Origin of the sequence: Variovorax sp. dw_308 (assembly GCF_019207085.1) — a bacterium.
Taxonomy (GTDB): Bacteria; Pseudomonadota; Gammaproteobacteria; order Burkholderiales; family Burkholderiaceae_C; genus Variovorax.
In genome coordinates this window covers 393,216-588,497 of the sequence record NZ_JAATOM010000004.1, presented here as the reverse complement: position 1 = coordinate 588,497, position 195,282 = coordinate 393,216, and the positions used below count along the sequence as shown (strand labels likewise).

Annotated in this window: 175 protein-coding genes, 1 tRNA gene and 2 pseudogenes (1 of these 178 cut by a window edge); 82 read left to right on the top strand and 96 right to left on the bottom strand. The window is 66.2% G+C overall.

Annotated features, from left to right (window positions below):
* Positions 1-123: 123 nt before the first annotated feature.
* Genes HCU76_RS12045 through HCU76_RS12035 form a run of 3 tightly spaced genes read left to right on the top strand, consistent with a single transcriptional unit; the run spans position 124 to position 2,154 of the window.
* Entirely contained in the window at positions 124-1,491 is a 1,368-nt protein-coding gene (locus HCU76_RS12045) for a T6SS immunity protein Tli4 family protein (protein WP_218509381.1), read from the top strand.
* Complete coding sequence (locus HCU76_RS12040; RefSeq protein WP_218509380.1) at positions 1,488-1,631, top strand: hypothetical protein; 144 nt, start codon at positions 1,488-1,490, stop codon at positions 1,629-1,631. Before HCU76_RS12045 ends, HCU76_RS12040 begins: the two co-directional genes overlap by 4 nt.
* Before the next feature lie 19 nt (positions 1,632-1,650).
* Positions 1,651-2,154 (top strand): pentapeptide repeat-containing protein, encoded by a 504-nt coding sequence (locus HCU76_RS12035; RefSeq protein WP_213953816.1) that lies wholly within the window; start codon positions 1,651-1,653, stop codon positions 2,152-2,154.
* 44 nt (positions 2,155-2,198) lie between these two features.
* Here the strand turns inward: HCU76_RS12035 and HCU76_RS12030 are convergent, their stop codons facing one another.
* Both HCU76_RS12030 and HCU76_RS12025 read right to left on the bottom strand, forming a co-directional pair.
* Entirely contained in the window at positions 2,199-4,397 is a 2,199-nt protein-coding gene (locus HCU76_RS12030; protein ID WP_218509379.1) for a response regulator, read from the bottom strand.
* A gap of 5 nt (positions 4,398-4,402) precedes the next feature.
* Positions 4,403-10,714 (bottom strand): HAMP domain-containing protein, encoded by a 6,312-nt coding sequence (locus HCU76_RS12025; RefSeq protein ID WP_218509378.1) that lies wholly within the window; start codon positions 10,712-10,714, stop codon positions 4,403-4,405.
* Positions 10,715-11,248: 534 nt separating this feature from the next.
* Between HCU76_RS12025 and HCU76_RS12020 the strand changes: the two genes are divergently transcribed.
* From HCU76_RS12020 to HCU76_RS11995, 6 genes are read left to right on the top strand one after another with little or no spacing between them, the layout of a single operon-like run.
* Complete coding sequence (locus HCU76_RS12020) at positions 11,249-12,103, top strand: STAS domain-containing protein (protein WP_213953813.1); 855 nt, start codon at positions 11,249-11,251, stop codon at positions 12,101-12,103.
* A 12-nt stretch (positions 12,104-12,115) separates the two neighbouring features.
* Positions 12,116-12,496: an STAS domain-containing protein gene (locus HCU76_RS12015; RefSeq protein ID WP_213953812.1), complete on the top strand. Its 381-nt coding sequence runs from the start codon at positions 12,116-12,118 to the stop codon at positions 12,494-12,496.
* Positions 12,480-12,884, top strand: a complete 405-nt coding sequence (locus HCU76_RS12010; protein WP_213953811.1) for an anti-sigma regulatory factor — start codon at positions 12,480-12,482, stop codon at positions 12,882-12,884. The genes HCU76_RS12015 and HCU76_RS12010 overlap by 17 nt, the downstream gene beginning before the upstream one ends.
* Positions 12,875-13,915: an ATP-binding SpoIIE family protein phosphatase gene (locus tag HCU76_RS12005; protein ID WP_218509377.1), complete on the top strand. Its 1,041-nt coding sequence runs from the start codon at positions 12,875-12,877 to the stop codon at positions 13,913-13,915. The genes HCU76_RS12010 and HCU76_RS12005 overlap by 10 nt, the downstream gene beginning before the upstream one ends.
* Positions 13,915-14,805: a sensor histidine kinase KdpD gene (locus HCU76_RS12000; protein ID WP_213953809.1), complete on the top strand. Its 891-nt coding sequence runs from the start codon at positions 13,915-13,917 to the stop codon at positions 14,803-14,805. Before HCU76_RS12005 ends, HCU76_RS12000 begins: the two co-directional genes overlap by 1 nt.
* Positions 14,802-16,796, top strand: coding sequence for a response regulator (locus HCU76_RS11995; RefSeq protein ID WP_213953808.1), 1,995 nt, complete (start codon positions 14,802-14,804; stop codon positions 16,794-16,796). The genes HCU76_RS12000 and HCU76_RS11995 overlap by 4 nt, the downstream gene beginning before the upstream one ends.
* A 6-nt stretch (positions 16,797-16,802) precedes the next feature.
* Here the strand turns inward: HCU76_RS11995 and HCU76_RS11990 are convergent, their stop codons facing one another.
* Together HCU76_RS11990 and HCU76_RS11985 are read right to left on the bottom strand one after the other, a co-directional pair.
* Complete coding sequence (locus tag HCU76_RS11990; protein WP_213953807.1) at positions 16,803-17,081, bottom strand: hypothetical protein; 279 nt, start codon at positions 17,079-17,081, stop codon at positions 16,803-16,805.
* Positions 17,082-17,226: 145 nt separating this feature from the next.
* Positions 17,227-17,424 (bottom strand): hypothetical protein, encoded by a 198-nt coding sequence (locus HCU76_RS11985; protein ID WP_213953806.1) that lies wholly within the window; start codon positions 17,422-17,424, stop codon positions 17,227-17,229.
* Positions 17,425-17,591: 167 nt separating this feature from the next.
* On the opposite strand from HCU76_RS11985, the gene HCU76_RS11980 reads away from it, so the two are divergent.
* On the top strand, positions 17,592-18,260 hold the full coding sequence (locus HCU76_RS11980; protein WP_213953805.1) for a nitroreductase: 669 nt from the start codon (positions 17,592-17,594) through the stop codon (positions 18,258-18,260).
* 44 nt (positions 18,261-18,304) lie between these two features.
* Here HCU76_RS11980 and HCU76_RS11975 read toward each other — a convergent pair whose 3' ends face one another.
* On the bottom strand, positions 18,305-19,132 hold the full coding sequence (locus HCU76_RS11975) for a crotonase/enoyl-CoA hydratase family protein (protein ID WP_213953804.1): 828 nt from the start codon (positions 19,130-19,132) through the stop codon (positions 18,305-18,307).
* 146 nt (positions 19,133-19,278) lie between these two features.
* Here HCU76_RS11975 and HCU76_RS11970 point away from each other — a divergent pair, with 146 nt between their 5' ends.
* Positions 19,279-19,671, top strand: coding sequence for a DUF488 domain-containing protein (locus HCU76_RS11970; RefSeq protein WP_213953803.1), 393 nt, complete (start codon positions 19,279-19,281; stop codon positions 19,669-19,671).
* A gap of 14 nt (positions 19,672-19,685) precedes the next feature.
* On the opposite strand, the gene HCU76_RS11965 is transcribed toward HCU76_RS11970, so the two are convergent.
* Positions 19,686-20,408, bottom strand: a complete 723-nt coding sequence (locus HCU76_RS11965) for a Crp/Fnr family transcriptional regulator (protein WP_213953802.1) — start codon at positions 20,406-20,408, stop codon at positions 19,686-19,688.
* Between the two features lie 120 nt (positions 20,409-20,528).
* Between HCU76_RS11965 and HCU76_RS11960 the strand changes: the two genes are divergently transcribed.
* From HCU76_RS11960 to HCU76_RS11945, 4 genes are all read left to right on the top strand, one after another.
* The gene (locus HCU76_RS11960) at positions 20,529-21,296 is read left to right on the top strand and encodes a class II aldolase/adducin family protein (protein WP_213953801.1); all 768 of its coding nucleotides are present in this window, start codon (positions 20,529-20,531) and stop codon (positions 21,294-21,296) included.
* 163 nt (positions 21,297-21,459) lie between these two features.
* Positions 21,460-22,275 (top strand): extracellular solute-binding protein, encoded by an 816-nt coding sequence (locus HCU76_RS11955; RefSeq protein ID WP_213953800.1) that lies wholly within the window; start codon positions 21,460-21,462, stop codon positions 22,273-22,275.
* 119 nt (positions 22,276-22,394) lie between these two features.
* Positions 22,395-23,129, top strand: coding sequence for a transporter substrate-binding domain-containing protein (locus tag HCU76_RS11950; protein ID WP_213953799.1), 735 nt, complete (start codon positions 22,395-22,397; stop codon positions 23,127-23,129).
* Positions 23,130-23,256: 127 nt separating this feature from the next.
* Positions 23,257-24,555, top strand: coding sequence for an MFS transporter (locus HCU76_RS11945; protein ID WP_213953798.1), 1,299 nt, complete (start codon positions 23,257-23,259; stop codon positions 24,553-24,555).
* Positions 24,556-24,579: 24 nt separating this feature from the next.
* Here HCU76_RS11945 and HCU76_RS11940 read toward each other — a convergent pair whose 3' ends face one another.
* A complete protein-coding gene (locus HCU76_RS11940; protein WP_218509403.1) occupies positions 24,580-25,566 on the bottom strand; it encodes a 2-dehydropantoate 2-reductase in 987 nt (328 codons plus the stop codon).
* An 80-nt stretch (positions 25,567-25,646) separates the two neighbouring features.
* Positions 25,647-28,274 (bottom strand): alanine--tRNA ligase, encoded by a 2,628-nt coding sequence (gene alaS / locus HCU76_RS11935; RefSeq protein WP_218509376.1) that lies wholly within the window; start codon positions 28,272-28,274, stop codon positions 25,647-25,649.
* 227 nt (positions 28,275-28,501) lie between these two features.
* Here alaS and HCU76_RS11930 point away from each other — a divergent pair, with 227 nt between their 5' ends.
* Entirely contained in the window at positions 28,502-29,431 is a 930-nt protein-coding gene (locus tag HCU76_RS11930) for a JmjC domain-containing protein (protein WP_213953795.1), read from the top strand.
* Positions 29,432-29,527: 96 nt separating this feature from the next.
* Here the strand turns inward: HCU76_RS11930 and HCU76_RS11925 are convergent, their stop codons facing one another.
* On the bottom strand, positions 29,528-30,472 hold the full coding sequence (locus tag HCU76_RS11925; RefSeq protein ID WP_371319796.1) for a hypothetical protein: 945 nt from the start codon (positions 30,470-30,472) through the stop codon (positions 29,528-29,530).
* 86 nt (positions 30,473-30,558) lie between these two features.
* The gene (locus HCU76_RS11920) at positions 30,559-31,032 is read right to left on the bottom strand and encodes a MarR family winged helix-turn-helix transcriptional regulator (protein ID WP_213953794.1); all 474 of its coding nucleotides are present in this window, start codon (positions 31,030-31,032) and stop codon (positions 30,559-30,561) included.
* Positions 31,033-31,086: 54 nt separating this feature from the next.
* On the opposite strand from HCU76_RS11920, the gene HCU76_RS11915 reads away from it, so the two are divergent.
* Positions 31,087-31,536: a cupin domain-containing protein gene (locus HCU76_RS11915; protein WP_213953793.1), complete on the top strand. Its 450-nt coding sequence runs from the start codon at positions 31,087-31,089 to the stop codon at positions 31,534-31,536.
* A gap of 122 nt (positions 31,537-31,658) precedes the next feature.
* On the opposite strand, the gene HCU76_RS11910 is transcribed toward HCU76_RS11915, so the two are convergent.
* Positions 31,659-31,732, bottom strand: a tRNA-Gly gene (locus HCU76_RS11910).
* Between the two features lie 107 nt (positions 31,733-31,839).
* Here HCU76_RS11910 and HCU76_RS11905 point away from each other — a divergent pair.
* Positions 31,840-32,040, top strand: a complete 201-nt coding sequence (locus HCU76_RS11905; RefSeq protein WP_218509375.1) for a hypothetical protein — start codon at positions 31,840-31,842, stop codon at positions 32,038-32,040.
* Between the two features lie 47 nt (positions 32,041-32,087).
* Here HCU76_RS11905 and HCU76_RS11900 read toward each other — a convergent pair whose 3' ends face one another.
* Positions 32,088-33,428: an MFS transporter gene (locus tag HCU76_RS11900; protein WP_371319802.1), complete on the bottom strand. Its 1,341-nt coding sequence runs from the start codon at positions 33,426-33,428 to the stop codon at positions 32,088-32,090.
* A gap of 742 nt (positions 33,429-34,170) precedes the next feature.
* On the opposite strand from HCU76_RS11900, the gene HCU76_RS11895 reads away from it, so the two are divergent.
* Positions 34,171-35,121 (top strand): cupin-like domain-containing protein, encoded by a 951-nt coding sequence (locus HCU76_RS11895; protein ID WP_218509374.1) that lies wholly within the window; start codon positions 34,171-34,173, stop codon positions 35,119-35,121.
* A gap of 9 nt (positions 35,122-35,130) precedes the next feature.
* On the opposite strand, the gene HCU76_RS11890 is transcribed toward HCU76_RS11895, so the two are convergent.
* Positions 35,131-37,371, bottom strand: a complete 2,241-nt coding sequence (locus HCU76_RS11890; protein WP_218509373.1) for an LTA synthase family protein — start codon at positions 37,369-37,371, stop codon at positions 35,131-35,133.
* A 438-nt stretch (positions 37,372-37,809) separates the two neighbouring features.
* On the opposite strand from HCU76_RS11890, the gene HCU76_RS11885 reads away from it, so the two are divergent.
* Genes HCU76_RS11885 through HCU76_RS11875 form a run of 3 tightly spaced genes read left to right on the top strand, consistent with a single transcriptional unit; the run spans position 37,810 to position 41,024 of the window.
* Positions 37,810-38,673, top strand: coding sequence for an alpha/beta fold hydrolase (locus HCU76_RS11885; protein WP_256354128.1), 864 nt, complete (start codon positions 37,810-37,812; stop codon positions 38,671-38,673).
* Positions 38,674-38,689: 16 nt separating this feature from the next.
* Entirely contained in the window at positions 38,690-40,165 is a 1,476-nt protein-coding gene (locus HCU76_RS11880; RefSeq protein WP_218509372.1) for a wax ester/triacylglycerol synthase family O-acyltransferase, read from the top strand.
* Positions 40,166-40,175: 10 nt separating this feature from the next.
* Positions 40,176-41,024, top strand: coding sequence for a triacylglycerol lipase (locus HCU76_RS11875; RefSeq protein WP_256354127.1), 849 nt, complete (start codon positions 40,176-40,178; stop codon positions 41,022-41,024).
* A gap of 35 nt (positions 41,025-41,059) precedes the next feature.
* Here HCU76_RS11875 and HCU76_RS11870 read toward each other — a convergent pair whose 3' ends face one another.
* From HCU76_RS11870 to imuA, 4 genes are read right to left on the bottom strand one after another with little or no spacing between them, the layout of a single operon-like run.
* On the bottom strand, positions 41,060-41,950 hold the full coding sequence (locus HCU76_RS11870) for a hypothetical protein (protein WP_213953786.1): 891 nt from the start codon (positions 41,948-41,950) through the stop codon (positions 41,060-41,062).
* A gap of 17 nt (positions 41,951-41,967) precedes the next feature.
* Positions 41,968-45,366, bottom strand: coding sequence for an error-prone DNA polymerase (locus HCU76_RS11865; RefSeq protein WP_218509371.1), 3,399 nt, complete (start codon positions 45,364-45,366; stop codon positions 41,968-41,970).
* Positions 45,359-46,663 (bottom strand): DNA polymerase Y family protein, encoded by a 1,305-nt coding sequence (locus HCU76_RS11860; RefSeq protein WP_218509370.1) that lies wholly within the window; start codon positions 46,661-46,663, stop codon positions 45,359-45,361. The genes HCU76_RS11865 and HCU76_RS11860 overlap by 8 nt, the downstream gene beginning before the upstream one ends.
* A complete protein-coding gene (imuA, locus tag HCU76_RS11855) occupies positions 46,632-47,417 on the bottom strand; it encodes a translesion DNA synthesis-associated protein ImuA (protein ID WP_213953783.1) in 786 nt (261 codons plus the stop codon). Before imuA ends, HCU76_RS11860 begins: the two co-directional genes overlap by 32 nt.
* Positions 47,418-47,677: 260 nt before the next feature.
* Here imuA and HCU76_RS11850 point away from each other — a divergent pair, with 260 nt between their 5' ends.
* Positions 47,678-48,505 (top strand): outer envelope protein, encoded by an 828-nt coding sequence (locus HCU76_RS11850; protein ID WP_218509369.1) that lies wholly within the window; start codon positions 47,678-47,680, stop codon positions 48,503-48,505.
* 145 nt (positions 48,506-48,650) lie between these two features.
* Complete coding sequence (locus HCU76_RS11845; protein WP_213953781.1) at positions 48,651-49,634, top strand: AraC family transcriptional regulator; 984 nt, start codon at positions 48,651-48,653, stop codon at positions 49,632-49,634.
* A 22-nt stretch (positions 49,635-49,656) separates the two neighbouring features.
* Here HCU76_RS11845 and HCU76_RS11840 read toward each other — a convergent pair whose 3' ends face one another.
* Positions 49,657-50,493 (bottom strand): N-formylglutamate amidohydrolase, encoded by an 837-nt coding sequence (locus HCU76_RS11840; protein ID WP_218509368.1) that lies wholly within the window; start codon positions 50,491-50,493, stop codon positions 49,657-49,659.
* A gap of 4 nt (positions 50,494-50,497) precedes the next feature.
* Positions 50,498-51,415, bottom strand: a complete 918-nt coding sequence (locus tag HCU76_RS11835; RefSeq protein ID WP_218509367.1) for a tripartite tricarboxylate transporter substrate binding protein — start codon at positions 51,413-51,415, stop codon at positions 50,498-50,500.
* 100 nt (positions 51,416-51,515) lie between these two features.
* On the opposite strand from HCU76_RS11835, the gene HCU76_RS11830 reads away from it, so the two are divergent.
* Positions 51,516-52,508: a LysR substrate-binding domain-containing protein gene (locus HCU76_RS11830; RefSeq protein WP_371319801.1), complete on the top strand. Its 993-nt coding sequence runs from the start codon at positions 51,516-51,518 to the stop codon at positions 52,506-52,508.
* Between the two features lie 8 nt (positions 52,509-52,516).
* Here the strand turns inward: HCU76_RS11830 and HCU76_RS11825 are convergent, their stop codons facing one another.
* Positions 52,517-53,872: an aspartate aminotransferase family protein gene (locus HCU76_RS11825; RefSeq protein WP_213953777.1), complete on the bottom strand. Its 1,356-nt coding sequence runs from the start codon at positions 53,870-53,872 to the stop codon at positions 52,517-52,519.
* A 150-nt stretch (positions 53,873-54,022) separates the two neighbouring features.
* On the bottom strand, positions 54,023-55,162 hold the full coding sequence (locus HCU76_RS11820; RefSeq protein ID WP_213953776.1) for a branched-chain amino acid ABC transporter substrate-binding protein: 1,140 nt from the start codon (positions 55,160-55,162) through the stop codon (positions 54,023-54,025).
* A 150-nt stretch (positions 55,163-55,312) separates the two neighbouring features.
* On the opposite strand from HCU76_RS11820, the gene HCU76_RS11815 reads away from it, so the two are divergent.
* A complete protein-coding gene (locus HCU76_RS11815; protein ID WP_345944627.1) occupies positions 55,313-56,041 on the top strand; it encodes an XRE family transcriptional regulator in 729 nt (242 codons plus the stop codon).
* On the opposite strand, the gene HCU76_RS11810 is transcribed toward HCU76_RS11815, so the two are convergent.
* From HCU76_RS11810 to HCU76_RS11765, 10 genes are all read right to left on the bottom strand, one after another.
* Positions 56,026-56,745 (bottom strand): ABC transporter ATP-binding protein, encoded by a 720-nt coding sequence (locus HCU76_RS11810; RefSeq protein WP_213953775.1) that lies wholly within the window; start codon positions 56,743-56,745, stop codon positions 56,026-56,028. The two genes, HCU76_RS11815 and HCU76_RS11810, sit on opposite strands and share 16 nt — an antisense overlap.
* Positions 56,742-57,497 carry an ABC transporter ATP-binding protein gene (locus tag HCU76_RS11805; protein WP_213953774.1) on the bottom strand — a complete coding sequence of 252 codons (756 nt, stop codon included), beginning with the start codon at positions 57,495-57,497 and terminating at the stop codon, positions 56,742-56,744. Before HCU76_RS11805 ends, HCU76_RS11810 begins: the two co-directional genes overlap by 4 nt.
* Positions 57,494-58,471: a branched-chain amino acid ABC transporter permease gene (locus HCU76_RS11800; protein ID WP_213953773.1), complete on the bottom strand. Its 978-nt coding sequence runs from the start codon at positions 58,469-58,471 to the stop codon at positions 57,494-57,496. The genes HCU76_RS11805 and HCU76_RS11800 overlap by 4 nt, the downstream gene beginning before the upstream one ends.
* 17 nt (positions 58,472-58,488) lie before the next feature.
* Entirely contained in the window at positions 58,489-59,409 is a 921-nt protein-coding gene (locus HCU76_RS11795) for a branched-chain amino acid ABC transporter permease (protein ID WP_213953772.1), read from the bottom strand.
* Positions 59,406-60,218, bottom strand: coding sequence for an SDR family oxidoreductase (locus HCU76_RS11790; protein ID WP_213953771.1), 813 nt, complete (start codon positions 60,216-60,218; stop codon positions 59,406-59,408). Before HCU76_RS11790 ends, HCU76_RS11795 begins: the two co-directional genes overlap by 4 nt.
* A 61-nt stretch (positions 60,219-60,279) precedes the next feature.
* Positions 60,280-60,876 carry a cysteine hydrolase family protein gene (locus HCU76_RS11785; RefSeq protein WP_218509365.1) on the bottom strand — a complete coding sequence of 199 codons (597 nt, stop codon included), beginning with the start codon at positions 60,874-60,876 and terminating at the stop codon, positions 60,280-60,282.
* Positions 60,876-61,409, bottom strand: coding sequence for an aromatic-ring-hydroxylating dioxygenase subunit beta (locus tag HCU76_RS11780; protein ID WP_218509364.1), 534 nt, complete (start codon positions 61,407-61,409; stop codon positions 60,876-60,878). The genes HCU76_RS11785 and HCU76_RS11780 overlap by 1 nt, the downstream gene beginning before the upstream one ends.
* On the bottom strand, positions 61,399-62,769 hold the full coding sequence (locus tag HCU76_RS11775) for an aromatic ring-hydroxylating dioxygenase subunit alpha (RefSeq protein ID WP_218509363.1): 1,371 nt from the start codon (positions 62,767-62,769) through the stop codon (positions 61,399-61,401). Before HCU76_RS11775 ends, HCU76_RS11780 begins: the two co-directional genes overlap by 11 nt.
* Positions 62,770-62,807: 38 nt before the next feature.
* Entirely contained in the window at positions 62,808-63,977 is a 1,170-nt protein-coding gene (locus HCU76_RS11770; protein WP_218509362.1) for an ABC transporter substrate-binding protein, read from the bottom strand.
* A 204-nt stretch (positions 63,978-64,181) separates the two neighbouring features.
* Positions 64,182-65,408 carry a dienelactone hydrolase family protein gene (locus HCU76_RS11765; protein ID WP_218509361.1) on the bottom strand — a complete coding sequence of 409 codons (1,227 nt, stop codon included), beginning with the start codon at positions 65,406-65,408 and terminating at the stop codon, positions 64,182-64,184.
* A 120-nt stretch (positions 65,409-65,528) separates the two neighbouring features.
* Between HCU76_RS11765 and HCU76_RS11760 the strand changes: the two genes are divergently transcribed.
* The 6 genes from HCU76_RS11760 to HCU76_RS11735 all read left to right on the top strand — a co-directional run bounded on the left by HCU76_RS11760 (position 65,529) and on the right by HCU76_RS11735 (position 72,155).
* Positions 65,529-66,131 carry a VOC family protein gene (locus HCU76_RS11760; protein WP_218509360.1) on the top strand — a complete coding sequence of 201 codons (603 nt, stop codon included), beginning with the start codon at positions 65,529-65,531 and terminating at the stop codon, positions 66,129-66,131.
* Between the two features lie 83 nt (positions 66,132-66,214).
* A complete protein-coding gene (locus tag HCU76_RS11755) occupies positions 66,215-67,771 on the top strand; it encodes an ABC transporter substrate-binding protein (protein WP_218509359.1) in 1,557 nt (518 codons plus the stop codon).
* 69 nt (positions 67,772-67,840) lie between these two features.
* Positions 67,841-68,827: an ABC transporter permease gene (locus tag HCU76_RS11750; protein ID WP_218509358.1), complete on the top strand. Its 987-nt coding sequence runs from the start codon at positions 67,841-67,843 to the stop codon at positions 68,825-68,827.
* Complete coding sequence (locus HCU76_RS11745; RefSeq protein ID WP_218509357.1) at positions 68,824-69,660, top strand: ABC transporter permease; 837 nt, start codon at positions 68,824-68,826, stop codon at positions 69,658-69,660. Before HCU76_RS11750 ends, HCU76_RS11745 begins: the two co-directional genes overlap by 4 nt.
* A gap of 1 nt (position 69,661) precedes the next feature.
* A complete protein-coding gene (locus HCU76_RS11740; RefSeq protein WP_218509356.1) occupies positions 69,662-70,567 on the top strand; it encodes an ABC transporter ATP-binding protein in 906 nt (301 codons plus the stop codon).
* A complete protein-coding gene (locus tag HCU76_RS11735; protein ID WP_218509355.1) occupies positions 70,560-72,155 on the top strand; it encodes an SDR family NAD(P)-dependent oxidoreductase in 1,596 nt (531 codons plus the stop codon). The genes HCU76_RS11740 and HCU76_RS11735 overlap by 8 nt, the downstream gene beginning before the upstream one ends.
* Positions 72,156-72,189: 34 nt before the next feature.
* Here the strand turns inward: HCU76_RS11735 and HCU76_RS11730 are convergent, their stop codons facing one another.
* Complete coding sequence (locus tag HCU76_RS11730; RefSeq protein WP_218509354.1) at positions 72,190-72,825, bottom strand: MliC family protein; 636 nt, start codon at positions 72,823-72,825, stop codon at positions 72,190-72,192.
* Between the two features lie 170 nt (positions 72,826-72,995).
* Here HCU76_RS11730 and HCU76_RS11725 point away from each other — a divergent pair, with 170 nt between their 5' ends.
* Both HCU76_RS11725 and HCU76_RS11720 read left to right on the top strand, forming a co-directional pair.
* On the top strand, positions 72,996-73,877 hold the full coding sequence (locus HCU76_RS11725; protein WP_213953758.1) for a class I SAM-dependent methyltransferase: 882 nt from the start codon (positions 72,996-72,998) through the stop codon (positions 73,875-73,877).
* Positions 73,874-74,146: a DUF2164 domain-containing protein gene (locus tag HCU76_RS11720; RefSeq protein ID WP_213953757.1), complete on the top strand. Its 273-nt coding sequence runs from the start codon at positions 73,874-73,876 to the stop codon at positions 74,144-74,146. Before HCU76_RS11725 ends, HCU76_RS11720 begins: the two co-directional genes overlap by 4 nt.
* Before the next feature lie 142 nt (positions 74,147-74,288).
* Here HCU76_RS11720 and HCU76_RS11715 read toward each other — a convergent pair whose 3' ends face one another.
* Both HCU76_RS11715 and HCU76_RS11710 read right to left on the bottom strand, forming a co-directional pair.
* A complete protein-coding gene (locus tag HCU76_RS11715; RefSeq protein ID WP_256354125.1) occupies positions 74,289-75,152 on the bottom strand; it encodes an alpha/beta fold hydrolase in 864 nt (287 codons plus the stop codon).
* The gene (locus HCU76_RS11710; RefSeq protein ID WP_218509353.1) at positions 75,149-75,712 is read right to left on the bottom strand and encodes a cytochrome b; all 564 of its coding nucleotides are present in this window, start codon (positions 75,710-75,712) and stop codon (positions 75,149-75,151) included. Before HCU76_RS11710 ends, HCU76_RS11715 begins: the two co-directional genes overlap by 4 nt.
* 83 nt (positions 75,713-75,795) lie before the next feature.
* Between HCU76_RS11710 and HCU76_RS11705 the strand changes: the two genes are divergently transcribed.
* Positions 75,796-77,244: a glycosyltransferase gene (locus HCU76_RS11705; protein WP_218509352.1), complete on the top strand. Its 1,449-nt coding sequence runs from the start codon at positions 75,796-75,798 to the stop codon at positions 77,242-77,244.
* Between the two features lie 22 nt (positions 77,245-77,266).
* Here HCU76_RS11705 and HCU76_RS11700 read toward each other — a convergent pair whose 3' ends face one another.
* Positions 77,267-78,100, bottom strand: a complete 834-nt coding sequence (locus tag HCU76_RS11700) for a class III extradiol ring-cleavage dioxygenase (protein WP_218509351.1) — start codon at positions 78,098-78,100, stop codon at positions 77,267-77,269.
* A gap of 94 nt (positions 78,101-78,194) precedes the next feature.
* Between HCU76_RS11700 and HCU76_RS11695 the strand changes: the two genes are divergently transcribed.
* The 14 genes from HCU76_RS11695 to HCU76_RS11630 all read left to right on the top strand — a co-directional run bounded on the left by HCU76_RS11695 (position 78,195) and on the right by HCU76_RS11630 (position 91,925).
* Positions 78,195-79,076 (top strand): LysR family transcriptional regulator, encoded by an 882-nt coding sequence (locus HCU76_RS11695; protein WP_218509350.1) that lies wholly within the window; start codon positions 78,195-78,197, stop codon positions 79,074-79,076.
* A gap of 180 nt (positions 79,077-79,256) precedes the next feature.
* A complete protein-coding gene (locus HCU76_RS11690; RefSeq protein ID WP_218509349.1) occupies positions 79,257-80,198 on the top strand; it encodes an SAM-dependent methyltransferase in 942 nt (313 codons plus the stop codon).
* A 176-nt stretch (positions 80,199-80,374) separates the two neighbouring features.
* Positions 80,375-82,240: an ABC transporter ATP-binding protein gene (locus HCU76_RS11685; RefSeq protein ID WP_218509348.1), complete on the top strand. Its 1,866-nt coding sequence runs from the start codon at positions 80,375-80,377 to the stop codon at positions 82,238-82,240.
* Positions 82,241-82,571: 331 nt separating this feature from the next.
* Positions 82,572-83,951, top strand: a complete 1,380-nt coding sequence (locus HCU76_RS11680) for a DUF2868 domain-containing protein (protein WP_218509347.1) — start codon at positions 82,572-82,574, stop codon at positions 83,949-83,951.
* Positions 83,948-85,357 (top strand): GTPase/DUF3482 domain-containing protein, encoded by a 1,410-nt coding sequence (locus HCU76_RS11675; protein ID WP_218509346.1) that lies wholly within the window; start codon positions 83,948-83,950, stop codon positions 85,355-85,357. Before HCU76_RS11680 ends, HCU76_RS11675 begins: the two co-directional genes overlap by 4 nt.
* A 17-nt stretch (positions 85,358-85,374) precedes the next feature.
* Positions 85,375-85,917 carry an SRPBCC domain-containing protein gene (locus HCU76_RS11670; protein ID WP_218509401.1) on the top strand — a complete coding sequence of 181 codons (543 nt, stop codon included), beginning with the start codon at positions 85,375-85,377 and terminating at the stop codon, positions 85,915-85,917.
* On the top strand, positions 85,914-86,675 hold the full coding sequence (locus HCU76_RS11665; RefSeq protein ID WP_218509345.1) for a glutamine amidotransferase: 762 nt from the start codon (positions 85,914-85,916) through the stop codon (positions 86,673-86,675). Before HCU76_RS11670 ends, HCU76_RS11665 begins: the two co-directional genes overlap by 4 nt.
* Before the next feature lie 28 nt (positions 86,676-86,703).
* Positions 86,704-87,345 (top strand): phosphatidylcholine/phosphatidylserine synthase, encoded by a 642-nt coding sequence (locus HCU76_RS11660; RefSeq protein WP_256354124.1) that lies wholly within the window; start codon positions 86,704-86,706, stop codon positions 87,343-87,345.
* A 26-nt stretch (positions 87,346-87,371) separates the two neighbouring features.
* Positions 87,372-87,965 (top strand): glutathione S-transferase family protein, encoded by a 594-nt coding sequence (locus HCU76_RS11655; protein WP_218509344.1) that lies wholly within the window; start codon positions 87,372-87,374, stop codon positions 87,963-87,965.
* Positions 87,962-88,621 carry a histidine phosphatase family protein gene (locus HCU76_RS11650; RefSeq protein WP_218509343.1) on the top strand — a complete coding sequence of 220 codons (660 nt, stop codon included), beginning with the start codon at positions 87,962-87,964 and terminating at the stop codon, positions 88,619-88,621. The genes HCU76_RS11655 and HCU76_RS11650 overlap by 4 nt, the downstream gene beginning before the upstream one ends.
* A 9-nt stretch (positions 88,622-88,630) precedes the next feature.
* On the top strand, positions 88,631-89,593 hold the full coding sequence (locus HCU76_RS11645; RefSeq protein WP_213953744.1) for a DnaJ C-terminal domain-containing protein: 963 nt from the start codon (positions 88,631-88,633) through the stop codon (positions 89,591-89,593).
* A 2-nt stretch (positions 89,594-89,595) separates the two neighbouring features.
* Positions 89,596-89,922 (top strand): chaperone modulator CbpM, encoded by a 327-nt coding sequence (locus HCU76_RS11640; protein WP_213953743.1) that lies wholly within the window; start codon positions 89,596-89,598, stop codon positions 89,920-89,922.
* A gap of 147 nt (positions 89,923-90,069) precedes the next feature.
* Positions 90,070-90,588 (top strand): hypothetical protein, encoded by a 519-nt coding sequence (locus tag HCU76_RS11635; RefSeq protein WP_218509342.1) that lies wholly within the window; start codon positions 90,070-90,072, stop codon positions 90,586-90,588.
* 47 nt (positions 90,589-90,635) lie between these two features.
* Positions 90,636-91,925 (top strand): hypothetical protein, encoded by a 1,290-nt coding sequence (locus tag HCU76_RS11630; protein ID WP_218509341.1) that lies wholly within the window; start codon positions 90,636-90,638, stop codon positions 91,923-91,925.
* A gap of 123 nt (positions 91,926-92,048) precedes the next feature.
* On the opposite strand, the gene HCU76_RS11625 is transcribed toward HCU76_RS11630, so the two are convergent.
* The 4 genes from HCU76_RS11625 to gtdA form a co-directional block, all read right to left on the bottom strand.
* The gene (locus HCU76_RS11625) at positions 92,049-93,026 is read right to left on the bottom strand and encodes a tripartite tricarboxylate transporter substrate binding protein (RefSeq protein ID WP_218509340.1); all 978 of its coding nucleotides are present in this window, start codon (positions 93,024-93,026) and stop codon (positions 92,049-92,051) included.
* Positions 93,023-94,300, bottom strand: coding sequence for a 3-hydroxybenzoate 6-monooxygenase (locus HCU76_RS11620; protein WP_213953739.1), 1,278 nt, complete (start codon positions 94,298-94,300; stop codon positions 93,023-93,025). The genes HCU76_RS11625 and HCU76_RS11620 overlap by 4 nt, the downstream gene beginning before the upstream one ends.
* 15 nt (positions 94,301-94,315) lie before the next feature.
* Positions 94,316-95,020: a fumarylacetoacetate hydrolase family protein gene (locus tag HCU76_RS11615; protein ID WP_213953738.1), complete on the bottom strand. Its 705-nt coding sequence runs from the start codon at positions 95,018-95,020 to the stop codon at positions 94,316-94,318.
* A 65-nt stretch (positions 95,021-95,085) separates the two neighbouring features.
* The gene (gene gtdA / locus HCU76_RS11610; protein WP_218509339.1) at positions 95,086-96,156 is read right to left on the bottom strand and encodes a gentisate 1,2-dioxygenase; all 1,071 of its coding nucleotides are present in this window, start codon (positions 96,154-96,156) and stop codon (positions 95,086-95,088) included.
* An 85-nt stretch (positions 96,157-96,241) separates the two neighbouring features.
* Here gtdA and HCU76_RS11605 point away from each other — a divergent pair, with 85 nt between their 5' ends.
* Positions 96,242-97,150 (top strand): LysR family transcriptional regulator, encoded by a 909-nt coding sequence (locus tag HCU76_RS11605; protein WP_213953736.1) that lies wholly within the window; start codon positions 96,242-96,244, stop codon positions 97,148-97,150.
* 10 nt (positions 97,151-97,160) lie between these two features.
* Here the strand turns inward: HCU76_RS11605 and HCU76_RS11600 are convergent, their stop codons facing one another.
* Positions 97,161-97,655 (bottom strand): GNAT family N-acetyltransferase, encoded by a 495-nt coding sequence (locus tag HCU76_RS11600; protein WP_213953735.1) that lies wholly within the window; start codon positions 97,653-97,655, stop codon positions 97,161-97,163.
* Positions 97,655-98,119: an EVE domain-containing protein gene (locus tag HCU76_RS11595; RefSeq protein WP_213953734.1), complete on the bottom strand. Its 465-nt coding sequence runs from the start codon at positions 98,117-98,119 to the stop codon at positions 97,655-97,657. Before HCU76_RS11595 ends, HCU76_RS11600 begins: the two co-directional genes overlap by 1 nt.
* 90 nt (positions 98,120-98,209) lie before the next feature.
* On the opposite strand from HCU76_RS11595, the gene HCU76_RS11590 reads away from it, so the two are divergent.
* Complete coding sequence (locus HCU76_RS11590) at positions 98,210-99,409, top strand: cation:proton antiporter (protein WP_213953733.1); 1,200 nt, start codon at positions 98,210-98,212, stop codon at positions 99,407-99,409.
* Between the two features lies 1 nt (position 99,410).
* On the opposite strand, the gene HCU76_RS11585 is transcribed toward HCU76_RS11590, so the two are convergent.
* Positions 99,411-100,709 (bottom strand): MFS transporter, encoded by a 1,299-nt coding sequence (locus HCU76_RS11585; RefSeq protein ID WP_213953732.1) that lies wholly within the window; start codon positions 100,707-100,709, stop codon positions 99,411-99,413.
* Positions 100,710-100,944: 235 nt separating this feature from the next.
* Here HCU76_RS11585 and HCU76_RS11580 point away from each other — a divergent pair.
* Positions 100,945-101,294 (top strand): annotated as a pseudogene (locus tag HCU76_RS11580) (GFA family protein).
* A 23-nt stretch (positions 101,295-101,317) separates the two neighbouring features.
* On the opposite strand, the gene HCU76_RS11575 reads toward HCU76_RS11580, so the two are convergent.
* Positions 101,318-101,791: an MAPEG family protein gene (locus HCU76_RS11575; protein WP_218509338.1), complete on the bottom strand. Its 474-nt coding sequence runs from the start codon at positions 101,789-101,791 to the stop codon at positions 101,318-101,320.
* Between the two features lie 22 nt (positions 101,792-101,813).
* Positions 101,814-102,533, bottom strand: coding sequence for an MBL fold metallo-hydrolase (locus HCU76_RS11570; protein WP_218509337.1), 720 nt, complete (start codon positions 102,531-102,533; stop codon positions 101,814-101,816).
* 130 nt (positions 102,534-102,663) lie between these two features.
* On the opposite strand from HCU76_RS11570, the gene HCU76_RS11565 reads away from it, so the two are divergent.
* Positions 102,664-103,350: a TetR/AcrR family transcriptional regulator gene (locus tag HCU76_RS11565; protein ID WP_218509336.1), complete on the top strand. Its 687-nt coding sequence runs from the start codon at positions 102,664-102,666 to the stop codon at positions 103,348-103,350.
* A gap of 36 nt (positions 103,351-103,386) precedes the next feature.
* Here HCU76_RS11565 and mmsB (HCU76_RS11560) read toward each other — a convergent pair whose 3' ends face one another.
* The 4 genes from mmsB (HCU76_RS11560) to HCU76_RS11545 all read right to left on the bottom strand — a co-directional run bounded on the left by mmsB (HCU76_RS11560) (position 103,387) and on the right by HCU76_RS11545 (position 108,586).
* Complete coding sequence (mmsB, locus tag HCU76_RS11560) at positions 103,387-104,283, bottom strand: 3-hydroxyisobutyrate dehydrogenase (RefSeq protein ID WP_213953727.1); 897 nt, start codon at positions 104,281-104,283, stop codon at positions 103,387-103,389.
* A gap of 169 nt (positions 104,284-104,452) precedes the next feature.
* Positions 104,453-105,568, bottom strand: a complete 1,116-nt coding sequence (locus HCU76_RS11555; RefSeq protein WP_218509335.1) for an enoyl-CoA hydratase/isomerase family protein — start codon at positions 105,566-105,568, stop codon at positions 104,453-104,455.
* Positions 105,569-105,765: 197 nt separating this feature from the next.
* Complete coding sequence (locus HCU76_RS11550; protein ID WP_218509334.1) at positions 105,766-106,920, bottom strand: acyl-CoA dehydrogenase family protein; 1,155 nt, start codon at positions 106,918-106,920, stop codon at positions 105,766-105,768.
* 142 nt (positions 106,921-107,062) lie between these two features.
* Positions 107,063-108,586, bottom strand: a complete 1,524-nt coding sequence (locus tag HCU76_RS11545) for a CoA-acylating methylmalonate-semialdehyde dehydrogenase (RefSeq protein WP_218509333.1) — start codon at positions 108,584-108,586, stop codon at positions 107,063-107,065.
* A 115-nt stretch (positions 108,587-108,701) separates the two neighbouring features.
* Here HCU76_RS11545 and HCU76_RS11540 point away from each other — a divergent pair, with 115 nt between their 5' ends.
* From HCU76_RS11540 to HCU76_RS11525, 4 genes are all read left to right on the top strand, one after another.
* Positions 108,702-109,598, top strand: coding sequence for a LysR family transcriptional regulator (locus HCU76_RS11540; protein ID WP_218509332.1), 897 nt, complete (start codon positions 108,702-108,704; stop codon positions 109,596-109,598).
* Positions 109,599-109,739: 141 nt separating this feature from the next.
* The gene (locus tag HCU76_RS11535) at positions 109,740-110,234 is read left to right on the top strand and encodes a hypothetical protein (RefSeq protein WP_218509331.1); all 495 of its coding nucleotides are present in this window, start codon (positions 109,740-109,742) and stop codon (positions 110,232-110,234) included.
* Positions 110,235-110,361: 127 nt separating this feature from the next.
* On the top strand, positions 110,362-110,943 hold the full coding sequence (locus HCU76_RS11530) for a molybdopterin-dependent oxidoreductase (protein ID WP_218509330.1): 582 nt from the start codon (positions 110,362-110,364) through the stop codon (positions 110,941-110,943).
* A gap of 42 nt (positions 110,944-110,985) precedes the next feature.
* Positions 110,986-111,801 (top strand): methyltransferase domain-containing protein, encoded by an 816-nt coding sequence (locus tag HCU76_RS11525; protein ID WP_218509329.1) that lies wholly within the window; start codon positions 110,986-110,988, stop codon positions 111,799-111,801.
* Between the two features lie 39 nt (positions 111,802-111,840).
* Here the strand turns inward: HCU76_RS11525 and HCU76_RS11520 are convergent, their stop codons facing one another.
* The gene (locus tag HCU76_RS11520) at positions 111,841-112,239 is read right to left on the bottom strand and encodes a hypothetical protein (RefSeq protein WP_218509328.1); all 399 of its coding nucleotides are present in this window, start codon (positions 112,237-112,239) and stop codon (positions 111,841-111,843) included.
* Complete coding sequence (locus HCU76_RS11515) at positions 112,236-113,870, bottom strand: lipopolysaccharide assembly protein LapB (protein ID WP_218509327.1); 1,635 nt, start codon at positions 113,868-113,870, stop codon at positions 112,236-112,238. The genes HCU76_RS11520 and HCU76_RS11515 overlap by 4 nt, the downstream gene beginning before the upstream one ends.
* Positions 113,871-114,181: 311 nt before the next feature.
* On the opposite strand from HCU76_RS11515, the gene fusA reads away from it, so the two are divergent.
* Positions 114,182-116,242 (top strand): elongation factor G, encoded by a 2,061-nt coding sequence (gene fusA, locus HCU76_RS11510; protein ID WP_218509326.1) that lies wholly within the window; start codon positions 114,182-114,184, stop codon positions 116,240-116,242.
* Between the two features lie 124 nt (positions 116,243-116,366).
* On the opposite strand, the gene HCU76_RS11505 is transcribed toward fusA, so the two are convergent.
* From HCU76_RS11505 to HCU76_RS11485, 5 genes are read right to left on the bottom strand one after another with little or no spacing between them, the layout of a single operon-like run.
* Entirely contained in the window at positions 116,367-117,755 is a 1,389-nt protein-coding gene (locus HCU76_RS11505) for an FAD-dependent oxidoreductase (protein WP_218509325.1), read from the bottom strand.
* Positions 117,756-117,764: 9 nt separating this feature from the next.
* On the bottom strand, positions 117,765-118,334 hold the full coding sequence (locus HCU76_RS11500) for a phosphonate degradation HD-domain oxygenase (RefSeq protein ID WP_218509324.1): 570 nt from the start codon (positions 118,332-118,334) through the stop codon (positions 117,765-117,767).
* A gap of 3 nt (positions 118,335-118,337) precedes the next feature.
* A complete protein-coding gene (gene phnY / locus HCU76_RS11495) occupies positions 118,338-119,786 on the bottom strand; it encodes a phosphonoacetaldehyde dehydrogenase (protein WP_218509323.1) in 1,449 nt (482 codons plus the stop codon).
* A gap of 21 nt (positions 119,787-119,807) precedes the next feature.
* Positions 119,808-121,034, bottom strand: a complete 1,227-nt coding sequence (phnA, locus tag HCU76_RS11490; RefSeq protein WP_218509322.1) for a phosphonoacetate hydrolase — start codon at positions 121,032-121,034, stop codon at positions 119,808-119,810.
* 1 nt (position 121,035) lies between these two features.
* A complete protein-coding gene (locus HCU76_RS11485; RefSeq protein ID WP_218509399.1) occupies positions 121,036-121,764 on the bottom strand; it encodes a phosphonate utilization associated transcriptional regulator in 729 nt (242 codons plus the stop codon).
* A gap of 151 nt (positions 121,765-121,915) precedes the next feature.
* Here HCU76_RS11485 and HCU76_RS11480 point away from each other — a divergent pair, with 151 nt between their 5' ends.
* The 7 genes from HCU76_RS11480 (at position 121,916) to HCU76_RS11450 (ending at position 130,509) form a co-directional block, all read left to right on the top strand.
* Positions 121,916-122,962, top strand: coding sequence for a putative 2-aminoethylphosphonate ABC transporter substrate-binding protein (locus HCU76_RS11480; protein ID WP_218509321.1), 1,047 nt, complete (start codon positions 121,916-121,918; stop codon positions 122,960-122,962).
* Positions 122,963-122,982: 20 nt separating this feature from the next.
* A complete protein-coding gene (locus HCU76_RS11475; RefSeq protein WP_218509320.1) occupies positions 122,983-124,113 on the top strand; it encodes a putative 2-aminoethylphosphonate ABC transporter ATP-binding protein in 1,131 nt (376 codons plus the stop codon).
* On the top strand, positions 124,110-125,843 hold the full coding sequence (locus tag HCU76_RS11470) for a putative 2-aminoethylphosphonate ABC transporter permease subunit (RefSeq protein ID WP_218509319.1): 1,734 nt from the start codon (positions 124,110-124,112) through the stop codon (positions 125,841-125,843). The genes HCU76_RS11475 and HCU76_RS11470 overlap by 4 nt, the downstream gene beginning before the upstream one ends.
* 39 nt (positions 125,844-125,882) lie before the next feature.
* Complete coding sequence (locus HCU76_RS11465; protein WP_218509318.1) at positions 125,883-127,013, top strand: 2-aminoethylphosphonate--pyruvate transaminase; 1,131 nt, start codon at positions 125,883-125,885, stop codon at positions 127,011-127,013.
* Positions 127,014-127,281: 268 nt separating this feature from the next.
* A complete protein-coding gene (locus tag HCU76_RS11460) occupies positions 127,282-127,632 on the top strand; it encodes a hypothetical protein (RefSeq protein ID WP_218509317.1) in 351 nt (116 codons plus the stop codon).
* Between the two features lie 118 nt (positions 127,633-127,750).
* The gene (locus tag HCU76_RS11455; protein ID WP_218509316.1) at positions 127,751-128,509 is read left to right on the top strand and encodes a response regulator; all 759 of its coding nucleotides are present in this window, start codon (positions 127,751-127,753) and stop codon (positions 128,507-128,509) included.
* A gap of 17 nt (positions 128,510-128,526) precedes the next feature.
* Positions 128,527-130,509, top strand: a complete 1,983-nt coding sequence (locus HCU76_RS11450) for a PAS domain S-box protein (protein WP_218509315.1) — start codon at positions 128,527-128,529, stop codon at positions 130,507-130,509.
* Positions 130,510-130,519: 10 nt separating this feature from the next.
* Here HCU76_RS11450 and HCU76_RS11445 read toward each other — a convergent pair whose 3' ends face one another.
* The 5 genes from HCU76_RS11445 to HCU76_RS11425 all read right to left on the bottom strand — a co-directional run bounded on the left by HCU76_RS11445 (position 130,520) and on the right by HCU76_RS11425 (position 136,185).
* Complete coding sequence (locus HCU76_RS11445) at positions 130,520-130,942, bottom strand: globin family protein (RefSeq protein ID WP_218509314.1); 423 nt, start codon at positions 130,940-130,942, stop codon at positions 130,520-130,522.
* A gap of 379 nt (positions 130,943-131,321) precedes the next feature.
* On the bottom strand, positions 131,322-132,641 hold the full coding sequence (locus tag HCU76_RS11440; RefSeq protein WP_218509313.1) for an MFS transporter: 1,320 nt from the start codon (positions 132,639-132,641) through the stop codon (positions 131,322-131,324).
* A gap of 140 nt (positions 132,642-132,781) precedes the next feature.
* Positions 132,782-133,783, bottom strand: a complete 1,002-nt coding sequence (locus HCU76_RS11435; protein WP_218509312.1) for an NAD(P)H-quinone oxidoreductase — start codon at positions 133,781-133,783, stop codon at positions 132,782-132,784.
* 32 nt (positions 133,784-133,815) lie between these two features.
* The gene (locus tag HCU76_RS11430; RefSeq protein ID WP_218509311.1) at positions 133,816-135,321 is read right to left on the bottom strand and encodes a bifunctional 3-(3-hydroxy-phenyl)propionate/3-hydroxycinnamic acid hydroxylase; all 1,506 of its coding nucleotides are present in this window, start codon (positions 135,319-135,321) and stop codon (positions 133,816-133,818) included.
* Between the two features lie 6 nt (positions 135,322-135,327).
* Positions 135,328-136,185: a fumarylacetoacetate hydrolase family protein gene (locus HCU76_RS11425; RefSeq protein WP_213953700.1), complete on the bottom strand. Its 858-nt coding sequence runs from the start codon at positions 136,183-136,185 to the stop codon at positions 135,328-135,330.
* A gap of 157 nt (positions 136,186-136,342) precedes the next feature.
* Here HCU76_RS11425 and HCU76_RS11420 point away from each other — a divergent pair, with 157 nt between their 5' ends.
* Both HCU76_RS11420 and HCU76_RS11415 read left to right on the top strand, forming a co-directional pair.
* The gene (locus HCU76_RS11420) at positions 136,343-136,894 is read left to right on the top strand and encodes a VOC family protein (RefSeq protein WP_218509310.1); all 552 of its coding nucleotides are present in this window, start codon (positions 136,343-136,345) and stop codon (positions 136,892-136,894) included.
* Between the two features lie 16 nt (positions 136,895-136,910).
* A complete protein-coding gene (locus tag HCU76_RS11415) occupies positions 136,911-137,681 on the top strand; it encodes an IclR family transcriptional regulator (RefSeq protein ID WP_213953698.1) in 771 nt (256 codons plus the stop codon).
* A 25-nt stretch (positions 137,682-137,706) separates the two neighbouring features.
* Here the strand turns inward: HCU76_RS11415 and HCU76_RS36580 are convergent.
* Positions 137,707-137,793, bottom strand: a pseudogene (locus tag HCU76_RS36580) (hydrolase); the annotation flags it as partial.
* Between the two features lie 74 nt (positions 137,794-137,867).
* The gene (locus HCU76_RS11410; protein WP_218509309.1) at positions 137,868-138,737 is read right to left on the bottom strand and encodes a pirin family protein; all 870 of its coding nucleotides are present in this window, start codon (positions 138,735-138,737) and stop codon (positions 137,868-137,870) included.
* A gap of 119 nt (positions 138,738-138,856) precedes the next feature.
* Here HCU76_RS11410 and HCU76_RS11405 point away from each other — a divergent pair, with 119 nt between their 5' ends.
* Entirely contained in the window at positions 138,857-139,762 is a 906-nt protein-coding gene (locus HCU76_RS11405; protein ID WP_218509308.1) for a LysR family transcriptional regulator, read from the top strand.
* 216 nt (positions 139,763-139,978) lie between these two features.
* Here the strand turns inward: HCU76_RS11405 and phnY (HCU76_RS11400) are convergent, their stop codons facing one another.
* The 6 genes from phnY (HCU76_RS11400) to HCU76_RS11375 are packed head-to-tail and all read right to left on the bottom strand — an operon-like array spanning position 139,979 to position 146,321.
* Entirely contained in the window at positions 139,979-141,436 is a 1,458-nt protein-coding gene (phnY, locus tag HCU76_RS11400; RefSeq protein ID WP_218509307.1) for a phosphonoacetaldehyde dehydrogenase, read from the bottom strand.
* Entirely contained in the window at positions 141,433-142,533 is a 1,101-nt protein-coding gene (gene psrA, locus HCU76_RS11395) for an iron-containing alcohol dehydrogenase PsrA (RefSeq protein WP_213953694.1), read from the bottom strand. Before psrA ends, phnY (HCU76_RS11400) begins: the two co-directional genes overlap by 4 nt.
* 8 nt (positions 142,534-142,541) lie before the next feature.
* Positions 142,542-143,786: a phosphonoacetate hydrolase gene (phnA, locus tag HCU76_RS11390; protein WP_213953693.1), complete on the bottom strand. Its 1,245-nt coding sequence runs from the start codon at positions 143,784-143,786 to the stop codon at positions 142,542-142,544.
* Positions 143,786-144,604, bottom strand: coding sequence for a phosphonate ABC transporter, permease protein PhnE (gene phnE, locus HCU76_RS11385; protein WP_218509306.1), 819 nt, complete (start codon positions 144,602-144,604; stop codon positions 143,786-143,788). Before phnE ends, phnA (HCU76_RS11390) begins: the two co-directional genes overlap by 1 nt.
* Positions 144,601-145,449, bottom strand: coding sequence for a phosphonate ABC transporter ATP-binding protein (phnC, locus tag HCU76_RS11380; RefSeq protein WP_218509305.1), 849 nt, complete (start codon positions 145,447-145,449; stop codon positions 144,601-144,603). The genes phnE and phnC overlap by 4 nt, the downstream gene beginning before the upstream one ends.
* Positions 145,446-146,321, bottom strand: coding sequence for a phosphate/phosphite/phosphonate ABC transporter substrate-binding protein (locus tag HCU76_RS11375; protein WP_213953690.1), 876 nt, complete (start codon positions 146,319-146,321; stop codon positions 145,446-145,448). The genes phnC and HCU76_RS11375 overlap by 4 nt, the downstream gene beginning before the upstream one ends.
* 259 nt (positions 146,322-146,580) lie before the next feature.
* Here HCU76_RS11375 and HCU76_RS11370 point away from each other — a divergent pair, with 259 nt between their 5' ends.
* Positions 146,581-147,459 (top strand): LysR substrate-binding domain-containing protein, encoded by an 879-nt coding sequence (locus HCU76_RS11370; protein WP_213953689.1) that lies wholly within the window; start codon positions 146,581-146,583, stop codon positions 147,457-147,459.
* Positions 147,460-147,656: 197 nt separating this feature from the next.
* Here HCU76_RS11370 and HCU76_RS11365 read toward each other — a convergent pair whose 3' ends face one another.
* From HCU76_RS11365 to HCU76_RS11335, 7 genes are all read right to left on the bottom strand, one after another.
* On the bottom strand, positions 147,657-148,730 hold the full coding sequence (locus HCU76_RS11365) for an ABC transporter ATP-binding protein (RefSeq protein WP_213953688.1): 1,074 nt from the start codon (positions 148,728-148,730) through the stop codon (positions 147,657-147,659).
* A gap of 16 nt (positions 148,731-148,746) precedes the next feature.
* Complete coding sequence (locus HCU76_RS11360) at positions 148,747-149,589, bottom strand: carbohydrate ABC transporter permease (RefSeq protein WP_218509304.1); 843 nt, start codon at positions 149,587-149,589, stop codon at positions 148,747-148,749.
* Positions 149,579-150,523, bottom strand: coding sequence for a carbohydrate ABC transporter permease (locus HCU76_RS11355; RefSeq protein ID WP_213953686.1), 945 nt, complete (start codon positions 150,521-150,523; stop codon positions 149,579-149,581). The genes HCU76_RS11360 and HCU76_RS11355 overlap by 11 nt, the downstream gene beginning before the upstream one ends.
* Positions 150,524-150,589: 66 nt before the next feature.
* Positions 150,590-151,864, bottom strand: coding sequence for a sugar ABC transporter substrate-binding protein (locus HCU76_RS11350; protein ID WP_213953685.1), 1,275 nt, complete (start codon positions 151,862-151,864; stop codon positions 150,590-150,592).
* A gap of 37 nt (positions 151,865-151,901) precedes the next feature.
* Entirely contained in the window at positions 151,902-153,518 is a 1,617-nt protein-coding gene (locus HCU76_RS11345) for an FAD-dependent oxidoreductase (protein WP_218509303.1), read from the bottom strand.
* The gene (locus HCU76_RS11340) at positions 153,515-154,627 is read right to left on the bottom strand and encodes a LacI family DNA-binding transcriptional regulator (RefSeq protein WP_218509302.1); all 1,113 of its coding nucleotides are present in this window, start codon (positions 154,625-154,627) and stop codon (positions 153,515-153,517) included. Before HCU76_RS11340 ends, HCU76_RS11345 begins: the two co-directional genes overlap by 4 nt.
* A gap of 141 nt (positions 154,628-154,768) precedes the next feature.
* Positions 154,769-156,736 carry an alkyl/aryl-sulfatase gene (locus tag HCU76_RS11335; RefSeq protein WP_218509398.1) on the bottom strand — a complete coding sequence of 656 codons (1,968 nt, stop codon included), beginning with the start codon at positions 156,734-156,736 and terminating at the stop codon, positions 154,769-154,771.
* Between the two features lie 169 nt (positions 156,737-156,905).
* Between HCU76_RS11335 and HCU76_RS11330 the strand changes: the two genes are divergently transcribed.
* Together HCU76_RS11330 and HCU76_RS11325 are read left to right on the top strand one after the other, a co-directional pair.
* Positions 156,906-157,841, top strand: a complete 936-nt coding sequence (locus HCU76_RS11330) for a LysR family transcriptional regulator (protein ID WP_213953682.1) — start codon at positions 156,906-156,908, stop codon at positions 157,839-157,841.
* 348 nt (positions 157,842-158,189) lie between these two features.
* A complete protein-coding gene (locus HCU76_RS11325; RefSeq protein ID WP_213953681.1) occupies positions 158,190-159,182 on the top strand; it encodes a tripartite tricarboxylate transporter substrate binding protein in 993 nt (330 codons plus the stop codon).
* A 288-nt stretch (positions 159,183-159,470) separates the two neighbouring features.
* Here HCU76_RS11325 and HCU76_RS11320 read toward each other — a convergent pair whose 3' ends face one another.
* A complete protein-coding gene (locus tag HCU76_RS11320) occupies positions 159,471-160,382 on the bottom strand; it encodes a LysR family transcriptional regulator (RefSeq protein ID WP_213953680.1) in 912 nt (303 codons plus the stop codon).
* A 161-nt stretch (positions 160,383-160,543) separates the two neighbouring features.
* Between HCU76_RS11320 and HCU76_RS11315 the strand changes: the two genes are divergently transcribed.
* From HCU76_RS11315 to HCU76_RS11280, 8 genes are all read left to right on the top strand, one after another.
* Positions 160,544-162,505 (top strand): TRAP transporter large permease subunit, encoded by a 1,962-nt coding sequence (locus tag HCU76_RS11315; protein ID WP_218509301.1) that lies wholly within the window; start codon positions 160,544-160,546, stop codon positions 162,503-162,505.
* Positions 162,506-162,523: 18 nt separating this feature from the next.
* On the top strand, positions 162,524-163,549 hold the full coding sequence (locus HCU76_RS11310) for a TRAP transporter substrate-binding protein (protein WP_218509300.1): 1,026 nt from the start codon (positions 162,524-162,526) through the stop codon (positions 163,547-163,549).
* On the top strand, positions 163,546-164,352 hold the full coding sequence (locus tag HCU76_RS11305) for an HpcH/HpaI aldolase/citrate lyase family protein (protein ID WP_218509299.1): 807 nt from the start codon (positions 163,546-163,548) through the stop codon (positions 164,350-164,352). Before HCU76_RS11310 ends, HCU76_RS11305 begins: the two co-directional genes overlap by 4 nt.
* Positions 164,349-165,086 (top strand): dienelactone hydrolase family protein, encoded by a 738-nt coding sequence (locus HCU76_RS11300; protein ID WP_218509298.1) that lies wholly within the window; start codon positions 164,349-164,351, stop codon positions 165,084-165,086. The genes HCU76_RS11305 and HCU76_RS11300 overlap by 4 nt, the downstream gene beginning before the upstream one ends.
* A 4-nt stretch (positions 165,087-165,090) precedes the next feature.
* Entirely contained in the window at positions 165,091-166,071 is a 981-nt protein-coding gene (locus HCU76_RS11295; protein WP_218509297.1) for a D-2-hydroxyacid dehydrogenase family protein, read from the top strand.
* A 100-nt stretch (positions 166,072-166,171) separates the two neighbouring features.
* Complete coding sequence (locus HCU76_RS11290) at positions 166,172-166,930, top strand: 2-keto-4-pentenoate hydratase (RefSeq protein ID WP_218509296.1); 759 nt, start codon at positions 166,172-166,174, stop codon at positions 166,928-166,930.
* A gap of 28 nt (positions 166,931-166,958) precedes the next feature.
* The gene (locus tag HCU76_RS11285) at positions 166,959-168,452 is read left to right on the top strand and encodes an aldehyde dehydrogenase (protein WP_218509295.1); all 1,494 of its coding nucleotides are present in this window, start codon (positions 166,959-166,961) and stop codon (positions 168,450-168,452) included.
* A gap of 116 nt (positions 168,453-168,568) precedes the next feature.
* Entirely contained in the window at positions 168,569-169,423 is an 855-nt protein-coding gene (locus HCU76_RS11280) for an NADPH-dependent oxidoreductase (protein ID WP_218509294.1), read from the top strand.
* Positions 169,424-170,080: 657 nt separating this feature from the next.
* Here HCU76_RS11280 and HCU76_RS11275 read toward each other — a convergent pair.
* The 5 genes from HCU76_RS11275 to HCU76_RS11255 all read right to left on the bottom strand — a co-directional run bounded on the left by HCU76_RS11275 (position 170,081) and on the right by HCU76_RS11255 (position 175,277).
* Positions 170,081-170,422, bottom strand: coding sequence for a hypothetical protein (locus HCU76_RS11275; RefSeq protein WP_218509293.1), 342 nt, complete (start codon positions 170,420-170,422; stop codon positions 170,081-170,083).
* Positions 170,423-170,766: 344 nt separating this feature from the next.
* The gene (locus HCU76_RS11270; protein ID WP_218509292.1) at positions 170,767-172,236 is read right to left on the bottom strand and encodes a CsgG/HfaB family protein; all 1,470 of its coding nucleotides are present in this window, start codon (positions 172,234-172,236) and stop codon (positions 170,767-170,769) included.
* A gap of 20 nt (positions 172,237-172,256) precedes the next feature.
* The gene (locus HCU76_RS11265; protein WP_218509291.1) at positions 172,257-172,910 is read right to left on the bottom strand and encodes a hypothetical protein; all 654 of its coding nucleotides are present in this window, start codon (positions 172,908-172,910) and stop codon (positions 172,257-172,259) included.
* 58 nt (positions 172,911-172,968) lie between these two features.
* Positions 172,969-174,177: a hypothetical protein gene (locus HCU76_RS11260; protein WP_345944625.1), complete on the bottom strand. Its 1,209-nt coding sequence runs from the start codon at positions 174,175-174,177 to the stop codon at positions 172,969-172,971.
* Positions 174,096-175,277: a hypothetical protein gene (locus HCU76_RS11255; RefSeq protein WP_218509290.1), complete on the bottom strand. Its 1,182-nt coding sequence runs from the start codon at positions 175,275-175,277 to the stop codon at positions 174,096-174,098. Before HCU76_RS11255 ends, HCU76_RS11260 begins: the two co-directional genes overlap by 82 nt.
* Positions 175,278-175,510: 233 nt before the next feature.
* On the opposite strand from HCU76_RS11255, the gene HCU76_RS11250 reads away from it, so the two are divergent.
* On the top strand, positions 175,511-176,431 hold the full coding sequence (locus tag HCU76_RS11250) for a LysR substrate-binding domain-containing protein (protein WP_213953667.1): 921 nt from the start codon (positions 175,511-175,513) through the stop codon (positions 176,429-176,431).
* A 215-nt stretch (positions 176,432-176,646) separates the two neighbouring features.
* Here HCU76_RS11250 and HCU76_RS11245 read toward each other — a convergent pair whose 3' ends face one another.
* The 11 genes from HCU76_RS11245 to HCU76_RS11195 all read right to left on the bottom strand — a co-directional run bounded on the left by HCU76_RS11245 (position 176,647) and on the right by HCU76_RS11195 (position 189,812).
* Positions 176,647-176,925, bottom strand: coding sequence for a hypothetical protein (locus tag HCU76_RS11245; RefSeq protein ID WP_218509289.1), 279 nt, complete (start codon positions 176,923-176,925; stop codon positions 176,647-176,649).
* A 148-nt stretch (positions 176,926-177,073) separates the two neighbouring features.
* A complete protein-coding gene (locus HCU76_RS11240; RefSeq protein ID WP_218509288.1) occupies positions 177,074-178,483 on the bottom strand; it encodes a CoA transferase in 1,410 nt (469 codons plus the stop codon).
* Positions 178,480-179,412 carry a dihydrodipicolinate synthase family protein gene (locus tag HCU76_RS11235; protein WP_218509287.1) on the bottom strand — a complete coding sequence of 311 codons (933 nt, stop codon included), beginning with the start codon at positions 179,410-179,412 and terminating at the stop codon, positions 178,480-178,482. Before HCU76_RS11235 ends, HCU76_RS11240 begins: the two co-directional genes overlap by 4 nt.
* Before the next feature lie 25 nt (positions 179,413-179,437).
* Positions 179,438-180,466, bottom strand: coding sequence for a galactofuranose ABC transporter, permease protein YjfF (yjfF, locus tag HCU76_RS11230; protein ID WP_218509286.1), 1,029 nt, complete (start codon positions 180,464-180,466; stop codon positions 179,438-179,440).
* Positions 180,463-181,509: an ABC transporter permease gene (locus tag HCU76_RS11225; RefSeq protein ID WP_218509285.1), complete on the bottom strand. Its 1,047-nt coding sequence runs from the start codon at positions 181,507-181,509 to the stop codon at positions 180,463-180,465. The genes yjfF and HCU76_RS11225 overlap by 4 nt, the downstream gene beginning before the upstream one ends.
* Positions 181,502-183,019, bottom strand: coding sequence for a sugar ABC transporter ATP-binding protein (locus tag HCU76_RS11220; protein WP_256354122.1), 1,518 nt, complete (start codon positions 183,017-183,019; stop codon positions 181,502-181,504). Before HCU76_RS11220 ends, HCU76_RS11225 begins: the two co-directional genes overlap by 8 nt.
* Before the next feature lie 344 nt (positions 183,020-183,363).
* On the bottom strand, positions 183,364-184,587 hold the full coding sequence (gene mmsB / locus HCU76_RS11215) for a multiple monosaccharide ABC transporter permease (protein WP_218509284.1): 1,224 nt from the start codon (positions 184,585-184,587) through the stop codon (positions 183,364-183,366).
* Positions 184,577-186,121, bottom strand: a complete 1,545-nt coding sequence (gene mmsA, locus HCU76_RS11210; RefSeq protein WP_218509283.1) for a multiple monosaccharide ABC transporter ATP-binding protein — start codon at positions 186,119-186,121, stop codon at positions 184,577-184,579. The genes mmsB (HCU76_RS11215) and mmsA overlap by 11 nt, the downstream gene beginning before the upstream one ends.
* Positions 186,122-186,165: 44 nt before the next feature.
* Entirely contained in the window at positions 186,166-187,239 is a 1,074-nt protein-coding gene (chvE, locus tag HCU76_RS11205; protein WP_213953658.1) for a multiple monosaccharide ABC transporter substrate-binding protein, read from the bottom strand.
* Positions 187,240-187,345: 106 nt separating this feature from the next.
* Positions 187,346-188,308, bottom strand: a complete 963-nt coding sequence (locus tag HCU76_RS11200) for an ABC transporter substrate-binding protein (RefSeq protein WP_218509282.1) — start codon at positions 188,306-188,308, stop codon at positions 187,346-187,348.
* A gap of 52 nt (positions 188,309-188,360) precedes the next feature.
* Positions 188,361-189,812, bottom strand: coding sequence for an aldehyde dehydrogenase family protein (locus HCU76_RS11195; protein ID WP_218509281.1), 1,452 nt, complete (start codon positions 189,810-189,812; stop codon positions 188,361-188,363).
* Positions 189,813-189,902: 90 nt separating this feature from the next.
* On the opposite strand from HCU76_RS11195, the gene HCU76_RS11190 reads away from it, so the two are divergent.
* Both HCU76_RS11190 and HCU76_RS11185 read left to right on the top strand, forming a co-directional pair.
* Positions 189,903-190,862 (top strand): LysR family transcriptional regulator, encoded by a 960-nt coding sequence (locus HCU76_RS11190; RefSeq protein WP_213953655.1) that lies wholly within the window; start codon positions 189,903-189,905, stop codon positions 190,860-190,862.
* A 155-nt stretch (positions 190,863-191,017) separates the two neighbouring features.
* Complete coding sequence (locus tag HCU76_RS11185; protein WP_218509280.1) at positions 191,018-191,941, top strand: SMP-30/gluconolactonase/LRE family protein; 924 nt, start codon at positions 191,018-191,020, stop codon at positions 191,939-191,941.
* Between the two features lies 1 nt (position 191,942).
* On the opposite strand, the gene HCU76_RS11180 is transcribed toward HCU76_RS11185, so the two are convergent.
* The 4 genes from HCU76_RS11180 to HCU76_RS11165 form a co-directional block, all read right to left on the bottom strand.
* Complete coding sequence (locus HCU76_RS11180; RefSeq protein WP_218509279.1) at positions 191,943-192,785, bottom strand: hypothetical protein; 843 nt, start codon at positions 192,783-192,785, stop codon at positions 191,943-191,945.
* Between the two features lie 72 nt (positions 192,786-192,857).
* Entirely contained in the window at positions 192,858-193,922 is a 1,065-nt protein-coding gene (locus HCU76_RS11175) for an aldose epimerase family protein (RefSeq protein ID WP_371319792.1), read from the bottom strand.
* Positions 193,919-194,557 (bottom strand): 3-oxoacid CoA-transferase subunit B, encoded by a 639-nt coding sequence (locus tag HCU76_RS11170; RefSeq protein WP_218509278.1) that lies wholly within the window; start codon positions 194,555-194,557, stop codon positions 193,919-193,921. Before HCU76_RS11170 ends, HCU76_RS11175 begins: the two co-directional genes overlap by 4 nt.
* A gap of 1 nt (position 194,558) precedes the next feature.
* Positions 194,559-195,282, bottom strand: partial view of a CoA transferase subunit A gene (locus HCU76_RS11165; RefSeq protein ID WP_218509277.1) — the 3' portion only. 86 nt of this gene lie beyond the right edge of the window; the window shows 724 of its 810 coding nt (coding positions 87-810); the start codon falls outside the window, past its right edge; its stop codon occupies positions 194,559-194,561.

The following is a 195,282-nucleotide window of genomic DNA, read 5'->3' as shown; positions in this document are numbered from 1 at the left end:
TTAAAGGAATATTTCGGCAGCCGGGTATGAGCATCAGGCTAGCTACAAGGACCCGCGCGCTTTAGCCTCGACACTCTATTCAATAGTTCGTATTGCCCAAAAGGCCACGTGGAAGCATGGCGCATGAAAACGCGGAGTGCCACGCACCGCAAGGCGGTCTTCTCGCTGTGTTTGCTTGTCTTATTGTCGGCGTGCCACCTCAAATCCCAAGAATCTAAAACGGAGAAAATGACTACCTTATCCCCCCGCCTTCAGTCGCTCTTCAGCAAGACAAAGACCGTTTGCTTTGGTCGCTTCATGATTGATATTCCAGAAGAATCAGAAGTTATATGGGGAAAGGCCTCGATACCTTTGGGAGTAGTCGTCTACAGCAGGGAATTTGCAATGCTGAATCAATTTGTTTCAGAGCAAGAGGCCAAGCTAAAAGGCGCACGACGATTTCCACGCAACGAAAATTTTAATCAATTTATCGAGACAATCGACGGAAAGGTGAAAAATCAAAAGACGATTGTTGGGTATCAAGATTTCTCCGGACCAAATCTCAGAATTTTTTCCTATTTTCCATTGGAAACGGATTTAGTTGAAGTCAGCGCCCTCCCCCTTGACACAGAGAAAGCAGATACGATTCTGGACATCAACGACTTGGCCGATCGCCTCCGACCGAGAAAGGAGAGCGATCTCCCGGGTGAACCCGGCACTTGCATTGGACATGCGTACTTACCCGATTCTCCTATAGCCGAAAACAAGCCGAAATCCATCGAACACATTCGTCTCGGATTCCGTTCCAAGCAATTCCCGGACGTCCACTTATCGATCTACACGGCCGGAGCAAATTCGCACGACCCGCAAAGTGACTCCTTGGAGCGGCAACTTGAACGAACAGAATCACAAGCATCTCTGTCAGGTCAATCTAATCCCTTTTCCGTATTGAAGGTCTTGAGACGTGGCCCTCGTCAGATTCACGACTGGACAACTGGCTATGAGTTCTTGACGCGCACACCTGATGAAAAAGTGTCCCGCGCGCATCAGGATTTCTGGTTGAAGTTCACAGGCGAGCCGAACGACGCGCTGAGACCGTACGCGGACATTCAACTCAAAACCGGCGTGTACCAAGATGCTGCCGGAAAAGTGAACTCCAGCCTCACGGACGAAGAAGCCATCGCACTCTGGGACAAGCTCACCAGTTCCATCCGTGTCAGGCCAGTGAGCAGCACCGCCAAGAAAACAAGCGACGCCAATCCGCGGCGCCCCTTGGGCGAACTCGCTGCGACTGGACGCACCTGCCCCCAAACCGGAATCTGGCAGTGCGACGACGACGGCAATATCCAGAACGGCAGGCGCCGGCACTTCAACGCGGGCGAGGTCATGCCCGGCATCGTGCGTGCGGGGGAGCAAAGTTTCCTGCAAAAATTGAAGGGCGAGCAAGCGACCTACCGCACCGGAACTGTGTGGAGGTTGGTGGACTACGAAGAAGGCGGAGGCAAGTCATGATGCGCAGGCCGGGGGTGGTGGGTGTCTTCGCATGCGTGCATGCAGACGGCGTACCCGAGATCGAGATGAAGTATCTCAATAGGCGCCGCGTCACCGGCGCCGACGCTGTGGCGACGCGCTACGGCCTCGACGCGCAATGATGCCCAAACGCAGCAAACCATGAGTTCCCAAACCATCATCCTCAATCACGACAAGTGGCGAAAAGGTATCGGGGGTGCGCCGGCAGGCCTCGCGGGTCAAGCCGACAGCAATGCCTATGCCGGCCTGGACCTGAATCTGGCGGTATTCGCCAGCAGCACATTCATGGGCAGCAGCTTTACTGCCACGACATTCCATCAAGGCCAATGGAATGCCTGCACATTCACCGGCGCAAGTTTCACCGCGTGTGACTTCGAGGGCATCACGATGGCGGGGTGCACGTTCAACCAGTGCACCTTCAGCCAGAGCCAACTGACGCGATCCACTCTGAACGACTGCACCTTCGAGTCCTGCGAGCTGAATACGGTCACGCTCGATGCCGGCCAGTGGTCAGGCGTAAGGCTGTTGAACTGTTTTGGCACGGAGCTTGCGGGCCACGACCTCCGCGGCGAACACGTGAAGTGGGAGGGCAGCCATTTCAGGAACATCCGGCTGGTCAACGCGCGAATCAATCTCTCCATGTAGGGAGAGCCCGGTGTGCACCCGGCCTTGCGCGCCCTCGCTTCGCCTCAACGCAACGCGCCCGCCCGAGCCCGCCATGCGTCGATGCAAGCCAGCATCAGCGTCGTATCCGCCGGCTTGACGAAGTGCTTGTCGAAACCCGCATCGACCGCGGCTTGCCGGTCGCTGAGCTGGCCGTAGCCGGTCAGCGCGATGAGCAGGATGCCTTGGCCCTCCGGCAGCAGCCGGATGCGCCGCGCCACCTCATAACCATCGAGCACCGGCAACCCGATGTCGAGGACGACGACCTGCGGCTTGAACGCGGCCAGTTCGGCCAGGGCCTCCTGCCCGTCGCGCGCCACGCGCACCGCGTGCCCGTCCAGCTCCAGCACGGCCGCGATGGCGACCGCCGCATCGTGGTTGTCGTCCACCACCAGGATGCGCTCCACTTCGCGGCGCGCAGGCGTGGCCGACACCGCGCCCAAGATGTCAGGCGCCTTGTCCCGCATCACATCGGGCAGGCGCACCTTGAACTCGGAACCCTTGTCGAAGCCGGCGCTGATGACCTCGATGTCTCCGCCATGCAACTGCGCCAGCCTGCGCGCAAGCGTGAGCCCGACGCCCAGGCCGCCTTGCGAGCGGTCCAGCCCGCGCTTGCCCTGCGCGAACAGGTCGAAGATCCGCGGCAGCAGTTCCGGGTCGATGCCCATGCCCTGGTCGACCACCGACACGACAACGTCCTCGCCCTCGACGTGCGAGCGCAGCACGATGGCGGTGCCCTCCGGGCTGTACTTGGACGCGTTGTGCAGCAGGTTAGCCACCACCTGCGTCAGCCGCGCCACGTCGCCCTGCAGCCAGACCGGGTGCGCCGGCAGTTCCACGACGAGTGACTGCCGGCGGCTCTCCACGAGCCCGTGCACCGTCTCTACGCCTTGCGAAATCACCGCATTGAGGTCCAGCCGCTCGCGCTTCAGGACGATCTTGCCCTGGCTGATGCGCGTGACGTCGAGCAGTTCCTCGATCAGCCGCGTGATCTGCCGAAGCTGCCGGTTGGCGATGTCGATGGCCCAGTCCACCTTGGGATGCGGGGCGGCCGTGCGGCGCACCACTTCCACCGCCATCTGGATCGGCGCCAGCGGGTTGCGCAGCTCGTGCGACATCATCGCGAGGAACTCGTCCTTGCGACGGTTCGAGTCCTGCAGTTCCTCCTGAGCCGCCATGCGCTCGTGCACCTCGCGCTGCAGCACGCCGTAGAGCCGCACGTTCTCGAAGGCGCTGGCCGCACGCGCGGCGATCTCCTCCAGCAGCATGGTCAGGTGCGCCTTCCAGGCGCTCTCGTCATCCGGCGCGATCAGGATGGCGCCCAGCACACGTTCGCCCACGCGCAGCGGCACGGCGATGAACGAATCCAGCGTTGCCAGCCGGCGCGCATGGATCAACTCCAACGCCGGCGAGCCGGCGGCAGACTCGCGCAAGGCGGTCCGGACCACGCGGCGTTCGCGCGAGACGATCGCGTCGGCCAGCGTGTCGCGCAGCAGCGGGTCGAGGTCGGCCTCGGGTTGCCGCGAGGTGTAGACACGACCTTCGGAGGCCGACGCGACCAGGGCCCCGGACTGGCCGAAGTCGGGGTCGGTCAGTTGCACCACGGCAAAGGAGGCCAGCTCGGGTATCAGCAACTCGGCGCACTGGTTCATCGCCACCTCGGCCTGCAGCGAGCCGCTGAGCATGCGGCTGGCCCGCGCCAGGAAGGCGGAACACCTGTCGTTCTCCTCGGCGATGCGCCGTGCGGCTTCGGCCGCCAGCACTGCGGCCTTGCTGTCGGCCTGGCGGCGGATCTGGCGCGTCATGAGGTAGAGCGAGACGAACACGCCGACCTTGCTGCGCAGGATCTCCGGCACCACCGGCGAGAGGATGTAGTCGACCGCGCCCAGCGAATAGCCCCGCGCTGTCTGCACCTCGTCGGCATACGAGGTGATGAAGATGATCGGCGTGTGGGCCGAGCGGCGGTGCTTGCGGATCAGCGCCGCCGTCTCGAAGCCGTCGATCTCCGGCATGTTGACGTCCAGCAGGATCACCGCGAACTCGCGCTTCAGGATCTCGCGAAGCGCCGCCGCGCCCGACTGCACCGGCACGAGGTTCTGGCCCAGTTCCTCCAGCACGGTCTGGAACACCAGCAGCTTCTCGGGCAGGTCGTCCACGATCAGGATGTCGGCCTTCTCCTGGCCGCTCGAGCCCACCAGTGCGTCTTCCATCGGGATGTCGCTCATGCGGGCTACTTGCATAGCCAGCCTCGCAGCACGACCAGCAGGTGCGCCGTTTCAACGGGCTTGGACAGGTAGTCCCAGGCGCCGGCCTCGATGCATTTCTCGCGGTCGCCCTTCATCGCCTTGGCCGTCACCGCGATCAGCGGCAGGTGCTTGCCGCTCGGCAGCTTGCGCAGCTCGCGCATGGTCTGCATGCCGTCCATCTCCGGCATCATGATGTCCATCAGCACCACGTCGATGTCGGGGTCGTCCTGCACCAGCTGGATCGCGTCACGCCCGTTCTCGGCGGAGACGACCGCCATGCCCTGCTCTTCCAGCACCGTCGCCAGCGCGAAGATGTTGCGCACGTCGTCGTCGACGATCAGGGCCTTCTTGCCGGTGAGGATGCGCGAGGCATCGTTCGCGGCCTCCACCGCGATGCGCTCCTGCTGCGTCATCGAGGCCACGCCGCGATGCAGGAGGAAGGCTGTCGCGTCGATCAGGCTCTCAAGCGAATCCGCGGTGCGCAAGGTCGAACCCTGCTGCCCGTATTCCCATTGCGAGGCCGAGCCTCCCTCGGAGGTGCGATGCAGCAACACCGGCAACTGCCGGGCCGCGGTGCGTGCATCGATGTATTCGGCCAGGTCGTTGCGGCTGAAGCCCTTCAGCTGGCCGTCGGTCACGAGGCAGTCGACGTCGCCCTTGGCCAGTTCGCCGCGCAGCGCATCGGCGGCCTCGACCACCACCGGCCGCAGGTCGCCGTTGCCCAGCGCCGCAAGGTATTTCTCGCGCACCGGCGAAGGCTGCATGACGACGAGCAGCTTCTTCGCGCTCGACTGCACGAAGGCATGCAGGTGGCGCAGCGCCACGTCGACCTCGTCGATCGATTGCAGCGGCTTGGCCAGGAAGCCGATGGCGCCGGAGTTGAGTGCGCGTTCGCGCGAGTCGTCGGTGGAGACGACACAGATCGGTATGTGCCGCGTTCCCAGGTCAGCCTTGAGCCGCTCGAGGATGCGCAAGCCCTGCATGTCCGGCAGGTGGATGTCGAGCGTGATGAGCGCCGGCCGGTAGTCGCGGATCAATGCCAGCGAGCCCGCGCCGGTCGGGCTCACCAGGCCCTTGAAGCCGCAGCGCCGGGCCGCCTGCAGCAGCATTTTCGAGAACGGCAGGTCGTTCTCCACGATGAGCAGCACCAACTCGCCGGGCAGGATGCTTTCGCGGTCGTCATCGGCCACGTTGATGGAGGTGAGGTCCTCGGCATGCAGTTGCGCCGGCACGGACGTCGAAAGCGAGGGCTGCAGCACGCGTTGCAGCGTCTCGTCGGCCAGGCTGCGTTTCACCAGCGCCGACTCGATCGCGGCGGTCCGGCCCGGCCGCAAGCTGCGCGACGGGCTGTAGCTTTGCGGCAGGTACAGCGTGAAGGTGCTGCCCTCGGTCGGCGCGCTGACCAGGCGGATCTCCCCGCCCAGCAGCCTCGCAAGCTCGCGGCTGATGGCCAGGCCCAGGCCCGTGCCGCCGTATTTGCGCGAAGTGGACCCGTCCGCCTGCTGGAAGGCCTCGAACACGATCTGCTGCTTGTCCGCAGAGATGCCGATGCCGGTGTCGGACACCGAGAAGGCGATCACGCTGCTGGCGCGGTTGAGCTCCTCGTTGTCGCGCGACCAGCCGCCATCGGCCGTATTGATCGACAGCGCCACCGAGCCCTGGTGCGTGAACTTGAAGGCGTTCGACAGCAGGTTCTTGACGATCTGCTGCAGCCGCTTGACGTCGGTGACGATGGTCTCGGGGAGCATGCCTGTCGCGCGGATCTCGAAGCCCACATGCTTGGCCTCGGCCACGTGCTGGAAGCTGCGTTGCACCGAGCGTTGCAGGTCGTCCAGCCGGAGCTCGCTCACCTCCACTGCCACGGTGCCCGACTCGATCTTCGACAGGTCCAGGATGTCGTTGATGAGCATCAGCAGGTCGTTGCCCGACAGGTGGATGGTCTTCGCGAACTCGACCTGCTTCGACGTCAGGTTGCCGCCGCTGTTCTTGCACAGCTGGTCCGACAGGATCAGCAGGCTGTTGAGCGGCGTGCGCAACTCGTGCGACATGTTGGCGAGGAATTCCGACTTGTACTTGGAGGTGAGCGCGAGTTGCTCCGCCTTCTCTTCCAGCGCCTGCCGGGCCTGCTCCACTTCCTGGTTCTTGCGCTCCACTTCCTGGTTCTGGTGCACCAGCAGGCGGGCCTTTTCCTGAAGTTCCTCATTGGTCTGCTGCAGTTCCTGCTGCCGGTTCTGCAACTCTTCGGCCAGCGACTGTGACTGCGTCAGCAAGTGCTCGGTGCGCATGTTGGCCGAGATGGTGTTGATCACGATGCCGATCGATTCGGTCAACTGGTCGAGGAAGGCCTGGTGCGACGGATTGAAGCGCTCCAGCGAGGCCAGCTCCATCACGCCGCGCACCTCGCCCTCGAAGATGATGGGCAGCACGATCACGTCCATCGCCGCGCTTTCGCTCAGGCCAGTGGCCACGCGGAAGGCGGTGCTCGGCACGTTGGTGAGCAGGATCTTGGCCTTGTCGACCGCGCACTGGCCGACGAGGCCCTGGCCCAGTTCGAGCTCCTTGCCGTGCGCGTTCTGGCCGCCGGAGGCGTAGCTGGCGACCAGCTTGAGCTTGGTGGTGTTGCCGGCGTTGCCGAGCACATAGAACTCGGCCTGCTGCGCACCGACCACGGGTGCGAGTTCGGACAGGATCAACTGGCCGACGGTGAGCAGGTCCTTCTGGCCTTGCAGCATGCGGCTGAACTTGGCGAGGTTGGTCTTGAGCCAGTCCTGCTCGGTGTTCTTCTGCGTGGTGTCCTTCAGGTTGCGGATCATCTCGTTGATGGTGTCCTTGAGGGCGGCCACTTCGCCTTGCGCCTTCACCGTGATGGAGCGCGTCAAGTCGCCTTGCGTCACGGCGGTCGCCACTTCTGCAATGGCGCGCACCTGTGTCGTGAGGTTGGCGGCCAGCTGGTTCACGTTTTCGGTGAGGCCCTTCCACGTGCCCGCGGCGCCGGGTACCTTGGCCTGGCCGCCGAGCTTGCCTTCCACGCCGACTTCGCGTGCCACGGTGGTCACCTGGTCGGCGAAGGTGGCGAGCGTGTCGGTCATGCTGTTGATGGTCTCGGCCAGGGCCGCGATCTCGCCCTTGGCTTCCACGGTGAGCTTCTGCTTCAGGTCGCCGGTGGCCACGGCGGTCACCACCTTGGCGATGCCGCGCACCTGGCCGGTGAGGTTCCCGGCCATGAAGTTCACGTTCTCGGTGAGGTCCTTCCAGGTGCCCGAGACGTCGCGCACCTGTGCCTGCCCGCCAAGCCGCCCTTCCGTGCCCACCTCGCGCGCCACCCGCGTGACTTCGGCGGCGAAGGACGAGAGCTGATCCACCATCGTGTTGATCGTGGCCTTCAGCTCCAGGATCTCGCCCTTCACGTCCACCGTGATCTGCTTGGACAAGTCGCCAGCCGCCACGGCCTTGGTCACGTCTGCGATGTTGCGCACCTGCGAGGTGAGGTTCGACGCCATCAGGTTCACCGAGTCGGTCAAGTCTTTCCACGTGCCGGCCACGCCCTGCACGTCGGCCTGCCCGCCCAGGATGCCCTCTGTTCCCACTTCCAGTGCCACGCGCGTCACTTCCGCGGCGAAGGAACGCAACTGGTCCACCATCGTGTTGACGGTGTTCTTCAACTCCGAGATCTCGCCCTTCACGTCCACGGTGATCTTCTTGGACAGGTCGCCCGCTGCCACCGCCGTCGTCACTTCCGCGATGTTGCGGACCTGGGACGTGAGGTTGCCGGCCATGAAGTTCACCGACTCGGTCAGGTCCTTCCACGTGCCGGCCACCCCCTGCACGTCGGCCTGCCCGCCCAGGATGCCTTCCGTGCCTACCTCGCGCGCCACGCGCGTCACTTCGGCGGCGAAGGAACGCAACTGGTCCACCATCGTGTTCACCGTGGCCTTGAGTTCCAGGATTTCGCCCTTCACGTCGACCGTCACCTTCTTCGACAAGTCGCCCGCCGCCACGGCCTTCGTCACGTCCGCGATGTTGCGCACCTGCGAGGTGAGGTTCGACGCCATCGAGTTCACCGACTCGGTCAAGTCCTTCCACGTGCCGGCCACGCCCTGCACGTCGGCCTGGCCGCCCAGCTTGCCTTCGCTGCCCACCTCACGGGCCACGCGCGTCACTTCAGCGGCGAAGGACGAGAGCTGGTCCACCATCGTGTTGATGGTGTTCTTCAGTTCGGAGATCTCGCCTTTCACTTCCACGGTGATCTTCTTGGTCAGGTCGCCCGCAGCCACGGCCGTCGTCACTTCCGCGATGTTGCGCACCTGCGAGGTCAAGTTGCCGGCCATGAAGTTCACCGACTCGGTCAAGTCCTTCCAGGTGCCGGCCACGCCCTGCACGTCAGCCTGCCCGCCGAGCCGTCCTTCGGTGCCGACCTCGCGCGCCACCCGCGTCACTTCCGCGGCGAAGGAACGCAGCTGGTCCACCATCGTGTTGATGGTGGCCTTGAGCTCCAGGATCTCGCCCTTCACCGCCACGGTGATCTTCTTGGAGAGGTCGCCTGCGGCCACGGCCTTCGTCACGTCCGCGATGTTTCGGACTTGCGACGTCAGGTTGCCGGCCATCGAATTGACCGAGTCGGTCAGGTCCTTCCAGGTGCCCGACACGCCTTCCACTTCCGCCTGGCCACCAAGCCGGCCCTCGGTGCCCACTTCACGCGCCACCCGCGTCACTTCGGCGGCGAAAGATGACAGCTGGTCCACCATCGTGTTGACCGTCGCCTTCAGCTCGAGGATTTCGCCCTTCACGTCCACGGTGATCTTCTTGGAAAGATCGCCCGCCGCCACCGCCTTCGTCACGTCCGCGATGTTGCGCACTTGCGAGGTGAGGTTCGACGCCATCGAGTTCACCGAATCGGTCAAGTCCTTCCACGTGCCGGCCACGCCCTGCACTTCGGCCTGCCCGCCGAGCTTGCCTTCGCTGCCCACTTCCCGCGCCACGCGCGTCACCTCGGCGGCGAAGGACCGCAACTGGTCCACCATCGTGTTGATGGTGTTCTTGAGTTCTGAGATCTCGCCCTTCACGTCAACGGTGATCTTCTTGGACAGGTCGCCGGCGGCCACGGCGGTCGTCACCTCGGCGATGTTGCGCACCTGCGACGTGAGGTTGCCGGCCATGAAGTTCACCGATTCGGTCAGGTCCTTCCACGTGCCCGCAACGCCCTGCACGTCGGCCTGCCCGCCGAGCTTGCCCTCCGTGCCCACTTCGCGCGCGACCCGCGTCACCTCCGCCGCGAAAGAACGCAGCTGGTCCACCATCGTGTTGACGGTGTTCTTCAGTTCCAGGATCTCGCCCTTCACGTCCACGGTGATCTTCTTCGAGAGGTCGCCCGCAGCCACCGCCTTCGTCACGTCCGCGATGTTGCGCACCTGCGAAGTCAAGTTGCCGGCCATCGAGTTCACCGAGTCGGTCAGGTCCTTCCACGTCCCCGACACGCCTTCCACCCGCGCCTGCCCGCCCAGCGAGCCTTCCGTCCCCACCTCGCGCGCCACCCGCGTCACTTCCGACGCGAAGGACCGGAGCTGGTCGACCATCGTGTTGATCGTGTTCTTCAGCGTGAGGAACTCGCCCTTCACATCCACGTCGATCTTCTTGGAGAGGTCGCCCTTGGCAACGGCAGTCGTCACGTCCGCGATGTTGCGCACCTGGTCGGTCAGGTTGCCGGCCATCGAGTTCACCGAGTCGGTCAGGTCCTTCCACGTCCCGGCCACGCCCTTCACCTTGGCCTGCCCGCCCAGCTTGCCCTCGGTGCCCACCTCGCGCGCGACGCGCGTCACCTCGGCGGAGAAGTCGCCGAGTTGTTCCACCATCTTGTTGATCGTCTTGGCCGTGCGCAGGAACTCGCCTTCGAGTTCGCGGCCGTCGACTTCGAGCGCCATGCTCTTGGACAGGTCGCCCTGCGCCACCGCGCCGATCACGCGCGCCACTTCGGTGGTCGGATGCACCAGGTCGTCGATCAGCGCATTCACGCATTCGATCGACTGCCCCCAGAAGCCGCGTGTCTCGGAAAGCATGGCGCGCTGCTTGAGCTTGCCTTCCCTGCCCACCACGCGGCGCAGACGGACCAGCTCTGCAGCCAGCGTGGCGTTCTGGTCGACCACGTCGTTGAACACTTCCGCCACCCGGCCGGCGATGCCGGTCCAGTGCATCGGCAGCCGTACCTTCGCGTCGCCGAGGCGCAACCTGGAAAGCGCATCCAGCAAGAACTCGTATTCCTCCTGCGGCGCGGCCAATTGGAGCGTGTCGGGTGCATTCATGTTCGATCTTTCAGTCGATGGAGCAATACAGGTTCGCGCCTGCGAACTCGCAGGCCAGAGGCTGGCATGACGCCGAACTGTGTTGCCCTCATCCCATGGAAACACCGGCTGGGCCTCGACGACGAGGCCCAAAAACCCGGTATTCCGCTCTCCCGGCGCCGATATTTCAGGTTGACTCCCACAACCTTCACAGCGCCGTTGGCCAGTTCAGATGCGCAATCCCCTCGCGGCACGCACGCCTCGCCCGGGGGGATGTTGCACGCGGTCACATTCACCCCTTGTAGGAGAAATTCGCTCCTTCTCGTCGCTCCCCGCCCATGCGCCGCTGCAGGAAGTGGCAGGCCGGCGAACGCAAGCGTGTTGCCAAGCCTTCCCGCCCTTGTGGGACAACACGCCGCCGACGACAAGGAAAAATGCGCGTCAAAGGCGCCTGCAGGCACTTTGCATGGGTTCGAGGTTGACTATCTGTCACACTTGAAAAGCAATGCCCAAGGAGGGTCGCCACTTGTCTCCAACACTTCACCGAAGAATCCGATGACCCCTGACAACGCCGCGATCGACGCGCTTCTCACCGACTTGCACAGCGACATCACCCGCCAATGGCTCGATGACGTGGCCGCCTCGTCGCCGATGGGCGCCAATGCAGCCAATGCCACGGGCGAGGCGCAAGGCCTGATGAACGGGCTGCGCTCGGGGCTGCGCTCCGGCGCCGACCCGGCGCGCCTGGACCAGGCCGCCTGGGCGTCCCTGCGCGCGGCATTGGAGACGCTGTCCCAGTCGCGCGCCGCGCAAGGCGCCACGGCGGGCGAGACCAGCCACTTCGTGCTCGCGCTGAAGAAGCCTTTGTTCAGCGCGCTGCAAGAGCGGCTCGGCAAGGAGCCCAAGCAGTTGTTCGACGCGATCTTGGCAGTCTCGACCCTCCTCGACCACATGGCGCAGTGGACGGTCACCACCTATCAGGCCACGCGCGAAGACATCATCCGGCGCCAGCAGGAAGAGCTGCTAGAACTGTCGACGCCGGTCGTCAAGCTGTGGGAAGGCGTGCTGGCCGTACCCATGATCGGCACGCTGGACAGCAACCGGACCCAGCTGGTCATGGAATCGCTGCTCCAGCGCATCGTCGAGACCGGCTCCGAGATCGCCATCATCGACATCACCGGCGTGCCGACCGTCGACACGCTGGTCGCGCAGCATCTGCTCAAGACGGTGACGGCAATCCGCCTCATGGGCGCCGACTGCATCATCAGCGGCATCCGGCCGCAGATCGCGCAGACCATCGTCCACCTGGGCATCGACCTGCAGGGCATCGTCACCAAGGCATCGCTGGCAGACGCCTTGCTGCTGGCCCTGAAGAAGCTCGGCTACGTCGCGACCCGCACCAAGGCCTGAGCGAGGCACCCCATGGAACGCATTCCCATTCTGAAGATGGGCAAGTGCCTGCTCGTCACCATCCAGGTCGACCTGCAAGACCAGGTGGCGATGAGACTGCAGGACGACCTGTCGACCACGATCGAGGCCACCGGCGCGACCGGCGTGCTCATCGACATCTCGGCGCTGGAAATCGTCGACTCCTTCATCGGCCGCATGCTGGCGAGCATCTCGGGCATTGCGCGCGTGCTGGACGCCACCACGGTGGTCGTCGGCATGCAACCCGCCGTGGCCATCACGCTGGTCGAACTCGGGCTGTCGCTCGAGGGCGTGCGCACCGCGCTGAACGTGGAGCGCGGAATGGCCATGCTTCGCCTGCGCGACGGGGAAGGCGGCCATGACCTTGCCGACTGACGGCGCGATGCCCCTGCGCACGGAGCACGACATCGTCATGAGCCGGCAGACCGTGCGCAAGCTCACCCAGGAGCTCAAGTTCTCGCTGGTCGACCAGACCAAGATGATCACCGCGGCGAGCGAACTCTCGCGCAACACGGTGGTGTACGGCGGCGGCGGCGAGATGCGCTGGAGCATCGTCGCCAACGGCGTTCGCGCCGGCCTGCGCCTCGCTTTCGAAGACAAGGGCCCCGGCATTCCCGACGTGGACTTGGCCCTGACCGACGGCTGGACCTCGGGCAAGGGCCTGGGCGTCGGCCTCTCGGGCAGCCGCCGGCTGGTCAATGAATTTGATTTGCGGAGCGTGCCCGGCGAGGGCACCTGCGTGACCATCACGCGATGGAAATGAAAGCCATGGGGCCACACCTGGCCATGCCGGTGATCGAGCCCACCCAGGTGGGCGAGGCACGCCGCGCCGCAGCCCGGCTGACGCACGAGATGGGCTTCGACGAACTGGCCAGCGGCCGCGCGGCACTGGTGGTGACCGAGTTGGGCACCAACCTCGCCAAGCATGCCAGGGACGGCATGCTGCTGCTCGGCTGCATCCCGGGCGCTGCGGGCGGGACGCTCGAGGTCCTGTCGCTGGACCAGGGCCCCGGCATTGCCGACCTGCGGCAATCGCTCGTCGACGGCCATTCGACCCAGGGCAGTCCCGGCACCGGCCTGGGCGCGGTGCGCAGGCTGGCGAGCGAAGCCCACCTCTTCTCGGTGCCCGGCAACGGCACTGTCATCGTGGCGCGCATCCATGCGAAGCCCGCGCCCGGCGTCCTCGCCCATGGCCAGGCCTTCAGCGTCGGCGGCATCCGCCTGTCGGCGCCGGGCGAGACGGTTTGCGGGGACAGTTGGGACGTGCGCATGAACGGCAGCAAGGCGCGGGTCATGGTGGCCGACGGGCTCGGCCACGGCCCGCTGGCGGCCGAGGCCTCGCAGGCCGCCATCCAGGTCTTTGCGACGGCGGTCGGGGCGCCGCATGCCGTGCTGGAACGCGCACATGCGCTGATGCGCTCGACCCGCGGCGCCGCGGTGGCTGTCGTCGAGCTCGATGCGGCGGCCCATTCGCTGGTGTTCGCGGGCGCCGGCAACATCGCCGGGCGCCTCCTCTCCGGCGTGGACGACCGCACGCTGATGTCGCAGCACGGCACGCTGGGCGTGCAGATCCGCAAGCTCGCCGACACCAGCTATCCGTGGCCCGAGCATGCGATGGTCGTCCTGCATTCCGACGGCATCAACTCGCGCTGGAACATCGATGGCGCCCTCGGCATCCTCCAGCAGGATCCCACGCTGATCGCAGGCTGGCTCCTGCGCAGCGGCCTGCGCGGCCGCGATGACGCGACCGTCGTGGTGATCAAGCGCGCACAGGCGCGGGGGCCTGCTCCGTGATGCACGAAACGCCGCTTCCCGATGCCGGGCTCGCAGCCCTCGCGGCCGACCAGGCGCAACAGATCGAGGCGCTGCAAGGCGAGCTCGACGAAACCAACCGCGGCGTGCTCGCGCTCTATGCCGAGCTCGACACGCAGGCCCAGCAACTGCGCCAGGCGACCGAACTCAAGAGCCGGTTCCTCGCGTACATGAGCCATGAATTCCGCACGCCGCTATCCACCTTCCGAAGCCTCGCGCGCCTCCTGCTGGACGAGGTCGACGGGCCGCTGACAGCGGAGCAGCGCAAGCAGGTGGAGTTCATACGGGCGACGGCCACCGAGTTCTCGGACATGGTCGACGACCTGCTCGACCTGGCCAAGGTCGAGGCTGGCCGCATCGACATCTCGCCCGAATGGTTCGACATGCTCGACCTGTTCTCCGCACTGCGCGGCATGTTCAAGCCCGTGCTCACCAACCCCGATGTCACATTGATCTTCGAGGAGCCGCAGCAGTCCGTCGCGCTGTTCACCGACGACAAGAAGCTGTCGCAGATCCTGCGCAACTTCATCTCCAACGCGCTGAAGTTCACCGCCGCCGGCGAAGTCCGGGTGTCCGCCGCGATGGAGGCGGACGAGCGCGTGACCTTCTCGGTGGCGGACACGGGCATCGGCATCTCGCCGCAGTACCAGTCGGAGATCTTCAACGACTACGCGCAGATCGACTCGCCGGTGCAGAAGCGACTGCGCGGCACCGGGCTCGGCCTCTCGCTGAGCAAGCGACTCGCGCAACTGCTGGGCGGCAGTGTCGGCGTGCGCAGCGAGGTCGGACAGGGCTCCACGTTTTTCGTCACACTGCCGCATCGACTTCCTCAGATCGATGGGGCTTCGCCGGGGAACGGAAACCCGCCATGAGCGAGCACACCCCCGAATTCCGGCCGATCGACCGGTCGCTGCACGAACTGCTGATCGTTGACGACGACCCGGCCAGCCGCTACGCGACGGCGCGCACCCTGCGCAACGCCGGCTTCCGCACACGCGAAGCAGCCAGCGGCGTCGAGGGTCTGCGGCTGGCCGACGACGGCGTCTCGGCCCTGGTGCTGGACGTGCACCTGCCCGACATCGACGGCTTCGAGCTGTGCCGCCGCCTGCGCTCGCGGCCGGAAACCAACCGCCTGCCGGTGCTGCACCTCACGGCCGCCTACGTGACCGACGAAGACAAGGTGCGCGGCCTGGACTCCGGGGCCGATGCCTACCTCACCCGCCCGGTGGAACCGGCGGTGCTGGTCGCGACCGTGCAGGCGCTGGTGCGCGCGCGCGTCGCGGAAGAAGCCATGCGCCGCAGCGAAACCAAGTTCCGCGCCATCTATTCCCACACGCTCACCGGCATCGGGCTGCTCGACGAGGAAGGTCGCCTGCTCGACGCCAACGCCGCCCTGCTGACACTGCTCGGGCGCAGCGCGGACGAGGTCAACGGCCGTGCGCTGGGGGAGTTCGTTCCGCCCGAGCTGGCGTCGAGCGTCGACGAATACATGCGCGGCACCAGTGAAATGCCGCAGCGCCGCGAGTTTCCGGCGTTGCGGCCCGACGGCAGCCTGGTGCATCTGGAGTGGAGCGTGTCCCCGCACATCGAGCGCAAGGTCAACATGGCGGTGGCCATCGACATCTCCGAGCGCGTGATGCTGGAAGAGCAACGCAGGCAGTTGCTCGACCGTGAACGTGCGGCGCGCGGCGAGGCCGAGCAGATCAGCCGCATGAAGGACGACCTCATCGCGGTGCTTTCGCATGAATTGCGCGCACCGCTCAACGTGATCATGGGCTGGGCGCACCTGCTGCAGAAGCGCGGTGCCAGCGAGGAAATCCTGCGCGGCCTGCGCGCCATCGAAAGCAACGGCCGCATCCAGGCCAAGCTCATCACCGACCTGCTCGACATGTCGCGCCTCAACCTGGGCAAGCTGCCGCTCATCTTCGAGTCGGTCGACCCGTCGGAGGTCGTCGCCAACGTGATCGAGGCCATGCGCCCCGCCATCGACGAGAGCGCGCACGTGCTGAACCTGCAGCTCGCGCCGCCGTACCGGCCGATCCTTGCGGACCAGGCAAGGCTGCAGCAGATCCTCTGGAACCTGATCAGCAATGCCATCAAGTTCTCACCCCGCGGCGGCGGCATCACGGTCGGCCTGACGGAGTCCGAGGAAGGCGTGACGCTCTACGTCTCGGACGAGGGACAAGGCATCGAGGCCCGCTTCTTGCCGATGGTGTTCGACCGGTTTGCGCAAGGGGACGCCTCCAGCAACCGGCAGCGCGGCGGCCTCGGCCTGGGTCTGGCCATCGTCAAGCAACTGGTCGAAGCGCACGGCGGCAGCGTGAGCGTCGAAAGCGCCGGCCCCGACCAGGGCACGACCTTCCGCGTCTGGCTGCCGGTCTCGGCGACGGCCCTGGTCGGCGTGGCCGGCGGCGAGGAAACGTCGACCGATGCGCAGCCCGCCGAGATGGCCTCGCTGCACGGTGTCAACCTGCTGATCGTCGATGACGACACAGAGTCCAACGCGATGCTAGAGATGATCCTGTCGGATCGCGGCGGCCAGGTGGCAACCGCCCACAGTTGCGATGCAGCGCTGGAATTGCTCGAGACCCTGAAGCCCGACGTGCTGATCAGCGACATCGGCATGCCCGGCAAGGACGGCTACACGCTGATCCGAGAGATCCGCAAGCGCGAGCAGGCCAGCGGCCACCACATGCAGGCCATCGCCCTGACCGCATTCGCGCGCGACCGGGACCAGCACCAGGCACTGGAGGCCGGCTTCGACGCCCACTGCGCCAAGCCGCTGCAGCCGCTCAAGTTGCTGTGGCAGATCCAGCGGGTACTTGGCCGGCTGCCGCAGAACACGGTGCCGGGCGCGCTATGACTATGACTACGACAGCCTGATCTGCTCGGCGAACTCGAAGTCCTCGCTGGACAGCAGCACCGGCTTGCGCGGCTCGGCGCGGTAGCGTTTGAGCGCCCTGCTCTGGATCTCCGGCGCGTGGCTCACGAAGGCATCGACCAGCGAGTCGCCGCCACCGGTCGCGCCGAAGTGATGGCGCAGCGGGTCTTCGCCGATCGCCGCGATGATGCGCGGCCCGTCGCCGCCCTCCGGATAGATCGCGAACTTCACCGCCGCCGTGTCGAAACAGTAGATCGCCTCGGTCATCACATCGTCTCCGTCTTGTAGGGTGCGAGGACGTTAGTGCGCGCAAACGTCGCATTCAAAGGCGGTTGTTCGATTCTTGGTGTGGGCGAATTCCTACGAAAACGCGCGTCTGCGTTCGCTTTCCCGACGAAACGACGGCGCCGTTCTAGCGCACCGGAAACTTGCTTGCCATGACGCGCCCGATCGGCGTGATCTCGTAGACCGCCGCGGGCGGCTGCGTGTGGCCCGACAGGGTCCGAACGGGCGCCTCGATCTCGCCCTTGACCAATCCCGCCAGCATCAGCACGCGCAACTTGTCGATGTCCTCCCCCGTGTTCAGGTAGATCGGGAGCTGGGCTTGCATGAGCCGCTGGAGCAATCGGAAGGACATCCCCCAAGTCTGCTGCACGATCGGGTCACTTCGAAATAACTGGATGCAGCGGTGGTGACAAGGTGCACACCCGTCGCGCTTTTCGAAGGCCCTGCGAGCGCGAGCCGGCCGATTCCACATCGGCCAGAATCAACCGCACCATGCATGTCCACGAAGCTGTCACCTCGCGCCGTTCCATCCGCTCCTTCCTGCCCGACCCCGTGCCGCCGGAAACCATCCGCAAGGTGCTCTCGCTGGCCGCGCGCGCGCCCTCCGGCGGCAACCTGCAGCCCTGGCACATCGACGTGATGGCCGGCGAACCGCTCGCCGCGCTCAAGGCCGAGATGCAACGGAACCTGCGCAATCAGGTGCAGGAATCACCTGCCTACGACGTGTACCCGCCGTCGCTGGTCTCGCCGTGGCGCGACCGCCGCTTCCAGGTCGGCGAGGCGATGTACGCGCGCCTTGGCATCCCGCGCGAAGACAAGGCCGCACGCCTGCGCTGGTTCGCCAACAACTTCGCCTTCTTCGGTGCGCCGATGGCGCTGTTCTGCTCGATCGACCGCCGCATGGGTCCGCCACAGTGGTCGGACTGCGGCATGTACCTGCAGACCGTGATGCTGCTGTTGCGCGAGGAAGGCCTCGACAGCTGCCCGCAGGAATGCTGGGCGATCTACCCCGAGACCATCGGCCGCACGCTGCAGTTGCCGCCCGAACGCATGCTGTTCACCGGCATGTCGATCGGCTGGGCCGACACCTCGCACCCCGTCAACGCGCTGGTCACCGACCGCGCGCCCATCGACGAAGTCGTGCGCTTTATCGGCGTCTAGGTTTGAATCGGCAATCGGCTTGACCGGCCGCCGCCCGCGTCCGCTCAGGTCGGCTCGACAAAGCGTGGCGCCCGCTTCTCGATGTTGGCCCTGACCGCCTCGGCCTGGTTCGCGCTGCCGATCAGCGCCTTCTGCTCGACCGACTCGGCCAGCAGCAATGACGCATCGTCCAGGTGCGTCGACGCATTCAGCAAGCGCTTGCCGGCGCGGATCGCATGCGGGCTCTTCGCCGCGATCTCGTGCGCCATCTGCAGGGCTACGGCCAGCGGGTCGGCCGCCAGGCGCGTGGCAAAGCCCATGCGCAAGGCCTCCTCGCCGGAGAAGATCCGGCCTGTGTAGGTGAGCTCGCGCACCACGTCCGCGCGCGCCAACTCGCGCATCAGCACCAGGCCGGCCATGTCAGGCACCAGGCCCCACTTGATCTCCATGACCGACATCTTGGTGTCCGGCGCAACGATGCGCACGTCCGCCCCGAGCGCCACCTGCAGGCCGCCGCCAAAGGCCACGCCATGCACCGCCGCGATCACCGGCACCGGCACCTGGCGCCACACCCAGGCGACCTGCTGCGCCGCGTTGGCGATGCCGTGCGTGCGCGCCACCAGATCCGCGCCGGCGGCGCCATCGCCGAGCACTTCGGCGCCATCGGCTTTCTGCATGCGCTGGAAGGACTGCATGTCGAGCCCCGCGCAAAAGGCCTTGCCCCGGCCGGAGATGACCACGGCGCGCAGGGCGAGGTCGTCGCGCAAGCTTTCGCCGGCCTCGATCAATGCGTCGAACATCGCAGCGTCGAGCGCATTCATCTTGTCGCTGCGAACCAGTTGCAGTTCGACCACGCCATCGGGGTGGCGGGTCCATTCGATACGATCATTCATGGGTGGCTCCTTTTTCGCGAGTATGCGTCCCGCTTGTGTAGTGAAGCTTGGGTCGCGTCGCAACGGCGACGCTTGTTCGTACTGCAACGGCGACGCTCGTTCGCGCCACGCCAGCCCCGCCAGCAATGAGAGACAAGAGACCAAACATGAGCATCCGAATCGTCCGCCTCGGCACTGACCGCGCGCCCGGCGAAGGCCTTCGCATCGGTACGGTCCGCCGCCCGCCGCGCGGCGTGCCGAAGGCCGAGTTCGCCAGCCAGAACTGGTACGACGTGTGGTACCCCAATCTCGCGCCGTCGGCCGAGACCATGAAGCTCGGCCAGGAAGCGCAGACCCCCGCGCAATGGACCGCCTTCACCCGCGCCTACAAGCGCGAGATGGCCGAAGCCGACGCAAGCCGCAGCCTCGACCTGCTCGCCGCCCTGTCGCACCAGACGGCGCTGGCGGTCGGCTGCTATTGCGAGGACGAGTCGCGCTGCCACCGTTCGCTGCTGCGCGGCCTGCTGCAGGAACGCGGCGCGGACATCGGGACGGACTGACGCCCGCGCGCGCTTTACCCGTTTTTCCCGCGCCGCTCCAGCGCATCGAAGGACAGGATGTCGATCCTGCCGTAGCCCAGCGCGATCAGCCCCTCCCGGGCCAGCGCGCCGAGCTCCCCCGAGAGCGTCTGCCTCGTCACGCCGAGCATCATCGCCAGTGCCTCCTGCGAGAGCGTCACGCGATCTCGCGCCTCCAGCGATTGCGTCGCGTCGCCGCGCGCCAGCGTGCAAAGCCGCCGCGCCACGCGCGCACGGAGGTCGCGCAGCGTGGCGTCTTCCATCAACGCGTAGAGAAAGCGCACCCGCGCCGCAAGCAGGGCCGCCATGGCATTGGCGAACACCACGTCGCGCATCAGTTCCGCGAAAGCGTCCGGCGGCACCACCAGCAGGTCGAGCGCCGTCAGCGCCGTGGCATCGTGCGTGCGCGGCGAACCATCGATCAACGAGATCTCGCCAAACCAGTTGCCGGGCTCGATCACCGAGAGAATGGCTTCGCGCCCGTCGTGCCGCAGCGTCGAAGCCTTCACCATCCCGCGCGCAAGCCCGTACAGGCCGGTGCCCGCGACCGTGACCGGATCACCCTGCCGGAACAGCATAGCGCCGCGCTGCCAATGCGTCAGTTCGGCCGCGCCGAGCAGGGCTTCCCGCTGGGCCGCGGGCATGCTGGCAAACCAGGGATTGGCAGCCATCGTGTCGCGGTGCGCGACAGGCAGGCGCGGTTTTGGAAGCGAGGACATCAGAGGCATCAATGGCATCGGCCAAGGGTTTACGTGCATCTCACACTGTCCATTTTCAGACAGTTTGTGCGCGGCCCGAGGCCTACAGTCTCCGCACCCCACGCAAAGGAGATCCATCCCATGAACGCCAACACCCAATCCGAAATCCAGAAGCTCGTGTCCGCCGAGGAATGGCAACTGCGCGTCGACCTCGCCGCCTGCTACCGCCTCGTCGCGATGTACGGCTGGAGCGACCTGGTCTTCACGCACATCAGCGCACGCGTGCCCGGCCCGGAGCATCACTTCCTCATCAACCCCTACGGCCTGATGTTCGACGAGATCACCGCGTCCAGCCTGGTCAAGGTCGACAAGGACTGCAACAAGGTCATCGACTCGCCCTACCCGGTGAACCCGGCCGGCTTCGTGATCCACAGCGCCATCCACGAAGTGCGCGAGGACATCCAGTGCGTGCTGCACACACACACCATGGCCGGCGTCGCCGTCAGCGCACAGAAGAACGGCGTGCTGCCGATCAGCCAGCAATCCACCTTCGTGCTGGCCTCGCTGGCCTACCACGGCTATGAAGGTGTGGCGATCCGCGACGACGAGAAGGCACGCCTCCAGAAGGACCTCGGCGACGCCAACTTCTACATGCTGCGCAACCACGGCCTGCTGACCTGCGGCAAGACCATCGCAGATGCCTTCCTCTCGATGTACACCTTCGAGAACACCTGCAAGATCCAGATCGCGGCGCAGGCCGGCGGTGGCGAGCTGACGCAGGTCGACCCACGCATCGTCGAAGGCGTGGGCCATGCGATGAAGGTGCAGACGGGCGGCATGGGCGGCAGCTTCGTCTGGCCGTCGCTGATCCGCAAGCTGGATCGCGTCGATCCGAGCTACAAGGACTGACGGGCACGCGGACGGTACCCTCATCGTCACGCACTGAGCCTGGCGAGCGGCTACAAGCGCATTGCCGCTGCCATCTCCTCGGTGGTGACCCTGAGCCCGTTGAAGGCGGATTGACAGCTTGGGGCCATAGGATCTGTCTTCACACATTCAAGGAGACAAGATCATGGCCCCGCGCAGTTTCAATCTCACCCGCCGTGCGGCGCTTCTTGGCGCGGCCCTCGCGCTCGCTGGCTGCGCCGGCCTCGGCGCCGGCCAGTCCGGCGCCGGCAGGACGATCAATGTCATGACCTCCGGCGGCTTCACCGCCGCCTACAACGAACTCACGCCGGCCTTCGAGAAATCCACCGGCTACAAGGTGCAGACAGCCTATGGCGCATCGATGGGTGCGGCGAGCGACTCCATTCCCAGCCGGCTCTCGCGCGGCGAGCCGGCCGACATCGTCATCCTCGCGCGGCCCGCGCTGGATGCGCTGGTCGCGCAGGGCAAGGTGATCGGCGGCAGCCAGGTCGACCTGGTGCGTTCGTCGATCGGCTTCGCAGTGCGCAAGGGTGCGCCCAGGCCGGACATCAGCACCGTCGACGCGCTCAAGCGCACCCTGATCGCAGCGCCGTCGATCGCCTACTCGGCCAGCGCCAGCGGCACCTACTACGAAACCGAGATGCTGAAGAACCTTGGCATCGAAGAACAGGTCAAGCCCAAGAGCAAGCGCATCCTGAGCGAGCGCGTCGGCACCATCGTGGCGCGCGGCGATGCGGCGCTGGGGCTGCAGCAAGTCAGCGAACTGCTGCCGATCGAGGGCATCGACTTCATCGGCGTCCTGCCGCCCGCGGCGCAGCGGGTGACCGTGTTCTCGGCTGGCGTCTCGACCAGCAGCAAGGATCCGGCGGCGGCGCGCCAGCTCATCGGCTTCTTCACCAGCCCGGGGGCGGCGCCGACGATCCGCGAGACGGGGCTGGAGCCCATCGCTGCGGCACCCTGAGCCCGCGCGGCCCGGCCCCACTCCGGCGCACGGGTTTGCGTCGAGATGGCCATGCAGCATCGACTCGAAGGGCTAAACTCGCCGGCCCTGCTCCGCATGGAGCCCGCACCAAGCGACGCATGACAGACCCAGAACTCGCCCTCGCCTTCGCACCCGGCGGCGCGCTGCGCGCCTCCATCAACCTCGGCAACCCGATCCTGGCGAACCGCGACAAGTCGACCGGCGAGCCGGTGGGCGTGTCGATCGACCTGGCGCATGCGCTCGGCGAGCGGCTTGGCGTGAAGGTCGAGCTGGTGGTGTTCGAAAAGGCCGCGCAGTCCGTCGACGCCGTGCGCAATGGCAAGGCCGACATCGGCTTCTTCGCCGTCGACCCGGCGCGCAGCGAAGGCCTGAGCTTCACCGCGCCCTATGTGCTGATCGAGGGCAGCTACCTCGTCCGGCAGGACTCCGCGCTGCAGGACAACGCACAGGTCGACCACGACGGCCTGCGCGTGGCGGTCGGCACCGGCAGCGCCTACGACCTGTTCCTCACGCGCGAACTGAAGCACGCGGCCATCGAACGTATCGTTCACGTCCCGGATTGCCTGGCGGCATTGCAGGAGGGTCGGGTCGATGTCGCGGCCGGCATCCGCACCATGCTGGAGGGATGGGCGACACAGCAAGCGGACCTGCGCCTGTTGCCGGGCCGCTTCATGGTCATCCAGCAGGCCATGGGCATGCCGGCCAACCGCGGTTCGGGCGCCGCATCGGCGCTTGCCGCCTTTGTCGAGCAGATGAAGGCGAGCGGCTTCGTGGCTGAATCCCTGAAGCGGCACGGCATCGTCGGCGGCACGGTCGCACCGCCTGCGCCCTGACCCCTTCGAAAGCCACGGCAACGCGCGCGTCCTGGTCCGCGCGTAATCCCTGATTTTCTTGACGGCTGAATGTCAGCTTGGGTTTCTACGATGGACCCAAACCACTCCAACAGCCCGAAAGAGAGCCATGTCCACCACCACCCTCGCCCGCGGCGCTCCACAGACCGTTTCGACGTCGAAGCTGGGCGCCGTGCTGCGCGTCACAAGCGGCAACTTCCTCGAACAGTTCGACTTCTTCCTGTTCGGCTTCTACGCCACCTACATCTCGAAGTCCTTCTTCCCGGCCAGCAGCGACTTCGCCTCCCTGATGCTGACCTTCGCGGTGTTCGGCGCCGGCTTCCTGATGCGGCCGCTGGGCGCGATCATCCTGGGCGCCTACATCGATGAAGTCGGCCGGCGCAAGGGCCTGATCGTGACGCTGGGCATCATGGCCTGCGGCACGGTGCTGATCGCCTTCGTACCCGGCTACGCGACGATCGGCCTGCTGGCGCCGGCGCTCGTGCTGCTCGGGCGGCTGCTGCAAGGCTTCTCCGCCGGGGCCGAACTCGGCGGCGTGTCGGTCTACCTGGCCGAGATGGCGACGCCGGGCCACAAGGGCTTCTACACCTCGTGGCAGTCGGCCAGCCAGCAGGTCGCGATCGTGCTGGCCGCGGCGCTCGGCTTCGCGCTGAACGAGTCGATGTCGCCCGAGACGCTGGCCGACTGGGGCTGGCGCGTTCCCTTCTTCGTCGGTTGCATGATCATCCCGTGCATCTTCGTGCTGCGCCGCTCGCTGCAGGAGACCGAGGCCTTCCAGGCGCAGAAGCACCATCCGGGCACGCGCGAAGTGTTCCAGTCGATGGCGCAGAACTGGCGCATCGTGCTCTGCGGCATGCTGCTGGTGGCCATGACCACGACCACCTTCTACCTGATCACCGTCTACACGCCGACCTTCGGCAAGACCGTGCTGCACATCAGCGCCCGCGACGCGCTGATCGTCACATTGCTGGTCGCCGTCTCCAACTTCATCTGGCTGCCGATCGGCGGCGCGATCTCCGACCGTATCGGCCGCAAGCCGCCGCTGTTGGGCGTGACGGTGCTGGCCATCCTGACCGCCTATCCGGCGATGCACTGGCTCGCCGCAGCGCCCAGCTTCGGCCGCATGCTGGACGTGCTGCTGTGGTTCTCGTTCCTGTTCGGCATGTACAACGGTGCGATGGTGGTGGCGCTTACGGAGGTGATGCCGGTGCAGGTGCGCGTGGTCGGCTTCTCGCTGGCCTACAGCCTGGCCACGGCCGTGTTCGGCGGCTTCACCCCGGCCATCTCGACCTACCTGATCGACGCCTTGCAGGACAAGGCCGCGCCGGCCATCTGGCTCAGCGTGGCTGCGGCCTGCGGGCTGGCGGCGACGCTGATGCTGTACCGCAAGGGTGGCCACACCGACTGAGGAGACCTGACGGATGGCCTTGGCTCAGATGCCCAGTGCATCGCACATCGCGTCGGGCGACAAGCGTGCGGGCGGCTTCGGCCAACCACTGTCCAGCAACTCGACCATCTTCGCGTTGCGGGGCGCCGTGCGGCCATGGGCCTGCGCGAGGCGCACCACTTCGCCGCACAGGGCATCGACCTCGGTGCGCCGGCCCAGTGCCAGGTCGTCCGCCATGCTGGAACGCGCCTTGGCATCGATCTTGAGCATCCGTGCCGCGACGATGCGGAACAGCCAGTTCGGCAACCGCAGCAGCGTGGGCAAGCGCCGCGCGGGCACCGCAGCCACCTGCGCCGGCTCGATGCCCGCCGCCTCCAGCGCGCTGATCGCTTCCTCCATCAGCGCCGCAAAGCAACGACGGTAGCCGTGCTGCAACAACTCGTCGCGCAGCGGCAGGCCCGACAGCGCGTTGACCGGGTTGTTGAGGTTGATCAGCAGCTTGCCCCACTGGACCGCGCGCAGGTCGGCCAGCAGGTCCAGCGGCACGCCGGCCTTCTCGAAGGTGGCCAGCCAGGGCCTCAGCGCGGCATCTTCGACCGACATGAGCCGGCCGGTCGTCCCGCGATGGAAAGCGCCGGGCGCGAGTTCCGCGATGTTGTAGGGCACCATGGAAGGCAGGACCGTCAGCCGCGGCGCTGCCTTCGACGCGATGGCCGCATTGGAGATACCGTTCTGCAGCGAAAGCACCATGATGCCAGCCGGCAGCGCAGCGCCGAGTTCTGCGGCCGCCTCCGCCGTCGCGCCGCTCTTCACGCACAGCAGCACGATCGAAGGTGTCGCGCCCACTGGCACGGCTTGCGCGAGTTGTATCGCGCCGGCCTCGACCTTGCGCGTGTTGCCTTCCAGATCGGTGAGCGTCAGCCCATGCTGCGCCACGGCGTCCAGCACACGCGCACGCCCGACCAGCGTCACCGGAACGCCCGCCGCCGCCAGGCAACCACCGACATAGCAACCGATGCTGCCGGCGCCCATCACGAGCACCGAGCCTGCGGGCGCGCCAGACGCTCGCAGCGTGGCTGCGAATTGCGGGCCCTCGGCCCGGTCCGAGGCGATCACGCGGCCCGCTCGGCCACCCAGCCCTGCACCGACTTCAGAGCCGCCGCGAGGCCGCTGGGATCGGTGCCGCCGGCCATCGCCATGTCGGGCTTGCCGCCGCCCTTGCCGCCGACTTGCTGGGCCACAAAGTTGACCAGTTCGCCCGCCTTGACGCGGCCCATCGTGTCGGCCGTGACGCCAGCCGCGAGCTGCACCTTGGCGCCATCGACGGCGGCCAGCACGATCGCGGCAGTCTTCAGCTTGTCCTTGAGCTTGTCCATGGTGTCGCGCAGCGTCTTGGCGTCGGCGCCGTCGAGCTTGGCGGCGAGCACCTTGATGCCATTGACGTCCACGGCCTGCAGGACAAGTTCGTCACCCTTCGACGAGGCCAGCTTGCCCTTCAGCGCGCCGACTTCGCGCTCCAGCGCGCGCACCTGCTCAAGCACCTGCGTGAGCCGGCCTTGCAGGTCCGCCGTCGGTGTCTTGAGGGTCTGCGCCACCGTGTGGACGGTCGACTCCAGGTCTTGCAGATAGGTCAGCGCATTGGCGCCGGTGATGGCTTCCACGCGGCGGATGCCGGCGGCGACGCCGCCTTCGCTGGTGATCTTGAACAGGCCGATATCGCCGGTGCGGCTCACATGCGTGCCACCGCACAGTTCGCGGCTCGTGCCGATGTCGAGCACGCGCACGGTCTCGCCGTACTTCTCGCCGAACAGCATCATCGCGCCGGTCTTCTGGGCCGACTCGATGTCCATCACCCGCGCCTGTGTGGCGCCGTTGGCCAGGATCTCGGCGTTCACGCGCTTCTCGATCTCGAGGATCTGGGCGTGCGTGACCGCTGCGCCGTGCGTGAAGTCGAAGCGCGTCTTGTCGGCATCGACCAGCGAACCCTTCTGCGTCACATGCTCGCCGAGCACTTCGCGCAGCGCCTTGTGCATCAGGTGGGTGACGCTGTGGTTGCGCATGGTCGCCGCGCGCCGCGCGCCGTCGACCGCGGCCTTGACCGTGTCGCCGACCTTCAGCGTGCCCTGCGTCTGCGTGCCGTGGTGGCCGAACACGTCGGCCTTGATCTTCTGCGTGTCGTCGACGCCGAACTGCACGCCCTCGGCGCTCAGCACGCCCTGGTCGCCGACCTGGCCGCCGCTCTCGGAATAGAACGGCGTGTTGTCGAGCACGACGATGCCGGGCTGGCCTTCCTTGAGTTCGTCGACCGACGCGCCCTCGAAGTACAGCGCGACGACCTTGGCCTGTTCTTCCAGATGCTCGTAGCCGGTGAAGACGTTGCCCGCGCCGGCGTACTCGACGTTGCGGTCCATCTTGAACTTGCCGGCTGCGCGGCCCGCAGCCTTCTGCTTTTCCATCGCGGCATTGAAGCCGGCTTCGTCCACGGCCACGTCGCGCTCGCGGCACACATCGGCCGACAGGTCGAGCGGAAAGCCGAAGGTGTCATGCAGCTTGAACGCCACTTCGCCCGGCAGCACCTTGGCGCCGCCAGCCAGCGCCGCGTCGAGGATCTCCATGCCATTGGCCAGCGTCTCGAAGAAGCGCTCTTCCTCTGCCTTGAGCGTCTCGGTGATGCGCTTCTCGTCAGCCACCAGCTTCGGATAGGCCTCGCCCATCAGCGCCACCAGGTCCGGCACCAGCTTGTGGAAGAACGGCTTCTTCTGCCCCAGCTTGTAGCCATGGCGGATGGCGCGGCGGATGATGCGGCGCTGCACATAGCCGCGGCCTTCATTCGACGGGATCACGCCGTCGGCCACGAGGAAAGCGGTCGCGCGGATGTGGTCGGCGATCACGCGCAGGCTCTTGTTGTCGAGGTCGCTCGTGTGGGTCTCGCGCGCCGCAGCCTTCACCAGCTTGTCGAAGATGTCGATCTCGTAGTTGCTGTGCACGTGCTGCAGGATGGCGGCCAGGCGCTCCAGGCCCATGCCGGTGTCGACGCAGGGCGCGGGGAGCTTCTTCACGCTGCCGTCGGGCTGCATGTCGAACTGCATGAACACATGGTTCCAGATCTCGATGAAGCGGTCGCCGTCTTCTTCCGGGCTGCCCGGGGGGCCGCCGGGGATGTGCGGGCCGTGGTCGTAGAAGATCTCGGAGCACGGTCCGCAGGGGCCGGTGTCGGCCATCATCCAGAAGTTATCGGAGGCGTACTTGGCGCCCTTGTTGTCGCCGATGCGGATGACGCGCTCGGGCGGCAGGCCGATCTCTTTCGTCCAGATGTCGTAGGCCTCGTCGTCCTCGTGGTAGACCGTGGCCAGCAGGCGCTCGGCCGGCAGCTTGTAGACCTGCGTCAGCAACTCCCAGCCCCACATGAGCGACTCGCGCTTGAAGTAATCGCCGAAGCTCCAGTTGCCCAGCATCTCGAAGAAGGTGTGATGGCGCGCGGTGTAGCCCACGTTCTCCAGGTCGTTGTGCTTGCCGCCGGCGCGCAGACACGCCTGCACCGAGGCCGCGCGCTTGTAGGGGCGCTTGTCTTCGCCGAGGAACACGTCCTTGAACTGGACCATGCCCGAGTTGGTGAACATCAGCGTCGGGTCGTTGCCGGGCACCAGCGGGCTGGATGCCACGACCGTGTGGCCCTTCGAGGCGAAGAAGTCGAGGAATGACTTGCGGATGTCGGCGACAGAAAATGTGGTCTGGGTCATCGGGACTTGCTTCCGACGTCAGGCGCAGGAATGCGCCTAACTGGTTGATTTTTTTGAACATTCGATTATAGGTTTCGCCCCCTTGGCAGGCCGCCCGCGACCCTGGGTAGGGGCATTGCCGCAAGAGCCGGGCCCGGGCTTCGACCTCTGTCGGGACTTCTTAACACTTTCAGCGTATTGCGAACGTTGAGAAACCAGTATTGGCGTTCATTCGCTACGATCCCCCTATGTCTCAAAACTCGCCCGATCCGGGCGCCCAATACAGCGTGCGGCCCGTCGACGAGGCGGGCTTCACAACCAGTCGGGTCGCCAGGCTGCAACACAACTTCCATGAACACCCGATGCTGCAATTGCCGGCATTGGCCCAGTTGGCGAAGTCCCTGGAGCCCTTGAAGCAGTGCCGCTTCGTGCGTCGGAACATCACGCAGGGCTCGAGCTTCAAGCACGACTACCAGCATCCGGACGGCCTGAGCATCGACGAGGTGTTCGAACGCATCCATGAGCCGCACTCCTGGATCGCGCTCTACAACATCGAGGCCAACCCCGACTACGCCCACCTGCTCGGGCAGATCGTTGACACGGTGCGTCCGCAGATCGAGCGCGAGCAGCCGGGGATCTTCCTGATCAACGGCTTCATGTTCATCTCCGCGCCGCCATCGGTCACGCCCTTCCACATTGACCGCGAGAACAACTTCTGGCTGCAGTTGCATGGCCGCAAGACCATGAACGTGTGGGACCACACCGATCGCGAAGTGGTGGATGCCGCGACGGTGGAAGACTTCATCGTCGACAAGACGCTGAGCCGGGTGCGCCTGAAGGAGGAGTTCCGCCCGCGCAGCCATGAGTTCGACACGGGGCCAGGCGACGGCGTCTACTTTCCCAGCCTGTCGCCGCACATGACCCGCTCGGAGCCCGACTGGGTGACGCCCGGCAACGGCGTTTCCGTGTCGCTGGGAGTCACGTTCTACACCTCGGTCACGCGCCAGCATGCCCGCGTCTACCAGGTCAATCGCCTGATGCGCAACGCCCTGAAGCTGCAACCGCGCGAACCCGGCGAGTCGGCCTTGCGCGACGGCCTCAAGGCCAGCCTGGGCGGCCTGGTCGGCGCGGCGCACTACCGCCGCACCGGCGCCGAGGCGCCACCCGGCGTCTACTGAGCCTTCCGGGCAGGACTTGGCGCGGCCTGGGCCCGCGCAATCAAGCTGGTCGGGATGGCAAGACCACTTCGACCGGGGACCGGCCCCACTGCGGCATCAAAAACTCGCTGCCAGCCCGAGCGATACGCCCGAGACGTTGTTCCCGAACACATAGCGCACCACCGCGCGCAGCCGCGTGACGAAGACATCGTGCGCGCTGGTGTCCAGTTCGAGCCCGAGACCCAGCGTGGTCAGGCGGTCGAAGCCCAGGATATCGGCCTGGCTGCCGAGGTAGCGCGAGTGCGAAAACTCCAGCACATAGCGCAACGGCCGGTCCAGCGCCATCAGCCCGGTGGGTGCGCGGTAGCGGGCCCAGACATTGGCGGTGCGCGCCGAGGCGCTGCCCTGCAAGGACGGGTTGTCGACACCGTAGGTTTTCAGGCGGATGTCGGTGTAGCGCAGCTCCACGTCGACCTCGTAGTCCTCCCGGTAATGCTCCCAGTCGAGCATGACGGCGCCGCCCAGGCCATAGACATCGAGACGTCCGCCGTTGATGAACTCGATCTGCCGGTCGGTGACATGGTTCACGTAGGCCTGCGCAACGCGCAGGTCGCTGGCCACGGTGCCGAGCGAAAAATTGAAGATCGGCCTGAAGGCGAGCTCCGACGTGATCGGGAAATCCCAGCCAATGCCGCCGGTTCCGCTCAGGGTGTTCCATCGGGTCGGCAAGCGGCGCGATTCGGTGCCGTCGCTGGCGACGAAGACCGGGTCATAGCGGCTGTAGGCCGCCGCGCCCTCCAGGTAAAGGGGAAACGACTTGCTGAAGGTGAAGCCCCCGCCCAGCTGCGTCATGAAGATGCCGTTGCTATCGCTGCTGGCGTTCTTGATCGACAGGTTGCTGGAGGTGAGGTCGGGCACCACTGAATACGACATCAGCGCCAGCACCCCATTGGCCTGGTCCTGCACCCTGGGCCCCAGGATGTTGAGGTTCTGAGCCCACACGCCTGCGGGCGACACCGCGCACGCAACCATTGCCAGGCCGCACCAGAAACGAGCAGACATTCTTCGATTGCCCTCGAGCGTTGTTGTTGGTTGTAAGACCGGCATGCTAATGGCAAGGCGCATGCCAAGCCAAGCCTCCCCAAAGACTAGTTGACCTTGCCGAGCTGCTTCGACAGCTCGTGCAGCGTCTGGCGCAATTCCTCGAAGCGCTCCTTGCCGAGCAGCGCGGCCCACTCTCCCTCGACGGTGGCCACGCACTCGCGGATTTGCTCGATCAGGCGCCAGCCTCTGGCGGTGAGGTGAACGACACGCGTGGCCACGTCGGCCCCGTCGCGCCGCTCGATCAGGTCCTGCCGCTCCAGGCTCGCAAGCACGTAGTTCATGGCTTGGCGCGTCATGTCGCACCGGCGCGAAAGCTCGGCCGGACGCAGGCCGTCCGGTCCTGGAAACAGGAACACGCGCAGCTCCGTCATCGTGACCTGGAAGCCATGTGCCTGCAGCGATTCGAGCATGCGGCCGACCATCACCTCGTGCGGCAGGCGCAGCAGCGAACCGATCATCGGGGTGATGACCAACGGCTTCACGTTGCGCACGCGGGTCGTCTTTCTGGTGGTTGACATTTGCGTAAAGTATTTGTACTGTTGCGTACAGATTTTTTACACGAGGAGTGTGCCATGAGTGAAGCCATTGCGTCCACGGAACAGGAAGTCATTCACGTCGGCCAGATCGAGATCCGCTACCTGCACGAGGCCGGCAGCGGCCGCCAGATCGGCTGCTTCGAAATGCTCGTTCCACCGGGTTCCAACGTGCCGCCGCCCCACAGCCATTCGGCCAACGAGGAGTTGGTCTATGCGCTGGAGGGGATCCTGCGCTACTCCGTGGGCGGCGAGACCCGCGACCTTCGGCCCGGCGACTCGATGACGACACCGCGCGGCGTGGTCCATGCCTTCAGCAATCCGCATGCCGCCCCGGCGCGTGCGCTGGTGATCAACACGCCGGACATCGGCGCGGCGTACTTTCGCGAAGTCGGCGCGATCATCGGCGCCGGCGGGCCGCCGGACAAGGCAAAGCTGATGGCGACGATGCAGCGCTTCGGGCTGGTGCCCGCCGCGCCGCCGGGCTGAGGAGCCGCAACTTGCAGGAAGAACGGCCTGCGCAGCAGGAATTCCACGACCTCGATTCGGGCCCGGCGCCTTCTGCATGGCCAACGAAAAAGCCCCTTGCGGGGCCTTGGCGCGGATTCGATTGGAGCGGGTGAAGGGAATCGAACCCTCGTATGAAGCTTGGGAAGCTGCCGTTCTACCATTGAACTACACCCGCGTTGGCCACAATTCTAGCGGCTGTCCCGAAGGTCACCTCGACGTCGTGGCGGTTGCGTTTGCACAGGGCTGTCGATTGACCGCACGCTGGTCCAGGGACTCGCCGGCATGCTGCTCATCGGTGCGGCGTCGTGCTGCCTGCTGCGCCGCGACAGGCCGCGCACGCCCGTCACCCGTGCGCCGGCAACGCGGGCATCGCGCTCTGCGCTCTGGTCCCTGCGGCCTCGCCTGCTGGGCGTCAAGCTCCGGCGCCGGGCCTGGACCGCGGCGCTGGCCTTGACCGGCGTCCAGCTGATGACGGTCCGGTAACGATGCGCCGGCATCGCCGGGCCGACGCCAGCACGCCCCGCCTCGTTTCAGTGCACTGCTACGCGGGGACCTGACAGCGCCGGCCGCTTGCTGCCGACCACCACGAACATCAGGATGGCGGCGAGGACGTAGCAGGCCGCCACCACATACATGCTCATGTTCCCGTTGCCGGTCGCCTTGGTCAGGGCGGCGTTCATCGACGGGGCGACCGACGGGCCGAAGGCGCCGAGGCTGCTGATGAGCGCGATGCCGCCGGCGGCCGACGCCTTTGGCAGGTATTCGGTCGCGGCGGCCCAGAACAGCGGGGTGGTCGCGGCATAGACCGCCGTCAGCGACAGGCCGGCCATCGACAGTTGCAGGTTCCCTTGCGTCATGGTCATCATCCAGAGGCCGCACGCAGCCAGCAGCGCCGCGACGCCGAAGTGCAGGCGACGGTCCCTGAGCTTGTCGGAACTGCGGCCGAACAGCACCATGCTGAACACGCCGACCATGTTCGGAATGGCCGACAGAAGGCCCACCGTGAAGAGGTCAGCGACGCCCCCGCTCTGGATGAGCGTGGGCTTCCAGAAGACGATCGTGTAGGCGCATCCCATCAGCAGGAAATAGACCAACGCGAAGGCGTAGACCTTCGGGTCCCGCAGCAGCTGCCCGAACGAATGCCCCTTGTTGTCACCGGTGCTGGCATCCTGTTCCAGGTTGTAGTTCAGGAGCGCCTTTTCGCTGTCGCTCAGCCATTTTGCGCCGGCAGGCCTGTCGTCCAGCCAGACATAGATGATCACGCCGAGAATCGTGGCGGGCAGCCCCTGGACAAGGAACAGCCACTGCCAGCCATGCCAGCCGTTCATGCCTTCCATGTACTTGAGGGTCGCGCCCGAGAGGGGCCCTGCGGCAATGCTGATCAGGCTGGTGGCCGTCATGAAAATGGCGATCACCTGTCCACGCCGCACTGACGGATACCAGAAGGTGAAGTACAGGATCACGCCCGGAAAGAAGCCCGCTTCGCAGGCACCCAGCAGGAAGCGCACGATGTAGAACTGCGTGGGCGTGGTCACGAACATCATGCCCGCCGCCATCAAGCCCCAGAGGACCATGATGCGCAGCAAGGTCTTGCGTGCTCCGATCTTGACCAGCAACAGGTTGCTGGGCACCTCGAAGATCAGGTAGCCGACGAAGAAAATTCCGGCGCCCAGCGCGTAGACCTCGTCGCCCCAGGGCAGGGACTTCTTCATGCCGAGCTGGGCATACCCGATGTTGACGCGATCGAGGTAGGCGATCATGTACCCGAACAGAAGAACGGGAATGAGCCGCCAGCCTATCTTTCTGTACAGGGCTTCCTGCCGGCTGGGATCGGCCGTCGAGGATGCCCTGCCGTCGGCACCGTGGTGGATATGGTGCTCAATTTTTCCTCCTCCTGATGAAAGCCGCCTCTCCGGGCGGCGAATGAAGGGCGCCTGCGACGACGCCCGGAACTACATGAGCGGGATGTGCCCGAGTGCGGCGGCAAGCGGCGCCGTCCGCGCGCTCGCGGTCAGTGGGATTGGGGCGGGAGGTGGGATCGAGCTTGCCGCAGGCACCCCGAAGGCGCGCGGGCCGACCCGGCGCAAAGACACCGGTCGCTGTTCCTGACGATGAATTTCATGCAATGCCTCCTCTTGCGCCGTGCCGATCAAGTCGACCAGTGCCGTGTTCTTGGTGTCGTGATTTCGACGAGACGAGCGTCTCGAAAACCGCAACCTCTGTCAAGGAGGCCGAGCCTAGGACCTCGCGTTCAGCCTTTTGTGACTTCCACCTGACTCACGACCGCCTTCGCGCACAGGGCGCTCCTTCGTTCGAAGGATGCAAGCGTCGGCGGGGCGGATCGCGCTGCGGTGCGCGACTCCCGCGATTGGAACTCACGTACAGCTGGGACCAGAACAAGTGCGCCGGCCTGTCCAGCGACAGGGCGTGACCAACCGAGCGCCGCTTCCACCGCCGCGGCACACATCAGCGGACACACCCCACGCCACCGACTCACTCGGCCATTCGGCCAGTTGACCCGCCGCGAGCGAAGTGACAGATTGTGACTTGCGGGCACAAACTGTTGAACAACGCGTGCAAACGTGGCCGGTGTGTTCGCCATAGGAGTCAAACATGCTGGGTGAATTCGTTCCAAGGAGCGTGGCTGCAAAACTGGCAGAGCGGGGACGCGGCCTGCCGGAACACTTGATCGATTTCTCGCCGGACACGGTCAGGGCGTCCTACAACCGGCAACCCTTCCTGGTCAGCCATCACCTCGACGAGCATCCCGCCTTCAGGCTGCCGTCCCTGTTCGCGCTGTGCCGGCGCCTGCCGCCGAGCGAAGTGAAGTACCGGGTCGGCGTGATCCCGGCTACCGCGGATTTCGACTCCTCCTACGCGCGCTTCAGCAAGGGCCTTTCACTGGACGATGTGCTCGACCGTTTCGAGCAATCCAGGGCCTACATCTGCATCTACAACCCGGAGCGCGACCCGGCGTACCGGCCGATCCTGGAGGGCATCCTGTCCGAGGTGGCGGCAGCCATCGACGAATGTGATCCGGTCATCACCTGGTATTCGACCTACATCTTCATCTCGACACAGGATTCGGTCACGCCCTATCACATGGACCGCGAGATGAACTTCCTGATGCAGGTGCGCGGCACGAAGACAGTGGCGCTGTGGGACCCCGCCGACGACGAAGTCATGAGTCCGGCGGACAAGGACCGGCTGCTCTCGATGTTCGGCAGCCAGCGGGCCACCTATTCGCCCTCCTTCGAATCGAAGGCGATGACCTACGAATTGCGGCCGGGGCTCGGCGTGCACCATCCCTTCATCGCGCCGCATCGGGTGACCACGGGCGCCGAGTTGTCGATATCGCTGGCCTTCACCTTCCGCACCCAGAAATCCGACAAGCTGACCAGCGCGCACGCGTTCAATTACATGTTGCGCCGTTGCGGCTGGCTACCAGCGGAAGTGGGGCACAGCGCGGTCGCCGACGAGATCAAGGTGGTGGCCTCGAATGCCGCGAAGGTGCCGATCAGCCTGCTGCAAAGGGCCTGGCGCGCGCGGCGCATGGCCACCTGAACGCAAGACCTACTTGTCGAGCCAGGGAGCGTCGGGCCCCGCGGAAGGATCGGGCCTCGCGAACAGCGACAGCTGGGCCCGCTTCTGCCACTCGAGCATGCGCGTACGGGCCTGCGCGAGTTCGTCTGCCGGCACGTTCTGCACCGGCGCCGCTTCGACCGGGTCCTTGTCGAGATCGAAGGTCAGCATCGGCGTGCCGTCCAGCGGGTAGAGGTATTTGCGTGTGCCACGGCGCGTGCCCAGCATGGAGCCGGTGATGCTGCTGGTGAAGTAAAGATCCCGATTCGCATCCACTGGCGCCAGCAGCGACTGCCCTGGAAGCCGCGCCCCTTCGATCTGGTAGCCGAGCAGTTGGGCGATCGTCGGAAGAATGTCGATCTGCTGCCGCGCGCCCTGCACTCTCGTCCCCTTCAACCCGGGCACGCCAGGCGCATAGACCACGAAAGGTATGCGCACGCCTTCCTCATAGAGGATGTTGAACGATTGCTTGGCGTCGTGCTCCTCGAGCATCACGCCGTGGTCCCCCAGGAACACGAAGATCGTGTCATCGAGGACGCCGAGTTTCGCGTAGCCGTCCATCAGTTGGGCCAGCACGCTGTCGATGTAGGCCAGGCAGTTGTAGTAAGCCTGCAGAGAGGGCTTGTCCACGCCCTCGAAGTGGATCTTCTTCCACGTCGACGGCGTCCTGAAATCATGGTGGCCGACGTTCGTCATGATGGTTGTCATGAACGGTCGCTTCGCCTGCACCTGCGTCGCCGTCCAAGCCATGATCGGATCGACCATCTTGTCGTCGGCGATCCCGAAATAGGTCGGCCATTCATCGCCCGGCTTGGCAAGGTCGCGCTCTGATTGCACGTGCTCGAAGCCAATGGACCGGATGACTTGCGGGTCGCTCAGGAACTGAATGTCGGTCGGCGTGAAGAAGCTCGTGGCATACCCCGCCTCGCGCAGTGCCGACGGCAGCGACCGGATGCGCGGATGATTCTCGTTGGCGGCCGCCCATCGCGCCGTGCCCTGGTTGGCCAGCGGGTACTGCCCATCGAGCACCGCCACCCAGGCCATCGTCGTGCGTGGCGATACGACGCTCATGTCCTCGACCATCAGGCCTTGATCGGCCAGCCGCTTCAGGAACGGCATGGTGGGAAGCTGCGGCGTAGTCACGGTGCTCGACTGCGCGCGGATCGATTCCATCATCACGACGACCACGTTCTTCCGCTGCGTCTTGTCGGTGGCCTTGAACGTCATGCCCGCGCTATACCAGGGCGGCCTGCCGGTACGCTGGAATTCGTTTTCCACGTTGACCTCGGCCTCCGACGCTGCCGACGGCATGGCCGTCCTGGCCAGGGTGACCAGCGTCCCCTCGGCATAGCGGTGCACCTCCATCACAGCGGGAGAAGGCGCCGGAAGCAGGAGCGCCAGCGTCCCGACCAGCGCGATGGCGCCGCCAACGTACGCCTGCGGCCCGGTGGCCATCGGCTGGCGCACGAGCGCACGTTGGCGCCAGGCCCAGGCCAGCGCGAGGACGACGCCGCCCACCAGACCCACCACGCGGAAGGGGGTCACCTCCGACTTGACCAGGGGCACCATGTCCTGCGCGTTCTGCAACGCAAAAAGCAGGACCATCGTGTTGGCCGGCTGGCCCGTGGCGAACTGATAGGCCAGGTCGATACCCACCAGCGCGCACAGCGCGATGACGATGACCTGCAGCAGGGTGATCGTGGCCGTGTGCGCGATGCGCGGGGCGAGCCGGATCACGGCGCCGAACACCAGCACCGTGGCGGCAATCGACAAGGCATCGCGCCAAAGACAGACCGCCAAGGCCCAGCATTGGACGACAGCGGTGCTCGCCCACCTTGCCAACACGGGCAGCACACTCGTTCCCGGTTGACGCAAGGTAAAGGCAAGCGCGAGCCCGAGCATCACGACAAGAGCGACAGGCAGGATGACCCAGCGCTGGCGCCGGAAGAACAAGCGCTGAATACACCAGCCCACGAACAAGGCGGCCAGGAAGCGCAGTGGCTGGAACCACGCCAGCCAACCCGCGATGGCCATCAAGCCAAGGTCTCCCTTCGGCACCCCGTAGAGCCCGTCCATGACAAGGAGGGTCTTGGCAAAGGCCAGCCATGCGGCCAACGGAATGACCAGAAGAAATGCGAGCCTCCACGGTCCCATGCGTTGCGCGGTGCTGTTTGCCAGTTCCCCGCCCGTCGAAGGCGGACGAACGTGCGCACCCGGCTGCGAAATACTCATTCCTGTTTACTCATTCCTGTTGCTCCCGAACACCGCGGCACACGCCGATCGGAGCGTTGACGAGACGGGCCGGCAATCCTACAGGCGAAGTGTCAACAGAAAGTTCACAGAGGTAACGACGCCGGTAACCATCGCGCAATAACGCACGAGCTGGCTCCGCCCTTGCCTCGCTGATGCATCCAGCCGGTTCGACAGCTCGAAGGGGCAGCCGTTGTCGTGATTTTGACCACAGACCGGGCAGCGTTTTCACCTAACTGTCGCCACCGTTCGCATCAGGTGCTTGCGCACTGCATAGAGTGCTTGCCAATGCGTGCGATCAGACACGCCGTGAACAGGGGGGAACCAATGTATTCAATCGACACCGCCTCGGCAGAGGCACGAGCCCATGTATCCGACGGAATCGAGCTGGCGTATCAGGAGTTCGGCAGGCGTTCTGCCATGCCTCTGCTTTTGGTCATGGGGCTTGGCGGATCGATGGTCGCGTGGGACGACGAGTTCTGCCAGGCGTTGGCTGGACGTGGCTTCCGGGTGATCCGCTTCGACAACCGTGACTGTGGCCACTCCACCCGGCTCGATGACTGCGGCGTTCCCGACATGGCCTGCATGTTTGGCCAATTGGCAGCCGGCTTGCCCGTGCAGGCTCCCTACCTGCTCCCGGACATGGCCGATGACGCCGTTGGCCTGCTCGATGCGCTGGGAATCGACAGCGCGCATGTGGCGGGTGTGTCGATGGGCGGGATGATCGCCCAGGAGATGGCCATCCGGCACCCGCGGCGCGTCAGCACGCTGACGTCCATCATGTCGTCCACCGGCAAGCCCGGCCTGCCCCCGGCGCGGCCGGAGGCGATGGCGGCATTGATGACGCCCACACCGTCGGACTGGCCCGGCTACCTCGCGCGCCACCGGCGGGTCTGGTCGGTGCTTTGCGGCTACAAGTACCCGCTCGACCCCGTGCGCAGCGAGGCCATGGCGCAGCGTCTCTTCGCGCGCGGTCCCCATCCCGCAGGCACCGCGCGCCAGTTGGCTGCCGTGCTGGCGTCCGGAAACCGCAAGCCGGCGCTGGCCGAGGTGCGCATTCCCACGCTGGTCATGCACGGCAGCGACGACGCGCTGGTGCCCATGGCCTGCGGCATCGACACTGCGGAGGCCATTCCCAAGGCGCGGCTGCGCATCCTCGAAGGCATGGGACACAACCTGCCCTTCGAATTGTGGCCAGCCATCATCGACGCCATCGCGGAACAGGCGGGCGCGCCCGGGACGCCGGCGCCGCACATGACGAATCAACAGGTACTCCAGGACTGAAGAGAAAATGATCCCGATGATCGGACAACCCAGGTTCCAGCAACTCAACGGCGAGGACGCGCGGCTGCTTGCATCGGAAGCGCCGCATGCGCGCGCCCATGCCACGCTGGTCCACATCTACGACCCTTCGACGGCGCCGGGCGGCATGGTCCGATTCAAGGCCGTCTTGGCGCAGATCGAGAGCCGGCTGCATCGCGCACCGGTGTTCCGGCAGAAGCTGCTGCACATGCCGATGGAAGTCGACCGGCCGTACTGGGTGGACGACGAGAGCTTCGACATCGAATCGCACGTCAGCCATTCGGCACTTCCCAAGCCGGGCGACTGGCGCCAGTTCTGCATCATGGCCTCGCGCATCCATGCACGCGTGCTCGACATGGACCGCTCGCCCTGGGAGATCCATGTCATCGAAGGGCTCGACACGCTGCCCGGACTGCCGCCCGGCTGCTTCGCGCTGCTCACCAAGCTGCACCACACCCTCATCGGCATGGACGGCACCGACGGCATCACCGCGCTGATCCACGATCACACGGCCCAGGTCGCGGTCGCCCCGCCGCCGGTGCCGTGGTTTCCGCGGCCCGCGCCACGCAGCGGATCGCTGTACCTGCGCCCCCGCCTCGGCACGCTCAAGGACCCGGCTGCCTTCGCGTGGCCCGTGATGCGCGCGTTCGAAGGACTGAGTTCGATGTCGCGCGTGATGGTGCACGGCATGCTGGAAGCGCCGGCAGCGAACGCCGTGTCACGGTTCAATGCCGTCGTGTCCGCGCGCCGCGTCTTCGAGACCCGGCTGTTCGAACTCGAGACTTTCCGCCAGATGCGCGGACTGGCACGCGACGCGGCCGTCAACGATTGCGTGCTCGCGGTGTGCGGCGGCGCATTGCGGCGCTACCTGGACCAGCACGGCGAACTGCCTGAACTGAGCATGTCGGCGGTCGTCCCCTATCTCAACATGAACGCGACCTACGCCCAGTCGCAGCGCTACAAGATCGGCCGGGTGCGGGTCGACCTGGGCACCACCATCGACGATCCGGCCGAGCGCCTGGCGCATATCTGTGCACAGACCTCCAGCTTGCGCGCTCGCGCGGTGGGCGCACGCGACCTGATCGATGGCGACAAGCATTCGTCGTCGGCCACGCTGGCCCTGTCGGGCAAGGTGCTGAGCATGGCGCAGTCGGACCAGCGCCAACTGGCGCCGCTGGCCAACTGCTCGATCATCAATGTGCCGGGGCCTTCCACGCCGCTGTACCTGGTCGGCGCCCGCCTCGCACGCTTCACCGGCCTGATGCCGATCTGCGACGGCATGGGCCTGGTGCTGGCAGCCACCAGCTACGACGGCGGGATGAACATCTCCGTCACCTCGTGCCGCGAGCAGTTGACCGATCCGGCGGCTTTCGCGCAATGCCTGCAGGAGAGCTTCGACGAGTACGCGGCGGCGGTCGAGACAAGGCGCGCGCAGGCCGGGAAGAAGCGCCCGGCCCGTGCCGTGTCAAAGTGAGGTGACGCCGATGTCCGCAAAGAACCAAACCCAGCACTTGCCCATCATGAACAACCCGGATCAAGTCACCCCCGGCCGCCACAAGGTCCGCCTCTGGCATACCGCCCTCGAAGGTGTTCGCGCCATGGCGGAAGCGACCGTGTCGGCATGCTCCTGGCCCGTGCTGTCCACTGCACCCAAGGGCGACGGCCATCCGGTGCTCCTGGTGCCTGGCTTCATGGCGCCCGAGTCGACGATGGTGCCGCTCAAGGCCTTTTTGTCGAATCGCGGATATGCGGTGGAGAGCTGGGGCTTCGGCCGCAATGTCGGCTTCCAGGCAAAGCACGCCGCAGCCCTCGAGCACAAGCTCGAGTACATGCGCCACCAGCATGGCCGCAAGGTCAGCATGGTCGGCTGGAGCCTGGGCGGGGTGTTCGGCCTCTATGCCTCGCATCGTGCGCCGGATTGCGTGCGCTCGCTGATCACGCTCGGCAGCCCGGTGACGCCCAACGCCGCTGGCACCGGTGCCGCGCCCAGCGTGGTTGCGATGTACCGCGCGGTCGCGCACCGCCTCGGGCCGGATGCGCACTTGATGCAGCCCCATGTGCGCAAGGCCCTGTCGCATTCGCCCGCCCACCCGATGAGTTGCCTGTGGTCGCGCTCGGACGGCGTGGTGCCGCCAATGGAAGCGCAAGTCGACGATGACTCGCCGGTGCATGAAAACATCCTCGTGCCTGGCAGCCACTGCGGCCTGGCCTTCAATGCGCTGGTGCTCTGGATCATCGCGGAGCGCCTGTCACAGCCCGAGGACAACTGGCAGCCTTTTGCGCCGACGGGCATGCCCGGCGCGACCTATCGCGCGCTCTCCGCCACTTTCTGAAGCCCACCCCGAATGCGCCCGCGGCGCCTCGGGGTTCAGAGCGCGTCTTGCGCCTCTTCGTCGAAGCCCTGAACGGGCTGCGCCTTGGCCAGCGCCATCCAGACGCTGAACGGAATGCGTTGCACCGGGCGATGCAGGGCTGCGCGCGCAACTGACAACCGCCCCGCTTCGAGCACGAGCACACCACATGCTTCGGGGATTTCGTCAGGCGAGGCGATGCAGCGGCCTCGGGCGTCATTGCCCAGCACGTACCAGCATTGGCCGCCCAGGTCGAGATAGGCCGCCCGCTTGTCGGGCTTGCGCAGGTCGCCGAGCAGGTCGGCCCGGCTGACCTTGACCTCGTGCACGACGGGGTGTGCATAGGCTTCGACGGTGGTGTTGCGGATCGAGAAGACATCGGGCCGGGCAATGCACCAGCGCGGCTTGCCGCCCTCCTCCAACGGCTCCAGCCGCGCCCGCAGGCTCAGGCCGCGCCAGGCGATGCGGCCGCCGCGCGTCATCTCTCGCGCGACCTGATCGACCAGGGCTTCGTGCATCGACAAGGCCGAGCGGTTGACCACGAGCGAGGTTGCGACGTGGGCAATGCCGCGGTCGGTGAGGCGCAGGGTTTCGTGGCCATGCGTCGAGCGCACGCGTTCGAGCAGACCCGCGGCCAGCAACTCGATCTCGATCACGTCGCAGCAGGGCCAGCCTGCCGAGCGATGGATGTCGCGCAGGCGCCGGGCGTGCGCGCGGCCGAGTACGATGGTGTTGAGGAGCGGGTCCTTGACGGGTGGCGCGGTGCCCGGGTCGGTAATGGGCGGAACGACAGGCGGCGGGTCGCCCTCGGGCGGCGGACCTGGCGGCATGTAGGGCGGAGGCATCGGCGGCACGCCGGTGGGCGGCGGGTCGACAGGCACCTCGTGGGCGGCGATTGCGGCTGACATTTCGCGAAGCGTAATGACTAATGAAAGTCCCGGCTACTGTGGTTGGCGGCCAGCCGACCCATCAGCGGGGTCAAATCCCGAAAGCCCGTCGCGACCACGTGGCAGACCTTGCCACCGGTGTCGACGTCGCGCTGCCAGGTGCCCTGCACGGCGAGCAGATGCGACTGCAAGAGCGGGCCGCGCCAAGCCTCGACGATGGAACTCCAGACGATCACGTTGACGTTGCCGGTCTCGTCCTCCAGCGTGACGAAGATGGTGCCGTTGGCGGTCTGCGGGCGCTGCCGGCCCATGACGATGCCGCAGGCACGCACGGTGCGGCCATTGGGCAGGTCATGCAACTGCCGGGCGCTGAGAAGCTTCATGCGGGCGAGGCGCGGGCGCAGCAGTTCGAGGGGGTGGCGGCGCAGCGTGAGGCGCAGCGAGGCGTAGTCGCCGACGATCTCCTCGCCTTCCGGGGCCGGGGGCAGTTCCAGCTTGGGTTCGTGGATCGGCACGCCCTTGAGCAGCGCGGGAGAGCGGCGCTGGGCGGTGGCGTCCCAGACCTGCTGGCGGCGGTGGCCCGAGAGCGCCATGAGCGCGTCGGCGCCGGCCAGGGCGGCCATGTCCTTGGCGTCGAGTTCGGCGCGCAGGGCGAGGTCTTCGGTACTGGTGAAGGGTTGTTGTGCGCGGGCTTCCAGCAAGCGCTTGGCGCCGGCTTCGCTGAGGCCGACGATGCGGCGCAGGCCGAGTCTCACGGCGGGTTGGTGGGGGTTGGCGCCCTCACCCCAGCGCTCTCCCGCTGGCGGGAGAGGGAGTGATTGGCCTTTCCCGCGCGCGGGAAGGGGCGAAGGCCCCCCGCCCTCACCCCGGCCCTCTCCCGGAAGCGGGAGCGGGAGTGGGGACTCCAGGGTGCAGTCGTTGTGGCTCACCATGACGTCTACCGGGCGCACTTCCACGCCGTGGCGGCGGGCGTCCTGCACGAGCTGCGAGGGCGAATAGAAACCCATCGGCTGCGAGTCGAGCATGGCCGCGAGGAAGCAGGCCGGCTCGTAGTGCTTGAGCCAGCAGCTCGCGACCACCAGCAGCGCGAAGCTCGCGGCATGGCTCTCCGGGAATCCGTATTCGCCGAAGCCCTGGATCTGCTTGAAGATGGCTTCGGCAAAGCCGCGGTCGTAACCGCGCTCGACCATGCCGTTCACCAGCCGGTCGTAGAAATGGCCGACACCGCCCTTGCGCTTCCACGCGGCCATGGAGCGGCGCAGCTTGTCGGCTTCATCGGGCGTGAACTCGGCGGCGATCATCGCGATCTGCATCACCTGCTCCTGGAAGATCGGCACGCCCAGCGTGCGACCGAGCGCCTGCTCAAGGCCCTTGGGATAGTCGACGAGCTTCGGGTTCTGGCGACGCTTGAGGTACGGATGCACCATGCCACCCTGGATCGGCCCGGGCCGCACGATCGCGACCTCGATCACCAGGTCGTAGTAGCAGCGCGGCTTGAGGCGCGGCAGCATCGACATCTGCGCGCGGCTCTCGATCTGAAACACGCCGATGGTGTCGGCCTCGCAGATCATGTCGTAGACCTTGTCGTCGTCGTTCGGGATCTGGTGCATCTCCAGCGAGGTGCCGCGCCACTGGTTGACGAAGTCGAGCGCGCGGCGGATGGCGCTCAGCATGCCGAGCGCCAGCACGTCGACCTTGAGCATGCCCATGGCTTCCAGGTCGTCCTTCTCCCACTGGATGACGGATCGGTCTTTCATCGACGCCTTCTCGACCGGCACCAGCCGCGTGAGCTTGCTCTGCGTGAGCACGAAACCGCCGACGTGCTGGCTCAGGTGACGCGGAAAGCCCTTGAGCTGCTGCGTGAGTTCAAGCCACTGGCGCAGCTTGAGCGTGCTCTCGCGCACGCCGGCCGTGAGCATCGCCTGCTCGATGCGCTCGTCCTGCACGTCGTGGTCGAACCAGTGGTGGTCCTTGGCGAAGGCCTCGATGAGACGCTCGTCGATGGCCAGCGCCTTGCCCACGTCGCGCAAGGCGCTGCGCGTGCGCCAGCAGATGACGACGGCGGCGATGGCGGCGCGGTCGCGGCCGTATTTCTCGTAGATGTACTGGATGACCTCCTCGCGCCGCTGGTGCTCGAAGTCGACGTCGATGTCGGGCGGCTCGCGGCGCTCGCGGCTCAGGAAGCGCTCGAACAGCAGGTTGCCGGTCTCGGGGTTGATGGCGGTGATCTGCAGGCAAAAGCAGACAGCCGAATTGGCGGACGATCCGCGGCCCTGGCACAGGATGTGCCGCTCGCGGGCGAAGCGCACGATGTCCTCGACGGTGAGGAAGAACATCTCGTACTTCAGCTCGACGATGAGGTCGAGCTCGCGCTGGATCTGGAAACGGATCTTGTCGTCCATGCCATCCGGGTAGCGCACGCGGGCGCCCTCCCAGGTCTTGCGCACCAGCGTCTGCGTGGGTGTCTCGCCGCCGCCGACGAGTTCGAGCGGGTACTTGTAATGCTCGCGGATCAGTTCGAGGTCGAAGCGGCAGCGTTCCATCACGACCAGGGTGTTGGCCAGCAAGTCCGGCGGATAGAGATCGGCCAGGCGCATGCGAGAGCGCAGGTGGCGCTCTGCATTGGCCTGTAGCGCAAAGCCGCACTCGGCCACCGACTTGCCTTCGCGGATGGCGGTGACCACGTCCTGCAGGGGCTTGCGCGAACGCTTGTGCATGTGCACGTCGCCGGCGGCCACGAGGGGCACGCCGGCCTGATTGGCGAGTTGCTGCAGCGAGGCGAGCCAGAGGTCGTCGTCGAGGTTGTTGAGCAGTTCGACGGCGATCCACAGGTTGGCACCGAACAACTCGAAAGCGCTCGCCACATCCGCGCCGGCCACCGCCAAGTCCATCGCCTCGCCGGGCACGCGCCGCGGCACGAACAGCACTTCGCAATGCTGCAGCGACGCCACCTCGCTGGTGGCCCAATCCACGCGGTATTCGCCCTTGGGCGCCGCGGTGTTGCGCGCGGCGGTGATGAACTCGCAGAGATTGCCCCAGCCTTCGAGGTCATGGGCGATCACCACGAGCCTGAAGCGCCCGAAGGCGAACTCGCTGCCGAACAGCACGCGAAAGCCGGGGTTGCGCGGCAGCGGCGCCTCGTCGGGATGGGTCCGCTCGTATTCGGTGAGCGCTTCCAGGTGATCGCGCAGGCCGACATGCGCGCGCACCACGCCGGCCACCGAGCATTCGTCGGTGATGGCCAGCGCGCGATAGCCGAGTTGATAGGCGCGCTCAACCAGTTCCTCCGGGTTCGATGCGCCGCGCTGGAAGCTGAAGTTGCTCAAGGCATGCAGCTCGGCATAGTCGGGCAGGCCCGGCACGATGGCGCGCCTTGGGGGCTCGCGCAGCGGATGCGGCTTGCGTGCCTGCAATTGCTTGTCGCTGAGTTCAGGCATAGAGGCCTTGCAGGTACCAGCGCGGCGCCTGGTCCAGGGCCAGCGGGGCGGAGAGCCGCTCGCGGTAGACCCACACCAGTCCGGCCTCCGGGCTTTCGGCGATGTAGTAGTCGCGCACCGCCGGATGGCCGCCCTCTTCCTCCTTGCCACCCCACCAGCCGGCCTCCAGGCGCTGCGGGCCGCTGAGGCGACGCAGCTTGCCGCGGTAGTACGGATGCCCGCCGCGCATTTCGAGCGGCAAGGGCTGGCGCAACAGCCAGGGGGGATACAGGCCGTCGGGCTGCAAGGCGGGCACGGCGGCGCTGGTTCTGGCCAGCGCCGGCTGCCAGCCCTGCATGGCCTCGGGCCGATGGTCGGCCTGCGTCACCGGCACGACCACCTGCTGCGCCCCGAGCCGCGCGCTGAGGCGCTCGACCAACTCATGCAGCTTGTCGCCCTTGCGGGAATCCTCGGGCAGGAAGCTGGTGCTGGCGCCGGCCCACGGCGAAGTCTCGACCGTGCGCAGGCGCAGCCAGCTGGCGGGCGCTGCCAGTTGGGTGAGCGCCAGTTTCTCGCTCATCAGGCGGCGCAGGTGCGCCATGTCCTGCGTGGGCTGGGCCGTGCGTACGGTGAAGCTTTGGTGCGGCGGCAGGTTGACGCCGTTGAAGCGCTTGAGGTCGAGCGTCCATTGCAGTTCCAGCGCCACCGCGCCGCGCTGGCGTGCGCGCAGCCAGACCTGCAGTGCGGACAACAGGCGGTTGGCCGACCACATGAGCTCGGGCGCGGTTTCGGCGAGCGCGGGCAACTCCAGTTTTTGCTCGAACACGTCGGGCAGCGTGAGCCACGTGTACTGGTCGGGGCGCAGGCCCCAGGCGACATCCAGCGTTTCCCTCAAGGCCGTATCGAAGCGCCGCGCCAGCCCGCCACGCGGCAGCGCCGCGACATCGCCCCAGGTCTGGCAGCCGAGGCGGGCCAGCACGTCGAGGTGCGGCAGGGCCGCCGTGAGGGTGTCCAGCGGCAAGGCCGCCGGCACATCTGCGGGTGGCTTCTGGCCGCGGGCGAACAGGCGCAGGCGGGCCAGCGCGATCAGGCTGGTCGCGCCTTGCGCCCGCTGCACGCGCCCCTCTGACGGGTTTGCAGCGGAAATCTGGCGCATCAACGAAAGCCGGCCACCCCACAAGCGTTCGCAAGCCGAGACATCGAGGAGCAAGCCCTCGTCGAGCCAGGCCACCCGCGGCGTGAACTGCAGCGCCCACCAGCCGAGTGCCTCGCGCGGGAGTTCGGGTTCAGGCTGCCACCGGAGCGCGACCCAATGCACCTTGTGCTCCTTTCCATGTGTCGATCCGGACCACGACAGGGCCCAGCTCGAGGGGCGCGCCTTGCGGGTGCAGGCGCGCCTTGCGACGCATCTGGCTGGCGGCCAGCAGCGCGCTCATGCGACCGTTGCGCGCGGGCAGCGTGAGCGGCATGGCCAGCGGCGGGCCGCGGCGCTTGAGCAGGTGGACCTGCATATGGGCCTCGTCACGCACCACCTGCAAGCGCAGCCGCGCCGGGGAAGCCGTTTGCGCGACCGATTCGGGCCGGAACACGAACAGCAGCGCCTCGTGCTGCGCCGCCGCGAGTTGCAATCGACGCAGTTCGCCCACGCGCGCCTGCGGCAGCCAGGCGAGAACGGCGGCCACGTCGGCGCAGCGCAGTGCCTGCTCGCAGGCCCAGAGGCAGGCGCCGGACGCCTGGCCCCGAATCCACATCAAGGCCTCCACCGGCAACCCTCCCGCCGCCAGCGCCGGACCAAAAGGCTCGTGCGGCGCACCGACCATCACCACCGGCCCGCCCCGGTCCTGCACCGCCTGCGCCAGGGCCGGCAACAGCAACTGCCAGACATGCGCCTCGGGCGTGGATTGCAGCACCTCCGTCATGGCGCCGACGGGCCAGCCGCCGCCGGGCAGTTCGGCATCCAGCGCGGCATGGCCGGTGGCGACGACCTGCGCGTCGGCACCGCCCAGCTCGTCGCCGCGCCACACGTTGTGGCGCCCGGAAGCGAGGAAAGAGTCGAGGGAAAGAAGGCCCATGATGGAATCGATTACTGTATTTTTATACAGTATTTTGACGCCATGGTTTTTTCTTTTTCAAGCGGGGCCTAGCGCTTGTCCCGCACAGTACGTCTCGATCCTGAAAGGCTGTCAATGGGCCGGAGAGCCAATGGAAGGTCGTCAGGCAACTGCATAAACTGACCTCCAGCAGCACCCTAATGACCGGCGAGTCAGTTCTGGCACACTTCCTGCACGTTTTGTTTCATCTCCTTTCCCAACCTTTCCCGACCGTGCTCCCCATGAAATCCAAAGCAGCGAATGCGTTCGCTGGCGTTGCAATCGCCGCCTTCGCCTTCGCCAGTTCCTTCGCCCACGCCGACTTCCTCGACTGGAGCGATACCTCACTCGGCTACCGCTACGGCACCCAGTTCCGCGAGCCCTTCAACAAGCAGGACATCGCGAAGAACGTCGTCAACTTCACCCACGCGGATGGCTTCAAGTACGGCACCAACTACCTGAACATCGACGTGCTCAAGTCCGACAGCAAGGACAGCGACGCGACGGAAACGTACATCGTCTATCGCAACACGCTCGATCTCGGCAAGATCACCGGCAACAGCCTTGCCATGGGACCGGTGCGCGGACTGGGCATCACCAGCGGCCTCGACTGGAACCACAAGAACGATCCCGGCTACGCCTCGCGCAAGCAGATGCTCGTCCTCGGCCCGACCTTCATGATGGACGTGCCAGGCTTCCTCAACGTCAGCGTGCTGGCCCTGTGGGAAAGCAACGAACCCAACAGCATCGACAAGCGCTATTACTACAAGACGCACCCTGCCCTGAGCGTGACCTGGGCGATCCCCCTGGGCGACACCAACCTGTCGTTCGAGGGCTACCTGAACTGGATCGCACCCAAGGGCAAGGACGAGTTCGGCGTGAACACCGCCACCGAAACCAACTTCGACGGCATCCTCTGGTACGACGCGGGCGTGCCGCTCAACTGGGGCAAGAACAAGTTCCGGGTGGGCCTGGAATACCAGTACTGGCGCAACAAGTTCGGCAACCCCAGCAGCGTCCCGGGCTCGCTCGCGAAGACGCCGCAGATCCGCGCCGAATACCACTTCTGACGCTGGTCGGCCGATGCGCGGCGGCCGCATTTCCGCATGCCGCATCGGTTGCGACCCTGATGGAAGAGTGCGACCCGCCTCCTAAAATCCGTCGCGAAAATCGGTTCAATCCCGCTGCGGCGGCACCCAGTGCGAAGGGCACTTCATGGAAGCGTGGTTCAGTTCGGAAATGCAGCCGATTTGCCAGTCGCCGATGTTCGTCTCCACCGACCCCGACGTGGTCAAGCTGCAGACCACCGGCGCCTTCAAGGCGCACGACCTGTTCTGGGGCAAAGGCAAGGTCGATGCGGCGCTGTATGGCGCGCATGTCGGCTCGCTCTCGTTCTTCGTCCTCCAGTATGGTGCGGCGGTGCGCATCGAGCCGGGGCAACTCGACGGCTTCGTGCTGTTCCAGGTGCCGCTCGCGGGCTCGGCGGAGATCCGGGTGGACGGCAGGCCCGTGGCCGCTTCGCCCAGCACCGGCGCGGTGATCTCGCCCAACCTTGGCCTGGAACTCGACTGGCATGAAGGCTGCCGCCAGCTGCTCGTGAAGATTCCGCGCGAGCGTGTGGAAAACACCTGCCGCGGCCTCCTCGACGACGACCTGTCCCGGCCCATCGAATTCGACCCGGAACTGCAGCTCGACAACGACGCGGGCCGCAGCTGGCAGCATCAACTGGCCAGCCACTTCTGCAACCTGCACATGCCCTCGCCGGCCTTCGCACCGCAACTGTTGCCGGTGCAGGAGGAAGCCCTCATCCACCATCTCCTGCTGCGCCAGGGCAGCAACTATTCGCAGCGCCTGTCGCAGTCACAGCGGGCCGCCGCGCCCCGCGCGGTGCGGGCCGCGCAGCACTTCATCCGCGCGCACCTGTACGAGACCCTCACGCTCGACATGATTGCGAAGGCAAGCGGCGCCAGCGTCCGCAGCCTGTGCCTGGCCTTCCAGAAGCACCTGCAGGAATCGCCGATGGCCTATGTGCGCACCGCCCGGCTGGAACGCGCGCGGCAGGACCTGGTGAGCGCGCCACCCGGCGCCCAGGTCACCGACATTGCCCTGCGCTGGGGCTTCAACCATGTCGGAAGGTTCAGCACGGCCTATCGCAAGCGCTACGGCGAATCGCCGCTGCAGACTCTGCGGGCAGCGTAGCCAGCTTCGCGCCTTCGACCCTTCAGGCGAGCTCTGCCGAATAGTCGATGAGGTAGCCGAGCAGGTAGGCCATGTCGCGCTGCACCTCGAGCAGGCCCGCCGTGGGCTCCAGCGACTGCTCGTCCATGAACAACCGCCGATTGATATCGATCTGCAGCGAGTGCCGCCGCTCCTTCGGCGCGCCCAGCTTGCGCACCAGTTCTATGCCCTTGTACGGATCGTTCAACCCGACGTAGTACCCCCTGCGCTCCAGCAACCGCTGGACACAGCGCGTGACCAGTTTGCCCGCGGTGGTGCCGTCGCGATTGCCGATGACGATGTCGTAGGGCATCTCGCCACCCATCTCCGGCGCATACACCCTTGACCGCGAAGGCATGGAGAGACAGCTCAGATGAATGCCGAAGCCGCAGCGCCTGATGACGCGAAACCAGGCTTCGTCCAGCGCGCAGTGGTACGGCATCCAGTAGTTGGCGATGCGAGCTTCCACTTCTTCGAGCGACAGCGACCGGTCATAGATAGGCATGCCATCGATCGCGCGCCAGACCAGGCCCATGCCAAGACGCGACTGCGCAGGCGCATCGGGGGCAGGCGTAGCGCCTGGCACCACCTCAGGATCGAGGTCCGTGGCGCTGCGATTGACGTCGATGTAGGTGCGCGGGAATGCGGCCTGGACCAGTGTCGCGCCCATGGCGGGGGCGAAGGAGAAGATGCTGTCGATGTACATGCCCTCGGCCTGCCGCAGGTGTTCGAAGTTGCATCCGAATCGAAAATCGTGGGGGTAGATGTCGCCGCTGTGCGGGGAATCGATCAGGACTGCGCTCTCGCGTACGCCGCGCGTTACGGAGACTGGAGGCCTCATGGCTTCAGTCCAGGCTGATGCGAGCGCCGCGCGCGATTCGCCGCAGCGCGACGATGTCGCTGGCGACGCGCGACGCAAATTGATCGGGTGAGGAGGCGCTCGGGTACAGCCCCACGGGTTCCATGCGCTGCCGCACATGCGGCGTCTCGAGAATCCGGTTGACCGATGCGTTCAGCTTGTCGCGCAAGCCCTGGGCCATCCCCGCCGGACCGACCAGGCCGAACCACGTCGGCCCGTTGTTGTCGGGAAGCGAAACCTCCGCGAAGGTCGGGACCTCGGGCAATTCGGGCAGCCGCGCCGGCCACGTCACCGCAAGAGCGCGCAGGCGGCCCGCGCGAACATGAGGGAGCGCCGTCGCGACCTGATCGAAACCCATGTCGAGATGCCCGGCGACCAGGTCGTTGACCAGGCCGGCACCGCCGCGATAGGGAATGTGGACGATGAAGGTTCGCGTCGATACCTTGAAGATCTCTGCCCCAAAGTGTCCGGCCGAACCGATACCCGGCGAGCCATAGGAAAGCTGCCCCGGACGTGCCCTCGCATACCGGATGAACTCAGCCATGTTGTTCACCGGCAAGGACGACCGTACGAGGAGGACTGCGGGGGCCAGGGCCAGTTCGCCGATATAGGTGAAATCGCTGGCCGGGTTGTAGGGAGGCTTCTTGTAGGCGACCGGTATGGCCACCTGCGTCGACAGGTTCGCAATACCCAGCGTCAGGCCATCCGGCGCAGCCTTCGCCAGTTCTCCCATGCCGATGGCGCCGCCGGCGCCGGCCTTGTTCTGCACCACGACGGGTGTGTCCAACACCTTGGACAAGGCCTCGCTGACGATGCGGCCCACCAGGTCGGTGGTCCCGCCCGCGGAAAACGGCACGATGACCTTGATCGAGGCTTGCAACTGCGCAAGGGAAGGCTTGGCCATGGCCAGGAGCGGCATGGCCGAAAGCACGGTACGACGATGAAGCATGGGTGTGACAGCATGGTGGTTTCAGGAACTTTTTCTTATGTGAGCTATTGTGTATGTGCACCCCGCCGGGGAACAGCGACAAATTCGCTGCAACTCATTCCATTTGGTCACCTTGAAAAGGTTCGTTCCTCCTCACCATCTCCTTCAGGCGCTGCTGGCGACAGCCAGGTTCGGGAGCATGGCGCGCGCGGCCACTCACCTGGATCTCACAGCCAGCGCCGTCAGCAAGCAGGTGCTCGAACTCGAGCACCTGCTGGGCGTGGCGCTGTTCGAGCGCATCCGCAAGCAGCTTCGGCTGACGCCCGCCGGACAGCGTTATGTGGCACGCATCGAACCGCTGATCAGCGAACTCGAAGAGGCCACGAAGTCCGTGGTGGTGGGCGCGGCGCAAGGCACGACGCTGGGCATTTCGAGCGTCCCGTCTTTCGGCGACAAGCATGTGGTCCCGCACCTCAGGGAGTTCAGTGAGCGCCATCCCGATATCGAATTGCGTTTCGTGCCCTACGTGCGCTCGTACGACTTCTCGGTGCCGGAACTCGATTGCGCGATCCGCTTCGGCGAAGGTTCCTGGCCCGGCGCCCGCGCCCACTACCTTGCTGGCAGCCACAACGTCGTGATCGCGCCATCGAAGCGGGCGCACGGGTCCCCGCCGTTGGCCAAACCGGCCGATGTCCTTCACTACCCGTTGTTGCGCCACCTGAGCGTGCCGAACGCCTGGCGCGACTGGTGCCGCGTCCACGGCGTGGACGATGCGAAGTCGCTGTCGGGTCCCTGCCTCGACATGTGCAGCACGATCGTCCAGGCCGTCGCCAGCGGCATGGGTCTGGGCCTGCTGCCAGCGTGCATCGTGCACCAGGATCTGGATGCCGGGGTTGTGCACAGTCCGCTTCCCGTGTGGCGCATCATGCCCTGGGGCTACTATCTTTGCTACCCCGAGGAAAAGGCGGGCCTGCCTGCACTCGTCGCGTTCCGGGACTGGCTGCTGGAGCGCTGCGGCGCGCTCGAGCCCGATGCCGGTTCACGACCCCTGCATTCGACAGGCAACTGAGGCCGAGCTCAGGCCGGCGTCGCGTGCGCCATGTCGCGCTCGTCCAGCAGGCCCTGCCTGCCCAGGCGGTCCAGCACCCGATCCATCGCCGCGACCAGTTGGTCCACGTGCTCCCGCTGATGCGGGTAGGCGAAGAACACCGTCCCGCGCCCGCCGATGTCCACGCCTTCCAGGATCAGGCCCATGCGCAATGCGGCCGCCAGTTCCGCGGACGGCTTTGCGATCTCCCCGCGCGTGATTGCAAAGGGATCGGAGCCCCGCGGCGACAGGCCGGGCATGAGATGCAGGCCCGAGTAGCGTCCGTAGGCGAGCCAGCGCACGCCCTTGCGATCGAACATGTCGTTAAGGCTCTCGCGTGCGTAGTCGCCCAAGGCGTTGATGTGCGCGCAGACGTCCTTCTCGCTGATCTCGTCGATGGCCGCGATGGCCGCAGCAGCGGTGACCGGATTGCCGGTGAAGGTGCCCTGGTGCAGCACCTTGCGTGACGACGACGACTCCAGCATGCCCATGACAGCCTCGCTGCCCGCGACCACGCCGCCCGGCATGCCGCCCGTGGCCGCCTTGCCGAGGCAAGTGAGGTCCGGCCGCAGGCCCAGCAGGCTCTGGATGCCTCCGGGCGCAATGCGGAAGCCGGACACCACTTCGTCGAGGATGAACAGCGCCCCGTGCGCGCGTGCCAGGTCGGCGCATCGCTGCAGGTACGCGTCTGCGAGGGGCACCAGCCCGAAATGCGAACCCAGCGGCTCGACGATGACGCCCGCGATGGCAGCGCCGTGTTGGGCGAACACCTGGTCCAGCGCCGCGATGTCGTCGGGCGGCACGAGCAGGGTCTTGGCCGCCACCTCGCCCAGCACCCCGGGCGCCGGCGAGCCGTCGAAGTGCGCGTTGTAGCCGGAGGTCGCGAAGTCATGCCAGCCGTGGTAATGCGTGGCCACCCGCACGATGCACTCGCGCCCCGTGCGCGCGCGCGCCAGGCGCATGGCCAGCATCGTGGCCTCGGTGCCGCTGCCGGTGAATCGCACCTTCGCGGCGCCTGGAATGTGCTTGATGATGCGTTCGGCCCAGCCGACTTCGAGCGGATGGCATGCGGCGTACTGGACGCCGCGCCCCATCGCCTCGGTCGCCGCCGCGGTGACGCGCGGATGGCAGTGCCCCAGCACCATGGCGCCATGGCCGCCGAAGAAGTCCAGCAGCACGTTGCCGTCCACATCGGTCTTGTGCACGCCGGATGCGTGTGCCACGTACAGGCTGTACGGGTTGAACACGCGCGTGTCGACCGTGACGCCGTCGGGCATGCTCTTGCGGGCACGTTGCGACCACTGCGCGGAAGTGGGGGTCTTGCGAAGGTAGTCGTCAAGGATCATGTTGTGGCGGCTGAACGTTCTGGGGCTCAGAAGGTGTGAAGATTTCGTAGCGAGGGCGCCGAGGTCGGGTTGAGGACCGGAACCGCACTCTCGTGCGGTGAGGACCGCAGACCCGAGATCGGTGGCCGCAGTAGAAAGATTCACACCTTCTCAGTCGTAGAGCGGTGTCTTGACGCCGTCCTGGTAGTTGTACAGCGTGAACTGCGGGTTCTTCAGGTCGCCCTTGCTGTCGAACTGCACGCGCGTCGACAGGCCGCGGTAGTTGGTGTTGGCGAGTTCCGCCGTGTACTTGGCCGGGTCCGTCGAATTGGCCCGCTTCATTGCGTCGGCCATCACCATGACGCCGTCGTACGCATAGGGCGCGAACAGCACGTACTCCTTGGGAAAGCGCTGGTCGTAGCGGGCTTTCCAGGCCTTGCCGTTGTTCATCTTCTCGACGGCGAGTCCACCTTCGGCGCACAGGACGTTGGCCAGCGGCTTGGCGTTCTGGGCCAGCTTTCCAAGCTGCGTGGTGCAGATGCCGTCGCCGCCCATGAGGCGCACGTCGCTCATGCCCAGTTGCTCCATCTGGCGCAGCATCGGGCCGGCCTGCGCGTCATTGCCGCCAAAGAAGATGGCGGGCGCGTTCTTCGCCTTGATGCTGGTCAGGATCGACTGGAAGTCCGACGCCTTGTCGGTGGTGAACTCATGCGAAATGATCTGGATGTGCGCAGCGCGCGCCTCGCGCTCGAACACCTCGGAGACGCCCTGGCCGTAGGCGGAGCGATCGTCGATGACCACCACGCGCTTGACCTTCAACTGCTCGGCCGCGTAACGCGCCAGGCCCGTGGCAAGCGCATTGTCGTTGGCCACCAGGCGGAACACGTTCTTGTAGCCGGGCTTGGTGAACTGCGGGTTGGTGGCGCCCGGGGAGATCAGGGGAATGCCGCATTCGTTGTAGATGCGCGCGGCAGGAATCGCGCTGCCCGAGTTGATGTGGCCCACCACGCCGGAGACCTTGGCGTCGCAGAGCTTCTGCGCGGCGATGGTGCCTTGCTTGGGGTCGCCCGCGTCATCCTCCGCAGCCAGCTTGAACTCGATTCGCTTGCCGTCGATCACCAGGGCCTGCTGATTGAGGTCGTCGATGGCCAGCGTGATGGCGTTGCGGGCATCGACGCCGTAGTGGGCCATGGAACCGGAGGTAGGACCGACGTAGCCGATGGTGACGGCCTGGACCGGTTGCTGCGCCCAGGCGGTGGCTGCGCAAGTCGTGGCAAGACTGGCAAGGAGAATGAAACGGGAAGACTTCATGCGATGGACTCCAGGAATTTGTTTGATGCGAGCCCGCCGAAAAAGCAATTCCTCCGCTCAGTTGACTCGCGGTAATTATCGTAAATGAGAATTCTCGAAAGAGAGAACATGGTTTCCACCAATGCCGCGCGGAGGCATACTGAATGAATCGTGACCCAGAAATCTCACTCCACGCAGGCTCCAACCAGGAAGGCCCCGGCAACGAATGCCCGCGCCGCCAAGGCCCGGCCGGCACCCGCCAGGTCGACCGCGAAAGCACGGGCCGCGGCGCCGGCGCAGGCCACGCAGATCGACCGCCAGGCCATGGGCCATCGCATTCGCGAGGTCCGCAAGAGCTGCGACCTCACGCTCAAGCAGCTTTCCGAGAAGTCCGGCGTAAGCCTGCCGACGCTCTCCAAGATGGAACTCGGCCAGGTGTCCATCAGCTACGAGAAGTTCGCCGCCGTGGCGCTCTCGCTGGGCATCGACATCGCCCAGCTGTTCCAGCCCGAGCCCAAGGCCAGGGCGGCCCGCAAGGTCAGCAAGCCGACGATCTACAGCCGCTCGTCGCTGGAGTCCACGCCCAACTACACCAGCGACCACTACGACCACCACCTGCTCGCCAATGACTTCCTGGACAAGCGCATGACGCCGGCCTACAGCCGGATCAGGGCGCGCAGCCTGGACGAGTTCGACGACTACGGCTCCCATCCGGGGCAGGAGTTCCTGCTGGTGTTGTCGGGCGCCATCCAGCTCTGCTTCGAGAGCGGGGAGACGGTGTCGCTGAAGAAGTCGGAGTGGATCTATTTCGACAGCGGCATCGGCCATGCCTACCTGTCCACCAGCAGGAAGGACGCGCAGATCCTGCTGGTCATGACGAGGCTTCAGACACCCACGTAGCGATGCCAGATGTCCGGCGCCTCGCGCAGTTGCGCGCTGCTGCCGGTCCACACGACACGGCCCTTCTCCACCACGGTGTGGTGGTCGGCCAGTGACAGCAGGCGCTCCACGTACTTGTCGATGACCAGGGCGGTCTGGCCCTGCGCGCGGAGCTGCCGCAGGCAGGCCCAGATCTCCTCGCGGATCAGCGGCGAGAGCCCCTCCGTGACTTCGTCCAGGATCAGCAGCGCCGGATTGGTCATGAGCGCCCTGCCGATCGCGAGCATCTGCTGTTCGCCGCCCGAGAGCTGGTTGCCCATGTTGCGGGCACGCTCCTTCAGGCGGGGGAACAGCGCATGCACGCGACCGAGCGTCCAGGGGTCCTTGGCGCCTCTGCGATTGGCGGCGAAGGCGATCAGGTTCTCGGTGACCGACAGGTTCGGAAAGATCTGCCGACCTTCCGGCACCAGCGCGACGCCCAGGCGCGCGATGCGATCGGTGGCCCATGCATCGACGCGTTGGCCCTCGAAGTGGATGCTGCCCTTGCCCGGTGACGCAAGCCCGAGGATCGCGCGCACCGTCGTGGTCTTGCCGGCGCCATTGCGGCCGAGCAGCGTGGCCGTCTCGCCCTCGCGGATGGCCAGGTGCATGCCGAACAGCACCTGGCTCTGGCCATAGCTGGCGTCGATCGCATCGACGCGGAGGACTTCCCGGGGCCCGCTCATGGGGTGACCTCATCACCCAGGTAGGCCTTCTTCACGGCGGCATTGGCGCGGATCTGTTCAGGCGTTCCGGTGGCCATCACCTGCCCCGCCACGAGCACCGAGATGCAATCGGCCAGCTGGAACACGGCATCCATGTCGTGCTCGATCAGCACCACGGTGTGTTGCCGGCCGAGTTCCTTGATCAACGGAATCAGCCGCGCCGATTCCTCGGGGCCCATGCCGGCCATCGGCTCGTCCAGCAACAGCAGTTGCGGGGCACTGGCCAATGCCAGGCCCAGTTCCAGCTGGCGCTGCTCCCCGTGCGAGAGGCTCGCGGCAATGACCTGCAGCCGGTCCGCCAGGCCCACGCGCCCGGCGATACCGGCGGCTTCCCTGAACAGCGCCGCCTCGTCGATCGCACGCCGCCAGAAGCGCATGCTGCTGCCGCTGCGCGCCTGCACCGACAGCGCCAGGTTGTCGAGCACCGAGCAGGTCTTGAACACGTTCGTGATCTGGTAGGAGCGCGCCAGCCCCAGCGCGACGCGCTCATGCATGGCCAGCGCCGTGATGTCGCGCCCACCCAGCACGATGCGCCCGCTGTTCGGCTTCAGCGCTCCGGCGATGAGCTGGATCAGCGTGGTCTTGCCCGCGCCGTTCGGACCGATGATGGCGTGCACCTGCCGCGGCATGACGGCGAGGTTCAGCCTGTCGGTGACGGTCAGCCCACCGTAGCGCTTGACCAGATCGTGCAGTTGCAGGATCGGCTCGGTCATGCGCCGCCCTTGCCGGACTTGCCGGCGAAGATGCGTTCCAGCATTCCCGCCAGCCCCTTCGGAAAGGCGATCACCGCGCACAGCAGGATGATGCCGAGCGCGAACTGCCAGTACGTGGTGTACGCCGAGAGGATCTCCTCCAGCCCCAGCATCACGACCGCGCCGAGCACGCCGCCGGAGAGATAGCCCATGCCGCCCAGAATCACCATCACCATGAGCGTGCCCGACTGCGACCAGTGCAACAGCGCGGGTGTGACCATCATGTTCTGGTTGGCGATCAGCGCACCGGCCAGGCCCGCCAGCGATCCGGCAATGGCCAGGCAGGCGAGCTTGTAGCGAAACACCGGATAACCCAGCGCCTGCATGCGCACCTCGTTCTCGCGGATGGCCTGGATCACGCGGCCGAAGCGGGAATTGATGAGCCGGTACAGCAGATACGACGCGGCCGCGGTCACGGCCAGCACGACCCAGTAGAAGACCGGCTCCGAGCTCAGGTCCAGTGCCGATGTGCCCAGCGTCGAACGCCCTGCGAGGCTCATCCCGTCGTCGCCGCCATAGGCCTTCAGCGACGTCATCACGTAGTACATCATCTGCGCGAAGGCCAGCGTGATCATGATGAAGTGCACGCCCTTGGTCCGCAGCGACACCACGCCGATGACCAGCGCCAGCACGCCGCTGGCGATCATCACGACGGGCCACGCGATCCATGCCGACGCAATGCCTTGCTGCATGAGGATGCCGACCAGGTACGCGCCAAAGCCGAAGTACGCGGCATGCCCCAGGCTCACCATGCCACCGAAGCCGAGGATGAGGTTGAGGCTCGTCGCCGCCAGCGAGAAGATGAGCAGCCGCGTGGCAAAGCCGACGTAGAAATCCAGCCCCGTAGCCTGCGCGACGATGGGAACCGCCGCCAGCAGCGCCAGCAAGGCCAGGGCCAGCGGCGCGGAGACCGCGTGGTGCAGGGTGCTTTTCATGCTTGCTTTCATCGACCTCAACCCCGCGCGGGGAACAGGCCCTCGGGCTTGAAGAACAGCACCGTCGCCATCAGCACGTAGATGAGGATGGAGGCCAGCGTCGGCCCGAGGCTGGACGCGATGTCCGCGGGCGCGATCGCCTTCAGCGCCGCGGGCAGCAGGCTGCGGCTCAGCGTGTCCACCACCCCCACCAGGATGGCGCCGAACAGCGCGCCGCGGACCGACCCGATGCCGCCGATCACGATCACGACGAAGGCCAGGATGAGGATGCTTTCGCCCATGCCCACCTGCACCGACAGCACCGACCCCAGCAGCGCGCCGGCCACCGCGCACAGGGCTGCACCGAGCGCCACCAGCAGCGTGAAGATGCGCTGGATGTTCACGCCCATGACGCGCACCATGTCGCGGTTGGAGGCGCCGGCGCGCACCTGCATGCCGAGCCGCGTCTTCACCACCAGCAGGTACAGCAGGCCCGCCACCGCCAGGCCCGCACCGATGATGAACAGGCGGAACGACGGGTACGAGAAGCCGGGCAGCAGTTCCACCGGATTCGACAGCGAGGGCGGCGTGTTCAGCATCAGGGGTTGCGGCCCCCAGATCATCCGGGCGGCATCGTTGAAGATCAGGATCAGCGCGAAGGTCGCGAGCACATGCGACATGTGGTCGCGCTTGTAGAGCCGCCGGAAGATGACCAGTTCCAGCAGCGCACCCAGGATGGCCGTGGCGACCACCGCGCCCAGCAGGCCCAGCCAGAAGGAACCGCTCATCTCGGTGAAGGTCGCCGCGAAATACGCACCCGCCATGTACAGCGAGCCATGCGCCAGGTTGATGAAATCCATGATGCCGAAGATCAGCGTCAGGCCCGCCGCGAGCAGGAACAGCATCAGCCCGAACTGCAGCCCGTTGAGGGCATGCTCCAGCAGCAGCGTCGCGTTCACTTCTGCTCGTTCGCCCGTGCAAACCAGACGCGTGGCCCAAGGCCCTGGTCCGGACCGAGCACCGAATAGCCGCCGTCCACCGGGATGTCCACGCCCGTAATCCACGAGGCCGCGTCGGAGCAGACGAAGGCCACCACGTTGCCTACCTCCGCGCCATCGCCCACGCGTCCGAGCGGATGCAATGGCGCGGCCACGGCATCGGCATGCTCTCGCGAGCCTTCGCTCAGCGATTCGACCGATGGCGACCAGGTCCAGGCCGGCGACACGGCCACGACACGGATGCCTTGCGGCGCCACGGTCACGGCCATGCTCTTCGTGAGTTGCAGCATCGCGGCCTTGGAGGCCGGATACAACGCCCGCCCCGCCGAGCCGAACTTGCCGCCGACGCTGCCCAGGTTGACGATCACGCTGCCCCGCTGCATGTGGGGCAGCACCTTCTGCGAGAAGATCGCCGCCGACACGAGGTTGACGCCCAAGGTCTGGTGCCACTGCGCACGGCTGGAGGCAATGCCTTCGTCGGTATAGATGCAGGCGTTGTTGACGAGGATATCGATGCGGCCGAAGCGCTCCAGCGTGGTCTTCACGCACTGGTCGATGTGCGCGTCCTGCTCGATGTCCATGCCGCAGAAGATGGCCTGCACGCCCGGGCGCTCGGTGAGTTCCCACACGAGTTCATGGCCCGCCTCCTTGGTGCGCCCGACGATCACGACGTGCGCGCCCGATGCAGACAACACGCGCGCGATATCGGCGCCCACGCCTTGCGTGCTGCCGGTGACGATGGCGACCTTGCCTGTGAGGTCCGCGCTCATTTCTTGAAAACCTCCGTGCTGCGCACTGCCGTGCGAGCGCCTTCGGTCGGCCGGGCGGCGCTCATGAAAACACCGCCTCGCCCCGCGCGATCCGCGCGATCAGGTCCATGCTGCGCAGCGACGCCTCGTGCTCGGCCGGCTGCGCCGATGCGCAGGCATCCGCCGCCACGGTCACCTCGTAGCCCATGTCCACCGCATGGCGCACCGTGCTCTCGACCACCGAATGCGTGGCCACGCCGGCGATGACCAGCCGCCGCGCATCCACGATGCGCAGCAGGTCCTCGAGCTGCGTGCCATAGAAGGCATTCACGCGCCGATGCCGCACCACGTACTCATTGGCGCGCGCCGCATCCGGCGCCAGCGATTCATAGAACGCCGCGCCCCACGTGCCCTCCACCACCGCGCCGATGGCCGCGACGTTGCGAAAGATCGGCGCGTTCTGGATCAGGTCGCCGAAGTCCGGCCGGAAGGCAATGCGCACATGCATGATGGGCCATTGCCGCTGCCGTGCGCCCTGCAGGAGCGCCTGGGCCGCGGCGATGACCGCGCTGCGCACCGGGCTGTCGGCGCTCAGGCCGACGCGGATCTTCCCCTCCGGATGCAGCACGTCGTTCTGATAGTGAAGCGCGAGGAGCGCGCCTTTGGATTGCACGTCCATCAAATGAAGATTTCCAGGTTCTCGTGCGCCGCGTCGCAATTGACCAGGTTCACGCGCTTCATGCGGATGCGCCAGCCATTCCCTTCGGCAGCGAGCTTGTAGAGGTAGTCGCCGGCCAATTGGCGCGTCTGCCGCTTGCGCCATTCGGTCATCTGGAACACGGCGCGCACAACCAGGTTGCCGGCGACATCGGTGCCGTCCACGCTGACGTTGCCCACCAGCCGCGTCGCGTAGGTGGGCGGCTGCTGCGACCAGTTGCGCGCATGCTCCACGCGGCGCACGCGCACCTCGCGCAGCATCTTGTCTTCCCATGCCAGCGAGATGTGGTCGTAGGGGCTGGCCTGGCCGTGCTGCTGCGGCAGCCAGTACATGCCGTCGTCGGTCCACAGGGCCAGCCATTCGTCCCAGCGCCGCTCGTCGAGCAGGCGGGCCTCGCGGTAGACAAACTGCTGCAGGCGCAGCCAGGTCTCCATTGGCACGTCCACCGGACTCAGCCGGTCGACGGAGACATCGAAGTCGAGGTCAAGCAGCATGGACCGGCTCCTTTGCAGGCTCGGCTTGCGGGAAGGCGCTGTCGCTCATCATGAACTGCTTCCAGGCCTTGAACTGGTTGCGCATCGGCAGTTCGCTGGTGCCGTTGGTCGACACCATGCCGCCCTCCATGGTGCGGTCGGTGCCGTGATAGCGGTGCATGCTGACCCAGTCACCGCCGTGGTTGAGGTTGCCGTCCTGGCAGCGGCCGTAGACCTCGATGTCGTCGGGCATGACGTTCGACGACGGCGAATTGATGAGGTTGGCATAGACCAGCGCACGCTTGAACAAGGCGGGCGGCGCGTCCTTGAGGCGAAACACCTGGATCTCCACCAGCGTGCGGTCCACCGAGATGGGCCGGATCACGCGGAACTGCTGGAACACCGTGTGCGGCGAGCCGCTGCCGTAGACGATGGTGTTGTGGCGGTTCATGCCGAGGATTTCGCGGGCACGCTCCTCGCCGTAGGCCTGCTTGAGCGACTCGAAGTGCGAGCGGGTGACCGGGTCCTTGTCGGCGGCGCCGGGGTCGAAGATGCCTTCCATGTAGCCGTGGCCGTTGTCGTAGGCGCAGAGGTCCAGCTTCTCCCAGAACTCATAGGGCTCGCCGTTGCCGTCCATGATGTGCAGTTCCAGCGGCATGTTGCCAATGGCCTTGGCCTCGTCGCGCGCGGCCATGAAGGAAGACTCGTGCGTCACGCGCGCATGCATCGTGTCGTGCAGGTTCTCGTAGAACACCTTCCAGTTCGACGGTTGCAGCACGCGGAACACGCCGCCCGCCACCTCCACTTCGCCGGATGGCGAGCGGTCGCAGAGGTTGTCGATGGAGCTGATCACGCCGCCGAGGAAATTCTTGAGGCCGGGCCCTTCGGCGCACTGGTTGGCGAACACGAAGCCTCGGTAGTTCTCGACCCGCGCGAGCTGGCGCATCGAGAAGTCCGGATGCTTCGGGTCGAAGCAGGTGCCCTCGAAGCCGAGCTTCATCGGCGCGGCCAGGTGCTGGCCGTCGAGCTTGAAGGTCCACGCGTGGTACGGGCAGCGGAAGAACTTGCCGACGTTGTGGTCGCCCTCGGCCACCAGCTTCGCGCCCTTGTGCGGGCAGCGGTTGTAGAGCACGTGCACCTGCCTGTCGGCGGCGCGCACCATCACCACGTCCTGGTTGCCGATGCGCGTGGTGTGCGTGTCGCCGGGGTTGGGCACCTGGCTTTCATGGCCGACGTAGATCCACACGCGGCCGTAGATGCGCTGCATCTCCAGTTCGAACAGGGCCGGGTCGGTGTAGACCGACTTGTGCACGCTGTCGCCCCGCACCAGGGCGGCGATTTGCGCGTCGGAGGGCTGTTGCCGCAGCTGTCGTTGTTGCATCGTTTCTTCCCCTTGTTGTCGTGTCCCGAGTGGCTTGCTCACTGCATCTTGCAGGTGGACGCGAACGGATCGTGGTAGTCCACCAGGATGGTCTTCATGGTCCTGTTGGCGATGCGGCCCTGCTTGTCGCGGCCGACCACCCGCAGGTAGTAGTTCTGGATCGGATACTGGTTGACGTTGAACTTGAAGTTGCCGCGCACCGACTTGAAGTTGGCCGCGCGCAGTGCCTTGCGAAAGGCGTTCTTGTCCTCGATCTTGCCCTTGATGTCGCGCACCGCGCCATCGAGCAGCATCGCGGCGTCGTAGCCTTGCGAGGCATAGAGCGTGGGGATGCGGCCGTATTCCTTCTCGAAGTCGGCGACGAACTTCTGGTTGGCCTCGCCCGGCAGGTCGGCGGCCCACTGCGAAGAATTGAACATTCCGAGCATCGGCTCGCCGACGGCCTTGATGGTGTCCTGGTCGCCCGAGAAGCCCGGCGCGTAGAGCGTCACATCCTTGGTCAGCCCCGAGGCGACCAGTTGCTTGATGAAGCTGATGCCCATGCCGCCCGGGAGGAAGAAGAAGGCCGCGTCAGCGCCCGATGCGCGCAGTTGCGCCAGCTCGGACGAGAAGTCGAGTTGACCCATCTTCACGTAGACCTCCTCGGCGATCTTGCCCTTGTAGAGCCGCTTGAAGCCGCCGATGGACTCGCGCCCGCCGGGGTAGTTGGGCGCGATGAGGAACACGCTCTTGTGGCCCTTCTCGGACACGTACTGGCCCATGGCCGCGGGGATGTCCTCGTTCTGCCAGGCGACGGCGAAGAAATTCTTGTTGCACTTGTCGCCGGCGTATTCGGCGGGGCCGGTGTTGGTCGAGAGGTAGACGGTGTCGTTGCCGAGGATGCTGGGCATGATCGGCAACAGCACGTTGGAGAAGACCATGCCGGTCATGACATCCACCTTGTCGCGCTTGAGCATGCGTTCGGCGGCCTGGCGGCCGGTGTCTGCGCTTTGCTGGTCGTCGACGACGTTCAGTTCGACAGGCAGGCCGCCGAGCTTGTCGCCGCGGTGCTTGAGCGCCAGCTGGAAGCCGTCACGGATGTCGACGCCGAGTGCGCCGCCGGGGCCCGAGAGCGTGGACAGGAAGCCCACCTTGATCTTGTCCGCCGCACAGGCAGGTGCCATGGCGGCGGCAACGGCCAGCGCGGCCGCAATCGATCGAAACTTCATCGGGGAGCTCCAGTTGTGGGTCTTCGTATCGTGCAACCCAAGGGGGCGGCAACGCAAGCCGGTTCCGGCAGGATTTGGTCGAATCCGGCATCCGTTCTCTGGAGAGGACCGCCCCTCACCCCTGCCCTCTCCCCGAGGGGAGAGGGAGCAAGAGGGATGCGCCGCCGCCGACGCCGCGCCCGCGTCAAACTGCTCGCAGCGCGATCAGGCCTTCCACTCCGGCATCAACGTGTTCGACGGCAAGGTCTCGTCCAGAAGCTTCTTGCCCGTCTCCACGCCAGCCGCCGGCACCAACTTGGGATCCAGCAGCCCGACCTGCACCAGCACGCTCGCCTGGTCCCAGTAGATGTGCTCGTGGTAGAGCTTGTCGCCGCGGAACTTGATCACCGCGAGCAAGGGCACTTCGACGCGCTTGCCCGTCGGTTTCACGCCTGGCAGCATCCACGGGATCTCGGTCGTATGGGTGAAGGTGAACAGCATCTCGTCGACCACCTGCGTCGCGCCCACGGTGCGCGAGATCGGGACCAGCGCCGTGTCCGGCGGGTTGCTGTTGACGAAATGGTCGCTGTAGAAGCGGTGCAACTGCTTGTAGCCCACGCCGCCCGTCATGGTCGGGATGTGGTTCACGTACGGCTCGGCGACCATCGTGCTCATCGTGTCGTCCACATTGCGCGTGCCGAACTCGTATTCGCAGTGCTTGTCCCACAGCGCCGACAGGTCGTAGTGCGGGCCCATCGCGCCCTTCAACGCGCCGATGCTGCGCTCGTGCGCCATCAGCGCGGACGGCTTGTGATAGTGCTCGCCGCCGGCGCGCGCGAAAGCGTGGTCCTGGCCGGGGTACTGGTAGACCGTGACGTTCGGACGGCCGCTAAGCGCCTTCACGATCTTGTCGCGCGCCTCGGGCGGGCAGAACTTGTCGAGTTCGGCAACGTGCAGCACCAGCGGCTTCGTGATGTTGTCGGCCTCGACCAGCGCGGCGTCGATGCCCACGCCGTAGTAGCCCACCGACACGTCGGCATCGGTGCGCGTGGCTGCCAGGTACGCCAGCTTGCCCCCCAGGCAGAAGCCCAGCACGCCCACCTTCTTGTTGCTCACTTCGGGCCGGCCCCGCAGCGCCGTGATCGCGGTCTGGATGTCTTCGACGCCCTTGGCTTCGTCGAAGCCTTGGTAGAAGCCGAAGGCGCGCTGCCAGTCGGCCTCGGTATAGCCCAGTTCGACATTCGGCTCCTGGCGCCAGAAGATGTCCGGCACGAGAACGACGTAGCCTTCCTCGGCGTAGTAGTCGGCCACGTCGCGCATGGTCTTGTTGACGCCGAATATCTCCTGCGCGATCACCAGGCCCGGGCCCTTGCCCGATGCAGGTAACGCGAGATAGCCTCGGAACGTGCCGCTGCCGTCAGCGGCCTTCATGTCGATGTACTGACCTGCCATGTAGGGTTCTCCAGAGTGGGGTGGCAAACATTACGCTCATATAGTTTAGGTGTAAAGCAGTTTGCTGGCGCGGAAGCTGCTTGCCGAATTGTCAGTCGGCTCAAAACGGAAGACAACGAGATGAAACGCAAAGCACATCGCCTGCAGGCGGCATTGGAAAAGGGTGGCGCTTCCGGCGCACCCGCCGCATCGCGTGGCATCCCGAGCCTGCGCGGGCATGACCACACTGGCATCACGGTGCCCGACCTCGAGGCTGCCATCCGCTTCTTCGTCGACGTGGTCGGCTGCGAGCTGATCACCACCTTCGGTCCGTTCCGCGACGACAGCGGCAGCTTCATGGCCGACACGCTCAACGTGCATCCGCGCGCGGTAATCCAGCAGATCGCGCTGCTGCGCTGCGGCATGGGATCGAACATCGAGCTGTTCCAGTACAGCGCGCCGGACCAGCGCAACGACATTCCGAAGAACAGCGACATCGGCGGCCACCACCTGGCGTTCTACGTCGACGACATCGACACCGCCGTCGCGTACCTCAAGGCGCAAGGCGTGCGTGTGTTGGCTGGTCCGTTGCCGGTGACCGAGGGGCCGGCCGCCGGCCAGGTCATCAACTACTTCCTCGCGCCTTGGGGTCTGCAGCTGGAGCTGATCAGCTATCCGCGCGGCATGGCCTACGAGGCAACGGCTCGCACGGTACTCTGGTCGCCCAAGGCACCAGACAAGTAAGCAGACGCCGCGAAGCGCCCTCTTCCCGCCGACACCGGCATCTTTTCTTAACCGCCCGTCTCCACAACCACCGAGGTGCTTCCATGTCCGAATTCGATCGCCGCCGCTTCATCCAGGCCGGAGCCGGGGCTGCCCTCGGCGCCAGCCCGCTCACCGGCATCCTCCTGTCCTCGGCCCATGCGCAGCAGGCCGACACGCTCACCATCGCCTACAACGTCGGCCTGCCCAGCTGGGACCCGACCACCGGCCCCTCGGCAGTGAACCCATCGATCCAGGGCATCTGGAAGGCCGTGTTCGACCAGTACATCGACCAGGCAGCCGACCTGTCCTTCAAGCCCGGCCTCATCAGCAAGTGGGGCTGGAACGCCAACAAGACGAAGATCGAGATCGAGCTGCGCCAGGGCGCGCTGTGGCACGACGGCACGCCCGTCACCGCCGCCGACGTGGTGTGGAACCTCAAGCGCGCCGGCGACCCGAAGGCCGGCAACCCGGTGGCCGGGATCATCTGGTCGAGCGTCGACAACTTCCAGGTCTCCGGCAACAAGATCACCGCCGACGTGAAGCAGTACGTGGCCGACTACTTCAAGTGGATGGCCTTCCTCACCGGCTTCATGATCCCGCAGGCGCACTACGAGAAGGTGGGCGCGGCCGGCTTCGAAAAGCAGCCGATCGGCTCGGGCCCTTACATGATCGACGAGTTCGTGCAAGGCTCGTATGTCAAGCTCAAGGCCTTCGACAAGTACTGGGGCCCGAAGCCCGCGTTCAGGGGCGTGACGATCAAGTTCGTGACCGACCCGAGCGCGCGCGTGGCCGAGATCGAGAGCGGCAAGTCCGACGTGACGCTGGGCGTGCCCTTCGAGGAATTCGACCGGCTCCGGAAGCTGCCCCACCTCAGCGGCGTGAGTTCGCCGATCACCGACATCGCGATGCTGTTCATCACCGACGTCGAGCCGATGACCGATGCCAACGTGCGCATGGCCGCCGTGCACGCAGTCGACAAGCAGGCCATCGTCAAGCAGTTGCTGCGCGGCTACGGCGTCGCCATCGACACCCTGCAGGCGCCGCAGTACGCCGCATTCGACCCGAGCACCAAGGTCAAGTACGACCCGGAACTCGCAAAGCAGTTGCTGGCCAAGTCGGGCTACAGCCCGGCCAAGCCGGTCAAGTTCAAGATCCAGACCACGCGCGGCTACCTGCCCAAGGACTACGAAACGGTGCAAGCCATCGTCGGCATGTGGCGCAAGGTCGGCATCGAGGCCGAGATCGAGGTCTACGAGATTGCCAAGCACTTCGAGCTGCGCCTGAGCCACAAGCTCGCGCCGATGGCCTTCTACAACTGGGGCGACGCCATCGGCGACCCCAACGACTCGACCGGCTTCGCGATGTTCGGCCCGAGCCCGCACTCCGGCTGGAAGTCGAAGGATGTGGACGCGATGATCGGCCCGCTGTGGGGCGAGAAGGACGAGTCCAAGCGCATCGCCGGCTGGAAAAAGGTCGACAAGTTCATCGCGGAGAACGCGCTGGTGCTTCCGCTCTACCAGCAGGTGCAGACCATCCTGTTCAAGAAGTCGGTCGCAGTGAAGCCGCACCTGGCCGGGTACCTGCTGGCGCAATCGGTGACCAAGGCGTCGAAGGCGTGATTTCATGCCATTGATTCCGTCGCCGGTTCAAGGCGGCGCGACAAGCTATCGGGCTGGAGCGGCGGCGGAATGAGGCGCCTGCTATGGGCGCTGCCTACCTTGCTGGGCGTGCTGGTGGTGGTGTTCGTGCTGCTGCGCGTGGCGCCCGGCGACCCGATCGCGATGATGATCGGGCCGGGCGCCTCGCCGGACGACATCCGGGCACTGCGCGCCCTGTACGGCTTCGACAAGAGCCTGCCGGCGCAGTTCTTCATCTACCTGGGGCAGGCTTCTGTCGGGCACTTCGGCCAGTCGATCACCTTGAAGCGCGACGTGCTGGACCTGGTGCGCGAGCACCTTCCGCTGACGCTGGAGCTGTCGATGCTCGCGCTGCTGCTCGCGGTGCTGATCGGTGGGGCGGCGGCGTTGGCGGCGATCACCTGGCGCGGCACCATCATCGAACGCGGCGTCGACGTGTGGACCGGTTTTGTGACGGCGATCCCCGACTTCCTCTGGGGCCTGGCCGGCATCCTGTTCCTGGGCGTGCTGCTGCCGGTGCTGCCGGTGTTCGGCTTGCTCGATGCGGACCTGCGCTTCGATTCGGCGACCGGCTTTGTGCTGTTCGAAAGCCTCCTGCGCGGGCGCTTCGATGTCTTTGGCTCGGCCCTCTATCACATGCTGTGGCCGGCACTGTCGCTGGCCTTGCCGCTGGCCGCGATGATCTCGCGCGTGCTCAAGGCCTCGCTGCTGGAGGTGCTGGCGCAGGACTACATCCTCATCGCCCGCGTCAAGGGCTTCAGTCCGTGGCAGGTGCTGTGGCGCGAGGCCTTGCGCAACGCGCTCGGGCCGGCCTTGACGCTCACAGGCGTGCAGTTCACTTTCCTGATCGGCGGCACGGTGCTGATCGAAAAGCTGTTCGGCCTGCCGGGACTGGGCAACATGGCCATCGACGCCGTCATCAACCGCGACCTGCCGCTGATCCAGGGCATCGTCCTGACCTTCGCGGTGCTGTTCATCGTGGTGAATCTCGCGGTCGACCTGATCAACATCCGCCTGAATCCGAAGCTGCGCCGATGAAGGTTCATTTGCAGAAGCGCGTGTGGTTCGGCCTCGTGGTGATCGGGCTGGTGCTGTGCTGCGCCGTGTTGGCCAGGTGGATCGCGCCGCACGATCCGCTGGACCAGGACCTGCTGGCCGCGAGCCTGCCGCCGGCATGGAGCGCGGACGGCGACTCGACGCACATCTTCGGCACCGACAGCCTGGGACGCGACATCCTCTCGCGCCTCATCTACGGCGCGCGGCCCGCGATGATCGTGGCCTTCGCGGGCGCGACGTTTGCAGCGCTGATCGGCACGGCACTGGGGCTGTGGGCCGGCTTTCACGGCGGCCTCGTCGACGCCGGCATTTCGCGCATGGTCGACGTCTGGATGTCCTTCCCGGCGGTGCTGCTGTCGATCGTGCTGGTGGCCGTCGTCGGCACCGGACTCGGGTCGGTGGTGCTCGCCATCGCCGTGATCGACTGGACCCGCTTCTGCCGCGTCGTGCGTGCCGAGACGCAGGTGCAGGCCAGCCTCGACTACGTCACCTCGGCGCGCACCATCGGCCAATCGCGCAGCACCATCCTGTGGCGCGAGGTGCTGCCCAACGTCGTACCGCTGCTACTCACGCTGTTCACGCTGGAGATGGGCGTGGCGGTTGTGGTGGAAGCCATCCTCTCCTTCGTGGGTCTCTCGGTGTCGAGCGACATGCCGACATGGGGTGGCCTGGTGCAGGAAGGCCGCCTCTATGTCAACCAGACGCCGTGGCTGCTGGGCCTGCCCATCGGCGCCATCGCGCTCACGGTGCTGGCCTGCAATGCCTTGGGCGACGGCCTGCGCGAATCGCTCGATCCGCTGGTGGCGAAGCGCTGAGATGAGCGTCCTGCAGATCGACAACCTTCACCTTGCGCTGCGTGCAGCGAGAGGTCGCGCCGAACGCCTGATCCTGCGCGGCATCGACCTGGACATCGGCGCCGGCGAAGTGCATGCGCTCGTGGGCGAATCCGGTGCGGGCAAGAGCATGGTCGGACGCACGGTGCTCGGCATCACGCCACCGGAAATGCGGGTCGTTGCGGGCAGCATCCGCTTCCTGGGGCTGGACTGGCTAGGCATGCGGCCATCGGCCCGGCGCGAGTACCTCGGCCGCGACATCGCGCTGATCCCGCAGGATCCGCTGACCGCACTGAACCCCGGCCACACGATCGGCGCACAACTCGGCGACGTGCTGCGCCTGCACCTGAAGCTCGACGCGAGGCAGGCCACGGCGCGCGCCGTGGACCTGCTCGACTCGGTCCAAGTGCGCTCGCCCGCCACCGTGGTGCGCCAGTACCCGCACGAGTTGTCCGGCGGCATGCGCCAGCGCGTACTGATCGCAATGGCCTTCGCCTGCAAGCCGAAGCTCATCATTGCCGACGAGCCGACCACCGCGCTCGACGTCACCGTGCAGCGCCAGGTGCTGCGCCTGCTGCGCGACCTGCAACGCGACGAGGGGGCAGCCGTGCTGTTCATCACCCACAACCTCGGGCTGGTTGCCAAGCTGTGCGATACCGTGAGCGTCATCCATTCGGGCAGGATCGTCGAGCACGGCACCGTGCGCGCCATCATCGAGTCGCCGCGCACCGACTACACGCGCGCCCTCTTCGCTGCGACGCCACGGTACGACCGCCCGGCGGAAGCGCTGCGGCCGATCGACCCGGGCGTCACCGATGCCCTCTGGGCAAGGGCCCGGAGCTACGACCTCGCATTCCACGCCCGCATGAAAGCGGACCCGCATGGCTGAGGCGCTGCTGGACGTGCGCGGTCTCTCGCTGGCGCTGGCCGACATGGCGATGCGCCCGCTGTTCGGCAAGCCGCCGCTGCGACCGATCCTGCACGAGATCGACCTGACGGTTGCGCGTGGCGAGTGCGTCGCGCTGGTGGGCGAATCGGGCTCGGGCAAGACCACACTCGCGCGCACGGTGCTGCGCCTCTACGAGCCGCAGCAAGGCGAGATCGTCTTCGCCGGCCGCGAGGTCACGCACATGGGCGAGGTCGAATTGCGGCCCTTGCGCGCCCGCATGCAGATGATCTTCCAGGACCCGCTCTCGGCATTGAATCCCCGGCGCCGCATCGGCGAGATCGTGGTGCAACCCTTGCTGAGCTATGGCGCGCTCGGCCCGTCGCCGACCCGGGCCGCGCTCGAGCACAAGGCCGCGGCCCTGCTGGAACAGGTCAGCCTGCCCGCCGAATTTGCCCGCCGCTATCCGCATGAGCTGTCGGGCGGCCAGCGCCAGCGCGTCGGCATCGCGCGCGCCATCGCGCTGGAGCCCGACCTGATCGTCGCCGACGAGATCGTCTCGGGCCTCGACGTGTCGACGCAGGCGCGCATCCTCCTGCTGCTGCGCGAGTTGCGCGCGCGCCTGGGCATGGGCATGATCTTCGTGACCCATGACCTGTCGGTGGTGCGCGTGCTCTGCGACCGCGTGGTCGTGATGCGCGAAGGCCGCATCCTCGAGCACGGCCCTACCGAATCCGTCTTCGCCCATCCGCAGCATCCGTACACGCAGGCACTGCTCGACGCCATTCCCCTGCCTGAAATTGACGACGACTGGTTGTCGCCGAAGCATCCCGTTTCACTGAAGAAAGAGACCTCCACCATGAAGATCCAGAACGCCATCGCCCTCGTCACCGGCGCCAACCGCGGCATTGGCCTCGAACTGGTCCAGCAGTTGCTGTCCGCGGGCGCGAAGAAGGTCTATGCCACCGCGCGCAACACCGCATCGCTCGATGCGCTGGCCAAGGCGCATCCGGGCCGGCTCGAACTGCTGACCCTCGACATCACGCGCGCCGAACAGATCGACGCCGTGAAGGCGCGCTGCACCGACGTCAACCTGTTGGTCAACAACGCCGGCATCAACCGCCACCAGGGCTTTCTCTCGGCCGGCTCGCTCGACGACGCGCAGGCCGAGGTCACGACCAACTACCTGGGCACGCTGGCCATGTGCCGCGCCTTCGCGCCGCAGCTCGACGGCAGCGGCGCCATCGTCAACATGATGTCGATCCTCGCGAAGGTCACGATCCCGGGCATGGGCTCGCTGTGCGCCGCCAAGGCCGCCGGCCTGCGCATGACCGAAGGCGTGCGCGCCGAACTGGCGGCCAAGGGCACGCTGGTCGTTGCCGTGATGCCGGGCGCGGTCGATACCGAGATGAGCAAGGACTTCCAGGGACCGATGTCCTCTCCTGCCGAAGTCGCCAGGGCCGTGCTCGCGGGGCTGGAGAACGGCGACGAGGAGGTCTACGTCGGCGACTTCGCCGCCTGGATCAACGCAGGGATGAAGGACGACCCGAAGGTGATCGAGCGGGAACTGGCGAAGTACCTGCCGGGTTGACGAGGTAGAGGCGCAGTGGGTGCGCGGCGTCGCGTCAGTCCAGCTTCCCGACACTGCAAGTCATTTCCTTGCCGCCCGGCAGCTGCACGATGGCCTCGGGCCCCTTCTGCCAGAACGTGGCTTCTCCCTGCGGGTACTTGCCTGTGTACCTCGCACCCGAGCCTGACTGGGCGATCGTCATCACGAGGCTGTTGTCGCCGCCGGCGAGGTAGGCCAGCGGCGGGTCGACGTTGACGAAGGTCGCGTTCATGGCGACCGTGCCCGGGCACTTAATAGCCACGGGGCCGACGCTGACGCCGCCTTTCGTGCGCGCCGCCGCATAGCCAGCGCGCAATTCCGCGATGCGCATCACATACTGATCGCGGATGCAGGCCTTCGCATCCTCCGACTTCCAGCAGTCGTTTCGCCCCTTGATCCAGCCCCGCTGCGTCGCGATGAGCGCGTTCTTCTTCACGTAGCTCAGGCCGGATGTGCCGCGCACGTGGCCGTAGACACGTGCGTTCTCGCGGTCCAGCGCCGCCAGCGCATCGTCCTTGCAGATGGCTTCTTCCACGGCGCCACCGGGCTTGGCACAGCTGAAGCTGGGCGATGCGGCGAACGCCTGCGCGCTTGCCAGCAGCACGATGGGCAGCGCGGCGGCCGACACGGTACGGGTGCGTGCAATCGTCATGGCATGGTCCTTTGGGGAAAGCCACCGAGTGTTGCGGAGGTCGGCCGTCGATGCAACGCCCGGCGATGTTTCCCAACGCGACGTTCTGATCCTCGAATGTACGGAACAGTCGCCATGAAGGGCGCGGCTGACTAAACTCTGCGCACCTCGACAGGATGGCAGGTCAACCGATGTACGCGCAAAGAACTCTCCAAGGGGCCTTTTTCCTCCTGCTCGCAGCGGTCGTCTGCCTGCTGGACGCCTGTGCGACCAAGCCGCCTGCGATATCGCAGGACCGGATCGCCGCCATCCTCTCGAGCCCCGACCGCACCGGCCCCGATCGCATCAACGATCTGCGCCGCAAGCCCGACCAGATGCTCGCCTTCATCGGCGTCCGTCCGGGCATGGTGGCGCTGGATGTGAGCGCGGCCGGCGGCTACACCACCGAGTTGCTGGCACGCGCGATCGGGCCGACGGGCGTGGTCTACGGCCAGATGCCACAGCGCGACCCCAACCGCGTCGCCCCGGCACCCGCCGCCCCGGAGGGCATGTCGGGCGGCGCGGCGCCAGCGCCAAACCCGCCACCCGTTGCGGGCGCGCCGGCCGGACCGCGCCCTTCCGCCGTCGCGCTGGCCGAACGCAATGCCAGGCTGAAGGATGCCAACGCCCTCGCCGCGCCCATCATGGCCGTGCCGCAACGCTTCGAGGACCCGGTGCCGTCCGCGGTCGCTAACGGCGGACTCGACCTGGTCACGCTGATGTTCAACTACCACGACCTGGGCTTCATGGGCGTGGACCGTGCGCAGATGAACCGCGCCATCTTTCGCGCCTTGAAGCCGGGCGGGGTGTTCGTGATCGCGGACCACGCAGGCCGCCCGGGCACCGGCATCTCCGAATCTGGCACGCTGCACCGGGTCGAGGAATCGTTCCTGCGCAGCGAAGTGGAAAGCGCCGGCTTCAGGCTGGTGGCCGAAGGACAGTTCCTGCGAAACCCGAACGACCCGCGCGACAAGAACACGCCCGAGCCCTTGCAACCCAAGGACGAGTTCGTCCTCAAGTTCGTCAGGCCATGACCATCGAGATCCCGCGCGAGGCGCGCCAGCAGGCTGTCGCCTCCATCGAACGCTACTTCAACGAACACATGGAGGAGCGCATCGGCAACATCGCGGCCGGCGCGCTGCTGGGCTTCTTCCTCGAGGAGGTCGGGCCCCTCATCTACAACCAAGCCGTCGCGGAAGTGCAGGAGCGCCTGCAGGCCCGCATCAGCGAGATCGACATCGAAGTGCACGAGGAACCGTTCCTGTACTGGCAGAAGTACGAGAAGGCGAAGAAGGCGCGATAGGCGCGTTGAAGGATGCGGGAAGGGAACGGGAACCGAACGCAGAAGTCGCAAAGGTCGCGAAAGAAAATCCAGAAATCCTCTTTGAATTCCTCTTTACGACCTTTGCGTAGTTTTGTGTTCCTTCTGCGTTCGGTACCCGTATTCAGAGCCAACGCAGCAACAACGCATTGATCTCTGCGGCCCGCTCGTACTGCGTCCAGTGGCCGGCGCCGTCGATCACCACGCCCTCGCGGTTCGGGTGGCCTGCCACCAACGCTGCCACCACGGGCCGCGGATCGGCCGTCACGTCGAACTCGCCCCACACCAGCAACTGCGGGCACGCGAGCGCATCGAGCGCCGCCTGCAAGCCGCCTGAGAGCGATACGTCCTTGCTGCGAAAGCGCGTGCCGTGGCAGGAGATGTCGTGGATCTCGAAGGCCAGCGGGTCGAAGGCCTTGTCGTGCAGCATCAGCGCGCCAAGGTTGTGTTGAAGGGCGGCGCGCTCCGCCTCGCGATTCACGGACTTCTTCCAGTTGATCATCTCGATGCTCAACCGCCGCAACGTGGCATGGCCGCCGCTGCCGATCAGGAACAGGCGCTCGACCGCACCGCGCTTCACCGCGAACTTGGCCGCCGTCAGGCCACCGAACGAGAAGCCGCCGAGGCAGATCGGCGTGCGGGCGCCGATGAGCGCATCGAGCGTGCCACCCAAGGCCTTCAGCAACGGATCGATCGCGGCCTCGCCGGGCGCGGGCGCCGGGGGCGTGCCGGACTCTGCAAAGCCCGGCATGTCCGGCACCCACACGGCCCGCGCCGCCGACAGCGCCTCCACATTGCGCAGCCAATGCATCCAGCTGCCATGGCCGCCATGCAGCAGCACCAGTGGCGCCTTGCCGGCGTCGCTGCCAAATCGCCGCCAGCGCACGCGCACGCCTTCGTGCACCGGGTCGTGGTGCGTGGAGAGCGCATCGATACGCTCGATGGCGGCGCGCGCGCCGGAGTCGGAATCGGGTGCGAAGTTCATCATGGCAACATGCGTTGGAGTTCTTTTTCGCGGTCGAGGAATTGATGCTTCAGCGCGCCCAGCACATGCAGCGCGAACATCACGTAGAGCACGTTGCCGATCCACATGTGGGCCGCGCCGAACAGGTCGTGCAGCTGCTCTTTGGTCTCCGGTTCGACGGCCATGATCCAGCCGATGCGCGGCCATTCGAAGAGGCCGAAGTACTGCATCGGATGCGTGGCCGCATCCTTCCAGGCCGAATCGTGCATCCAGCCCGACAGCGGCAGCATGAACATCAGCAGGTACAGCACGCCATGCGCCGCATGCGCGCCCAGGCGCTCGAGCCGGCCGTAGCTGCCGGGCATCGGCGGCGGCTTGTGCGTGGCGCGCCAGAGCAGCCGCAGGATGGCCAGGCCCAGCACCGTGATGCCGATCGACTTGTGCGTGTCGACGACCGGTCGAATCCACTCGTCGCGCAGGCTTTCGGCCGACAGGCCCAGGATGACGTTCACCACCATCAACGCGGCGATCACCCAATGCAGGACGATGGCGGGTTTCGTGTATTTGTCGGGAATGGAAGGCATGCGGAATTTTCTGGCTTGGGCGGAGTCTGTCAGCATTGTCCGGGCCGCGGCCTGCGTACCTCCCGAATCCACTGGATCCCCATTTGAAAGACTCCCTCCAGCACGCCTTTGCCGCGGCCTCCCCCAGGCTGGCGCCACCTCCCACGCCCGGGCGCAGCGTGCTCATCCACGGCGGCGTGCTGCTGTTGTGGATCGGGCTGTTCAGCATGGCCTTCATGGCCGGTGGCGTCTGGAGCTGGTCCGTCGGCATGGCCTACGTGGCCTATGACACGGCGCTCCTGCTGTTCACCGCGTGGGCCACCTTGCCCATCCTTCGCGCGAAGACCCGGCTGGCGATGCCCGCGCCACCCTGCACCGTCGGCGTCATCGTCGCCTCGCACAACGAGGCCGCCGTGCTGCCGGTGACGCTGGGCGCCCTGCTCGCCCAGACCGATGCGCCCGACCAGATCGTGATTGCCGACGACGGCTCGACCGACGGCACCGCCGAACTGCTGCAGACGCGCTACGGCCTCATCGCCCCCGCGCTGGGCGAGATCAGCCCGGCCAGCGCCTTGTATCCATCGCTGCAGTGGCTGCGGCTGCCCCACGGCGGCAAGGCGCGCGCGCTGAACGCGGCCATGCTCTGCATCCGCACCGACACCGTGCTCACCGTCGACGGCGACACGCTGCTCGACGACAAGGCCATCGCCGCGGTGCGCCGTGCCTTCTCCGAGGAACCGTCGCTGGTCGCGGCCACCGGCGTCATCACGCCGGTCTGCAGCCGCAGCCTGGGCGGGCGCTGCTTCCAGTGGTTCCAGACCTACGAATACATCCGCAACTTCCTCTCGCGCTATGCATGGATGCGGCTCAACGGCCTGTTGCTGGTCTCCGGCGCCTTTGCCGGCTTCCGTCTCGACGCGGTGCGCGCGGTCGGCGGCTTCGACCCCGAATGCCTGGTGGAAGACTACGAACTTATCCACCGCCTGCACCGCTATGCGCAGGCGCACGGCTTGCCCTGGCGCGTGCGCGTGCTCGGTGATGCGCAGGCGCACACCGACGCGCCGAGCAGCGTGGCGGCGTTCCTGCGCCAGCGTCGGCGCTGGTTCGGCGGCTTCCTGCAGACGCAGTACCTGTACCGCGCGATGGTCGGCGACCGGCGCTACGGCTGGCTCGGCACCCTGATGCTGCCGGTGAAGGCGATCGACACGCTGCAACCGCTGTATGGCCTGGCCGCGTTCTTCCTGCTGCTGGTGTACCTGGTGCGCGGGGATCTCGGCGTGCTGGCGCCGGTGGCCGGCGTGATCGGCGCGAAGATCTTGCTCGACCTGGCCTTTCACCTGTGGTCGGTGTTTCTCTATCGGCGCTGGATCGGCAAGCACGGCGAGGCCGGGCTGTTCCAGGCCGTCATGGCCGCGCTGGTCGAGCCCTTCAGCTTCCAGATCCTGCGGCACACGGGGGCGGCGATGGGGTGGTGGGTTTTCCTGACCGGGAATCGGAGCTGGGGGCGGCAATCACGCGCGGGGCTGCGAGCGCGGGACGAGGACGGGCGGTGATGCGTTCGATCGCAAAGTCGTATCAGGCGTTTGCGGCCGCGCCGAAGCGGTAACTCGACACCACCAGCCCACCCATGAAGTCGTCCTCGTGATAGACGCGGACGCCCGCCTCCGACTCGGCCGCGCCGACGGCAACCATCAGCGGAAGCAGGTGCTCCTCGCGCGGATGCGCCGCACGGGCCGACGGCGCCGCTGCCCACTGGCCCAGTTGCCGTGCACGATCCGTGGTTGCGCCCTGCACCACCGTTTCATCGAGCCAGTCGTCGAAGGCCTTCGACACCCCATGCGCCTGCGGGCCGAAGTTGCGCAGGTTGTGATAACTCAGGCCGCTGCCGATGATGAGCACGTCCTCGTCGCGCAGTGGCGCCAGCGCGCGGCCCAGCGCGACGTGCTCCGCCGGATCGAGCCCGCGCCGCAGCGACAACTGCACCATCGGCACCTCCGCCTCCGGATAGATCGCGGCCATCGGTGAAAAGGCGCCGTGGTCGAAGCCGCGCTCGGCATCGATGGCGGCCGGCAGGCCCGCGGCCTCGATCAGTTGCTTCACGCGCAATGCAACGTCCGGCGCACCGGGCGCGTCGTAGTGGACCTGGTAGGTGTGCGCCGGGAAGCCGCCGTAGTCATAGATCATCGGCGGCTTGGCGCTCGCCTGCACCGTGAAGGCAGGCTCCTCCCAATGCGCCGACACCATCAGGATGGCGCGCGGCTTGCGGCCGATCTGGCGCGGCATGTCGGCGAGCGACGCCTCCAGCCGGGCGTAGACATTGCCCATCTCCTTCTTCATCCAGGGCCAGGGGCCACCACCGTGCGAGATGAAATAGGTCGGCAGGCGCGTAGTCGTGTGGGTCGTGTTCATGATGGGGATCTCCGTTGCATCGAATGTAGTGATTTCCCCTGCAGAATTCGAGAGCTACTGATTCAATGATTCATTTCTCCACAGGAAACCATCCATGGACCGCCTGACCAGCCTGCGCGTCTTCCGCGAGGTCGTCGACGCCGGCAGCTTTGCCGCCGCGGCGGCGCGCCTCGCCATCTCCGCGCCCATGGCCAGCAAGCATGTTGCGCAGTTGGAGAAGTCGCTCGGCGCGCGCCTGCTGAACCGCTCGAGCCGGCACCTGAGCCTGACGGAGGCCGGCAGCGCCTGGTACGCGCAGAGCAGCCAGGCGCTGGACTTGCTGGATGCGGCGCAAGCCTCCATCGGCCAGCGCGACGAGGTGCCGCGCGGGCAGCTCAAGGTCAGCGCGCCCGTCTGGTGCGCCACCCCACGCTTCGCCCGCCTGCTGGCCGACTACCGCGAGCGCTGCCCCGAGGTGCTGGTCGACATGCACCTGGAGAACCGCAAGGTCGACCTGGCCGCGGACGGCCATGACCTGGCGCTGCGCGCCACCCACGAGCCTTCGCCGGCATTGATCGCGCGGCCGCTGTGCAAGGTGCAGTTCCACCTGGTGGCCGCGACGGCGCTCGTGAAACGCGTCGGCACGCCCGCCGTTCCCGCCGACCTGGCGCGGCTCGGCGCCATCGTGCCGAGCTACGTCAACATCGAAGGGCTTTCGCTCAAGGCCGCGGGCGGCCGGCAGGCGCCGCTGCGGCTGGCGCCGGTGCTGCGCTCCGACGACACCACGCTCAGCCTGCACGCGGTGCGTGCCGGCATGGGCATGGCCTTCCTGCCCGAATGGCTCGTCGACGACGACCTGGCGCAGGGGCTGCTCACGCGCCTCGTGCCCGACTACAGCGCGCCCGCGGTGACGCTGTTCGCGGTGTACACCAGTCGGCAATACATGGCGCCGAAGCTGCGCAGCTTCATCGATTTCCTGGCGCAGCGCTTGTCGTGATGTGCCGGATCAGGCCAGCAGCGCCCTGCCACCCTTGACCGCAAGCCCGTCGCAAGGCCGTCCAGCAATTGGGATGCAAGGATTTCATCGAGTGCAGTGATCGGCTTCAACCCCTGCGCTGTACAAAACTTCGAGCCAGTTCGACACTGCGCGTCCCGCTCGACGCCAGAGGAAAGTCCATTGAATCCCGCAGACCCCAGCCGCACCGCGCTTGCCACCTCCATGATGCGCGCGGTGCATTCGCGCACGGCACCCCGGCCCTTGATCGACGACCCCTGGGGCGATCGCCTCGTGCCGGACGCCGTCCGCGCCGCCGCCCTGCAGACCGTGCTCGCGCGCATGGAACCCGAAGCACGCACGAAGGCGCTGCAGGCGCCCGACTCGGTGCTGGACGCCGCCTTGCGCGCCAATGCGGCCTACGCGGACGTCATCCTCCGGACGCGCTATGCGGAAGACGCGCTGGCAGCGGCTGCGCAGCGCGGCATCGACCAGTACGTGATGGTCGGTGCGGGCTTCGACAGCTTTGCGCTTCGCCAACCACCGTATGCCGAAGCCATGACAATCTTCGAAATCGACCATCCCGCGACGCAAGGGATGAAACGGCGGCGCCTGGACGAGTGCGGCGTGCATGTGCCGGACAACCTGCACTTCATCGCCGCGGACCTGGCCAGCGAAGGCCTCGACGCGGCGCTCGCCAGGTCATCGTTCCAACCCGGCCGGCCCAGCTTCTTCTCATGGCTGGGCGTCACGATGTACCTCACGCGCGAGGCCAATCTCGCAACCTTGCGCGCCATCGCCTCGTGCGCGGCGCCCGGCAGTGAACTCGTCTTCAGCTACGTGGACAGCGCGGTCTTCACGCCTGGGCATGCGCGCAGCGAGGCGTTTCGACAGCTCCAGGCTTCGGTCTCGTCGGCCGGCGAGGCATTCCTGTCGGGCTTCGATCCCGCGACGCTCGAGGAAACGCTTCGCGAGACCGGCTTTCTGCTGCTGGAAGACTCAAGCGGCAACGAGACGGTCGCGCGGTACGACGAGACCGGCATCAACGGGCTGCGTTCAAGTGCTGCGGCGCATCTTGCGCATGTGCGAGTCGTCGGTGAAGCGCGTCAGCACAACGCGCCATAGTATTTAGCGCCACCCTACGGCCGATCGGCGCCCGCCCTCGGCAGCAGCCGCTTGATCCGCTGGCGCACCAGCGCGGGCGGAACGTGCGCCATCGCCCTGCCAAAGCCTCGGTTCCCCGCTTGGCTCAAAATCACCTCCACGCACGAAGACCGTGTTGCGCCAGGAGCCGACTCCCCTTGTTCCGCCTTTTCGAAAAACTCCTCCACCCCTACCCGCCCACCGAGCCCACGCTGCCGCCCTCGGGCTTCTTCGCCTTCGTCTGGGCCTGCACGGATGGCGTGCGCAGCAAGATCCTGGCGATGGCCTTGCTCACCGCAGTCATGTCGTCCTTCGAGGCATTGCTGTTCGCCATGCTCGGCCGCATCGTCGACTGGCTGGGCGGGCAGGACCCGGCGCGGCTGTGGCAGGAGCGCGGCGGCACGCTGATGTGGCTGGCCTTCGCGCTCGTCGCGAGCATCGGCGTGGTGGCGCTGCAGACCATCGTCAAGCACCAGACCCTGGCGGTGAACCTGCCGATGCGCCTGCGCTGGAACTTCCACCGGCTCATGCTGGGCCAGAGCATGGCCTTCTACCAGGACGAGTTTGCCGGCCGCATCACGGCCAAGGTCATGCAGACCGCGCTGGCCGTGCGCGACACCATCTTCGTGCTGGCCGACGTGCTGGTGGCCATGGCGGTCTACGTCGCCACCCTGATCGTGCTGGCGGCGGTGCTCGACCGGCAACTGATGCTGCCCTTCATCGCGTGGCTGCTGCTGTACATCGTGCAACTCTGGTTCTTCGTGCCGCGGCTCGGCCAGATCGGCAAGGCCCAGGCCGATGCGCGCGCGATGATGACCGGCCGCGTGACCGACGCCTACACCAACATCGCCACCGTCAAGCTGTTCTCGCACACGCACCGGGAGGCCGGCTTCGCACGCTCCGCGATGCAGGACTTCATGCAGACCGGCTATGGCCAGATGCGGCTGGTGAGCGCCTTCGAGATCAGCAACCACATGCTGAGCATGGGCCTGACCGCCGGCATGGCGGGCACCGGGCTGTGGCTGTGGTCGCAGGGCTCGGTGGGCATTGGCGCGGTGGCCGCATCGACCGCGATGGCCTTGCGCCTCCAGGGCATGTCGCACTGGATCATGTGGGAGATGACCAGCCTGTTCGAGAACATCGGCACCGTGCAGGATGGCATGAAGACGCTCTCGCGTCCGCGCAGCGTGCTCGACGCGCCCGATGCCGTCGCACTCGACGTGCCGCACGGCGAAGTCCGCTTCGAGCATGCGGTGTTCCGCTATGGCACGGAGGCGGAAAAGGGCCGCAACGTGATCGATCACATGAGCCTGACCGTCGCGCCGGGCGAGAAGATCGGCCTGGTCGGCCGCTCGGGCGCGGGCAAGTCCACGCTGGTCAACCTGCTCCTGCGCTTCCATGACCTGCAGGGCGGACGCATCCTCATCGACGGGCAGGACATCGCCCATGTCACGCAGGACTCGCTGCGCGCGCACATCGGCATGGTCACGCAGGACACGTCGCTGATGCACCGCTCGGTGGCCGACAACATCTCCTATGGCCGGCCCGACGCCGGCGCCGCGGCGGTCCGTGCAGCAGCAGAGCGTGCCGAGGCGCACGACTTCATCCAGACCCTCAGCGACGCCAGCGGCCGCCGCACCTATGACGCCCATGTAGGCGAGCGCGGCGTGAAGCTCTCCGGCGGCCAGCGGCAACGCATCGCCATCGCGCGCGTGATGCTGAAGGACGCGCCGATCCTGCTGCTCGACGAAGCCACCAGCGCGCTGGACTCCGAAGTCGAGGCCGCGATCCAGGCCAGCCTCTACCAGTTGATGGAAGGCAAGACCGTGATCGCGATCGCGCACCGGCTTTCGACCATCGCGGCCATGGACCGCCTCATCGTGCTCGACGAAGGCCGCATCGTGGAGCAAGGCGACCACAGGACGCTGTTGGCGCAGGGCGGGCTCTATGCGCGGCTGTGGTCGCACCAGAGCGGCGGCTTCCTGGGCGAGCTCGACGAGGAAGCGCAAGAAGAAGCGGCCTGATTCCTACACCACGCGACCACGCCCGCCGACAGCTTTGGCGCGCAATGCGCCTAAAACTTGAGTGGTCTTAAACAGAGGAGTCCTCCGTGAATTCCATCATCTATATCGTCGGGCTGGTCGTTGTCGTGGTTGCGGTGCTTTCGTTCTTCGGCCTTCGCTGAACGCGCCCACACTCGACGAGAGAGATTCCGCCTGACGGGACTCTGACCAGGTCCGTGGAGGACTTGATCGGAGTCTCCGAAAGGCGGCACTCGACGGGCTGCCTTGGCAGCCCTTTTCCATGGGGCAGCGCCGGGCATAATTTCAGTGCTCTGATGCCCAAGGGACGCTATTGAACACCGCGCTGCGCGAAACCGATTGGCTGCTGAAGGATGCGGTGGTCACCGAGGCGGTGCAACTCGTCGAGCAGGCCGGGCCGCTCGACGACGCCGCCGCGCTTCGCGATGCGGTCGTTACGCAAACATCCCCCGCAGGCCGCATTGCCCGTCGCGCCGCTGCGCTTGGCGAGCGCATTGGTCTGCAAGCCGAACTGCGACGTGCGCGGCATTGGGCGCCCTGGGTCGGCTTGGGGATCGTGCTGGTGGTCGTGCTGGCCGGGCTGTCGCTGGCGGGCAATGTCGTCGGCGGCAGCGAGCGCCGCATCAACATCATGGTTGCGCTCGCGAGCCTGCTGGGCGTGCACCTGCTGACACTCCTCCTGTGGCTGGCCGGGCTGGTGCTGCCGCTCACCTCGTTCAACACTTCGCTGGGATGGCTGTGGATGGCCTTGACCGCGCGCGTCGCTGGCGGAAAGCGGGGCCAGACGCCCATGCTCCTGCGCGCGGCCGCGCAGTTGCTCGGGCGCGCGCGGCTGGTGCCCTGGGCCTTCGGCTTCGTGAGCCATTGCATCTGGGCCTTGTCCTTCGCGGTAGTGCTGGCCGCGCTGCTCTTCGCGCTGGCCTTTCGCAGCTACACGCTGAACTGGGAGACCACGATCCTCGAACCCGGTTTCTTCGTGAATGGCGTGAAGTGGCTGGGCTGGGCGCCGGGCCTGCTGGGCTTCCCGGTGCCGGACGCGAGCACCGTGCTGGCCCCCATTGCCGGCGCGGCGGAGCAACGCGACTGGGCGCTCTGGCTTACCGGCTGCATCGTGACCTACGGCCTGCTGCCGCGCGTGTTCTTCGCCGTCGTCAGCGCGCTGGTATGGCAGCGCCGCAAGCGCCGCCTGCGGCCGGACCTCGCACAGCCCTACTACGTCAAGCTGCTCGCGCGCCTGGAGGCGATGGCGCCGGCCCGCATCGTCGACGGCGACCCCGGCTTCGTTCGTGGACATTCGCCGACTGGCCTGGGTGCCGGCGAGACCAGCGACAAGCAAGTGCTGGTCGGCTTCGAACTGCCGGAAGAAGCGCCGTGGCCGCCCGCCGGCCTGCCGCCCGCCGTCGCGCCGGTGCTGCATGTCGACGGCAGCGCCGGCCAGCGCCACGCCCTGCTCGCCACCATCGGCCGGCTGCGCCCGCGCACCTTGCTGATGGCCTGCCACGCCGCATCGAGCCCCGACCGCGGCACCGAGCGCCTGCTGCGCGAATTGCTCGCGCATTGCGGCGAATGTCGCCTGTGGCTGATGGCCGGTGACGAAGCCGCGCGCGGGCGTTGGCGGCGCTGGCTCGGCGACGTGGGGCTGGACCGCATCGAAGCCTGCGACGACCTTGCGGCGACACTGCGAAGCTCATGAACGACACCAGCATCCGCATCGCCGTCGTCGGCCACACCAATGCCGGCAAGACTTCGCTGCTGCGCACGCTCACGCGCCGCATTCGATTCGGCGAAGTGTCGGAGCGCCCCGGCACCACGCGCCATGTCGAGAAGATCGCGCTGGAAGTGGCTGGCCGCGCAGCCGTGACCTTCCTCGATACGCCGGGCCTGGAGGACGCGGTCAGCCTGCGCGAGCACCTTCAAGCCTTCACCGCCCGCGCGCCGACGCCGCCGGAGCGCATCCGCGCCTTCCTGCAAGGCCCGGAAGCGCATGGCGCCTTCGAGCAGGAGGCCAAGGTGCTGCGCGCGATGCTCGACGTCGACGCGGCCTTCCTGGTGATCGATGTGCGCGAACCGGTGCTGCCGAAGTTCCGTGCCGAGATCGAGTTGCTCAACTCCTGCGCGCGGCCGGTGCTGCCGGTGTTGAACTTCGTGCGCAGCGACGCCAGCCGCGAGCCCGCGTGGCGCGAACTGCTTTCCGCCTACGGCCTGCATGCCGTCGTGCGCTTCGACGCCGCCGCGCCGTTCGTGGGGGCCGAACGCGCGCTCTACGAGGACCTGGGCACGCTGCTGCGCGACCGCCGCGAGCAACTCGCCCGCGTCGCCACGTCGCTTTCCGCCGAGGCCGGCGAACGCCGCGACGCCGCCGCCGCGCGCATCGCGGAACTGGTGGTCGACGTGACCGCCGTGCGCCGCACCGTGCCATCCGGCGAATTCAACGATCCGACGCGGCGCCAGAAGCTCATCGCCGACCTGCGAGCCACCGTCTCCAGCAAGGCACAGCGTTGCGCAGACGACCTGCTTGCGCTCTATGGCTTCCGCGAAGGCGACGCCGACGAGGCGCCGCTGCCGCAGCTCGAAGGCCGCTGGAGCATGGACTTCTTCAGCGCCGAGGCGATGAAGGACGCCGGCCTGCGCCTGGGCAAGGGCGCGGCGGTCGGCGCTGCCGTCGGCGTGGTGGCGGACATGGCATTGGCCGGCCTGTCGCTGGGGGCGGCCACTGCCCTTGGCGCGACGATTGGCGGGGCGTTGTCGCAGGGCTTCGGGCCGATGGGCCGCAAGCTGGTCAACCTGATGAACGACGTGCAGGAGCTGACCGTGGAAGACCGCGTGCTGCAAGTGCTCGTGGCCTGGCTGCTCGCCTTGGTCCATGCGCTGGAGCAACGCGGCCACGCAGCCACGGGCCGCATCGCCGCATCGGCCGACCCGCAGGGCGAACCCTTCATCGGGCACCGCCTCGAAGCCATCGTCGAAGCCGCCGAGCCGGCGCGCGGCCACGCGGATTGGGAGGCTGGCCTGGGCACGCGCTGGTTCGCCCCGACCGAACGCCGGGAACTGGTCGACGAGGTGGCACGCGCCGTGCGTCCGGCCATCGAGCGGTCTTGAACAAGGAGCACACCGTGATGAAGGAAGACCTTGGCGATGTCACAGCGCCTGGCACCCTGCGCTTCGAGCGGCTGTTGCCCGTGGGCATTCACCGTGCGTGGGCCCACCTCGTCGAGCCTGAATTGCGTGCGCATTGGCTGGCCGGTGGCGCCATGGGCACGCAGCCTGGCGATGCTTTCGAGCTGCTGTTCGACCACACGGCGCTCAGCGGCGAACAGGCGCCCGAGCGCTTCAAGCAGTTCCGCGCGCCCGTGTCGCAAGCATCTCGCGTGCTGCAGATGGAGGAGCCGCAGCTGCTGGTCCTGGCCTGGCGCAGCGACGCCAATGGCCCTGCGGCCTCTGAAGCAAGGTTCGAACTGACAGCCCAGGGCGACAAGCAGACCGCGCTGCATCTGACGCACAGCGGCCTCCGCGGCGTGGCAGAAACGCGCGACGTGGCGGCCGGCTGGCATGCGCACCTGGGCGTGCTGCTCGACGTGCTGCACGGTCGCATTCCACGCCCCTTCTGGTCGCACCTGGACAAGGTCGCGGCCGAGTACGAAGCAAGCATCACCGAATGAACATCGAAGACGCCCTCCCCCATCCGCTCGTCATCGTCAAGGCCGGCGACACCTTCGACGAACTGCGCAACGAACACGGCGACTTCGAGCACTGGATTGCCGAGGGCCTCGGCGACACTTGCCTGCCGGTGGTGGTGCTCGATCCGCGCCGCGGCGATACGCTACCGGCGCCCGCGCAACTGTCCGCCGTGGTGCTGTCCGGTTCGCATTCGATGGTGTCGCACCGCGAGGACTGGAGCGAGGCCACCGCGGCCTGGCTCGCAAGCGTGGTACGGCAGGGCAAGCCGGTGCTCGGCATCTGCTGGGGTCACCAGTTGCTGGCCCATTCGCTCGGCGGCGAGGCGGACGACCATCCCGGCGGCCTGGAGATCGGCACCGTGACGGTGTCGCTCACCGACGCGTCCACCGACGATCCGCTGTTCCAAGGCCTGCCGCGCGAGTTCCCGGCCAACGTGGTGCATCGGCAGAGCGCGCTGCGGCTGCCGCCCGGCGCCGTGCGCCTCGCGGGCAATGCCTTCGAGCCCCACCAGGCCTTTCGCGTCGGGGAGCGCGCCTGGGGCGTGCAGTTCCATCCCGAGTTCGACGCCGCCGCGATGCGCGGCTACGTCGACGCGCTGGCCGAGGACCTGCGCGCCGAAGGCGTCGACCCCGATGCACTGCGCGAGGACGTCCGAGCGACGCCTGCCGCCGCGCAACTGCTCGGCCGTTTCGCCCGGCTGGCCGAGGCGCAGGACGCAACGGCGTCACGCTTGCGTTAAGGTGCACTTGTTCCCCCGGAGGTCCCTCATGCCCCTGCCCAGCCCCGCCACCCGGCCCCGCAAGCACTTCTCGATGATCCGAGGCTTTCACCTGGCCGACGCCTTCACCCTCGGCAACGCGGCGTGCGGCGTCGGTGGCGTGTTCCTTGCCATGGCCTACGCGGCCAGGGCGGACCTCCCCCTGTTCATGTGGGCGGCGGCGCTGGCGCCCGCAGCCTTCATCTTCGACGTGTTCGACGGCCGCATCGCGCGCTGGCGCCAGACGCATTCGGCGCTCGGCCGCGAACTGGACTCGCTGGCCGACGTGATCTCCTTCGGCGTGATGCCCGCGGCGCTGGCCTTTGCCGCCGGCGCCAACGGCGGCTGGGATGCCGCCCTGCTGATCTATTTCGTCTGCTGCGGCGTGAGCCGGCTGGCCCGCTACAACGTCACGGCCGAGGCACTTTCCGAAGGCGCCGACAAGGTCAAGTACTTCGAAGGCACGCCCATTCCCACCAGCGTGGTGCTCGTGGGCGTGTTGGCATATGCCGCGTGGAAGGGCAATATCGGGGCCTCGCTCTGGGGCGGCGCATGGACGCTCGGCCCCTGGGTGCTGCACCCGATCGCCTTGCTGTTCGCGCTGTCGGGCACGTTGATGATCAGCAAGACGCTGCGCATCCCCAAGTTCTGAGGAGCGCAAGCCATGAGGAGACAAGCATGCAGCTCTACTACAACCCGCACAGCCGCGCCGTCACTGCCAAGTGGATGCTGGACGAATGCGGCATCGACTACGAACTGGTGAACGTCGACTTCAGCAAGCGCGAGCACAAGCAACCCGCCTTCCTGCAGATCAACCCCGCCGGCAAGCTGCCGGCGCTGGTGGACGGACACACCCGCCTCTTCGAATGCGCGGCCATCTGCATGTACCTGGCCGAGCGCTTTCCGCAAAAGCGCCTGGCGCCACCGGTGGGCGCGGATGACCGCGGCCGCTACCTGTCGCTGATGGTGTATTCGACCTCGCAGCTCGAACCCGCGATGAGCGATGCCTTCATGAAGATCACGCCCACCGCCGCGCGCGGCTGGACGGGATTCAGGGAGGCGGTGCACGTCGTGGAACGCGAACTGGGCTACGGCCCCTGGCTGCTGGGCGCCCAATTCACCGCGGCCGACATCATGATCGGCTCCGTCTTCATCTGGCAGAAACTCTTCGGCGGCCATTCGGGCAGCGCCAAGATCGACTCCTACATCAAGCGCCTGCTGGCCCGGCCCGCGGCAATGAAACTCGGTACAGCCTCCAGCAAGACTTCATGAGCACCACCCACTCTACGTCCCTCGTCACCCCCGCCCACTTCCATCCTGACGGGCTCGACCTGCTGGTCCAGCTGGCTGCCGCTGAGCCGATCGCCCCCGCCTGCGACCACTTCTATTTCCTGCGCCATGGCCAGACCGGGCGCAACGCGCTGCGCATCTTCCAGGCGGCCGACGAGCCCCTGAGCGAACTCGGGCTGGCGCAGGCAGCGCAAGCCGCGAGCGTGCTGGCCGGGGAGACGATCCGCAGCATCGTCTGCAGCGACGCGCCGCGCGCGCACGTCACGGCGCAGACCGTGGCGGCGCCGCACGGGCTGGTGCCGGCCGCCGAGGCGGGCTTGCGCGAGCGGCATTTCGGCGCGCTCATCGGCACCTCCTCGGCCAACATCGACTGGGCCTGCGAGCCGGAGGGCGGCGAGACGCTCAAGCAGTTCGTCGACCGCAAGCGCGTCGCACTCGCCGCCGCGCTGGCCCAGCCTGCGCCGGTGCTCGTGGTCGCGCATGGCGGCAGCCTGTTCGTGCTGGCCGCGCTGCTCGGCGTGAAGATCGACCTGAGCGTCCTCGGCAACGCGCAGCCATTGCGATTCGAGCGCAACGGCCCCATCTGGTCGATCAGGGCGCTGCAGGCCAAGGGCGACGCAGAATCCGCCATTGCATAACCCGACACCATGGAATTCAAGGACTACTACAAGACCCTCGGCCTCGAGCGCGGCGCCACCGAAGACGAGGTCCGCAAGGCCTACCGCAAGCTCGCGCGCAAGTACCACCCCGACGTCAGCAAGGAAGCCGACGCCGAGGTGAAGATGCGCGACATCAACGAGGCCAACGACGTGCTGCGCGACAAGGAAAAGCGCGCTGCCTACGACGCGCTGGCCGACCGCGTGGCGCGCGGCGGATCGCCCGAGGGCGACTTCCAGCCGCCACCGGGCTGGGACACCGGCTACGAGTTCCACCGCGGCCCCGGCGCCGGCCCGGCTGACCATGCCGACTTCAGCGAGTTCTTCTCGTCGATCTTTGGCGCCGGTGAGCGGCGAGGCGCTGCGCGCCAGAACATGCGCGCACGCGGCGAGGACCATCACGCCGCCATCGAGATCGCGCTGGAAGACGCGCTCAACGGCGCCGAGCGCGAGATCACCTTGCGCGCCCAGACCATCGACGCGCAAGGCATGCCGCAGTGGGAGAACCGCACGCTCAGCGTGAAGATCCCGCCCGGCGTGCGGCCCGGCCAGTTCATCCGCCTCGCGGGCCAGGGCATGCCCGGCCACGGCGGCGAGCCGGCCGGCGACCTGTACCTGGAGGTGCGCATCGCACCGCATGCGCACTACCGCATCGAGGAGCGCGACCTGTACATGACGCTGCCGGTGACGCCGAGCGAAGCGGCGCTGGGCGCCAAGGTCGAAGTGCCGACGCCGACCGGCGGTGTGGTCGAGGTGACCGTGCCGCCGAATGCGCGCAACGGCATGAAGCTTCGGCTCAAGGGGCGCGGCCTGCCGGGCAAGACGCCGGGCGACCTGTACCTGCTGCTGGAAATCGCGCTGCCCCCCGCCGACAGCGATGCCGCCCGAGCCGCCTACGAGGCGCTCGCCAAGGCCTCGCCTTCCTTCAACCCACGCCGCCATCTGGGAGTTTGATCATGGCGACTCGTTCCGTGATTGCGACCACCACGGTGGTCAGTTCCTCGCAACCCCTGGCTGTGGCCGAGTTGGCCCATGCCTGTGGCGCCGACGTCGCCTGGGTGGTGCAACTCGTCGAGGTGGGCATCGTGCAGGCGCGCATCGAACAACAGCATGCGCCGCCGGCCCAATGGCGCTTCGGCAGCAGCGACCTGCAACGCGCATTGGCCGCGCGCCGGCTGGAGCGGGACTTTGGCGTGGGGCTGGATGCGGCTGCGCTGATCCTGGACTTGGAGCATGAAGTGCGCAGGCTCAAGGCGGTGCTGGCGTCGCGCGGCGTGGACTGACCATCCGCCCTTCGCGCGCTGCAGCCCAGGCGCAGCGCGTGACCTGTCCATTCATTTGATGACGCACCGAGCCCTCGTCGCTTGACCCCGCGTGCCGATGCCCTCAGGCTGTGATCCCGCCTTGTGGGGCCGCATTGGAGCGCAGCAATGAGCTATCAGGACATGAACAACGGCCGCCTTGGCGTGGGCGGCAACAAGAGCTCGATCGACTACCAGGAAGGCGTTGCGGCCCGGGACCGGCAACGCGAGCAGGCGCAGCGCGAGACCGCGCATGCCAGCAGGCCGTACTCAAGCGGAACGACCGATACCTATCGCCCCGGCACCTGGCACGCGCCCGGCGCCAGCGCAGGCGGCGGCCCGACCCTGGTGCAACCGGAGACCCTGGCCACCTCGGCAAAGTCAGGCGCCGGGCTGTTCGCGGTCCTCTGCGTCGGCTACATGCTGCTCCAAGGGGGCTGGACGCTCGGCAGCCTTGCGGTCTACGCGGGGGTGGCGGCGGTGGCGGGCGCGCTGGCGGGCGCGGCGCTCTACATCGCGCTCAAGGTGCTGGCTGTCGCGGCAAAGGTCGCCGGGGTCCTGCTGGTCATCGGCATCGTCCTGCACTGGCTGGGCGTCATCAACCTGTGGCCGATGCTCGCAAAGGCCAGGCACCTGCTCGGACTGTAATTGGCGGCTTGAAACCAGGCGACGTGCGAACCTTGAAGGAGCGGACCATGAAAGCAGCGCCAAGGGCAATCGTTGTTCCCCCTTCAGCGTGGCGCCGCGCCCACTCGCCGTTGCTCGCACTCGCCGCAGTGCTCCTCGCCGGCACAGCAGGGGCCGTCGATCAATGGATCGGCACCCCCACGGGGGCGGACTATTTCCGGGAAAACGCCAACGCCGCGATCCGCGATGCGATCGCATACAAGGGAAAGGCCGCGCAGTTCGAGGCCACGATCCAGGCTGCGCGCGAAGCCTACTTTCTGGCACCGCCGGCCAACCGAAGTGCCGCGGGCGCCGAGTTCGCCACGCGGCTTTTCGAAAAGGACATCGTCCTTGCCCAGGTCCTGGTCATCGATGGCGTCAATCCCCATTCGGACGCCGTGAACAAGCTGACCGCGGCACTGAATGGAGGGCGCGAACTCGACGGCGGCATTCCCCGTCCCGCCAAGGGCTCCTTCATGAGCTGGGTAAGGAGCATGCGCGGCGAACTGGGCGCGCGTGGCGACGATCAACTGATCCTCTTTGACGAAGCCGCATTCGCGAAGGCGCTGCGCGCAACCGAACCGCAGTACACGGCCTACCGTGCCGAACGAGACCAGGCGGAGATCAATCGTTGGGCCGGACAACATCCCACGCAAGAGGAAAAGGACCGCAAGCTCCCGCTGCGTGCCTCCAGGCCCCTTCCACCCAGCACCTTCATGCGCTTGAAGGATTCGCCGCCGCTCTTCAAGGTGGAACTGAAAAAGAGCGACGATGCCGGCGCCCTGATGCTCAACTGCGAATACGGCCCGTACCTCAATGCCAACGGCGAGCAGGACTACAGCAGCTACCTGTTCTGGAAATCGCGGCCGCCGGAAAACGTCCAATGGCTCATGGCCCGAGGGGTGGCCGACATGACCCGGGTTCAGGATCGCGCCCTCGAAGAGTGTCCCGCCCTCGAGGAGGATGCGCGCAAGGCCGCCAAGGTGCCGCAGAAGATCTTCCCGACCGAGGAGATGAGGAAACAGGCGCACGCGGAAGGCGATGCTCAGTGGAAGGCATCGCGGCCCGATATTTTTGGCAGGCCGGTGCCCGCCGCGCGAACCGCTCCGCCGGCCAACCGCATCGCGGAAGGCTCCGACCCCGACGCGAACCAGAAAACGCAGGCGCAAATCTCCCAGGAGCGCATCGCCAGGTCGCGAGAACAACAAGTGGCAGGCAGGGCGTGCTACACCGAATACGCCTCGAACCGAGCCTCCGACCCGGCCGGCGCGCGGGACAGATGGAGTGCATGCCTGCGCGCGGTCAGGGCTACGCCGTAGTTTCAGTTTCGGGTCGGAGCAAGCTCGCGCGTCAACGCGCCCTGGTACGTCACGAGACGACGGGCTTGCCAATTACTCTGTGCAAGACGGGCAGGCAACCGTTCCGAGTACCGCAATGGCGCCTCAATCCAGGCTGATATTCCCCCGCACCACCAACTCCCCATACACCTTCGACTTGGCCTCCACATTCCGCGCGATCTCCTCCGGCGACCAGGCCAGCGGCTCGAAGGCGAAGGTGTCGAAGCGGGCGCGGATGTCGGGGTCGGCGATCACCTTGGCCATGTCCGCGTTGATCTTCGCCTTGATGGCCGCCGGCACGCCCTTGGGCGCGACCAGCGACACGAAGGAGTTGACCTCCAGCCCCGCAGGTCCGCCGGACTCGCCGATGGTCGGCACGTCCGGCATCTGAGGCACCCGCCTGGGCGCGGCGACCGCGATGTAGCGCAGCTTGCCGGCCTTGTAGATGCCCGCGCTCGACGGGAGGCTCGCGAAGGCCCAGGCGATGTCGCCCGAGCCGACGCTGGCGTACAGCTGCGACACCTCCTTGTACGGCACGTGCTGCATGCGCAGGCCGCCCGCCATCGCTTCGAGTTGCTGAGCGCCAAGGTGGCCGGGGCTGCCGATGCCCCATGAGCCATAGCTCAGCGCATCGGGCCTGGCCTTCGCGTCGGCGACCAGGTCGGCCATCGACTTCCACTTCGATTCGGTCGGCACCGCGACGAAGAAGGGTGTGCGAAACAGCGACGCCACCGGGTCGAAGGTCTGCAGCGGCTTGAAATTGCGCGACTTGTAGAGGTGCGGCAGCGCGGCAAGGTGCTCGCTGTCGAGCTGCAGCAGCGTGTAGCCGTCGGGTGCGGCGCGCGTCGCCTGTTCGATGGCGATGAAGCCGGCGCCGCCTGGCCTGTTGTCGATCACCACGCGCTGGTTCCACAGCTTCGAGAGCTTGTCGGAGACCAGGCGCAGCACCGCGTCGGGCCCGCTGCCCGCGGCAAAGGGCGTGACGATGGTGACGGGCTTCGACGGGTAGTCCGTGGCCTGGGCCAGCACCGGTGCGCTGAAGAATACGGCGGCGATGCCGGCCAATGCGAAGCGTGTTTTCATGATGTCGTTGCGGTCTCTTGCTGGATATGGATTTCTTTGGGCAGGGCGGGTTGTACCGCGGCGGCGTCGAGGCAGCGTTCGGGGCGCCAGCCGTAGAGCCATTCGACCGCATCGTGAAAGCGCTGCTCCGAGCGGCCTGGCCACAGGCTGTTGCGAACGAGCCGCTCCACGCCTTTCGCGTGATAGAGCCTGCCCATCTCGCGCACCGACAGCACCACACGCGCCGTGCGCGCCGCACGCGCCGATTCGTAGAGGCGAAAGGCGCGTGGCAGGTCGTCGGTGCCGTCTTGTTGCGAACGACATGCGCGAATGGCCTCGCCCAGCGTGACCGCATCCTCGAGCGCCATGCACGCGCCCTGCGCGAGGTACTGCATCATCGGATGCGCCGCATCGCCGATCAGCGTGGCCGGGCCTTGGCCCCAGTCCAGCACCGGCTCGCGGTCGGCCGTGCTCCAGCGCTTCCACGAGGTTGGGCGGTCGAGCAGTTGGCGCGGGGTGGGATGGATGCCCTGGAAGTACGACAGCACCTCTTCCTTGCTGCCTTCGGTGACGCCCCACTCCTCCTTGTCGCGACTGTGGAAGGTCACGACCAGGTTGTACTGCTCGCCCGCGCGCAGCGGGTAGTGCACCAGGTGGCAATCAGGGCCGGCCCACACCACGGGCGCGTTCATGCGCAGCTCCGGTGGCATGTCGGCGGCCGGCACCACGGCCCGGTAGACCACATGGCCGGACACGCGCGCCTCGTCGCCGACCAGCCTGGCCCGCACCACCGACTTCACACCGTCGCAGCCCACCACGGCACCGGCGCTGAAGCGGCGACCGTCCTTCGTGGTCACTGTCACGCCGTCGTCGCGGATATCGACCTCTGCCACCGCCGCGCCGGTGTGAAAGCGGATGCGCGGATCACTGCGCACCGCGTCGAATATCGCGCCGTGCAGGTCGGCACGGTGGCTCACCGCATAGGGATTGCCGAAGCGCTTGCGAAACGATTCGCCCACCGGCACCGAAGCCACTTCGGTGGCGTCGACCGCATCCATCATCACGAGGCGATCGGTGAACACCGCCTTTCGCCGCACCTCATCGCCCACACCCAATGCGTCGAGCGCCGCGAAGGCATTGGGGCCGAGTTGCAGGCCGGCCCCGATCTCGCCGATGGAGGAGCTTTGCTCCAGCAGTTCGACCTGCAGGCCGAGGCGCGCCAGCGACAGCGCAGTGGCCAGCCCGCCGATGCCACCGCCGACCAGCAATACCGATGCACGTTCAGGATGCGTCATGGTGGATTTGCTCCTTCAGTCGATGCGAACGGACAGCGGCGAAAAGCCGTCGATCCGCACGGTGATGGTCTCGCCGCGCTTCACCGCGCCCACGCCTTCGGGCGTACCGGTGAAGATCACGTCACCGGGCTGCAAAGCGAACAGCGTCGACAGGTTCGCGATGACTTCGCTCACCGACCAGATCAGGTTGCGGATGTCGCTCTTCTGGCGCGTAGCGCCATCGACTTCGAGCGTGATGGCGCCGGCGTTGTATTCGCCCATCTTGCTGATCGGCCTCACCGGGCCGATGGGCGCGGAATGGTCGAAGGCCTTGCCTATTTCCCAGGGCCGGCCCTGCTCGCGCATCTTCATCTGCAGGTCGCGCCGCGTCATGTCGAGGCCGACCGCGTAGCCGTAGATGTGGCTGGCCGCCTGCTGGACCGGGATGTCGCTGCCGCCCTTGCCGATCAGCACGACGAGTTCGGCCTCGTAGTGGTAGTTGGCCGTCTGCGCCGGATACGGCAGCGCAGCCGTGGTGCCCGCGGGCACCGGGATCACCGACGCATCGTCGTTCGGCTTGCAGAAGAAGAACGGCGGCTCGCGGTCCGGGTCGAAGCCCATCTCGCGCGCATGCGCCGCGTAATTTCGGCCGACGCAGTAGACGCGGCGCACGGGGAACAGGTCGGTTGAACCTTCGACCGGCAAGCCGACGACGGCCGGCGGTGTGATGACATAGGACATGGTGCCTCCTGCCGCAACGATGGCGGCGAATGGTTGAGATGGAAAGCGGTCGCGCAGTGCGCGACTCAGAAGGCTTCGCGCAGGATGCCCATGGCCTGTTGCACCGGGCGATCGGAAAAACTGAACAGCACGACCTCGTCATCCGCCGACAGCTTGAGCGGCGCCCACGACGGCACGACGAAGGTATCCCGCGGCCCGAACGCCAGCCGCTGGCCGCCGATGTCGGCCGTGCCGTGGCCTTCGACCACGCTGTAGACCGCGCCATCGGTCTGCCGATGCGCCTTGCCGGCAAAGCCCCCGGGCAGCAGTTGCAGGAAGGTCGCGATGGTCGGCATCGGCGAGCCGCCGGTCAGCGGGTTGATGTAGCGCAGCTTGTGGCCGTGCCAGGCGTCCGGCGCTTCCTGCCGTTGTAGTGTGGCCAGCGCCTCGCGGCTGCGCGCATAGGGATAGTTGAAGATCGGCGACGTAGGCGACTGGTGGTCGTGTTTCACCGGCACCATGTTGTGGCCGAAGCGCGCCATGCTGTGACCTTCGGGCACCGCCACCTTCTGCGCCTTCGCATCGTCGTTCTCGGCAAAGCCTGCATCGAAGAAGCGCACCATCGGGATGTCGAGCCCGTCGAGCCACACCACCGGCTCGCTGCTGCCGCCGATGCCCTCGTTGCCATGGTCATGCCAGGCCCACGAGGGCGTGATGATGAAGTCGCCGGGGTACATGGTGGTGCGCTCGCCGCCCACCGTGGTGTAGGCGCCCTTGCCGTCGACGATGAAGCGCAGCGCCGACTGCACATGCCGATGCGAGGGCGCGATCTCGCCCGGCATGATGAGTTGCAGGCCCGCGTAGAGCGACTGCGTGATCGACGAGCGCCCCGGAAGGGCCGGGTTCTCGAGCACCAGCACGCGGCGCACCGCTTCCTCGGCCGTGATGAGCGCGGCGGATTCCATCAGGAAGGGGCGGATCTCGTCGTAGCGCCAGATCGCCGGCACGCACGGCGTCTGCGGCTCGCGCGGCACCAGCGCGTGCAGTTCTTCCCACAGCGGCGTGAGGCCGAGCGGCTTGATTCGGTCGTAGAAGTCCTGCCGCTCGGGTGGACGCGCGGCGGCTTGGGCGGGGCGGTTGGCAACGGCGGTGTTCATGGAGCGGATTGTTCGCCGCCGCCACTATTCCTTCAAGCACACTGGCGGATACTTCGAATTGCGTTTTTGAATACTGGAGCAAGCGATGGCAAAGCTGGACGTGGAGTGGCTGGCCGTGTTCGACGAGGTCTACAAGACCGCGAGCGTGTCGAAGGCGGCGGACCGTCTCGGCATGGCGCAGGCCGCGGCCAGCACCGCGCTCAACAAGCTGCGCGCGCACTTCGACGACCGGCTGTTCGCGCGCACCGCGCAGGGCATGCAGCCCACGCCGCATGCTCAGCAGATCTACCCAGCGCTGCGCGAGGCATTGGCCCAGCTCGCACTCGCGCGCGGCAGCCAGGCGGCGTTCGACCCTCATACGGCGGATCGCCACTTCCGCATCTGCCTGACGGACATCAGCGAGGTGGTGCTGCTGCCCCGGCTGCTGAACCATGTGCGGCGCGAGGCCCCCGGCGTGCAGATCGAGACCGAGATCGTCTCGACCGCCAGCGGCCGTCGCTTGGAGGACGGCGAGGTCGACCTGGCCGTCGGCTTCATGCCGCAACTGGAGGCCGGCTTCTACCAGCAGGTGCTGTTCCGCCAGAACTTCGTCTGCCTCGTTGCGAAGGACCATCCGCGCATCGGCCAGAAGCTCACGCGCAAGGCCTTCGCCGCCGAGGCGCATGCGCTGGTTTCGTCTTCAGGCACTGGTCATGCCATCGTCGACAAGACCATCGCGCGCCACGGCATCGAGCGGCGCATCGCCGTGCGCCTGTCGAGCTTTCTCGGCGTGGCGCGCATCGTGGCGCAGACCGAGCTGATCGTTGTCGTGCCGCGCATCCTCGGGCAGATCCTGGCGACGCAGGAACCGGTGAAGCTGGTCGAGCCGCCGATCGCGCTGCCGGCCTATGCCGTCAAGCAGCACTGGCATGAGCGCTTTCATGCAGACGCCGGCAACGCCTGGCTGCGCCGCACGATCGTCCAGTTGTTCGGCGAGGGCGGAACTGGCGCGTGAGCGAATGCGCCTATGCGCCGGTACGAAGCTCGTAGCGGGCAAAGGCCACCGAACCCTTCTGGATGCAGCTGTGCAGGGTGAAGCCGAAGCCTTCGTACAGCGTGCGCAACGCCGTGCGATCCGCCACGCAATCGAGGCGCAGATAAGGCAAACCCATGCTTTCGGCCCGCGCCTTGGCGAAGGCGAGCAGCGCAGCGGAGACGCCCTGGCCCGCCCACTGCCGGCGCACCGCGAGCTTGTGGATGAAGGCCGAACTGCCGCTGTCGATCTCGGGCCAGAAGTACGGGTCTTCCAGATCGAACCTCGCGACTCCCACGATCTCGCCACCCTTGTCACGCGCGGCGAAGAACAGCCCCGCCGCCACATCGCGCAGCACGCGCTCGTCGCTGACGGCCGACGCGACCCACAGCGCCCTGCCGCCATCCGCCAGCCATTGCGCGGCCTCCTGCAGCACAGCCGCAACCTGCGGCGCGTCGGCGACCGCGGCCTGCCGGATGTCCAGCATCAGGCCAGCATCTTGTCGACGATCAGGTGCCAGTGCACCGCCTCGACCGGCGTGATCGACAGCCGGTTGCCCTTGCGCAGCACCAGCATGTCGGCCAGCGCGGGTGTGTCGCGCAGTCCCGGCAAGGCCAGCAGGCGCGTCTTGCGCAGGGCCTGCACGTCGAGCAGCAGCCAGCGCGGGTCCTCTGGCTTCGACTTGGCGTCGTAGTACGGCGACTTGGCATCGAACTGTGTCGGGTCGGGCCGCGTTGCGGAGGTCACGCGCGCGATGCCGTAGATGCCGGGCTCAGGGCAACTGGAGTGATAGAACAGGACGCCGTCGCCGACCTTCATCGCATCGCGCATGAAGTTGCGCGCCTGGTAGCTGCGCACGCCGGTCCACGGCACGGTGGCGTCGGGGGCGGCCAGCGCGTCGTCGATCGAGCATTCCTCGGGTTCGGACTTCATCAACCAATAGTTGGGCATGGCATGTAACGTCTGTTGTGAGCCGGGGCCCGATTTTGCCGTGGCAAACTGCGGCCCGCTTCGCGACCTCGCCTCCCCCTTGTCCTGCCAATGAGTACTTCCGAAATCTTCCTGATCGCGATGCTGATCATCTTCACCGGCCCGTACCTGATCTGGCGGCTGGGGCGCACCGAGTACTTCGCGCCGCTGGTGATCGTGCAGATCATCACCGGCGTGCTGCTCGGTCCCGGCGTGCTGGGCGCCATCTATCCGGACTACTACAACTTCGTCTTCAGCGCGCCGGTGATCCAGTCGCTCAGCGCCATCGCGCAATGGGGGGTGATGCTGTTCGTCTGGATTGCCGGCATCGAGCTCGACCTGCGCGAGGCGTGGACGCATCGGCGCGAAAGCGGCATCACGGCCGGTCTTGCGCTGGGCGTGCCGCTGGTGTTCGGCAGCGTCGCCGGCATCGGGATGGCGATGTACCCGGGATGGATGGGCGCGCAGGCGCAGACCTGGCAATTCGTGCTGGGCATCGGCATGTCATGCGCCGTGACCGCGCTGCCGATCCTGATCCTGCTCATGGAGAAGCTCCACATCCTCCGCCAGCCGATCGGCCAGCGCATCCTGCGCTATGCGAGCCTGGACGACATCGCGATCTGGAGCGTGCTGGCGCTCATCCTGCTGGACTGGGAGCGCGTCGGCAGGCAGGTCGCGTTCCTCGCGTTGTTCGCTATGGCCAGCGCCGCCTTCCGCTGGCTGATGGTGCGCATTCCGGAGCCGGATCGCTGGTATGCCGGCATCGTCTGGCTGGCCGCCTGCGGGCTGGGCGCCGACTGGTGCGGCCTGCACTACATGGTGGGCGCCTTCATTGCCGGCGCGGTGATGGATTCGCACTGGTTCGACCAGGCCGACATGGACTCGCTGCGCCACAAGCTGCTGATGGTGGTGATGCCGGTGTACTTCCTGAGCACCGGGCTGCGCACCAACTTCCAGGGCGGCGGCGCCGCGGTGCTCATCGCCGCGGCGGTGCTGCTGGTGGCATCGGTCGGCGGCAAGCTGATCGGCACGCACATCGCAGGCCGCGTCCTTCGATGGAAGCCCGGCGAAGGCTCCCTGGTCGGCTGGCTCCTGCAGACCAAGGCGCTGATCATGATCGTCTTCGCCAACGTGCTGCTCGACAAGGCCCTGATCACCAACGCGACCTTCACCGCACTGCTGCTGATGGCCGTGGCCAGCACGATGCTGACCGTGCCGGTCGTCTCGCCCAAGCTGGCGCGGATGAAGGAGATCGTGTTTCGCAACCGTTAGATCAGGCGCGCACCGCTTGGGCGCCGAGTTCCGCCCGCTTGTCGTGGCCGATGACGAGCACCAGCGCAAAGGCGACGACCGACAGCAGCGCAAGGAACAGCACCGCATAGAAGTCGTTGCCCATCTTGTCCTTCAGCATGCCGAAGATCGTCGGGCCGATGTAGCCGCCGAGGTTGCCGATGGAATTGATCCACGCGATGCCGGCCGCCGCCGCCACGCCGCTCAGCAATGCGGTCGGCACGGTCCAGAACACGGGCAGCGCGGCGAAGATGCCGAACGCGGCGAGCGTCACGGCCGCCATCTTCGGGATCGGCGCGGAGATCTCGGCCGCGGCAACCAGCCCGACGAAGATGCAGGCCAGCGGGATCAGCAGGAACACCTTGCGCTCCTTCGTCGCGTCGGACCAGCGGGTCCAGAACAGCATCGCGATCGCGCCGATCAGGTACGGGAAGGCGTTGATGAAGCCGATCTCCACGTTGCCCAGCCCGCCGAAGCCCTTGATGATCTGCGGCAGGAAGAAGCCCAGGCCGTAGAGCGGCACCGTGATGCCCATGTAGACGAAGCCCAGTGCGATCACGCGCCAGTTGAACAGCGACTGCGTCCACGAGATCTTGTGAATCGACTCGCGGTTGCGGCGCTCGGCCTCGAGCGTGCCCTGCAGCCAGTCGCGCTCTTCCGTGGTCAGCCACTTCGCGTCCTTGGGGCGGTCCGGCAGGTACAGCAGCACGAAGAAGGTCAGGACCAGCGCCGGCACGGCTTCGAGGATGAACAGCCATTGCCAGCCGTGCATGCCGTTCACGCCTTCCATGTTCAGGATGAAGCCCGAGATCGGCGAGCCGATCACCGTCGAGATCGGGATCGCGAACATGAACCAGCCCACGATGCGTGCGCGGTACGCCGCCGGAAACCAGAGCGTGATGTAGAAGATCACGCCGGGGAAGAAGCCCGCTTCGGCAATGCCGAGCAGGAAGCGGATCACGTTGAAGCTCGTCGCCCCGCCGACCCAAGCCTGCGCGGCCGAGATCAGGCCCCAACTGAACATGATGCGGGCGATCCACCTGCGCGCGCCGAAGCGCTCCAACGCCAGGTTGCTCGGCACTTCGAACAGGAAGTAGGCGATGAAGAAGATGCCGGCGGCGCTGCCGAAAATGGCGGCGGTGAAGCCCAGGTCTTTCGACATCGAGGCGCCGGCAAAGCCCAGGTTCACCCGGTCGAGGTAAGCGACGAAATAGCTGACCATGAGCAGCGGCAACAGGCGCCAGCTGACCTTGGACACGGTTCTTTGCTCTATCGAATTCACATTTATTCTCCGGTGTTTTAATTTGTGACGCACAAGCGTCGGCAGGTTATACCGCGCGCGGCGCTCGCGTGCTTGCGACCATGGCGACCGGTGCCGGGCGCAGCGGCGCACCCTGACCGACGCTTGCATTTGCGCCATCGCCGGTGGCTTGACAACACCTCCGGTCACTTCAATACTCAACCCTTTGGTTGACTATTGAAAACCCGATCCACCAGTTCGACCCAAGAGGCCTGACATGACCCATCAAGGAAGTTGCCACTGCGGGCGCAACAAGTTCGAGGTCGAAGGCGATATCGCCTCCGTCACCGAGTGCAACTGCTCGATCTGCCAGCGCAAGGGCGCGTTGCTGTGGTTCGTCTCGCGCAGCGCCCTGCACTTGCTCTCACCCGAGTCGGACGGCAGCGTCTACCGTTTCACACGCATGCGATCAAGCACCACTTCTGCCCGCATTGCGGCATCCACACCTACGGCGAAGCCAAGACGCCCGACGGCAACACGATGGCGGCCATCAATGCACGTTGCATCGAGGGCATCGACTTGCAGGCAATCCCGGTCCAGCACTTCGACGGCCGCTCGATGAAGTAAGGCGTGCGGAAGTCCGATCGGGCTCAGCGCCAGACGCCGAGCGCCGAAAGCAGCGTGCGCACCGTCATGAAGACCAGGATGAACGAGCCCACCGTCCACAGCGTGGCGCGCATGTCGTGGGTCTGCGCGGTCAGGTAGGCCGCGAAGTGAAGAAACCGTGACACGACATACCCATACAGCAACACCTGCGCCAGCAGCAACGGCGGGCCGGTCAGCACGTACAGGAAACCGGCGGCCAGGAAGAACGGCAGGTTCTCCAGATCGTTGAGATGAATGCGCCGGATGCGCTCGACTGGCTCGTGGGGTTCGAGCTGGCGCGCATCGGGGTGCGGATTGAGCGGCGTCTTGCGCAGGTCCTCGGGCGAGCGGAAACCGCCGTTGACCTGCAGCATGCGCGCGACGGTCAACCATGACATCGCCACCGCCTTGAGGATCATGAGCGTGGCGGCGATCGCGTAGGTCGCGAACAGCGGGTCTTGCAGGCTCAGTTTGTCCATGGTGCTTTCCGATCGCGTGGGGTCAATGCATGCGGACCATGGCCTCGTACGCATCGGCCAGTTGCCCGAGTGCTTCGCTACAGCGACCGCGCCTGGACGATCCGTGCATCAGCGCCAGCGTCTGCGGTTCAAGTCTTGCGAGGGCGCGAATCGTCGGCGCCGTCGCCGGTGACAACGAGGTGGCATGGAACAACTCCTCCGCCGCCAGTGCGGGGCCGACGATGTCGCCTTCGACGAGGGCCGGGCCGTTGCCGCAGTGCGTGAAGAGGTCGCCGCAGAACAGCGTTCCGGTGCTTTCCTCGAACAGCACGCGCGCTTCCCAGTTGTGCGGCACATGGGGCGTGTCGATGTGCCTGACGCGCTTGCCGCCCAGGTCCATCACCTCGCCATCGGCCAGCTTGCGCGGCGGCCGGTCGCAGAGGTCGTCCAGCGACACCATGCAGCCGGTCGCGCCGTGCGCGACTTCGGCCTGCGGTGCGGCCGCGAGGAATTCGTTCATGGCGCCGCATTCGTCGGCCTCGACATGGCCGAAGGTGATCCAGCGCAGGCGTTTCAGCGCAACGATGCGCGCGACGGCCTCGGAGACCAGCGGGAACATGCGTCGCGGCCCCGTATGAAACAGCAGCGGCTCGTCGGCGTCGATGAGGAACTGGTTGAAGGTGAAGCCGCCGGGCGCTGCGTCAGGGACGCAGGTCGAGATGCGGTAGATGCGGTCGGCGATCTCATGGGTGCTGGCTTGCATGGTGGCTCTCCATGGGGCGGATGCGAAAGCATGTTCTTTTTTCTACCATCAGTCAATAATTTTTCTTTAGGTTGGTTTTCTTGCCCGTTGGTGGAATAATTCGATCGAACCGCCCCTCCAATCGCCCGACATGTCCGCGCCGAAGCCACGCCCCACCCCCGACGAAAGTCCGGCAGTCACGGCGCGCGTGGCCCGTCGCGAGCAACGGCGCAACCGGTCACGAGAGGAAATCCTGGAAGGCGCACGTCGCGTGCTGCTGCGAAGCGGAATCTCCGCGACCACGCTGGACTCCGTCGCCAAGGAAATCGGCGTGTCGAAGGCGGCGCTCTACTACTACTTTCCGTCGAAGGATGCGCTGCTGTTCGAGTTGGTCTACGGGGCCCTCGACGCGCACGCCCAGGCGGTGCACGGCGCCACCGGGAAGGCGCGCAATGGCGGCGACGCGCTGCGCGCCATCGTGCGTGAGACGGTCCATGCATTCGCGCCGCGCATCGACGACTTTCGCCTGGCCTTCCTCCACGGCCAGGTCGCCAGCCCGGGCTCGGTGCATTGGGACGAGCAGCAGTTCCAGCGCATTCGTCCGCTCAACGACCTCTGCTTTGCCGACGCCGCGAAGATGCTCGCCGAAGAACGGAAAAAGCGCCCCGGCCGGGCGCGCGTCGAACCGAGGCTGATGGCGTTCCTTGCTTACCTCGCGGCCGTGGGAATGCTCACGATGAAGGGCATGGTCGAGAGCGTGGACGACCCGCTCGCCTATTCCGACGAGCAGCTCATCGAAGGCTTCGCGCGCGTGTTCGAGGCTGCCGCTGGGCCTTAGCGCATGCCGGAGCGGCGGCCCGCCGAACCGCTCAAATCAGTCGGCCTTTTGCAGCAGCTTGATGACGCTGGAGAAATCCAGCGCACCGTTGCCCGCGAGGCTGTGTGCGGCATAGAGGTTGCGCGCCATGCCGCCCAAGGGCGTTGCGGCGCGCACAGCGGCGGCGTTCTCCTGCGACAGGCCCAGGTCCTTCAGCATCAGGTCTGTCCCGAAGCCGCCGGCATAGTTCTTCGACGCGGGCGACGTGTCCATCACGCCCGGCATCGGGTTGTACTTCTCGAGGGCCCAGTTGCCGCCCGAGCTGCGCCGCATGATCTCGGACAGCACCTTCGGATCGAGCCCGTTGGCCACACCAAGGGCGAGCGCTTCGGATGTGCCGATCATCAGGATACCGAGCAGCATGTTGTTGCAGATCTTGGCCGTCTGGCCGGCCCCTGCCTCGCCCGCGTGGAAGATGTTGGCACCCATCTTTTCCAGGACGGGACGGGCGCGCTCCAGGTCTTGCACGCTGCCGCCGACCATGAAGGTGAGCGTGCCCGCGATCGCACCGCCGGTACCGCCTGACACGGGCGCATCGATGACCGCGATGCCCCGCTTGCCCGCGGCCTCGGCGACCTTGCGCGATGTGGCCGCGGCAATGGTGCTGCTGTCGATGACCAACGTGCCCGGCGCGATGTGTTCGAGCAGCCCGGGCTTGCCGTCCCCGCCGAGGTAGAGCCCTTCGACATGCGCACTGGCCGGCAGCATGCTGACGACCACTTCGGCGCCTGAGACGGTGTCGGCGGCCGAAGTGGCAATGGGCAACCCTTCGGCCGCGAACTTTTTGCAGGCCTCGACCGAAAGATCGAAGGCGCTCAGCGCGTGGCCCGCCTTGAGCAGGTTCAGGGCCATCGGGCCGCCCATGTTGCCAAGGCCGATGAATGCGATCTTCATGTTGTACGTCTCCAAGGGTGTAGTGAATACGGGATCGGGCAGCCGGCCGCGAAGGACGCAAAGGTTCCGCGAAGGACGCGAAAGAACTCAAGGAAGAAAATCTGGTATTCCTTTCGCGTCCTTCGCGAAACCTTCGCGTCCTCTGCGTCCGGATGTCCGCATTTCTTTCTCACACGAGCCCCGCCAGCTCCGGCGCCATGTCGCCGCGCTCGCGCAAGTGGTCGTCGATGAAGGCGGGCGTGATCTCTTCGATGGTGGCCGGCGTCCACTTCGGGTTGCGGTCCTTGTCGACGAGCAGGGCGCGGATGCCTTCGGCGAAATCCTTGTTCGCGCAGCAACCGAGCGACGCCCAATACTCGAGGCGGAACACTTCCGCGAGGGACATGCGGTGCACGCGCTGCCAGAGTTCGAAGCTCAGCGCAGCCGAGCTTGGCGCGCCCTTGGCGAAGGTCTCGGCAGCTGTCTGCACCCACTTGTCCTCGCTGCGATATGCGCGCAGCCGCTTCGCGATATCGAGCAGGTCGTCGCCGGCCATCAAGGCGTTGATCTCGTCGAAGTGCTCGCGCACCTTGGACGGCGGGGTCTCCGCGCCCTCCCCGGCCTTCAGCAGGATGCGCGAGAGCGCGGCGCGATCGGCCTTGGCATTGCCGCTCCATGTGCTCGCCATGATGGCATCGAGCACCTGCTGCTTGCGCTCGTGCGGCACGAACAGGTCGGCCAGGCCGCAGAAGATCGCGTCGCTCGCATTGAAGTTGACCCCGGTGAGCGCCAGGAACAGGCCCACCCGGCCCGGCATGCGGCGCAAGAACCAGCTCCCGCCGACATCCGGATAGAGGCCGATGTTGATCTCCGGCATCGCGAGCCGGCTCTGCGCAGTGACCACGCGATGCGACGCACCGGCCATGAGCCCGATGCCGCCGCCCATCACGATGCCGTGCGCCCAACACAGGAAGGGCTTGGGAAAGGTGTGGATCAGGTAGTCGAGTTCGTACTCCTGCGCGAAGTAACGCTCCGCGTATGCGTTGCGCGCCGGTCCGACTTCGAGCAGCGTTTGATAAAGCTTTCGCAGGTCGCCGCCCGCACAGAAAGACTTCTCGCCAGCCGCTTGCAGCAGCACGCCGACGATGCCGCTGTCAGCCGCCCATTCCCGCAGCTTCGGCGTGAGCAGCGCAACCATCTCCACGGCAAGCGCATTGAGGGAAGCCGGTGAATTCAGCGTGGCCACGCCGAAGCGCTGGCCGCTGGCGGTATTGATTTCGTGGAAGCGGACGACGGGGTCTGACATGTTGTTGAGATTGGATGAATGCGGGGACCCGAACTCAGAAGGAAGTCAAAGGCTACGCAGAAGTCGCAAAAGAATCCGAGGAAATTTTGATGGATGTTCAATTGCGACTTTTGCGAATCCTTTGCGACTTCTGCGTTCGGCTGTCCGCATTGCGTTCGGCTGTCCGCATTGCGTTCGGCTTTCCGAATTGACGTAGTTCAGCGAATATCTGCATCGCCCTCGAGCAGCTTGCGCGCGACGATCACGCGCATGATCTCGTTGGTGCCTTCGAGGATCTGGTGCACGCGCGCATCGCGCACCAGGCGCTCCAGCGGGAACTCGCTGAGGTAGCCGTAGCCGCCGTGGAGCTGCAGCGCGTCGTTGCAGACGTTGAAGCCGGCATCCGTCGCGAAACGCTTGGCCATCGCGCAATAGGTGCTGGCATCGGCGTGGCCGGCGTCCAGCTTCGATGCGGCCAGCCGCACCATCTGGCGCGCGGCGACGAGTTCCGTCGCCATGTCGGCCAGCTTGAACTGCAGCGCCTGGAAACTGGCGATCGGCTTGCCGAACTGCTGGCGCTCGTTCAGGTAGCGCCGGGCTGCGTCGAGCGCACCTTGCGCCGCGCCCACCGAACAGGTCGCGATGTTGATGCGGCCGCCGTCGAGCCCCTTCATTGCGATGCGGAAGCCCTCGCCTTCGCTGCCCAGCAAGTGGTCGACGGGCAGGCGCACGTTGTCGAAGTTGATGGTGCGCGTGGGCTGGCTGTTCCAGCCCATCTTGTGCTCCTTCTTGCCGTAGCTCACGCCGGGCGCATCAGCAGGCAGGGCAAAGGCCGAGATGCCACCCGCGCCGCCGCCGCCGGTGCGTGCCATCAGCACGAGTACATCCGTCGAGCCAGCGCCGGAGATGAAGGCCTTGCCGCCGTTGATGACGTATTCGCCGTCCTTCAGCTCGGCGCGCGTCTTGAGCGAACCCGCATCCGAGCCAGCGCCCGGCTCGGTCAGGCAATACGAGGCCAGCTTGCGCCCGCTCGTCAGGTCCGAACCCCAACGCTGGCGCACGGCCTCGGTGCCCCAGGTGCCGAGCATCCAGGTCGCCATGTTGTGGATGGTGATGAAGGCGGTCGTCGAAGGGTCGATGGCTGCCATCTCCTCGAATACCAGCGTCGCGTCCAGGCGCGGCAGCGCGAGGCCTTCGATGCTCTCCGGTGCGTAGAGGCCGCAGAAACCCAGCGTGCCGGCCTTGGCGATGGCGTCCCTGGGAAAGAATGCATCGGCATCCCATTGCGCTGCATGGGGTGCGAATTCGGCCAGCGCAAAGTCGCGGGCCGTTTGCGCGAACGCGCGCTGTTCTTCAGTGAGTTCGAAATTCATGGAACGAATGATCGGGCATTCTTTCTCCCTCTCCCCTCCGGCGAGATGGTCGGGGTGAGGGGGCTGCGGCGGAGGACGGCTGAGCGAATTTCTACCGCCCGTGCTCTCACCCCGCCCTCTCCCCGGGGGGAGAGGGAGCAAGTCACTTCAGACTGATCGTCGTGTTGACGCCATGACTCACGGTGCTGTCATCGAACCAGCGCGACGTCACCGTCTTGGTCTGCGTGTAGAACAGGATGACCTGCTTGCCGTACGGGCCCAGGTCGCCCAGCTTCGACGCGCGCGAACCGGTGAACGAGAACATCGGCACCGGCACCGGGATCGGCACATTGATGCCCACCTGCCCGACGTCGATGTCTTCCTGGAAGCGACGTGCCGCGGCGCCCGACTGGGTGAAGATCGCAGTACCGTTGCCGTTCGGATTGGCGTTGATCATGTCGATGGCATCGTCGATGCTGTCGGCATTGGCCAGGCACAGCACGGGGCCGAAGATTTCCTGGTCATAGATGGTCATGCCGGGCTTGACGTCGGCAAACACCGTCGGGCCGACGAAGTTGCCCTTCTCGTAGCCCGGCACCGTGGGCTTGCGGCCGTCAAGGGCCAGCGTGGCGCCATCCGCCACACCGCGTTCGATCAAGCCATTGACGCGGTCATACGCGGCGCAGGACACCAGCGGGCCGATGTCGACGCCCTTCTCCGTGCCGGCGCCGATCTTCAGCGTCTTCGCCTTTGCGACCAGTTCCGGAACCCACTTCTGCGCATCGCCGACGAGCACCGCGACCGACACCGCCATGCAGCGTTGGCCCGCCGCGCCGAAGCTCGCGCCGGCCAGTGCGTTGAGCGTCTGCTCCTTGTTGGCATCGGGCATCACGATGGCGTGGTTCTTCGCGCCCATCATGCATTGCACGCGCTTGCCGGTGAGCGTGGCGCGGTTGTAGACGTGCGTGCCGACCTTGGTCGAGCCGACGAAGGAGATCGCCTTGATGTCCTTGTGGTCGCAGATGGCGTTGACCACCGCTTCGCCGCCGTGCACCACGTTGAGCACACCGGGCGGAATGCCGGCTTCGAGCGCGAGTTCGCACAGGCGCATCGTGACCATCGGGTCTTGCTCCGAGGGCTTCAGCACGAAGGTGTTGCCGGTGACGATGGCCATCGGGAACATCCATAGCGGGATCATCGCGGGGAAGTTGAACGGCGTGATGCCGGCACACACGCCCAGCGGTTGCAGCAGCGTGTAGGTATCGACGCCGCTGGCCACGTTGTTGGCCATCTCGCCGAGCTGCAGGTTGCCGATGCCGGCGGCGTGCTCCACCACTTCGAGGCCGCGGAACACGTCGCCTTCGGCGTCGGGCAGGGTCTTGCCTTGCTCGGCCGTGAGGATCGCGGCCAGTTCGCCCATGTTCTCGCGGATCAGTTGCTGCAGCTTGAGGAAGATGCGGGCGCGCGCGCCGATGGCCGTCTTCTTCCAGGTCTTGAAAGCTTCTTGCGCCGAGGCGACCGCGGCATCGACCTCGGCCTGCGTGGCGAACGGCACGCGGGCCAGCACTTCCTGCGTGGCCGGGTTGACGATGTCGCGCCATTCGGTGGTCGTCGACTCGACGAGCTTGCCGCCGATGAGCAGCTTGACGGTGGCGACCTGGGTGGTCGGCGTGGTGGTGGCGTCCATTTGTCTGTGTCTCCTTGGGGGGGCGTGAAATTTCAATGCAGGCCGGCATCCTAGCTTTGCAGTTTTGCGATAGCAATAGACAAATATGCACCCGTGATCTGCATAATCGCAACGCATGGACTGGGACAACCTTCGCTACTTCCTGGAGCTGGCACGCTCGGGCACCTTGATGAGTGCGGCGCGCCGTCTGGAGGTCGATCACACGACCGTGGCGCGGCGCATCCAGGCGCTGGAAAAGGAAGTCGGCACGCCGCTCTTCTCGCGCGAAGCCGGGGGCCACCGCCTGACCGAGGCGGGCCGGCGCTTGCAGCCGCAGGTCGAGTCGATGGAGAGCGCATTCCAGGCTGTGGCGAGCACGGCGCCCGCCGCGCAGCAGGGCTTGTCGGGCGTGGTGCGCATCGGGGCCACCGAGGGCTTTGGCACGGTCATCCTCGCGCCTCGACTCTCGCTGTTCGCCCGGCAACATCCGGGCCTGACCATCGACCTGCTCGCGATGCCGCGGCTGGTGCACCTGTCGCGGCGCGAGGCCGACATCGTGATCTCGCTGGAGCGCCCGGCCCGCGGCGCCGTGGTCGTCACCAAGCTCACCGACTACACGCTGCGGCTCTACGCCGCCAAGGCCTATCTGTCGCAGCACAAGCCGATCCAGGCACGCGAAGACCTGCGCGGCCACAGCTTCATCAGCTACGTGGACGACCTGCTTTTCAGCAAGGAACTGCAGTACCTCGACGACCTGCACAAGCCCGACGCCTTCGCGCTGCGCAGCACCAGCATCCTGGCGCAGCATCGTGCGACGGCAGCGGGCGCCGGCATCGCGGTGCTGCCGGCCTTCATCGCGGACGAGGACAAGTCGCTGCGCCGCGTCTTGCCTGAACTGCCGCAGGCCAACCTCACGCGGACCTTCTGGATGTCGATGCCGGTGGAGAACAAACAGCTCGCAAGGATGCAGGCGGTTTGGGGGTTTCTGCGGGAGACGGTGGAGGCGCAGCGCAAGATCCTCATGGGTTTGTAGTCCGCTGCTTCACAGGAAAACGGGGAGCTGCAGGAGCCACGTCTTTCGGACGGCACTCGCAGGAGGCAATGCTAGATTCAGCCCGCGAGCCTCTCTGGCAATCGCATCGCAATCAAGCACAACAACATTCAGGGAATCATCATGAAGTCCATTCTTCTGGCCGGGGCATCGGCGCTCGTCCTTTCTGCGTGCGGTAGCACGGCAACATCGCCCAACACCGCAACGCCCGAACCCAAGGCACAGGCGCCTGCGACAATTACCGCAGCTAACACTTCCCCATGCGCGGCCAACTTCTCTTCATCGGGCAGCTTCATATCTGGCAAGAAGTTTTCAACCCAGGTCCCGCTGCCCGGCGTCAGCAAGGACACGGCATTCACCAAGGCCTACGGCTCGCTGGCGAAGAGCGGCTACCAGATCGTCCAATCGGACAAAGGCGCCGGCGTGATCTCGGCGGCACAAGGGGTCAGTTTCTCCAAGGGAGGCAAGAGCGTGACTCTCAACGTCGTCGTGCAAAGCGAGGGCAAGGGCTCGTCGGTCTCTTTCAGCTTCTCCATCACGGGTGGTCTGAGCACATCGGAAGACGCTGTGCGCGACGAGTTCTGCCGGATTGCCGGCGACATGGGTGCCAAGCCCTGAGGCAACCAAGCGTTCGCGCGTGGCGTAAACGCCGGATCTCTTCGCGACCGCAGCTGAGCTCACCCGCTGACCTGCCGTTACAGCCCCACGGTGGACGGATACAAGCCCGCCGTCCCACAATGATCCGATGAACAAACGCCACTTCCTCGGCGGCGCGGCCCTTGCCGGGCTGTTGCCTGTTGCCACAGGCGTCGCGGCTGCCGATGCGCCTCGCAAGGGTCCTGGCCTGCTGACCGTCAGCGGCGCCATCGGCAAGTCCAACCGGGGCCCTGTCGATGCGGCGCTCGACCAGTTGATGGTCAAGCACAAGGTCAGCTTCGACAAGGCCTTCGTGATCGACGCCGATGCCCTGGCCCGCCTGCCTGCCGTCAAGATCAAGCCGACGCTCGAGTACGACGCCAAGGTGCACACGCTCTCCGGCCCGTTGCTCACGAGCGTGCTGGAGACGGTGGGCGTGGCGCCCGAAGCGATGCTCGGCATGCGCGCGGTGGACGGCTACGTGGTGCCGCTGAAGATGGCGGATGCGCGCACCTATCGAATGATCGTCGCCACGGAGATGGACGGCGTGCCGCTCGTGTTGGGCGGGCTGGGCCCGCAATGGGCGATCTACGAGGCCGACACGCTCGCGGCGTTCAAGGACAAGCCGCTGAAGGAACGGTTCGCACTGTGCCCGTGGGGGCTGTACAGCATCGAGGTCTCGCGCAGCTGAAGGCGCCCACCGGGGCGACAGGCTCGCCATCGGAGCGATGAAATGAGCCCACCAGACCCCTACATCCTCGGCTACCGCCAGGCGGAACAAGACCGACTGGAGCGCCAGGCGCTCGAACTTGCCGACGAATCGAACTGGCTGTTCGACCAGATCGGCGTGAGCGATGGCTGGCGCGTCGTGGAGGTCGGCTGCGGCCCGCGGGGCTGCCTCGATCTCCTGTCGAGCCGCGTCGGCGCGAAAGGCCGCGTCGTCGGCGTGGAGCGCAGCAGCGAGCAGGCAGAAACGGCGCGTCGCTTCGTCACCGAGCATCACCTGTCGAACGTCGAGGTCCTTGACGCAGATGCCCGATCCACCAGCCTGGCGACCGGCGCCTTCGACCTGGCCACCGCGCGGCTGGTGCTCGTCAACGTTCCGGAACCACGGCAGATCGTTGCGGAGATGGTTCGCTTCGTGCGGCCCGGCGGATTCGTCGCCCTGCACGAGCCAGACGCGACATTCCAGCGATGCGAGCCGCCGCACCCCGCGCAGACACGTCTCCTGCAACTCCTGGACATCTACGCGAAAGCGAACGGCATCGATCGCGAGATCGGGCTCAAAGTGCCAGGCATGCTGCGCGAGGCAGGGATTGTCGACGTGCACGTGCATCCCCTGGTCCATCTGTATTCCCTTGGCCATGGGCGCCGCATGCTGGTGCTCGATTTCGTCGAGAACGCACGCGGCCGGCTCATCGAGAACGGCGTGGTCGGACAGGACGATCTCGATGCATTGACCGCGGCATTGCGACGACACCTGGAGGATCCCGCAACGCTCGTCGTTTCATCCCTCTTCATCCAGGCATGGGGACGCGTACCGGCTTGACGCCCTCCGTCGGAACGCAAGACACCGCCAACGTGCCCGTTACTTCACCCAGACATCCAACGGCACCGCCGGCCGGTCCGGGCAAGTCATGGAGCCGGTGTACCGATCGGTCAAGCGCCCGCTGAAGCTGCACTCGACGCCATCGACGAGAACCGTCGCCTTCATCTCCGACGGAAACCGGGAAAGCTGGAAGCGGATCTCCCCGGCCTTGGTCTCGGGGCCTTCCTGGGTGCAGACGCCGACGTGCGTCAGCGTCATCGGCCCGGTGTATTCCTTCGCGCGTCCCGCGACTTTCTCGGCGACGGTCCCGGTCCACTCCCATTCGCCGAAGACGCCGGAATAGGCGACGACCTCCAGCGAGGCTGCGCCAGCCACCTGCGTGGCCGCCGCGGCCATGGCAATCACCAAGATGCTGCGGGTCGTCATGATGGCTTTCACGGGTGCTTCGCCAGGAACGTGCGCGCATCGGCCACGTCGGTGCGGCCCTTGTCGGCGCCATCGGCGATGGTGACGACCTCGCCGAAGTGCGCGCGCGCCGCCGACGCGTTGCCGCTCTTTTCGGCGGCCTTGGCCGCGCCCACGGTGGCGCCCAGGCGGTTCGGTTCCTTCCTGAGCGTGGCCTCGTAGGCCAACAATGCATCGCCGGGCCTGCCTTGTGCCATCAGCATATCGCCGTACAGTTCGCGCGCCGGCTTCAAGACACCCGGCGTCACCGGGTGCTTGTCGGTCGCGTCCTCTGCATCGGCTGCGGCGCTCATCGCCTTGAGGGCCTCGTCGGGTTTGCCGTCCGCATACAGGACCCATGCCGACGCCACCTGGCGCTGGATCTCGACCTGCTGCGACCAGTAGGCGTCCTTTGCATCACGCAGCTTGTCGCGCATTTCAGCGAGCTTCGCGATGTCGACATTCGCGGCCGCCGGGTCACCCGATCGCGCGGCGCCCAGGGCGCGGGCAAAGTACGTGATCGCCTGGACATGTGGCAAGGCGCTGGGGCGGACCGGCAGCTCCGATGCGGCCTTCCAGTCGCCTCGTTCGACCACATAGCGCGCGGGCGACGCAGCCAGCGCGTTCGGCCCGGCCACGGCCGTCTCCGTGAAGCCCGTGACTTGACCCATCTCGTCGACGACAGCCTTGGCGGCGCCGTCCTTTCCCAGTTGCAGGTTCGCATAGACGAGGTAGTCCATCGCATGCAACTGGTCGTTGCCCTCCTTGCCCAGCGCCGCGACGCGTGCGGATTCCGTGTTGGAGGCGATCGACTCCTTCCAGTAGCCGAGGCGCGTGAACACATGCGAAGGCATGTGCTGCGCGTGCGCCGCCGCCGGCGCGATGGCGGCATAGCGCCGGGCGGCATCGAGGCCCTTGTCGGCGAGCGCAGGCGAATCGTAGAGATGGATCAGGTAGTGGGCAACGCCGGGATGCTGCGGCTGGCGCCTGGCGATCTTCTCCAGGATGTCCGCGCCCTTGAGCTGATTGGCGTAGGTCTTGTCGGTGGCCGGCGCCGACACGTTGAGCGCGAGCGCGTAGTAGATCTGGGCCTCGTCGTCGTCGGGGTAGCGCAGCGCGAGTTGCTCCATGGCCCTGGTGTAGGCGAGCACGCGCGTGCGGTGGTCGATCTTGTCGTAGTCGGTGTACATGGCGCCCAGCGCATCGATGTAGTCGCGTTCGCGCCGGGTGTTCGGGGCGCTGGCCGCAATGCCCTTCCCCTTGGCGAGCGCAACGGCGCCTTCGGCCAGGTTCTTCTCGGGCGGCGGCGTGTGGGGATTCCACAGCAGGCTCAGCGCCATGCCCCACCAGGCCATGGCGCAGGCCGGATCGGCCTTGGCGACATCGTCGAAGGCATTCCTGGAAGCGCGATACCAGAAGGAGTGCTGGTAGAGCATGGCGCGGTCGAACAGCACCTGCGCCTTCTGCGTGCAGGACACGTCGAAATGCACCTTCCCGAGCTTTTCGTCGACCGCCTCGCCGAAGGCCGGCGAGACCAGCGTGGTGCCGACCACCGCTGCGGCAAACAGCGCTTCAGCGAGGCGCGATCTCCGGCGGCGAGAGCGAATGGGCGTGGGATTTTTCATGGACGGCCCCGTGACTCGATGAACAGGACATCCGAGCCAGAGCGGAGAAGCGCGCACCGCCGGTTGGACCCGGGCAACGAGCGGCGCGCAACATCATGCGCCTGGTCGCGGCCGATTGCGAGTGAATCAGTCACTTCGGTGCGCCGGCGGCCGAAAACGAACCCGCCGCCCGCCTTGCGCCGGAGCCCCGCCAGCCGGACAATTTCCAAGACCCAAGGGCGCCGCCCTCACGTTTGCCCGCATCCGGTTCGGCGCGCCCGGACGTAAAACACGGTACCGTCCCCTTTTTCGAGGGCGGAAGGAGACGATCCATGCCAAGCCGATCGAACGGCCTTTCGGCCGAACTGGAGAAAGTGCGCACGCTGGCCCTCGTGGGCCCGTCCGCCAGCGGCAAGACCACCCTCGCCGAACTCCTGCTCAAGAGTGCCGGCGCCATCGGCGCGACTGGCAGCGTGGAGCGCGGCAGCACCGTGAGCGACCATGACCCGATCGAGCGGCGCATGCAGCACTCACTCAATTCATCGGTGATGCACCTGACGCATGGCGCGACCCGCATCCACCTGCTGGACACCCCCGGCGGACCCGACTTCCTCGGCCAGAGCCTGCCGGCGCTGGAAGCCGTCGAGACCGCCGCGGTGGTCATCAACGCCGCCACCGGCATCGAGCCGATGGCCGTGCGCATGATGGAGTACGCGGCGTCGCGGCATCTCACGCGCATCATCATCGTCAACAAGATCGACTCGCAGGGCGTCTCGCTGCCGGGCCTGCTGGCGGACATCCAGGCCGCCTTCGGCCGCGAATGCCTGCCGCTGAACCTGCCCAACGCGATGGACAAGAAGGTGGTGGACTGCTTCTTCAACCGCCACGGGCAGTCCGACTTCGGCCCGGTGGAGGCGGCGCACCGGGCGCTGGTCGAGCAGGTGGTGGAGGTCGATGCGGCCTTCGTGGACCGCTACCTGGAGGAAGGCGACGTCGACCCGTCGGAATTGCATGCCCCGCTCGAACAGGCGCTGCGCGAAGGGCACCTGATCCCGGTGTGCTTCGTCTCCGCGCGCAGCGGCGCGGGGGTGGCCGAGTTGCTGGACGTGATCGTGCGGCTGTTGCCCGACCCCACCGAGGCCAACCCGCCGGACTTCCTCCTTGGCGAAGGCGCGGAAGCCAGGCCGATGCCGGTCTCGCCCGACCCGTCGCTGCATGTGCTCGCGCATGTGTTCAAGGTCACGGTCGACCCGTACGTCGGCAAGATGGGGATCTTCCGCGTGCACCAGGGCACCCTCACCCGCGACAGCCAGCTCTTCATCGGCGATGGCCGCAAGCCCTTCAAGGTCGGCCACCTGTTCATGCTGCAGGGCAAGAACTACGTGGAAGTGCAGCGCGTGTTGCCCGGGGACATCGCGGCCGTGGCCAAGGTCGACGAGATCCATTTCGACGCGGTGCTGCACGACGCGGCCGAGGACGACCACGTGCACCTTGCGCCGCTGGACTTTCCGTATCCGGTGCATGGCCTGGCCATCGAGCCCAAGCGGCATGGCGACGAGCAGCGCATGTGGGAGATCCTCGGCAAGCTGGTCGATGAGGACCCGTGCCTGCGGCTGGAACATGCGGTCGTCACCAATGAAACCATCGTCTACGGCCTCGGCGAGTTGCACCTGCGCGTGCTGCTGGAACGGCTGCGCGAGGTCTACAAGTTCGAGGTCAACACACGCCCGCCGCGCATCGCGTATCGCGAGACGGTGACGATCCCGGCCGAAGGCCACCACCGGCACAAGAAGCAGAGCGGCGGTGCGGGCCAGTTCGGCGAGGTGTTCCTGCGAATCGAGCCGCTGGAACGCGGGGCCGGATTCGAGTTCGCCGACGAGGTGCGTGGCGGCACCATTCCGGGCCAGTTCATTCCCGCGGTGGAGAAAGGCGTGCGCGAGGTGCTGGAGCACGGCGCCATTGCCGGCTACCCGGTGGTGGACGTGCGCGTGGTGGTGTACGACGGCAAGCACCACAGCGTCGACAGCAAGGACATCGCTTTCGCGACGGCCGGGCGCAAGGCCTTCATCGCGGCCATCCAGGCAGCGCGCGCGATCGTGCTGGAACCGGTGGTGAACATCGACATCGCCTCGCCGGATCGCGTGGTCGGCGACGTCACCGGCGACCTGTCAGGCCGGCGCGGCCTGGTGACGGGGACCTCCAACGGTGCGGCCGGCATGGTGCTGATTCGGGGGCAGGTGCCGCTGGCGGAGCTGTCGGGCTACCAGTCGCGCCTCAATGCGCTGACCAGCGGACAAGGGAGGTACACGATGGAGCTGTCGCACTACGAGGCTGTACCGCCGGCGGTGCAGCAGACGTTGATGGGGCAGCATCATCAGAAGGATGAGGAGTGACGTAGTTGCCTGGCGCCTGACGACGAAGCGGCCCGAATACCACCGCGGATATGCGGATCTGTAGGGCGACGGCCATGAAAGCGCACTGGCCCACGCTGAAACAGAAAAGCAGTCGCATCTGCACTCAGGCCTTGTCGGCCTTGCCCGCAGCGTTGGCGAACTTGCTCAGCATCGTGTCGACAAACCAGGGCCGGCGATTCTCGTCTTCCGCGCGCTCCTTGCGACGGATCGCGTTGCGAACCAGGATCGATCCGGCATAGCGCACCGGTTCCGGCGGAAAGCGCCCCAGCGGGCCCTGCGTCAGGGGGCTGCGCGTCCACGCGTTGTCCTGGCCCAGCAGCATCGACGACAGGATCTGGCCGCCCATGTAGCTCGGCCCCACGCCATTGCCCGAATAGCCGAAGCCGTAGCTGATGTGCGGCGCGCCATCCAGCCTGCCGAAGAACGGAAAGCCGGTGACCGAACGGTCGGAGGGACCATTCCAGCTCGCCGTGATCGGCGTGTCGCGCAGCGCGGGAAAGAACGAGTGCAGTGCTTGCGTGAGTTGCGCCTCGTAAGGAGAACGCTGGTCGAAGACGGGCGCGATCCGCCCGCCTCGCGCGAAGGTATTGCCGCCCTTCCCCAGCATGATCCGACCGTCCACGGTGCTGCGGTAGTAGTAGACGAAGGTGCGTGAATCCAGCACCGACACACCGTTGACCAGGCCGATCTCACGCAGCAGTTCGGGGCACTTCTCGGTGATCACCATGTCGCTCGACACGATCGCAATGCTTCGCTCGAACTGGGCGAATGTGCTGGCCATCCAGGCATTGATCGCCAGCACGACCTTTGTCGCCTCCAGGCTGCCGCAGGGCGTGCGGACGACCGCTGGATGGCCGGTGCTGAATTCGAGCATCGGGCTGCGCTCGTAGATGCGCACGCCCATTGCGAGCGCCACGCGGCGAAGCCCGCGCACCAGCTTGCCGGGATGCACCGTCGCGGCCGTGGGCGAATAGACGCCCGCGAGGTTGCGGGCCGAGCCGGAGCGACGCGCTACTTCGTCGGGTGGCACTGAGAAATAAGAATGGATGCCGCATTCCTCCAGCGCACGCATCACCGGGTCGAGCACGCCGATCTGGGCTTGCGACGTGGCGGTGTAGAGCGTGCCGTCCATGCGCAGTTCGGCATCAATGTCATTGGCACGGCAGAAGTCTGCGATGTGCCCGACCGCCGCCTCGGACGCCTTGACCAGCCGGATGGCTTCCGCTTCACCGAAGAGGCGGCGCAGCGTGAAGAACTTGGCCGACCAAGTCAGCAGGCAGCCGCCGTTGCGCCCGCTTGCGCCGGCCCCGCAAAGATCGCTTTCGAGGATCGCGATGTCCAGCGATGGGTCCTGCTGCTTGGCCTGGATCGCGGTCCACAAGCCGGTGAAACCGCCGCCGACGATGCAGACGTCGGCACGCTGGCTGCCCTGCAATGCCGGCGCCAACTCACCGTCGTTGAACAAGGCTTGCTCGATCCAGAAGGGTCGCATGCCTCGCTCCTACACCGCTGGCTGAGCGGAACGAACGGCGGCGCTGATCTTCATGTGCCGCACGAAATGCGAAAGCCCCGGAACGACGGCGTCCGCGGACTTGGCGGCATCGTCCCAGCGCCGCACGCGCACGGCATCCTGCGCAAACGGCAAGGCAGCGAACGCCTGCGCCTGTGCCTCGTCGAACACGCCGCCTTGCAACACGAGGCTGCGCCGCGAGTCGGGCGACAAGGTCTCGAGATAGCCGGGCTCCCGCGCGCAGAGGTAGCGCTTGGCATCGACGTGCAGGCGTATCGGCTCCAGCGTCTCCGGCCCGAAGAGCGGACGCAGGAACGGCAGGCAGCGGTACTGGTGCAGGTCGTCGAGGCCGTGCTGTGTCGGCGTCTTGCCGAAGTCGTGCAGCAGATGACCAAGGTCATGCAGCAAGGCGGCCGTGATGAGCGCGCTGCCCGCACCGGCCTCCTCGGCCAGGTGTGCGGATTGCAATGCGTGGCCCAACTGGGTCACGGGCTCGCCGTCGTACTGCTCATGCCCTTTGGCCTCGAACACGCGAACGATGTCTTCGATCGTGAGGCTCATGGCTTACCAGGGCAGCGAGTAGGTCTTGCTGTTGGTGAAGCTCTTCATCGCTTCCAGCACGCCTTCCTTGTAGCCGAGTCCCGAGTCCTTGATGCCGCCGAACGGCGTGAGTTCCAGCCGGTAGCCCGGCACCTCGCGGACGTTCACGCTGCCGACGTTGAGCTCGCGGATGAATTTCGTGATGTAGTCGAGTCGGTTGGTGCACACCGCCGACGACAAGCCGTAGGCCGTGCCGTTGGAGATGCGGATGGCGTCGTCGATGTCCTTGAACCGAATGACGGGCGACACGGGCCCGAAGGTCTCCTGCTTCGCGACGGTCATCTCCGGATCGACCCCGTCCAGCACGGTCGGCGAATACAGTGCGCCGCGGCGAACGTTGCCGCACATCAGCTTCGCGCCGCCGGCGATGGCTTCGTTGACCACCTTCTCGAACTGGATCGCCGCGGCTTCGTCGATCACCGTGCCCATGTCCACGCTCTTGTCCATCGGGTCGCCGTACTTCAGGGCACGCGTCTTCTGCACCAGCAGTTCGACGAACTGGTCGGCCACTGCTTCATGCACCAGCATGCGCTTGATGGCGGTGCAGCGCTGGCCGGAGTTCTTGTACGAGCCACTGGCCGCCAGCGTTGCGGCCTCCTCCACGTCGGCGTCTTCCATCACGATGATCGGGTCGTTGCCACCGAGCTCGAGGATCTGGCGCTTGTAGGTGGCCTTGCCAGCGATGTACTTGCCGATGGCCACGCCGCCGGTGAAAGTGACGAGGTCCACGTCAGGATGGGTCAGCATCTCGTCGGCGATCTCGCGCGGGTCGCCGGTGATGACCGAGAGCATCTGCGGCGGCAGCCCTGCTTCGTACAGGATGTCCGCCAGGATGAACGCGGTCAGCGGTGTCTTCTCGCTGGGCTTGAGCACCATCCGGTTGTTGGTCGCGATCGAGGGCGCCACCTTGTGGATCACCTGGTTCAGCGGATGGTTGAACGGCGTGATGGCGGTGATGACGCCCAGCAGCGGCTCGCGCATCGTGTAGACCTTGCGGCTCTTGCCGTGGTGCGTCAGGTCGCAGGAGAACACCTGGCCGTCGTCCACCAGCGCCTGGTTGGCGGCGAACAGCAGCACGTCGGAAGCGCGACCCACTTCGTACAGCGAATCCTTGCGACACAGGCCCGACTCCAGCGTGATGGTGCGGGATATCTCGTCCAGGCGCGAGGCGATGATCTCGCCGGCGCGCATCAGGATCTTGTAGCGTTCGTAGCGTGTGAGCGTCGGCTTGTAGTCGCGTGCGATGCGATAGGCGCGGCGCACGTCTTCGAGCGTGGCCTTGGGCACGGTGGCGACTACCTCGCCTGTGTACGGGTAGGTGACCTCGATCACCTCGTCGCGATAGACGCGCTCGCCGGCGATGCGCAGTGCTTCGCAGTGGATGTCGGCTGGCTTCGGCATGGGCTGGCTCATGGGTGTTGTCTCCTCGCGGCTTTATTGGGCGTGGTTCAGGGCAAGGTCGAGCGCGTCGAAGTTGCGCAGGCGACGGCTGCTTTCGACGCCGTCGACACGACGGTTGCAGATCAAGGGCACACGCTGCTCCGACACCCCGCCGTGCGAGCGCAGCGGCACTTCGAGCGCAGAGAGGTCGTGGCGGCTGGCCGAGGTGCCGATGACGGTGTTGCGCTCGCTGACGACGACGATGTCACCAATGCGGTCCGGTGGCAACTCGAAGCGCTTCGCGGCCTCGGCGCGCGACAGTACGGACTCCATGCCGGGCAATTCCTTGATGCGTTCGATCCACCGGGCGGCCGTCGCCTCGTCCGGTGCGTAGACGGTGGCGAAGGAGCCCAGCGCGCCGTGGTGGACCACGTACGGGTCGGTGATCGGGAGAATGACGCGCGCAGCCTCTGCGCCGTACCAGCCATCCAGCACATCCTGGAGGTAGATGACGTTGGGCTTGCCGTCGGTGTCGTGCTTGTCGTTCATGCCGTGGTCGGCGGTCAGCACGATGGTGGCGCCGAGCGCGTCGAGTTCGGCCAGGTAGCGGTCCATCATTGCGTAGAACGCATTCGCGGCCGGACTGCCCGGTGCGGCCTTGTGCTGCACGTAGTCCGTCGTCGAGAGGTACATCAGGTCGGGGCGGCGCGTCTCCATCAGCTTGACGCCGGCAGCGAACACGAACTCGGAAAGCTCCGCGCTGTAGACCGAGGGCACTGGCAGTTGCACGAGATCCAGCACGTTGTCGATGCCGTTCTCTTGCTGGGTCGCCTCGTCGGCCTTCTCCGAGGAGAAGCAGATGCCCTTCATGTGGTTGCCCAGGAGCTTGCGCAGCTTGTCCTTGGCGGTGACCACCGCGACTTTGGCGCCACCGTCCGCAAAGGCTGCCAGCACGGTGCCCGCGCGCAGGTACTTGGGGTCGTTCATCATCACTTCCTTGCCGAGTTCACGGTCGAAGAAGTAGTTGCCGCAGATGCCATGCACGGCAGGCGTCGCGCCGGTGACGATCGACAGGTTGTTGGGATTGGTGAACGACGGCACCACGCAGTCGGCCAGCAGGTTGGCACCGGTGCGCATCATCTTTTCGAGGTATGGCGCAACGCCCGCCTCCACCGCGGCATCGAGGTAGGCCGGCTCGCAGCCGTCCACGCACACCACGACCACGGGCCGCTGCATCCAGCGGTAACTTCTCGCGTTGACTTCGATCGACTGGGGATTCACTTCAAGCTCCTTGTTGATTGGAAGAAGAGTTGGACTTTGGCAAGCCGGCGTCCGGCCGGCCCATGGCCGTGTGCATGCGACTGCGGCTGTCGGCAACGTGTTGCCGCATGACGCGCCCTGCACGCTCGGCGTCGCCCGATGCAATGGCGTCGACGATGTCCCGGTGCTCGTCGACGGAGACGCGCAGGCCGCCACCGTCGTCGAGTGCGCGCATGCGGAACAGCAGCAGTTCCTTGATCAGGCGCTTGTAGGTCTCGATGAGTTTCTGGCTGCCGGCGGTTTCCAGCAGAACCTCGTGGAATTGCAGGTTCAACTGGGCGTACTGCTCGACATCCTTGGCCTTGGCCGCGGACCCCATGGCCTTGAGCATGCCCTTGAGGCGTTCGATGCCATCCGGCGTGATGGCCTTGGTCACACGGCGTCCGATGATTTCCTCGAGCGCTTCGCGCAACTCGTAGATCTCGTCGGCTTCCTCGAACGAGATCTCGCGCACGAACACGCCTCGGTTCTTTTCATTGCGCACCAGCCCCGCTTCCTCGAGCGCCCGCAGCGCCTCCCGGATCGGGCCGCGGCTGGTGCTGAAACGCGTTGCGAGTTCGCTCTCGTTGACGCGGCTGCCCACGGCCAGCTCGCCGGTCATGATGAGTCGTTCGATCTCTTCCTGCACCAGCATGGGCAACGAACTGGACTGGAAGAAGGCCAGGGCGGCGGCGGGTTTGCTTGAGTTCATGAGGCTGATTCTCGGCGCCAAACTGCAAACTGTCAACAATTTAATATTGACAGTCATCAGTTGACGTTCTACATTGAATGCACCAAAGCGGCCGTCACGACGCGCTTGGGCCCGAGTCAGCAACCCAATTCCTACCCCTCAGGACGAAACGATGAACCCAAGCAACGGCATTCGCCAACTCTCCACGGCACTCTGCGCGACGGCCCTGGCCTTCGCCCTCACCAACGCTTCGGCACAACAAAAGACCACCCTGCTCGTCTACACCGCGCTCGAAACCGACGCGATGAAGCTCTACAAGGACGGCTTCGAGAAGGCCAACCCGGACATCGACATCCGCTGGGTGCGCGACTCGACCGGCATCGTCACGGCCAAGCTGCTGGCAGAGAAGGCCAACTCCCAGGCGGACGTGGTGGCGGGGCTTGCGGCCAGCAGCCTTGCCCTGCTCGAACAGGAAGGCATGCTCGCGCCCTATGAGCCCAAGGGCTTCAAGGAACTGACGCCCGCGTACTCCGACACCGCCCGGCCGCCGGCCTGGGTGGGCATGGACGTGTGGGCGGCGACGATCTGCTTCAACACCGTCGAAGCGCAAAAGCGCGGACTGCCGAAGCCGGAGACCTGGAAGGACCTGGCCAAGCCGATCTACAAGGGCGCGATCGTGATGCCGCACCCGGCCTCCAGCGGCACCGGCTACCTCGACGTGGCCGCATGGCTCCAGATGTGGGGCGAGAACGATGGCTGGAAGTACATGGACGCGCTGCACGAGAACATCGCGCAGTACGTGCACTCCGGCTCCAAGCCCTGCAAGCAGGCCGGTGCCGGCGAGTTCCCGATCGGCATCTCCTTCGAGTTTCGCGCCCATCAGGTCAAGAAGTCCGGCGCCCCGGTCGAACTGGTCTTTCCGAAGGAAGGGCTGGGCTGGGACATCGAGGCCACGAGCATCATGAAGGGCACCAAAAAGATGGAGCAGGCCAAGCGCCTGGCCGACTGGATGGCCAGCAAGGAAGCCAACCAGGTCACCGCCAACTGGTGGGCCGTGGTGGCCTATCCCGGCGTCGCGAAGAAGCTCGAAGGCATCCCCGAGAACTACGAGAAGCTGCTCTCGAAGAACGACCTCAACTGGTCGGCCAAGAACCGCGACCGCATCCTGACCGAGTGGAGCAAGCGCTACGACGGCAAGTCGGAAGCCAAGCCCAACTGATCCGCAACGAGAGCAACAAGATGGACATGACCGACACCAGGTTCCTCGGCAGCGAGCCGACCACCGCCGGCGCACTCGAGGTGATCGGCATCCGCAAGGATTTCGAATCCTTCAGTGCCCTGCGCGACGTGCACCTGCGCGTCAATCCGGGCGAGATGCTCTGCTTCCTGGGCCCCTCGGGGTGCGGCAAGACCACGCTGCTGCGGATCATCGCGGGGCTGGAGACGCAAAGCGCCGGACAGATTCTGCAGAACGGCAAGGACGTGTCCTGGCTGCCGCCCGACCAGCGCGACTACGGGATCGTGTTCCAGTCGTACGCGCTCTTTCCGAACCTCACGATCGCGGACAACATCGCCTACGGGCTGGTCAACGGCAAGGTGAAGAAGGCCGAGGTCAAGGCGCGCGTCGAGGAACTGCTGAAGCTGGTCGGCCTGCCAACCTCGGGACGCAAGTATCCGAGCCAGCTCTCCGGCGGGCAACAGCAGCGGGTGGCATTGGCGCGCGCGCTGGCGACGCGCCCCGGCCTCCTGTTGCTGGACGAGCCGCTGTCGGCGCTCGATGCGCTGGAACGCATCCGCCTGCGCGGCGAGATCCGCCGCTTGCAGCGCCAAGTGGGCATCACCACCATCATGGTGACGCACGACCAGGAAGAGGCCCTGTCGATGGCCGATCGCATCGTGGTCATGAACCACGGCGTGATCGAGCAGGTGGGGACGCCGATGGACATCTACGAAAGGCCCGCGACGCCGTTCGTGGCCGACTTCGTGGGCAAGGTCAACGTCCTGCATGGCTACGCGCTGGGCGGCAACCTCTTTCGCGTCGGCGACATGGAGCTGCAATGCGATGCCTGCGACAGCGGCTTCGAGCCGGGCGATGAGGTCAACCTCTACCTGCGGCCGGAAGACCGCCTGGTCGAGAACCTCGCGCACGACACGCCGAACCGGATGAGCGCGCTCGTCAGCAAGGTCGAGTTCCTCGGCGGACTGTGCATTGCCGAAGTCACGGCCGAGGCGCTCCATGGCCAGAGCCTGGGACTGCACTTCTCGCTCAACCAGTTGCATGACCTCGACATCCGCGAAGGCAATCGCATCGAGATCGCCCTGCGGGCCAACCGCATCCGCGCCTTTTGCAGCAGGACGGCCAAGTCATGAATGCGCTTGCACGCCCTTACCCGTCGGCCGCCATGGCCGCGGCTCGCCCGGGAATGCGCTGGAGCCGCGACGACCTGATCGCGCGAGCGGTGCTGTTCGCCATCATGGCCATGCTGTTCACCTTCCTGATCGCGCCGCTCTTCACGATTCTCGTGAACGCGGTGCAGGACAAGAACGGCAGCTTCGTGGGATTGGCGCACTTCATCACCTACTTCCAGACGCCCAGCCTGCTGCGCGCCGCCTGGAACTCGATCTGGGTGGCCGCTGTCGTCGTGATGATCTCGGTGCCCATGGCCTTCGTCTGCGCCTATGCGCTGACACGCACCTGCCTGCCGGTGTGGTTCAAGGGCACGTTCAAGCTGGTCGCGCTGATCCCGCTGCTGGCGCCCTCGTTGCTGGCGGCCATCTCGTTCGTGCAGTGGTTCGGCAACCAGGGTGCGCTCAAGTCATTGCTGATGGGCGCTTCGATCTATGGCGCACCCGGCATCATCCTGGCCGAGGTCTACAACACCTTCCCGCACGCGCTGATGATCTTGGTCACCGCGTTGTCGCTCGCCGATGGCAGGCTCTATGAAGCCGCCACGGCCTTGCGCGCGCCTCCGTGGCGCCAGTTCATGACGATCACCCTGCCCTCCTGCAAGTACGGCCTGATCAGCGCCGCGACGGTCGTGTTCACCTACGTGGTCAGCGACTTCGGCGCCCCCAAGGTCATCGGTGGCAACTTCAACGTGCTGTCGGTCGACGTGTTCAAGCAGGTGGTGGGGCAGCACAACTTCTCGATGGGTGCGGTCGTCGGCATGCTGCTGCTCATTCCCTCCATCCTGTCGTTCGCCATCGACTACACGGTGCGCCGCAAGCTGAAGGCGCAACTGACCGCGCGCTCGGTCCCGCATGTGCCGAAGCCGCGTCCGCTGGCCGATTCGCTGCTGGCCGGGGCCTGCATCGTGGTGTGCACGCTGCTGCTCGCCACCATCGGCATGGCCGTCTACACCTCGTTCATCACGCTGTGGCCCTATGACCTGTCGCTGACGCTCAAGCACTATCAATTCGCGCTGATCGAAAGCGACATGGCCGCGGCCTACACCAACAGCCTGATCGTGGCGATCTCGACGGCCGTCGGCGGATCGCTGATCGTGTTCATCGGCGCCTACCTGATCGAGAAGACGCGCAACCTCGTCATGATGAAACGCGCCATGCACCTCATGGCCGTGCTGTCGATGGCCGTGCCCGGCCTCGTGCTGGGCCTGGGCTACGTGATGTTCTTCAACCACCCGGCCAATCCGCTGAACGGGCTCTACCAGACGACGACCATCCTGGTGATGTCGATGATCGTCCACTACTACACCTCGAGCCACCTCACTGCGGTGACCGCGCTCAAGCAGATCGACAACGAGTTCGAAGCCGTCTCCGCCTCGCTGAAAGTGCCGGCCTTCAAGACCTTCCTGCGCGTCACCGTGCCGGTCTGCCTGCCGGCGATCCTCGACATCGGGCGCTACTTCTTCGTCGTCTCGATGGCCAGCCTGTCGGCCGCGATCTTCCTGTACTCGCCCGACACCATCCTGGCGTCGGTCGCCATCATGCACCTCGACGATGCCGGCGACATCGGCCCGGCTGCCGCACTCGCCAGCCTGATCGTCGTGACATCGATCCTCGTGTGCATCGCCTATTCGCTGCTGACGCGCGTGCTGCTCGCGCGGACGCAGGCCTGGCGCAACCTGCGCCGCAGCTGATCCCTCTTTCATTCCATCGCTCTTCCCACAGGAGACACCATGAGCCAAGCGCGTTCACCGATCCTTCTCACGCCCGGTCCGCTGACCACATCCGACAAGACCCGCGCGGCCATGCTGCGTGACTGGGGCTCTTGGGATTCCGACTTCAACCAGATCACCGCAAGGATCCGCCAACAGGTCCTGCGCATCGTGCACGGCGAGGCCTCGCACGAGTGCGTGCCGCTCCAGGGCAGCGGCACCTTCTCGGTGGAGGCCGCCATCGGGACGCTCGTCCCGCGCGACGGCCACGTGCTGGTGCCGAACAACGGCGCCTACTGCCAGCGCATCGCCAGGATCTGCAAGGTGCTCGGCCGCCGCGTGACCACCATCGACTACCGGGAAGACCAGCAGGTCCAGGCCGCCGACGTCGACCGCGCCCTGGCGGCAGACCCTTCGATCACGCATGTGGCGCTGGTCCATTGCGAGACTGGGACGGGCGTGCTCAACCCCCTTCACGACGTCGCACTGGTCGTGGAGAAGCATGGCTGCGGCCTGATCGTCGATGCGATGAGCTCCTTTGGCGCCATCGACATCGACGCGCGCAAGACGCCCTTCGACGCGGTCGTCGCGGCGTCAGGCAAGTGCCTCGAAGGCGTGCCCGGCATGGGCTTCGTCATCGTCCGGCGCAGCACGCTGGAAAAGTGCGAGGGCAACAGCCATTCGCTGGCCATGGACCTCTACGACCAGTGGGTCTACATGGGCAAGACGACGCAATGGCGGTTCACGCCGCCCACCCACGTCGTCGCTGCATTGGACGAAGCGATCACGCAATACGTCGAGGAAGGCGGACTCGAAGCGCGCGGCGGGCGCTACGCGCGCAACTGCAAGGCCTTGATCGACGGCATGGCCGCATTGGGATTCCGCAGCTACCTCGACCCCGCCATCCAGGCGCCGATCATCGTGACCTTCCATGCGCCCGATGATCCGAAGTACGACTTCAAGACCTTCTACCAGGAGGTCAAGAAGCGCGGCTACATCCTCTACCCCGGCAAGCTCACGCAGGTCGAAACCTTCCGCGTGGGATGCATGGGGCACTTCGGGGACGCAGGGATACCTGGAGCGGTCGCGGCGGTGGCCGAGACGCTCGAGGCGATGGGGGTTCGGCAAGTCGTTGCGACTGCCGCCGTTTGAACCAGGGTCATCCGGCCGACCCGCGCGCGGCCGTCGCCAGCTCGGCACGGCCGCACCCATATGTTGGGGGATATCGATAGCACACGGGTGCGCGGAGACGGGCGTCGACTGCAGGCCCGTCCCGCGCTGAAAAAATCGGGCAACAAACGAAACACGACGCCCGGCCCTGCGCAACGCGCTTGAAACCGGCCTCTCCGATCATTGCGGTGCGCCTGCTTCAACAGCGCGCTGTTCGATACACCCCGCCGCCCAATTCGGAGAACCTTCAATGACCCCCCTTCGCATTCAACTTGCCGCAGCGATCGCCGCTGCACTTCTCGCAACCGCCACCATCGCCTCCGCGCAAGACAGCACCGCGCAGCCGGCATTGCACACGTTGGGCGAACATCCGGCCATCCTGGTCAAGCGCCAGGTGCCGCAGATCGACCCGAACACCTTCATCCTCATGCACCCGGCCGGCCTGTTCGTGATCGCAGGGCCGACACAGACCGAAGACCAACCCGCAGTCATCGCGGCGCGCACACCACCGCAGGTCGCGAACGAAGGTTCGACGGCAGGGACAGCCCTTCGGCGCCCCGACCTGTCGGTCGCCGTGGCGGTGAGCGCGAGCGAGCACTGATATGAGGGGCCTGGCGACGCCGCCCTGTTGCCGCGATCGGCACCCGCATCTCGATTGCCAAGTGAAATCCGGCTGGTGCCGATAGACTCTGCCCTCACCGCGTTGAGGGACCCACACGATGAGTCAGGCAGCCGAGAATTCCAGCCCTGTCGTGCTGGTCGTCGACGACGAGCCCGAGTTGCGTTCGCTGCTGGACGAGTACTTCGGACGCCACGGCTTCACGGTGTGCACCGCCGCCGATGCCGCCGAAGCGCGGCTGGCGGTGGCGTCCAGGGCACCGGCGCTGGCCATCCTCGACATCAACATGCCCGGCGAGAACGGCTTGTCACTGGCACGCTGGATGCGCGAAACGCAGTCGGGCATCGGCCTGGTGATGCTGACCACCGCCGGCGAGCCGATCGACCGCATCATCGGGCTCGAACTCGGTGCCGACGACTACCTGCCAAAGCCCTTCGAGATGCGCGAGTTGCTGGCCCGAGTGCGCGCCGTGCTGCGCCGCGCCGTGGTGCTGGCTGCCGCCACGCCGACGTCCCCGGCCATCGCGCCAGCCGGCGAATCGCGGCGCATCGCCTTCGGCGCCTACCGGCTGGACCTCGACGAGAGGCGCTTGCGCGATGCCGACGGAAGAGACATCGAGATCAGCGCCGCGGAGTTCGACCTGCTCGCCCTCTTCGCCCGCCATCCGAACCGGCCTCTGAACCGCAACCAGATCATGGAACAGGCACACAACCGCGGCTGGGACGTGTTCGACCGGTCCATCGACCTGCGCGTGATGCGCCTGCGCCGCAAGATCGAGCGCAACCCCGACCGGCCGGAACTGATCAAGACGGTTCGCAATGTCGGCTACGTCTTCGTGCCTGCCACCGCGCAAGAATGACAAGAAGGGCCAGCCGGATGATTCCATCGCGTGAACTCAGCTCGCTCGGCATGATGCGATGGGCCGAGATGCCCGCCGCGGTGCTCGACCAACGCCTCTCCAGCGTGCTCCTCGAGCACATCACGGCGCGCCTCTCGGTCATCGACCGCAGCCACCGGTACGTCTATGCGAACCGCGAGGTGCTCGAGTTCCTCGGCCGACCGGCCAGCGAGGTGATCGGGCGCCACCTGTCGGAGGTGGTCGGTGCGGCCGCCTACGCCGGCTATCAACCGCTTGCGACGCGGGTGTTTTCAGGAGAGGCGCTGCGGCTCGAAGGCTGGGTCGAGTATCCGGGCCACGGGCTGCGTTATCTGCGCGAGACCTTCATCCCGTATGGCCCGGTCGATGGCGAGGTCGAGGTGGTGGCCGTATTCGGCCGTGACCACACGGAGCTCAAGTTGCGCGAGCAGGAATTGGCCTCGCGCCTGGACGACCTGAACACGAGCGAGGCGCTGAAGACTGCCATCGTCGACCACGCGCTGGCGGCTTTGGTGACGACCGACGAGGTGGGGCAGATCGTCGAATTCAACCCGGCGGCCGAAGCGATGTTCGGCCGCACGCGCGCTGCCGTCATGGGGCGCCCCGTCAGCGTGGTGATCATGCCGGAGCGCTATCGCGGTCCGCACGAGGCGGGCATGCGTCGCCTCCAGGCCGGCGGCGCACCGCGCTTCATGGGCAAGCGCCTCGAGATGTACGCGCTGCGCGCCGACGGGACCGAATTTCCGATGGAGATGGTGCTGTGGCGCACCGATGCGCACGGCCATGTGTTCTACACGGCGTCGATCGCCGACCTGTCGGAGCGACACGCCGCCGCCACGCAGATCGCCCGCCAGCGCGAGGCCTTGCGACAGAGCGAAAAGCTGACCGCCATGGGCAGCCTGCTCGCCGGCGTGGCGCACGAGCTGAACAACCCGCTGGCGATCGTGATGGGGCGTGCCAGCCTGCTCGAGGAGAAGTGCGAATCGCAGCCCGAATTGCGTGCCGATGCGCAACGCGTGCGCGAGGCGGCCGAGCGTTGCGGGCGCATCGTGCGCACCTTCCTGAACATGGCGCGCAGCCGGCCCACGACACGCGGCCTGGTCGCCCTGAACGGGATGGTGCGCGCCGCGGTGGAGATGCTGCAGTACGGCTACCGCACGCACGGCATCGACCTGGAGCTCACGCTCGCCGATGCGCTCCCCGATGTCAACGTGGACGGCGACCAGATCGGCCAGGTCGTCATGAACCTGCTCGTCAATGCACAGCAGGCGCTCGCCGGCGCGCAAGGTGCGCGCCGTGTGCAAGTCGAGACAGGACTGGAACCCGCACGCGCTGGCTGCGAAGCGCGCGTGTGGCTGCGCGTTTCCGACAACGGCCCGGGCGTCTCGAGCGATGCCCGGGAACGCGTGTTCGAGCCCTTCTTCACCACCAAGCCGGATGGCGTCGGCACCGGGCTGGGCCTGGCCGTCTCGCGCACGGTCGCGCGTGACCATGGCGGAGAACTGGCACTCGAGCCCGCATCGCCGCAAGGGGCGAGCTTCAGGCTCAGCCTGCCGATCAACGGTGTCGCGGTGGCCGCCACGGCGCCGGCCGAACCGGCGGCCTCCGGTGCGTCGCGGCAGGCCCGCATCCTGGTGGTCGACGACGAGACCGAGCTGGCCGACGTCATGCGCCAGATGCTGGAGAACGCAGGCTACGAGGTGGCGACGGCGGAGTCGGGGGCGGTCGCGCTGGAACTGCTGGCGACCGCACGTTTCGACGCGGTCATCTCCGACCTGCGCATGCCCGACATGGACGGCGCCGGCTTGTGGCGCGAGGTGTCGGCGCGGCATCCGCTGCTGGCGCGCAGCATGCTGTTCGTCACCGGCGACACGCTCTCCCCCGATGCGCGCGAATTCCTGCGCGGCGCGCGCTGCGACTCGCTGGACAAGCCGTTCTCCAAGGCCGACCTGCTGGCGCGGGTCGCGGACCTTCTGCGCTGATCGCCTTCGATCAGGTAGCCAGGGCCGGCTCGCGCGAGGCCTCGATCATGGTGCGGCTCACGATGCCGTACATCGCGGTCCAGGCTTCGCGAACCTCGGGCGTGAAGGCGTCCCCGAGGCCCTGTTCCAGCGTCAGCAGCAGCGCGCCGCCGACGGTTGCGTAGTGGGCGTCGACCACGCCATAGCCGACGTGGCGCGCACCGAGGTTGCGCAGCACCGGCATGAGCACGTCGGGCTTCTCGAGCAACCCGACCGCGCTGCCGATCATCGTCATCAGGCGCTCTCCCTGATCCACCATGTCACCGCGAAACAACGCGCGCAGCGACGGGTCCGCGTCGAACAGGTGGCCGTAAAAAAGCGCGGCGGCTTGCGGGGCGATGGGTCGCACGAGCGCGAAGCTGTCGCGGACGAGTTGGACTTGATGGTCTTGCATCTGGATTCCTCAAGGTTGGAAACGACATCGGCAGGGGCAGGGGTGGCTGCTGCTGCCAATGGTCTGCAACCCGGGTATCCGCCGCGTTTCAGCGGCCGGGTCCGGCGTGTTTCATTTGTTGCGGCTCTCACGCCGCTGCGACCGATCGGCTCCTCCCCAACCTAACCCCAAGGCTCGCAGCAAGCTGGCATTCAGCGGCTTCTTCGCGATCGACCGGTCTGCCTGGAACTTGACCTTCGCCGACCTCATTGAAAAATCCGAGTCCGAGTCCGAGACAGTGATCGGATCGCCGACTGCAAGGGACAACCAGGACACCACCGCGTGCGAATGGCCGCTCCAAAGTCGCGAGATCGCGCCCGGGGCCCCACGTGCGGTTCCGTCAACCGAGATGCGCCCCGGCCAAGGCTGCATCGGGCGTCTCGGGGTTCTCGCTGCGATTGCGATAGGTGCGGTCGAGCATCAGGGTGGCGATCGCTGCGACGACCAGGACACCGCCGAAGAATTGATAGGCGATCTGCGGTGTCCAGCCGGCCTTCAGCATGTAGCCCGTGAAGATGGGCGCCACGATGGCGACTGCGCGACCGAAGCCGATCATCAATCCCACCCCTGTGCCCCTGGCAAACGCGGGATAGACAAACGGGCTGATGGCATAGAACGCGGCAATGCCACCGTTCGCGAACATTCCGACGAAAACCGCCAAGGTCAACGCCATGGCGATGTGCTGGATCTGCCCGGCATAGAGCACGAAGGCGACTGCGCCGCCGAACAGGATCAGCGCGGTGACCAACCGGGGACGAATCTTCAGCGACAGCGCGGCGAACAGGAGCGCACCGACGACACCGCCCACCATGATCAGCACACCGGTCCGCACACCAAGGCTGGGGTCGCCGCTGGCGTCGGCAATCATTTTTGCCGTCCAGGTGTTCGCAAAATAGAAGGCCGCCACCAGTCCGGCGTATCCGATCCACAGGCACAGGGTGCGACCGAGCATCATCCCGCCGAAGATGGCCTTCAGGGCAAGCTGCTGCTGCGGTCTCACGGCGGGCGCCGGAAGGATCGTCGCTTGCGTGTATCCCAGCCGCGCCGCAATCCTGTTGTAGTGGGCGAGGGCGTTTTTCGGTCGCTTCTCGACGAGGTAGTCGATGGACTCCGGCAGTACCGCGAGGACGACGGCCAGCATGACGAGCGTCAACGCAGCGCCGAAGACAAAGGGAGCTCGCCAGTCATAGGCCATGGTCAACGGGCCGATCACCGCGCCGGCCAATGCGGAGCCGAGCGGAAAGCCGATGCCATAGATGCCCATGACCGTTCCGCGCCGCCGGTCCGAGCTGTACTCGGAGGCCAGCACATTGATGCTCGCCACGATGCCGCCGATGAACAGTCCGGCAAACGCGCGGTATGCCACCAGTTCGAGCAGGCTCCTGGCAGAGGCCGACAGGAACATGCCCAACGTGATCAGCGCCAGGCATGCGCCGATATGCCGGCGACGGCCGAACCTGTCGGACAGCGGCGAGATGAAGATCGCGCCCAGCGCCATTCCGAAGACGCTGGCGCTCAACAGGTAGCCCACCTCGACGGGCCCGAGCGCCCATGACTTGGCCAGGTGCGGCATGACGAACGGCATGACGATGATCTCGTAGCCATCGATCATCGTCAGAAGGACGCAGATGATGATGATCGCGATCTGAGGTGCGCGCATGGGCTGCGTGCGTATTGCTTCTCGAATGTCCATTGTTTGCTCCGTTGTAGTTGGCATGTGAAGTGAACTGTCTGGTGGGTGTGCGCCGCGAGCCCTGCCGGACGCGCAGGTCGCGTTCCCGAAGGCGCGTTGCAGGGAAATCAGCGTGCCCGCTGCGCTGTCGCCAACGCATCCGTGGATTGGCAGTCGAGGACGAGCTTTCCGACGTGGTCGCCGAGTTCCATCGTGGCGTGCGCGCGTGCTGCATCGCCAAGGGGCCACGTGCCATGGATCAATGGCCGGACCGCGCCGGATGCGACCAGTGGCCATGCAACGTCGCGCAGCCGGTGTGCGATCAGGGTCTTCTCTTCGTTCGGCAGTCCGCGCAGCAGCGAACCGGTGACCTTGGCCTCCTTCGCCATGAGGTCACGCAGCGGCACCTGAAAATCTGCGCCCTTTCCTGGCGACAGATGCACCAGGCGCCCTCGTCTCGCCAGGGCGCGAACGTTCGGCACGCTGTAGCGTCCGCCGGACATGTCCAGGATCACGTCCACACCGCGCCGCGCAGTGGCGGCGAGCACGCCTTCAGCGAAATCATCCTCGTGATAGTTGAACGCTCGCGTCGCCCCAAGCTGCTCGGCCGTCGCGACCTTGCGCTCCGAGCCGCACGTCGCAAAGACGCGGTGGCCGAGCGCCTTCAGCAACTGGATGGCGATCGCGCCCACCCCGCTGGTGCCCCCGTGGATCAGCACCGATTCGCCGGGTCCGAGCGCGGCCACGTTGAAGAAGTTGTGCCATACCGTGAACAGCGCTTCCGGCAAGGCTGCGGCGGCGACGAGATCCAATCCTGTCGGGACATGGAACGCATGGGTTGCCGGTGCCACGGCGTATTGCGCATAGCCGCCACCATCGGTCAGGGCGCACACCTTGTCGCCCATGGCCCATCCCGTCACCCTCGATCCAACGGCCATCACCACGCCCGCGACTTCGAGCCCCGGGATATCGCTGTGGGCCGGTGTCGGTCCGCGTTGTCGCTGATTGCAGTCGTGTCGGTTGATGCCGGCCGCATGAACGCGGATCTGCAGTTCATCATCCGCTGGCATCGGTATGGGGACGCGCCTGCCCTGGAGTACGTCCGGGCCGCCCGGCGCCGTGATGAGCATCGCCTGCTGGGTCGCGGCCTCTGCAACGGTCGTCATGCCTGCACCGCTTTCCGAAGAGTCCCCGAGACGCCGAGCACCATCCTCGGAAGATCGGCCCGATCGACAGCGGTCGATTCCACGTAGCGGTCCGGCCGCAGCAGCACGGCACGGGCGCCGAGGCGCTCGAGCCACAGGCGCATCGAAGGCGAATCCGCTGGCAGCACCGGGATCGCTCCGGCGATCCGCTGTGCATCCGACACCCACGCCGGGTCGACGATCAGCGCATGGCCGTAGCCGACACGATCGTCGAGTCGCGTGCCGTCGGCCATCGCCGGCTGTTCGCCGATGCGGCCCGCTTCGGGCGTTCCGGCGTGCGCGCCCGGGCCCAGCCGCGGCTGCGGCGTGGCGAAGTTCTGTGGCCGCGCGAGCATGTCGGCGTCCCGCTGCTTCGCTGCTTCGACGTCGGTCGTCTGGATGACGCTGCCCAGGCGAACCGCCGTCTCGATGAACTCGCGCACGTGCGGCGATCGTTCGGACTCGTAGGTGTCCAGCAGTTCGTCGGGGGCTGCCCCGGAGATCACGTCGGCCAGTTTCCAGGCAAGGTTCGACGCATCGCGGATACCGGCGCACATGCCCTGTCCCATGAACGGCGGCGTCTGGTGGGCAGCGTCGCCGGCGATCAACAGGCGGCCCTTGCGCCACCCCTGCGCAACCACCGAGTGGAAGGTGTAGGCCGCGGGTCGTTCGAGTGTGGCTTCCGCGGGCGTGATCCAGCGCTGCAACAGTTGCCAGACGACCTCAGGGCGGCACATGGCCGCTGCATCCTCGCCGGGCAGGAGCATCAGTTCCCAGCGGCGCCGGTTGCCCACGCCGCGAACATACGTGGCGGGGCGCGTGGGGTCGCAGTATTGGATGCTGTGCTCGCCCAGTTCCGGCTTGTCCTTGTGGAGCAGCAGGTCCACCACCAGCCAGCGCTCGTGCGATTTCAGGTCTTGAAGCTCGGTTCCCATGAACCGCCTGACCGTCGAGCGCGCGCCGTCACAGCCCACGACGTAGCGTGCCCTGGTGCGCAGGAGCTTGCCGGACGAGGTGTCTTCCAGTCGCAGGTCGACATGGTCCTCGGCCGGCTCGACAGCGAACACTTCGTGGCGCAAGCGGATGTCGACGCAGGCTTGCGCCGCGAGTTTGCTTCGCAACGTTTCCTCGAGGAATGGCTGATGGAAGCGATAGCTGGCGTGCCAGCCTTGCGGACCGATCTCGGTAGGCCGTTGCCAGTCGATGAGCAGCCGGCCGCACCCGTCGAGGAACCTCATGCCCGGCGCCACTACCAAGTGGGGCGCCATCTCGTCGGCGATGCCGACCGTCTGGAAGACGCGCATGCATTCGCCATCGAAGTGGATGGCCCGCGGCAGCCGGTAGATGTCGGCCTCGCGGTCCAGCGCGAGCACGGACAGGCCGCGCAGCGCCAGCAGGTTGGCGAGCGTGGCGCCAGCCGGGCCGAGTCCGACGATGGCCACGTCATAGCTCTCGCGCAAGGGAGTTGCAGCGGGTGCGGTCATTGAAGTTCACCCGGCCAGTTCGTCGACGACGGTGTTGCGCAGCACGCCAACGCGTTCGACCTCGACCTCGACCACATCGCCGGCCTTCATCCACAGCGGCGGCGTGCGCTTGGCGCCGATGCCGCCCGGGGTCCCGGTGACGATCACGTCGCCGGCCTGCAACGGCGCGACGGTCGATGCGTAGGCGATCTGGCGCGGGATGCTGTGCAGCATCATCTCGGTCGTCGCGCGCTGAACCTCGACGCCATTGAGGCGCGTCACCAGCGAGAGCACGGCGCCCGCGGAGATCTCGTCGGCGGTCACCATCCAGGGGCCGAAGCCGCCCGTGCGCCAGAAGTTCTTGCCTGGGCACCACTGCTGGCTGTGCATCTGCCAGTCGCGCACCGAGGCGTCGTTGTAGCAGGCGTATCCGGCGATGTGGTCCCAGGCGTCGGCTTCCGCGATGCGCCGGCCGCCCTTGCCGATGATGATGGCGATCTCGCCTTCGTAGTCGAGCTTGATCGATTCCGGCGGCCGCGGGATGGCCTGGCCATGGCCGACCTGCGAGTCGGGCACGCGCAGGAAGAACACCGGCTGCTCGCTGACTTCGCGGCCTGTTTCGCGCACGTGCTCGCCGTAGTTCAGGCCTGCGCACCAGATCTTCCCGGGGTTGGGGATGACCGGCAGAAGGGTCAGCCCGGACAGCTTGTAGTCGGGTGTTCGCCCTTGCACTGCCGCGCTCGCTGCCGCCATTCCATCTCCTTGCAGCAGGCCCTTGAGGTCGGCGAAGCGGCCTTCGAGCGCCAGGCCGAGATCCACCACGCCATCGTCCACCACCACGCCGAAGCCCGTCTTTCCGTACCGTTCAAAGCTCACGAGTTTCATTTGCTCTTCCTTGGTCTTGATTGTTGAAAAATCTCATTTAGTGCGATATTATTGTTTTCACGATCTGCGGGCGTCAAGCCGATCGACTAGGTGTTTATCCTATTATTTGCGATATTCAAACTTCATCAAAGCGCTCGGAACCGAGCAAGGAATTGCCATGACAAGACCCGGACTTGCCTTCAGCCATGTGGGCTTCTATGTGAACGACCTCTCCGCGATGGAGGACTTCTACGTGCGCGTGCTGGAGTTCACCGTCACCGATCGCGGGCAGCTTCCCGGGCCGCACGGACCGGTGGGCCTCGTCTTCCTGAGCCGCGATCCGGACGAGCACCACCAGATCGTCCTGATCTCGGGCCGCCCGGCGGACGTGAGCTTCAACGTGATCAACCAGATCTCGCTCAAGGCCGACAGCCTCGCGACGCTCAAGGAGATGCACCGGCGCGTGCAGCGCGAGAACACCAGCGAGATCACGCCGGTGACGCACGGCAATTCGCTGTCGGTGTACGTGCGCGATCCCGAGGGCAATCGCCTCGAGCTCTACATGGAATTGCCCTGGTACGTCTCGCAGCCGCTGCGCCTGCCGGTCGACCTGGCCCTTGACGATGCGGACATCATGGCGAACGCCGAAGCCCACGCCCGGGCGCTGCCAGGCTTCAAACCGAGGTCAGAATGGCGTGCCGAGATGGCCCGCCGCATGGGCCTCGATTGAACGAACCCAGTCCGCCATGACCAGTCCTGCCCGCGTGCTCGCGATCCTGAATCTCTTCACCGAGGAACGCGCTGTCTGGCACACGGACGACATCAACGAGGCGATGGGATACACGCGGGCCACGGGGTATCGGTACGTCAAGGACCTGGTCGAGGCCGGCTTTCTGCAAAAGGTGTCGGGCGGCCGGTATTCGCTGGGCGCTCGCATCATCGAGCTGGACTACCGGCTGCGGCGCAGCGACCCGGTCCTGCTGGCGGCCGTGCCCGTCATGGACGAGATGGCGAGGAAGGCACGCATGGACGCCGTACTCACCACCATGTTCGGCATGAAGATCATCGACATCTACAGGGCGAGTGCAGACTCGTCGCTGCAACTCGGGTATGGGCGCGGGAGGCCGCGGCCGCTGTTCGCGGGCGCGTCGCCCAAGGTCATCCTGAGTTGTACGCCGCGGCCGCAGTTGGTGAAGATCTACGAAGCGAACGCCGCCGAGGCGCGCAAGCATGGGCTCGGGTCGAGCTGGACCGATTTCAGGGCTTACCTGTCCAACGTCCGCAAGCAAGGCTTCTACTGGTCGATGGGGGAGCTCGAAGAGGCGGTGGGTGGCATGGCCGTGCCGCTGCTCAACGAAGACGGGGAAGCCTTGGCCGCCCTGGCGCTGGTGGGAACCCACGAGGTGCTCCTGGCCATGGGCGAGGCACGAATGAGGGCGATGCTCGCGCGCGCCAGCGACGAAATTGGCAAGCGACTGGCCGACGGGGTGCAACCTCCGGGCGCGAACATGGCGTGAGCCTTGGCAAGCCGCGGAATCGCTCCACGGCCTGCGCCTTGCCGTAGCTCTCGATCAGCAGTTGGTACTCGGGAAAGATGCGCGTGTAGCCCCTGGCCCACTGCAGCGCGTCGGGCAGAGCACCTTGGGTGCGAGGCGGCAAAAATGGTCCGCCGACAGGCGGCGGACCGGATGGGAAACTGAAACCTAGGCCGCGATGCGCCCGAAGCGGCCGCTGCTGAAGTCGTCGAAGGCCTGGACGATCTCGGTCTGGCTGTTCATCACGAAGGGGCCGCTGCCGACGATCGGCTCATCGATCGGCTCGCCGCCCAGGAACAGCAGCACCGCATCACTGCCGGCCTCGATCTCCAGCGCGTCGCCCTCCCGATCGAGGTGCAGCATCTGCGCCTCGCGCAGGCTCTGCTGGCCGTTGACCGTCACACTGCCGCGCAGCGCCACCAGCGCGGCGGTGTGGCCTGCGGGAAGCGCCAGCCGCGCCTTTCCCCCCTGGACCAGGCGCAGGTCCCAGACGTTGATGGGCGTGTGCGTGCGGGCCGGCCCCTGTCGGCCGTCGAATTCGCCAGCGATGACGCGCACCCGCCCTGCCCCCTGCGGCAGCTCGACGGCGGGGATCTGCGCGTCCAGCAGGGTCTGGTAGCCGGGCGCACCCATCTTGTCGCGCGCGGGCAGGTTGACCCAGAGCTGCACCATCTCGAGCCGCCCGCCGCGCTGCGCGAACGCCGGCGAGTGGAACTCCTCGTGCAGGATGCCGGAGGCGGCCGTCATCCATTGCACGTCGCCCGGCCCGATGAGGCCGCCCGCGCCGGTCGAGTCGCGATGCGCGACCTCCCCTTCGTAGACGATGGTCACGGTCTCGAAGCCGCGATGCGGATGCACGCCCACGCCCCTGGGCCGCTCGCTCGGCTCGAAGTTCGCCGGACCGGCGTGGTCCAGCAGCAGGAAGGGGCTCAGTTCCGCGCCGTGGCTCCCGTAGCTGAAGAAGGAGCGCACCGGGAAGCCGTCGCCCACCCAGTGCCCGCGCGGGGCGCCGTACACACCAACAATCTTCTTGAGCATTTGCTTCACCTTTCTTGCGAATCCGATGGAATCGGGATGGGAGAAGCATAAAAACAGAACGCCGCCAGCGGTAGTCCGCAATAATCGTCTTCATAGTTCCACTGATAGAACGATGAAGCATGCTGGACCTGAACGACCTCTTCTACTTCGCCCAGGTGGTCGACCACGGCGGCTTTGCCCCGGCGGGCCGCGCGCTGGGCATCCCGAAGTCGAAGTTGAGCCGGCGCATCGCACTGCTGGAAGAGCGGCTCGGCGCCAGGCTGATCCTGCGTTCCACCCGCAGCTTCGCGGTGACCGAAGTGGGTCGCGGCTACTACGCGCACTGCCGCGCCATGCTGACCGAGGCCGAGGCCGCCGAGGAGTCGGTCGCCATCACGCATGCAGAACCGCGCGGCGTGATCCGGATGAGCTGCCCGGTTGCCCTGCTGGCCTCGCGCATCGGCGAAATGCTCGCCGGCTTCCTGGCGCAATACCCGCGCGTGGAGCTGCACCTGGAAGAGACCAACCGCAAGGTGGACGTCGTGGCCGAGGGCATCGACCTCGCGATTCGGGTGCGGCCGCCACCGCTGGAAGACAGCGATCTCGTGATGCGGGTGCTGTCAGATCGTGGGCAATGCCTGGTCGCCAGTCCCGGTCTTCTGAAGCGGTTCGGAGCGGTGGCGGTCCCGGCGGACCTGGCACGCTTCCCGAGCATGCATCTGGGCCAGCCGCAGGACGAGCACCAATGGCAACTCGAAGGACCGGACGGCGCCATGGCCGAGATACGGCACCAGCCTCGCTACATCACGCGGGCCATGCTGGCCTTGAAGGCGGCAGCCGTCGAGGGAGTGGGCATCGTGCAGTTGCCGCGCATGATGGTGAGCGAGGAGTTCAAGGGGGGCCAACTGGTCCCAGTGCTGAGCGGCTGGGAACCGCGGCGCGAGATCATCCACGCGGTCTTTGCGTCGCGCCGCGGGCAGTTACCGGCAGTGCGGCTGCTGATCGACTACCTTGTCGAGCGCTTTGAAGCGCTGCAGGAAGATTGAAGTGAAACTGCCTCTGCGCTCGATCTTTTGCAGGGCGCCGCTTTTGCTCCGGGGCAGGCTCGCGCCGACGGTGTGCTCTGCTCCGCGAATGTCCCCCGGCCTGCGGCCTCCTCCTTTATTTCGCTGAGCAGAGCACACCATCGACGCGAGCCAGACGCGCAGTGCTTGATCGGCTGGCACAGCACGGCGTCACCCGTGCCGAAAGCATCGGGCCCCTCAACCCCAAGGCATCGTGAACGTCTTCCCATTGCAGAACGACTTCATCGCCTCCTGCACGCCCTCCTTGTAGCCGAGGCCTGAATCCTTGATGCCGCCGAAGGGCGTCAGCTCGATGCGATAGCCCGGCACCTCCCAGAGGTTGACCGTGCCCACCTGAAGCTCCGAAGCGAAGCGCTGCGTGTAGTCCATGCGGTTGGTGCAGATGCCCGATGACAGGCCGTAGGCCGTGCCGTTGGAAATGCGGATCGCGTCGTCGATATCCTTGAAGGTGATGATGGGCGAGACTGGTCCGAAGGTTTCCTCGCGCACCACTTCCATGTCGGGGTGCACGTTGTCGATGACGGTGGGCGCGTAGAGCGCGCCGTCGCGCTGGCCGCCTGCGAGCAGGCGCGCGCCTTGCGCGACCGCGTCGGCCACGCGCTTCTCGAACAAGGCGGCCGCCTCGGCGTCGATGACGGTGCCCATGTCGTTGGCGGCATCCATTGGGTCGCCGTGCTTCCAGCGGCGCGTTTTCTCGACCACGCGCTCGGTGAAGTCGCGCGCCACCGATTCATGCACCAGCATGCGTTTCACTGCTGTGCACCGCTGCCCCGAATTCTTGTACGAGCCCTGCACGGCCAGGTCGGAGGCCTGGTCGAGGTCGGCGTCTTCCATGACGATCAGCGGATCGTTGCCGCCGAGTTCGAGCACGATGCGGCGGTAGCCCGCCTTCGAGGCGATGTACTTGCCGATGGCCACGCCGCCGGTGAAGGTGATGAGGTCGACGTTCTCGTTGATCAGCATCTCGTCCGCGATCTCGCGTGGGTCGCCGGTGATGATCTGGAGCATCTCGTGCGGCAAGCCGGCTTCATAGAGGATGTCGGCGAGGAAGCAGGCGGACAGCGGCACCTTTTCCGACGGCTTGAGCACCATGCGGTTGTTGGTGGCAATGCTCGGCACCACCTTGTGCGCGACCTGGTTCATCGGATGGTTGAACGGGGTGATCGCGGTGATCACGCCCAGCAGCGGCTCGCGCGTGGTGATGACCTTGCGCTTCTTGCCGTGCGGCGTGAGGTCGCAGGAGAACACCTGGCCGTCGTCGCGCAAGGCCTCGTTGGCGCCGAACACCAGCACGTCGGCCACGCGGCCGATCTCGTAGAGCGAGTCCTTCCTGCACAGGCCCGACTCCAGCGTGATGAGCGTCGATGCCTCCTCGGCCCGCGCCCGGAGCAGGGCCGATGCGCGTTGCAGGATGCTGGAGCGCTCGTAGCGGGTGAGCGTGGCCTTGTAGCTGCGTGCGATCCGGTAGGCCTCGCGCACGTCGTCGACGGTGGCCATCGGCACCGAGCCGACGCGCTCCCGGTTGTAGGGGTTGAACACGTCGAAGGTGCGCGTGCGCGTCAGGCGCTGGTCGCCGATGCGAAGCACCTCGGCGCGAAAGTGCGCGCTGTCGCGCAAGGGGGTGTTGGTGGTCATGCTGCAAGCTCCGATGCAGTGCCGATGAAGTTCCTGCCGCGCGCGCCGGCCTGCGCATGCAGCACCATGTCGCGGGCCTCGTCGTCGCTCACGCCGTAGTCGGAAAAGCGGGTGCGCACGCCGAGGGCCTCGATGAAAGCCTCCAGCCGGCGCGGCGCGTTGGCCAGGGGCTTGCCCAGCGCCTGCTCCAGCACACGGTCGCGGTCGGCGCTCCGGCCCATGGCGCGCTCCAGCACCATCGGCAGGGAGAACGAACAGGCGATGCCGTGCGGGATGCCGTAGCGCAGCGTCATCTCGTAGGAGATGGAATGCGCCAAGGCCGTCTTGGTGTTGGAGAAGGCCAGGCCCGCCTTGAGTGCGGCGAGCGCCATGCGCGAGCGCAGGGACAGGTCCAGCGGGTGCTGCATCAACAGCGGCAACACCTCCAGGGTTTCGTGGATGGCCGCCACCGCGAACACGTCTGAGACGGGGTTGGCATTCACGTTCCAGATCGATTCGAGCGCATGCGACAGCGCATCGAGCCCGCTCTGGAGCGTCACGGCCGACGGTAGCGACAGCATCAGCTCGGGGTCGATCACCGCGTGGCTGGGCCAGGTCTGCGGCAGGTGCAGCGAATACTTCTTCTGCCGCTCGCGGTCCCAGACCGTCGCCCAGGGCGTGACTTCGCTGCCAGTGCCGGCGGTGGTCGGTACAGCAATCAATTGCTTGAAGCGCGTGGGCGAGAAAGGCCGCTCCCCGGACAGGCCGGCGACCATGTCCGCGAACCTGCCGCTGTCATTGCCCACCATGAGCGCCTTGGCCGTGTCGATGGCGCTGCCGCCGCCGACCGCCACGAGCACCCCGGTGTCGGCATGGTCGCGCCAGAACGTCTCCCACAGCGGCGCGAGTTCCGCCACATCGGGGTTGGGTCGCACCTGGTCGATCACACCTGCGAGTCGGTCGCCGAGGACCTGTTCGATGCGCTCCAGCAGCCCGACCGCCTTTGCCTCCGGAAAGGTCACCAGCACGGCCTTCCGACCGTTCAGCAGCCTCGGCAGGGACGACAGGGCCCCTGCCCCGTGCACTGTCTGCACGGGGTTGAAGTATTCAGTGGTCATTCGATCCTCTAGGGGGTGGTGACGGGCACGTGGTTGAGCGCCAGGTCGAAGATGTCGAAGTTGCGCAGGCGGCGCGCCGGCGAGACGCCTTGCAGCTGCCGGTTGAACAGCAGCGGCACCTTCTGTTCCGACAGCCCGCCGTGGGACCGCAACGGCACCGTGAGGCCGCTCAGGTCGTGCTCCGATGCGCGCGTGCCGATGACGGTGAGGTGGTCCGACACCACCACCAGGTCACCGATGCGATCACGGGGCAGCTCGAAACGTTCGGCCGCCTCTTCGCGCGTGAGAACGACTTCGATGCCGACGACGGCACGCAATGATTCGGCCAGCTCCTTCGCGGGCGCGTCTGCCGGCAGGTACACCGTCGCGAACGAACCGAGCGCCCCGTGGTGCACGACGTACGGGTCGGTGATCGGCAGGATCACGCACGCCTTGCCCGCGCCGGCCAGTTCGTCCATCACCTCTTGCAGGAAGACGATCTTCGGCTTGCCAGCCGCGTCGGTCTTGGGGCTCATGCCATGGTCCGCCGTGAGCGCGATGATCGCGCCCAGCGCATCCATCTCGCCGAGGTAGGCGTCCATCATCTCGTAGAAGGCGTTGGCGCCGGGTGTGCCGGGCGCGCACTTGTGCTGCACGTAGTCGGTGGTGGAGAGATACATCAGGTCGGGCCGATGCTGCTCCAGCAGCTTGACGCCTGCCGCGAACACGAACTCGCTGAGGTCGGCGCTGTAAACCGACGGCACGGGCTTGCCGACCAGCGCGCACACGTCGTCGATGCCGCCGTTGGCCATCGTCGCCTGGTCTGCCTTCTCGGCGGAGAAGCAGATGCCCTGCATCTCGTGGCCCAGCAAGGTGCGCAGCTTGTCCTTGGCGGTCACCACCGCCACCTTGGCACCGGCGCGGGAGAAGGCTGCGAGCAACGTGCCGGCGCGCAGGTACGACGGGTCGTTCATCATCACTTCCTTGCCCACCGAGGTGTCGAGGAAATAGTTGCCGCAGATGCCGTGCACCGCCGGCGGCACACCCGTCACGATCGAGAGGTTGTTCGGGTTCGTGAAGCTGGGCACCACGCAATCACCGATGAGTGACGTCCCCTTGGACAGCATGCGATCGAGGTTGGGGGCGACGCCGGCCTGGATGGCCTGCGTGATGTAGTCGGGCTCGCAGCCATCGATGCACAGCACCACGACGGGCTGCGTCGGGTACTTGTAGACGCGGCCATTGGAAGAGACGATGTTCGGGTTCGTGGTCATCAATGACCTCCTTGTTGGATCCATGCACGCAGCTTGCTGGAGATGTAGTCGGCCGCCATCACCATGACGACGATCACGAGGATGCAGGTGGCCGTGTCCTGGTACTGGAAGAGCTTCATGCTGCCCACCAGCTCGAAGCCGATGCCGCCCGCGCCCACCATGCCGAGCACCGTGGCTTGCCGCAGGTTGGTCTCGAAGCGGTAGAGCACCACCGCGATCCACGAGGTGACCACCTGCGGCAGCACGCCGAAGATGATGGTCTGGATGGGCCCTGCGCCGGTCGAGCGAAGTGCCTCGATCGGCCCCTGGTCGATGTCCTCTATCGACTCGGCGAAGAACTTGCCGAGCATGCCCGCGCCGTGCAGTGCGAGTGCCAGCACGCCGGGGAACGGACCAAGCCCTACCGCCGCCACGAAGATCAGCGCGAGGATGATCTCGTTGATCCCGCGCATGATGTTGAGCACCTGCCGCACCGCATGGAACACGACGAGGTTCGGCGAGATGTTGCGCGCCGCGAAGAAGCACACCGGCACCGCCAGCACGATCGCCAGCAGCGTGCCCCACATCGCGATCTGCACCGTCTCGATGGCAGGCTTCACCAGCTTCTGCATGAAGGCCCAGTTGGGCGGGAACATGCGGCCGAGGAAGTCCGCGATCCAAGGGAAGCCCTTGATGAGTTCCCCGAAGCTCACCTCGCTGCCCACCGCAGCCCACCAGAACACGAGCATGCCGGCGACGGTGAATGCGAAGTACTTGCCCAGGACCGAGTTGCCTTCCGACGGGCCGAGCAGCAGCTTGTAGCGTCCGACTGTGATCATGATTGCTCCAGGGAGAGTTGCGCGGCTGCCATCGGCATGGCGTTCGAGGGGACCGAAGCCAGGTGGTCATTGGCGGCGGCCGGCGCGGCGGTTGCCTTGCCGTCCATCGCGCCCAGCCCGCCCGGATAGATGAGGTGCAGCGCCTCTTCCGTCAGCTCATCGGGTCGCCCCTCGAACACGATGCGGCCGCCAGCAACGCCGACGATGCGCTCGCCGTACTCACGGGCGTAGTCGACCTGGTGCAGGTTGCAGATCACCGTGATGCCGGATTCGCGGCTAGCCTGGCGCAAGTAGTTCAGCACGTTGCGCGATGTCTTCGGGTCGAGACTGGCGACCGGTTCGTCGGCCAGGATGACCTTCGGCTGCTGAGCCAGCGCACGGGCGATGCCGACGCGCTGCTTCTGGCCGCCCGAGAGCGTGTCGGTGCGCAGGTCGGCCTTCTTCTCGAGCTCGACGCGCCGCAGGCATTCGCGCGCAACGTCGATGTCCTTGCGCGGGAACAGCTGGAACCACGACAGCACGCTCGGCACTGCGCTGAGCCGACCGGTCAGCACGTTCTTCAGCACCGACAGGCGCGGCACCACGTTGTAGTGCTGGAAGATCATCGCGACCTCGCGCCGCACGCGCCGCATCGAGGCGCGGTCACCGGCGGAACGCTTGCCATCGACCTCAACTTCGCCGGTGCTCGGCTCGGTCAACTGGTTGATGCAACGCAGCAGCGTCGACTTGCCGGCGCCCGACGCGCCGAGGATCACCAGGAACTCGCCCTTCTTCACATCGAGGTCGATGTGGTGCAGGGCTTCGAAGTCGCCGTAGCGCTTGGACAGGCCTCTGATCTTGATCATTTCATCTTGCTCAGGTCGAGGTTGAGGAGCTTGGCCGTGTCACGGATGACGTTGTAGGCCGCGTCAGTGGTCGGATGAAAACCATTGAGCAGGCCCTGGTCCGACCACGGGATGTCCTTCACTTCGAGGAAGGCTGCCTGCACGCGCGACTTCAGGTCCGGCGACAGGTTCTTGCGCCACACCGTGGGCGATTCCGGAATCGGGTCCGAGCGCCAGACTTCGACCAGGTCTTCGCGCTTGGCCAGGCCCTTGGCGATGGCGGCATCGAGGATGCGGTCGGCAATAGCTGCGGCATCGACCTTCTTGTTCTCCACGGCGATGGCGCTGGAGTCGTGCGAGCCCGAGAAGATCACGCGGCCGAAGTCGGTATCGGGATTGAAACCCGCCTTGATCAACCCGGCCTTGGGGAACAGATGGCCCGACGTGGAACTCGGATCGACGAAGGCGAAGGTCTTGCCCTTGAGGTCCTTGATCGTCTTGATGCCGGTGTCCTTGTGGGCCACGATCTGGCTGTAATAGAAAGTGCGGCCGGCCTTCTTGGTCTCGGCCACGGCGAAGGCCTCGATCGGCGCGATGGTGGTGCCCAGCACATAGGAGAACGGGCCGAGGTAGGCCACGTCGAGCCGGCCGGAACGCAGCGCCTCGATGACGCCGTTGTAGTCGGCCGCGACGAAGGGCTTGACCGGCATGCCCAGCGCCTTGGCCAGCATGTCCATCATGGCCTGGCTGTTGGCGATCATGGCGCGGGAATCTTCCGAGGGAATCAACCCGACGGTGAGCGCCCCCGGCTGGGCAAGCCCGGTTCGGGTGAAGGCTGCGAGCGGCACGCCAACGGCGGCGGCGGCGAGCAGGGAACGACGACTGATCTTCATGGGGTTGGCTCCATCGTGATGCCGTCCTCGAGGGGTCGGCTCTGGCTGATCCGGGTCACGTGTCGTGCCTTGCGGCCCGGTGGTGTTCATACGCATCGCAATGACCTTCGCTGCATCGGTTTTCGCATCGAAGCATCTGCGCACGGTTCAATTGTTGGATGCCTGCATCCATCTATCCAATTCAAATTTTTCCGATCTCGTATAGAGTGGAGCTATACGACGTCCGGGAATCCACGGGGCAAATTCACCCTTCCTTGTCATGCGCCTGACACAACTACGTTCCTTCTATGCAGTCGCCCGCATGGGCAGCTTCACCAAGGCGGCCGAGCACCTCCACGTAAGCCAGCCCACGATCACGACGCAGGTGCGCTTCCTGGAGGAGAGCTATGACGTCGAGCTCTTTCACCGCTATGGCCGGCGCGTACGCCTGACGGAGATCGGCGAGCAACTCATGCAGTTGGCGCAGCAGATCTTCAGCCTCGAATCCGACGCGGTTCAACTGCTCGGCGACGCGGGCGAACTGAAGACCGGGCACCTGCGCGTGGCGGCGGTGGGGCCCTATCACGTCACGAAACTGCTGGTGCATTTCAACGAGCGCTTTCCGGGCATCAAGGTGTCGGTCAGCACGGGCAACTCGCAGGACGTGCTGGACCGCCTGCTCGACTACCGGGCCGAGGTCGGCGTGCTCGCACAGCTAGTGCGCGACGACCGCTTTCTCTCGGTGCCCTTCAGCAAGCACCCGGTAGTGATCTGCTGCGCGGCGAATCATCGCTTCGCCAAGCGTCGCAGCATCCGGCTTGCGGACCTGGAAGGCGAGCGCTTCATCCTGCGCGAGAACGGATCGACCACGCGCAAGGCGCTGGAACTTGCGCTCGACAAGACCAGGATAGAACTCAATGTCGTGATGGAAATCGGCAGCCGGGAGGTCATCCGCGAAGCGGTGTCGCAAGGTCTTGGGATCAGCGCCGTGTCCCTGGTGGAATACGTACCTGGTCCCGGCCTGCACATGGTGAAGATCAGCGATGCGGAAATTCATACCTACGCGCACGTCCTTTGCCTTGCGGAGCGGCGAGAGACACGAATGGTCAGGGAGTTTCTCGACACGATCACACCCGGCCCCGCGCAGAAGCGCAGCTGACTGAGCCCGCTCGCGACGAGGAACCCGAGGCATCGACACGGTCCTGCGACTACGTCCGCTTCAGGACTCGGCATTGCCAGATATTCGACCGTGAGCCGCGACAGCGCACGGGCCCCAATCGTGAGGGATGCTTCGTCAACATGGAGCGCGGCGAGTGGTTAGGCACCGTCACCTCGTGCATACCGACCCAATGCCGCTTATCCGCCACATCCCACCTCCAACCTCGCCCCACCCGCATCGAACAGATGCACCATGCCCGCCTTCGGCCGCAGGTGCAGCACATCGCCCGGCGCCGCTACCAGGCGCTCATGGAACAGCGCGATCACCGGCGTGTCGCCCAGGCGCAGGCTGAGTTGCGTGTCGGAGCCAAGGGGCTCCACCAGTAGCACCTGCGCCGCCGCGCCCTCGCCGACCGCGCAGATTTCGAAATGCTCGGGCCGGATCCCGCATGTGGCGTCGCGCCCCGCATGCGCCTCGATCACGCTCCCGTCCATGGGCAGCAGCAAGCCGGCCGCCGCGAAGCCCTGAGGCGTGCAACGGCCGCTGATGAAATTCATCGCCGGCGACCCGATGAAGCCGGCCACGAACTGGTTGGCCGGCCGGTCGAACAGCTCCAGTGGCGTGCCCACCTGCTCCACGCGTCCCGCATTGAGCACCACGATCCGGTCCGCCATGGTCATGGCCTCGACCTGGTCGTGCGTCACGTACACAGTCGTGGTCTTCAGTCGCTGGTGCAGTCCCTTGATCTCGCCACGCATGACGATGCGCAGCTTCGCATCCAGGTTGGAGAGCGGCTCGTCGAACAGGAACACCTGCGGATCGCGCACGATCGCGCGCCCCATCGCCACGCGTTGGCGCTGCCCGCCGGAAAGCTGACGCGGATAGCGGTCCAATAGTTGCGACAAGCCCAGGATGTCCGCCGCCCAGCGCACGCGCTCGGCGATCTCGGCCTTGGGCCGGCCGCGATGCTCCAGCGAGAAGCCCATGTTGACCGCGACCGTCATGTGCGGATACAGCGCGTAGTTCTGGAACACCATCGCGATGTCGCGGTCCTTCGGGTCCAGGTCGGTCACATCGCGCCCGCCTATGCGGATGCTGCCCTGCGTGACATTCTCCAGCCCCGCGATCATGCGCAGCAGGGTCGACTTGCCGCAGCCCGACGGCCCCACCAGCGCGACGAACTCGCCATCGGGAATGTGCAGGTCGAGACCGTGGATGACGTTGACGGCGCCGAAGCGTTTCTGGACGGTGGAGAGAAGGACTTCTGCCATGCGATGGAGTAAGAGATCAGCCCTTGAGGCCTGTATGGGCCAGGCCTTCGACGAACTGCTTCTGCGCCAGCACGAACACGATCAGCACCGGCAGCGCCGTCAGCGTGGCCGCCGCGAGCTGGATGTTCCACATCGGCCCGCCATAGGTATCGGTGAATTGCGTCAGTGCCTGCGGCAGCGTGAACTTGCTTGGCGTCGACAGGAACACGATCGGCTCCAGGTACAGGTTCCAGCTGTGCAGGAAGGTGAAGATCGCCACCGACGCCAGGGCAGGACGCGCCAGCGGCAGCGCGATGGTGCGGAAGATCGTGAAGCGCCCCAGGCCGTCCACGCGCGCGGCCTCGTCCAGTTCCACCGGCAGCGCGATGAAGAACTGCCGCATGATGAAGGTGGCGAACACGCTGGGCGCGCCGAACACCGGTATCAGCACCAGCGGCCAGTGCGTGTTGACCCAGCCCAGTTTCAGGAACATCCGGAACAGCGGCACGATGGTCACCTCCGACGGGATCAGCAGCCCCGTCAGCACCACGATGAACAAGGCGTTCGCCCCCGGAAAGCGAATGCGCGCAAAGGCATAGCCAGCCATCGACGACAGCGCCAGCGTGGCGAGCGTCACCACCGCCGCGATCCAGGCCGAGTTCCAGTACTGCTGCGCGAAGGGCTGGAGCGTGAACACCTGCCTGTAGCTGCTCCAGTCCGGGTGCGTCGGAATCAATTCGGGCGGGAAGATGAAGATGTCGCTGATCGGCTTGAGCGACGAGGTCACCATCCACCAGGTCGGGAACACGAAGGGGATGAGCAGCACGCACATCAACCCGTAGAGCGCGACCTTCATGCGCGGCGGCAGCTCACTGTTCATGGAACACGAACCTCTTGCGCATCTGCCATTGCGCCAGCGTGAGCAGCGCGACGATCGCGAACAGCACGATGGCCAGCGTGGACCCGTAGCCGAAGCGGTGGAACTGGAAGGTCTGCTGGTACAGGTAGTACACCAGCACCGTGGTCGACACGCCCGGCCCGCCCTGCGTGAGCACCGCGATCTGCGCGAACACCTGCAGCGAGCCGACGATGGTGATGATCGAGGTCAGCAGGATGGTCGGGCTGATGAGCGGCAGCGTGATGCGGCGGAACTGCGCGAAGCGCGGCGCGCCATCCATGCGCGCAGCCTCGTACAGCTCCCGCGGCACGCCCTGCAGCGCGGCCAGGAACAGGATCATGTTGAGCCCGACGTTCTTGAACACCTGCATCACGATCACCGACACCATCGCGGTGCCGGGCGCGCGCAGCCAGTTCGGCCCCTGGATGCCCAGCAGCCCGAGCATGCCGTTGATGCCGCCGTTGTTCTGCAGCAGGAAGCCCCACACGATGGTCCACGCCACCAGCGACACCACCACCGGCGAGAAGAACAGCGTGCGAAACACCGTGATGCCCGCGAGCTTCTGGTTGAGCAGCACGGCCAGCAACAAGGCCAGGCTCATGTTCAGCACCACCAGCCCGCCGGAGAACAGCGCCGAGGCCAGCAGCACGCCGGGCAACGACGGGTCGTCCAACAGTTGTCCGTAGTTCTGCAGGCCGGTGTACTCGAAGGTGTTGGCCAGCACGTTCCATTCGTGCAGCGAGTACCAGAACACCAGGGCGAGCGGCACCAGCACGAAGACCAGCGTGCCCACGAGTTGCGGCCCGGCGAACAGGTAGCCCGCCAGCGCATCGCGCCGCGCGATGGTCCAGAACCGCCGAGGCGCATGGGCCCGCAGGTCGGACGCGGCAACGGGCGGCAGGGACGTGCTGGACATGGCGTGGCGGCGCGGGTGGCTTGGGGTGACGTGGCCTGGCGGTACGTAGTGCGTTTGCAGCAGCGCCTACTTCGCGAGCAACGGCCCGATCTGCGCGCAGATCGCACGCGTGGCGGCGGGGATGTCGGCTTGCGGCTGCCAGACGGCATCGAGGCCCGAGCGCACCATCTGCTGCAGCCGCGCGAAGTCCGTGTGCCCCGGCATCAGCTTGCCGGTCGCGATGCCCGAGACCACGACCTTGTCCAATTGCGCGGGCGACAGCAGCGCATTGGTCTTGCCGAGCACCTCCGCGTTCAGCAGCGACTTGCGCGCCGACGGGAAGAACTGCGCCAGCTTGGCCGAGTTCTCGGCATTGGTCATGTAGGCGACGAAGGCGGCGGCCTGGTCAGGGTTCTTGCCCGCCTTCAAGACGCCGATACCCGCCTGGCCGACGATCGCATAGTCGCCCGTCGAGCCCTTGGGCAGTGGCACCAGGTCCCAGTCGAATTTCTTGTCCTTGGGCAGCAGCGAGGCGCGGCTGATCTGCGTGATGGTCATGGCGGCGTCGCCCGCGAAGAAGTCGACGTTCTGGCCCGGGCCGGGGATCGCCTTCTTCGTGAAGATCGCGTCGTGAATGAAGCCGAGCGCATCGACCATCGGCTTGTCGGCCAGCGTGCAGCGCTTGCCGTCGGCGCTCCACGGCGCGGCGCCCCAGCCGTTCCAGACCGACGACAGGTACTGCCAGGCCTGGTAGTTGAAGTCGCGCACCACCATGCCGCCCTTGCCGGGCTCCTTTGCCACGGCCTGCGCCGAGGCGATGGCATTGGGCCAGGTCCACTGGCCGGCGGCGATGAGTTCCGCCGGCGTCTTGGCGCCGGCCTTCTTGATGAGGTCGTTGTTGACGAACACCGCGAAGGGCGAGGTCGAGAACGGATAGGCATAGAGCACGCCGTCCTTCGACCAGCGCTCGGTCGCACTCGGGGCGACGTCACCGAGGTTGTAGCCCGGCGCCGCGGCCAGCGTCTTCGTGAGCGGCACCAGCGCGCCCGAGTTGACGAAGTCGTAGGCCGTGGTCTCGAAGATCCAGGCCATGTCGGGCGCATTGCCGCCGGCGATCTGCGTGGTCAGCGCGGTGGTGTAGTTATCGAAGGGCAGCGACTCGAAGCTGACCGCGACGTCGGGTTGGGTCTTCCTGTAGTCCTCGGCGATGCCGTTGAAGAGCTTCAGGTGCGCCTCGTTGGCGCTCCAGATCGTCATGCGCAGCTTGACCTGCTCTGCGGCCGACGCGCTGGCCGCGAGGGCCAATGAGAGCGCCAGCCCGGCGAGAGTGCGCAATGCGAAGTGCTTGTTGCGATAGGACATGATGATGGTCTCCTGCTCGTTGTCGATGCGGTGTGTTTCAGTAGGCGCGAACGTCGGGCCAATGCGTCTCGACGCCGGCGCGCTCCAGCAGCGCCTGGAAGGTCGCCAGTCGCGCGTCGTCGGCCTGCACCTGGTGCGGCATGGCGCCGGTCTCCAGGCAATGGGCCGCCAGCATGCCGGCCACCTCGCCGACGTTCCATTCCACCGGGTGCAGGCGATAGCAGCCGTTGGTGATGTGCGTGGTCGCGATGTTCTTGCCGCCGGCCAGCAGGTTCGTCATGCGACGCGGCAGCAGGGCGCCCAGCGGGATCTCGAAGGGGCACGATGCCACGTCGATGTAGTTGTCGCCGCCCGTGGAAGGGTGCAGGTCGATGCGGTACATGCCGACACCCACGCTGTCGCGGTAGCGCACCGCTCCCTGGTCGCCGCGCACCGCGTGCGACAGGTGTTGCTCGACGATGCGCGTCACGCCCAGGATGCGCCGGCTCTCGCGGATGTAGGGCGCCATGGCCAGACCGTGCGTGGTGCCGGTGATGTCGCCGCGCAGTCGCAGGCCCGGGAAGCCGGTGCCGCCGTCCTCGCGCGGCGCTTCGGTCTGCAGCCAGTGGAAGACCGAATAGGACAGCTCCGCCGCGCGCGCCAGGTGATGCGCCTTCTCGGCCTCCGTCACATCGAGGATCGAGCCCTCCATGTAGTCGATCATGGGCCAGTTGACCAGGCAGATGTCCGAGGCATACGCGCCCGGCACGAAGTTGCGCCGCGCCGCGATGCGGCGGAAAGTCCACAGGTTCATGTCGCCGCCGCCCTTGCGCTGGTCGGCGTCCACCAGCAACGGGTCGTCGTCGGGATTGGGCGTGAACGAGCGCTCGACGATTTCGAGCGTGCGCGGCAGCGGCGCCTTGAAGCCCAGCAGCGGACCGCCCCAGAAGTGCGGCTGGACAGCGCGCCAATGGTCGTAATTGCGCGGCTTGTCGAGCGCGTGGTCGCCGTCCACGTGATCGACGGCGAAGCAGATCGACACCGCCTGCACGTTGTCGGGCTGCGCGGTAGCCGGCGCGCTCGGCTCGCCGGTGTCGGCCTGGCTTTCGAAGCCTTTCACGTACTCGATGCCGGTCAACGGCAGCAGGTCGCCGAGTTCGGTGGCGTCGATGACGAAGGCGGCTTGCACGGTGACTTCATGGCCGGTGTCGCGATGGCGCAGTGTCACGGCGCGGACGGCGTCGCCCTGTGTGTCGGCAGCCACTGGACGGTACGGCTGGAGCACCGTCAGCAGGCCACCGGCGCGGTAAGGTGCCAGCATGGCTTCCAGCACGGCCAGGCCCACGCGCGGCTCGGCGCAGATTCGGCTGACCCATCCGGCGCCGGGGTTCAATTCGTCCCAAGCGCGCGCGCCCTCGGTGAGCGGATAGTGATCGCGATAGTGGCGCCGGATGCCGTTGCGCAACGCGCGATAGCGCCGCGTGACGCCGAAGCGCTCGACCCAGGTGTGCTCGTCGGGCGGCACCGCCTGGCTGGTGAGCTGGCCGCCGATCCAGTCGTATTCCTCGCTCATCACCACGCTGCGGCCGAACGCCAGGGCGCCCAGCGCCGCGGCCACGCCGCCGAGGCCGCCGCCGACGACGAGGATGTCTGTCTTCAGTTCTTGCATGTTCATTGTTCGGGGGAATGGATGGCGCCTGGCGCCTTGGAAGTCGTCTCGCCCGCATCGGCGCGTTCAACTGGCTTTTCCGGGTGCGACTTCGCCGGGCCGAGGGTCTCGCCGCGGATCGGCTCGCACGGCAGCAGCAACTGCTGCGCGGCCTTTTGCGCGGGGCCTTCCACCATTCGCACGAGCATGGCCGTCGCCTGCCGGGCCATCTCCTCGCGCGGGATGGCGAAGGACGCGAAGCGCGTGCCGCTGCCCTCGGTGCGGATGTGCGAGCCCATGGCGATCACCGACAAGTCGGCCGGCAGGCGCATTCCGCGCGCATGGGTGGCGCGCTCAAGGCGCACCGCATCGGCCAGTTCCACGCAGAAGGCCACGGTGGCACCGCTGGCCAGCAACACATCGAGCAGTTCGTCGTCGCCGGCCGGGACGTCGGGCAGGTGCAGGGCCAAGTGCAGGTCGGCGCCGAGCGCGGCGGAAAAGCCCTGCCATCGGTCGGCCATCGATTCGGCCGGGCCCGTGTGCCCGAGATAGGCCAGCCGCCGATGCCCCAGTTCGCGCGCCTGCTGCACCAGCGCGCCGGTGGCGGTCGCATAGTCGCCGCCGACAAAGGGCACCGGGCCGCCGGCAGCCTCGCGCCGGCCGATGGCCACGAAGGGGTAGTCGCCTGCCACCAGCCGCGCCAGTTCCGCCGCATCGAAGGTCTTGCCCAGCACGATGCAGCCGTCGGCGATGCGCAGCCGGCTCTCCTCGGCGAATATCTTGCGCTGCGCGCCCTGCCCTGCGCCGGTCAGCATCAGCAGGTCATAGCCACGGGCCTGCGCCTCTTCCTCGATGCCGAACAGGAAAGGGAGGAAAAAGTCGGAATGCGCGCTTGGAAAAGCCGGCTCGTAGGTGAACACGGCGAGGATCCGGTTCGAGCCCTTGGCCATGCGGCGGGCGATCGGGTCCGGCACGTAGCCGGTCTCGCGAATGATGTTCTGCACCCGCTCACGCGTTGCCGGCGGAATCCGCGCGAGCGCGGGGTCCGCGCCATTGAGCACCAGCGAAACCGTCGCTTGGCTCACGCCGGCGAGCTTGGCGATGTCGTGCTGGGTGAGGCGACGGGTGGACGGCATGAACGGCAGAAAGCAAGAAATTCCAGTTGCTAATTCGCATTACTAAATTGCTAATGCGGATTATCAAAGGAACTTCTTGCAATTCAAGCGCCGAGGCGGCAGGGATTTCCCGCCCCTCCGGCTGTCGCCCGGGCCGCGCGATCAATCCACTGCAACGCGCGGCTCGACCACCTTGAACATGGGATCGAAGGTGTCCAGCATGCCAAGCAACTCGCCCAGCTTCGCGCGGTTGCCGTCGATCTTCACTAGCCCGGCCTGCACGGCCTCGGGGAAGGTCGTCTGCTTCAAGGTGATGGCGTCGAGCGTGGCGCGCGCTAGCGTCACCGTGGCATCGGCGCCGGCATCCTGGCGACTGCTCAAGTGCGTCAGCGCCGAGTTCTCCAGGGTCAGTACGAAGGTCTGCTTCGAGTCGGTGAAGTTCCAGTTGATCACCATCGTCTTGCCCTCGGCCTTGGTGGCATCGAGGCGCACACCGAGGAAGTCGAAGAACAGGTCGTTGCTCACCGCCTTCAGCGTGTCCGCGTTGACGCTGCTGCCGCCGCTGATCTTCGGCACGCCGGTGCGCAGTTCCATCGCACCCACGAGGTAGGCGCTGCGCCAGGTGCCGGCTTCGGACTGATAGCCGAGCTGCTCCAGCGCGTTGGCGCCCAGTTCGCGCGCCGCCTTGTTGGCCGGGTCGGCGTACACGACCTGGTTCATCGCACTTGCGACCCAGCGGTACTCGCCCTTCGCAAAGTCGTCGCGCGCCCGTGCGATCACCGCGTCGGCGCCGCCCATGTACTGGATCGTCTTGCGTGCGTAATCGACCGGCGGCAGCGGGTTGAGGTTGGCCGGGTTCGCGTCATACCAGCCCAGGTACTTCTGGTAGACAGCCTTGGCGTTGTGACGCAGCGTGCCGTAGTAGCCGCGGGTCGACCATTCCTGCTCCAGGCTTGCAGGCATCTTCAGCGTCTCGGCGATCTCCTGGCCGGTGTAGCCCTGGTTCAGCAGGCGCAGCGACTGGTCGTTGATGAACTTGTACATGTCGCGCTGCTTCTTCATCAGCTCGACGATGCGGCCCTGCCCCGCCACCGGCCAATGGTGCTGCGCGACCAGGAAGTCGGTCTTGTCGCCCCAGGTCACGCGGGCGTCGTCGATGTACTTGGCCCACAGGTTGCCGTCGCGCACTTCGGCGCCGCGGATGGTGTAGAGGTTGTGCATGGTGTGCGTCACGTCCTCCGCCATGTTGAGCACGCGGAACTGCGGCAGGTACATCAGCATTTCCGACGGCGCCTCGGAACCTGGCACGAGCTGGAACACCACCTCCACGCCGTCGATAGTGCGACGTTCCGTGGGCTTGTCGATGGTCGATGTCGGCGCGATCAGCGTGATGCTGCCGCGCGCCAGCGCCTTGCCGAGGCCGGTGTCGACCTGGCCGCGCGGGCCCGGCGGCAGCAGCGAGCCGAACTGGTATTGCGCGCGGCGGCTCATGGCATTGCCGGCGAGGATGTTCTCTGCCACGGCGGTTTCCATGAAGCCACCCGGCGCGATGACCTGTACCTTGCCGGCGGCCACGTCCGCATCGGTCGTGACGCCCTTCACGCCGCCGAAGTGGTCGCCATGGCCATGCGTGTAGATCACCGTGCCCACCGGCTTCCTCGGCCGATGCTGGTAGTAGAGGTCGAGCGCGACGCGTGCTGATTCGGCAGTGAGCAACGGGTCGATGATGATCAGCGAGGTGTTGCCCTCGATGATGGTCATGTTCGCGATGTCGAAGCCGCGCACCTGGTAGACGCGGTCGGTCACCTTGAACAGGCCGTGGATCGCGTTGAGCTGCGCCTGGCGCCACAAGCTCGGATTGACGGTATCGGCCGCCTCGCTGCTCTTGAGGAATTCGTAGGGCTTCATGCTGAAGACCGGGCGCGTTCCGGTGCCGGGCACGAGTGCGTCGGGCACCGTGCCGATGAAGCCGCGCATCGCGTCGTCGAAGTCCTGCCGGTTGTTGAAAGGCAAGGTCTTCGCCATGTCGGCGTTGGCCTTGAGCGTGGCCGGCTCCGCCGGGCTGGATGCGCCTTGCGCGAAGGCAAGCGAGGCGCTCAGGGCGCATGCAACGGCGACTGCCGTGGCCAACCATGGGGTGCCTGACGGCTTGATCCTGGGGGTTGTCTCCGTCGAACGGTGCAGTGTGAATTTCACGTCGAGTCTTTCTGTTGCGGGGTGTTGAATGGCTGAATTTTCTGCAGTGCACAAATAACTGTCCAATGCAAAATATGCTTCTTCTTTTTACCTATTTCGCAAAATGCAGCTGCGCCAGCTTCGACACCTCGTGGCCCTTGCCGAGCGCGGCAGCTTCGGCGGTGCAGCCGAGGCCAGCCACCTCTCTCAGCCCGCGCTGTCGCGCAGCATCGAAAACCTGGAAGAGAGCCTGAAGACCCGCCTCGTCGACCGGGCCTACGGCACGGTGCGCTTTACCGCAGCGGGTGAACTGGTGCTGGCGCGTGCGCGCGAAATGCTGGCCAATGCGGCTCAGATCCAGCGCGACGTGCTGAAGCTGGACGGGTTGCTGATGGGGAGCCTGCATGTCGGCCTCGGGCCCTTCGCGGCCGCCACGCCGGGCCGGGCGGCGCTGGCACAGCTGACCCGCCAATACCCTCAACTCACGGCACGTGTCGAGGTCGCTGACACGATCACGCTGTGCGAGCGGCTCCAGCGTCGCCAGATCGACCTGTTCATTGCCGACACGCGCGACCTGGTCAAGCAACCGGGCTTGAAGATCGAGCGACTCCCCAATACGCCAGTGGCTTTCTTCGTGCGCGCCAGGCATCCGCTCCTGAAGCTGAAGCGGGTGACGGTCGACCGGGCGATGGACTTTCCGATCGCAAGCCCGAACCTGCCGGGCATTGTCACGACGCACTTCGACAGCCTGTCCAGCCGGACAGACCGCGCCTTCTTCAACGTGGCTTGCGACGATTCCGAAACCCTGCGGCACCTGGCACTGGAGGCGGACGCTCTGATCCTGATACCGGTGGCCAGCGTGGCAGCCGGCAAGGCCGCGGCATTGCTGCCCGTGGTCATCGAAGGCCAGGCCAACATGCTGACCCGCTACAGCCTGGTGACGCTGGCTGCCCGCACCTTGTCACCCGCCGCCAATGCCTATGCGCAACTGGTGCGCGAGACCATGACGCCGGTCGCTCCTGCGAGCCAGGCGGCTGGTCAACGAGTAGCGCTGCAATGAGCCGCCAACGCGCCAAGTTGTGTCCTCGCCCCATCGCACGACTCTCGTCGGCCTTGTCGGACGGGCTGAACTCGCCGTTCTACGGCTGACGTCACCCGGCGCGAGGTGACGTAGCGGAGTCAAGCACCCACCTCACGTACACGGTACGGATGGGGAGACAGGCACAGCAGTCGACGGCAACGAAGTTCGGCACACACACTGGCTCTGTAATTTCGGGATATCGACTTGCGAACCTGGGACGCAGGCCGTTGGCGTGAAAAGCGAAGTGAATGGCACGTTAAGCAAAGCGGTGTCCGGACAGCGGGGCGAAGATCCGGCCCTTCGAAAACACTACGACACGAGACACCCATGCCCCATTTCGCCATCAGCCGCCGCCACGCGCTGGCCGCTGCCGCCTGTGCTTTGCTGGCCGCGCCGAGCGCTTTTGCCGTCAACGCCTCTGCCTGGGTCGACAAGCCCATCCATCTGGTCGTGACGGGGCCGGCGGGCGGCTCGGCCGACGTGTTCGCACGGCTGGTGAGCGATGCCCTCGCGGCGGAAACCGGCCAGACCGTGGTGGTGGAAAACAGGCCCGGCGCGGGCGGCGCGATCGCCATCAAGTACATGCTGTCGCAGCCGGCGGACGGCCTGACGCTGGTGGTGTGTGCGAGCAACGTCCTCACCGAAGTGCCCCTGGTGCTCAAGGGCGGCTTCGACCCGCTGAAGGACGTGAAGCCCATCGCCGCCGTGGCCAAGGGCACGTCCGTGCTCGTGGGCTCGCCCACGCTGCCCGCGTCGGACGTGAAGGGACTGGTGGCCTACCTCAAGGGCAAGCCGGGCCAGTTCGGCTTTGCCTCGTACAGCCCCGGAACCAGCTCGCAATACGCGGGACTGATGTTCAGCAAGGAGGCGGGGCTGGACCTGCAGCACGTGCCCTACCCCGGCTCGCCCCCGGCGCTGGTGGACGTGATGGCGGGCCGCATCCCTCTCATGTTCGACGGACTCACCACCTCCAAGTCGCTGATCGACAGTGGAAAGCTCAAGGTGTTCGCCGTGGCATCGAAAGCGCGCTCGCCGCAATTGCCCAATGTGCCGACCATGACGGAACTGGGCTACCCGGATCTGGTGTTCGGCAACTGGATGGGGGTGATCGCAAGCAGCAAGATGGCTCCTGAACTCGTCCAGAAAATCCACGCTGCCTTGGCCCGTATCGGCGCTTTGCCGGCCGTGAAGCAGCGCCTGCTGGCCAACGGCTTCGACCCCATCGAAGCCCAGCCTGTCGACAAGCTGGGGCAGGCGGTGCGCGAAGAATACGACCGCAATGCAGCCATCGTGAAGACCTACGACATCAAGCTGAACTGAATCGTCCTGGGGCCTTGCGGCGCGTCGGACGCCGACGCCGAAGTTCCGCGTTCCCAGCCAGCGGTAGCAGGCGCCACACCAGGGGTCTTACCGGTGGAGCGCACGTCGTGGCGGAGCAAGAAGCCCTCGGGCTGATGGCGGATGGCGGGCCCGTAGACGACTGTGTACCGCGTCGTCGAGGGGAAGACAAAAAACGGCGGGCACCTCACTGCAGACCAGGGCCCGTAATCAACTGCCTGCGCCAGTGGGCTGTCACGCGCCGACTGGCGGGGAGATTTCAGCAGGCTGTCAGGCCACGTCGCCCAGGAAAAGCTTGTGGTGTTCGATCAGTTCCCGGGTCAGGTCCACCAGGGTCCTCAGCCCGGGGCCGAATTCGCTGGTCTGATAGCAAATCGAGACGTTGTGGGGTTCGATCTCGGGCTTGACCGGCAGGCGCTTGACGCGGAAAGACTCCAGTTCGGCCTGCATGACGCGAATGGGCAGCAGCCCCACGCCCAGCCCCTGCAGCACGGTTTGCACCGTCACCCACAGCGAATTGCAGGTACTGACCCGTTCCGGCGTCACCTGTGCGCTGGCGAACCAGTTCGTTGCCGTGGCATGCAGCCGCGCAGTGGGCGGGCTGATGAACAGGTGCAGCGCGCAGAGATCTGCCGGCGTGTAGGTTTCGCGCGTCATCGCGAAGCTGGAATGGGCGAACCAGCCGAAATGGTTCTTGCCCAGGCTTTGCTGCGTCACGTGCGCGTCGACGTTCGGATCGGAGACGATGGCGATGTCCAGTTTCTGCTCGTTGAGCATCTGGCTCACCGTGCCCGTGTCGCCGACGAAGATCGAGGTGCGGATCGCAGGGTAGTAGTGCTCCAGCCGACGCACCAGGTCGAGCACCGAGATCATGGCGAAGCTCTCGTTCATGCCGAGCCGCAGGAGGCCCTTCAGCGGGTCCCGCGTGCGGAAGCGCTGCACGATTTCGCCCACCGTGCCGAGCGTGCGGTCCGCGTATTCGATCAGTGCATGGCCTTCGGCCGTCATGCTGATGCGCGGGCCATTGCGCACGAACAGCTGCACGTTCAGCGCGCTCTCCAGTTCCTTGATACGGGTCGACACGCTGGGCTGCGTCAGATGCAAGTCCATCGCCGCGGCATGGAATGTGCCCAGGCGCACGATCCGCTCGAAGGCCTTGAGCTGGTCCAGGGTGACGTTCATGATCGAAATATTCTATTGTTACCCCCTCCAAGAATTGACTTTTTTTTATATGAATGAGAGGTCAATATTCGTCCCAGGCCCGCAGAGGCCTTGAAGCGGATCCCCAAGGAGGCGCACGCAGGAAGCTGCAGCGCCAACGTTCGGTGCACGAGGAGACAAAGATGAACAAGCTGGAAGGCGCCCTGGTGGCGCCGGCATATGGCGACCACACGTTTGCAGCCGCCGCCCAGCCCGCGGACGCCGAGGCCGTACCGTCGGCCCACGTGGCCAATAGCCAGGCGGCCCGCCACCAGGACCTGCTGCCGCCGTGGATGAAGCGGGTCGACCGCGGCGTGCTGTGGCTGCTGAACGTGACCCTGGTGCTGCAGGTGCTGCTGGTGTTCGCCGGCACCATGGCCCGCGCGATCTTCCATTCGTCGGCCCTGATGGGCATCGACGAACTTTCGCCGTTGTTCCTCGTCACGCTGGCCTTCCTCGGCGGTGCAGTGGCCTACAGCCGCGGTCAGTTCATCGCCATCAACCTGCTGGTCGACCGGCTGCCGGCACAGTGGCAGGAGATCCTGCGCGGCGCGGCCGAGTGGACCGTGGTGCTGGTGTCGCTGCTGATCGGCGGCTATTCGGTGCCGCTGCTGCTGGCCACGATGCAGGAAAAGACCGTGCTGCTCGACATCTCGTACGCGTGGATGACGCTGCCCATCACCGCCGGTGCGTTTCTCTTCGTGCTGCATGCCGGTGCGTCGCTGCTGGCGCGCAGCTGGCGGACCCGGCTGGCCGCCACCGCCCTGGTGGGGCTGCCGATCCTCGCCTTCCTGGCAGGCAGCGCGTTCCTGGGCGCCAACCCGAGTGTGCTGTATGCGCTTCTGTTCCTGATGTTCTTCGGCCTGACGGCCATTGGCGTGCCGGTCGGCTTCGTGCTGGCGGTGATCGGCATCGCCTGCGTGCAGGCCATGGGCTCGGCCGACATGGTGTCGGTGGTGGTCAACGCACAGCGCGGCTCGGGTGGCTTCATCTTCCTGGCCCTGCCGTTTTTCATCCTGGCCGGTTTCATCATGGACCGGGCCGACGTCGGGCTGAACATCGTCGAATTCATCGGTGCGCTGATCGGCCATCTGAAGGGCGGGCTGTTGCAGGTGATGATCCTCGGGGTCTACATCTCGTCTTGCATCTCGGGCTCGAAGGCGGCCGACATGGCGATGGTCGGCCTGCCGATGAACAAGAAACTGCAGGCCCATGGCTATGCGCCGGAAGAACGCGCCGCGCTGCTCGCGGCCTCGGCCGCCATGGCCGAATCCGTGCCGCCAAGCATCGCGCTCATCCTGCTGGGCTCGGCCACGTCGATCTCGACCGGCGCGCTGTTCATCGCGGGGCTGATCCCCGCGGCCACCATGGGCCTGTGCCTGATGCTGGTGGTGCGGCTGCGCGCCGGCTCGGCCCGCTGGACGCCGATTCCCCGGGCGCCCGCCAGGGTGGTGGTCGAGAAGGGCCGCAAGGCGCTGCTGCCGCTGATGATGCCGGCCATCCTCATCGGCGGAATCGTCGGCGGCATCGGCACGCCGACCGAGGTGTCGACCTTCGCCGTGCTGTACGCGCTGGGCCTGGGCCTCATCAACCGCAACATCAACCGCAAGAGCTTCTGGGAGATCCTGACCCAGGCCTCGCTGCTCAACGGCATGGTGTTCTTCACGGTCAGTGCGGCCACCATCTTCTCGTGGGCGCTGACGCTCGAAGGCGTGACCACCGCCATCGCCGGCTTCGTCGCCGGCCTGGGCGCAGCCACCTTCCTGCCGGCGGTGATCATCATCACCGTGATGCTGGGTGCGCTGCTGGAAAGTTTCGTCACGATCGTGATCCTCGCGCCGCTGTTGCTGCCAGTGGCGCAGCAGCTCGGCATCGACCCGCTGCACTACGGCATCGTGATGGCGCAGTCGTTCGGCCTGGGCGTCATCCTGCCGCCGATCGGCATTGCGCTGTACGTCGCCTGCGCGATCTGCGGGGCGAAGGTCGAACTCGCCACCAAACCCATGATGCTGTACCTGTCGGTGCTGCTGGCCGGGCTGTTGCTGGTGATGTTCTTCCCGGCCATCACCACCTTTCTTCCGCACCTGCTCGGATTCAAGAGCTAAGACCACCAAGGAGACAAGTTGAACGCCTTCAACCCCACCCAGGCGCTCGCCAGCCGCGTGCGCCGCCATCTGCTCGGCGCCGCCGCCGGCACCGCGCTGGCCGCCGCGCTGCCCTTTCCAGCCGCTGCGCAGGCCGCCGCCAAACGCATCCGCTTTGCCCACACCGCACCGCTGATGCACGGCTGGCATCTCTGGGCCGTGCAGTTCAAGAAAGGCATCGAGGCCAGGACCGGCGGCAAGATCCAGGTGCAGATCTTTCCCAATGCGCAGATGGGCAACGAACGCGACACCGGGCAGGCCGTGCGCAGCGGCGCGCTGGAGATGGGCGCGATCGGCGTCGGCCTGAGCAACTGGGTGCCGGAGCTGGCGATCACCGACGCGCCCTTCCTGTGGAAGAGCCGGGCCCAGGCCTATGGCGCGTTCGGCGGTGCGTTCGGCGCCGAATTGGCCAGGCGCTGCATGGACAAGGGCTTCGTGCTCACCGGCTGGACCGACCTGGGCTTCCGCTGCATCACCAACAACAAGCGCGCCGTCACTTCGGCCAAGGATCTGCAGGACCTGAAGATGCGGGTGCCGGTCTCCAAGGCCTACATCGCGATGATGCAGGCCATGGGCGCGTCCACCGTGGCGGTGGACCTGAGCGAGCTCTACCTTGCGCTGCGCCAGGGTGTGGCCGACGGGCAGGACACGCCGCCTTCGGTGGTCAAGTCGAACAAGTACTACGAGGTGCAGAAGTTCGTCACCAAGACCGACCACGTGCTGACCACCGGCTACACCATCGCCAACCCGAAATTCTTCGCCAGCCTGAACCCCGACGAAAAGGCCGCTTTCCTGGCCGCGGCCACGGAGGCCGACAACTACCTGCGCGACTACACCCAGAAGGACGAGCTCGAGGCCTACGCCTTCCTCAAGGCCCAGGGCATGCAGGTCACGCTCGACCCGGACGCCGAATCCTTCCGCAAGGCCTGCGCGCCCGTCATCGCCAAGCTGCCTGAACTCTTTCCACCCGACCTCGTCAAGATGGCCCAGGCCACACCCGTATGAACCACGACACCTTCCACATCGACCCGCTGAAGATTCCCAACCACGTCAAGCGGGCAGCCGCCTCGGGCGATGCGATCCGCGGCGTGCACCTGACCTTTCCCGCGCCCACGGTGATCGAGGTGCTCAGCGCCGCCGACCTGCAGTTCATCTACATCGACGGCGAACACGGCTGCTTCGACGGGCGCGACATCGAAGCCGCGTGCATGGCGGCGGAACGCCACCGGCTCACGCTGATCGCGCGCGTGCCCGACCTGTCGGCAGGCACGATCACGCGGTTCATGGACCGCGGCGTGAAGGGTATCGTGGCGCCGCACATCGAAACCCTGAAAGACGCGCGGCAGGTGGTCAACGCCGCCTACTTCGGGCCGATCGGCGCCCGGTCGTTCGGTGCCGGCCGGCCCGAGCACGGCATGCGCATCGGAGATCGCACGACCTACATGCAGGCCTGCAACGATGCCGTGTCGGTCTGCCTGATGCTGGAAAGCCGCGCCGGCCTGGCACTGGCCGGCGAGCTGGCCGCCATCGAAGGCGTGGACTATCTGAGCTTCGGCATGCTCGACCTGGCGCAGGACATGGGCCACCCCGGCCGCGCCGACCACCCCGAGGTCAAGGCCGCCGTGGCCGACGCCACGCGGCGCATCGTCGCATCGGGCAAACGCGTGCGCGAACACTTCATGAAGTACGTGTGGATCAACGAGGTGATCGTTTCCGGCGCCCGGCAGATGCTCGACAACTGGACCGCCACCCTGCCCTACGGCGGCACCGAGGCCGCCGCGCTGGCCACCGCGGGAGCCGCGCGATGATCGAGAAGGACGCCCTCATCCCGACCAAATACGGCAGCATGCCGGCCTTCGCGGCCTGCCCGTCGGCGCCTGGCCCGTATCCCGCGGTCATCCTCTACATGGACGCGCCCGGCTTTCGCGAAGAGCTGCGCAACATGGCCCGGCGCATGGCCAAGCACGGCTACTACTGCCTGCTGCCCGACCTCTACTACCGCCTGGGCACGCTGCGTTTCGACGTGTCGCGCCGCACCGAGGCGATGTCGGTGCTGATTCGCGGCGCGATGCGCAGCCTGTCCAACGCCGCGGTGGTCGACGACACGGGCGGCATGATCGCCTTCCTCGACGCGCAGGAGCAAGTGAGCCCCGGCCCGATCGGCTGCGTCGGCCACTGCATGAGCGGGCCCTTCGTCACCACCGTCGCCGCACGCTTCAGCCGCGTGCGGGCCGTGGCCTCGCTCTACGGCGTCGACATGGTGACCGACAAGCCCGATTCGCCGCACCTGCTGGCCGCGCAGATCCAGGGCGAGCTGTACGCCGGCTTCGCCGAAGTCGACCCGAGCGTGCCCGCCCATGTGGCGCCCGATCTCAAGGCCGCGCTCGAGAAGGCCGGCGTGCGCCACGAAGTGGAGGTGGTGCCGGGCACACACCACGGCTACTGCTTCGCCGCCCGGCCCGACTACAACCCCGTCGCCTCCGAGGCCACCTGGGACAAGCTGATGGACCTGTTCGCCCGCAATCTCGGACGTGGAGCGTGATGCCATGACCCTTGCCAACCAATCCGACGTGCGCATCGCCGTCCTCGATGACTGGCAGAACGCCGCCGCCGGCAGCGCCGACTGGACCGCCCTGAAGGCGCGCGCCGAGGTGGTGTTCTTCGACAGACCCTTCGCCAGCCAGGACGAAGCCGCCCAGGCACTGGCCGCCTTCGACATCGTGCTGGCGATGCGCGAACGCACGCCGTTCCCGATGACGCTGGTCGAGCGCCTGCCGCGTCTGCGCATGTTCGCGCTCACCGGCTCGCGCGGGGCGCTGGTCGACATCGCCGGCATGGTGAAGCACGGCATCGTCGTCTGCACCACCGGCACCGGGCCCGGCGCGGAATCGACGGCCGAAATGGCACTGGCCTTGATGCTGGCCATCGCCCGCGACGTGCCCGCCGGAGACGCGGCGGCGCGCGCCGGCCGCTTCCAGCAGGGCACGCGGGCCGGCATGCTGCTGGCCGGCAAGACCTTGGGCGTGATGGGCCTGGGCAACATCGGCTCGCGCATGGCGGGCTATGGCCGCGCGCTCGGCATGAAGGTGCAGGCCTGGAGCCAGAACATGACCGCCGAGGCCGCCCAGGCTGCCGGTGCCACCCTGTGCGACAAGGCGCAACTGCTGGCCGGCTCGGACGTGGTCAGCCTGCACCTGGTGCTGTCGGACCGTACGCGCGGCATCGTGGGCCGGGCCGAGCTCACGGCGATGAAGCCGGGCGCGATCCTGGTCAACACCTCGCGCGCCGGCCTGGTCGACGAGGCCGCGCTGACCGAGGCCGTACAAGGCGGGCGCCTGTTCGCCGCGCTCGATGTCCACCACCGCGAACCGCTCCCGGCCGGCTCGCCGCTGGCGGCCTGCCGCAACACGGTGCTCACACCGCACTACGGCTACGGCACCGCCGAGGTTTTTGGCGACTTCTACCAGCAACTCGTGGAGAACGCGCTGGCCTACCTGGACGGCCAGCCGATTCGCACGGTCGCCTGAAACCGATTGCCACGCGCCCGGCAGCCATCGCGCGCCGCCGCATGGTGCCAACCGATCACGTCATTGAAGTCATTGATTTGAGCAAGCACAGGAACCGGACATGACCATCACACCCCAGGCGCTCGAGGCGGCCACGCGCCAGCTCGTGCAGGCACGCGCGAGCGGCCAGCGCATCGCGCCTTTCGACGCGGCCATCGCTCCGACAACGCTGGCCGACGCCCATGCCATCCAGGACGCCACGGTGGCCCGGCTCGAGGAACGCGTGGGCGGCTGGAAAGTGGCCGCGCCTGTCGGGGGCCAACTGGCGCGCGGCGTCATTCTCGGTTCGCGGCTGTTGGCCAGCCCGGCCCGCCTGCCGTCGTCGCTCGTGCCCTTGCTCGCGGTGGAAGCCGAGATCGCCTTCCGTTTCGATCGTGGCTTGCCGGCGCGCGCCGCGGCCTACAGCCCTGCCGAAGTGGCCGATGCGGCCACCGCCGTCGCGGCCATCGAAGTCGTTGATTCGCGCTTCGCCGACTATGGCGCCGCGCCACTGCTCGACCGCATCGCCGATTGCGTGTCGAACGGCGCCTTCGTGGTGGGCGAGACGCCCGCCGATTGGCGCGCACACGATCTTTCGAAGCTCGAAGTCACGCTGTGCATCGACGGCAAGGAGATCGTGCGCAGCGTCGGGGGCCATCCCACCGGCGACCCGATGCTGCGCACGGTCGAGCTGGTCAACCTGTTGCGCAGCGCAGGCGGAATCCGGCCGGGCCAGGTGGTCACCACCGGCACCTACACCGGCCTCAATCGTGCCGGGCCCGGGCAAACCGTGACCGTCGATTTCATCGGCTTCGGCAAGGCCGAGGTCGCGTTCAGCTAGCCAGGATTCTTCCTTGAGGACACCTTCCATGAAAGCTCCCGTCTCTTCGTTTGAAATGCTGCCCGAGGTCGCGCAGTTCCTGTCCGCCAGCCCCATCGCGGCCGTGGTGGGCGGGCAGGACGTGTGTGGCCTCGACGGCCAGGCCTTCACCACGCTCGACCCGGGCACCGGCCTGCCGCTGGCCCAGGTGGTCGCCATGCAGGCGGCCGATGTCGACCTGGCCGTACGTGCCGCGGCCAAGGCCTTTCCGGCGTGGTCGGGCCTGCTGGCGAGCGAACGGGCCGCCTGGCTGCACCGCCTGGCCGACGAGATCGAGCGGCGCAAACCTGTCATTGCGCAGATCGAGGCGCTGGACGCAGGCAAGATCCTGGCGCAGGCCGCGGCCGATGTTCAGGTTTGCGTCGACACGCTGCGCTACTTCAACACCATGGCCCTGCACTTGCAGCGCCGCAGCACGCTGGCAGTGCAGGGCCACGAGGCCTGGACCTTCCGCAAGGCCTGGGGGCCGTGCGGGTTCATCTTTCCATGGAACTTCCCGTTCCTGCTGATCGGCTGGGGCGTTTCGCCCGCGCTCGCGGCGGGCAACACGGTGGTGATCAAGCCCGCGGAAGACACGCCGCTCTCTGCCATCTACCTGGCGCGGCTCGCGCGCGAGATCGGCTTTCCCGATGGCGTGATCAACATCGTCACCGGCATGGGCGACCGGGCCGGAGCCGCGCTGTCGGCGCATCCGGGCCTGAAGCGGTTTTCGTTCACCGGCTCGCCCGAGGTGGGGCAACTGGTGGGCGCGGCCTGCGGTCGCAATCTGATCCCCTGCAAGCTCGAGCTCGGCGGCAAGGGCGCCGCGGTGGTGTTCGACGATGTGGACGTGGAAGACACCGCGCGCAAGCTGGCGGTGGCGATCACCACCCACAGCGGGCAGGTCTGCTGCGACGCGACACGCTGGCTGGTGCACGAGAAGATCTACGACCGCTTCGTGGAGAGCAGCGTGCGCTGCCTGGGCCAGGTCCAGGTCGGCTACCAGATGGACGCGGCCTCGGCCATGGGGCCGCTGGTCAGTGCCCGCCAGCGCAACCGCGTGCTCGGCTACCTGGACCGCGGCCAGAGTGAAGGGGCAGAAATGCTGCTGCCCGGCGGCAGGGCAAGCGTGCCCGGATACGACGGCTTCTACGTGAGCCCCACGTTGATGGCCGGCGACCTGAAGAACGTCGCCGCGCGTGAAGAGGTCTTTGGCCCGGTGGCTTTCCTGGCCCCGTTCAGGGACGAGCGGCAGGCCGTCGAGATGGCCAACGACACCGACTATGGCTTGGCCAACAGCGTGTGGAGCAGCGACCTGGGCCGTGCTTCGCGCGTGGCCGAAGCCATGGTGGCCGGCAACAGCTGGATCAACGCCCACAACCTGTTCCCGCACGGCGTGCCCTACGGCGGCGTGAACCGCAGCGGCACAGGCGGCGGCGTGAACAGCCCGGAGACGCTGTACGACTACTGGCGCAGCCAGTCCGTCGTGCGGCCGCTGGCATGAGCGCCGCGCCGGGCCGCCCCAAGCAAGCTCGCACCGCAGCGCGGAGGTTGCCCAATGAGCGCCGCCCGGCCGCCCGAAGGCGCTCACACCGCAGCGCGGAGCGCGGAGGTTGCCCAATGAGCGCCGAGCTTTCCGCAGAGCGTCACTGGTGGCAGGCGGTCGCCGCGCGCTATGGGCTTGCGTCGTCCGATGCGCTGGCCCCGACGGCCCCGGCTGCGCGGCCGAACGCCGTGCTCGAGTCGCTGCTGGCGCACCGGTCGGTACGCGCCTACAGCGACCGGCCACTGCCCGCGGATTTGCTGCAGACGCTGGTGGCGGCGGGCCAGTCGGCCTCCACCTCGTCGCATTTGCAGGCCTGGAGTGTGGTCGCCGTCGAAGACGCGGCGCGCAAGGCCCGCCTGGCCGCACTCGCCGGTCGCCAGGGCCACGTGGCCGAGGCGCCGTTGCTGCTGGTATTCCTCGCCGATCTGTCGCGCCTGCGCGGGCTGGGCACCGCCCAGGGCCTGCCCGGGGATGGGCTCGGCTATCTCGAGAGCCTGGTGGTCGGGGTGGCCGATGCGGCCCTGGCCGCGCAGAACATGGTGGTTGCCCTCGAATCGCTGGGGCTGGGCTGCTGCTACATCGGCGCCATGCGCAATCAGCCGGAAGCCGTGGCGCAGGAGCTCCGCCTGCCACCGGAATGTTTCGCGGTCTTCGGCCTCTCGATCGGCTATCCGGACCCGGCCGTCGACAGCGCCGTGAAGCCGCGACTGCCCCAGGCCATGGTGTTGCACCGCGATACCTATGTCGTGCCGGCCGCGTCGGGCTACGCGGAATTCGACGAGCGCATGAAAGCCTTCCAGCGCGGCCAACGCATGCCGGAGGCGGGCTGGACCGCGCACGCCGCGGCCCGGGTGCGCGGGCCGGACGCCATGTCCGGACGCCATCTGCTGCAGGCGGCCCTGAAGCGCCTGGGCTTCGGGCTTTCCTGATAACCACGCAACCCTTTGAAGCGCCTGGAGGTCGCCGGGAATGCGGCATCGGCTCCGACGGATGCGTCGCTCGCGTCGACAGGCTGCCGCCAAGGCCCTGCGCGAGGCGCAGTGCCCGCCATGCCGGAGCCGCTGGTACCCGTTCGCCAGTGCAACCCGACATGGCAAGTGCATGTACACCAACGGATTCGGCAACAGGACGCCGGGCGTGAAGCCCGATGCCGATGGGGTCTGGCACTGCATGTCCAGCGTGATGCACCCAGCAAGGAGCGCAAGTCGAACTGGTTGCCTGCACCGGAACGACCTTTACCCCGCGCGCTCACATGCCGCGTCCGGACCTGCTCAACGGCGTCAATGCGCATGGCTGCGGCGCGCATATGCTCTGCCGGCCTTTCTGTGCCCGGTAACTGTGACACTGCTGACCCAGCCCTGGCCCTGCATGTCGCCTGCCATCGGAGGTAGGTTCCGAGGCAGACCGGTCGCACATCGGACAGGGGGCGAAGCCAGCTTTTCGTGACCGCCGTCGTTCACCGTGAAAACTCGAACAGCCGCAGCCAGTCTTGAACCGCCAGTTGGTGGGTGGAGGGGCGCCGGGCGGTCGCAGGCCTCGGTGAATCTCCGGCCGCCGCGCGCACTCGCTCGCATTCTTCCCGAATGTCAGCACGAAACATCTCGTCCTTCCGAGACGTTGTCCATCTCGTCAAGCTGAAATGCCCGCCTGACGGCCAGCCCCTCTCGATCGGCCGTCTGCAAAATGTGGTTGACGAGGTTCGATGATCGCTTCACGCGCGATCCGGCGTTCGCCGTTCGCGGTTCTTTGTGAGGAAACTGGGAACCCAGACTGCATTGTCCAAGGCCAGGCGCGTCGAGCCAGCCATGCTGCTCGGCCAACGCGTGCAGGTCCGCCAGCTTGTGGCGGCCCATGCAATGACTTCGCGCGATCTCCCGCTCGGAGGCGCCTCGATGCATCTGTGCAAGGGCGATTCGGTACTGGAACATCTCGATTCTCCTTCGGCTCATCGCTGCCTCCGTGGGGGACTTCACGAGTCGCCACTTCAGCACGCAACAACCCATTCAGATCGAGGCGCCCTTCAACTCCACTGGCTCCAATATGCCGAAAACGAGCTGGCTCCATTACGGCGGAAATCCACTGGCTCCTTTATGCCGAAAACGAACTGGCTCCCATGTGCCGAAAGATGACAACCGGTTTGAAGGGTAGTGCCGACATGGCCCGGCGAAGTGGCTCAAGCGGCGGCGCGATCTTGGCGTCCGAGGCCGATCGAGCGGCAGCAGTTAGATGGGCCGGAACGGAGCTCTGGGCCCGGCGGTCCCGCCGAGCCAATTCACCATTTGTCGTCGGTCTTCGGGGGCGCCACCGGTGCGGCTGGCAGTGCAGGACGGGGCTGGACAATCTTCGGCGAGGGCTCTGCGCCTGCCACCAGTGCCGCGGGAATGGCAGCCGAAGTCGCGCCTGGCGCCTCACCTGCTGCGGGGGCCGCGACCAGCTCTGCCTTGGCCACTGCGACCCCTTTGAGTTCGTTGCGGAGTTGAAGGCCGCCCATCGGGAGCAGTTCCAGATTCGAGCGAACGTTCTCCAATCGGCCATAGGACAGGTTCGGGGTCACGCGCTCAATTACGACTTCGCAGCATGGCTGCTCGACACGTCCCAAACTTTGGCCCGTCTGCGGGTCCTTCATCTCGGCGCCCATGGCGGCCATCTGGTAGCGGCTGCCTTCCTTCAAGGCCTGGCCGCCCTGACTCAATACGACGTTCGTTCCATCGCGCGAGACGACAGTCACCGGGAAGGTGCTTCGGAGCACGGAGGTCACCACCTGGTTCACCAGGTCAGTTGTCATGTCCTCCAGAATCTTGTTGGAGTCCACGCCGGCACTCAGCGTGGTCGGTGCAAGCGAAGGCGCCTCGCCGCGCAGCGAGTCCGAAGCCATCACCTGGCGGGTCGCAACATTCACCAGCTTCTCGGAAATGGCCCATCCTCCCGAATAGCTCACGAGCTCACGGTCGCTGGTCTTGAGTTGACGTGCGTGGCGGTTGTACGCCAGGCTGCTCACGCGGCCGCTCCACACGATGTCGGCGCTTGCAGCCTGGGACAGCTTGGCCAACTCGGCGCCAGGCGCCTGGCCAGTCTTGATCATGTCCAGCTCGCCCTCCATGTCCGGGCTGAGCTCGCGGTCCAGCACCGCGAAGCGTCCGGTCTGCACCAATGCGTCGCTGATGCGCTGACGAATGGTGGCGCCGACCTCGGCGGAAGATAACGTACGGTCACCCATCGGCAAACCAGGGCTGTCGAAGCGAATCTGACCAACGACCACCTTCACCTTCTGCATCTCCGCGGAAGGACTGAACTTGGCGATCTGGGCTTCGATGGTCGCCTTGTATCGCTTGCCAGCCAACGCGGACGGCTCCTGCAATTCAACCAGCTTGAAATTCTGGATCACACCGCCTGAGCGCTGGGCCACAACCTCCGCAAAGGCGTTGGCACGCAGCGATGCCGCGTCCTGGTTGAGACTCACGTCCAAGCCGTATTTGGCTGTGACGGTCGCAGACTGAATAGCCGCACCATTGACCTGCAGCAGCGCCAGCTTCATTGCTTCGGTCACAGCCTCGCCGGCCGAGGCACCGAAGCCTTGCGCAGTCGTGGTGACGTTGCCGACCTTGCCCACATCGGGCACGGGCGGAGCGACGTTCGTTGCAGCCGGTGGCGACGCAGCGGGCGCCTTCCCAGGTTCTTGCTTGCCGCAAGCGGTCAGAAGGGTCGCCGCGGCGACCGCGGTCACGCACAGAAGGTAGCGCATCAGGCGTACTTCCTTGCTGATCAGAGAGCGTTCGCTGCGGCGCTGGCATCCGACGGCAACGGAATGCCGCTGGACTGGGCGAAGGCCACTGCGTTCTGCATGGCACCAGAGACACTCGTCATCGCCTCGGGGAACTTCGTGACGACATAGACAGCCGATAGCAATTTAGGCAGTTGCAGGGGAGAAGCGCCCTTGATGCTGCTGCTCATGTGCGACACGTCCTTTCCGACGCCGACGTACTGGGTCAGGCCGGCGGCCAGCAGCACCAAGCCTTGAGCGTAGATGGACTTCGATTGGGCGTCCATGGCGGGCTGGGTGGCAATCTTCTTGGCGACCAGGTCGGTTGAAGCGGCCACCGCCTTGTTGGCAGCTTCGGCGCTGTCCTTGGTTGCGCCTTCCTTGAAGCTGTCCGCTTCAGCCTTCACCTTGGCCGCCTCGTCCTTCAGGCCGAGCGCCTCGGCCAGTTTGGCATTGGCATACAGCACGTCCTTGCTCGCCGCGATGTAACCACGTACGAGGGAATCCTGCTGGCCCGACAGGTCGGCCACCGGCGCTGCGCCTGCGGAGTTCGTCACGCCTGGAATCGAGGGCAGCGAGAACTGGGCATGCGCGACGTTCGCAAGGCCTGTGGCGAGGAAGGCGGCGGCTGCAATGGCGGTGTGAATCTTGTTCATTTTTGAGGTTGCGGTTGGATTTTGTTGACAGGGAAAGAAGTGGCTGGACTGGGAGGGCTCACTGCATGCGCAGGGCCGTGATTTGGCTGGTCAGTTCGCGTGCAGCACTGTTGGCGGCCAGCTTGAGTGCGTTGCCGCGTGCCTCGTCTTCCGACGGTCCGACGCCTGCGTACTGCACCGGGCCGACCGCGGCCTTGGTTTCAGGGAAGGCCTGCGTTACATCAAGCAGCTTGGCGTTGACAGTGACCGACACGCGCACGAGGCCGGTGGCGGGGTCCTTGTCGGCGGACCCGACATCCAGCGTGCCATAGGCCAGGTACGGCACCTTGGCATTGCGCATGCCTGTGACCATGGCCTGCAGCGTCGTCGACTTGAGGTCGTCACCCGATTGATAGTCGTTCTCGACGTTTGCGACTTTGAAGGCGCCACCAGACATCGGTTCGACATAGGCCGCTTCGGCGACGCGAAAGCCCGCCTTGCTGAACATGCCGGTGAAGACCTGATTCAGGTTGGCGCTCGGGATGAGGCGAAAGGTCGCCTCGCTCGCACGCTTGACGGTGCTGCCACCGGTTTCGACCGTGTGAGTGCGGTTGGCCGCAATGTCGGTCTTGCTGGAGGTTGATGCGTTCGTGCGAATCTGACCGGCACTGATGGACTCGCCTTCGACGCCCGTTTTGACGTTCGCCTCGGTTCGACCGCCGCTGACGCTCTCGTCGACGCGCTTGTAAACCCGGTCATCGAAGGACTTCACGGTGGCCACTTGGCGTGAAACGAACACGAAGGCCAATGGTGACTTCTCGGTAGCGCCAGCCTTGGCGACGGCCGAGTTCGATTTCACAAGGTTGCGCAGGTTGGCCACGTTCAGCGCCACGCGAACTGAGACCGTGTACTGCTTCTTGTCGGTGCTGGTTTCCTCTCCCAGGACGGTGGATTCCAGGATGTACCGGTCGGGGTTGGCCAGGATCTTTTCGCGCGCGGCGTCGAAGTTCTCCGATTCCGACTCTCCGGCCTCGGCGTAGTAGAACTCCACCGCCTTGAGCTGAGCCGCCTGGGTTGCCTTGGCCTTGTCCTCAGCCGAGACGCTCCAGCCCTGGTAGACGACGGAAGCCTTGCCGCGTGCCTGCTGGACCTGTGCCACAGAGGTGATGGCGAAGCACGCCAACGCGGCCGCCACGAACGTACGAATTACTTGCATAGCTGAATCATTTCCTTGGTTTTCAGGAGTTGGGAGTCGATGTCGGAAGCCGATGCGGCGGCCTTGAGCCACGAGGCCTGGTCCTTGCCAGCCATCGCTTCGGCCACGCGCCGGAAGAGCGCGTTCCAGGAGTCGTAGTACGCAGGGAAGTCATCCACGAAGGTCTGCGTTGCGGGAACCACCTTGGTCTCACCGTTCTTGAACGACGAGTTCAAGTAGCTGGTGCCCATGCCCGGCAGTTGAATCTTCACAGTGGCGAAGGTGCCGTAGATGAAGCTGCTGCCCGCGGCGACCTGGCCGAACTGGACCTTCTTCACATTGGTCAGGTCCACCGAAATCGCGTAGTCCGGCTCGGGCAGCTTGAGGTTGAAGACCGTCCCATCCGAGACGCGCATCGGGAACACGCCTCCGACCGCATAGCCCTTGGTGTACGGGATGATGGGAACGCCGGCATGGGTCGAAATCGCCTCGCTCAGCATGTCCGCAGCCCAGGTCTCCATGACCCCGGGACTTTCCTTGAGGTAGGCGGGCAAGCTCGCAGCGACCGCGTCGCTCACCGTGACGTCGGTCACCTTGAGGTAGCGCGGAACCTGGGAAGGAATGCTGGCGTTCGCCAGGACTTCGGCATAGCGCGCGAAGATGCCTGGTTTTCCTGCGGCACCTTCATAGACGCTGCGCACCCTGGAAAGTATTTCTTCATGGGTCGGTTGCCGGTCAAAGACATCGATGTATTCAAAGCTGATCGGGTATGAGCGGATGACCGTTTGAGTCTTGAAATCGAAGTAAAGCGCTTGCCCGCGGACAAGGATGAACAGCTTGCGCAGTTCGCCGAAGGTCTCGACAGACACGGTCTCGGAGTTCACGACGAGGGAAGTGACGAGAGCCTGGTCGCGGCCCTTCAACTCGTCGATGAGGCCCGGAAGTACTTCGAAGTTGCGCGGAGGGGCTTCGGCGATTGCGGCACGAATCCGGGCGTCGGCCCGTCTATCCGTACTTTCGAGGCGTTTCTCGTACTCGCGCGAAAAGGGAAAGCGCTTCTCAAGGGACGCAGCGTCTCCGGCATAGGCCAAGCCGGCAAAAGCGACTTGGGTGCCCTGTGCGGACGCAGCCATCGGCAGCAACGCCGCTGCCGCCAGCAAGCTTGCGCAAAGTGCGCGAATGAAACGTCTCAAGGGAGTCTCCAGTTCAGACAATGGGTTTTCGCTGCCGGTACAAGCCTTGGTTCAGAAGGTTCCGAGTGCGCCATCGTGGAGACGCAGCACCGGGTGCGATGTTTGTTGTTCATTGGGTCGAGGAAAGGGGTGGTTGCATTGGTGTTGTCCATCTCCAAAGCAGTGCCACTGGGGCTAGTCTCGGCTCATCGAGAGATAATGTCTAATGGATAGTTCTTACATCAGATATTCACATGATCAATCTCAGAAGTGTCGATCTGAACCTCTTGCCGGTCTTCGAGGCGGTCTATGAGGAAAGCAGCTTGACCGGTGCTGCGCAGCGTCTTTCCATGAGCCAGCCTGCCGTCAGCAATGCCGTGGCACGCTTGCGAACCGTCTTCAACGATGAGCTGTTCGTTCGCCACGGCAGAGGCGTGCATCGAACCTCTACCGCGGACGCTGTCTACGCGAAGTTGCACGGCGCGCTGGGCACGCTGCGCGATTCGGTCTCGGACGCCCGCGGCTTTGACCCGAAGACGTCGAGAAGATCCTTCTTCGTCAGCGTGTCGCACCCGCTGGGGCCATTGCTGGCCGTGCGCCTGCGCGAGCGGCTCGTGACCGCTGCGCCGGGAATACAGGTCTCTTTCAGTACCCGATCCAGGCCGGTCGACCTCGAGCAATCACTGCGAGATGGCCGATTCGATGCTGCAGTCGACTGGCTGGTGCCGGCAGGCAGTCATTTCAATGAACTCGCGCTCTTCGAGGACGCCATGGTGGTCGTTGCGCGCCGCGACCACCCTGTGGCCCTGAAGGTTCGCCAGGAGGCGGATTTGAGATCGCTGGAATTCGTAGGATTGCGCCCTCGCATCGATGGCGACAGCCGCGTGCCCGGCCTTCAGGAATGGTTGCGCATGAAGCTGAATTTCGCGATCGAAGTGTCGGAAATTCTGGAGGTCTTGCTGCTCACCAGTCAATCGGACCTTGTTTGCCTGGTGCCCAAGAGCATGCTGAAACTCGCGCGCGATGCTTTCCAGCTTCGTGCACTGCCCGTGCAAGTCACAACGAGAACGTTCCCCATCAAGTTGGTTTGGGCAGCGAGCAAGGGGGCTGATGCTGGACAGGTGTTCATTCGCAAGCAGATCGAGATCGCGTCTCGCGCCCTTACGGGCCGTTGACCTGTGCGCAAGGCGGCCTGCAGGCCCCCCCCCCCTGCTGTGGTCTGGGCGTCGGCGCGAGCGATGCACGACCACGACGGAGGGCAGGTGTCGCACGACCCTAAACATGAACCGACCTTCAGTCGCAACTCAGCTTCAAAGGCTTCGACGCAGGCGGAGCCAAAACGCCGACTCCCATTCGCCCCCCGATCCGAGGGTGCGAGCCCGCGATCGGGCTACTGTTTCGCCGCTCGCGCGACCGCGGCTTCCAGCACTTCGATGCTTGACGGACTCAGCTTCTTCCGACGCGCCTCGGCCTGCAGCAGTGCGGGGCCGGTGTCGCCGGCCAGTTCTTCGAGTTGCGCCATCAGTTCGCGGCGGCGTCGCACGAGGACCAGGGTCGGGGTCTCGCGCCCTCGGCGGAAGCGCACGAACAGGAGCGCTGCTGCAACCAGCATCACGACCACGCCGCCCCACACCAGCCAATTCGATATCAACGCATCCAAAACTGCCACTCCCGACTTCAAACTCGATTCAGGCAGTGGTTATAGGACCAAAGTTCGCGCGAACGACGCTGCTGAAACCGACCGTTACCCATTGCCTGCGCTCAACGAGGGATCCCGTGTTCGATCGCACGGAAGAGCGAGCAGGCGCGCCAAGCCTTCAGTGCGCCGTCGAGGGCCAGGTGGGCGGATGACTGCCCGGCGGCATCGCCAGTCGCGACCACCCGGCAGGCGTGCGGGACAGTCGTGCGCTGTGACGCAGGGCAGTGAGCCGACCAAAGCCGGAATCCGTGGTGTCGACCTGCGCCTGCCAGTCGGGCCGGGTCGCCGAGAGTCCACCCGGCACGCGACCGAGCGAGCGCAGCCACTGCCCGGTCTGTGCCAGCGACACCTGCACATGCCAGCTGCCGCCCTCGCGTTGCTGTCGCACTGTGGCCGCCGCGGCGCCGAAGGCCATCAGGTAGCCCGTGGCCTCGTCGAGGATCTGCATCGGCATGGGACGCGGCTTGCCGTCGCCCGCGGCCTCGCCCTCCGCATGGTTGAAGCCCATGGCGGTCTGCACCAGCGAATCGAAGCCGCGGCGGCCGGCCCATGGGCCTTGCGTTCCATAGGCCGTGAGGGAGACGTAGACGATGCCGGGTCGCAGTCGCGCGACTTCTTCGGCGCCCCAGCCCAGCGCCTGCAGGCCGCCGGGTCGATAGCCTTGCGTGAACACATGGGCATCGGCGACGAGGCACCGCATCGCATCGCGGCCGGTGTCGCTGTGCAGGTCGATGTGCGCGCTGAGCTTGCCGCGGCTGGTGTCGGCGATGGCGGAGATGTTGGGCAGCTTCGGCGAGTTGACGAGCATCACGTCCGCGCCGTGGGCCGCGAGCGCCTTGCCGCCCACAGGGCCGGCGAGGATGCGCGTGAGGTCGAGCACGCGGAGCCCGGTCAGGGGGCGCTGGTCTTCGCGCAGAGGCGGCAAGGTCAGCGGCGGCGCATCGCCGATGCGTTCGATGGTGAACAGCGGCTGCGCGGCGATGGCGCGGCCTTGCGGTGTCGCATCCCACTCGTCGAAGCGCCGCAACGCCGTGGCGACGAGCTTGCGCGCCGCCGCGGCTTCCTCGAAGTCGAGCGCACGCCAGCCGAGCATGGCCTGCTCCGCATCGGCGCGTTGGGCCGTCCTGGGATCGAGGCCCAGAAGACGCAACGCGCCTCCACGGTGGTGCGCAAAGTTGGCATGCACGCGCACGTGACCATCGGCGCAACGGTAGAGTCCCGAGAACGCATCCCACGCATCGGGCACCTTGCCGTCGATGCTGAACCAACCGGTGCATTCGATGGCGGCCTCGCGCATGTCGACCGCGACCTGCTGGCGCGCAGCGCCGCGCACGTGGCCCAGCTCGCAGGCCGCGAGTGCCGCCGCGGCGGCGGTGGCTTGCGCAGCAGCGCCCACCGCAAAGGAGGAAGGAAAGACCGGATCGGCGCCGGTCAGGCTGGCAAGGCGCAATGCCTCTGCGGGCATTCCTGCCAGCGACCACAGGTCGTCCAGGACCTCGGGACCGTTCAGCAGCGGCGCTTCATTCATCGACCCCAGCGTAGCACCAGGGGATCGAGGCGTTTCGCCACTTCCAGCAATCCCGCGCGCGTGTCGGGGTGCATCGACGGCCAGGGATGACGCGGCGCATCGCTTTTGATCACGCCACCCTCCTTCATCAGCGTCTTGGCGGCCAGGAAGCCGGCCTGCCGGTTCTCGTAGTTGATGAGCGGCAGCCACTTCTCGTAGATCGCATAGGCCTTCTCGCGGTCGCCGGCGCGGTGCGCCTCGATGATCGGACGGATGCCGTCCATGTAGCCGCCGCCGGTCATCGATCCCGTGGCGCCGGCGTCCAGGTCGGACATCAGCGTGATGGCTTCCTCGCCATCCCACGGGCCTTCGATGGCCTCGCCGCCGAGGCGGATCAACTCGCGCAGCTTGGAGGCGGCGCCGGCGGTCTCGATCTTGAAGTACGCGAGGTTCTCGATCTGCTGGGCCATGCGTGCGAGCAGCGCAGCCGACAGCGGCGTGCCGGCCGCGGGCGCGTCCTGGACCATGATGGGAATGCCGATCGCGTCCGACAGGCGCGCGTAGAACTCCTCGACCTTTGCTTCCGGCACGCGGAAGGTCGCGCCGTGGTACGGCGGCATCACCATCACCATGGCCGCACCCATGTCCTGCGCGCGGCGGCTGCGTTCGGCGCACACCTTGGTGCTGAAGTGCGTGGTCGTCACGATCACCGGCACGCGGCCCGCGACATGTTCGAGCGCCGTGCGGGTGAGCACCTCGCGCTCCTCGTCCGACAACAGGAACTGCTCCGAGAAATTGGCCAGGATGCAGAGGCCGTCGGAGCCGGTGTCGATCATGAAATCGAGGCAGCGCTTCTGGCTTTCGAGGTCGAGTTCACCCGCCTCGTTGAAGGTGGTCGGGACGACCGGGAAGATGCCGCGGAAGCGCGGATTAGAACGGGTGTGGGTCATGGATGCGGGAGTCTGTTGGGGAAGGTCAGCGCCTTGGCGCGCGCGAGGTGAAGAAGCGTTGCAGCAGGCAGAAGACGAACAGCAAGGCGCCGACGACGATGCGCGTCCACCAGGAGCTCAGCGTGCCGTCGAAGGAGATCAGCGTCTGGATGATGCCCAGCATCAGCACGCCGAACAGCGTGCCGGCCACGTAGCCGACGCCGCCCGTGAGCAAGGTGCCGCCGATCACCACGGCCGCGATGGCATCCAGCTCCAGCCCGACCGCATGCAGCCCGTAGCCCGAGAGCATGTAGAAGGTGAAGATCACGCCTGCCAGCGCCGAGCAGAAGCCGGAGAGCGTGTAGACGCCAATCAGGGTCGAGCGCACCGGCAGGCCCATCAGCAAGGCCGAATGCTCGCTGCCGCCGATCGCATAAACGGTGCGCCCGAACGGCGTGCAATGCGCGACGAAGATGGCCACCAGCACCACAAAGATCGCGATCACCGCGCTGATCGAGACAGATGCATCGCCCCACACCGGGATGCGGATCTGCGAGACCTGCGTGTACCACTCGTTCTGGATGCTGACCGAGTCGATGCTGATCACGTAGCAAAGCCCGCGTGCCAGGAACATGCCGGCCAGCGTCACGATGAAGGGCTGCAGCCGAAAGCGCTGGATCAGCAGGCCCATGAAGGCGCCGAACGCCGTGCCCATCAGCAGCACCAGCGGAATCACGGCAAGCGGGCTCCAGCCGTGCTTCTCGACCAGCGAGGCCGACACCATCGTGGTCAGCGCGATGACCGACCCCACCGAAAGATCGATGCCGCCCGAGAGGATCACGAAGGTCATGCCCACCGCGACCACGATGAGGAAGGCGTTGTCGATCAGCAGGTTCAGGAACACCTGCGCCGAGAAGAAGCCCGTGTACATCACCGAGCCAAGCGAAGCCATCACGACGAACAGCGAGATGGTCGCCGCCAGCGGCCAGTACTTCGGATTCAGCTTCCCCCTCCCTCTCCCGCGCGCGGGAGAGGGCCGGGGTGAGGGAGAGTCTTTGCTCAACACCGCACTCATCGCAAATCCCCCAACGCCGGCCTTTGCACCAGCCCCCGCACGGTGGCCCGAAACTCCGCCGACTGCATCAGCATCACCAGGAACACCACCACCGCCTTCACCACGAGATTGATCTCCGGCGGCACGCCCAGCGAATAGATCGCGTAGGTCAGCGTCTGGATGATCAACGCCCCGATCACGCTTCCCACCAGGCTGAAGCGCCCGCCCGTCAGCGCCGTGCCGCCAAGCGTCACCGCCAGGATCGCATCCAGCTCCAGCAGTTGCCCGGCGTTGTTGCCGTCCGCGCTCTTCACGTTCGAGCTGATCAGCAAGCCCGCGATCCCCGCGCACATGCCGCAGAACGCATAGGCCCCCACGATGAGTCGCCGTGCCTGGATGCCCGACACGCGCGCTGCCGTCGGATTGATGCCCACCGCCTGGATGAACAGGCCCAGCGCCGTGCGGGTGATGGCCAGGTAGAGCAGCGCGAACACCGCCGCCGCGATGTACACCGAGAACGGCAGCCCCAGCAGGTAGCCGCTGCCCAGGAAGAAATACGGCGCGTAGTAGATCGTGATGATCTGCCCTTCGGTGATGAGCTGCGCGATGCCGCGCCCCGCCACCATCAGGATCAGCGTCGCGATGATCGGCTGCATGCCGACCTTGGCGACCAGCAGCCCGTTCCACAGGCCGCAAACCAAGGCCAGCGCCACCGCGGAGACAAGTGCCAGCCACATCGGAAAGCGGCTCACATCCGGCTTGACCGACCCACCGATCATCCAGGCCGCGAGCGCCGCCGCGATCGCCACCACCGCGCCCACCGAGATGTCGATGCCCCGCGTCGCGATCACCAGCGTCATGCCCAGCGACACCAGCACCAGCGGCGCGGCGCGGTTCAGGATGTCGATGAGGCTGCCGTACAGATGCCCGTTGCGCACTTCGATGTGCAGGAAGCTCGCGTTGAACGCCGTGTTCAGCGCGAGCAGCAGGAACAGCGTGACCAGCGGCCACGCGAGGCGGTGCTTCATCAAGGCATTGAAAAGGCTGGACTTTGCTTCAGGCATGTTCGGCTGCGATCATTTCGTACACGTCGTCTTCGCTCGCGCCGCCGGGCAGTTCGCCCACCTTGCGCCGGTCGCGCAGCACCACGATGCGGTGTGCCACGCGCACCACCTCGCTCATCTCCGACGAGATGAACAGCACCGCCATGCCTGCTTGCGCCAGCTTGAGGATCTGCTCCATGATTTCCTGCTTGGCCGCCACGTCGATGCCGCGCGTCGGCTCGTCGAGGATCAGGAGGCGCGGCTCGGTCGCGAGCCAGCGCGCGATCATGGCCTTCTGCTGGTTGCCGCCTGAGAGCAGCCCGATGGGCGTCTCCACGCTGGTCGTCTTGATGCCCAGCGAAACGACAAACTTCTCCGCCAGCGCCGTCTGCTCCGCCTTCGACAGGAAGCGCCGCGCGCCCAGCCGCGCCTGCAACGCCAGCGCGATGTTCTCGCGCAATGACAACTCGGCCACGATGCCATCGGTCTTGCGCTCCTCGGGGCACAAGGCCAGCCCCTGCTGGATCGCATCGACAGGGTTCGCGAACCTGACCGTCTTGCCATCGATCTTCAGCACGCCGCGGTCGGGCGCTTCCAGACCGAACAGCAGCCGCGCCAGCTCCGTGCGGCCTGCCCCCAGCAAACCCGCCAGTCCCACGATCTCGCCGGCCTGCACGCGCAGGTCCATCGGCTGCAGTTGCCCGGCCTGCCCGATCTCCTTCGCCTGCAACAGCGCGGTCGCGGATTCGTCGAATGCAGGCAGCGCGGCCGGGCGCGCCGACTGCGCCGCCAGTTCACGCCCGAGCATGGCCGCGATCAGCGCCTGCGAGCCCAGTTCGCTCGCGCGCCACTCGCCCACCCATGCGCCGTTGCGCAGCACCGTGATGCGGTCCGACACGGCATAAACCTGGTTGAGAAAGTGCGTGACGAAGACGATCGCCAGGCCCTCTCCGCGCAGGCGCCGCAGCACCTCGAACAGCTTGTGCACCTCGTCGTCGTCCAGGCTCGACGTCGGCTCATCGAGGATCAGCACCTTCGACTGCACGCCCAGCGCACGCGCGATCGCGACCATCTGCTGCACCGCCACCGAGTAGCACGACAGCAGCCGCGTCACGTCGATGTCAAGCCCGATGCGCGCCAGCAGCTCGGTGGCCTGGCGATTCACCATCGCCCAGTCGATGCGAAAACCCTGCGCCGCACCGCGACGCGGATAGCGTCCGGCAAAGACGTTCTCCGCGACCGAGAGATTCGGGCACAGGTTCACCTCCTGGTAGACCGTGCTGATGCCCAGCTTCTGTGCCTCCAGCGGCGACGATGGCCGGATCGTTTCGCCACCCAGCCGCATCTCGCCGCCGCTCGAAGGGAACACGCCCGTGAGCACCTTGATCAAGGTCGACTTGCCCGCACCGTTCTGCCCCATCAGCGCATGGATCTCGCCCGGATAAAGCCGCAACTGCACGTCGCGCAGCACGCTGACGCCGGAGAAGTCCTTGGAGATGCCGGTCAGCTCCAGCACGGGGGAGACTTGCATTTCAGTTCTCCATGACGCCATGCGTCTGCCGGGTCGCATGAACCTCGTGCGGCGCGCGGGCCGAGGACACCGGGTGTTCCCCTCCGCGAATGTCCCCCGCCTTCGGCTCCTCCTTTATTTCGCTGCGGGGAACACCCGATGCCCTCGGCCCCGGACACGCCGCGCTGTGCCGGCCGAGAACCCCCGGCCATAACTGATCACGTCGATGGTGTGCTCTGCGCAGCGAAATAAAGGAGGAGGCCGAAGGCCGGGGGACATTCGCGGAGCAGAGCACGCCGTCGGCGTGATCCCGCCCCCAGTCCGCAAACTCGGCCAGCAGGGAACTGGGAGCGAACTTCATACCTTCACTTGTTCTTGTTGTACACGTCCACGAACACCGCGGCCAGCAACACCAGGCCCTTGATCACCTGCTGGTAGTCGATGCCGATGCCGAGGATCGACATGCCGTTGTTCATCACGCCCATCACGAAGGCGCCGATCACCGCACCCATCACCTTGCCCACGCCGCCCGATGCCGAGGCGCCGCCGATGAAGCAGGCTGCGATCACGTCCAGCTCGAAGCCCAGCCCGGCCTTCGGCGTCGCCGTGTTCAGCCGCGCGGCGAACACCAGCCCGGCCAGCGCCGCCAGCACGCCCATGTTCACGAAGGTCAGGAACGCGAGCCGCTGCGTCTTGATGCCCGACAGCCGCGCCGCCTTCTCGTTGCCGCCCAGCGCATAAATGCGCCTGCCCACCGTGGTGCGGTTGGTGACGAAGTCGTAGGCCACGATCAGCACCGTCATCACGATCAACACGTTCGGCAGGCCCTTGTACGACGCCAGCAGGTAGCTCAGGTAGAGCACCACGCCGGCGAAGAACAGGTTCTTGACCAGGAAAAAGGCGTAGGGCTCCTGCGCCATCCCATGCTGCGCCAGCTTGGCGCGACCTCGCAGCGCGACGAACATCATGGCCGCCGCTGCAGTCGCGCCCAGCACGACCGAGGTGGTGCGCATCGACTCCCCGCCCAGCACGTCGGGAATGAAGCCCGAGCTGAGCCGCTGGAACGCCTCCGGAAACGGCCCGACCGATTGCCCTGCCAGCAACGCCAGCGACAAGCCCTTGAACACCAGCATGCCCGCCAGCGTCACGATGAACGACGGGATGCGGAAGTACGCGACGAAGTACCCCTGCGAAGCACCGATGACGCCGCCCGCGATGAGGCAGACGATGGTCGTCGGCACGAAGTGCCAGTCGTACTCCACCATCAGCACCGCCGCCAGCGCGCCGATGAACCCGCACACCGAGCCCACCGACAAGTCGATGTGCCCGGCCACGATCACCAGCAGCATGCCCAGCGCCATGATGACGATGTAGCTGTTCTGCAGCAGCAGGTTGGTGAGGTTCAACGGCCGCATCAGCGTGCCGTCGGTCAGCACCTGGAACAGCACCATGATCGCGACCAGCGAGATCAGCATCCCGTATTCGCGCAGGTTGTTCTTGATGAAGCCGGTGCCGGAAGCCGCCGCGCCCGTTGGTACGGCAGGCGTCGCGGCCGTGGGCGCGATGGCCCCTTTCACTTCACTCGTCATGGACTGAACTCCCCGAATTGACAATGGCCCGCATGATCTTTTCCTGGGTGGCCTCGCCGGCCACGTATTCGGCGACGAAGCGCCCTTCGTTCATCACGTAGATGCGATCGCACATGCCCAGCAGCTCGGGCATCTCCGACGAGATCATCAGGATGCCCTTGCCCTCGCTCGCAAGTTGGTCGACGATGGTGTAGATCTCGTACTTGGCGCCCACGTCGATGCCGCGCGTGGGCTCGTCGAGCATGAGCAGCTCGGGCTTGGCGAAGAGCCACTTGCTCAGCACCACCTTCTGCTGGTTGCCGCCCGACAGGTTGACCACCTGCTGGTACACGTCGGAGCAGCGGATGTTGAGCGCCTTGCGGTAGTTGGCCGCCACCTGGTACTCGCGCCCCTCATCGATCACCATGGCACTCGACACCGCCTCCAGGTTGGCAAGGCTGATGTTGGTCTTGATGTCTTCCTCCAGCACCAGCCCGTAGCCCTTGCGGTCTTCCGTGACGTAGGCGATGCCGTGGTCGATCGCCTTGCGGATGGTGCTGAGGTCGACTTCCTTGCCGTGCATCAGCGCCGTGCCACTGATCTTCTGCCCATAGGAGCGGCCGAACACGCTCATCGCGAACTCGGTCCGCCCTGCCCCCATGAGGCCGGCGATGCCGACGATCTCGCCCTTGCGCACATGCAGGTTCACGCCCTTGATCTGCTCGCGGTCGGCGTGAAGCTCATGGAAGACGCGCCAGTCGCGCACCTCGAAGATGGTCTCACCGATCTTCGGCGAGCGTTGCGGATAGCGGTGCGCCATGTCGCGCCCGACCATGCCGCGAATGATGCGGTCCTCGCTGATCGGCGTGGTGCGGCAGTCCATCGTCTCGACCGTGCCGCCATCGCGCAACACGGTGATGGAATCGGCCACCTTGGCGATCTCATTGAGCTTGTGCGAGATGATGATCGACGCGATGCCCTGCGCCTTCAGGCCGAGCAGCAGCATCAGCAGCGCATCGCTGTCGCTTTCGTTCAGGCTGGCGGTGGGCTCGTCGAGGATCAGCAGCTTGACCTCCTTCGACAAGGCCTTGGCAATCTCCACCAGTTGCTGCTTGCCCACGCCCAGGTTGGTGATGAGCGCGGTCGGCTGCTCGTGCAGGCCCACCTTGGCGAGCAGCTCGCGCGTCCGCGCATAGGCCTCGAACCAGTCGATCACGCCGCCGCGCGCCGTCTCGTTGCCGAGGAAGATGTTCTCGGCAATGGACAGCAGCGGCACCAGCGCCAGCTCCTGGTGGATGATGATGATGCCGAGCTTCTCGCTGTCGGCAATGCTCTTGAAGCGCCGGAGCTGGCCTTCGTAGTGGATCTCGCCGGTGTAGGTGTCGGCGGGGTAGACCCCGCTGAGCACCTTCATCAGCGTCGACTTGCCGGCGCCGTTTTCCCCGACGACCGCATGGATCTCCCCCGCGCGCACCGCGAGGTTGACGTTGTCGAGAGCGTTCACCCCCGGAAACGTCTTGGTGATGCCGCGCATCTCCAGGATGTTGTCGCTCATTCTTCTCTCCCGTCTTCCTCGCAGGGATCAGACAGGCGAAGGCCTTACTTGACCTGCGCCTCGGTGTAGTAGCCGCTGTCGATCAGCACCTGCTTCCAGTTGCTGATGTCCACGCTCACCGGCTTCAGCAGGTAGGAGGGAACGACCTTCACGCCGTTGTTGTAGGTCTTGGTGTCGTTGACTTCAGGCGTCTTGCCCGAGGCCATGGCTTCCACCATCGCCACCGTCACCTTGGCCAGCTCGCGCGTGTCCTTGAAGATGGTGGAGGTCTGTTCCTTGCGCAGGATCGACTTGACCGAAGGCACTTCCGCGTCCTGGCCCGTCACCACCGGCATCGGCTGCGAAGCCGAGCCGTAGCCCACGCCCTTGAGCGAGGACAGGATGCCGATCGACAGGCCGTCATACGGCGACAGCACCGCGTCCACGCGGTCCTTGGTGTAGTAGGCCGACAGCAGGTTGTCCATGCGCGCCTGCGCCACCGCGCCGTCCCAGCGCAGCGTGCCGACCTTGTCCATGCCCATCTGCTTGCTGCGCACCACCAGCTTGCCGCTCTTGATGTAGGGGTCGAGCACCGACATCGCGCCGTTGTAGAAGAAGAAGGCGTTGTTGTCGTCCGGCGAGCCGCCGAAGAGTTCGATATTGAATGGGCCCTTGCCTTCCTTCAGCTTGAGCGATTTCTCGATGGATTGCGCTTGAAGGACGCCGACCTGGAAGTTATCGAAGGTGGCGTAGTAGTCGACGTTCTTCGAGCCCTTGATGAGGCGGTCATAGGCGATGACCTTCACGCCTTTGTCAGCAGCCTTTTGAAGCACGTCGGACAGCGTGGTGCCGTCGATGGCTGCAATCACCAGCACCTTGGAGCCTTTCGTCACCATGTTCTCGATCTGCGCCAGTTGGTTCGGAATGTCGTCGTCCGCGTACTGCAAATCGGTCTTGTAGCCCTTCTCCTTGAAGTACTTGACCATGTTGTTGCCGTCGGCGATCCAGCGGGCCGAGGACTTGGTCGGCATCGAGATCGCGATCGGACCCTTGTCCTGCGCCTGCGCGAGCGAGGCCACGCCGATGAGGCCCGTGGCGGCGATGCCGGCAAGCAGGGTCTTGAGGAAAGTGCGTTTCATGAAAGTTCTCCTTGGGGTGTGTGTTGTGAGTTGTACTGCGGGCTGCGATTCTCGTTCCGTTAACAGCCGCGGAACCGGCTTTCACCGGGCCGCGGATGGCCAGGTATCAATATTTCCGTGACGGGAATTCCTTGGCAGCCACTTCCATCGGGAAGATGCCTTCTTCCGTCACGATGCGCTTGGGCAGCGACTTGCCGGCCTTGATGTCCTTCACGGCGCTCATCAGTTGTGGGCCGAGCAGCGGGCTGCATTCCACCGAGACGTTCAGCTTGCCCGCGATCATGGCTTCGAAGGCGCCCTTCACGGCATCGATCGAGATGATGGTGATGTCCTTGGCCGGCTTGAGGCCCGCTTCCTCGATGGCCTGGATCGCGCCGATGGCCATGTCGTCGTTGTGCGCGAAGAGCACATTGATGTTCTTGTCCGCCTTGAGGAAGGCTTCCATCACCTCCTTGCCCTTGGCGCGGGTGAAGTCGCCGGTCTGCGAGCGGGTGATCTTGAACTTGGGGTCGGCCTTGATGATTTCCTCGAAGCCCTTCTTGCGGTCGATGGCCGGTGCGGAGCCCACGGTGCCCTGCAGCTCGACGATGTTGATCGGACCCTTGTTGTCCTTCATCTTCTCGACCAGCCACTTGCCGGCCTTGCGGCCTTCCTCGATGAAGTCGGAGCCCATGAAGGTCACGTAGAGCGAGGTGTCCTTCGAGTTGACCGAGCGGTCGGTCAGCACCACCGGGATCTTCGCGGCCTTGGCCTCCAGCAGCACCGTGTCCCAGCCGGTCTCGACGACGGGCGAGAACGCGATCACGTCGACCTTCTGCGCAATGTAGGAGCGGATGGCCTTGATCTGGTTCTCCTGCTTCTGCTGCGCGTCGGAGAATTTGAGGTCGATGCCCGCCGCAGCGGCCGAGGACTTGATCGACTCCGTGTTGGCCGTGCGCCATTCGCTTTCTGCGCCGACCTGGGCGAAGCCGAGCACGATCTTGTTTTGCGCAAAGGCAGCGGCCGGGAGCAGGCCCGTGAGCGATGCGGAGGCAAGTGCCTTGGTCAGGGTGCGGCGTGTCAGTTTCATGGTGATGTTCTCCTGTTGGCGTAGTGACAAAAATGTTCGACCCCGGTCGCGATCAGGCCAGCATGTAGCCCGTCTTGACCGAGGTATAGAACTCCGCTGCGTAACGGCCCTGCTCGCGCGGGCCGTAACTCGATCCTTTGCGCCCGCCGAAGGGCACGTGGTAGTCGACACCCGCTGTCGGCAGGTTGACCATCGTCATGCCGACCCGGGCGTGACGCCTGAAATGCATCGCGTGCTTGAGCGAGGTGGTGCAGATGCCCGCGCAGAGACCGAAGGGCGTGTCGTTGGCCAGGGCCAGCGCATGCTCGTAGTCGTCGGCCCGCAGCACGCAGGCGATCGGTCCGAAGATTTCCTCGCGCGCCACGCGGTGCTCAGGCTTTGCAAGGAACAGCGCCGGGCTCATGAAGTGGCCGACCGTTGCGCGCTGCAGGGGCTCGCCGCCAAACAGGTGCTCCGCGCCCTCTTCTCGCGCAATAGTCATCCACGCGAGGTTCTGCGCCAGTTGCGCACGACTGACCACAGGGCCGATGTGGACGCCCGGCTCCACCGCATGGCCGACGCGCAGGGCCGCCATTCGATCGCGCAGCCGCGCCACGAACGCATCGAACACCTTGGCCTCGACCACCAGCCTGCTCGACGCCGTGCAGCGCTGGCCGGTCGAGTAGTAGGCGCCCTGCACGGCGCAATCGACCGCCTTGTCGAGGTCGGCATCGGCCAGCACCACCAGCGGGTTCTTGCCGCCCATCTCCAGTTGCACCTTGGCGCGCCGCGCGGTGGCCCCCTGCAGCACGCGCTCGCCCGTCTCCACCGAACCGGTGAAGCTCAAGGCATCGACCAGGGGGCTGTCGACCAATGTCTGGCCCACTTCACGCCCGCTGCCCATGACCAGGTTGAAGGCGCCCGCCGGCAAGGCCGCACGGCTGATGATGTCCGCCAGCGCCCAGCCGCAGCCTGGCACCAGCTCGGCCGGCTTGAACACCACGGTGTTCCCATAGGCCAGCGCCGGCGCGATCTTCCAGGCCGGTATCGCCAGCGGAAAGTTCCACGGCGCGATCAGCCCGACCACGCCGACCGGCTCGCGCGTGACATCGACATGCACACCGGGTCGCACCGAGGCCATGCTTTCACCGCCCGCGCGCAAGGCCTCGCCAGCGAAGAACTTGAAGATCTGCCCGGCCCGCGTCGCCTCGGCAACGGCCTCCGGCAAGGTCTTGCCCTCCTCGCGTGCGAGCAGCAGGCCGAGTTGATCCTTGCGCGCCAGGATCTCGCTGCCGATCTGGTCGAGCACATCCGCGCGACGCTGCGGCGTGGAGTGGCTCCAGTGCCGGAAGGCATCGGCGGCGGCGCGGATCGCCAGCTCGGTCTGGATGCGGTCGGCCCGGGCGTATTCGGCGACAACCTCGCTGGTATCCGAAGGGTTCTCGCTCAGGCCGGTGGTCACGCCTGTCTCCCAGCGGCCATTGATGTAATGGCGAGCGCGTTGGGTCAGGTCACTGCGTTTCAAAGTGGCGCGAGTGTAGGAATGCCACCAATATCTTTCAAATCGTAAATTGGGTTGAATCGATACCAATTTCAGCATTGACGTTTACCCGATATGACCAACTACACGCACTGGTTCATCCGTGCGCGACTCAAGACCCGGCAGCTGCTGCTGCTCGTGGCACTGGCGGAAGAAGGCAACATCCACCGCGCCGCTCAGGTGCTCAACATGACCCAGCCGGCCGCATCCAAGCTGCTGAAGGACCTGGAGGACGTGCTGGAGGTGTCGCTGTTCGACCGGCTGCCGCGCGGCATGCGGCCGACCTGGTATGGCGAGACCATGATCCGGCATGCCCGCATCGCGCTAGCCACGCTGAACGAGGCGCACGATGAACTGAACGCGTTGAAGGCCGGCCGCTTCGGGCAGGTCAACGTCGGCGTGATCACCGCGCCCGGCCTGGCGCTGCTCCCCGGCGCGGTGGCCGCGGTCAAGCGCGAGCGACCGAACCTGCGTATTTCCGTCGAGATCGAGACCAGCCCGGTGCTGATGGAGCGGCTGGAGCAAGGCAAGCTCGACATCCTCGTGGCCCGCCTGTTCGCGGAGCACGACAAGTCCAAGCTGCGCTATGAAGCCCTGACCGAGGAACCGGTGTGCGCCCTGGTGCGCCCTGGCCATCCGCTGCTGGGCATGAGCGGGCTCACGCTGCGCGACGTGGTGTCGGCCGGCTGGATCGTGCCGCCCGCGGGCAGCGTGCTGCGCCACCGCTTCGACTTGATGTACCAGGAGGAAGGCCTGCCGCCACCGCTCAACGTGATCGAGAGCGCGGCCCTGCTGTTCATCACGCGCATGCTGCAGCAGAGCGACATGATCGCCGTGCTCGCGAGCGACGTGGCGCAGTACTACGCCTCACACGGCATCGTTGCCATCCTGCCGATCGAACTGCCCTGCCACATGGACATGTTCGGCATCATCACGCGCACCGACCGGCTGCTGTCGCCAGCGGCGAAGATCATGATGAATGCGTTGAAGAGCGAGAGCCTGGGGGTCTATGGGCGGCGGTTGGAGATGGATTGACCCACTGCCGAAGCTCCCGCGACGCCTGAAGGATTCAGCACCGTGCAGGTTGATCATGCGCACCGGCCATCACGGTTCGGGCACGGGTTTCGCCCCCTGTCGCCAGGCTGCTCTACGATTCGCGGCACCTCGCCTCCAACAAGCACAACAACCGCATGAACACACAGCTCTCCACCCCGCCCCCGCCAACCTTGCTCGGCCCCCTGGAATGCATCTGGCCCGCCGCCGCCGCGCTCGGCGAAGGCGCGTGCTGGTCGCAGCGCGAGCAAACCCTGTACTGGGTCGACATCCTGTCGCGCCGCCTTCATCGCTTCACACCGGCTGATGGATTGCGCGCGACTTGGGAATTCGATGACGAAATCTCCGCCGTGGCCGAACGCGCGAGCCAGCCCGGCCTGATCGTGACGCTGCGGCGCGGCTTCGCCCTGTTCGACCCGGCCCGGCCGGATCGCCAGCCAGAGTACCTGCACCAGCCCGAGCCCGAACTCACGGCCAACCGCTTCAACGACGGCAAGTGCGACGCGCAAGGCCGCTTCTGGGGTGGCTCGATGGACAGGGACTGCGTGGCGCCGACCGGCTCGCTGTACCGCTACGACCCCGATGGCCAGTGCACGAAGCACGAGACCGGCATTGCCGTGAGCAACGGCCCGACCTGGTCGCTGGATGGCAAGGCGATGTACTTCAACGACACCGTGACTTCACGTGTCTACGCGTGGGACTTCGATACGGCCACGGGCAGCTTGTCCAACAAGCGCCAGTGGCTACGCTTCGCCAAGGGCGACGGCTTCCCCGACGGCATGACCACCGATGCAGCCGGCCGCCTCTGGATTGCCCACTGGGGCGCCTCCTGCGTCACCTGCCACGACCCCGTGAGCGCTGCCGAGTTATACCGTCTGGTATTGCCCACGCGCCACATCACCACCTGTTCCTTTGGCGGGGCCGACATGTGCACGATGTTCATTACCAGCGCCACCAGCGGACTGACCGCCGAGCAACTGGAGGCGGAGCCGCTGGCTGGCGGGCTGTTTGCCGTGCGCATCGACGGCGGCGGCGTGGCGGCGAATCTGTTTGGCGGCTGACTTACCAGCGCACCGTCGCCCCCACCATCGGCCCATTGAAGCGCAGGTTATCGACAGGCCCGCCGGACTTCATGTCGTACGACAGGTAGCGCCACATCGCGGTGAGTTCGATCGACGAGTAGGAATAGCTCACGCCGGCGGCTGCCTGATAGGTCAGGTGTGACTGGCCCGTGCCGGCGTCGAAGTAGAACGGTAGTGACCATCTTCCATTGCTGCCCATCGCGTAGCGGCCCTTGAGGCCGAAGATGCCGTCCCATTGCGTCTCGGTGCTCGAAGTGCCGCCGACACGGGTGACGGGCTGGAGCGAGCCCGCGTCGCCGAGGACGTTCCAGCGCATCGTGGGCTGCATCGCGAACATCCGGGCGCCGGCCAGCAGGTCCAGCGTCAGCACCGGCTCCGAAATCACGCGGTATTCGCCGCCCAGCGTCCAGACCGAGCCCTTGAGCCCCACGCTGAGGTCTGCGGCACTGTTCAAGGGGATCGGGCCGCTACCGAGCGAGAAATCGCGGCTGTAGGGCTTGTCGCCCGCGAGGTTCAAGTACAGCACATCGCTGAATGCGCCCCAGCGCCCGTTGTGGACGCCGAAGGAACCCGAGAAGCTGAATTTCTGGGTGTCGGCGACCTGGCCGGCGTTGAACGCCAGGTTGGGGCCGCCGGGAGAAGTGGGCGCGTCGAACTGTCCGCCGAAGTTTGGCAGGTAGCCGTACACCGACAAGGAATAGCGCCACGCGTTGGGGTTGGCGTCGGCCGACACCGCCTGCGCATCGGCAAAGGCCGGCACCAGGGCAGCCAGCAAGACCGCCCCATGAATCGTCCGGTCGACCTTGAGTTTGGGGTGACTCATATTTGCATTCAACCACGCTGGATGCGGCGTGGCTAGTCCCCCAGACAGCCTGTCGGTCAAGTCACGCGGCGGTCAGAAAACTCCGAAGCGATGCACCGTGCAGCTGCGGAAAACCTCTCCTGGCCGCAGGGTCGCGGAAGGGAAATCCGGGTGGTTCGGCGAGTCGGGAAAGTGCTGGGTCTCCAGGCACAAACCGTCCCCCTGCCGCCAGACGACGCCTGCGCTTCCGGCAAGGCTTCCGTCCAGGAAGTTGCCCGAATAGAACTGCACGCCGGGCTCCGTCGTCCAGACCTCTATCGCGCGGCCGGAGGGGTCGTGCTCGACGCGTGCGGCAAGCGACAAGCCATTGCTGCCCGCGTCCGTCCGGTCCAGCACCCAGTTGTGGTCGTAGCCCTTTGCGGTGAGCAGTTGCGGATGCGCTTGACGGATGCGCGCACCAATCGTTGCGGGCAGGCGAAAGTCGAAGGGCGTGCCGTCGACGTTGGCCAGGCCCGTGGGTATCAGCGTCGCATCCACCGGCGCATAGCGGCTCGCATGAAGCGTGAGGCGGTGGTCGAGGATCGAACCCGTGCCGCCCAGGTTGAAGTAGCCGTGGTGGCTCAGGTTGACGATGGTCGGTGCATCGCAGGCCGCCTGGTAGTCGATGCGCCATTCGTTGGCCTCGGCGCCCAGCGAATAGCGCACCATCACGCGCATTTCGCCGGGATAGCCTTCCTCGCCATCGGCGCTGGTGTAGCGCAGTTCGAGCGCCGTGGCGCCCTCGTGCTGCACCGGCGCCATGTGCCACCAGCGCTTGCCGAAGCCGCGATTGCCGCCGTGCAGCGAGTTGGGGCCGTTGTTCAGCGTGACCTGGTGCTTCATGCCGTCGATCTCGAAACGTCCACCGGCCAGGCGATTCGCGAAGCGCCCGACGATCGTGCCGAAGTTCGGGTTGCGCTCGACGTAATCCGCGAGCGTCGGCAGGTCCAGCACGACGTTGCTGCTGCACCCGTCGCGGTCCGGTACATGCAGCGCGGTCACGATGCCGCCGTAGTTGATGGCTGACACTTTCAGGCCGCGGCCGTTGTCGAGCGTGTACTCGACCACGTCCTGGCCGTCCGGCATGCGCCCGAAGGCGCGCTCGCTCAGCTGGATCACTGGATGAGCTTGCAGCCCGTCTTGCCTTGCAGTTCGTCGAAGCTCACGCCGGGCGCACGCTCCGTCACCTTCAAGCCCTCGGGCGTCACGTCCATCACGGCCAGGTCGGTGATGATGCGGTCGACGACGCCCACGCCGGTCAGCGGCAGGGTGCAGGCATCGAGGATCTTCAGGTCTGTGGTGCCGTCCTTCTTCTTCGCGACGTGTTCCATGAGGACGATCACGCGCTTCACGCCGGCCACGAGGTCCATCGCGCCGCCCATGCCCTTGACCATCTTGCCGGGAATCATCCAGTTGGCCAGATCGCCCTTGGCGCTCACCTGCATCGCGCCGAGGATCGACAGGTTGATCTTGCCGCCGCGGATCATCGCGAAGCTGTCATGGCTGCCGAAGATCGCGCTGCCGGGCAGCGTGGTCACGGTCTGCTTGCCGGCATTGATGAGGTCGGCGTCGACCTGGTCCTCTGTCGGGAACGGGCCGATGCCCAGCATGCCGTTCTCGCTCTGCAGCCAGACTTCCTTGTCGCCGACGAAGTTCGCGACCAGGGTCGGGATGCCGATGCCGAGGTTGACGTAGAAGCCGTCTTCGAGTTCCTGTGCTGCGCGTGCAGCCATTTGGTCTTGGGTCCAGGGCATCTTAGTTTCCTTTGGTGTTCTTCACGGGGACGGCGGGCACTTCGCTGCCGGCGGCGGCCTGGGCGATGGCGGCCTGGGCCTCGACCTTGGCGGCGACCGGGTCGACCGGCGCCGATGCGCTCACGGTGCGCTTCTCGATGCGCTTCTCGGGTGTGGCGTTGAGCACGATGCGGTGCACGTAGACGCCCGGCAGGTGGATGTCGTCCGGCGCCAGTTCGCCGACCTCGACGATCTTCTCGACTTCGACGATGCAGACCTTGCCGGCCATAGCCGCCGCCGGGTTGAAGTTGCGCGCCGTCAGGCGGAAGCGCAGGTTGCCGGACTTGTCGGCCACGTCGGCCTTGACGAGTGCCACATCGGGCACCAGCGAGCGTTCCATGACGTAGGTCTCGCCGTCGAACTCACGCAGTTCCTTGCCTTCGGCGACCTGCGTGCCGACGCCGGTCTTGGTGAAGAAAGCCGGGATGCCGGCGCCGCCGGCGCGCAGCTTCTCAGCGAGCGTGCCCTGCGGCGTGAATTCCAGTTCCAGTTCGCCCGCCAGGTACTGGCGCTCGAACTCCTTGTTCTCGCCGACATAGCTCGCGACCATCTTCTTGATCTGCCGCGTTTCCAGCAGCTTGCCGAGGCCGAAGCCGTCGACGCCCGCGTTGTTGGAGATGCAGGTCAGGTCCTTGACGCCCGAATCGTGCAGCGCGTCGATCAGCGCCTCGGGAATACCGCAGAGG

What these genes read in the sequence shown, in the direction of transcription:
- HCU76_RS11735 (WP_218509355.1), top strand. Translation starts at nt 70,560, where the DNA reads ATGGCTGAGGCGCTGCTGGACGTGCGCGGTCTCTCGCTGGCGCTGGCC.
- HCU76_RS11590 (WP_213953733.1), top strand. Translation starts at nt 98,210, where the DNA reads ATGAGTACTTCCGAAATCTTCCTGATCGCGATGCTGATCATCTTCACC.
- HCU76_RS11760 (WP_218509360.1), top strand. Translation starts at nt 65,529, where the DNA reads ATGAAACGCAAAGCACATCGCCTGCAGGCGGCATTGGAAAAGGGTGGC.
- HCU76_RS11885 (WP_256354128.1), top strand. Translation starts at nt 37,810, where the DNA reads ATGCCTCTGCTTTTGGTCATGGGGCTTGGCGGATCGATGGTCGCGTGG.
- HCU76_RS11670 (WP_218509401.1), top strand. Translation starts at nt 85,375, where the DNA reads ATGAAGGAAGACCTTGGCGATGTCACAGCGCCTGGCACCCTGCGCTTC.
- HCU76_RS11750 (WP_218509358.1), top strand. Translation starts at nt 67,841, where the DNA reads ATGAGGCGCCTGCTATGGGCGCTGCCTACCTTGCTGGGCGTGCTGGTG.
- HCU76_RS12015 (WP_213953812.1), top strand. Translation starts at nt 12,116, where the DNA reads ATGGAACGCATTCCCATTCTGAAGATGGGCAAGTGCCTGCTCGTCACC.
- HCU76_RS11470 (WP_218509319.1), top strand. Translation starts at nt 124,110, where the DNA reads ATGAATGCGCTTGCACGCCCTTACCCGTCGGCCGCCATGGCCGCGGCT.
- HCU76_RS11545 (WP_218509333.1), bottom strand. Translation starts at nt 108,586, where the DNA reads ATGGACGCCACCACCACGCCGACCACCCAGGTCGCCACCGTCAAGCTG.
- HCU76_RS11745 (WP_218509357.1), top strand. Translation starts at nt 68,824, where the DNA reads ATGAAGGTTCATTTGCAGAAGCGCGTGTGGTTCGGCCTCGTGGTGATC.
- HCU76_RS11465 (WP_218509318.1), top strand. Translation starts at nt 125,883, where the DNA reads ATGAGCCAAGCGCGTTCACCGATCCTTCTCACGCCCGGTCCGCTGACC.
- HCU76_RS11700 (WP_218509351.1), bottom strand. Translation starts at nt 78,100, where the DNA reads ATGAACACGACCCACACGACTACGCGCCTGCCGACCTATTTCATCTCG.
- HCU76_RS11665 (WP_218509345.1), top strand. Translation starts at nt 85,914, where the DNA reads ATGAACATCGAAGACGCCCTCCCCCATCCGCTCGTCATCGTCAAGGCC.
- HCU76_RS11565 (WP_218509336.1), top strand. Translation starts at nt 102,664, where the DNA reads ATGTCCGCGCCGAAGCCACGCCCCACCCCCGACGAAAGTCCGGCAGTC.
- phnY (WP_218509307.1), bottom strand. Translation starts at nt 141,436, where the DNA reads ATGACCACCAACACCCCCTTGCGCGACAGCGCGCACTTTCGCGCCGAG.
- HCU76_RS11280 (WP_218509294.1), top strand. Translation starts at nt 168,569, where the DNA reads ATGAGCGCCGAGCTTTCCGCAGAGCGTCACTGGTGGCAGGCGGTCGCC.
- HCU76_RS11635 (WP_218509342.1), top strand. Translation starts at nt 90,070, where the DNA reads ATGAGCTATCAGGACATGAACAACGGCCGCCTTGGCGTGGGCGGCAAC.
- HCU76_RS11730 (WP_218509354.1), bottom strand. Translation starts at nt 72,825, where the DNA reads ATGACGATTGCACGCACCCGTACCGTGTCGGCCGCCGCGCTGCCCATC.
- mmsB (WP_218509284.1), bottom strand. Translation starts at nt 184,587, where the DNA reads ATGACGAGTGAAGTGAAAGGGGCCATCGCGCCCACGGCCGCGACGCCT.
- HCU76_RS11640 (WP_213953743.1), top strand. Translation starts at nt 89,596, where the DNA reads ATGGCGACTCGTTCCGTGATTGCGACCACCACGGTGGTCAGTTCCTCG.
- HCU76_RS11625 (WP_218509340.1), bottom strand. Translation starts at nt 93,026, where the DNA reads ATGAAAACACGCTTCGCATTGGCCGGCATCGCCGCCGTATTCTTCAGC.
- HCU76_RS11275 (WP_218509293.1), bottom strand. Translation starts at nt 170,422, where the DNA reads ATGTTCCAGTACCGAATCGCCCTTGCACAGATGCATCGAGGCGCCTCC.
- HCU76_RS11575 (WP_218509338.1), bottom strand. Translation starts at nt 101,791, where the DNA reads ATGGACAAACTGAGCCTGCAAGACCCGCTGTTCGCGACCTACGCGATC.
- HCU76_RS11620 (WP_213953739.1), bottom strand. Translation starts at nt 94,300, where the DNA reads ATGACGCATCCTGAACGTGCATCGGTATTGCTGGTCGGCGGTGGCATC.
- HCU76_RS11485 (WP_218509399.1), bottom strand. Translation starts at nt 121,764, where the DNA reads ATGAACTCAAGCAAACCCGCCGCCGCCCTGGCCTTCTTCCAGTCCAGT.
- HCU76_RS11185 (WP_218509280.1), top strand. Translation starts at nt 191,018, where the DNA reads ATGAACACACAGCTCTCCACCCCGCCCCCGCCAACCTTGCTCGGCCCC.
- HCU76_RS11440 (WP_218509313.1), bottom strand. Translation starts at nt 132,641, where the DNA reads ATGCGCGCACCTCAGATCGCGATCATCATCATCTGCGTCCTTCTGACG.
- gtdA (WP_218509339.1), bottom strand. Translation starts at nt 96,156, where the DNA reads ATGAACACCGCCGTTGCCAACCGCCCCGCCCAAGCCGCCGCGCGTCCA.
- HCU76_RS11265 (WP_218509291.1), bottom strand. Translation starts at nt 172,910, where the DNA reads ATGAACAAGATTCACACCGCCATTGCAGCCGCCGCCTTCCTCGCCACA.
- HCU76_RS11540 (WP_218509332.1), top strand. Translation starts at nt 108,702, where the DNA reads ATGGACTGGGACAACCTTCGCTACTTCCTGGAGCTGGCACGCTCGGGC.
- imuA (WP_213953783.1), bottom strand. Translation starts at nt 47,417, where the DNA reads ATGGGCCTTCTTTCCCTCGACTCTTTCCTCGCTTCCGGGCGCCACAAC.
- HCU76_RS11960 (WP_213953801.1), top strand. Translation starts at nt 20,529, where the DNA reads ATGAACGCCAACACCCAATCCGAAATCCAGAAGCTCGTGTCCGCCGAG.
- HCU76_RS11605 (WP_213953736.1), top strand. Translation starts at nt 96,242, where the DNA reads ATGGCAAAGCTGGACGTGGAGTGGCTGGCCGTGTTCGACGAGGTCTAC.
- HCU76_RS11820 (WP_213953776.1), bottom strand. Translation starts at nt 55,162, where the DNA reads ATGAAGTCTTCCCGTTTCATTCTCCTTGCCAGTCTTGCCACGACTTGC.
- HCU76_RS11955 (WP_213953800.1), top strand. Translation starts at nt 21,460, where the DNA reads ATGGCCCCGCGCAGTTTCAATCTCACCCGCCGTGCGGCGCTTCTTGGC.
- HCU76_RS11315 (WP_218509301.1), top strand. Translation starts at nt 160,544, where the DNA reads ATGAACAAGCTGGAAGGCGCCCTGGTGGCGCCGGCATATGGCGACCAC.
- HCU76_RS11570 (WP_218509337.1), bottom strand. Translation starts at nt 102,533, where the DNA reads ATGCAAGCCAGCACCCATGAGATCGCCGACCGCATCTACCGCATCTCG.
- HCU76_RS11180 (WP_218509279.1), bottom strand. Translation starts at nt 192,785, where the DNA reads ATGAGTCACCCCAAACTCAAGGTCGACCGGACGATTCATGGGGCGGTC.
- HCU76_RS11825 (WP_213953777.1), bottom strand. Translation starts at nt 53,872, where the DNA reads ATGATCCTTGACGACTACCTTCGCAAGACCCCCACTTCCGCGCAGTGG.
- HCU76_RS11240 (WP_218509288.1), bottom strand. Translation starts at nt 178,483, where the DNA reads ATGAATGAAGCGCCGCTGCTGAACGGTCCCGAGGTCCTGGACGACCTG.
- HCU76_RS11340 (WP_218509302.1), bottom strand. Translation starts at nt 154,627, where the DNA reads ATGCCGTCCACCCGTCGCCTCACCCAGCACGACATCGCCAAGCTCGCC.
- HCU76_RS11350 (WP_213953685.1), bottom strand. Translation starts at nt 151,864, where the DNA reads ATGTCCTATCGCAACAAGCACTTCGCATTGCGCACTCTCGCCGGGCTG.
- HCU76_RS11945 (WP_213953798.1), top strand. Translation starts at nt 23,257, where the DNA reads ATGTCCACCACCACCCTCGCCCGCGGCGCTCCACAGACCGTTTCGACG.
- HCU76_RS11710 (WP_218509353.1), bottom strand. Translation starts at nt 75,712, where the DNA reads ATGCCTTCCATTCCCGACAAATACACGAAACCCGCCATCGTCCTGCAT.
- HCU76_RS11780 (WP_218509364.1), bottom strand. Translation starts at nt 61,409, where the DNA reads ATGCTGCTTGACCTCGACTTCGATGTCTCCGTCGACCGGCTGAGTCCG.
- HCU76_RS11445 (WP_218509314.1), bottom strand. Translation starts at nt 130,942, where the DNA reads ATGCAAGACCATCAAGTCCAACTCGTCCGCGACAGCTTCGCGCTCGTG.
- HCU76_RS12030 (WP_218509379.1), bottom strand. Translation starts at nt 4,397, where the DNA reads ATGAGCGACATCCCGATGGAAGACGCACTGGTGGGCTCGAGCGGCCAG.
- HCU76_RS11720 (WP_213953757.1), top strand. Translation starts at nt 73,874, where the DNA reads ATGACCATCGAGATCCCGCGCGAGGCGCGCCAGCAGGCTGTCGCCTCC.
- alaS (WP_218509376.1), bottom strand. Translation starts at nt 28,274, where the DNA reads ATGACCCAGACCACATTTTCTGTCGCCGACATCCGCAAGTCATTCCTC.
- HCU76_RS11430 (WP_218509311.1), bottom strand. Translation starts at nt 135,321, where the DNA reads ATGACCGCACCCGCTGCAACTCCCTTGCGCGAGAGCTATGACGTGGCC.
- HCU76_RS11660 (WP_256354124.1), top strand. Translation starts at nt 86,704, where the DNA reads ATGCCCCTGCCCAGCCCCGCCACCCGGCCCCGCAAGCACTTCTCGATG.
- HCU76_RS11805 (WP_213953774.1), bottom strand. Translation starts at nt 57,497, where the DNA reads ATGACCGAGCCGATCCTGCAACTGCACGATCTGGTCAAGCGCTACGGT.
- HCU76_RS11925 (WP_371319796.1), bottom strand. Translation starts at nt 30,472, where the DNA reads ATGTCTGCTCGTTTCTGGTGCGGCCTGGCAATGGTTGCGTGCGCGGTG.
- HCU76_RS11965 (WP_213953802.1), bottom strand. Translation starts at nt 20,408, where the DNA reads ATGTCCTCGCTTCCAAAACCGCGCCTGCCTGTCGCGCACCGCGACACG.
- HCU76_RS12010 (WP_213953811.1), top strand. Translation starts at nt 12,480, where the DNA reads ATGACCTTGCCGACTGACGGCGCGATGCCCCTGCGCACGGAGCACGAC.
- HCU76_RS11250 (WP_213953667.1), top strand. Translation starts at nt 175,511, where the DNA reads ATGATCAATCTCAGAAGTGTCGATCTGAACCTCTTGCCGGTCTTCGAG.
- HCU76_RS11870 (WP_213953786.1), bottom strand. Translation starts at nt 41,950, where the DNA reads ATGTCAGCCGCAATCGCCGCCCACGAGGTGCCTGTCGACCCGCCGCCC.
- HCU76_RS11375 (WP_213953690.1), bottom strand. Translation starts at nt 146,321, where the DNA reads ATGAAGATCAGTCGTCGTTCCCTGCTCGCCGCCGCCGCCGTTGGCGTG.
- HCU76_RS11595 (WP_213953734.1), bottom strand. Translation starts at nt 98,119, where the DNA reads ATGCCCAACTATTGGTTGATGAAGTCCGAACCCGAGGAATGCTCGATC.
- HCU76_RS11600 (WP_213953735.1), bottom strand. Translation starts at nt 97,655, where the DNA reads ATGCTGGACATCCGGCAGGCCGCGGTCGCCGACGCGCCGCAGGTTGCG.
- HCU76_RS11985 (WP_213953806.1), bottom strand. Translation starts at nt 17,424, where the DNA reads ATGCAAGCCCAGCTCCCGATCTACCTGAACACGGGGGAGGACATCGAC.
- HCU76_RS11765 (WP_218509361.1), bottom strand. Translation starts at nt 65,408, where the DNA reads ATGGCAGGTCAGTACATCGACATGAAGGCCGCTGACGGCAGCGGCACG.
- HCU76_RS11915 (WP_213953793.1), top strand. Translation starts at nt 31,087, where the DNA reads ATGAGTGAAGCCATTGCGTCCACGGAACAGGAAGTCATTCACGTCGGC.
- HCU76_RS11875 (WP_256354127.1), top strand. Translation starts at nt 40,176, where the DNA reads ATGTCCGCAAAGAACCAAACCCAGCACTTGCCCATCATGAACAACCCG.
- HCU76_RS11695 (WP_218509350.1), top strand. Translation starts at nt 78,195, where the DNA reads ATGGACCGCCTGACCAGCCTGCGCGTCTTCCGCGAGGTCGTCGACGCC.
- HCU76_RS12040 (WP_218509380.1), top strand. Translation starts at nt 1,488, where the DNA reads ATGATGCGCAGGCCGGGGGTGGTGGGTGTCTTCGCATGCGTGCATGCA.
- HCU76_RS11995 (WP_213953808.1), top strand. Translation starts at nt 14,802, where the DNA reads ATGAGCGAGCACACCCCCGAATTCCGGCCGATCGACCGGTCGCTGCAC.
- HCU76_RS11420 (WP_218509310.1), top strand. Translation starts at nt 136,343, where the DNA reads ATGACAAGACCCGGACTTGCCTTCAGCCATGTGGGCTTCTATGTGAAC.
- HCU76_RS11740 (WP_218509356.1), top strand. Translation starts at nt 69,662, where the DNA reads ATGAGCGTCCTGCAGATCGACAACCTTCACCTTGCGCTGCGTGCAGCG.
- fusA (WP_218509326.1), top strand. Translation starts at nt 114,182, where the DNA reads ATGCCAAGCCGATCGAACGGCCTTTCGGCCGAACTGGAGAAAGTGCGC.
- HCU76_RS11850 (WP_218509369.1), top strand. Translation starts at nt 47,678, where the DNA reads ATGAAATCCAAAGCAGCGAATGCGTTCGCTGGCGTTGCAATCGCCGCC.
- HCU76_RS11840 (WP_218509368.1), bottom strand. Translation starts at nt 50,493, where the DNA reads ATGAGGCCTCCAGTCTCCGTAACGCGCGGCGTACGCGAGAGCGCAGTC.
- HCU76_RS11200 (WP_218509282.1), bottom strand. Translation starts at nt 188,308, where the DNA reads ATGAAACTGACACGCCGCACCCTGACCAAGGCACTTGCCTCCGCATCG.
- HCU76_RS11655 (WP_218509344.1), top strand. Translation starts at nt 87,372, where the DNA reads ATGCAGCTCTACTACAACCCGCACAGCCGCGCCGTCACTGCCAAGTGG.
- HCU76_RS11555 (WP_218509335.1), bottom strand. Translation starts at nt 105,568, where the DNA reads ATGTCAGACCCCGTCGTCCGCTTCCACGAAATCAATACCGCCAGCGGC.
- HCU76_RS11515 (WP_218509327.1), bottom strand. Translation starts at nt 113,870, where the DNA reads ATGAAAAATCCCACGCCCATTCGCTCTCGCCGCCGGAGATCGCGCCTC.
- HCU76_RS11305 (WP_218509299.1), top strand. Translation starts at nt 163,546, where the DNA reads ATGAACCACGACACCTTCCACATCGACCCGCTGAAGATTCCCAACCAC.
- HCU76_RS11715 (WP_256354125.1), bottom strand. Translation starts at nt 75,152, where the DNA reads ATGATGAACTTCGCACCCGATTCCGACTCCGGCGCGCGCGCCGCCATC.
- yjfF (WP_218509286.1), bottom strand. Translation starts at nt 180,466, where the DNA reads ATGAGTGCGGTGTTGAGCAAAGACTCTCCCTCACCCCGGCCCTCTCCC.
- HCU76_RS11630 (WP_218509341.1), top strand. Translation starts at nt 90,636, where the DNA reads ATGAAAGCAGCGCCAAGGGCAATCGTTGTTCCCCCTTCAGCGTGGCGC.
- HCU76_RS11365 (WP_213953688.1), bottom strand. Translation starts at nt 148,730, where the DNA reads ATGGCAGAAGTCCTTCTCTCCACCGTCCAGAAACGCTTCGGCGCCGTC.
- HCU76_RS12045 (WP_218509381.1), top strand. Translation starts at nt 124, where the DNA reads ATGAAAACGCGGAGTGCCACGCACCGCAAGGCGGTCTTCTCGCTGTGT.
- HCU76_RS11785 (WP_218509365.1), bottom strand. Translation starts at nt 60,876, where the DNA reads ATGGACGTGCAATCCAAAGGCGCGCTCCTCGCGCTTCACTATCAGAAC.
- HCU76_RS11550 (WP_218509334.1), bottom strand. Translation starts at nt 106,920, where the DNA reads ATGAATTTCGAACTCACTGAAGAACAGCGCGCGTTCGCGCAAACGGCC.
- HCU76_RS11500 (WP_218509324.1), bottom strand. Translation starts at nt 118,334, where the DNA reads ATGAGCCTCACGATCGAAGACATCGTTCGCGTGTTCGAGGCCAAAGGG.
- HCU76_RS11890 (WP_218509373.1), bottom strand. Translation starts at nt 37,371, where the DNA reads ATGAGTATTTCGCAGCCGGGTGCGCACGTTCGTCCGCCTTCGACGGGC.
- HCU76_RS11975 (WP_213953804.1), bottom strand. Translation starts at nt 19,132, where the DNA reads ATGAATGATCGTATCGAATGGACCCGCCACCCCGATGGCGTGGTCGAA.
- psrA (WP_213953694.1), bottom strand. Translation starts at nt 142,533, where the DNA reads ATGACCACTGAATACTTCAACCCCGTGCAGACAGTGCACGGGGCAGGG.
- HCU76_RS11455 (WP_218509316.1), top strand. Translation starts at nt 127,751, where the DNA reads ATGAGTCAGGCAGCCGAGAATTCCAGCCCTGTCGTGCTGGTCGTCGAC.
- HCU76_RS11190 (WP_213953655.1), top strand. Translation starts at nt 189,903, where the DNA reads ATGACCAACTACACGCACTGGTTCATCCGTGCGCGACTCAAGACCCGG.
- HCU76_RS11460 (WP_218509317.1), top strand. Translation starts at nt 127,282, where the DNA reads ATGACCCCCCTTCGCATTCAACTTGCCGCAGCGATCGCCGCTGCACTT.
- chvE (WP_213953658.1), bottom strand. Translation starts at nt 187,239, where the DNA reads ATGAAACGCACTTTCCTCAAGACCCTGCTTGCCGGCATCGCCGCCACG.
- HCU76_RS11270 (WP_218509292.1), bottom strand. Translation starts at nt 172,236, where the DNA reads ATGCGCTACCTTCTGTGCGTGACCGCGGTCGCCGCGGCGACCCTTCTG.
- HCU76_RS11645 (WP_213953744.1), top strand. Translation starts at nt 88,631, where the DNA reads ATGGAATTCAAGGACTACTACAAGACCCTCGGCCTCGAGCGCGGCGCC.
- HCU76_RS11845 (WP_213953781.1), top strand. Translation starts at nt 48,651, where the DNA reads ATGGAAGCGTGGTTCAGTTCGGAAATGCAGCCGATTTGCCAGTCGCCG.
- HCU76_RS11615 (WP_213953738.1), bottom strand. Translation starts at nt 95,020, where the DNA reads ATGTCCTATGTCATCACACCGCCGGCCGTCGTCGGCTTGCCGGTCGAA.
- HCU76_RS11905 (WP_218509375.1), top strand. Translation starts at nt 31,840, where the DNA reads ATGCTGCTCATCGGTGCGGCGTCGTGCTGCCTGCTGCGCCGCGACAGG.
- phnE (WP_218509306.1), bottom strand. Translation starts at nt 144,604, where the DNA reads ATGATCACAGTCGGACGCTACAAGCTGCTGCTCGGCCCGTCGGAAGGC.
- HCU76_RS11170 (WP_218509278.1), bottom strand. Translation starts at nt 194,557, where the DNA reads ATGCCCTGGACCCAAGACCAAATGGCTGCACGCGCAGCACAGGAACTC.
- HCU76_RS11235 (WP_218509287.1), bottom strand. Translation starts at nt 179,412, where the DNA reads ATGACCCACACCCGTTCTAATCCGCGCTTCCGCGGCATCTTCCCGGTC.
- HCU76_RS11345 (WP_218509303.1), bottom strand. Translation starts at nt 153,518, where the DNA reads ATGAACATGCAAGAACTGAAGACAGACATCCTCGTCGTCGGCGGCGGC.
- HCU76_RS11405 (WP_218509308.1), top strand. Translation starts at nt 138,857, where the DNA reads ATGCTGGACCTGAACGACCTCTTCTACTTCGCCCAGGTGGTCGACCAC.
- HCU76_RS11535 (WP_218509331.1), top strand. Translation starts at nt 109,740, where the DNA reads ATGAAGTCCATTCTTCTGGCCGGGGCATCGGCGCTCGTCCTTTCTGCG.
- HCU76_RS11325 (WP_213953681.1), top strand. Translation starts at nt 158,190, where the DNA reads ATGCCCCATTTCGCCATCAGCCGCCGCCACGCGCTGGCCGCTGCCGCC.
- HCU76_RS11330 (WP_213953682.1), top strand. Translation starts at nt 156,906, where the DNA reads ATGCAGCTGCGCCAGCTTCGACACCTCGTGGCCCTTGCCGAGCGCGGC.
- mmsA (WP_218509283.1), bottom strand. Translation starts at nt 186,121, where the DNA reads ATGAGCGACAACATCCTGGAGATGCGCGGCATCACCAAGACGTTTCCG.
- HCU76_RS11290 (WP_218509296.1), top strand. Translation starts at nt 166,172, where the DNA reads ATGACCATCACACCCCAGGCGCTCGAGGCGGCCACGCGCCAGCTCGTG.
- HCU76_RS11880 (WP_218509372.1), top strand. Translation starts at nt 38,690, where the DNA reads ATGATCGGACAACCCAGGTTCCAGCAACTCAACGGCGAGGACGCGCGG.
- HCU76_RS12005 (WP_218509377.1), top strand. Translation starts at nt 12,875, where the DNA reads ATGGAAATGAAAGCCATGGGGCCACACCTGGCCATGCCGGTGATCGAG.
- HCU76_RS11435 (WP_218509312.1), bottom strand. Translation starts at nt 133,783, where the DNA reads ATGCTCATCACGGCGCCGGGCGGCCCGGACGTACTCCAGGGCAGGCGC.
- HCU76_RS11725 (WP_213953758.1), top strand. Translation starts at nt 72,996, where the DNA reads ATGTACGCGCAAAGAACTCTCCAAGGGGCCTTTTTCCTCCTGCTCGCA.
- HCU76_RS11810 (WP_213953775.1), bottom strand. Translation starts at nt 56,745, where the DNA reads ATGAGCGGGCCCCGGGAAGTCCTCCGCGTCGATGCGATCGACGCCAGC.
- HCU76_RS11530 (WP_218509330.1), top strand. Translation starts at nt 110,362, where the DNA reads ATGAACAAACGCCACTTCCTCGGCGGCGCGGCCCTTGCCGGGCTGTTG.
- HCU76_RS11295 (WP_218509297.1), top strand. Translation starts at nt 165,091, where the DNA reads ATGACCCTTGCCAACCAATCCGACGTGCGCATCGCCGTCCTCGATGAC.
- HCU76_RS11285 (WP_218509295.1), top strand. Translation starts at nt 166,959, where the DNA reads ATGAAAGCTCCCGTCTCTTCGTTTGAAATGCTGCCCGAGGTCGCGCAG.
- HCU76_RS11355 (WP_213953686.1), bottom strand. Translation starts at nt 150,523, where the DNA reads ATGTCCAGCACGTCCCTGCCGCCCGTTGCCGCGTCCGACCTGCGGGCC.
- HCU76_RS11835 (WP_218509367.1), bottom strand. Translation starts at nt 51,415, where the DNA reads ATGGCCAAGCCTTCCCTTGCGCAGTTGCAAGCCTCGATCAAGGTCATC.
- HCU76_RS11775 (WP_218509363.1), bottom strand. Translation starts at nt 62,769, where the DNA reads ATGCAACAACGACAGCTGCGGCAACAGCCCTCCGACGCGCAAATCGCC.
- HCU76_RS11300 (WP_218509298.1), top strand. Translation starts at nt 164,349, where the DNA reads ATGATCGAGAAGGACGCCCTCATCCCGACCAAATACGGCAGCATGCCG.
- HCU76_RS11770 (WP_218509362.1), bottom strand. Translation starts at nt 63,977, where the DNA reads ATGAAGTTTCGATCGATTGCGGCCGCGCTGGCCGTTGCCGCCGCCATG.
- HCU76_RS11940 (WP_218509403.1), bottom strand. Translation starts at nt 25,566, where the DNA reads ATGGGCGCCGGCAGCATCGGTTGCTATGTCGGTGGTTGCCTGGCGGCG.
- HCU76_RS11225 (WP_218509285.1), bottom strand. Translation starts at nt 181,509, where the DNA reads ATGCCTGAAGCAAAGTCCAGCCTTTTCAATGCCTTGATGAAGCACCGC.
- HCU76_RS11220 (WP_256354122.1), bottom strand. Translation starts at nt 183,019, where the DNA reads ATGCAAGTCTCCCCCGTGCTGGAGCTGACCGGCATCTCCAAGGACTTC.
- HCU76_RS11930 (WP_213953795.1), top strand. Translation starts at nt 28,502, where the DNA reads ATGTCTCAAAACTCGCCCGATCCGGGCGCCCAATACAGCGTGCGGCCC.
- HCU76_RS11370 (WP_213953689.1), top strand. Translation starts at nt 146,581, where the DNA reads ATGCGCCTGACACAACTACGTTCCTTCTATGCAGTCGCCCGCATGGGC.
- phnY (WP_218509323.1), bottom strand. Translation starts at nt 119,786, where the DNA reads ATGAGCCAGCCCATGCCGAAGCCAGCCGACATCCACTGCGAAGCACTG.
- HCU76_RS11320 (WP_213953680.1), bottom strand. Translation starts at nt 160,382, where the DNA reads ATGAACGTCACCCTGGACCAGCTCAAGGCCTTCGAGCGGATCGTGCGC.
- phnC (WP_218509305.1), bottom strand. Translation starts at nt 145,449, where the DNA reads ATGATCAAGATCAGAGGCCTGTCCAAGCGCTACGGCGACTTCGAAGCC.
- HCU76_RS12035 (WP_213953816.1), top strand. Translation starts at nt 1,651, where the DNA reads ATGAGTTCCCAAACCATCATCCTCAATCACGACAAGTGGCGAAAAGGT.
- mmsB (WP_213953727.1), bottom strand. Translation starts at nt 104,283, where the DNA reads ATGAAGATCGCATTCATCGGCCTTGGCAACATGGGCGGCCCGATGGCC.
- HCU76_RS11755 (WP_218509359.1), top strand. Translation starts at nt 66,215, where the DNA reads ATGTCCGAATTCGATCGCCGCCGCTTCATCCAGGCCGGAGCCGGGGCT.
- phnA (WP_213953693.1), bottom strand. Translation starts at nt 143,786, where the DNA reads ATGACCACGAACCCGAACATCGTCTCTTCCAATGGCCGCGTCTACAAG.
- HCU76_RS11505 (WP_218509325.1), bottom strand. Translation starts at nt 117,755, where the DNA reads ATGCGACCCTTCTGGATCGAGCAAGCCTTGTTCAACGACGGTGAGTTG.
- HCU76_RS12020 (WP_213953813.1), top strand. Translation starts at nt 11,249, where the DNA reads ATGACCCCTGACAACGCCGCGATCGACGCGCTTCTCACCGACTTGCAC.
- HCU76_RS11475 (WP_218509320.1), top strand. Translation starts at nt 122,983, where the DNA reads ATGGACATGACCGACACCAGGTTCCTCGGCAGCGAGCCGACCACCGCC.
- HCU76_RS11480 (WP_218509321.1), top strand. Translation starts at nt 121,916, where the DNA reads ATGAACCCAAGCAACGGCATTCGCCAACTCTCCACGGCACTCTGCGCG.
- HCU76_RS11990 (WP_213953807.1), bottom strand. Translation starts at nt 17,081, where the DNA reads ATGACCGAGGCGATCTACTGTTTCGACACGGCGGCGGTGAAGTTCGCG.
- HCU76_RS11970 (WP_213953803.1), top strand. Translation starts at nt 19,279, where the DNA reads ATGAGCATCCGAATCGTCCGCCTCGGCACTGACCGCGCGCCCGGCGAA.
- HCU76_RS11650 (WP_218509343.1), top strand. Translation starts at nt 87,962, where the DNA reads ATGAGCACCACCCACTCTACGTCCCTCGTCACCCCCGCCCACTTCCAT.
- HCU76_RS11920 (WP_213953794.1), bottom strand. Translation starts at nt 31,032, where the DNA reads ATGTCAACCACCAGAAAGACGACCCGCGTGCGCAACGTGAAGCCGTTG.
- HCU76_RS11790 (WP_213953771.1), bottom strand. Translation starts at nt 60,218, where the DNA reads ATGAGCGCGGACCTCACAGGCAAGGTCGCCATCGTCACCGGCAGCACG.
- HCU76_RS12025 (WP_218509378.1), bottom strand. Translation starts at nt 10,714, where the DNA reads ATGAATGCACCCGACACGCTCCAATTGGCCGCGCCGCAGGAGGAATAC.
- HCU76_RS11415 (WP_213953698.1), top strand. Translation starts at nt 136,911, where the DNA reads ATGACCAGTCCTGCCCGCGTGCTCGCGATCCTGAATCTCTTCACCGAG.
- HCU76_RS11360 (WP_218509304.1), bottom strand. Translation starts at nt 149,589, where the DNA reads ATGAACAGTGAGCTGCCGCCGCGCATGAAGGTCGCGCTCTACGGGTTG.
- HCU76_RS11410 (WP_218509309.1), bottom strand. Translation starts at nt 138,737, where the DNA reads ATGCTCAAGAAGATTGTTGGTGTGTACGGCGCCCCGCGCGGGCACTGG.
- HCU76_RS11675 (WP_218509346.1), top strand. Translation starts at nt 83,948, where the DNA reads ATGAACGACACCAGCATCCGCATCGCCGTCGTCGGCCACACCAATGCC.
- HCU76_RS12000 (WP_213953809.1), top strand. Translation starts at nt 13,915, where the DNA reads ATGCACGAAACGCCGCTTCCCGATGCCGGGCTCGCAGCCCTCGCGGCC.
- HCU76_RS11800 (WP_213953773.1), bottom strand. Translation starts at nt 58,471, where the DNA reads ATGAAAAGCACCCTGCACCACGCGGTCTCCGCGCCGCTGGCCCTGGCC.
- HCU76_RS11895 (WP_218509374.1), top strand. Translation starts at nt 34,171, where the DNA reads ATGCTGGGTGAATTCGTTCCAAGGAGCGTGGCTGCAAAACTGGCAGAG.
- HCU76_RS11980 (WP_213953805.1), top strand. Translation starts at nt 17,592, where the DNA reads ATGCATGTCCACGAAGCTGTCACCTCGCGCCGTTCCATCCGCTCCTTC.
- HCU76_RS11425 (WP_213953700.1), bottom strand. Translation starts at nt 136,185, where the DNA reads ATGAAACTCGTGAGCTTTGAACGGTACGGAAAGACGGGCTTCGGCGTG.
- HCU76_RS11950 (WP_213953799.1), top strand. Translation starts at nt 22,395, where the DNA reads ATGACAGACCCAGAACTCGCCCTCGCCTTCGCACCCGGCGGCGCGCTG.
- HCU76_RS11525 (WP_218509329.1), top strand. Translation starts at nt 110,986, where the DNA reads ATGAGCCCACCAGACCCCTACATCCTCGGCTACCGCCAGGCGGAACAA.
- HCU76_RS11450 (WP_218509315.1), top strand. Translation starts at nt 128,527, where the DNA reads ATGATTCCATCGCGTGAACTCAGCTCGCTCGGCATGATGCGATGGGCC.
- HCU76_RS11865 (WP_218509371.1), bottom strand. Translation starts at nt 45,366, where the DNA reads ATGCCTGAACTCAGCGACAAGCAATTGCAGGCACGCAAGCCGCATCCG.